This is a genomic window from Clavibacter zhangzhiyongii, assembly GCF_014775655.1.
Lineage (GTDB): Bacteria > Actinomycetota > Actinomycetes > Actinomycetales > Microbacteriaceae > Clavibacter > Clavibacter zhangzhiyongii.
The window spans coordinates 1,068,068-1,292,087 of the sequence record NZ_CP061274.1; the positions used below are offsets into that span (position 1 = coordinate 1,068,068).

Annotated in this window: 221 protein-coding genes, 5 tRNA genes, 1 other RNA gene and 1 pseudogene (2 of these 228 cut by a window edge); 124 read left to right on the forward strand and 104 right to left on the reverse strand. The window is 74.3% G+C overall.

All coding sequences use genetic code 11. The features are described 5' to 3' along the window. The 5 genes from H9X71_RS05100 to H9X71_RS05120 form a co-directional block, all read left to right on the forward strand. Window positions 1–923 carry the 3' portion of an acetolactate synthase large subunit gene (locus H9X71_RS05100; RefSeq protein ID WP_191148618.1) on the forward strand. 913 nt of this gene lie to the left of the window's left edge, so the window shows 923 of its 1,836 coding nt (coding positions 914–1,836); its start codon lies off the left edge, out of view; the stop codon is at window positions 921–923. After that, window positions 920–1,429, forward strand: a complete 510-nt coding sequence (gene ilvN / locus H9X71_RS05105; RefSeq protein ID WP_191148619.1) for an acetolactate synthase small subunit — start codon at window positions 920–922, stop codon at window positions 1,427–1,429. The genes H9X71_RS05100 and ilvN overlap by 4 nt, the downstream gene beginning before the upstream one ends. Window positions 1,430–1,593: 164 nt before the next feature. Continuing rightward, complete coding sequence (gene ilvC / locus H9X71_RS05110; protein ID WP_191148620.1) at window positions 1,594–2,619, forward strand: ketol-acid reductoisomerase; 1,026 nt, start codon at window positions 1,594–1,596, stop codon at window positions 2,617–2,619. 137 nt (window positions 2,620–2,756) lie between these two features. Continuing rightward, window positions 2,757–3,275, forward strand: coding sequence for a hypothetical protein (locus tag H9X71_RS05115; RefSeq protein ID WP_191148621.1), 519 nt, complete (start codon window positions 2,757–2,759; stop codon window positions 3,273–3,275). Then, entirely contained in the window at window positions 3,272–3,628 is a 357-nt protein-coding gene (locus H9X71_RS05120) for a hypothetical protein (RefSeq protein ID WP_191148622.1), read from the forward strand. Before H9X71_RS05115 ends, H9X71_RS05120 begins: the two co-directional genes overlap by 4 nt. Before the next feature lie 34 nt (window positions 3,629–3,662). Here H9X71_RS05120 and H9X71_RS05125 read toward each other — a convergent pair whose 3' ends face one another. Next, window positions 3,663–4,064, reverse strand: a complete 402-nt coding sequence (locus tag H9X71_RS05125; protein WP_191148623.1) for a DoxX family protein — start codon at window positions 4,062–4,064, stop codon at window positions 3,663–3,665. A gap of 62 nt (window positions 4,065–4,126) precedes the next feature. Between H9X71_RS05125 and serA the strand changes: the two genes are divergently transcribed. Further along, a complete protein-coding gene (gene serA / locus H9X71_RS05130) occupies window positions 4,127–5,716 on the forward strand; it encodes a phosphoglycerate dehydrogenase (protein WP_191148624.1) in 1,590 nt (529 codons plus the stop codon). Window positions 5,717–5,785: 69 nt separating this feature from the next. Here the strand turns inward: serA and H9X71_RS05135 are convergent, their stop codons facing one another. Next, the gene (locus H9X71_RS05135) at window positions 5,786–6,388 is read right to left on the reverse strand and encodes a TetR/AcrR family transcriptional regulator (RefSeq protein ID WP_191148625.1); all 603 of its coding nucleotides are present in this window, start codon (window positions 6,386–6,388) and stop codon (window positions 5,786–5,788) included. A 123-nt stretch (window positions 6,389–6,511) separates the two neighbouring features. On the opposite strand from H9X71_RS05135, the gene H9X71_RS05140 reads away from it, so the two are divergent. Next, window positions 6,512–8,050, forward strand: coding sequence for an MFS transporter (locus H9X71_RS05140; protein WP_191148626.1), 1,539 nt, complete (start codon window positions 6,512–6,514; stop codon window positions 8,048–8,050). Between the two features lie 91 nt (window positions 8,051–8,141). Here H9X71_RS05140 and H9X71_RS05145 read toward each other — a convergent pair whose 3' ends face one another. Continuing rightward, window positions 8,142–8,396, reverse strand: coding sequence for a DUF6458 family protein (locus H9X71_RS05145; RefSeq protein ID WP_191148627.1), 255 nt, complete (start codon window positions 8,394–8,396; stop codon window positions 8,142–8,144). 115 nt (window positions 8,397–8,511) lie between these two features. Between H9X71_RS05145 and H9X71_RS05150 the strand changes: the two genes are divergently transcribed. After that, window positions 8,512–9,579, forward strand: coding sequence for a 3-isopropylmalate dehydrogenase (locus H9X71_RS05150; protein ID WP_191148628.1), 1,068 nt, complete (start codon window positions 8,512–8,514; stop codon window positions 9,577–9,579). An 8-nt stretch (window positions 9,580–9,587) separates the two neighbouring features. Then, window positions 9,588–10,700 (forward strand): branched-chain amino acid aminotransferase, encoded by a 1,113-nt coding sequence (locus tag H9X71_RS05155; protein ID WP_191148629.1) that lies wholly within the window; start codon window positions 9,588–9,590, stop codon window positions 10,698–10,700. Between the two features lie 77 nt (window positions 10,701–10,777). Here the strand turns inward: H9X71_RS05155 and H9X71_RS05160 are convergent, their stop codons facing one another. Next, window positions 10,778–11,653, reverse strand: a complete 876-nt coding sequence (locus H9X71_RS05160; RefSeq protein ID WP_191148630.1) for an SDR family oxidoreductase — start codon at window positions 11,651–11,653, stop codon at window positions 10,778–10,780. A gap of 62 nt (window positions 11,654–11,715) precedes the next feature. On the opposite strand from H9X71_RS05160, the gene H9X71_RS05165 reads away from it, so the two are divergent. From H9X71_RS05165 to H9X71_RS05190, 6 genes are all read left to right on the forward strand, one after another. Then, window positions 11,716–12,186 (forward strand): MarR family winged helix-turn-helix transcriptional regulator, encoded by a 471-nt coding sequence (locus tag H9X71_RS05165; protein ID WP_191148631.1) that lies wholly within the window; start codon window positions 11,716–11,718, stop codon window positions 12,184–12,186. 10 nt (window positions 12,187–12,196) lie between these two features. After that, window positions 12,197–12,970, forward strand: coding sequence for a fumarylacetoacetate hydrolase family protein (locus H9X71_RS05170; RefSeq protein WP_191148632.1), 774 nt, complete (start codon window positions 12,197–12,199; stop codon window positions 12,968–12,970). A 2-nt stretch (window positions 12,971–12,972) separates the two neighbouring features. Further along, window positions 12,973–13,731 (forward strand): hypothetical protein, encoded by a 759-nt coding sequence (locus H9X71_RS05175; protein WP_191148633.1) that lies wholly within the window; start codon window positions 12,973–12,975, stop codon window positions 13,729–13,731. Between the two features lie 13 nt (window positions 13,732–13,744). Next, a complete protein-coding gene (gene gltX / locus H9X71_RS05180; protein ID WP_191148634.1) occupies window positions 13,745–15,265 on the forward strand; it encodes a glutamate--tRNA ligase in 1,521 nt (506 codons plus the stop codon). Beyond that, window positions 15,258–16,223, forward strand: coding sequence for an NAD(P)/FAD-dependent oxidoreductase (locus H9X71_RS05185; protein ID WP_191148635.1), 966 nt, complete (start codon window positions 15,258–15,260; stop codon window positions 16,221–16,223). The genes gltX and H9X71_RS05185 overlap by 8 nt, the downstream gene beginning before the upstream one ends. An 88-nt stretch (window positions 16,224–16,311) precedes the next feature. Next, window positions 16,312–16,383: transfer RNA gene (locus H9X71_RS05190), tRNA-Gln, on the forward strand. Window positions 16,384–16,520: 137 nt separating this feature from the next. Here the strand turns inward: H9X71_RS05190 and H9X71_RS05195 are convergent. The 3 genes from H9X71_RS05195 to H9X71_RS05205 all read right to left on the reverse strand — a co-directional run bounded on the left by H9X71_RS05195 (window position 16,521) and on the right by H9X71_RS05205 (window position 19,366). After that, on the reverse strand, window positions 16,521–17,531 hold the full coding sequence (locus H9X71_RS05195) for an aldo/keto reductase family protein (protein WP_191148636.1): 1,011 nt from the start codon (window positions 17,529–17,531) through the stop codon (window positions 16,521–16,523). 134 nt (window positions 17,532–17,665) lie between these two features. Next, window positions 17,666–18,676, reverse strand: coding sequence for an aldo/keto reductase family protein (locus tag H9X71_RS05200; protein ID WP_191148637.1), 1,011 nt, complete (start codon window positions 18,674–18,676; stop codon window positions 17,666–17,668). Window positions 18,677–18,751: 75 nt separating this feature from the next. Then, complete coding sequence (locus H9X71_RS05205) at window positions 18,752–19,366, reverse strand: TetR/AcrR family transcriptional regulator (RefSeq protein WP_191148638.1); 615 nt, start codon at window positions 19,364–19,366, stop codon at window positions 18,752–18,754. 55 nt (window positions 19,367–19,421) lie between these two features. Here H9X71_RS05205 and H9X71_RS05210 point away from each other — a divergent pair, with 55 nt between their 5' ends. Beyond that, window positions 19,422–20,219: an SDR family NAD(P)-dependent oxidoreductase gene (locus H9X71_RS05210; RefSeq protein WP_191148639.1), complete on the forward strand. Its 798-nt coding sequence runs from the start codon at window positions 19,422–19,424 to the stop codon at window positions 20,217–20,219. Window positions 20,220–20,305: 86 nt separating this feature from the next. Beyond that, window positions 20,306–21,265, forward strand: a complete 960-nt coding sequence (locus H9X71_RS05215) for an aldo/keto reductase (protein ID WP_191148640.1) — start codon at window positions 20,306–20,308, stop codon at window positions 21,263–21,265. Between the two features lie 81 nt (window positions 21,266–21,346). Here the strand turns inward: H9X71_RS05215 and H9X71_RS05220 are convergent, their stop codons facing one another. From H9X71_RS05220 to H9X71_RS05230, 3 genes are all read right to left on the reverse strand, one after another. Further along, a complete protein-coding gene (locus H9X71_RS05220; protein ID WP_191148641.1) occupies window positions 21,347–22,462 on the reverse strand; it encodes a TerC family protein in 1,116 nt (371 codons plus the stop codon). 232 nt (window positions 22,463–22,694) lie between these two features. Next, window positions 22,695–23,111: a sortase gene (locus H9X71_RS05225; RefSeq protein ID WP_191148642.1), complete on the reverse strand. Its 417-nt coding sequence runs from the start codon at window positions 23,109–23,111 to the stop codon at window positions 22,695–22,697. An 84-nt stretch (window positions 23,112–23,195) separates the two neighbouring features. Beyond that, complete coding sequence (locus H9X71_RS05230) at window positions 23,196–23,834, reverse strand: MBL fold metallo-hydrolase (RefSeq protein ID WP_191148643.1); 639 nt, start codon at window positions 23,832–23,834, stop codon at window positions 23,196–23,198. 192 nt (window positions 23,835–24,026) lie between these two features. Here H9X71_RS05230 and H9X71_RS05235 point away from each other — a divergent pair. From H9X71_RS05235 to H9X71_RS05250, 4 genes are all read left to right on the forward strand, one after another. Beyond that, a tRNA-Glu gene (locus tag H9X71_RS05235) sits at window positions 24,027–24,102 on the forward strand. A gap of 119 nt (window positions 24,103–24,221) precedes the next feature. Beyond that, the gene (locus tag H9X71_RS05240) at window positions 24,222–24,944 is read left to right on the forward strand and encodes a Type 1 glutamine amidotransferase-like domain-containing protein (RefSeq protein WP_191148644.1); all 723 of its coding nucleotides are present in this window, start codon (window positions 24,222–24,224) and stop codon (window positions 24,942–24,944) included. Between the two features lie 10 nt (window positions 24,945–24,954). Continuing rightward, window positions 24,955–25,641 carry a uracil-DNA glycosylase gene (locus H9X71_RS05245; protein WP_191148645.1) on the forward strand — a complete coding sequence of 229 codons (687 nt, stop codon included), beginning with the start codon at window positions 24,955–24,957 and terminating at the stop codon, window positions 25,639–25,641. A 53-nt stretch (window positions 25,642–25,694) separates the two neighbouring features. Next, on the forward strand, window positions 25,695–26,384 hold the full coding sequence (locus H9X71_RS05250) for a GNAT family N-acetyltransferase (protein WP_191148646.1): 690 nt from the start codon (window positions 25,695–25,697) through the stop codon (window positions 26,382–26,384). Here the strand turns inward: H9X71_RS05250 and H9X71_RS05255 are convergent. Further along, entirely contained in the window at window positions 26,266–27,348 is a 1,083-nt protein-coding gene (locus H9X71_RS05255; RefSeq protein WP_244961816.1) for a CPBP family intramembrane glutamic endopeptidase, read from the reverse strand. The genes H9X71_RS05250 and H9X71_RS05255 overlap by 119 nt on opposite strands. A 169-nt stretch (window positions 27,349–27,517) precedes the next feature. Here H9X71_RS05255 and H9X71_RS05260 point away from each other — a divergent pair, with 169 nt between their 5' ends. Together H9X71_RS05260 and H9X71_RS05265 are read left to right on the forward strand one after the other, a co-directional pair. Beyond that, window positions 27,518–27,727 (forward strand): hypothetical protein, encoded by a 210-nt coding sequence (locus tag H9X71_RS05260; protein WP_191148647.1) that lies wholly within the window; start codon window positions 27,518–27,520, stop codon window positions 27,725–27,727. Beyond that, window positions 27,724–28,779 carry an NAD-dependent epimerase/dehydratase family protein gene (locus H9X71_RS05265; protein WP_191148648.1) on the forward strand — a complete coding sequence of 352 codons (1,056 nt, stop codon included), beginning with the start codon at window positions 27,724–27,726 and terminating at the stop codon, window positions 28,777–28,779. Before H9X71_RS05260 ends, H9X71_RS05265 begins: the two co-directional genes overlap by 4 nt. Before the next feature lie 78 nt (window positions 28,780–28,857). Here the strand turns inward: H9X71_RS05265 and hxlA are convergent, their stop codons facing one another. Both hxlA and hxlB read right to left on the reverse strand, forming a co-directional pair. After that, on the reverse strand, window positions 28,858–29,481 hold the full coding sequence (gene hxlA, locus H9X71_RS05270) for a 3-hexulose-6-phosphate synthase (protein ID WP_012037809.1): 624 nt from the start codon (window positions 29,479–29,481) through the stop codon (window positions 28,858–28,860). A 59-nt stretch (window positions 29,482–29,540) separates the two neighbouring features. Next, on the reverse strand, window positions 29,541–30,152 hold the full coding sequence (hxlB, locus tag H9X71_RS05275; RefSeq protein ID WP_191148649.1) for a 6-phospho-3-hexuloisomerase: 612 nt from the start codon (window positions 30,150–30,152) through the stop codon (window positions 29,541–29,543). 120 nt (window positions 30,153–30,272) lie between these two features. Between hxlB and H9X71_RS14870 the strand changes: the two genes are divergently transcribed. The 3 genes from H9X71_RS14870 (at window position 30,273) to H9X71_RS05290 (ending at window position 35,444) form a co-directional block, all read left to right on the forward strand. Further along, window positions 30,273–31,598, forward strand: a complete 1,326-nt coding sequence (locus H9X71_RS14870; protein ID WP_244961817.1) for a LuxR C-terminal-related transcriptional regulator — start codon at window positions 30,273–30,275, stop codon at window positions 31,596–31,598. Between the two features lie 147 nt (window positions 31,599–31,745). Further along, the gene (locus tag H9X71_RS05285; protein WP_191148650.1) at window positions 31,746–33,908 is read left to right on the forward strand and encodes a bifunctional metallophosphatase/5'-nucleotidase; all 2,163 of its coding nucleotides are present in this window, start codon (window positions 31,746–31,748) and stop codon (window positions 33,906–33,908) included. A 108-nt stretch (window positions 33,909–34,016) separates the two neighbouring features. After that, window positions 34,017–35,444, forward strand: a complete 1,428-nt coding sequence (locus H9X71_RS05290; protein ID WP_191148651.1) for an amidase — start codon at window positions 34,017–34,019, stop codon at window positions 35,442–35,444. A gap of 15 nt (window positions 35,445–35,459) precedes the next feature. Here H9X71_RS05290 and H9X71_RS05295 read toward each other — a convergent pair whose 3' ends face one another. After that, on the reverse strand, window positions 35,460–36,197 hold the full coding sequence (locus H9X71_RS05295) for a sulfite exporter TauE/SafE family protein (protein ID WP_191148652.1): 738 nt from the start codon (window positions 36,195–36,197) through the stop codon (window positions 35,460–35,462). An 80-nt stretch (window positions 36,198–36,277) separates the two neighbouring features. On the opposite strand from H9X71_RS05295, the gene H9X71_RS05300 reads away from it, so the two are divergent. Both H9X71_RS05300 and H9X71_RS05305 read left to right on the forward strand, forming a co-directional pair. After that, entirely contained in the window at window positions 36,278–37,267 is a 990-nt protein-coding gene (locus H9X71_RS05300) for a siderophore-interacting protein (protein ID WP_191148653.1), read from the forward strand. 2 nt (window positions 37,268–37,269) lie between these two features. Further along, complete coding sequence (locus H9X71_RS05305) at window positions 37,270–37,674, forward strand: SIP domain-containing protein (protein ID WP_191148654.1); 405 nt, start codon at window positions 37,270–37,272, stop codon at window positions 37,672–37,674. Window positions 37,675–37,719: 45 nt separating this feature from the next. On the opposite strand, the gene H9X71_RS05310 is transcribed toward H9X71_RS05305, so the two are convergent. The 10 genes from H9X71_RS05310 to H9X71_RS05355 all read right to left on the reverse strand — a co-directional run bounded on the left by H9X71_RS05310 (window position 37,720) and on the right by H9X71_RS05355 (window position 46,868). Further along, window positions 37,720–38,598 (reverse strand): SDR family NAD(P)-dependent oxidoreductase, encoded by an 879-nt coding sequence (locus H9X71_RS05310; protein ID WP_191148655.1) that lies wholly within the window; start codon window positions 38,596–38,598, stop codon window positions 37,720–37,722. Further along, a complete protein-coding gene (locus tag H9X71_RS05315) occupies window positions 38,595–38,987 on the reverse strand; it encodes a Fe-S oxidoreductase (RefSeq protein ID WP_191148656.1) in 393 nt (130 codons plus the stop codon). Before H9X71_RS05315 ends, H9X71_RS05310 begins: the two co-directional genes overlap by 4 nt. Then, window positions 38,984–40,417, reverse strand: coding sequence for a dihydrolipoyl dehydrogenase family protein (locus H9X71_RS05320; RefSeq protein WP_191148657.1), 1,434 nt, complete (start codon window positions 40,415–40,417; stop codon window positions 38,984–38,986). The genes H9X71_RS05315 and H9X71_RS05320 overlap by 4 nt, the downstream gene beginning before the upstream one ends. Window positions 40,418–40,474: 57 nt before the next feature. Further along, window positions 40,475–41,317, reverse strand: coding sequence for a crotonase/enoyl-CoA hydratase family protein (locus tag H9X71_RS05325; RefSeq protein ID WP_191148658.1), 843 nt, complete (start codon window positions 41,315–41,317; stop codon window positions 40,475–40,477). A gap of 98 nt (window positions 41,318–41,415) precedes the next feature. Further along, window positions 41,416–42,258: an arginase family protein gene (locus H9X71_RS05330; RefSeq protein WP_191148659.1), complete on the reverse strand. Its 843-nt coding sequence runs from the start codon at window positions 42,256–42,258 to the stop codon at window positions 41,416–41,418. A gap of 91 nt (window positions 42,259–42,349) precedes the next feature. Beyond that, window positions 42,350–43,000, reverse strand: a complete 651-nt coding sequence (locus H9X71_RS05335; protein ID WP_191148660.1) for an NADPH-dependent F420 reductase — start codon at window positions 42,998–43,000, stop codon at window positions 42,350–42,352. A gap of 94 nt (window positions 43,001–43,094) precedes the next feature. Continuing rightward, complete coding sequence (locus tag H9X71_RS05340) at window positions 43,095–43,838, reverse strand: PspA/IM30 family protein (RefSeq protein WP_191148661.1); 744 nt, start codon at window positions 43,836–43,838, stop codon at window positions 43,095–43,097. Window positions 43,839–43,970: 132 nt separating this feature from the next. Then, window positions 43,971–45,992, reverse strand: coding sequence for a TPM domain-containing protein (locus tag H9X71_RS15030; protein WP_191148662.1), 2,022 nt, complete (start codon window positions 45,990–45,992; stop codon window positions 43,971–43,973). 88 nt (window positions 45,993–46,080) lie between these two features. Then, window positions 46,081–46,632: a 2'-5' RNA ligase family protein gene (locus H9X71_RS05350; protein ID WP_191149089.1), complete on the reverse strand. Its 552-nt coding sequence runs from the start codon at window positions 46,630–46,632 to the stop codon at window positions 46,081–46,083. After that, the gene (locus H9X71_RS05355; protein ID WP_086526706.1) at window positions 46,629–46,868 is read right to left on the reverse strand and encodes an antitoxin; all 240 of its coding nucleotides are present in this window, start codon (window positions 46,866–46,868) and stop codon (window positions 46,629–46,631) included. The genes H9X71_RS05350 and H9X71_RS05355 overlap by 4 nt, the downstream gene beginning before the upstream one ends. Window positions 46,869–47,096: 228 nt before the next feature. Between H9X71_RS05355 and H9X71_RS05360 the strand changes: the two genes are divergently transcribed. The 4 genes from H9X71_RS05360 (at window position 47,097) to H9X71_RS05375 (ending at window position 50,092) form a co-directional block, all read left to right on the forward strand. Then, window positions 47,097–47,168 (forward strand) — tRNA-Arg (locus H9X71_RS05360). 492 nt (window positions 47,169–47,660) lie between these two features. Continuing rightward, the gene (locus tag H9X71_RS05365) at window positions 47,661–48,353 is read left to right on the forward strand and encodes a pyridoxine/pyridoxamine 5'-phosphate oxidase (RefSeq protein ID WP_191148663.1); all 693 of its coding nucleotides are present in this window, start codon (window positions 47,661–47,663) and stop codon (window positions 48,351–48,353) included. A gap of 102 nt (window positions 48,354–48,455) precedes the next feature. Continuing rightward, the gene (locus tag H9X71_RS05370; RefSeq protein WP_191148664.1) at window positions 48,456–49,226 is read left to right on the forward strand and encodes a gamma-glutamyl-gamma-aminobutyrate hydrolase family protein; all 771 of its coding nucleotides are present in this window, start codon (window positions 48,456–48,458) and stop codon (window positions 49,224–49,226) included. Between the two features lie 71 nt (window positions 49,227–49,297). Then, window positions 49,298–50,092: a transglutaminase-like domain-containing protein gene (locus H9X71_RS05375; protein ID WP_191148665.1), complete on the forward strand. Its 795-nt coding sequence runs from the start codon at window positions 49,298–49,300 to the stop codon at window positions 50,090–50,092. A gap of 57 nt (window positions 50,093–50,149) precedes the next feature. On the opposite strand, the gene H9X71_RS05380 is transcribed toward H9X71_RS05375, so the two are convergent. Then, window positions 50,150–50,788: a hypothetical protein gene (locus H9X71_RS05380; protein WP_191148666.1), complete on the reverse strand. Its 639-nt coding sequence runs from the start codon at window positions 50,786–50,788 to the stop codon at window positions 50,150–50,152. Window positions 50,789–50,993: 205 nt separating this feature from the next. Between H9X71_RS05380 and argS the strand changes: the two genes are divergently transcribed. From argS to prmC, 9 genes are all read left to right on the forward strand, one after another. Further along, window positions 50,994–52,658 carry an arginine--tRNA ligase gene (argS, locus tag H9X71_RS05385; RefSeq protein WP_191148667.1) on the forward strand — a complete coding sequence of 555 codons (1,665 nt, stop codon included), beginning with the start codon at window positions 50,994–50,996 and terminating at the stop codon, window positions 52,656–52,658. A 10-nt stretch (window positions 52,659–52,668) separates the two neighbouring features. Continuing rightward, a complete protein-coding gene (locus H9X71_RS05390) occupies window positions 52,669–53,499 on the forward strand; it encodes an LmeA family phospholipid-binding protein (protein ID WP_191148668.1) in 831 nt (276 codons plus the stop codon). Between the two features lie 181 nt (window positions 53,500–53,680). Beyond that, window positions 53,681–55,180, forward strand: coding sequence for a diaminopimelate decarboxylase family protein (locus tag H9X71_RS05395; protein ID WP_191148669.1), 1,500 nt, complete (start codon window positions 53,681–53,683; stop codon window positions 55,178–55,180). Beyond that, window positions 55,177–56,508: a homoserine dehydrogenase gene (locus H9X71_RS05400; protein ID WP_191148670.1), complete on the forward strand. Its 1,332-nt coding sequence runs from the start codon at window positions 55,177–55,179 to the stop codon at window positions 56,506–56,508. The genes H9X71_RS05395 and H9X71_RS05400 overlap by 4 nt, the downstream gene beginning before the upstream one ends. Further along, window positions 56,508–57,584, forward strand: a complete 1,077-nt coding sequence (gene thrC, locus H9X71_RS05405; protein WP_191148671.1) for a threonine synthase — start codon at window positions 56,508–56,510, stop codon at window positions 57,582–57,584. The genes H9X71_RS05400 and thrC overlap by 1 nt, the downstream gene beginning before the upstream one ends. A gap of 11 nt (window positions 57,585–57,595) precedes the next feature. Then, on the forward strand, window positions 57,596–58,546 hold the full coding sequence (gene thrB / locus H9X71_RS05410; RefSeq protein ID WP_191149090.1) for a homoserine kinase: 951 nt from the start codon (window positions 57,596–57,598) through the stop codon (window positions 58,544–58,546). A gap of 293 nt (window positions 58,547–58,839) precedes the next feature. Beyond that, entirely contained in the window at window positions 58,840–61,341 is a 2,502-nt protein-coding gene (rho, locus tag H9X71_RS05415; protein WP_191148672.1) for a transcription termination factor Rho, read from the forward strand. A gap of 5 nt (window positions 61,342–61,346) precedes the next feature. After that, window positions 61,347–62,426: a peptide chain release factor 1 gene (gene prfA, locus H9X71_RS05420; RefSeq protein WP_191148673.1), complete on the forward strand. Its 1,080-nt coding sequence runs from the start codon at window positions 61,347–61,349 to the stop codon at window positions 62,424–62,426. Between the two features lie 33 nt (window positions 62,427–62,459). Next, window positions 62,460–63,335: a peptide chain release factor N(5)-glutamine methyltransferase gene (prmC, locus tag H9X71_RS05425; RefSeq protein WP_191148674.1), complete on the forward strand. Its 876-nt coding sequence runs from the start codon at window positions 62,460–62,462 to the stop codon at window positions 63,333–63,335. Between the two features lie 42 nt (window positions 63,336–63,377). Here the strand turns inward: prmC and H9X71_RS05430 are convergent, their stop codons facing one another. Next, entirely contained in the window at window positions 63,378–64,031 is a 654-nt protein-coding gene (locus H9X71_RS05430) for an HAD-IA family hydrolase (protein WP_191148675.1), read from the reverse strand. Between the two features lie 71 nt (window positions 64,032–64,102). Here H9X71_RS05430 and H9X71_RS05435 point away from each other — a divergent pair, with 71 nt between their 5' ends. From H9X71_RS05435 to yaaA, 12 genes are all read left to right on the forward strand, one after another. After that, window positions 64,103–65,089 (forward strand): L-threonylcarbamoyladenylate synthase, encoded by a 987-nt coding sequence (locus H9X71_RS05435; protein WP_342355637.1) that lies wholly within the window; start codon window positions 64,103–64,105, stop codon window positions 65,087–65,089. Further along, window positions 65,086–66,405 carry an MraY family glycosyltransferase gene (locus H9X71_RS05440; RefSeq protein WP_191148676.1) on the forward strand — a complete coding sequence of 440 codons (1,320 nt, stop codon included), beginning with the start codon at window positions 65,086–65,088 and terminating at the stop codon, window positions 66,403–66,405. Before H9X71_RS05435 ends, H9X71_RS05440 begins: the two co-directional genes overlap by 4 nt. Then, the gene (locus H9X71_RS05445; protein WP_191148677.1) at window positions 66,402–66,872 is read left to right on the forward strand and encodes a Cg1360 family ATP-synthase-associated protein; all 471 of its coding nucleotides are present in this window, start codon (window positions 66,402–66,404) and stop codon (window positions 66,870–66,872) included. The genes H9X71_RS05440 and H9X71_RS05445 overlap by 4 nt, the downstream gene beginning before the upstream one ends. 178 nt (window positions 66,873–67,050) lie before the next feature. After that, entirely contained in the window at window positions 67,051–67,875 is an 825-nt protein-coding gene (gene atpB / locus H9X71_RS05450) for a F0F1 ATP synthase subunit A (RefSeq protein WP_483398707.1), read from the forward strand. Between the two features lie 46 nt (window positions 67,876–67,921). Continuing rightward, on the forward strand, window positions 67,922–68,155 hold the full coding sequence (locus H9X71_RS05455) for an ATP synthase F0 subunit C (protein WP_012299262.1): 234 nt from the start codon (window positions 67,922–67,924) through the stop codon (window positions 68,153–68,155). Between the two features lie 11 nt (window positions 68,156–68,166). Continuing rightward, window positions 68,167–68,733 carry a F0F1 ATP synthase subunit B gene (locus H9X71_RS05460; protein ID WP_191148678.1) on the forward strand — a complete coding sequence of 189 codons (567 nt, stop codon included), beginning with the start codon at window positions 68,167–68,169 and terminating at the stop codon, window positions 68,731–68,733. After that, window positions 68,733–69,524, forward strand: coding sequence for a F0F1 ATP synthase subunit delta (locus tag H9X71_RS05465; RefSeq protein WP_191148679.1), 792 nt, complete (start codon window positions 68,733–68,735; stop codon window positions 69,522–69,524). Before H9X71_RS05460 ends, H9X71_RS05465 begins: the two co-directional genes overlap by 1 nt. A 55-nt stretch (window positions 69,525–69,579) precedes the next feature. Next, the gene (atpA, locus tag H9X71_RS05470; RefSeq protein WP_094115478.1) at window positions 69,580–71,217 is read left to right on the forward strand and encodes a F0F1 ATP synthase subunit alpha; all 1,638 of its coding nucleotides are present in this window, start codon (window positions 69,580–69,582) and stop codon (window positions 71,215–71,217) included. A gap of 49 nt (window positions 71,218–71,266) precedes the next feature. Then, window positions 71,267–72,166 (forward strand): F0F1 ATP synthase subunit gamma, encoded by a 900-nt coding sequence (locus tag H9X71_RS05475; RefSeq protein ID WP_191148680.1) that lies wholly within the window; start codon window positions 71,267–71,269, stop codon window positions 72,164–72,166. A 33-nt stretch (window positions 72,167–72,199) separates the two neighbouring features. Then, window positions 72,200–73,660 carry a F0F1 ATP synthase subunit beta gene (atpD, locus tag H9X71_RS05480; protein ID WP_191148681.1) on the forward strand — a complete coding sequence of 487 codons (1,461 nt, stop codon included), beginning with the start codon at window positions 72,200–72,202 and terminating at the stop codon, window positions 73,658–73,660. 1 nt (window position 73,661) lies between these two features. Then, entirely contained in the window at window positions 73,662–73,931 is a 270-nt protein-coding gene (locus H9X71_RS05485; RefSeq protein ID WP_191148682.1) for a F0F1 ATP synthase subunit epsilon, read from the forward strand. Between the two features lie 227 nt (window positions 73,932–74,158). Beyond that, a complete protein-coding gene (gene yaaA, locus H9X71_RS05490) occupies window positions 74,159–74,914 on the forward strand; it encodes a peroxide stress protein YaaA (RefSeq protein ID WP_191148683.1) in 756 nt (251 codons plus the stop codon). A 48-nt stretch (window positions 74,915–74,962) separates the two neighbouring features. Here the strand turns inward: yaaA and H9X71_RS05495 are convergent, their stop codons facing one another. From H9X71_RS05495 to H9X71_RS05505, 3 genes are all read right to left on the reverse strand, one after another. Then, window positions 74,963–75,556: a DNA-3-methyladenine glycosylase I gene (locus H9X71_RS05495; protein ID WP_191148684.1), complete on the reverse strand. Its 594-nt coding sequence runs from the start codon at window positions 75,554–75,556 to the stop codon at window positions 74,963–74,965. After that, on the reverse strand, window positions 75,553–76,113 hold the full coding sequence (locus H9X71_RS05500) for a methylated-DNA--[protein]-cysteine S-methyltransferase (protein ID WP_244961820.1): 561 nt from the start codon (window positions 76,111–76,113) through the stop codon (window positions 75,553–75,555). Before H9X71_RS05500 ends, H9X71_RS05495 begins: the two co-directional genes overlap by 4 nt. Window positions 76,114–76,219: 106 nt before the next feature. Next, a complete protein-coding gene (locus H9X71_RS05505; protein ID WP_191148685.1) occupies window positions 76,220–76,699 on the reverse strand; it encodes an Lrp/AsnC family transcriptional regulator in 480 nt (159 codons plus the stop codon). A 230-nt stretch (window positions 76,700–76,929) separates the two neighbouring features. On the opposite strand from H9X71_RS05505, the gene H9X71_RS05510 reads away from it, so the two are divergent. Both H9X71_RS05510 and H9X71_RS05515 read left to right on the forward strand, forming a co-directional pair. Beyond that, window positions 76,930–78,087, forward strand: coding sequence for an FHA domain-containing protein (locus H9X71_RS05510; RefSeq protein ID WP_191148686.1), 1,158 nt, complete (start codon window positions 76,930–76,932; stop codon window positions 78,085–78,087). After that, window positions 78,084–78,920 (forward strand): PP2C family protein-serine/threonine phosphatase, encoded by an 837-nt coding sequence (locus H9X71_RS05515; RefSeq protein WP_191148687.1) that lies wholly within the window; start codon window positions 78,084–78,086, stop codon window positions 78,918–78,920. Before H9X71_RS05510 ends, H9X71_RS05515 begins: the two co-directional genes overlap by 4 nt. A gap of 39 nt (window positions 78,921–78,959) precedes the next feature. On the opposite strand, the gene dapD is transcribed toward H9X71_RS05515, so the two are convergent. Beyond that, a complete protein-coding gene (dapD, locus tag H9X71_RS05520; protein ID WP_191148688.1) occupies window positions 78,960–79,946 on the reverse strand; it encodes a 2,3,4,5-tetrahydropyridine-2,6-dicarboxylate N-succinyltransferase in 987 nt (328 codons plus the stop codon). 79 nt (window positions 79,947–80,025) lie between these two features. On the opposite strand from dapD, the gene dapE reads away from it, so the two are divergent. The 3 genes from dapE (at window position 80,026) to H9X71_RS05535 (ending at window position 82,670) form a co-directional block, all read left to right on the forward strand. Beyond that, complete coding sequence (gene dapE, locus H9X71_RS05525) at window positions 80,026–81,123, forward strand: succinyl-diaminopimelate desuccinylase (RefSeq protein WP_191148689.1); 1,098 nt, start codon at window positions 80,026–80,028, stop codon at window positions 81,121–81,123. Continuing rightward, window positions 81,105–82,352, forward strand: a complete 1,248-nt coding sequence (locus H9X71_RS05530) for a hypothetical protein (RefSeq protein ID WP_244961822.1) — start codon at window positions 81,105–81,107, stop codon at window positions 82,350–82,352. Before dapE ends, H9X71_RS05530 begins: the two co-directional genes overlap by 19 nt. A 144-nt stretch (window positions 82,353–82,496) precedes the next feature. Then, window positions 82,497–82,670, forward strand: coding sequence for a DUF3117 domain-containing protein (locus tag H9X71_RS05535; RefSeq protein ID WP_012037866.1), 174 nt, complete (start codon window positions 82,497–82,499; stop codon window positions 82,668–82,670). A gap of 89 nt (window positions 82,671–82,759) precedes the next feature. On the opposite strand, the gene H9X71_RS05540 is transcribed toward H9X71_RS05535, so the two are convergent. Next, window positions 82,760–83,392 (reverse strand): O-methyltransferase, encoded by a 633-nt coding sequence (locus H9X71_RS05540; protein ID WP_191148690.1) that lies wholly within the window; start codon window positions 83,390–83,392, stop codon window positions 82,760–82,762. 174 nt (window positions 83,393–83,566) lie between these two features. Here H9X71_RS05540 and H9X71_RS05545 point away from each other — a divergent pair, with 174 nt between their 5' ends. Continuing rightward, complete coding sequence (locus H9X71_RS05545; RefSeq protein ID WP_191148691.1) at window positions 83,567–83,941, forward strand: twin-arginine translocase TatA/TatE family subunit; 375 nt, start codon at window positions 83,567–83,569, stop codon at window positions 83,939–83,941. 21 nt (window positions 83,942–83,962) lie between these two features. On the opposite strand, the gene H9X71_RS05550 is transcribed toward H9X71_RS05545, so the two are convergent. Then, a complete protein-coding gene (locus H9X71_RS05550) occupies window positions 83,963–84,880 on the reverse strand; it encodes a LysR family transcriptional regulator (protein WP_191148692.1) in 918 nt (305 codons plus the stop codon). Between the two features lie 116 nt (window positions 84,881–84,996). On the opposite strand from H9X71_RS05550, the gene H9X71_RS15035 reads away from it, so the two are divergent. Beyond that, on the forward strand, window positions 84,997–85,119 hold the full coding sequence (locus tag H9X71_RS15035; protein WP_255414062.1) for a hypothetical protein: 123 nt from the start codon (window positions 84,997–84,999) through the stop codon (window positions 85,117–85,119). A gap of 108 nt (window positions 85,120–85,227) precedes the next feature. Here the strand turns inward: H9X71_RS15035 and H9X71_RS05555 are convergent, their stop codons facing one another. Genes H9X71_RS05555 through H9X71_RS05565 form a run of 3 tightly spaced genes read right to left on the reverse strand, consistent with a single transcriptional unit; the run spans window position 85,228 to window position 88,271 of the window. Beyond that, window positions 85,228–86,403: an Mrp/NBP35 family ATP-binding protein gene (locus H9X71_RS05555; protein WP_191148693.1), complete on the reverse strand. Its 1,176-nt coding sequence runs from the start codon at window positions 86,401–86,403 to the stop codon at window positions 85,228–85,230. Continuing rightward, a complete protein-coding gene (locus H9X71_RS05560) occupies window positions 86,393–86,941 on the reverse strand; it encodes a DUF1003 domain-containing protein (protein WP_191148694.1) in 549 nt (182 codons plus the stop codon). Before H9X71_RS05560 ends, H9X71_RS05555 begins: the two co-directional genes overlap by 11 nt. After that, window positions 86,925–88,271, reverse strand: coding sequence for a magnesium transporter MgtE N-terminal domain-containing protein (locus H9X71_RS05565; protein WP_191148695.1), 1,347 nt, complete (start codon window positions 88,269–88,271; stop codon window positions 86,925–86,927). Before H9X71_RS05565 ends, H9X71_RS05560 begins: the two co-directional genes overlap by 17 nt. A 57-nt stretch (window positions 88,272–88,328) precedes the next feature. On the opposite strand from H9X71_RS05565, the gene H9X71_RS05570 reads away from it, so the two are divergent. Then, window positions 88,329–89,000, forward strand: a complete 672-nt coding sequence (locus H9X71_RS05570) for a YflT domain-containing protein (protein ID WP_191148696.1) — start codon at window positions 88,329–88,331, stop codon at window positions 88,998–89,000. 30 nt (window positions 89,001–89,030) lie between these two features. Here H9X71_RS05570 and H9X71_RS05575 read toward each other — a convergent pair whose 3' ends face one another. After that, window positions 89,031–90,650, reverse strand: coding sequence for an aminopeptidase P family protein (locus tag H9X71_RS05575; protein WP_191148697.1), 1,620 nt, complete (start codon window positions 90,648–90,650; stop codon window positions 89,031–89,033). Between the two features lie 49 nt (window positions 90,651–90,699). Next, on the reverse strand, window positions 90,700–91,737 hold the full coding sequence (locus H9X71_RS05580) for an endonuclease/exonuclease/phosphatase family protein (protein WP_244961823.1): 1,038 nt from the start codon (window positions 91,735–91,737) through the stop codon (window positions 90,700–90,702). A gap of 80 nt (window positions 91,738–91,817) precedes the next feature. Between H9X71_RS05580 and H9X71_RS05585 the strand changes: the two genes are divergently transcribed. After that, window positions 91,818–92,693, forward strand: a complete 876-nt coding sequence (locus H9X71_RS05585) for a PHP domain-containing protein (RefSeq protein ID WP_191148698.1) — start codon at window positions 91,818–91,820, stop codon at window positions 92,691–92,693. Window positions 92,694–92,796: 103 nt separating this feature from the next. Here H9X71_RS05585 and H9X71_RS05590 read toward each other — a convergent pair whose 3' ends face one another. Then, window positions 92,797–94,311, reverse strand: coding sequence for a DEAD/DEAH box helicase (locus H9X71_RS05590; protein WP_191148699.1), 1,515 nt, complete (start codon window positions 94,309–94,311; stop codon window positions 92,797–92,799). Window positions 94,312–94,460: 149 nt separating this feature from the next. On the opposite strand from H9X71_RS05590, the gene H9X71_RS05595 reads away from it, so the two are divergent. Then, window positions 94,461–95,180, forward strand: coding sequence for a ferritin-like fold-containing protein (locus H9X71_RS05595; RefSeq protein ID WP_213017093.1), 720 nt, complete (start codon window positions 94,461–94,463; stop codon window positions 95,178–95,180). Window positions 95,181–95,245: 65 nt separating this feature from the next. On the opposite strand, the gene H9X71_RS05600 is transcribed toward H9X71_RS05595, so the two are convergent. Together H9X71_RS05600 and H9X71_RS05605 are read right to left on the reverse strand one after the other, a co-directional pair. Further along, window positions 95,246–95,533 (reverse strand): hypothetical protein, encoded by a 288-nt coding sequence (locus H9X71_RS05600; RefSeq protein ID WP_191148701.1) that lies wholly within the window; start codon window positions 95,531–95,533, stop codon window positions 95,246–95,248. A 9-nt stretch (window positions 95,534–95,542) separates the two neighbouring features. Then, the gene (locus H9X71_RS05605) at window positions 95,543–95,767 is read right to left on the reverse strand and encodes a DUF3107 domain-containing protein (protein ID WP_012037881.1); all 225 of its coding nucleotides are present in this window, start codon (window positions 95,765–95,767) and stop codon (window positions 95,543–95,545) included. A 189-nt stretch (window positions 95,768–95,956) separates the two neighbouring features. Between H9X71_RS05605 and H9X71_RS05610 the strand changes: the two genes are divergently transcribed. Further along, window positions 95,957–99,229: an ATP-dependent helicase gene (locus H9X71_RS05610; RefSeq protein ID WP_191148702.1), complete on the forward strand. Its 3,273-nt coding sequence runs from the start codon at window positions 95,957–95,959 to the stop codon at window positions 99,227–99,229. Window positions 99,230–99,279: 50 nt separating this feature from the next. Then, on the forward strand, window positions 99,280–102,501 hold the full coding sequence (locus H9X71_RS05615; protein ID WP_191149096.1) for an ATP-dependent helicase: 3,222 nt from the start codon (window positions 99,280–99,282) through the stop codon (window positions 102,499–102,501). Here H9X71_RS05615 and H9X71_RS05620 read toward each other — a convergent pair. Then, entirely contained in the window at window positions 102,414–103,490 is a 1,077-nt protein-coding gene (locus tag H9X71_RS05620; RefSeq protein ID WP_191148703.1) for a phosphotransferase, read from the reverse strand. The two genes, H9X71_RS05615 and H9X71_RS05620, sit on opposite strands and share 88 nt — an antisense overlap. A gap of 139 nt (window positions 103,491–103,629) precedes the next feature. Here H9X71_RS05620 and nudC point away from each other — a divergent pair, with 139 nt between their 5' ends. Both nudC and H9X71_RS05630 read left to right on the forward strand, forming a co-directional pair. After that, window positions 103,630–104,583, forward strand: coding sequence for an NAD(+) diphosphatase (gene nudC, locus H9X71_RS05625; RefSeq protein WP_191148704.1), 954 nt, complete (start codon window positions 103,630–103,632; stop codon window positions 104,581–104,583). 10 nt (window positions 104,584–104,593) lie between these two features. Continuing rightward, window positions 104,594–106,522: an ATP-dependent helicase gene (locus tag H9X71_RS05630; protein ID WP_191148705.1), complete on the forward strand. Its 1,929-nt coding sequence runs from the start codon at window positions 104,594–104,596 to the stop codon at window positions 106,520–106,522. Here H9X71_RS05630 and H9X71_RS15065 read toward each other — a convergent pair. Both H9X71_RS15065 and H9X71_RS05640 read right to left on the reverse strand, forming a co-directional pair. Then, window positions 106,497–107,369: pseudogene (locus tag H9X71_RS15065) on the reverse strand (TOMM precursor leader peptide-binding protein); the annotation flags it as partial. The gene H9X71_RS05630 and the pseudogene H9X71_RS15065 sit on opposite strands and share 26 nt — an antisense overlap. Window positions 107,370–107,451: 82 nt before the next feature. Beyond that, complete coding sequence (locus tag H9X71_RS05640) at window positions 107,452–108,867, reverse strand: zinc-dependent metalloprotease (RefSeq protein WP_191148706.1); 1,416 nt, start codon at window positions 108,865–108,867, stop codon at window positions 107,452–107,454. Between the two features lie 215 nt (window positions 108,868–109,082). Between H9X71_RS05640 and H9X71_RS05645 the strand changes: the two genes are divergently transcribed. From H9X71_RS05645 to H9X71_RS05655, 3 genes are all read left to right on the forward strand, one after another. Further along, on the forward strand, window positions 109,083–110,174 hold the full coding sequence (locus H9X71_RS05645) for a YlbL family protein (protein WP_191148707.1): 1,092 nt from the start codon (window positions 109,083–109,085) through the stop codon (window positions 110,172–110,174). A 149-nt stretch (window positions 110,175–110,323) separates the two neighbouring features. Then, window positions 110,324–113,266, forward strand: coding sequence for a UPF0182 family membrane protein (locus H9X71_RS05650; protein WP_191148708.1), 2,943 nt, complete (start codon window positions 110,324–110,326; stop codon window positions 113,264–113,266). A 145-nt stretch (window positions 113,267–113,411) separates the two neighbouring features. Beyond that, window positions 113,412–113,485: transfer RNA gene (locus H9X71_RS05655), tRNA-Met, on the forward strand. 110 nt (window positions 113,486–113,595) lie between these two features. Here the strand turns inward: H9X71_RS05655 and H9X71_RS05660 are convergent. The 5 genes from H9X71_RS05660 to lipB form a co-directional block, all read right to left on the reverse strand. Then, complete coding sequence (locus tag H9X71_RS05660) at window positions 113,596–114,258, reverse strand: peroxiredoxin-like family protein (protein WP_191148709.1); 663 nt, start codon at window positions 114,256–114,258, stop codon at window positions 113,596–113,598. A 115-nt stretch (window positions 114,259–114,373) separates the two neighbouring features. Then, the gene (locus H9X71_RS05665; RefSeq protein WP_191148710.1) at window positions 114,374–116,095 is read right to left on the reverse strand and encodes an ABC1 kinase family protein; all 1,722 of its coding nucleotides are present in this window, start codon (window positions 116,093–116,095) and stop codon (window positions 114,374–114,376) included. Next, window positions 116,092–116,691, reverse strand: a complete 600-nt coding sequence (locus tag H9X71_RS05670; protein ID WP_191148711.1) for a PadR family transcriptional regulator — start codon at window positions 116,689–116,691, stop codon at window positions 116,092–116,094. The genes H9X71_RS05665 and H9X71_RS05670 overlap by 4 nt, the downstream gene beginning before the upstream one ends. 126 nt (window positions 116,692–116,817) lie before the next feature. After that, entirely contained in the window at window positions 116,818–117,813 is a 996-nt protein-coding gene (gene lipA / locus H9X71_RS05675; RefSeq protein ID WP_191148712.1) for a lipoyl synthase, read from the reverse strand. Beyond that, window positions 117,810–118,511 carry a lipoyl(octanoyl) transferase LipB gene (gene lipB / locus H9X71_RS05680; RefSeq protein ID WP_191148713.1) on the reverse strand — a complete coding sequence of 234 codons (702 nt, stop codon included), beginning with the start codon at window positions 118,509–118,511 and terminating at the stop codon, window positions 117,810–117,812. Before lipB ends, lipA begins: the two co-directional genes overlap by 4 nt. A 94-nt stretch (window positions 118,512–118,605) precedes the next feature. On the opposite strand from lipB, the gene H9X71_RS05685 reads away from it, so the two are divergent. The 4 genes from H9X71_RS05685 to H9X71_RS05700 all read left to right on the forward strand — a co-directional run bounded on the left by H9X71_RS05685 (window position 118,606) and on the right by H9X71_RS05700 (window position 121,424). After that, complete coding sequence (locus H9X71_RS05685; RefSeq protein ID WP_191148714.1) at window positions 118,606–119,487, forward strand: siderophore-interacting protein; 882 nt, start codon at window positions 118,606–118,608, stop codon at window positions 119,485–119,487. A gap of 139 nt (window positions 119,488–119,626) precedes the next feature. After that, entirely contained in the window at window positions 119,627–120,247 is a 621-nt protein-coding gene (locus H9X71_RS05690; RefSeq protein WP_191148715.1) for a hypothetical protein, read from the forward strand. A 118-nt stretch (window positions 120,248–120,365) separates the two neighbouring features. After that, window positions 120,366–120,629, forward strand: a complete 264-nt coding sequence (locus tag H9X71_RS05695; protein WP_191148716.1) for a hypothetical protein — start codon at window positions 120,366–120,368, stop codon at window positions 120,627–120,629. A 132-nt stretch (window positions 120,630–120,761) separates the two neighbouring features. Then, window positions 120,762–121,424: a YitT family protein gene (locus H9X71_RS05700; protein WP_191148717.1), complete on the forward strand. Its 663-nt coding sequence runs from the start codon at window positions 120,762–120,764 to the stop codon at window positions 121,422–121,424. A 36-nt stretch (window positions 121,425–121,460) separates the two neighbouring features. On the opposite strand, the gene H9X71_RS14890 is transcribed toward H9X71_RS05700, so the two are convergent. After that, window positions 121,461–121,928 (reverse strand): DUF3817 domain-containing protein, encoded by a 468-nt coding sequence (locus H9X71_RS14890; RefSeq protein WP_244961825.1) that lies wholly within the window; start codon window positions 121,926–121,928, stop codon window positions 121,461–121,463. 296 nt (window positions 121,929–122,224) lie between these two features. On the opposite strand from H9X71_RS14890, the gene H9X71_RS05710 reads away from it, so the two are divergent. Further along, a complete protein-coding gene (locus H9X71_RS05710) occupies window positions 122,225–125,671 on the forward strand; it encodes a sialate O-acetylesterase (protein WP_280527983.1) in 3,447 nt (1,148 codons plus the stop codon). A 42-nt stretch (window positions 125,672–125,713) separates the two neighbouring features. On the opposite strand, the gene H9X71_RS05715 is transcribed toward H9X71_RS05710, so the two are convergent. The 3 genes from H9X71_RS05715 to H9X71_RS05725 are packed head-to-tail and all read right to left on the reverse strand — an operon-like array spanning window position 125,714 to window position 127,944. Next, a complete protein-coding gene (locus tag H9X71_RS05715) occupies window positions 125,714–126,400 on the reverse strand; it encodes a cation efflux transmembrane domain-containing protein (protein WP_191148718.1) in 687 nt (228 codons plus the stop codon). Continuing rightward, window positions 126,397–126,750, reverse strand: coding sequence for a Cd(II)/Pb(II)-sensing metalloregulatory transcriptional regulator CmtR (gene cmtR, locus H9X71_RS05720; protein ID WP_191148719.1), 354 nt, complete (start codon window positions 126,748–126,750; stop codon window positions 126,397–126,399). The genes H9X71_RS05715 and cmtR overlap by 4 nt, the downstream gene beginning before the upstream one ends. A 54-nt stretch (window positions 126,751–126,804) precedes the next feature. After that, entirely contained in the window at window positions 126,805–127,944 is a 1,140-nt protein-coding gene (locus H9X71_RS05725) for a glutathione-independent formaldehyde dehydrogenase (RefSeq protein ID WP_191148720.1), read from the reverse strand. A 210-nt stretch (window positions 127,945–128,154) separates the two neighbouring features. On the opposite strand from H9X71_RS05725, the gene H9X71_RS05730 reads away from it, so the two are divergent. Beyond that, window positions 128,155–128,604, forward strand: coding sequence for an arsenate-mycothiol transferase ArsC (locus tag H9X71_RS05730; RefSeq protein ID WP_191148721.1), 450 nt, complete (start codon window positions 128,155–128,157; stop codon window positions 128,602–128,604). Here the strand turns inward: H9X71_RS05730 and H9X71_RS05735 are convergent. After that, on the reverse strand, window positions 128,601–129,227 hold the full coding sequence (locus tag H9X71_RS05735; RefSeq protein ID WP_191148722.1) for a TetR/AcrR family transcriptional regulator: 627 nt from the start codon (window positions 129,225–129,227) through the stop codon (window positions 128,601–128,603). The two genes, H9X71_RS05730 and H9X71_RS05735, sit on opposite strands and share 4 nt — an antisense overlap. Before the next feature lie 77 nt (window positions 129,228–129,304). On the opposite strand from H9X71_RS05735, the gene H9X71_RS05740 reads away from it, so the two are divergent. Next, complete coding sequence (locus H9X71_RS05740) at window positions 129,305–130,621, forward strand: carboxylesterase family protein (RefSeq protein ID WP_191148723.1); 1,317 nt, start codon at window positions 129,305–129,307, stop codon at window positions 130,619–130,621. Here H9X71_RS05740 and sigJ read toward each other — a convergent pair. Both sigJ and H9X71_RS05750 read right to left on the reverse strand, forming a co-directional pair. Then, window positions 130,581–131,501, reverse strand: coding sequence for an RNA polymerase sigma factor SigJ (sigJ, locus tag H9X71_RS05745; RefSeq protein WP_244961826.1), 921 nt, complete (start codon window positions 131,499–131,501; stop codon window positions 130,581–130,583). The two genes, H9X71_RS05740 and sigJ, sit on opposite strands and share 41 nt — an antisense overlap. Then, complete coding sequence (locus H9X71_RS05750; RefSeq protein ID WP_342355638.1) at window positions 131,492–132,910, reverse strand: NAD(P)/FAD-dependent oxidoreductase; 1,419 nt, start codon at window positions 132,908–132,910, stop codon at window positions 131,492–131,494. The genes sigJ and H9X71_RS05750 overlap by 10 nt, the downstream gene beginning before the upstream one ends. Window positions 132,911–133,201: 291 nt before the next feature. Between H9X71_RS05750 and H9X71_RS14895 the strand changes: the two genes are divergently transcribed. Then, window positions 133,202–133,402, forward strand: coding sequence for a hypothetical protein (locus H9X71_RS14895; protein WP_244961832.1), 201 nt, complete (start codon window positions 133,202–133,204; stop codon window positions 133,400–133,402). Window positions 133,403–133,426: 24 nt separating this feature from the next. On the opposite strand, the gene H9X71_RS05760 is transcribed toward H9X71_RS14895, so the two are convergent. From H9X71_RS05760 to H9X71_RS05785, 6 genes are all read right to left on the reverse strand, one after another. Next, window positions 133,427–134,284 (reverse strand): alpha/beta fold hydrolase, encoded by an 858-nt coding sequence (locus H9X71_RS05760; protein WP_244961834.1) that lies wholly within the window; start codon window positions 134,282–134,284, stop codon window positions 133,427–133,429. Continuing rightward, on the reverse strand, window positions 134,281–134,847 hold the full coding sequence (locus H9X71_RS05765) for a GNAT family N-acetyltransferase (protein WP_191148724.1): 567 nt from the start codon (window positions 134,845–134,847) through the stop codon (window positions 134,281–134,283). The genes H9X71_RS05760 and H9X71_RS05765 overlap by 4 nt, the downstream gene beginning before the upstream one ends. Before the next feature lie 101 nt (window positions 134,848–134,948). Beyond that, the gene (locus H9X71_RS05770) at window positions 134,949–136,709 is read right to left on the reverse strand and encodes a DEAD/DEAH box helicase (RefSeq protein WP_191148725.1); all 1,761 of its coding nucleotides are present in this window, start codon (window positions 136,707–136,709) and stop codon (window positions 134,949–134,951) included. Continuing rightward, complete coding sequence (locus tag H9X71_RS05775) at window positions 136,699–137,469, reverse strand: hypothetical protein (RefSeq protein ID WP_191148726.1); 771 nt, start codon at window positions 137,467–137,469, stop codon at window positions 136,699–136,701. The genes H9X71_RS05770 and H9X71_RS05775 overlap by 11 nt, the downstream gene beginning before the upstream one ends. Further along, complete coding sequence (locus H9X71_RS05780) at window positions 137,466–138,251, reverse strand: hypothetical protein (RefSeq protein ID WP_191148727.1); 786 nt, start codon at window positions 138,249–138,251, stop codon at window positions 137,466–137,468. The genes H9X71_RS05775 and H9X71_RS05780 overlap by 4 nt, the downstream gene beginning before the upstream one ends. Before the next feature lie 100 nt (window positions 138,252–138,351). Then, window positions 138,352–139,218, reverse strand: a complete 867-nt coding sequence (locus tag H9X71_RS05785) for a class I SAM-dependent methyltransferase (protein ID WP_191148728.1) — start codon at window positions 139,216–139,218, stop codon at window positions 138,352–138,354. 47 nt (window positions 139,219–139,265) lie between these two features. Between H9X71_RS05785 and H9X71_RS05790 the strand changes: the two genes are divergently transcribed. Beyond that, window positions 139,266–139,889, forward strand: coding sequence for a helix-turn-helix domain-containing protein (locus H9X71_RS05790; protein WP_191148729.1), 624 nt, complete (start codon window positions 139,266–139,268; stop codon window positions 139,887–139,889). A 22-nt stretch (window positions 139,890–139,911) separates the two neighbouring features. Here the strand turns inward: H9X71_RS05790 and H9X71_RS05795 are convergent, their stop codons facing one another. From H9X71_RS05795 to H9X71_RS05840, 10 genes are all read right to left on the reverse strand, one after another. Next, window positions 139,912–141,516: a PASTA domain-containing protein gene (locus H9X71_RS05795; protein ID WP_191148730.1), complete on the reverse strand. Its 1,605-nt coding sequence runs from the start codon at window positions 141,514–141,516 to the stop codon at window positions 139,912–139,914. 103 nt (window positions 141,517–141,619) lie between these two features. After that, window positions 141,620–142,483 carry a cytochrome c oxidase assembly protein gene (locus H9X71_RS05800; protein WP_191148731.1) on the reverse strand — a complete coding sequence of 288 codons (864 nt, stop codon included), beginning with the start codon at window positions 142,481–142,483 and terminating at the stop codon, window positions 141,620–141,622. Next, window positions 142,476–143,018, reverse strand: coding sequence for a DUF2243 domain-containing protein (locus H9X71_RS05805; protein WP_191148732.1), 543 nt, complete (start codon window positions 143,016–143,018; stop codon window positions 142,476–142,478). Before H9X71_RS05805 ends, H9X71_RS05800 begins: the two co-directional genes overlap by 8 nt. Before the next feature lie 103 nt (window positions 143,019–143,121). Beyond that, window positions 143,122–143,313: a hypothetical protein gene (locus H9X71_RS05810; RefSeq protein WP_191148733.1), complete on the reverse strand. Its 192-nt coding sequence runs from the start codon at window positions 143,311–143,313 to the stop codon at window positions 143,122–143,124. A gap of 163 nt (window positions 143,314–143,476) precedes the next feature. Continuing rightward, window positions 143,477–143,923, reverse strand: coding sequence for a DUF6457 domain-containing protein (locus H9X71_RS14825; protein ID WP_213003960.1), 447 nt, complete (start codon window positions 143,921–143,923; stop codon window positions 143,477–143,479). Then, a complete protein-coding gene (locus tag H9X71_RS05820) occupies window positions 143,913–144,599 on the reverse strand; it encodes an NTP transferase domain-containing protein (RefSeq protein WP_191148734.1) in 687 nt (228 codons plus the stop codon). Before H9X71_RS05820 ends, H9X71_RS14825 begins: the two co-directional genes overlap by 11 nt. A gap of 198 nt (window positions 144,600–144,797) precedes the next feature. Beyond that, window positions 144,798–146,321, reverse strand: coding sequence for a cation:proton antiporter (locus tag H9X71_RS05825; protein WP_191148735.1), 1,524 nt, complete (start codon window positions 146,319–146,321; stop codon window positions 144,798–144,800). A gap of 54 nt (window positions 146,322–146,375) precedes the next feature. After that, window positions 146,376–146,999 (reverse strand): alpha/beta hydrolase, encoded by a 624-nt coding sequence (locus tag H9X71_RS05830; RefSeq protein ID WP_191148736.1) that lies wholly within the window; start codon window positions 146,997–146,999, stop codon window positions 146,376–146,378. Continuing rightward, window positions 146,996–148,012: a ring-cleaving dioxygenase gene (locus H9X71_RS05835; RefSeq protein WP_191148737.1), complete on the reverse strand. Its 1,017-nt coding sequence runs from the start codon at window positions 148,010–148,012 to the stop codon at window positions 146,996–146,998. The genes H9X71_RS05830 and H9X71_RS05835 overlap by 4 nt, the downstream gene beginning before the upstream one ends. Before the next feature lie 128 nt (window positions 148,013–148,140). Continuing rightward, on the reverse strand, window positions 148,141–148,869 hold the full coding sequence (locus H9X71_RS05840; RefSeq protein ID WP_191148738.1) for an Ltp family lipoprotein: 729 nt from the start codon (window positions 148,867–148,869) through the stop codon (window positions 148,141–148,143). A gap of 154 nt (window positions 148,870–149,023) precedes the next feature. On the opposite strand from H9X71_RS05840, the gene H9X71_RS05845 reads away from it, so the two are divergent. After that, entirely contained in the window at window positions 149,024–150,151 is a 1,128-nt protein-coding gene (locus tag H9X71_RS05845; protein ID WP_191148739.1) for a hypothetical protein, read from the forward strand. A 15-nt stretch (window positions 150,152–150,166) separates the two neighbouring features. Here H9X71_RS05845 and H9X71_RS05850 read toward each other — a convergent pair whose 3' ends face one another. Continuing rightward, a complete protein-coding gene (locus tag H9X71_RS05850) occupies window positions 150,167–150,610 on the reverse strand; it encodes an iron chaperone (protein ID WP_191148740.1) in 444 nt (147 codons plus the stop codon). A gap of 116 nt (window positions 150,611–150,726) precedes the next feature. Between H9X71_RS05850 and H9X71_RS05855 the strand changes: the two genes are divergently transcribed. After that, a complete protein-coding gene (locus H9X71_RS05855) occupies window positions 150,727–150,996 on the forward strand; it encodes a hypothetical protein (protein WP_191148741.1) in 270 nt (89 codons plus the stop codon). A 67-nt stretch (window positions 150,997–151,063) separates the two neighbouring features. Beyond that, window positions 151,064–152,194, forward strand: coding sequence for an SDR family oxidoreductase (locus H9X71_RS05860; protein ID WP_191148742.1), 1,131 nt, complete (start codon window positions 151,064–151,066; stop codon window positions 152,192–152,194). Here H9X71_RS05860 and H9X71_RS05865 read toward each other — a convergent pair. Then, the gene (locus H9X71_RS05865) at window positions 152,181–153,428 is read right to left on the reverse strand and encodes a DUF418 domain-containing protein (RefSeq protein ID WP_191148743.1); all 1,248 of its coding nucleotides are present in this window, start codon (window positions 153,426–153,428) and stop codon (window positions 152,181–152,183) included. The two genes, H9X71_RS05860 and H9X71_RS05865, sit on opposite strands and share 14 nt — an antisense overlap. A gap of 136 nt (window positions 153,429–153,564) precedes the next feature. Between H9X71_RS05865 and H9X71_RS05870 the strand changes: the two genes are divergently transcribed. The 7 genes from H9X71_RS05870 to mmsB all read left to right on the forward strand — a co-directional run bounded on the left by H9X71_RS05870 (window position 153,565) and on the right by mmsB (window position 161,575). Further along, on the forward strand, window positions 153,565–154,515 hold the full coding sequence (locus tag H9X71_RS05870; protein ID WP_191148744.1) for an ABC transporter ATP-binding protein: 951 nt from the start codon (window positions 153,565–153,567) through the stop codon (window positions 154,513–154,515). After that, the gene (locus H9X71_RS05875) at window positions 154,512–155,387 is read left to right on the forward strand and encodes an ABC transporter permease (RefSeq protein WP_191148745.1); all 876 of its coding nucleotides are present in this window, start codon (window positions 154,512–154,514) and stop codon (window positions 155,385–155,387) included. The genes H9X71_RS05870 and H9X71_RS05875 overlap by 4 nt, the downstream gene beginning before the upstream one ends. A gap of 38 nt (window positions 155,388–155,425) precedes the next feature. Then, window positions 155,426–156,655 carry a sensor histidine kinase gene (locus H9X71_RS05880; RefSeq protein WP_244961835.1) on the forward strand — a complete coding sequence of 410 codons (1,230 nt, stop codon included), beginning with the start codon at window positions 155,426–155,428 and terminating at the stop codon, window positions 156,653–156,655. Next, entirely contained in the window at window positions 156,652–157,317 is a 666-nt protein-coding gene (locus H9X71_RS05885) for a response regulator transcription factor (protein WP_191148747.1), read from the forward strand. The genes H9X71_RS05880 and H9X71_RS05885 overlap by 4 nt, the downstream gene beginning before the upstream one ends. Window positions 157,318–157,562: 245 nt before the next feature. After that, the gene (locus H9X71_RS05890; protein ID WP_191148748.1) at window positions 157,563–158,702 is read left to right on the forward strand and encodes a substrate-binding domain-containing protein; all 1,140 of its coding nucleotides are present in this window, start codon (window positions 157,563–157,565) and stop codon (window positions 158,700–158,702) included. 123 nt (window positions 158,703–158,825) lie between these two features. Then, on the forward strand, window positions 158,826–160,370 hold the full coding sequence (gene mmsA, locus H9X71_RS05895; RefSeq protein WP_191148749.1) for a multiple monosaccharide ABC transporter ATP-binding protein: 1,545 nt from the start codon (window positions 158,826–158,828) through the stop codon (window positions 160,368–160,370). Then, entirely contained in the window at window positions 160,367–161,575 is a 1,209-nt protein-coding gene (gene mmsB, locus H9X71_RS05900; RefSeq protein WP_191148750.1) for a multiple monosaccharide ABC transporter permease, read from the forward strand. The genes mmsA and mmsB overlap by 4 nt, the downstream gene beginning before the upstream one ends. A gap of 92 nt (window positions 161,576–161,667) precedes the next feature. Here the strand turns inward: mmsB and H9X71_RS05905 are convergent, their stop codons facing one another. The 4 genes from H9X71_RS05905 to H9X71_RS05920 form a co-directional block, all read right to left on the reverse strand. After that, window positions 161,668–162,468 (reverse strand): signal peptidase I, encoded by an 801-nt coding sequence (locus tag H9X71_RS05905; protein ID WP_191148751.1) that lies wholly within the window; start codon window positions 162,466–162,468, stop codon window positions 161,668–161,670. 24 nt (window positions 162,469–162,492) lie between these two features. Next, complete coding sequence (locus H9X71_RS05910) at window positions 162,493–163,404, reverse strand: hypothetical protein (RefSeq protein ID WP_191148752.1); 912 nt, start codon at window positions 163,402–163,404, stop codon at window positions 162,493–162,495. After that, window positions 163,401–164,003: a TasA family protein gene (locus tag H9X71_RS05915; RefSeq protein ID WP_191148753.1), complete on the reverse strand. Its 603-nt coding sequence runs from the start codon at window positions 164,001–164,003 to the stop codon at window positions 163,401–163,403. The genes H9X71_RS05910 and H9X71_RS05915 overlap by 4 nt, the downstream gene beginning before the upstream one ends. 95 nt (window positions 164,004–164,098) lie before the next feature. Continuing rightward, on the reverse strand, window positions 164,099–164,647 hold the full coding sequence (locus H9X71_RS05920) for an alternate-type signal peptide domain-containing protein (protein WP_191148754.1): 549 nt from the start codon (window positions 164,645–164,647) through the stop codon (window positions 164,099–164,101). A 346-nt stretch (window positions 164,648–164,993) separates the two neighbouring features. Here H9X71_RS05920 and H9X71_RS05925 point away from each other — a divergent pair, with 346 nt between their 5' ends. From H9X71_RS05925 to H9X71_RS05940, 4 genes are all read left to right on the forward strand, one after another. After that, on the forward strand, window positions 164,994–166,652 hold the full coding sequence (locus H9X71_RS05925; protein WP_191148755.1) for a sensor histidine kinase: 1,659 nt from the start codon (window positions 164,994–164,996) through the stop codon (window positions 166,650–166,652). Between the two features lie 125 nt (window positions 166,653–166,777). Continuing rightward, the gene (locus tag H9X71_RS05930; RefSeq protein ID WP_191148756.1) at window positions 166,778–168,607 is read left to right on the forward strand and encodes a BCCT family transporter; all 1,830 of its coding nucleotides are present in this window, start codon (window positions 166,778–166,780) and stop codon (window positions 168,605–168,607) included. Window positions 168,608–168,739: 132 nt separating this feature from the next. After that, on the forward strand, window positions 168,740–169,756 hold the full coding sequence (locus H9X71_RS05935; protein WP_191148757.1) for a diacylglycerol/lipid kinase family protein: 1,017 nt from the start codon (window positions 168,740–168,742) through the stop codon (window positions 169,754–169,756). Between the two features lie 76 nt (window positions 169,757–169,832). After that, window positions 169,833–171,011, forward strand: coding sequence for an AAA family ATPase (locus H9X71_RS05940; protein ID WP_191148758.1), 1,179 nt, complete (start codon window positions 169,833–169,835; stop codon window positions 171,009–171,011). Between the two features lie 133 nt (window positions 171,012–171,144). Here the strand turns inward: H9X71_RS05940 and H9X71_RS05945 are convergent, their stop codons facing one another. From H9X71_RS05945 to H9X71_RS05960, 4 genes are all read right to left on the reverse strand, one after another. Further along, window positions 171,145–172,242 (reverse strand): fatty acid desaturase family protein, encoded by a 1,098-nt coding sequence (locus tag H9X71_RS05945; RefSeq protein WP_191148759.1) that lies wholly within the window; start codon window positions 172,240–172,242, stop codon window positions 171,145–171,147. Between the two features lie 234 nt (window positions 172,243–172,476). Continuing rightward, the gene (locus H9X71_RS05950; RefSeq protein ID WP_191148760.1) at window positions 172,477–173,520 is read right to left on the reverse strand and encodes an NAD(P)-dependent alcohol dehydrogenase; all 1,044 of its coding nucleotides are present in this window, start codon (window positions 173,518–173,520) and stop codon (window positions 172,477–172,479) included. Window positions 173,521–173,568: 48 nt separating this feature from the next. Then, window positions 173,569–173,865 (reverse strand): hypothetical protein, encoded by a 297-nt coding sequence (locus H9X71_RS14900; RefSeq protein WP_244961838.1) that lies wholly within the window; start codon window positions 173,863–173,865, stop codon window positions 173,569–173,571. Between the two features lie 439 nt (window positions 173,866–174,304). Next, window positions 174,305–175,045 carry a hypothetical protein gene (locus H9X71_RS05960; protein ID WP_191148761.1) on the reverse strand — a complete coding sequence of 247 codons (741 nt, stop codon included), beginning with the start codon at window positions 175,043–175,045 and terminating at the stop codon, window positions 174,305–174,307. Between the two features lie 216 nt (window positions 175,046–175,261). Here H9X71_RS05960 and H9X71_RS05965 point away from each other — a divergent pair, with 216 nt between their 5' ends. Beyond that, entirely contained in the window at window positions 175,262–176,374 is a 1,113-nt protein-coding gene (locus H9X71_RS05965) for an iron-containing redox enzyme family protein (protein WP_191148762.1), read from the forward strand. After that, window positions 176,371–176,643, forward strand: coding sequence for a CDGSH iron-sulfur domain-containing protein (locus tag H9X71_RS05970; RefSeq protein WP_244961839.1), 273 nt, complete (start codon window positions 176,371–176,373; stop codon window positions 176,641–176,643). The genes H9X71_RS05965 and H9X71_RS05970 overlap by 4 nt, the downstream gene beginning before the upstream one ends. Window positions 176,644–176,653: 10 nt before the next feature. Here the strand turns inward: H9X71_RS05970 and ypfJ are convergent, their stop codons facing one another. The 10 genes from ypfJ to H9X71_RS06020 all read right to left on the reverse strand — a co-directional run bounded on the left by ypfJ (window position 176,654) and on the right by H9X71_RS06020 (window position 185,573). Continuing rightward, on the reverse strand, window positions 176,654–177,562 hold the full coding sequence (gene ypfJ, locus H9X71_RS05975; protein WP_191148763.1) for a KPN_02809 family neutral zinc metallopeptidase: 909 nt from the start codon (window positions 177,560–177,562) through the stop codon (window positions 176,654–176,656). Window positions 177,563–177,650: 88 nt separating this feature from the next. Beyond that, on the reverse strand, window positions 177,651–178,316 hold the full coding sequence (locus H9X71_RS05980; protein WP_425321409.1) for a DNA alkylation repair protein: 666 nt from the start codon (window positions 178,314–178,316) through the stop codon (window positions 177,651–177,653). Beyond that, complete coding sequence (locus tag H9X71_RS05985) at window positions 178,313–179,326, reverse strand: NAD-dependent epimerase/dehydratase family protein (protein ID WP_191148764.1); 1,014 nt, start codon at window positions 179,324–179,326, stop codon at window positions 178,313–178,315. Before H9X71_RS05985 ends, H9X71_RS05980 begins: the two co-directional genes overlap by 4 nt. A gap of 128 nt (window positions 179,327–179,454) precedes the next feature. Further along, window positions 179,455–179,970 carry a DUF2017 family protein gene (locus H9X71_RS05990; RefSeq protein WP_191148765.1) on the reverse strand — a complete coding sequence of 172 codons (516 nt, stop codon included), beginning with the start codon at window positions 179,968–179,970 and terminating at the stop codon, window positions 179,455–179,457. Then, window positions 179,967–180,338, reverse strand: a complete 372-nt coding sequence (clpS, locus tag H9X71_RS05995) for an ATP-dependent Clp protease adapter ClpS (RefSeq protein ID WP_191148766.1) — start codon at window positions 180,336–180,338, stop codon at window positions 179,967–179,969. The genes H9X71_RS05990 and clpS overlap by 4 nt, the downstream gene beginning before the upstream one ends. 88 nt (window positions 180,339–180,426) lie before the next feature. After that, window positions 180,427–181,125, reverse strand: a complete 699-nt coding sequence (locus tag H9X71_RS06000) for a response regulator transcription factor (protein ID WP_191148767.1) — start codon at window positions 181,123–181,125, stop codon at window positions 180,427–180,429. Further along, a complete protein-coding gene (locus tag H9X71_RS06005) occupies window positions 181,122–182,372 on the reverse strand; it encodes a sensor histidine kinase (protein WP_191148768.1) in 1,251 nt (416 codons plus the stop codon). The genes H9X71_RS06000 and H9X71_RS06005 overlap by 4 nt, the downstream gene beginning before the upstream one ends. A gap of 95 nt (window positions 182,373–182,467) precedes the next feature. Then, the gene (locus H9X71_RS06010; protein WP_191148769.1) at window positions 182,468–183,307 is read right to left on the reverse strand and encodes an ABC transporter permease subunit; all 840 of its coding nucleotides are present in this window, start codon (window positions 183,305–183,307) and stop codon (window positions 182,468–182,470) included. Further along, window positions 183,304–184,239 (reverse strand): ABC transporter ATP-binding protein, encoded by a 936-nt coding sequence (locus tag H9X71_RS06015; protein ID WP_191148770.1) that lies wholly within the window; start codon window positions 184,237–184,239, stop codon window positions 183,304–183,306. Before H9X71_RS06015 ends, H9X71_RS06010 begins: the two co-directional genes overlap by 4 nt. A gap of 128 nt (window positions 184,240–184,367) precedes the next feature. Continuing rightward, window positions 184,368–185,573, reverse strand: coding sequence for an aminotransferase class I/II-fold pyridoxal phosphate-dependent enzyme (locus H9X71_RS06020; RefSeq protein WP_191148771.1), 1,206 nt, complete (start codon window positions 185,571–185,573; stop codon window positions 184,368–184,370). A gap of 435 nt (window positions 185,574–186,008) precedes the next feature. Here H9X71_RS06020 and H9X71_RS06025 point away from each other — a divergent pair, with 435 nt between their 5' ends. Beyond that, on the forward strand, window positions 186,009–186,353 hold the full coding sequence (locus tag H9X71_RS06025; RefSeq protein WP_191148772.1) for a hypothetical protein: 345 nt from the start codon (window positions 186,009–186,011) through the stop codon (window positions 186,351–186,353). Window positions 186,354–186,675: 322 nt separating this feature from the next. On the opposite strand, the gene H9X71_RS14905 is transcribed toward H9X71_RS06025, so the two are convergent. After that, complete coding sequence (locus tag H9X71_RS14905; RefSeq protein WP_244961841.1) at window positions 186,676–186,852, reverse strand: hypothetical protein; 177 nt, start codon at window positions 186,850–186,852, stop codon at window positions 186,676–186,678. Between H9X71_RS14905 and H9X71_RS14910 the strand changes: the two genes are divergently transcribed. From H9X71_RS14910 to H9X71_RS06055, 6 genes are all read left to right on the forward strand, one after another. Next, complete coding sequence (locus tag H9X71_RS14910; RefSeq protein WP_244961843.1) at window positions 186,839–187,231, forward strand: hypothetical protein; 393 nt, start codon at window positions 186,839–186,841, stop codon at window positions 187,229–187,231. The genes H9X71_RS14905 and H9X71_RS14910 overlap by 14 nt on opposite strands. Before the next feature lie 206 nt (window positions 187,232–187,437). Beyond that, entirely contained in the window at window positions 187,438–188,982 is a 1,545-nt protein-coding gene (locus H9X71_RS06035; protein WP_191148774.1) for a S1C family serine protease, read from the forward strand. Window positions 188,983–189,130: 148 nt separating this feature from the next. Continuing rightward, window positions 189,131–190,204 carry a glycosyltransferase family 2 protein gene (locus H9X71_RS06040; RefSeq protein ID WP_191148775.1) on the forward strand — a complete coding sequence of 358 codons (1,074 nt, stop codon included), beginning with the start codon at window positions 189,131–189,133 and terminating at the stop codon, window positions 190,202–190,204. After that, a complete protein-coding gene (locus H9X71_RS06045; protein ID WP_191148776.1) occupies window positions 190,201–191,022 on the forward strand; it encodes a CDP-alcohol phosphatidyltransferase family protein in 822 nt (273 codons plus the stop codon). The genes H9X71_RS06040 and H9X71_RS06045 overlap by 4 nt, the downstream gene beginning before the upstream one ends. After that, entirely contained in the window at window positions 191,019–191,894 is an 876-nt protein-coding gene (locus H9X71_RS06050; RefSeq protein WP_191148777.1) for a glycosyltransferase family 2 protein, read from the forward strand. The genes H9X71_RS06045 and H9X71_RS06050 overlap by 4 nt, the downstream gene beginning before the upstream one ends. A gap of 97 nt (window positions 191,895–191,991) precedes the next feature. Beyond that, the gene (locus tag H9X71_RS06055; protein WP_191148778.1) at window positions 191,992–193,275 is read left to right on the forward strand and encodes a hypothetical protein; all 1,284 of its coding nucleotides are present in this window, start codon (window positions 191,992–191,994) and stop codon (window positions 193,273–193,275) included. 87 nt (window positions 193,276–193,362) lie between these two features. Here the strand turns inward: H9X71_RS06055 and H9X71_RS06060 are convergent, their stop codons facing one another. Next, on the reverse strand, window positions 193,363–194,115 hold the full coding sequence (locus H9X71_RS06060) for a hypothetical protein (protein ID WP_191148779.1): 753 nt from the start codon (window positions 194,113–194,115) through the stop codon (window positions 193,363–193,365). 150 nt (window positions 194,116–194,265) lie between these two features. Here H9X71_RS06060 and H9X71_RS06065 point away from each other — a divergent pair, with 150 nt between their 5' ends. Then, window positions 194,266–194,589 (forward strand): helix-turn-helix domain-containing protein, encoded by a 324-nt coding sequence (locus tag H9X71_RS06065; RefSeq protein WP_191148780.1) that lies wholly within the window; start codon window positions 194,266–194,268, stop codon window positions 194,587–194,589. Here the strand turns inward: H9X71_RS06065 and H9X71_RS06070 are convergent. The 4 genes from H9X71_RS06070 to H9X71_RS06085 all read right to left on the reverse strand — a co-directional run bounded on the left by H9X71_RS06070 (window position 194,579) and on the right by H9X71_RS06085 (window position 197,281). Then, window positions 194,579–194,890 carry a hypothetical protein gene (locus H9X71_RS06070; protein WP_043672820.1) on the reverse strand — a complete coding sequence of 104 codons (312 nt, stop codon included), beginning with the start codon at window positions 194,888–194,890 and terminating at the stop codon, window positions 194,579–194,581. The two genes, H9X71_RS06065 and H9X71_RS06070, sit on opposite strands and share 11 nt — an antisense overlap. Before the next feature lie 76 nt (window positions 194,891–194,966). After that, window positions 194,967–195,752: an ABC transporter ATP-binding protein gene (locus H9X71_RS06075; RefSeq protein ID WP_191148781.1), complete on the reverse strand. Its 786-nt coding sequence runs from the start codon at window positions 195,750–195,752 to the stop codon at window positions 194,967–194,969. Further along, window positions 195,752–196,552 carry an ABC transporter permease gene (locus H9X71_RS06080; RefSeq protein WP_191148782.1) on the reverse strand — a complete coding sequence of 267 codons (801 nt, stop codon included), beginning with the start codon at window positions 196,550–196,552 and terminating at the stop codon, window positions 195,752–195,754. The genes H9X71_RS06075 and H9X71_RS06080 overlap by 1 nt, the downstream gene beginning before the upstream one ends. Window positions 196,553–196,588: 36 nt before the next feature. Next, complete coding sequence (locus tag H9X71_RS06085) at window positions 196,589–197,281, reverse strand: phosphocholine cytidylyltransferase family protein (protein WP_191148783.1); 693 nt, start codon at window positions 197,279–197,281, stop codon at window positions 196,589–196,591. A gap of 290 nt (window positions 197,282–197,571) precedes the next feature. Here H9X71_RS06085 and H9X71_RS15095 point away from each other — a divergent pair, with 290 nt between their 5' ends. From H9X71_RS15095 to H9X71_RS06100, 3 genes are read left to right on the forward strand one after another with little or no spacing between them, the layout of a single operon-like run. Further along, window positions 197,572–199,317 (forward strand): ABC transporter ATP-binding protein, encoded by a 1,746-nt coding sequence (locus H9X71_RS15095; protein ID WP_425321410.1) that lies wholly within the window; start codon window positions 197,572–197,574, stop codon window positions 199,315–199,317. After that, the gene (locus H9X71_RS06095) at window positions 199,293–200,864 is read left to right on the forward strand and encodes an ABC transporter permease (RefSeq protein ID WP_191148784.1); all 1,572 of its coding nucleotides are present in this window, start codon (window positions 199,293–199,295) and stop codon (window positions 200,862–200,864) included. Before H9X71_RS15095 ends, H9X71_RS06095 begins: the two co-directional genes overlap by 25 nt. Before the next feature lie 58 nt (window positions 200,865–200,922). Next, window positions 200,923–201,210 carry a DUF3039 domain-containing protein gene (locus H9X71_RS06100; RefSeq protein ID WP_191148785.1) on the forward strand — a complete coding sequence of 96 codons (288 nt, stop codon included), beginning with the start codon at window positions 200,923–200,925 and terminating at the stop codon, window positions 201,208–201,210. 25 nt (window positions 201,211–201,235) lie between these two features. Here H9X71_RS06100 and H9X71_RS06105 read toward each other — a convergent pair whose 3' ends face one another. Next, window positions 201,236–202,552: a nicotinate phosphoribosyltransferase gene (locus H9X71_RS06105; protein ID WP_191148786.1), complete on the reverse strand. Its 1,317-nt coding sequence runs from the start codon at window positions 202,550–202,552 to the stop codon at window positions 201,236–201,238. Window positions 202,553–202,642: 90 nt separating this feature from the next. On the opposite strand from H9X71_RS06105, the gene H9X71_RS06110 reads away from it, so the two are divergent. The 5 genes from H9X71_RS06110 (at window position 202,643) to H9X71_RS06130 (ending at window position 207,469) form a co-directional block, all read left to right on the forward strand. Beyond that, the gene (locus H9X71_RS06110) at window positions 202,643–204,106 is read left to right on the forward strand and encodes a cryptochrome/photolyase family protein (protein WP_191148787.1); all 1,464 of its coding nucleotides are present in this window, start codon (window positions 202,643–202,645) and stop codon (window positions 204,104–204,106) included. 103 nt (window positions 204,107–204,209) lie between these two features. Next, window positions 204,210–205,109: a glutamate racemase gene (murI, locus tag H9X71_RS06115; RefSeq protein WP_191148788.1), complete on the forward strand. Its 900-nt coding sequence runs from the start codon at window positions 204,210–204,212 to the stop codon at window positions 205,107–205,109. Next, window positions 205,106–205,843 (forward strand): ribonuclease PH, encoded by a 738-nt coding sequence (rph, locus tag H9X71_RS06120; RefSeq protein ID WP_191148789.1) that lies wholly within the window; start codon window positions 205,106–205,108, stop codon window positions 205,841–205,843. Before murI ends, rph begins: the two co-directional genes overlap by 4 nt. 11 nt (window positions 205,844–205,854) lie before the next feature. Beyond that, window positions 205,855–206,463, forward strand: a complete 609-nt coding sequence (locus H9X71_RS06125; protein ID WP_191148790.1) for a non-canonical purine NTP pyrophosphatase — start codon at window positions 205,855–205,857, stop codon at window positions 206,461–206,463. A gap of 88 nt (window positions 206,464–206,551) precedes the next feature. Further along, a complete protein-coding gene (locus H9X71_RS06130) occupies window positions 206,552–207,469 on the forward strand; it encodes a cation diffusion facilitator family transporter (protein WP_191148791.1) in 918 nt (305 codons plus the stop codon). 99 nt (window positions 207,470–207,568) lie between these two features. On the opposite strand, the gene H9X71_RS06135 is transcribed toward H9X71_RS06130, so the two are convergent. The 3 genes from H9X71_RS06135 to H9X71_RS06145 form a co-directional block, all read right to left on the reverse strand. Next, window positions 207,569–208,297, reverse strand: a complete 729-nt coding sequence (locus H9X71_RS06135) for a DedA family protein (RefSeq protein ID WP_191148792.1) — start codon at window positions 208,295–208,297, stop codon at window positions 207,569–207,571. Window positions 208,298–208,421: 124 nt separating this feature from the next. Further along, window positions 208,422–209,345, reverse strand: coding sequence for a pyridoxal-phosphate dependent enzyme (locus H9X71_RS06140; protein WP_191148793.1), 924 nt, complete (start codon window positions 209,343–209,345; stop codon window positions 208,422–208,424). A 68-nt stretch (window positions 209,346–209,413) separates the two neighbouring features. Beyond that, window positions 209,414–209,495 (reverse strand) — tRNA-Leu (locus H9X71_RS06145). Between the two features lie 32 nt (window positions 209,496–209,527). Here H9X71_RS06145 and xylB point away from each other — a divergent pair. The 8 genes from xylB (at window position 209,528) to H9X71_RS06185 (ending at window position 215,676) form a co-directional block, all read left to right on the forward strand. Beyond that, a complete protein-coding gene (xylB, locus tag H9X71_RS06150; protein ID WP_191148794.1) occupies window positions 209,528–210,961 on the forward strand; it encodes a xylulokinase in 1,434 nt (477 codons plus the stop codon). Between the two features lie 71 nt (window positions 210,962–211,032). Then, a complete protein-coding gene (locus H9X71_RS06155) occupies window positions 211,033–212,268 on the forward strand; it encodes a TadA family conjugal transfer-associated ATPase (RefSeq protein WP_191148795.1) in 1,236 nt (411 codons plus the stop codon). Beyond that, window positions 212,265–213,128, forward strand: a complete 864-nt coding sequence (locus tag H9X71_RS06160; RefSeq protein WP_191148796.1) for a type II secretion system F family protein — start codon at window positions 212,265–212,267, stop codon at window positions 213,126–213,128. Before H9X71_RS06155 ends, H9X71_RS06160 begins: the two co-directional genes overlap by 4 nt. After that, entirely contained in the window at window positions 213,116–214,075 is a 960-nt protein-coding gene (locus H9X71_RS06165; protein ID WP_244961846.1) for a type II secretion system F family protein, read from the forward strand. The genes H9X71_RS06160 and H9X71_RS06165 overlap by 13 nt, the downstream gene beginning before the upstream one ends. A gap of 57 nt (window positions 214,076–214,132) precedes the next feature. After that, window positions 214,133–214,327 (forward strand): hypothetical protein, encoded by a 195-nt coding sequence (locus H9X71_RS06170; protein WP_191148797.1) that lies wholly within the window; start codon window positions 214,133–214,135, stop codon window positions 214,325–214,327. Further along, window positions 214,327–214,704, forward strand: a complete 378-nt coding sequence (locus H9X71_RS06175) for a TadE/TadG family type IV pilus assembly protein (RefSeq protein ID WP_191148798.1) — start codon at window positions 214,327–214,329, stop codon at window positions 214,702–214,704. Before H9X71_RS06170 ends, H9X71_RS06175 begins: the two co-directional genes overlap by 1 nt. Further along, complete coding sequence (locus tag H9X71_RS06180; RefSeq protein ID WP_191148799.1) at window positions 214,679–215,137, forward strand: hypothetical protein; 459 nt, start codon at window positions 214,679–214,681, stop codon at window positions 215,135–215,137. The genes H9X71_RS06175 and H9X71_RS06180 overlap by 26 nt, the downstream gene beginning before the upstream one ends. After that, window positions 215,134–215,676 (forward strand): pilus assembly protein TadG-related protein, encoded by a 543-nt coding sequence (locus tag H9X71_RS06185; protein WP_244961848.1) that lies wholly within the window; start codon window positions 215,134–215,136, stop codon window positions 215,674–215,676. The genes H9X71_RS06180 and H9X71_RS06185 overlap by 4 nt, the downstream gene beginning before the upstream one ends. A gap of 30 nt (window positions 215,677–215,706) precedes the next feature. Here H9X71_RS06185 and H9X71_RS06190 read toward each other — a convergent pair whose 3' ends face one another. Beyond that, window positions 215,707–217,014, reverse strand: coding sequence for an MFS transporter (locus H9X71_RS06190; RefSeq protein WP_191148800.1), 1,308 nt, complete (start codon window positions 217,012–217,014; stop codon window positions 215,707–215,709). A 75-nt stretch (window positions 217,015–217,089) separates the two neighbouring features. On the opposite strand from H9X71_RS06190, the gene prfB reads away from it, so the two are divergent. The 5 genes from prfB (at window position 217,090) to ssrA (ending at window position 221,959) form a co-directional block, all read left to right on the forward strand. Beyond that, entirely contained in the window at window positions 217,090–218,193 is a 1,104-nt protein-coding gene (gene prfB, locus H9X71_RS06195) for a peptide chain release factor 2 (protein WP_191148801.1), read from the forward strand. A 75-nt stretch (window positions 218,194–218,268) separates the two neighbouring features. Beyond that, entirely contained in the window at window positions 218,269–219,978 is a 1,710-nt protein-coding gene (ftsE, locus tag H9X71_RS15100; RefSeq protein WP_191148802.1) for a cell division ATP-binding protein FtsE, read from the forward strand. Then, a complete protein-coding gene (ftsX, locus tag H9X71_RS06205) occupies window positions 219,975–220,892 on the forward strand; it encodes a permease-like cell division protein FtsX (RefSeq protein ID WP_191148803.1) in 918 nt (305 codons plus the stop codon). The genes ftsE and ftsX overlap by 4 nt, the downstream gene beginning before the upstream one ends. 67 nt (window positions 220,893–220,959) lie before the next feature. Beyond that, on the forward strand, window positions 220,960–221,436 hold the full coding sequence (smpB, locus tag H9X71_RS06210; RefSeq protein ID WP_012037997.1) for an SsrA-binding protein SmpB: 477 nt from the start codon (window positions 220,960–220,962) through the stop codon (window positions 221,434–221,436). Window positions 221,437–221,583: 147 nt separating this feature from the next. Next, window positions 221,584–221,959, forward strand: a transfer-messenger RNA (tmRNA) gene (ssrA, locus tag H9X71_RS06215). 109 nt (window positions 221,960–222,068) lie between these two features. Here ssrA and H9X71_RS06220 read toward each other — a convergent pair. Together H9X71_RS06220 and H9X71_RS06225 are read right to left on the reverse strand one after the other, a co-directional pair. Next, window positions 222,069–223,886: an ABC transporter permease gene (locus tag H9X71_RS06220; RefSeq protein ID WP_191148804.1), complete on the reverse strand. Its 1,818-nt coding sequence runs from the start codon at window positions 223,884–223,886 to the stop codon at window positions 222,069–222,071. Between the two features lie 2 nt (window positions 223,887–223,888). Further along, window positions 223,889–224,020 carry the 3' portion of an ABC transporter ATP-binding protein gene (locus H9X71_RS06225; RefSeq protein ID WP_191148805.1) on the reverse strand. The gene runs 897 nt beyond the window's last position, so only the last 132 of its 1,029 coding nucleotides appear in the window; its start codon lies off the right edge, out of view; its stop codon occupies window positions 223,889–223,891.

Sequence of the window (224,020 nt, forward strand, 5' to 3'; positions counted from 1 at the left end):
CCGGCAAGGCGGCGGAGTTCGCGCCGCACGCCAAGGTCGTGCACGTCGACGTCGACCCGGCCGAGATCTCGAAGATCCGCATCGCCGACGTCCCCATCGTGGGCGACGCGAAGGACGTCATCGCCGACCTCGTCGTCGCGTTCCGCGACGCGAAGGCCGCGTCCGCCGTGGAGCAGGACATCGCCGACTGGTGGACCTACCTCGACGGGCTCCGCGAGGAGTTCCCGCTCGGGTACACGCCGCCCGAGGACGGCCAGCTCGCGCCGCAGTACGTCATCCAGCGCATCGGCGAGATCACCGGCCCCGAGGGCGTGTTCGCCTCCGGCGTCGGCCAGCACCAGATGTGGGCCGCCCAGTTCATCAAGTACGAGCGCCCCAACTCCTGGCTCAACTCCGGCGGCGCCGGCACCATGGGCTACTCGGTGCCCGCCGCGATGGGCGCCAAGGTCGCCCAGCCCGACCGCCACGTGTGGGCGATCGACGGCGACGGCTGCTTCCAGATGACCAACCAGGAGCTCGCCACCTGCACCATCAACGACATCCCCATCAAGGTCGCGATCATCAACAACTCGTCGCTCGGCATGGTGCGCCAGTGGCAGACCCTCTTCTACGACGGCCGCTACTCCAACACCGACCTGAACACGGGCGGCGGGTCCCGCATGGTCCCCGACTTCGTGAAGATGGCCGACGCGTACGGCGCCCTGGGGATCCGCGTGACGAAGCCCGAGGAGGTGGACGACGCGATCCGCCTGGCGCTCGCGACGAACGACCGCCCGGTCGTCATCGACTTCGTGGTCAGCCGCGACGCCATGGTCTGGCCGATGGTGCCGCAGGGCCTCAGCAACAGCGCCGTGCAGTACGCCCGCGACCACGCCCCCAGCTGGGACGACGACCTCGCCGAGACCGGGAGGACCGAGAAGTGAGCCACATCCTGAGCCTCCTGGTGGAGGACAAGCCGGGCCTCCTCACCCGCGTCGCGGGCCTGTTCGCCCGGCGCGGCTTCAACATCGAGTCGCTCGCCGTCGGCGCGAGCGAGATCGAGGGCCTCTCGCGCATCACCGTCGTCGTCGACGTCGAGGCGCTCCCGCTCGAGCAGGTGACCAAGCAGCTGAACAAGCTCGTCAACGTCATCAAGATCGTGGAGCTCGATCCCGGCCAGGCCGTCGAGCGCGAGCACCTGCTCGTCAAGGTGCGCGTCGACAACACGACCCGGTCGCAGGTCCTCGAGGCCGTCAACCTCTTCCGCGCCCGCGTGGTCGACGTCGCCACCGACGCGCTCATCATCGAGGTCACGGGCGACTCGGGGAAGGTCCAGGCCCTCCTCCGCGTGCTCGAGCCCTTCGGCATCAAGGAGCTCGCCCAGTCGGGCCTCCTCGCCATGGGGCGCGGCTCGAAGTCGATCACCGACCGCGTCTTCCGCACCTCCTAGGGAACGCCCGACAGGGCCCGCGGCTCTGCCGCTAGGCTCCCCGCGCACGCCACCACGCGTGCACCCGAACGTCCACGACCCCCGCCCCGCGCGAGCGCGAGGCGCCTCGGCACGACCGCCCCTCGCACCTCCCGCGGGGACGACAGAACAAGGAGATCCATCACGTGACTGACATCGTCTACGACAAGGACGCCGACCTCTCGCTCATCCAGGGTCGCAAGGTCGCCGTCATCGGCTACGGCTCGCAGGGTCACGCGCACGCGCTGAACCTCCGCGACTCCGGCGTCGAGGTCGTCATCGGCCTCAAGGAGGGCTCGTCCAGCCGCGCCAAGGCCGAGGAGCAGGGCTTCGAGGTCAAGACCCCGTCCGACGCGTCCGCCTGGGCCGACGTCATCGTCATCCTCGCGCCCGACCAGCACCAGCGCGGCCTCTACGCCGACAGCGTCCGCGACAACCTCACCGAGGGCAAGACGCTCGTCTTCGCGCACGGCTTCAACATCCGCTTCGGCTACATCGAGGCGCCCGAGGGCGTCGACGTCATCCTCGTCGCCCCCAAGGGCCCGGGCCACACCGTGCGCCGCGAGTTCGAGGCCGGCCGCGGCGTCCCCGTCATCGTGGCCGTCGAGGTCGACGCGTCGGGCAAGGCGTGGGACCTCGCCTGGTCGTACGCCAAGGGCATCGGCGGACTGCGCGCCGGCGCCATCCGCACCACCTTCACCGAGGAGACCGAGACCGACCTGTTCGGCGAGCAGGCCGTGCTCTGCGGCGGCACCTCGCAGCTGGTCCAGTACGGCTTCGAGACGCTGATCGAGGCGGGCTACCAGCCGCAGATCGCGTACTTCGAGGTGCTGCACGAGCTCAAGCTCATCGTCGACCTCATGTGGGAGGGCGGCATCGCCAAGCAGCGCTGGAGCATCTCCGACACCGCCGAGTACGGCGACTACGTCTCCGGCCCGCGCGTCATCACGCCCGACGTCAAGGAGAACATGAAGGCCGTCCTCGCGGACATCCAGTCGGGTGCCTTCGCGAAGCGCTTCATCGAGGACCAGGACGCCGGCGCGCCGGAGTTCCTCGAGCTCCGCAAGAAGGGCGAGGAGCACCCCATCGAGTCGACCGGCCGCGAGCTGCGCAAGCTCTTCGCGTGGAACAAGGCCGACGACGACTACACGGACGGCTCGGTCGCCCGCTAGCCGACGCCCCACCCGCACCGCCGGACGCCCGGTCGCCTCGCGCGACCGGGCGTCCGCGCGTCCGGGCGCAAGGCGAGACCCGAGACGGCCGGGGAGCGTGGAGCGGGCGTCCGGAGCCGAGCACGTAGCATCGGGGGATGCCCCGCACCCCCGACGACGACGCCCTCAGCTGGGCCGGCGAGGAGGCGGATCCCACGCTCGCCCGCTCGCCCGAGCCGCAGCGCGCGGTCCCGCGCCGCCGCCCCGACGCCGACACCGCCACCGGCCGGTCCTCCGCCCTCGGCGCCACCGCCGCCCGACGCGCGGGGTCCGACGGGGACTCGTCCGACGGCGGCACCCCTGCTCCGCGCGGTCCGCTCGTCGACGACGCGCCCGAGGCGTCGCCCGACGTCGTCGTGCTCGCGTTCTTCGGCGCGGTCGCGATCCTCGAGGCCATCGCCTGGTTCTTCGTCGTGCGCGACAACCCGGCGAGCGCGGGGTCCGGCTTCCAGGTCGGCGTCGCGCAGGCCACCGAGGCGCTCACGGTGCTCGCGCCCGTGCTGTGGCTCGCCGCCGTCGTGACCGCCGCGCGCGGCATGCGCCTCCACGGGCGCGCGCTCGTGCTCGCGGCCGGCGCCGTCGTCCTGTTCCCGTGGCCCTGGCTGGTGACCCGATGAGCGCCGACCGGACCGCGACCGCCGCTCCCGCGCCCGTGCGCCGGGGCCGCCCCACGCGGGCGGGCTGGGTCGTGGGCGTCCACGGGGCGCTCGCCCACGGGATCCTCGTGTGGCAGGCGGTGGACCAGTACACGGCCTTCCGCGACATCGCCACGGCCTTCGGCGGCGCGCTCCGGCCGGGCACCGCCGCCGCGCTCGTCGCCGCGATCCTCGTGCCCGTCGTCGCGTTCGTCCTCGCGGCGCGGGCGGGCCGTCGTCGCCCCGTCGCCGCGCGCGTCCTCGTGATGCTGGCCGGGCTCGCCGCCGCGAGCGCGCTCACGGTTGGGGTCGCCGAGCTGCTGCCGCTCGTCTAGGTCCTCGGGCGTCGCGGGCGCGCCGGCCGCGCGCCTAGAGCGGCCAGCCCGCGAACAGCACCAGCGCGATCAGCACGACCTGCGCCACGAGGCGCGGCACCAGCGGGATCGCGATGCGCCCGAAGCGCTCCGGGTGCCGGGCCGCGTAGGCGTTCGCGGGGAAGACCGCGACGAGGAAGACGGCCAGCGCGACGCCCGCGGCCAGGCGCACGGGCTCCACGAGGAGGCCGACGCCGCCGGCGATCTCGCACACGCCGGTGAGGCGCACGAGCGCCAGGGGAGAGGGGATCCCGGGGCGCCGGAACGACGGCGGGATGATCGCCGCCATGGCCCGCGCGGCCCTCGGCGCGAAGTGGTTCACGCCCATGCCGACGAAGACGAGGGCCAGCAGGATCCGCACGGCGAGCTGGATGCCGGCCCACGTCACATCGCTCATCCGCCCATTCTGGGGCCACTAGCATGTGAGGGTCCCAGCCGCCCCCGCCCGAAGGACCGCTCTTGACCAAGCCCGTCGTCGTGATCGCCGAAGAACTCTCGCCCGCCACCGTCGACGCCCTCGGGCCCGACTTCGACGTCCGATCCGTGGACGGCACCGACCGCCCGGCGCTGCTCGCGGCCCTCGCGGAGGCGGACGCGGTGCTCGTGCGCTCCGCCACCCGCATCGACGCGGAGGCCATCGCCGCGGCCCCGCGCCTGCAGGTCGTCGCCCGTGCCGGCGTCGGCCTCGACAACGTCGACATCAAGGCCGCGACCACCGCGGGCGTCATGGTCGTGAACGCGCCGACCTCGAACGTCATCTCGGCCGCCGAGCTCGCGATCGGCCACATCCTCTCGCTGGCCCGATTCATCCCGGACGCGAGCGCGTCGCTCAAGCAGGGCCTCTGGAAGCGCTCGTCCTTCACGGGCGTGGAGCTCTACGAGAAGACCATCGGCATCGTCGGCCTCGGCCGCATCGGCACGCTCGTCGCCCAGCGCCTCGCGGGCTTCGGCGCCACCCTCGTCGCGTACGACCCCTACGTCACGCCGGCCCGCGCGCAGCAGCTCGGCGTGCAGCTCCTCCCGCTCGACGAGCTGATGAGGGTCGCCGACTTCATCACGATCCACATCCCGAAGACGCCCGACACCACGGGCCTCATCTCCACCGAGCAGTTCGCGCTCGCGAAGCCGTCCCTGCGCATCGTCAACGCGAGCCGCGGCGGCATCATCGACGAGGACGCGCTGTACACGGCGCTCAAGTCGAAGCGCATCGCGGGCGCCGGCCTCGACGTGTTCGTCAGCGAGCCGCCCACGGGGTCGCCGCTGCTCGAGCTCGACAACATCATCGTCACGCCGCACCTCGGCGCCTCCACCGACGAGGCGCAGGAGAAGGCCGGCGTCTCGGTCGCCCGGAGCGTGCGGCTCGCGCTCGGCGGCGAGCTCGTGCCCGACGCGGTCAACGTCGCCGGCGGCGTCATCGACCCGTACGTGCGCCCCGGCATCCCGCTGATGGAGAAGCTCGGCCAGGTGTTCTCGGGTCTCGCGCACGAGGCGCTCACGAGCATCGACGTGGTCGTCCGCGGCGAGCTCGCCGGCTACGACGTCAGCGTCCTCAAGCTCGCGGCGCTCAAGGGCGTGTTCACCAACGTGGTGAGCGAGAACGTCTCCTACGTCAACGCGCCGCTCCTCGCCGAGCAGCGCGGGCTCGAGGTGCGGCTCATCACCGACGCCGTCTCCGAGGAGTACCGCAACGTGCTCAGCATCCGCGGCGCGCTGTCCGACGGCACGCAGGTCTCGGTGTCGGGCACGCTCACGGGCACGAAGCAGATCGAGAAGCTCGTCGAGATCGACGGCTACGACGTCGAGGTGCCGTTCAGCCGCCACCTCATCGTCATGAAGTACGAGGACCGCCCCGGCATCGTCGCGGTCTACGGCAAGGAGTTCGGCGACGCCGAGGTCAACATCGCGGGCATGCAGATCGCCCGCCAGGAGGCCGGCGGCCGCGCGCTCAGCGTGCTGAGCGTCGACTCGCCCGTGCCGGACGGCGTGCTGGAGAACGTGCGCCGGGCCATCCAGGCCACGTCGCTGCGCGAGATCGACATCGCCGACTGATCCCGGTCGGACGGACCCGCGCGAGGGCGGCTGCTGCGGCGGCCGCCCTCGCGGTGCGTCCGGGCCGGGTCAGCCGCGGGTCGAGCGGAGCCGCACGAGGTCGTCGACCACGCGGATGAGCTCGTCGAGCGCGGAGTCGGCGGGGGCGGATCCGCCGAGCCACGGCTGCAGGGCCGAGTTGTAGTAGAGGCCGTCGCCGATGAGGAGCACGGCGCGCGCGACGGCCGGGTCGCCCACGGCCTCGAGGATCACCGCGGCCCACTCGTCCTGCAGGTGCGTGAGCGCGTCACGGGCGCGCGGGTGGTTGCCCTGGGCGAGCCGGCTGGTGGCGACGTAGGCGCGGTCGAAGGGCGTGGCGGTCGAGAGCGAGCCGCGGATCCACCGGTCGACGGGGCCGCGCTCGGCCTGCCGCAGCCGCTCGACGTCCTCGCGGGCGAGCTCGGCCATGCGGGCGAGGAGCCCGTCGACGAGCGCCTCCTTGCCGCCGAAGTGGTAAAGCAGCCCGCCCTTGGAGACGCCGGCCGCGGCGGCGACCGCCTCGAGCGTCGTGCCGCGCTCGCCCTGCTGCACGAGCAGCTCCTCGAAGGCGTCGAGGATGCGGTCGCGCGCGCTCCCCGCGGTGGCGTCGGGGGCGGTCGCGGGCGCGGGATCGTCGGGCGGTGCGTCGGGCATCCCCCCAGCGTAGCCGCGATGGGTTGCCGACTGTACCGACCGGACGGTACAGTGATCCCGGCCGCCCTCGCGGCCCCGTCCGCGCGCCCGCGCCGTCGCCTCCCGACGTCAGGAAGCCCCGTCATGTCCACGCCCCGCACCGAGTCCGTCCCCGTGACCGCCCCCGCCCGCGCGGGGCGCCGCCAGTGGGCGGCGCTCGTGGTCCTCATGCTCCCGGTGCTGCTCGTCTCCATCGACAACACCGTGCTGAGCTTCGCGATGCCGTCCATCGCGCGCGACCTCGAGCCGTCGGGCGCGGCCCAGCTCTGGATCATCGACGCCTACCCGCTCGTGCTCGCGGGCCTCCTCGTCGCCATGGGCAACATGGGCGACCGCTACGGGCGCCGCCGCCTGCTAATGATCGGCGCGGCGGGCTTCGGCCTCGTCTCCGCCCTCGCGGCCTTCGCGACCGACGCCTCGCAGCTCATCGCGGCACGCGCCGCGCTCGGCTTCTTCGGGGCCATGCTCATGCCGTCGACGCTGTCGCTCCTCCGCTCGATCTTCACCGACCGCACGCAGCGCCGCCTCGCCATCGCGATCTGGGCGTCGGGTTTCTCCGGCGGATCCGCGCTCGGCCCGCTCGTGGGCGGCGTGCTGCTCGAGCACTTCTGGTGGGGATCCGTGTTCCTCGTCGCCGTGCCCGTGCTGCTGCCGCTGCTGATCCTCACGCCGGCGCTCGTGCCCGAGTCGAAGGACCCGGTGCCCGGCCCGATCGACGTGGTCGCCATCGTGCTGTCGCTCGCCACCGTCGCGCCCATCGTCTACGCGATCAAGACGTTCGCGACCGAGGGCGTCACCCCGCTCGCGATCGCGGCGCCCGTCGTGGGCGTGGTCGCCGGGATCCTGTTCGTGCGCCGCATGTCCCGCGCGCGGAACCCCATGCTCGACGTCGCGCTCTTCCGCGAGCCGGTGTTCACGGGCGCGGTGCTCGTCAACCTGCTGAGCGTCGTCTCGCTCGTCGGCTTCCTCTTCTTCGTGACGCAGCACCTGCAGCTCGTCGCGGGGCTGGACCCGCTGGCCGCCGGGTTCGCGCTCATCCCGGGATCCGTCGTGGTCATCGTCTCGGGCCTCGTGATCGTCCCCATCGTGGCGCGCGCCCGCCCCTCGCGGGTCGTCGCCATCGCGCTCGCGTTCTCGACCGTCGCCTACGTGCTGCTCGCGGTCACCGGCCGCGGCGCCTCGGTGGGCCTGCTCGTCGTCGCGTTCTGCCTGCTCGGCGCGGGCATCGGCGCCTCCCAGACGATCTCCAACGACCTCATCATCGCGGCCGTCCCGCCGGCGAAGGCGGGCGCGGCGTCCGCCGTGTCGGAGACGGCGTACGAGGTGGGCGCCGTGCTCGGCACGGCCGTGCTCGGCAGCATCCTCACCGCCAGCTACCGCACCGGGCTGGTGCTGCCCGCCGGCCTGTCCGAGGGCGACGCCGTCGCCGCGCGCGAGACCCTCGGGGGAGCGGTGTCCGTCGCCGAGCGCGTGCCGTCCGACGTGGGGGCGGCGCTGCTGGAGTCGGCGCACACGGCCTTCGACGGCGGCGTGGTGACGACCTCGATCATCGGCGCCGTGCTGATGGTGGGCGCCATCGTCATCTCGCTCACGAGCCTGCGCCGCGCGAGCTCCCACGACTGATCGCGGGGGCCACCCCGCGGAGCGGCCGCCGGACGCGCATCGGGCCCGTCACCCCATGGGGTGACGGGCCCGACTCGCGTGCGGGGAGGGATCAGACGATGTTGTCGTCCGAGCGCTCCCGGCGCGTGATGCGCTGGCCGGTCGCGGGGTCGATGCGCGTGCGCGTCTCGCTGACTGCCGTGCGGCGGCGGGCGAGGAGCGCGATGCCGATGATGATCACCAGCGCGCCGCCGCCCATGAGGATGTAGCCGACCAGCTGCAGGTCGACCCCCGGGACGGTGAGGTCGACGGCGAACGCGAGGATCGCGCCGACGACGACCAGGAAGATGCCGAGTCCGATGCTCATGGGTGTGTCCTTCTGTCGTGCCCGTCGGGGCCGTCGGGTGCCTCCACCGTAGCGCGCGGGTGCCCGCGGCGGACGGGTAACCTGGCCCGACACCCACCGAGCTCCGGGAGGATCCATGCCCCGCACCATCTCGCTCGCCGTCGTCCCGGGGGACGGCATCGGCCCGGAGGTCGTCCACGAGGCCCTGCGCGTGCTCCGGGAGGCGGTCCCCGCGGACGTGTCGCTCGACACCGTCCAGTACCCGTTCGGCGCCGGACACTACCTCGAGACCGGGGAGATCCTCACGGACGCCGACCTCGCCGCGCTCGCGCAGCACGACGCGATCCTCCTCGGCGCCGTCGGCGGCGACCCCCGCGACGCGCGCCTGGCGGGCGGCATCATCGAGCGCGGGCTGCTGCTGAAGCTGCGCTTCGCGTTCGACCACTACGTCAACCTGCGGCCGACCACGCTGCTGCCCGGCGTCGCGTCGCCGCTGGCCGCGCCCGGCGAGGTCGACTTCGTCGTGGTGCGCGAGGGCACCGAGGGGCCGTACGCCGGCAACGGCGGCGTCCTCCGCCGCGGCACCGAGCACGAGATCGCGACCGAGGTGTCCGTCAACACGGCGCACGGCGTGGAGCGCACCGTCCGGTTCGCGTTCGAGCTGGCCGAGAAGCGCGAGCGTCGGCGCGTCACGCTCGTCCACAAGACGAACGTGCTGACCTTCGCCGGATCCCTCTGGCAGCGCACCGTCGACCGCGTCGCCGCCGAGCACCCCGGCATCGAGGTCGACTACCTGCACGTCGACGCGACCATGATCTTCCTGGTCACCGACCCGTCCCGCTTCGACGTCATCGTCTCCGACAACCTCTTCGGCGACATCATCACCGACCTGGCAGCGGCCATCAGCGGCGGCATCGGCCTCGCGGCGTCCGGCAACGTGAACCCCACGGGCGCGTTCCCGAGCATGTTCGAGCCGGTGCACGGATCCGCGCCCGACATCGCCGGCCAGCAGAAGGCCGACCCGACCGCCGCGATCCTCTCCGTCGCGCTCCTGCTCGACCACCTCGGCCTGCCCGAGGCGTCCGCCCGCGTCACGGCGGCCGTCACGGCCGACCTCGCGGCGCGCGCCGCGGGCGACACGGCTCCCCGTTCCACCGCGGAGGTCGGCGACGCCGTCATCCGCGCCCTCTCCACGACCCGCTGAAGGACCCCATGAGCACCACCAGCACCGACGCCGCCTTCCCCCTCTCCTTCGAGCTGACCCCGTCGGAGACCGCCCGCGCCGACGCCGAGCGGGAGGCGATCCTCGCGGACCCCGGCTTCGGCAAGCACTTCACGGACCACATGGTCCAGATCGACTGGACCCTCGACGCCGGCTGGCAGGACGCGCGCGTCGTCCCGTACGGCCCCCTCCAGCTCGACCCCGCGGCGAGCGTCCTGCACTACGCGCAGGAGATCTTCGAGGGGATGAAGGCGTACGCGCACGCCGACGGATCCGTCTGGACCTTCCGCCCCGACCGCAACGCCGCCCGCCTCCAGCGCTCGGCCCGCCGCCTCGCGCTGCCGGAGCTCGCGACCGAGGACTTCGTCGAGTCGGTCCGCCAGCTCGTCCGCGCGGACATCGACTGGGTGCCGCGCGGCGCCGAGCAGAGCCTGTACCTGCGCCCGTTCATGATCGCCAACGAGAGCTTCCTCGGAGTGCGCGCCGCCCAGCGCGTGGGCTACTACGTCATCGCGAGCCCGGCCGGCGCCTACTTCACCGGCGGCGTGGCTCCCGTCTCCATCTGGCTGTCCCGCGACTACTCCCGTGCGGGCAAGGGCGGGACGGGCGCGGCGAAGACCGGCGGCAACTACGCCGCGTCGCTCCTCCCGCAGGCTGAGGCCGCGTCGCACGGATGCGCGCAGGTGCTCTTCCTCGACTCGCAGGAGGGCCGCTACCTCGAGGAGCTCGGCGGCATGAACCTCGTGCTGGTCTACAAGGACGGCCGGATCGTCACGCCGGACTCCGACAGCATCCTCGAGGGCATCACGCGCGACTCCATCCTCGAGCTCGCGCGCGACCGCGGCCTCACGGTCGAGAAGCGCCGCGTGGAGCTGTCCGAGTGGGTCCAGGGCGTCGAGTCGGGCGAGATCACCGAGGTGTTCGCGTGCGGCACGGCGGCCGTCATCACGCCCATCGGGCGCCTCATGGGCGAGGGCCTCGACGTGGGCGACATCGACGCGCCCGCCGGCGAGCTGACCACGTCGCTGCGCCAGGAGCTGACCGACATCCAGTACGGCCGGATCCCCGACCGCCACGGATGGCTCACGCGCCTCGACGCGTAGCGCGCACCGCCCCGACGCGGACGGCCGGTCCCTCCACGGGGGCCGGCCGTCCGCGTCCCGCGGCCGTCGGGCCGCCGTCAGCCGCGCCGCAGCTCGTCGGCGTGCGCCCGTGCGAAGTCGAGGAACGACCGCGGCGGCGTGCCCGTGATCCGGCTCACCGCGTCGGTCATCGCGCGCACGTCGTCGAGGCCGTCGCGCACCACCTCGGCGTACTGCCGGACGAGACCGCGCGCGAGCCACGCGTCGGCGCCGCCCGCGCGGAGAGCCAGGCCGAACAGCGGCCCCGGGAGGTGCACGTACCGGATCCGCCAGCCGAGCGCGGTGGACAGCCGCTCCGCGACCTGCCGCGAGGTGAGCGCCTCCGGCCCCGTCAGCACGTGATCGCGGCCCTCGTGCCCGTCCTCGGTGAGGACCTGCGCGGCGACGCGGGCGATGTCGGCCGCGTCGATCCAGCCGATGGCGCTGCCGCCCGTGGTCTGCGGGTACAGGCCGCGGCGGATGGCGGGAGCGGACTGCAGGACGTTCTGCATGAACGCCGACGGGCGCAGCAGCGTCCAGGCGAGCGGGGAGGCGCGCAGCAGCGCGTCGGTCTCCGCGCACGCCCGCGCCCACGGCAGCCGCGAGTCGAGGGTCGCGTCGCCGCCGGAGAGGTGCACCACCCGTCGCACGCCCGCGGCCTCGGCCGCCTCGACCGCGTTCCGGCCGAGCTCCGCCTGCCGGGGCGTCACGGGCGTGAGGAGGAACATCCGGTCGCAGCCCTCCAGGGCGGGGCCGAGCGTCCCCGGCCTGCCGAGGTCGCCGAGCACCGCGTCGACGCCGCGCGCCCGGAACGCCTCCACCTGCTCGGGCCGTCGGCACAGCGCGCGCACCGGCTCGCCGCGGTCGGCGAGGAGCGCGACCACGCGTCCCGCGACGCCGCCCGTCGCCCCGGTCACCAGGATCGATCCGTCCATGCTGCCTCCTCCTCCAGTATCAGGCATCTGATACTGAGGACCGTAACACCTAGGCTGGCCGGATGCCGCAGCCGCACGAGTTCACCGAGGCCGACCTCGGGAGCGTCATCACCTGGAGCGCCGTGCGCGCCGCCCGGAGGCTCGAGCGGATGCTCACGGAGGTCCTCGCGGAACACGACCTCACGCCCGTGCAGTTCGGCGTGCTCATCCACCTGGCGGTGCGGCCGTCCATCACGCAGGCGGTGCTCGCCCGCGAGGTGGCCGTGCGCCCGCAGAGCATGGATCCGCTGCTGGCCGGGCTCGAGGCGCGCGGGCTGGTGTCGCGCTCCGCCGAGCGCGGACGGGGCCGCCGGAACCCCGTGACGCTCACGGACGCGGGCCTCGCGCTGCTGCGCGCGGCGTGGGGGCCGGCGACGGCGACGAACGACCTCTCCGGGTTCGGCGTCGACCGGGAGACGGGCGACGTCGTCGCCGACGCGCTCCTCCGGATCGCCACGGCCGGACCGGGTCTGCCCGCGCCGCCGCACGGCTAGGGTCGACAGCGTGAAGATCGCGCGATTCAGCACCGGAGACGACCCCCGCTACGGCATCCTCGACGAGGAGGAGGGCCACCTGGTCGTCCTCTCCGGCGACCCCATGTTCAGCGGCTACCAGACCACGGGGGAGCGCGTGCCGCTCGCCGACGCGCGGCTGCTCGCGCCCGTGATCCCGCGCTCCAAGGTCGTCGCGGTCGGCCGCAACTACGCCGCGCACGCCGCCGAGCACGGCAGCGAGGCGCCCACGACGCCGCTCATCTTCCTGAAGCCCAACACCTCGGTCGTAGGGCCCGACGACGCGATCCGCCTCCCCGCCGACAGCCAGCAGGTCGAGCACGAGGGCGAGCTCGCGGTCGTCATCGGCAGGATCGCGCGCGACGTGTCGGTCGAGGACGCGCACCGGTCGATCTTCGGCTACACCATCGGCAACGACGTGACGGCCCGCGACATCCAGCACTCCGAGAGCCAGTGGGCGCGCGCCAAGGGCTACGACACCTTCTGCCCGCTCGGCCCGTACATCGAGACCGAGGGGTCGTTCGAGGACGCGCTCATCGAGACGCGCGTGGACGGGGAGCTGCGCCAGTCGGCCCGCACGAGCGAGATGGTGCACTCGGTGCCCGAGCTCATCGCCTTCGCCTCGCGCGTCTGGACCCTGCTGCCCGGCGACGTGATCCTCACCGGCACCCCCGCGGGCGTCGGCCCGTTCACCGACGGCCAGGTCGTCGAGGTGTCGATCGAGGGGATCGGCACGCTCTCGAACCCCGCGCGCGCCCGCGCCTGACCGTGATCCGCCCCGGCCGTCCCGCGCGCCTCGCGCTGGCGGCCGCCGCGGTCGCGCTGCTGTCGGGCTGCGTGTACGACGTGTCCGACTACGGACTCGAGACGCCCGGGCCCTCGGACGTGCCCGCGCCCACCGCGTCGCCGAGCCCGACCGCCGCGGATCTCCGCCTGCCCGCGGGCTGCGAGCCCGCCGACCTCTCGATCGACTGGGCGGAGCCCGTGGCCGGGCCCGCGGACGAGCTGCTCGCCGTGCGCGTGATGACCGTGCGGATCCCGAGCGCGGGGGAGCAGCCCGGCCTCGGCTCCACGACGCAGCGCGTCACGCGCGTCGACACCGCGCTGCGCCCGGCGCTCCGCCTCGAGCTCGACGAGGGGGACGGACCCGCCGTCCCCGTCGACGACGGCCTCGTGCCGCCCGGGACCTGGGCCGCCTTCCTCGGCGCGGACCTCCGCGATCGCGACCTCGTCGGGCCGCGGTTCGGCCGGCCCCCGCAGATCACCTCGTTCGACCCCGTGCTCGACCGCGCCGCCCGATACGTGATCGGGTACCTGGGCTCCGCGCAGTCCGCAGACGTCACGGTCACCGGATGCGACGGCGCGTTCCGCGGCTCGGGGACCCTGGAGGGCCTCGACCCGACGCGCTCCGCCGGCGCCGTCCTCCTCGAGTGCGGCGTGCCGCCCGGCGACCAGTACGACCGGTGGGACCTGCTCGAGCCGTACTGCGCCCCGGGCGCCGCGGGGGCGGCGGGCACCGAGCCCTAGGATCGGATGCAGGATGACTGAGACAACCGCGCACCCCGTGACCACCGCTTCCGGCACCGACGTCCGCGTCCGGTTCTGCCCGTCCCCGACCGGGACGCCGCACGTGGGGCTCATCCGCACGGCGCTGTTCAACTGGGCGTACGCGCGCCACACCGGCGGCAAGCTCGTCTTCCGCGTCGAGGACACCGACGCCGCGCGCGACAGCGAGGAGAGCTACCGGCAGCTCATCGAGGCGCTGCGCTGGCTCGAGATCGACTGGGACGAGGGCGAGGGCGTCGGTGGCCCGCACGCGCCGTACCGCCAGTCGCAGCGCACCGACCTCTACCTCGACGTGATCCGGAAGCTCACCGCGTCCGGCCACCTCTACGAGAGCTACGCGACCGCCGAGGAGATCGAGGCGCGCAACCGCGCCGCCGGCCGCGACCCGAAGATGGGCTACGACAACTTCGAGCGCGACCTCACCGAGGTCGAGCGCCAGGCGTTCCGCGACGAGGGCCGCGCGCCCGCCCTGCGCCTCCGCGTGCCGGACACCGACCTCTCCTTCGACGACCTCGTGCGCGGCACGGTCACGTTCCCGGCCGGGTCCTTCCCCGACTTCGTGCTCGTGCGCCCGAACGGCGCCCCGCTCTACACGCTCGTGAACCCCGTCGACGACGCGCTCATGGGGATCACGCACGTGCTCCGCGGCGAGGACCTCCTGTCGTCGACGCCCCGGCAGATCGCGCTGTACCACGCGCTCATCGACATCGGCGTGGCCGACGCCATCCCGCGCTTCGGCCACCTGCCCTACGTGATGGGGGAGGGCAACAAGAAGCTCTCCAAGCGCGACCCCGAGTCGAACCTGTTCCACCACCGCGACCGCGGCTTCATCCCCGAGGGCCTCATCAACTACCTGGCGCTCCTCGGCTGGTCGCTCACGCACGACCGCGACGTGTTCTCGCGCATGGAGATGATCACCGCGTTCGACGTCGCCGACGTCACGCCCGCGCCCGCGCGCTTCGACCTGAAGAAGGCGGAGTCGCTGAACGGCGACCACATCCGCCTCCTCGCCCTCGAGGACTTCGCCGGGCGCCTGGTGCCGTACCTGCAGGCCGCGGGCGTCGTCGGCGCCGAGCTCACGCACGACGAGAAGCGCATGCTCGACGCCGCGGCGCCGCTCGTGCAGGAGCGCATGCAGCTCCTCGGCGAGGCGCCCGACCTGCTGTCGTTCCTCTTCACCACGGCCGACGCGCTGCCGTACGACGACGCCGCGGTGCAGGCGCTCAAGGACGACGCCGGCGAGGTGCTCGCGGCCTCGCGCGGCGCGCTCGACGGCGTCCCGCACACGCAGTGGGACGTCGACCTGGTGCAGGAGATGCTGCAGAACACCCTCATCACCGGCATGGGCATGAAGCCGCGCCTCGCCTACGGGCCGCTGCGCGTCGCCGTCTCCGGGCGCCGCATCTCGCCGCCGCTGTTCGAGTCGATGGTGCTGCTCGGCAAGGACGAGACCATCGCGCGCCTCGACCGCCTCGCGGGGATGCTCGGTGAGTGACCCCGCGGGCGCCGGCGCGACCGGCGCCGGCTCCACCGCGTCCGGCGACTCCTACGACGTCGTCGTCATCGGCGCGGGCCCCGCGGGCCTCTCCGCCGCGCTGAACCTCGTCCGGGCCCGGCGCCGCACCCTCGTGCTCGACAGCAGCCGGCCGCGGAACGCCGCGACGCTCATGTCGCACGGCTTCGTCACCCGCGACGGTATCTCCCCGCTCGAGCTCCGCAAGCTCGGCCAGGTCGAGGTGGAGTCCTACGACGAGGGCGAGTTCCAGCTCGCCGTCGTGCAGTCGGCGGAGCCCGCCGAGGGCGGCTTCACGGTCCGTGCGAAGGGCGTCCGCCGCGCGCCCGACCGCGAGGTGCACGCGCGCCGGATCCTCATCGCCACGGGCCTCGTGGAGACGCTGCCCGACCTGCCGAGCATCCGCGCGTACTACGGCACCGCGGTGCACAGCTGCATGGAGTGCGACGGCTACGAGAAGGCCGACGAGCCGCTGTTCCTCATCGGCGAGACCGACGACCTCGTGGAGCGCGCCCTGCTGCTCTCGCAGTGGTCGCGCGACATCATCGTCTTCACCAACGGCGTCGCCCGCATCGACGAGGCGGGGGAGCGCGGGCTCGCGACCCTCGGCATCCGCGTCGACCGCCGGCCCGTCGCCGACATCGAGGGCGAGCGTGCGGCCGTCGCGGGCATCCGGATGCAGGACGGCTCGGTCGTCCCGCGCACGGGTGGCTTCGTGCGCCCGCGCTACTCGACGGCCCTCGACTTCCTCGCGGGCCTCGACCTCGACACCGATGACGACGGCCACATCGCCGTCGACGCGGAGGGCCGCACGTCCCATGCGGGCGTCTACGCGGCGGGCGACAGCTCGCAGCCGGGCCCGCAGCAGCTGATCATCGCGGCCGGCTTCGGCGCGCGCGCCGCCAGCGCGATCAACCGGGACCTGCTGCCGCGGATCTGACGCGTGGGGCCCGTCGGGCGCGCGCCGGTTTGGCGTGGATCCGGCCGATGGGCTACACTCGACGAGGCCCGATCGCGCATCGGGACCTTGGGGTATGGTGTAATTGGCAACACGGAAGATTCTGATTCTTTTGTTCTTGGTTCGAGTCCAGGTACCCCAGCACTGAATGATCAGGAAACGAAGGCCCGGATGTCCGGGCCTTTTCCTTTTGCCCCGCACGAGCATTCGCGAACATGCCGACGGCCCCGCCCGAGCATCTGCTCGAGCGGGGCCGTCGTCGTGCTCAGCGCCTGCGGATCAGGAGAGGCGCCCCTTCGGCGAGCTGTCGCTCGTCTTGGACGGGTCCTTCTCCACGACGTCGCCGAGGGCGTCGTCGATGCGGGTGAGGAGCTCCGCGGGGATCGTGACGCCCGAGGCCTTCACGTTCTCGTGCACCTGCTCGGGGCGCGAGGCGCCGATGATCGCCGAGGCGACGTTGTCGTTCTGGAGGACCCAGGCGACGGCGAGCTGGGCGAGCGAGAGGTCCAGCTCGTCGGCGACGGGCTGCAGCTCCTGCACGCGCGTGAGGACGTCGTCGTTCATGTAGCGCTTGATCATGTCGGCGCCGCCCTTGTCGTCCGTGGCGCGCGAGCCCTGCGGCAGGTCCTGGCCGGGCTTGTACTTGCCGGTGAGGACGCCCTGGGCGATGGGGGACCAGACGATCTGCGAGATGCCGAGCTCGGCGGAGGTCGGGACGATCTCCTCCTCGATGACGCGCCAGAGGGCCGAGTACTGCGGCTGGTTCGAGATCAGCTGGAAGCCGAGCTCGCGGGAGAAGCCGTGCGCCTCGCGGAGCTGCTCGGGGGTCCACTCGCTGACGCCGATGTAGAGCGCCTTGCCCTGGCGGACGACGTCGGCGAACGCCTGCATCGTCTCCTCGAGCGGGGTCTCGTAGTCGTAGCGGTGCGCCTGGTACAGGTCGACGTGGTCGGTCTGCAGGCGGCCGAGCGAGCCGTCGATCGACGCCATGATGTGCTTGCGCGAGAGACCGGTGTCGTTGTGGCCCTTGGCGCCGGTGGGGAAGTAGACCTTCGTGAAGATCTCGAGCGAGTCGCGGTCCTCGCCCTTGAGCGCGTCCCCGAGGACCTTCTCGGCGACGGTGTTCGCGTAGCCGTCCGCGGTGTCGAACGTGGTGATGCCGGCGTCGAGGGCCGCCTGCACGCACTGCGTGGCGGTGTCGTTCTCGACCTGCGACCCGTGGGTCAGCCAGTTGCCGTACGTGATCTCGGAGATCTTGAAGCCTGAGTTGCCTAGGTAGCGGAATTCCATGTCGCGAGCCTACGCCGCGTGCGCTGGGTGCCCTCGGGGCGAGCGCTGTCCGCGGGGTGACCGGGAGATGGACGCGCGGCCCCGCCCGAGCATCTCGGGCGGGGCCGCGCGGTCGTGCTGGGCGAGGCGGCGGATCAGGCCTCGCGGGTCTTCGGCGAGCTCTCGTCGGTCTTCCGCGGGTCCTTCTCGACGATGTCGCCGAGGGCGTCGTCGATGCGGGTGAGGAGCTCCGCCGGGATCGTCACACCGGACGCCTTCACGTTCTCGTGCACCTGCTCGGGACGCGAGGCGCCGATGATCGCGGACGCCACGTTCTCGTTCTGCAGCACCCACGCGACGGCGAGCTGCGCGAGCGAGAGGTCGAGCTCGTCGGCGACGGGCTGCAGCGCCTGCACGCGGGAGAGCGTGTCGTCGTTCATGAAGCGCTTGATCATGTTCGCGCCGCCCTTGTCGTCGGTCGCGCGGGATCCGGACGGCAGCTCCTGGCCGGGCTTGTACTTGCCGGTCAGCACGCCCTGGGCGATGGGGGACCAGACGATCTGCGAGATGCCGAGCTCCTTCGAGGTGGGCACGACCTCCTCCTCGATGACGCGCCAGAGCGCGGAGTACTGCGGCTGGTTCGAGATGAGCTGGAAGCCGAGGTCGGTGGCGAGCGCGTGGCCGGCGCGCAGCTGCTCGCTCGTCCACTCGCTGACGCCGATGTAGAGCGCCTTGCCCTGGCGGACGACGTCGGCGAAGGCCTGCATCGTCTCCTCGAGCGGGGTCTCGTAGTCGAACCGGTGGGCCTGGTAGAGGTCGATGTAGTCGGTCTGCAGGCGCGTGAGCGACGCGTCGACCGAGTCCATGATGTGCTTCCGCGAGAGGCCCGTGTCGTTGTGGCCCTTCGGGCCGGTGGGGCCGAAGACCTTGGTGAAGATCTCGATCGAGGCACGCCGCTCGTCCTTGAGCGCCTCGCCGAGCACGGTCTCCGCCTTGGTGTTGGCGTAGACGTCCGCGGTGTCGAAGGTGGTGATCCCCGCCTCGAGCGCGGCCTTCACGCACGCGGTCGCGGTGTCGTTCTCGACCTGCGATCCGTGGGTGAGCCAGTTGCCGTAGGTGATCTCGGAGATCTTGAAGCCGGAGTTGCCGAGGTATCTGAATTCCATGCTCCGACCGTACGCCGGGCGTCTTGGCCGCTCCGCACGAAAGTGTGCGAGGGGCGCGACGGGACCGCGGCTGGATCAGGCGGCGCGGGAGCCGGCCACGTGCAGGGGCGCGAGCGCCGTGTCGAGCGCAGCCTCGAGCGGCCAGGCGGAGCGCTCGGGCTGGCTGAGCACGAGGCCGCCCTGGATGGCCGCGAGGATCACCGTGGCGGTGCGCTGGGGATCCGCGGACGCCGCGACGAACCCCGCCTCCCGCATCCTCTCGACCCCGCGGGCGAGGAAGGCGCGCCAGGCCCGCATGCCCTCCGCGATGCTGCGCTCGAGCTCCGGATCGGTGGCGGAGGCCTGCGTGGCGAGGGAGCCGATGGGGCACGCCCACCGGCCGCGTCCGATGTAGTAGTCGACGAGCGCGGAACGCCAGGCCTCCCACGACTCCCAGGAGCCCAGGTCGTGGATGTGCGGCTCCTGCGCCTCGAGGAGCTGCTGCCCCTCCCACGCGGCGACCTCGCGCACGAGCTCCAGCTTCCCGCCCGGGAAGTAGTGGAAGAGCTGGCTCTTGCTGGTGAGGGTGGCGGCGCGCACGTCGTCGAGGGTCGTGCCGCCGATGCCCGAGGCGAGGATCTGCTCGCCCGTCGCCTCGATGATCCGCTGGCGGGTGCGCCGGCCGCGCTCCGTGATCCCCGACTCCGCCATGCTCCGATCCTACCTTCCTGGACCACTCGGTCCAATCCGTGCTATTGATTGGACCATGCAGTCCAACAACGAGATCCTCCAGTCCCTCACCCCCGACACCCGGCTCGCCGGCCGCACGGCCGTCGTCACCGGATCCACCAGCGGCATCGGCGAGGCCATCGCCCGCGTGCTCGCCGCATCCGGCGCCGAGGTCGTCGTCAGCGGACGCAGCGCCGAGCGCGCCGCCGCCGTGGTCGACGCCATCACCGCGAGCGGGGGCCGGGCGCACGCCGTCACGGTCGACCTCGGCGCCGACCACGAGGAGGTCCGCCGCTTCGCCCGCGCGGCGACCGCCGCCCTCGGCGGCCGGGTCGACATCCTCGTGAACAACGCCGGCGTCTACCCGGTCGGGCCCACGGCCGCGCTCGCGGACGACGACCTCGACGCCGTGCTCGCCATCAACGTCCGCGCGCCCCACGTGCTCGTCGCGGAGCTCGCCCCCGCCATGGCCGAGCGCGGGTCCGGCGCCATCGTCGACATCGGCTCGTGGATGTCGCGCGTCGGCGTGCCCTTCGGTGCGGCGTACACCGCCTCGAAGGCGGCCGTCGAGCAGATGACCCGCACGTGGGCCGCGGAGTACGGCCCGAGCGGCGTGCGCGTGAACACCGTGGCGCCGGGCGCGACCTCGACCCCGGGCAACGCGGACTCGGCCGACGTGCTCGCGGCGATGACCGCGACCACCGTCGCGGGCGTACCCGTGCGTCCCGTCGACATCGCGTACGCGGTGCGCTTCCTGGTGTCGGATGAGGCCGCGTTCGTGCACGGCGCGCGCCTCGACGTCGACGGCGGGATCACCAGCACGCGCCTCGGCTGACCGGCGGTCCCGGTCCCGGCCACCACCGCGTCGTCCGCCACCGACCCGGCGCGGGCGACGCGGCCCGCCCGGAGCATGCTGGATCCATGAGCCGCATCGACCTGCCCGAGCTCGGCCTCGGCACCACCACCCTCGGCAACCTCTACCGCGCGATCCCGGACGACCAGGCGCACGAGGTCGTGCGCGCCTCGTGGGACGCCGGGATCCGGTACTTCGACACCGCGCCGCACTACGGGCTGGGCCTCGCGGAGCGCCGGCTGGGGGAGGCGCTGCGCTCCCGCCCGCGGGACGAGTACGTGGTCTCCACCAAGATCGGCCGGGTGCTCGAGCCCGTCGACCCGGAGGGGCTGCGGGACGACGACCTCTTCGACGTCCCCCGCGACCACGTGCGCCGCTGGGACTTCAGCGCCGACGGCGTCCGGCGCTCCCTCGACGACTCGCTCGCGCGGCTGGGCCTCGACCGGGTCGACGTCCTCCTCATCCACGACCCCGACGAGCACCTCGACCAGGCCGTGCACGAGGCCGTGCCCGCGCTGGCGCGGCTCCGCGACGAGGGCGTGGTCGGCGCGATCGGGGTCGGATCCGGCACCCCGCGCTCGCTCGCGGCGCTGATCGGCACGGGCGCGCTCGACCTCGCCATGGTCGCCGGCCGCTACACGCTGCTCGACCAGTCGGCGCTGCACGAGGTGATCCCCGCCGCCGAGGAGCACGGCACGCGCATCATCGCCGTGAGCGTCTTCAACAGCGGCATCACCGCGTCCGACGACCCGGCCGACGGCGCGACCTACGAGTACGGGCCGGCCTCCGAGGAGGTGCTCGCGCGTGCCCGGCGCATCGCCGAGATCTGCGCCGGGTACGGCGTGGAGCTGCCGCACGCCGCGATCCGGTTCCCGCTGCGCCACCCCGCCATCAGCACCGTCGCGCTCGGCATGGCGTCGGCCGACGAGGTGCGCGACGACGCGGCCCACGCGTCCCGTCCGGTGCCGGACGAGCTGTGGGCCGAGCTCACGGCCGAGGGCATGATCCCCGAGGGCCCGCTCGCCTGACGCCCGCACGCACGCATCCGCGCGCACGACGACGCCCGCCCCCGGATGCGGGAGCGGGCGTCGTCGTCGTGCGGGGGAGCGTCAGCGGCGCGGGGCGTCCACGTCGCGACCGGCGTCCGCGTGGCGCTCGTCGTCGACGCTGCGGCCGGAGCCGCGCGCCGCGTCGTCGTCCGCGCCGACCGGTGCCTTCTCGCCCTCGACGGAGGCCGCCGCGTCGGTGCCCTCGACGGCGGTCGCGTCGCGCTTCGTCTTCGCGAGGCTCGCGACGGTCGCCACCGTGATGGTGAGCAGGATGAACGACAGCGAGAACCAGATCGGGATCTCGGGCGCCCACTCCACATGCTCGCCGCCGTTGATGAACGGCACCTCGTTGACGTGCAGCGCGTGCAGCACGAGCTTCACGGCGATGAAGCCGAGGATCACCGCGAGGCCCTGCGAGAGGTACACGAGGCGCTCGAGGAGCCCGGAGATCAGGAAGTACAGCTGGCGGAGGCCGAGCAGCGCGAAGGCGTTGGCGGTGAAGACGATGTACGCCTCCTGCGTCAGGCCGAAGATCGCGGGGATGGAGTCGAGCGCGAACAGCACGTCGGTGAGGCCGATGGCGAGCATCACCAGGAACATCGGGGTGAAGAGCCGCTTGCCGTCGACGCGGGTCGTGAGCTTGTCGCCGTCGTAGTGGTCCGAGGTGGGGATGAAGCGGCGGAGCGTGCGGATGAGCTTCGAATCCGACTCGTCCTCGTCGTGCGTCTCCTTCATCTGCTTGTAGGCCATGACCAGCAGGAGCGCGCCGAAGAGGTAGAAGACCCAGGAGAAGTTGTCGATGATCGCGGAGCCCATGGCGATGAAGATGCCGCGCATGACGAGCGCGATCGCGATGCCGACGAGCAGCACCTTCTGCTGGAAGGCCCGCGGCACGGCGAAGCTCGACATGATGATGAGGAAGACGAAGAGGTTGTCGACGCTCAGCGCCTTCTCCGTCACGTAGCCGGCGAAGTACTCGCCGCCGAAGGTCCAGTTCGAGAAGACGCCGACGCCCACGCCGAACACGAGCGCGATGACGATGTAGACGACGGACCAGGTCGCGGACTCCTTGAGCGTCGGCTCGTGCGCCTTGCGGACGTGCGCGAAGAAGTCGAAGACGAGCAGGCCGAGGACGGCCGCGATGGTCGCGGCCCAGAGCCAGAAGGGGACATCCATGAGGGGTTCTCCAGTACTCGGACCGCGTCGGGTCCGGTGGGGTACTGAAGGTCTCCTCCACCCCGCGAGCTGCTGCTCGCGGAACCGGCCGCACGGGTCGGAGTGGTCCGACCGTACTGACGACACGACCGCCGGATGGGAGTACTCCCCTTCGAGGAGCGAGTCTATACGGCCGCATGGAGCGCCTCCGACCACGCGGGCGGATCCCCAGCGGGCGGATCAGCGCGGGCTGCTACTCGAGGAAGAGGAGCGCGATGCCCGCGACGGCCGAGGCCGCGCCGATGCCGATGAGCACGAGCCCGGTCACGCGGAGCGCTCGCCCGTCGAGCTCGGGGGCGTGGGTGCGGACCCGCCACGGGGCGCGGGGCGAGAACCAGACGCGCACGTCGGATCCGGCGGCGAGGTCGCGGGTCTCGGGGGAGTCCGCCGCCGCCTCGTGCACCTCGCCGTCGCCGTCGAACCAGCGGAGCACGCGGGCGCTCGACCCGTCGGCGTCGGCCGGGCCGTCGGCGACGAGGCCCTCGGTCGCGGTCCAGCGGCGCCCGAGCACGCGCACCGACACGCCGGTGACGTAGAGCGCGATGCCCGGGACGAGCGCGATCCAGGTGAGGAACTCGATGATGAGCGACGCCGCGGCGAGACCGTCCATGCCCGTGCGACCCCGCGTCCCTCCGGGCGCACCCCCTGCGGGCGCGCCATCCCGATGCTATCGGCGGCCGACGCCGTGCGAGCCCTAGAGGTCGAGGCTGTCGCCGGGCTCGAGCGCGTGGAACTCGCCGCCGCCCTGCTCGGTCGCCCACTGCAGGCGCCCGTTCGACATGGTCTTGCCCGCCGTGGACAGCACCATCTCGTGCGTGGGGAACGCGCGGCGGGGTGCCACGGCCAGGACGTAGTCGATGGACTCGCTGATCTTCATCCAGGGGGCGCCGGCGGGGGCGGCCAGGACGTCGACGTCGACGCCCTCGGGGACGACGAAGGAGTCGCCCGCGTAGTAGAGCGCGTCGTTCACGAGCACGCCGAGGTTGTCGACGACGGGGATCGACTCGTGGATGACCGCGTGGGCGCCGCCGAAGAAGCGCAGGGTGAAGGGCCCGACCTCGACGGTCTCGCCCGCGTGCACGACCGTCACGTCGAAGTCGGCGGCCGCGGCGGCGACGCCCTCGGGCGCGTAGATGGGCACGCCCTCGTTCTTGTCGAGGATGCGCTTCAGCTGCTCGGGGGTCCAGTGGTCGGGGTGCTCGTGCGTGATGACGATCGCGTCGGCGTTCATCGCCTCGGTGATGGGGGTGGTGAAGGAGCCCGGGTCGATGAAGAGCTTGCGCCCCGACATCTCCAGGACGAGGGCGGCGTGCTCGAGCTTCGTCAATCGCATGAGAGGAGCCAACACCGTCCGGGCGGCGGGGGCAAACCGGCGCGCGGGGGCGCGGCGCGGCGGTGATCGGGGGCGCGAGGCGGGGGTCGGCGGGTGCGGGCGGACGGGGTGCGGCGGGCTCGGATCCGCCCGGTCGGGGCTCGATTTGGTCCGGCTGCGGACGCTGTGGCATACTCGACGAGTTGCAAAAACGGCCCCATCGTTTAGCGGCCTAGGACACCGCCCTCTCACGGCGGTAACACCGGTTCGAATCCGGTTGGGGTCACCACCGCATCACCCGCCCGGCTCCTCCTCACGGAGGTGCCGGGCTTCTTCTTTCCCCGGCCGGGCATCTGTGGGTGGCGCTGCGCGGCCCTAGCTCCCGGCCCGGCCCTGTACCGTCGAGGGGTGAGTGTGCACCTGGTCGGAGGCGGCCTGTCGGATGACGACACCCCCCTCCTCGCGCGGTTCCTGTCCGAGGCGACGACGAGGGCGACCGCGGCCGCCCGGTTGGAGCCGGCCCGCGTCGCCGTGGTCCTCGTCCACGACGGCCTCGGCGCCGAGGAGTTCGACCGGTACGCCGCCGCGCTCCGTGCCGCGGGAGCGTGCGACCCGGTCGCCGTGCTCGCGCCCGAGGGCGGATCCATCGAGGTCGCGCAGCTGCAGGACGTCGACGGCATCGTCGTCGGCGGCGGCCTCACCCCCGCGTACCGTCAGGCGCTCGAGCCCGTCTTCGGCGAGATCCGCCGCCAGGTCACCGCGGGCGTCCCGTACCTCGGGTTCTCCGCCGGCGCGGCCGTCGCCGCCGAGACCGCCATCGTGGGCGGCTGGCGCATCGGCGACGTCGAGGTCGTGCAGGAGGCCGCGAGCGAGGAACTCGACGAGGTCACCGTCGAGCAGGGCATCGGCCTCATCGACGTCGCGGTCGACGTGCACGCCGCCCAGTGGGGCACCCTCACCCGGCTCATCGCCGCCACCGAGGCGGGCCTCGTCGAGGGCGGCGTCGCCATCGACGAGGGCACCGTGCTCATCGTGGGCGAGGGCCAGCTCGTCGTCGAGGGGCGCGGCAGCGTCTGGTCGGTCATCGGCTCGGAGACGGGCGTCACCGTCAGCTCCGCCGGCGCGTCCTGATCCACCGGCCGTGGCGCTGACCCTGCCCGAGCTCGTCGAGCGCGGGCTCATGGACGCCGGCTGGGCCGAGGCGCTCGCGCCGGTCGCCGACGACATCGCGCGGATGGGGGAGTGGCTGCGCGCCGAGGTCGCCGCCGGCCGCCCCTACCTGCCCGCGGGCGACCGCGTGCTGCGCGCGTTCCAGCAGCCGCTCGCCGACGTGCGCGTGCTCATCGTCGGCCAGGACCCGTACCCCACCCCCGGCCACCCCGTCGGCCTGTCGTTCTCGGTCGAGCCGGACGTGCGGCCCGTGCCGCGGAGCCTCGTCAACATCCACCGCGAGCTGCGGGACGACCTGGGGATCCCGACGCCTGAGCACGGCGACCTCACCGCGTGGACCCGCAGCGGCGTGCTGCTGCTCAACCGCGTGCTCACCGTGCGGCCGGGCGCGCCCGCCTCCCACCGCGGCAAGGGCTGGGAGGCCGTGACCGAGTGCGCGATCCGGGCGCTCGCCGCGCGCGGCGGCCCGCTCGTCGCGATCCTCTGGGGTAAGGACGCGGGGTCGCTCGCGCCGATGCTCGCCCCCGTGCCGTCGATCACGTCCGTGCACCCGAGCCCGCTCTCGGCGTCGCGCGGGTTCTTCGGCTCGACGCCGTTCAGCCGGGCGGACGCGCTGCTCGCCGAGCAGGGCGCGGATCCCGTCGACTGGCGGCTCTGAGCGCACGCCGTCCGATCCGGCCGCGGTCGCCGGGGTCCCCGTAGGATCGCGGCATGCTCGAGGAGGAATACCAGACCCGGCGCCGCCTGCCCGCGCACCTCCGGAAGCCCGCGCCGCCCGTGCCCGTCTTCTCCTACGAGATCCGGCCCGCCACGACGTCCGACCTCCCGGACATCCGCGAGATCTACAACCACTACGTCATGAACAGCACCGTCACCTTCGACGAGACGCGCATGACCCTCGCGAGGTGGCGCGGCCGCTTCGGCCAGCTCGAGCGGATGGGCATGCCGTTCCTCGTCGCCGTCTCGCCGTCCGGGCAGGTGCTCGGCTACGCCCTCGTGGAGCCCGTGGGCAACCGCCGCTCGTCGCGGACCACGGTGGAGGACTCGATCTACCTCGGCGCCGCGTCCACCGGCAAGGGCCTCGGCCGCGAGCTGCTGGAGGCGCTGCTCGACGCATGCCGCGAGGCGCGGATCCGCGAGGTGATCGCGGTCATCGCCGACCAGGGCGCGGACGCGAGCATCCGGCTGCACGCGTCGCTCGGCTTCACCGAGAGCGGGCGGATGGGCCGGGTCGGCTGGAAGTTCGGGCGCTGGCTCGGCACGGTCACCATGCAGGCGTCCCTCAAGCCGGCGGAGCAGCCGAGCCGGTGGGCGCGGGCCATGCGGCGATCGTCTCCCGGCGCCGGAGCTCCTCGGCCCACCACGCCCGCTCCCGCTCCCGCCGCTCCTCCTTCGCGGTGAGGGGGCGGGGCGCCGTCGTCTCCACGCGGTGACGGCGGGCCCACCAGCCGGTGAGGAGCGCGGATCCGAGCACGACCGCCATCGGCAGCAGCATGAACGGGCCGCCGGTGCCCGCGCTGCGGTCGAAGCTCTCGGACATCTGGCCGAGGATCACGGTGGGGATGAACAGCGGCGTGTTGTTGAGCGCGTGGATGAGTACGGGCGCCTCGAGGCCGCCCGTGAGCCGCGCGGAGATCGTCGCCGAGAGGCCGAAGACGAAGTAGTACGCGATGAGCCACGGGTCGGCGGCGAGGTGCGCGAGCGCGAAGAGGCTGCTGGAGAGGATCGCGCCGACGACGAGGGCGACGCGGCCGTCGCGGAACCAGGATCCGGCGGAGCGCTGGACGAGGCCGCGGAAGCCGTACTCCTCGCCCGCCGACTGCAGCGGCGTGGTGAGCAGCACGATGACGAGGTACGCGAGGACCTCGCCGTCGAGGCGGATCTCGCCGGAGGGGTCGAGCGCGAACGTCACGCCGATGTAGACGAGGAAGACCGGCACCATGACGAGGGCCGCGCGGCCGAGCCAGCGCCAGCGGAAGCGGCCGGCGATGGAGGACATCGCGCCCATGCGCACGCCGAAGAGCCAGCGCTGCAGCAGCATCGAGACGGGGATCAGCGCGGCGAGCGACAGGTTCGTGGCGAGCAGCAAGGTGGGCGTCATGGTCGTCAGCGACGCCTCGTCCTGGGGATCCGCCCGGCCCGCGAGGATCTCGATGAGGATCGCGACGCCGCCGAACACGAGCGACAGGACGAGGAACGCGACCGTGCCGAGGACGATCGCGAGGATGCCGCGCCACGGCCCGCCGGTGTCCCGGAGGCCGTGGTGGTACGGCACGGGCGGGCGCTCGGGGAGCGGCGGCAGGGCGGGCGGCGGGGGCGGCGCGGGGAAGGCGGCGGCGGGGGGTGCGGGCTCCGGTGCGCTCATGCCGCCACCGTACGCGGGGCCGATGGGCGCGGGCATCCCCCCGATGGCGGAGGGCGTGCGGCGGAGGCGCGACATGGAGGGCGCATGGCCGGGGCGCGCGGCGGAGGGCGACCGGCCTCGCTCGCGTGGCGCGCCGCCGCGTACGGTGGGGGAGACGAGAGGCGCACCGATGCAGCAGCACCAGGACCAGGATCAGGGCGAGGTCGAGGACTTCGACGAGAAGCGGCACGAGCAGCTGACGACGGCGCCGAAGGCGGTGGAGTCGGATGCGGCCCCGCGGGTCGACGTGACGGATCAGGGGGACGGCGTGACGCGGATCGACGTCGCGGACACGGCGTCCGTGCGGCCGGGCAAGCCCACGCCGACGCGCGGGGCATGACCGCCGACGCGGCGACCCGCGCCTCCGCGGCGACCCGCGCCTCCGCGGCGACCCGCGCCTCCGCCGCGGCCGGCGCCGGCGCGCGCGACGTGCTCGTGCTCGGCGGCACCGCGTGGATCGGCCGGCTGGTCGCGGAGCGCCTGGTGGCGCGCGGCGACCGGGTGACGTGCCTCGCGCGCGGGGCCTCGGGATCCGTGCCCACGGGATCGCGGCACGTCGCCGCCGACCGGGACCGCGACGACGCCTACGACGCGGTCGTCGACGCCGACTGGGACGAGGTCGTCGACCTCACCTCCTCCGCGGAGCACGCGCGCCGCGCGGTGGCGGCGCTCGCCGACCGGGCCCGGCACTGGACCCTCGTGAGCACCGTGTCGGTCTACGCGTCCGTCGCCCACGCGGGCGACGACGAGTCGGCGGCGGTCGTGGATCCCGTCGACCTCGAGGAGTACGGCCAGGCCAAGGTCGCGGCCGAGCGCGCCGTGACCGCGGCGCTCGCCGGACGGCGGATGATCGTCCGCCCCGGGCTCGTGACCGGTCCCGGCGACGACAGCGACCGCCTCGGGTACTGGCCCGCGCGGTTCGCGCTCGCGGGCGACGGACCCGTGCTCGTGCCCGACGCCGCCGATCGGCGCCTGCAGGTCATCGACGCGCGGGACCTCGCCGACCTCGTCGTGGAGGTCGGCGTCGACGCGCTCGACGGCGTGGTCGACGCGGTGGGGGAGAGCGTGCCGCTCGCGGAGGCGCTCGACCTCGCGGCGGAGGCGGCGGGATCCACCGGTGAGCGCGTCGTCGGGACCGACGCGCAGCTCGCCGACGCGGGCGTCCGGCACTGGGCCGGCCCGCGCTCGCTGCCGCTGTGGCTGCCGCGCGAGGCCGCGGGGTTCATGGCGCGGAGCGACGCGGGGATCCGTGCGCGGGGGATCCGCCGACGGCCGCTGGCCGAGACGATGCGCGACGTGCTGGCCGACGAGCGCGAGCGCGGGCTCGACCGGCCGCGCCTCTCCGGCCTCACGCGCGACGAGGAGCTCGAGCTGGTGGCGTCGCTGCGCTGACGTGGCGACCCGCACGCACGCACGAGCGCCGCGCACCGTCCGGGGACGGGTGCGCGGCGCTCGCGTGAGGCGGGTGGATCAGCGGATGGCGGCCCGCAGCTCGGCGGCGGCCGCGGCCGGGTCGTCGGCCGAGTAGATGGCGCCGCCGGCGACGGCGACCACGGCGCCCGCGTCCTGCACGTCGCCGATGGTGCCGGGCTTCACGCCGCCCGCGACGGAGAACGCGACGCCGGACGCCTTGCCGGCCTCCAGCAGGTCGCCGAACGTGTAGCCGTCCTCCGCCTGCTCGTCGAGGCCCGCGTGCATCTCCACGAACTCGGCACCGAGCTCGGTGACCTCCTTCGCGCGCTTCGCCTTGTCGGGGACCCCGATGAGGTCGACGACGATGCCCTTGCCGTGCTTCTTGGCGGCCTTGACGGCGCCCGCGATGGTGCTGTCGCCCGCGACGCCGAGGACGGTGACGAGGTCGGCGCCCGCGGAGAACGCGATGTCGGCCTCGAGCTCGCCGGCGTCCATCGTCTTGAGGTCGGCGAAGACGATCTTGTCGGGGTGCGCCTCCTTGATCGCGGTGATCGCGGAGAGGCCCTCCGCCTTGATGAGCGGGGTGCCCAGCTCGATGATGTCGACGTGCGGCGCGGCCTTGCCGGCCAGCTCGAGCGCGTCCTTCGTCGTGAGCACGTCCATGGCTACCTGGAGCTTCATGCGGTTCCTCTTCCTGTCGTGATGCGTGTCGTGGTGGTGGGGGATCGGGTGGCCGTCGGTCACTCGAGGTTCGCGTGGCGCGGCCACAGGTCGTCGGCCGAGAGGCCGGACGCCTGCCACAGCGCGTGGAACACGGCGTCGCCGACGAGCGCGACCGAGAGCTCGAAGAGCCCGCCGGCGTACTGGTGCGAGACGGTGCCGCCGTGGTCCTGCTTGGCGGCCGCGGGGATCAGCACGGTGACGTCCGCGAGGTCGGCGAGCGGCGAGCCGTCCGCCGTGGTCAGCGCGACGATGCGGGCGCCGACGCCGTGCGCGGTCTCGGCGGCGCTGACGATGCCGGCCGTGGTGCCGGATCCGCTCGCGACCAGGAGGACGTCGCCCGCCTCGATCGCGGGCGAGGTGGCCTCCCCGACGACGTGCGCGTCGAGCCCGAGGTGCATGAACCGCATCGCGGTCATGCGGAGCGCGAGGCCGGAGCGGCCGGCGCCGAGGGCGAAGACGCGGCGACCCTCGCGGATCACGCCGGCCGCCTCGTCGAGGCGCGCGGCCAGGTCGGGGGAGGTCAGCGCGCGGGCGACGCGGGCGTTCTCGTCGGAGATGAGCGTGAGGGCGGCGGCCACGTCGACGGGGGCGTCGCCGATGGAGCGGGGGTCGGGCGTCGTGTTCGTCATCCTCTCCATCGTGGTGCGGCCCGTCGCGCGGCGCTGCCCACCCGACGGGTGGATCCGCCTACCCGTCCGAGCAGGTGTCCGGGCGCGGACCGGCCTTCCGGGTGGGCGTACGGTGGCGGGATGCCGTCCCGGTCCCACCCCGCCTCTCCCGCCGCCCGTCCCGTCGCCCCCTCCGCCGCCGACCAGGTCGCGCTCCTCGACGGCCTCCACGACGCGCTGGCCGCCCCGCTCCAGGAGGTCGCCGGCGCGCTGTCGGCGCTCGTGCAGCCCGTGGTCGCGCACCGGGCGCTCGTGATCTTCACCGAGGACTGCACGGGCCGCCCCCGCAAGAAGGCCGGCGAGGCGGAGGTCGTGGAGAACGTGACCATCGCGGAGCTCGACGGGATCCTCGCGAGCCTCGCCGCCGGGGCCGACGCCGCCAGGGCCGACCCCGCCTCCGCCTGGGCCGTCGAGCACCGCGTCGGCGGCCGCCCGCGCACGGTCGCCGCCTGGCGGGCGGACACCGGCGCGCTCCTCGTCCTCGTCGATCCCGTCGCCGCCCACGACGACGTCGCCCGGGCTCGCGAGCTGGTGCGGGCGCTGTGGCGGAGCGTCGCGCACGGGATCCGGCAGCAGGTCGCCGCGGCCCCGCCGGCCTACCTCGCGGAGGCCCGCGCGGTCTCCTCGGAGCGAGCCCGCGTGGTCGCCGAGCTGGGCGACGCGCACGCCACGACCCTCGAGTCGCTGCTCGCGGTGCTGCGCTCCTCCCGCACGGGCGACGCGGCCGCCCGGCAGACCGCGGCCGACCTCGCCACCAACGCGATGGTCGAGCTGCGGGCCGCCTCCGACCGCGACCGCTCGCTCGGCGAGGAGCCCGTCGCGCGGGCGTTCGCCCGGCTGCGCGACGACCTCCGCCCGCTCGTGCGCTTCCGCGACCTCGACGTGCAGTTCGTCGAGCCGCCCGTGGACGGCCGCGCGCTCCCGGGCGAGGTCGCGCACGCGGGCCGGGCCATCGTCCGGGGCGCGGTGCTCGCCCTCGTGGAGGAGCCGGACGTGACGCGCGTGCGCATCCAGTGGGACTGCGACGGCAGCAACCTGCTCGTGGGGATCCGCGACGACGGAGCGGGCTCCACCACGGCGGACCTCGACGCGCTCCGCCGCCTCACCGACCGCGTGGCCGCGCTCGACGGCACGCTCGACGTCACGGCGACGCCGGGGTGGGGATCCGAGATCGCCGTCCGCCTGCCGCTCGACGCCCCCGCCGCCGGCCTCGACGCCGCGGGGGAGGCGGGCCTCAGCGCGCGCGAGCGGGAGGTGCTCGCGCTCGTGGCCGGCGGATCCCGCAACCGCGCCATCGCGACCTCCTTGGGGATCAGCGAGAACACGGTGAAGTTCCACGTCGCGAACCTGCTGCGGAAGATGGGCGCGTCCACCCGGGCGGAGCTCGCGGGGCTCGTGCGCGGCTGAGGCGGAGCGAGCGGCGCGGCGCTGCGCGGCGCGGCGCTGCGGCCCGGCCGTCCGGCGCTCGGAGCGGATGCGGGAGTTAACCCCACGGAAACCTCAGATACGTAAGGTATTGAACACCGCCGCCCGCTCGAACGAGGATGTCCCCGCATGCGCTCTGCCCCCACCCGTCACCCGTCCGGGGCCGCGCGCTCCGGCCCCGTCCGCACGGGCGCCCTCGCCCTCGTCGCCGGCCTCTCCGCCACCGCGGTCCTCGGCCTCGGCGCCGCGCCCGCGTCCGCCGCCGAGGGGGACGTCGCCATCGACGTCTACTCGATCAACGACTTCCACGGCCGCCTCGAGACCACGTCGTCCACCGCGGGCGCCGCCGTCATCTCGGGCGCGTTCCAGCAGGCGAAGGCCGAGAACCCGAACAGCACGCTGATCTCCGCGGGCGACAACATCGGCGCGAGCACCTTCACGTCGCTGTCGCAGCAGGACGAGCCCACGCTCGACGCGCTGAACGCCATGGGCGTCTCGGTCTCCACGCTCGGCAACCACGAGTTCGACCAGGGCCGCGACGACGTCGACGACCGCGTCGTCCCCGCCTCGGACTTCCCCTACATCTCGGCGAACCTCTACGAGAAGGGCACGACGGAGCACGCCTACGCGGCGTACGACGTGCAGGACATCGGCGGCGTGCGCGTCGCGTTCGTGGGCGCCACGACCGAGTCGCTGCCGGAGCTCGTGAGCCCCGCCGGCCTCGCGACGATCGACGTCGGCAGCGTCGTCGACGCCTCCACCGCGACCGCCCGCGCGCTCCGCGACGGCGACGACGCGAACGGCGAGGCCGACGTGGTCGTGCTCGTCGTGCACGAGGGAGCATCCACCTCCGACGAGTCCTCGCTCACCGACGACTCGGTCTTCGGCCGCATCGTCACGGGCGTGCAGGCCGACGTCGACGCGGTGATCTCCGGCCACACGCACCTCGGCTACGACTACGAGCTGCCCGTCGCGGGCCGCGACCTCCCGCTGCCCGTGCTGCAGACCGGCAGCTACGGCACGAACCTCGGGCACCTGTCGCTCACGGTGGATCCCACCACGAAGGCGCTCACCTCCATCTCCTCCGAGCTGGTCCCGCTCCTCACGGCCGAGGGGAAGCCGGCGTTCCCCGCGGATCCCGCCGTGCAGCGGATCGTCGACGCCGCGGTCGCGAAGGCCGAGGTCATCGGCAGCCGCACGGTCGGCGAGGTCTCGGGCGACATCACGCGCGCCCGCCAGACGGACGGCTCCGAGAACCGCGGCGGCGAGTCCACCATCGGCAACCTCGTCGCCGACGCGCAGCTGTGGGCCACGCAGGCGGACCTCGGCACCGAGATCGCCTTCATGAACCCGGGCGGCATCCGCCAGGACCTCACCCTCGCGTCCTCCGGCGCGGGCGACGCGGAGGGCGAGGTGACCTACAAGGAGGCCGCCATCGTGCAACCGTTCGCCAACACGCTCACGACCGCGAAGATCACCGGCGCGGGAGTCAAGGCGGTGCTCGAGCAGCAGTGGCAGCCCGAGGGCTCGTCGCGTCCGTTCCTCAAGCTCGGCCTCTCGCGCGACCTCACGTACACGTACGACCCGACGGCCGCGCGCGGCGAGCGGATCACGGGCGTCTTCTTCCAGGGCGAGCCGGTGGATCCCGCGCGCGTCTTCACGATGGTCGCGAACAGCTTCCTCGCGGAGGGCGGCGACAACTTCACGGAGCTCGGCAACACGACCGAGCAGAGCGACTCGGGCCGCGTCGACCTCACGGCGTTCGTCGACTACATCACCGAGTTCTCGCCCGTCGACCCCGACTCCGCGACGCGCTCGGTCGGGATCGTCGACACGACGGGCCAGGCACCCCGCGCCGGCCAGGAGCGCTCGTACGAGCTCTCCTCGCTGCTCGTCTCGAACGCGCCCGTGCAGGACACCGAGGTCGTCACGCTCATCGACGGCGAGGAGGTCGCGCGCACGCCGATCGACGCCTCGGTGGTCGACACGACCGACGAGCAGGGCCGCGCGAGCGTCCGCTTCACGGTGCCGGCCGACCTCGCCGCGGGACCGCACCAGCTCGCCTTCCTGCTGCCGAGCACGGGCGCCTCGGTGCTCTACGCGCTCGACGCGGAGTCCGGATCCGTCGTCCCGTCCGGCACGGGCACGGTGCCCGCGCCGAGCACGGAGCCGACCCTCGCGGCGACCGGATCCGAGGCGGCGCCCGTCCTCGGCACCTCGCTCGCGGCGCTCGCCCTCGGCCTCGCGCTCGTCGCGCTCCGTCGCCGGGCCGCGGCGGTCGCGCGCCGCTGACGCGAGCGCTCCCGTGACGGACGGGGCGGGGGCCGGGACGACCGGCGCCCGCCCCGTCCGCGCGTCACCCGCCGAGGGGCGCGCGCCGGCCCGGCCTACGCTGGAGCGGTGTTCGAACTCCACCACCTCAGCGCCCAGGACCAGTGGGACCTGCTCCACCGCGGCGAGGTCACCCCGACCGAGCTCGTGACCCACTACCTCGAGCGCATCGAGCGGCTGGATCCGGGCCTCGGCGCCTTCACGACCGTCACCGCCGACCGCGCCCTGGAGCGCGCCCGGCACGTGGAGCGCGAGGTGCCGCGCACCGCGCCGCTCTGGGGCCTCCCGTTCGGCGACAAGGACCTGTCCGAGCGCGCCGGCGTCCGCACCACCTTCGGCTCGCGCCTCTTCCGCGATCACGTCTCGGAACGCACGGATCCGATCCCGCAGGCGCTCGACGACGCCGGCGGCATCAGCCTCGGCAAGACCAGCGCGCCCGAGTTCGGCCTGCCGTCCTACACGGAGGGCCTCGTCGCGCCGCCCGCGCGCACGCCCTGGGACACGACGCGCGGCGCCGGCGGATCCAGCGGGGGCGCGGCCGTCGCGGTCGCCGCGGGCCTGCTCCCGTTCGCGCCCGGCTCCGACGGCGGCGGCTCCGTGCGGATCCCCGCGGCCGCGACCGGCCTCGTCGGCCTCAAGCCGTCGCGCGGCCTCGTGCCCGCGGGGTCCGGCCAGGAGTCGCTCGCGGGCCTCGTCGTGCCCGGCCCGCTCGCGCGCAGCGTCGCCGACGCGGCCATGCTGCTCGACGCGATGATCGGCCGGGTCAACGGCCGCATCCCGCACCCCTTCACCCTGCGCGCGCCGGACGACCACGACGGCGATCTGCTGGGCGCCGCCGTCCGCGGCGAGGGCCGCTTCCAGATCGGCGTCATGACCACGACGCCGTGGGACGACGCGTACGAGATCGCGCTCGACCCCTCCGCCCGCGACGCGCTGGCCGTCGCCGTGCGCGAGCTCGCGGCCGTCGGCCACGGCCTCGAGGACCTGGCGCTCCGGCCGGATCCGACCTACGCGCCCGCGTTCCGCACGATCTGGCAGGCCGGGGCCGCGGGGATCCCCGCCGAGGGCGCCGAGCTCGACCTCCTCGAGCCGCTCACCCGCTGGCTCGTCGAGCGCGGCCGGGCGCTCAGCGCACGCGACCTCGCCCGCGCGCTCGCGCAGCTCACGGCCTACGAGCGCAGCGTCATCGCCCAGTTCGCCCACGTCGACGCGGTGCTGACGCCCGCGCTCGCGCAGGAGCCGCGGCCGGTCGGCTGGTACGACGCGGAGGACGGCGAGCGGAACTTCGCGCAGCAGGTGCGGTACACGCCGTACACGTCGTTCGCGAACGTCACGGGCCTGCCCGCGATCACGCTGCCCGTGCACCTCACCGACGACGGCCTGCCCATGGGCGTGCAGCTGATCGGACGGCCGGGCGGCGAGGCGACGCTCCTCGCGATCGGCCGGCAGCTCGAGCGCCGGCTGCACTGGCAGCGGCGGCACCCGCCGCAGTGGTGAGGCACGGCGGATCCGCTAGAGGAGTCCGTCGACGCCCTTGACGATCGCGGTGATCGCGCCCGCGAACGAGATCACCAGGACCGCGGCCCGGGCGCCGCGCGTCGGGATCCGGGGCGCCAGCAGCGTCCCCGCGCCGACCCCGGCGACCAGCGTCACGACGATCCCCACCCAGGCCGCCGTGCCGAGGTCGGGCCAGCGGTCCGGCGCGAGCACGAGCTTCGTGAGGAGCGAGACGGCGCCCGTGGTGAGGAAGAACGGCTGCAGCGTCGCCGCGAAGCCGCGCTGCTCCCACCGGCTGACGACCGCGTAGACGCTCACGCTCGGGCCGCCGATGCCGGCCGCCGCGTTCATCACGCCCGCCGAGAATCCGAAGCCCGCCATCACGCCGGGGCCGTCGATCACCCGGGTCGTCCGCCGCAGCGCCAGCGAGGTCGTGAGCGCGGCGACCAGCAGGCAGCCGATCCCGATCTCGAGGGCCGGCTCCGGCAGCAGGTAGGCGAGGAGCGCACCCGGCACGATGCCGACGACCGCGGGCCCCGCGAGCAGCCGGTAGCGCCGCCACTCCACGTCCCGCCACACGGCCGAGAGGACCAGGGACGCCGAGAGCACGCTGCAGAGGTTGACGACCATCACCCCGTCGAAGGGCCCGAGCAGGATCACGAGCACGGGCGCCACGACGAGCGCGAAGCCGAGGCCGGTGACCCGCTGCGCCACCGCGCCCACGAACACGGCGACGAGGACGGGGGCGATCACCCTGACATCCTCCCGTGGATCCCGGCCCGCATGCCCCGCGCACCCTCGACCGCTGAGGTAAGGCATGCCATACTTAGGCTGTGCTTACCTCCACCGCGACCCTCGACAGCAGCACGGCCACCGCCGAGGCCGTCGAGGAGCAACCCGCGGTGGAGCGCCCCGCCTACCGCCCGTTCGCGGCGCGCGTGGCCCGCACCGAGCGCATCAGCCCGACGTTCCTCCGCATCACGTTCCAGAGCGAGGACCTCCGCGACTTCGGCGACGAGTGCCTCGACCAGCGCATCAAGCTGCTGCTGCCGGTCGCCGAGCACGGGCTGCCGGATCTCACGGGCGTCGGCGGCGACGACTGGTTCGCCTGGTGGCGCGCGCTGCCCGACGCCGAGCGCAACCCCCTCCGCACCTACACGTCCCGCGCGGTCCGCCGCGAGCTGGGCGAGGTCGACGTCGACTTCGCGCTGCACGGCGACATGGGCCCCGCCTCCCGCTGGGCCGGCGCCGCCCGGGTCGGCGACGACATCGTCCTCATCGGCCCCGACGCGCTGAGCCCCGCGCGCGGCCTCGGCATCGAGTGGCACCCGGGCGCCGCGCGCTCGCTGCTCCTCGCGGGCGACGAGACCGCCGCGCCCGCCATCTGCAACATCCTCTCCTCCCTGCCCGCGGACGCCGTGGGCTGCGCCTTCATCGAGGTGCCCGTCACGGGCGACCGCCTCGAGGTGCGCGTGCCGAAGGGCGTCCACCTCACCTGGCTGCCGCGCGACGGCCGGCCGAACGGATCCCGCCTCGAGGAGGCCGTGCGCCACTGGGTCGAGTGCCACGTGAAGGTCGGCGCCATCGCCGCCCCCGAGGTCGCGCTCGCCGACGAGGCGCAGCCGCTCGCGGACGACGACGCCGAGGGCATCGTGTGGGACGCGCCCGTCGTCCACGAGGGCTCGACGCTCTACGCGTGGCTCGCGGGGGAGTCCGGCTGCATCAAGGCGATGCGCCGCTTCCTCGTGCGCGACACCGGCATCGACCGCCGCCAGGTCGCCTTCATGGGCTACTGGCGCCGCGGCGCGGCCGAGGGCTCCTGACCGTGGCCGGATCCACCCGCACGCGCACCGCGAAGGGCACGAAGCGCCAGGTGCTGCTCGTCACCGACGAGACCGGCCTCGCCGAGACCCAGGCCGCGCTCCAGGCGCTGCCCATGTGCACGCGCGGCAGCGTCTTCGTCGAGGTGCCGGACGCGTCCGTCGAGGTCGCGCTCGCGCATCCGCCGCGCATGGTCGTCACCGTCATCTCCCGCGCGGGCCGCGGGGTCGACGGCGAGCCCGCCGCTCCCATGAGCGCGGTCGCGCGTGCCGTCGGCGCGTGGGCCAGCGAGATGATGGTGTTCAGCGCGCCGATCTCCGACGAGCACCCGGTCACCGAGGTCAGCGTGCTGCTCGGCGGCCACGTCGGCGGGCACGACGACCTGCTGCACCTGCTCGCGACGCGCTGACGCGCTGACGCGTTCTCGCGTCGGGCCGCGCCGCCCGTCGCCGGGTCAGGGTCGGGCAGGTCCGTCGAGCCCGACCGCCAGCTCCAGCGCGGCCCACAGGTCGCGCCCCAGCTGCCGGTCGGCCGCCTGCGCCGTCGTCTTCCCGTCGGGCGTGAGCTGGTCGAAGTAGGTGCCGTTCGGCGCCGCGAGGTCCGGCATGGACGCGAGCTGCACGAGCGGCACGGCGCCCGCCTCCGCGGAGATGCCGTAGGCGCCCATCGACAGCGCGAGGAGCGCGCGCATCACCGTGCTGTCGGATCCGAACGAGGTGCGGACGAGACCCGGGTGGAACGAGCACGCCTCGATGCCGCGCGGGCCGACGCGCTCGGCGAGCGTGCGCATCATCAGGATCATCATCGCCTTCGACGTGCCGTACGCCTGCCAGCCGCCGAGCCACGGGCGCTTCCGCCAGTCGAGGTCGTCGAGGCGCACGCGTCCCCAGAGGTTGGCGCGGCTCGCCGTGCCGATGACGCGCACCGGGCTCTCGTCGTCGCCGAGCGCCTCCTGCGTGTCCTCGAGGCGGGGGAGGAGCAGGCGCGTGAGGAGGAACGGCGCGAGCACGTTGCGCTGGAACGTGGTCTCGTGGCCGTCGACCGTGGTGGCGCGTCGCGGCACGAGGCTGCCCGCGTTCAGGGCGAGCACGTGGATCCGCGGGCACGTCTCGAGGAGCGTCGCCGCGAGGCCGCGCACCTCGTCGAGCCGGTCCATGTCGGCGAGCACGTACCGGGATCCCAGCTCCGCTGCGGTGCCGCGCGTGCGCTCCGGGTCGCGGCCGACCACGACCACGTCGGCGCCGCAGTCGTGCAGCTCCCGGGCGGCGACGCGGCCGATGCCCGAGCTCGCGCCCGTGATGACGACGGTGCGGCCGTCGAGCGGGCCGGTCACCGGTAGCCGCCCTTCTCGAGGCCGGCCTCGATCTCGAAGCGGTTGCGGAGCGGATCCCGCCCCGCCCACCAGTAGAGCAGCGGCATGAGCAGGCCGTAGCGCCGCCACTGCACGACGTGGACGGCCTCGTGCTCGAGCACGGCGGGACCGGCGTTGTCGCGCGTGAGGTAGACCCGGCCGACGCACGTGCCGCCGCGGCCGAAGACCCACGGCGGCAGGCCCGTGAGCACGATGAGGTCGCCGTGGCGGCGCACCTCGCCCGTGCTGAGCGGCAGGCCGACGATGAGCGCGACGCCCGTCGCGAGGCCGCTGCCGGCCCGCGAGACGGGGGAGTCGAGCAGGACGCCGCGGACGGCGCCCGCGACGGCGCCGAGCCCCGCGCGGATCACGCGGTCGGCCGCCCGTACGTCTCGAGCAGCCGGAGCCAGATCTCGCTGATGGTGGGGTAGGAGGGCACGGCGTGCCAGAGGCGCGTGAGCGGCACCTCGCCCACGACCGCGATGGTCGCGGAGTGCAGCAGCTCGGCGACATCCTGGCCGACGAAGGTGACGCCGACGACGACGCCGCGGTCCTCGTCCACCACCATGCGAGCCCGGCCCGCGTAGCCGTCCGCGTGCAGGCTCGAGCCCGCGACGGATCCGAGGTCGAAGTCGACGACGCGGGTGCGGATGCCGGCGTCGTCCGCCGCCTTCGCCGTGAGGCCGACGCTCGCGACCTCGGGGTCGGTGAAGGTGACCTGCGGGACGGCCCGGTGGTCAGCGGTCGCGACGTGGACGCCCCACGGGGAGTCGTCGACGGCGCCGCCGGTAGCGCGCGCGGCGATGACCTCGCCCGCGGCGCGCGCCTGGTACTTGCCCTGGTGGGTGAGCAGCGCGCGGTGGTTGACGTCGCCGACGGCGTACAGCCACGGCGTCTCCGCGTTGACGGCGCCCGTGACGAGCATCGTGTCGTCCACGTCGAGGTACGCGCCGGGCTCGAGGCCCACGGTGTCGAGCCCCAGGTCGTCGGTGCGCGGGGTGCGGCCGGTGGCGACGAGGACCTCGGCGGCCGTGACGGAGGATCCGTCGGACAGCTCCACGAGCACCTCGTCGCCGTCGCGAGTGACGCGGGAGGGCGAGGCGCCGAGGCGCACGTCGACGCCCAATTCCGTGAGGCTGGCGGCGACGAGCTCGCCCGCGAAGGGCTCCTGCCCGCCGAGCAGGCCGCTGCGCGCGACGATCGTGACGGCGCTACCGAGCGACGCGTACGCGGTGGCCATCTCGGCCGCGACCACGCCGCCGCCGATGACGACCAGCGAGGTCGGCATGACCTCGGCGGCGGTCGCCTCGCGGCTCGTCCAGGGCTGCGCCTCGGCGAGGCCGGGGATGTCGGGGAGGAGCGCGGCGGTGCCGGTGGACACGGCGACGGCGTGCGCGGCCTCGTGCTCCGTGACGGATCCGTCGGGCGCCGTGACCGTGACGCGGCGGGGCCCCGAGATGCGCCCGTGGCCGCGCGCGAGGTCGATGCCGATGCCCTCGAGCCAGCTCACCTGGCCCTGGTCGTCCCACGAGCTGGTGAAGGAGTCGCGGCGCTTCAGCACCGCGGCGACGTCGAGGTCGCCCGTGACGGCCTCCCTCGATCCGGCGACGGCGCGCGCCGCGCGGAGGGCGCTGCCGGAGCGGAGGAGCGCCTTGCTGGGCATGCAGGCCCAGTAGGAGCACTCGCCCCCGACGAGCTCGGACTCGACGACGAGCACGGAGAGCCCGCCCTGCTTCGCGCGGTCGGCGACGTTCTCGCCGACGGGGCCGGCACCGATGACGATGAGGTCGTAGGAGGTCATGGACCCGACCCTACGCCCGGCTCCCGACACGATCCCCGGGCCCGTTCGGGGAGCGGATCAGCGGCCGGCGAAGTCCGTGGGGCGGCGCTCGGCGGCGGCCCGCATGCCCCGCGCGGCGTCCTCGGACCCGGCGAGCCGGACGAGCTCGGCGGGCAGCGCGGCGGCCGCGGCGTCGTGGCCCTCGCGGCGGGCGACGCGCGCGTTGCGCAGCGTCGCCTGCACCGCGAGCGGGGCCTGCGCGGCGATGCGCTCGGCGATGCCGATCGCCGCGTCGAGCTGCTCGCCGTCCGGCACGACGAGCTGCACGATCCGCATCCGCCTGGCCTCCTCGGCGTCGAAGGGGTCGCCCGTGAGCATCCACCGCATCGCGTCGCCCCAGCCGGCCGCCTCGGGGAAGCGGAGGGTGGCGCCGCCGAACGGGAGGATCCCGCGTGCCACCTCGATCTGCCCGAACCGCGTGCCGGCGGCCGCCACCACCACGTCGCTCGCGAGCGCCAGCTCGATCCCGAGGGTGAGGCACGTGCCCTGCACCGCGACCACGACGGGCTTGCCGACCGCGGGACCGGCCACGGCCCACGGGTCGATGCCGTCGTCCGGCACCGCGTCGAGCCCGCCGCCCGGGCCGCGGCCGATGTGCGGGGCGACGTCGGCGAGGTCGAGCCCGCCCGTGAAGTGGTCGCCGATCGCGTGCACGACGCCGACCCGCAGCTCCGGGTCGCGCGCGAGCAGGCCGTAGGCGCTCGCCAGCTCGCGCAGCATCCGCATGTCGGCGGCGTTGCGCTTGGCGGGTCGGTCCAGGCCGATGAGCAGGAGGTGCCCGCGGCGCTCGACGCGCACGCGGGGCGCGTCGTCGGCCGCGGCCTGGTCGGGGGTGGATGCGGTGCGGGCGTCGTCGCTCACGGCGGTCTCCTTCGATCGTCCGTCCCAGCCTCGCAGGGCACGGCGCCCTTCGCGACCTCCGACCGGGCCGACCAGCGGGCGCGACCTCGCCCGGAGGATCAGACGGGCCCGGTGAGCGCCCCGATGATCCGCAGGATGGCGCCCATGTCGTCCACCGCAGCCGCGGGGGAGGAGGGCGCGAACTCGGTGAGGCCCGCGCCCGCGAGCCCGTACGCCCGGCGCAGCGCCTTGATCGACTCGGTGACGACCTGCACCTCGAGCCCGAACGGCTCCGGCTGGCCCACGCCGGACATGCCGCCCGGGTCGAGCACGTCGAGGTCGACGTGGACGTACACGTCCGTGGCCCCGGTCGCGGCGACGGCGGCGACGAGCGCCTCCGGGCCGACGGCGTCCGCGCCGAGGAGCGCGATGCCGCGCGCCTCGACCAGGTCGGACTCCGCGTCGTCGAACGCGCGGACCCCGGCGAGCACGACCCGGTCCGCGGTGACGGCCCCGGCCGGCAGCTCGAGCCCGTCGACGCCCTCGCCGAGGACGGCGCGGAGCACCATCCCGTGGAAGGCGCCGGAGGGCGAGGTGGCCGGCGTGTGCAGGTCGGCGTGCGCGTCGAGCCAGACGACCGCGAGGCCCGGATGCGCGCGGGCGGCGTGCGCGATGGACGCGACCTCGACGCCGCAGTCGCCCCCGATGGTGACGAGCGGCCCGGGCGCGGACGCCGACGCGGCCTCGAGCGCGGCCGCCTGCCGGGTGCGCACGGCGAGGAGCGACGCGTAGCGGTCGACCCCGGTGCCGAGCGACTCGCCGGCCTCGACGGGGACCTCGACCACGCGGGTGGCCGACGCGGGCAGGTCGCCGCGGATGGCCTGCGCCCCGTCCGCGAGCCTCATGGCGCGGGACGAGCCCGAGCCCTGCCATTGGGGGACGACGACGAAGGAGGCGGGCACGTCCCCAGTATCCCGTGCGGCGCCGGACATGGCGATGCCCGCCGTCCCCGTGGGAGCGGGGAGGGCGGGCATCGTCGTGGGGAGGGACGGACTACTGCATGTCGCGGTAGCGCTTCGCCTCCGCGAGGGCGGCGCGCAGGCCGTCCGCGTCGAGGCGCGGGCCGTAGCCGGGGGTGTCGCGCTGGATGCGCCAGCCCTCCGCGAGCGGTCCCGCGTCGACGGTGTCGTAGCCGAAGGAGTCGAGGATCGAGGTGACGGTCGCCTTCGCCTCGGCGTCGTCGCCCGCGATCACGAGCGCGCGGCGGTCCGGCGTGCCGGCGGGGGTGCCGTGCTCCGTGAGGTCGGCGGCGTAGATGTGGTTGAAGGCCTTGACGACCTTCGACTCGGGGAGGTGGCGCTGCAGCATCTCCGCGGTCGTCGTGGTCTCGTCGTCGAGCTCGGCGATGTGGCCGTCGCGCTCCGGGTAGTAGTTGTCGGTGTCGATGACGACCTTGCCGGCGAGGGGCGCGACGGGGACGGTGTCGATGCTCTTCAGCGGGATCGTCACGACGACGATCTCGCCGGCCTCGGCGACCTCCTCGACGGTGGCGGCGCGGGCGTGCTCGCCGAGCTCGTCGATCAGGTCGGTGAGCGTCTCCGGGCCGCGGGAGTTGGCGATGACGACGTCGTGGCCGGTGGAGGTGAACAGGCGGGCGAGCTGGCTGCCGATGAGTCCGGCGCCGATGATTCCGATGGTGGTCATGGGGAGGGGAACCGGAGCCGGCCGGCCGGCATTCCCCGCGGGGACGACAGCGGGCGCCGCCCGGGAGGACGGCGCCCGCGGATCGGGTGGGCGGCTACTCGCCGGACGTGACCTGCTTCGGCGCGGATCCGCCGGACTTGAGCGCGGCGAGGCGAGCCTCGACCTCGGTCAGCTCGCCGAGGTCCTCGAGCTCCTCGAACTGCGCGTCGAGGCTCGAGGCCTGCAGCTCCTCGGCGCCGCGGACGCGGGCCTCCTCACGGCGGATCTTCTGCTCGAAGCGGCTGACCTCGCTGGTCGGGTCCATGATGTCGATGCTCTTCATCGCGTCCTGGACCTGCGACTGCGCCTGCACCGTCTTCTGGCGGGCGTTCAGCTCGTCGCGCTTCGACGAGAGCTGCTGGAGCTTGCCGCGCATGGTGTCGAGGCCCTGCTTGAGCTTCTCGACGACCTCGGTCTGCGACGCGATCGTGGGCTCGGCGCCCTTCGCCTCGCTCTCCGACTGCATCTGGCGCTGGAGCGCGACGCGGGCGAGCGCGTCGAACTTGTCGGCGTTGGGCGTGTTGCCGGCGTTCCGGTACTCGTCCGCCTTCTGGCTCGCGGCGAGGGCCTTGCGGCCCCAGTCGCCCGCGGCCTGGACGTCCTCGCGGTGGTCCTCCTCGATCATGCGGAGGTTGCCGATGGTCTGGGCGACGGCGCTCTCGGCTTCGCGGATGCTCTCCGTGTAGTCGCGGACCATCTGGTCCAGCATGAGCTGCGGGTCCTCCGCCTGGTCGATCAGGTTGTTGATGTTGGCCTTCGCGAGCTGGGCGATGCGGCCGAGGATGGACTGCTTGGACATGGGTGCTGCTCCTTCTCGTCTGGTGCTTCGTCGGAATGGGTTGATCATGGGTCGCTCTCGTCCTCGTCGTCGTGCTGGTCGTGCGCGTGCGGGCGGTGCGGTCATCGCCCGGTCGAGCCGTGAGTCGGTCGGCTAGAAGTCGCCGCCGCCTCCGCCGCCGAAGTCGCCTCCGCCGCCCCCGCCGAATCCGCCGCCTCCGCCGCCGAAGCTCCCGCCGCCGAAGCCGCCTCCGCCGCCCCAGCCGCCTCCGCCGCTGAGCAGGCCGCCGATGATGCCGCCCATGATGGCGCCGCCGAACGCGTCGCCGCCGCCTCCGCGGCCGCCCATCATGCCGCCGCCGTAGCCGCCGTACCCGCCGCCCTGGTCGAGGTCGCGCTGGGCGGCCTCGATGGCCTGGGCGGAGTAGGCGGTGGCGGCCTGCGACGCGGCGACCGCGCGCACGGGATCCCGCGGCGCGGCCTCGTGGGCGTCGTCGAGCGCGCGCTGGGCGTGGGCGAGGCGCGTGCGCGCCTCCTCGCCGATCGCGCCGCGGCGGGTGGAGATGAAGTCGCGTGCGGTCGCGACCTGGCTCTCGGCGGTGGACAGCGCGCGAGGCAGGTAGCCGATGGCGCGCTGGACCTGCTCCTGCTGCTCCCGCACGGGCGCGAGCGCCTCGTCGAGCCGGGCCTCGGCCTCCTGCAGCAGCGTGACGCTCGTGAGCGGATCCGCGAGCCGGCCCTGCAGCGGCTTCGCGTCGGCGATGGCCTGCTCGGCCGCCTGCACGAGGCGGGTCAGCTCCGGCATGCGGCCGCCGCGCTGGGCGGCGCGGGCGTCCTGGATGTCGCTGCGGACGTCCGCGATCTCCTCCTGCACGCGCGTGGACGCGTGCTCGAGGTCGGACGAGACGCGGTCGACCGCGTCGAGGAGCGTGCCGGCCTGGCCGACCGACTGCTGCGCGGCGCGGACCTTCACGGCGATCTCGCCGGTCGCGGTGCGGTCGCCGGCCCGGATGGCCTCGGCGGCCTGCTGCGCGGTGTCGGTCGCGAAGGAGAGGAGCGAGCGGGCCTGGTCGACGTTGCCGGTGACGGTCGTCATCGACGGTCCCGCGTACCGACGGCCGAGCAGGTCCACCGCCTCCTGCGTCCGCTCGATCCGGGTCTTCAGCGCCTCCGCGCCGGTGACGATGGCGGCGAGCGTCTGGGGTGCGTTCTGCTCGAGGGCGCGCAGCTCCTCGAACGACTGCGTCTGCGCGTCCAGCTCGGCGCGCGCCTCCTCGCACAGCTCCACGATGCGGGCCGTCCAGGTGCGGCGCTCCTCGTCGGTGTCCTCGATCGTGTCGTCGAGCTTCTGCTTGAGCGCGAACGCCTCGCGCACCTTGCCGCCCGCGGACGCGAGCACCTCGCGGTAGGGGCCCACGGCGTCGGATCCGAACTCCGCCTCCGCGAAGCCGACCTCCTGCTCGCTCGTCTCGAGCGCGTCGTCGAGCTGCACGAGGATGCTGCCCGCGCGCTGCTCGGCGGACTGCATCTCCTTCAGCTGCGCCTGCCGCTTCGCCGCGACGGCCTTCTGCTTCCTGCGCCGGCCGACGAGCGTCGTGACCACGGCGGCCAGGAGGATCGCGCCGAGCACGTAGAGGAGGACGAGGCCGAAGTCGATGCCGGACCCGTCGCCGCCGGACGGGGTGGATCGGGTGTCGGCGACGCTGCCGGTGCGCGCGACCGACTCCATGCCCTGGGCCGCGGCCACGGCGGCGCCGGACCAGTCGTCCGCCTGGAGCTGCGGCACGATGACGGAGTCCTCGAAGGACTGCTGGTCGCCCGACACCTGACCCGGGGGGAACGCGTACTGGCGCCCGTCGACGGCGACGGCGAGGAGCGCGTCGGAGGTGCCGAAGCCGTTGGCCTGCTTCGTCTCCCGGCCCCACGCGGTCGGGTCCGCCGCCCCCGTGAACGTGTCGACGTACGCCACGTGCAGCGTCACGCCGATCTGCTCCTGCAGCTGGTCGATCGCCTGCTGGATCTGCTGCTCCTGCGCGGGGCTGACCGCGTCCGCCTGGTCGAGGATGGACGCCCCGCCGAAGTCGACGGGCTCCGTCGCCTGGGCGGCGGTCGGCACCAGGGCCCCGAACAGGCCGAGCGCGAGCGCGGCCCCCAGCAATCTCGCGGACCGCGGCATGCGACTCCTCCGTCGTCTCAAGGGCGTGCTCCATCCAGGCTAGTGGCGTGGGTGCGTGCGGCGGCCGGGGACATGGCGCCCATCCGGGTCACGCGAGCCCCGTGACCGTGCGGTCGCGGGGATCCCAGCGGCGCAGTCCCGCGGCCGGGGCGTCGAGGGGATCGATGCGGCGGAGCGCGGCGACCGCGGCGCCGAGCTGCTCCGCGGTGAGCCGCAGGGCGAGCGAGACGTGCGGGGTCCAGCGCCCGGGGCGCGTGTGGGGGACGACCTCGGGGGCGCCCTGCTCGGGTTCGTGCGGGGCGGCGTCGACCGCGGCGTGGATCCCGGCGTGCAGCTCGAGCAGCGCCTCGTCCACCACGACCTGCCGCGCCAGCACGAGCCCGCGCGGCGGGACGCCGAAGACGACGAGGCCGCCGAGGTGGAGCACCGGGAGCGGGCCGGAGGCGGCGAGCGCGCGCAGGGCGTCGTCCGCGGATCCGCCGAGCGCCTCGGCCGCGAGCAGCGTCACGTGCGGCCGGTTCGTCTCGCCGGCATGGTCGGCGAGGCTCGGGACCCCGGCGTCGGCGAGGGCGCGCCACGACGCGCGGACCGCGGCGTCCGACGCCGCGTCCAGCGTGAGCTCGACGCTGCCGGCGCTCAGGGGCGGGGCGGGGTCGAGGGCGGCGTCGGCCCCTGGCCGCGGCCGCCGTCGGGGCCGAGGTTGCGGAGCTGCGTGGAAGCGGCCTCGCGCGCCTTCTGGATCTTGTCGGCGTGCTTGCTGCCGGTGGCCTTGTCGGCGATGCCCGACACCTTGTCGATGGCGGTGCGGCCGACGTCCTGGCCCTTGGACGTGCGCAGGAAGCCGGTGGCGGCGGCGGCGATGCGGGACAGCTTCACGGGTGGTCTCCTCGGAGGGGATCGGGTGGGGCGCCGTGCCCGGGCGGCGCGGCGGTCGTCCTGGAGTCCATCCTGGCCGGTCGCGCCTGTGCCGGAGCGGGGAGTCTCCTCGGGAGAGGGAATCCCGGTCGGCCCCGCGCCGGTCGCCGCGCCGACGCGGCGCCGGGGAGGCGGCGCGGCGGGCGTCCCGGCCGGTGCTACCCTGGATCCGCGCTCGCGCGCACCCTGGCCCCCATAGCTCAGGGGATAGAGCACTGCCCTCCGGAGGCAGGGGCGGAGGTTCGAATCCTCCTGGGGGCACACCTTCCCATATCCCGTGTTGGTGCGGAGAGAGGCCGGTCCCGTCCGCGGGGCCGGCCTCTCGTGCGTCCGGGGCGCATGCCCGGCCGCCGCGTCCCGTGCCGATGCCGATCCGGCTGCCGGTGCGCCCTCGCGGCCCGCTGACCGATCTCCCGCGTCGTCGCCTCGACGCACGCGCGACAGCGGTGCGGAGGACGCGGAGAACACACGCGGCGGGGCCCGAGACGGGTCTCGGGAACCCGCCGCGTGGTGCTGGGCCCAACTGGGGGAGCGGGCCTGCTGACGAACGTAGTCGGGGTCGCGCCCGACGACCACGCCGTGCGGTACTGGAGAAAACCAGTGCCATCCCGACCAATCCGATCGCCGCGGGGCGTCGAAGGCGCCCCCTCCATGGGGCATCATGCGCACCCGCGGCCCGGGGCGCACCTCTCCGTCCGTCCGCGCGCGGTCCGCTGCCGGGGCGCTGCCGGTCGGTCGGCCTAGGCTCGGCGCATGGCAGACGACGACGACTCCACCCCCATCCGCGACCTCCTCACGGGCGCGAAGCCGAAGCCCCACGACTTCCCCGAGCTCGACCTCGAGCGGCTGCCCGAGGACCCGATCGACCTCGTGATCGCGTGGATCCGCGACGCCGTGGCCCACGACGCCGCCGAGCCGAACGCCGTGGTCCTCGCCACCGCCGACGCCGAGGGCCGCCCGAGCGCGCGCACCCTCCTCCTCAAGGACGTGACGCCCACGGCCGACGACGAGCCGGGCGCGCTCTGGTTCTCCTCCCTCGCCGACAGCCCCAAGGGCCGCGACCTCGAGGCGAACCCGCGCGCGGCGCTCGTCGCGTACTGGCGGGAGCGCGGGCGGCAGATCCGCGCGACCGGCCCCGTCCTCCACGGCGACCGCGAGGTGAGCGAGCGCGACTTCCTCGCCCGCCACCCGGCGTCGCGCGCCGAGGTCATCGCGGGCGACCAGAGCGAGCCGATGCCCGACGCGGAGGAGCGGGACGCCCGCGTCGCCCGGGCGCGCGAGGCCGTGGACGCGGATCCGGAGCTCGTCGCCGAGTCCTGGCGCGCCTACGTGCTCCAGCCCCGGGTCGTCGAGTTCTGGCAGGCGACCGAGGACCACGGGCAGCTGCGGATCATGTACCGCTCCGGCCCCGACGGGACCTGGTCGCACGCGCTCGTCTGGCCCTGAGGTCCGGCCGGCCCGCCGTCCGCGCGCCGGCGTCGCCGTGAGTGTGTTGCGGAACATGACGGCCGACGCGCGGCGGCCCCGCCGACCCCGCACACTGGATCCATGCCCGCTCCCTCCCGCCGCCTCGCCGTCGTGCAGGTGACCCGTTCCCGTCCCGAGGCCGTCGCGTACGACGCGCTCGTGCAGGGCCTCAACGCGCGCGTCGCGGAGGTCGCCGGGGACGTCGGCTGGATGGTGGAGAACATCGCCGCGGAGGACGTGGGCGTGGAGGCGCTGCTCGAGCGCACGCGCGACGCCGACGCGGTCGTCATCATGGGCGGCGAGGACGTGGCGCCCCGCTTCTACGACGGGCTCGCCGACTACGAGGGCCGCTCCCCGCACCGCGAGGTGGCGGACGCCGGCCAGATCGCGCTCGTGCGCCGCGCGGTCGCGGAGGGCACGCCGCTGCTCGGCATCTGCCGCGGCGCGCAGATCGTGAACGTCGCGCTCGGCGGGACCCTGCAGCAGCACATCGAGGGCGTGGGGGAGCACCGCAACGACGCGGTCGAGATCACGGCCGTGATGCGCGACCACGACGTGCGGGTCGCGGCCGACAGCCGGCTCGCGCGCGTCCTCGGGTCGACCGCGCTCGTCGTGCGGAGCGCCCACCACCAGGCCGTCGACCGGCCGGGCGCCGGCCTCCGGGTCGTCGCGGTCGCGCCGGACGGCGTGCCCGAGGCGGTCGAGCACGAGACCGCGCCCATCACCGGCGTGCAGTGGCACCCGGAGGACGCGGCCGCCGCGACCGACCAGCTGCCCGCGCTCCTGCGGGCGCTCGCCGACGAGTGCGCGCTGCGCGAGCCCGTCGACGCCGCACGGGTCGCCGCCGCCTGATCCCCCGTCGGCCACCCCGGCCGACCCGCGTCCCGTGCGACCGCCCGCCGCGCGGGTGCCACGATGGACGCATGCGCCGCGACGTCTCCTCCTCCCTCGAACTGCAGGTGTCCGGCGAGAGCGAGATGGCCTTCGCGGTCGCCGTGGCGCGGGGCGCGGACATCGCGTCCGAGTCGCTCGCCTTCGCCCTCGACGGCGTGCCCGTGGAGGCGACCGAGGTGGTCGACCGGCACGACACGCGCCTGCACGTGCTCACGAGCGGCGCGGGCGTCCTGACCATGGAGTACCGCGCCACCGTCACGGGCCGCCGCGAGCCCGCGCCCCTCGACGACGTCGACCTCTGGATCTACCGCCGGCCGAGCCGCTACTGCGAGTCGGACACCCTCTTCCCCACGGCGCGCGGCGAGTTCCGCGGCCTCGACGGCCTGCCGCTGCTCGCCGCCGTGCGCGCGTACGTGGCGGACGCGCTGCGGTACGCGCCGGGATCCAGCCTCCCCACCGACGGCGCCGTGCGCACGCTGCTCGCGCGCCGCGGCGTCTGCCGCGACTACGCCCACCTCGTCATCGCGCTGCTCCGGGCCCGCGACGTGCCGGCGCGCCTCGCCGCCGTGTACGCGCCGGGCCTCAGCCCCATGGACTTCCACGCCGTCGCCGAGGCGTGGGTCGACGGCGCCTGGCACGTCGTGGACGCCACCGGGCTCGCGCCGCGGCAGAGCCTGCTGCGCATCTCGACGGGGCGCGACGCCTCGGACACGGCGTTCCTCAGCAACACGAGGAGCCTCGTCACCATCTCCCGGATGGAGGTGCTCGCCACGGTCGACGAGCTGCCGGCCGACGACGGCACGGCCCCGCTGCGCCTGGGCTGAGCGTCCGCGGCTGCGGTCGCTGCCGTGACCCGCGCGTCGGTCCGCCGGGCCCCCGGGTCAGCCCCCGACGGTCCTCAGCACGGCGTTGCCGAGGTCGGCGTGGTCGCCGGGCTCGTAGAACGACCCGGAGCGCATGACGACCATGTGCTTCGAGGAGTAGATGGTCGCGACGCCCGACGCGTCCTGCAGCTCGAAGTACGCCTCGACGCCCGAGGGGTACCCGGCGATGGGGTCGGCCTGGAGGATCGCGGCGTCGCGCCGGGACTTCAGCTCGGCCGCCACGGGCTGGGCCGCGTCGATCTCGATGGCCGTGCCGTCCGACGAGCGGAACGCGCACGCGACGCCCTGCATGGCGAGCACGTCCTCCCGGAGGCCGTCCTCCGCCGCGTCGGCGGGCAGCGCCTCCTCGGTGAAGCCCGGGCCGAAGGACGCGAGGTCGGGCAGCAGCTGGGCGCACGTGACGCCCACCGGCGTGCCCTTGGGCGGCGCGGGCGTGGGGGAGGCGCTCGGGCGGGCGCCCGACGCGCCGCCCTCCGCGGGCTGCCCGCCGTCGGCGCCGGCGGAGGGGGCGGGCGCGGAGGTCTGCAGGGGGCCGGGGTTGGTGCAGCCGGTGAGCAGGAGCGCCACGGCGAGCCCGACCGCGGCGGTGGTCGGGACGATGCGGGTGCGGGCGGGCGCGGGGAGGCGGACGGGCATGGTGGTGCTCCTTCGGGTCCGGACGCGCCGCGGGTGCGGCGCTCGGCGCGCGGCGTCGTGCCACGAGCGGGAGGCGGGATCGACACCCTACCGAGAGCGCGCCCGACCCCGCTGGGTCCCTCCCGAGGCGACCGACCGGCGCCCCGCCCGGCCGCTCCCCGCGGGGCGCCGGAGCCGTGCCGGGGCGCCGGTAGGATCGATCCCCATGACGACCCCTGACCTGACCGGCGCACTGTTCGACATCGTGTCCGGGACGGCGGGACGACGACCGGGCGGGGACGCCCTCGAGATCCGCCCCGACATGGTCGTGCTCGAGCGCCCGCGCAACCGCGACCACGGCGACTGGGCCACCAACATCGCCATGCGCATCGCCAAGCCGCTGGGGGAGAGCCCGCGGGCGCTCGCCGCGGAGATCGCGGAGGCGCTCGGCGCGCTGCCGCAGGTCGCGAAGGTCGACGTCGCCGGGCCCGGCTTCATCAACATCACGCTCGAGGCGGCCGCGGCCGGCGCCCTCGCGCGCACCATCGTCGACGCGGGCCCCGCGTACGGCCGGGGCACGACCCTCGAGGGGATCCGCATCAACCTGGAGTTCGTCTCGGCGAACCCCACGGGACCCATCCACCTGGGCGGCGTGCGCTGGGCGGCCGTCGGCGACAGCCTCGCCCGCATCCTCCAGGCCGAGGGCGCGGACGTCACGCGCGAGTACTACTTCAACGACCACGGATCCCAGATCGACCGCTTCGCCCGGAGCCTCCTCGCGAGCCACCTCGGCGAGGACACGCCCGAGGACGGCTACGGCGGCGCGTACATCGGCGAGATCGCCGAGCGCGTGGTGGAGGGGTACGACGGCGACCTCGACGCCCTGCCGCGCGCCGAGCAGCAGGAGGTCTTCCGCAGCGCCGGCACCGAGCTCATGTTCGGCGAGATCAAGCAGAAGCTGCACGACTTCGGCGTCGACTTCGACGTGTTCTTCCACGAGGACTCGCTGCACGAGTCCGGCGCCGTCGACCGCGCCGTCGCGCGCCTGAAGGAGCTGGGCCACGTCTTCGAGGAGGACGGCGCCGTCTGGCTCCGCACCACCACGTTCGGCGACGACCGCGACCGCGTGGTCATCCGCTCGACCGGCGAGCCCGCCTACATCTCCGGCGACCTCGGCTACTACCTCGACAAGCGCGAGCGCGGCTTCGAGCAGAACATCATCATGCTGGGCGCCGACCACCACGGCTACGTCGGCCGCATGATGGCCATGGTCGAGGCGTTCGGCGACGTCCCCGGCGTCAACCTGCAGATCCTCATCGGCCAGATGGTCAACCTGCTGCGCGACGGCGAGCCCGTGAAGATGAGCAAGCGCGCCGGCACCATCGTCACCCTCGACGACCTCGTCGACGCCGTGGGCGTGGACGCGGGCCGCTACTCGCTCGTGCGCTCCTCCGCCGACCAGAACCTCGACATCGACCTCGCGGTGCTCGGCAAGCGCACCAACGACAACCCCGTCTTCTACGTGCAGTACGCCCATGCGCGCACCTGCGCCGTGGACCGCAACGCGGAGGCCTCGGGCGTCGACCGCTCCGCCTTCGCGCCGGAGCTGCTCACGCACGCCACCGAGTCGGCGCTGCTCGGGCTCCTGCAGGAGTTCCCGCGCATCGTCGCGCAGGCCGCCGAGCTCCGCGAGCCGCACCGGGTCGCGCGCTACGTCGAGGAGCTGGCGGGCTCCTACCACCGCTGGTACGACAGCTGCCGCGTCGTCCCGCGCGGCGACGAGGAGGTCACCGACCTGCACCGCACGCGCCTGTGGCTGAACGACGCGGTCCGGCAGGTCGTCGCGAACGGCCTGGACCTCGTGGGCGTCTCCGCCCCCGAGCGCATGTAGGGAGCGGATCATGGCGGGGCGGTTCCTGGGCACGGAGGTCTTCGAGGCGCCCGAGCGGCGCGATCCGCGGGAGGCCCGCCGGCGACGTCGCGGCCCGCGCGGCGGCGCCGTCGTCATCTGGCTGCTCGTGCTGGCGGTCATCGGCGTCGGCCTCGCCTTCGGGCTGCGGATCATCGACCAGACGGTCCGCGGCGTCGCCGAGGACCAGGCGGAGCAGCGCATCGCCGAGCAGCTGCCCGGCCGCGTGTCGGGCAAGGTGAACGTGTCCATCCAGGGCGACTGGGTCATCCCGCAGCTCATCCGCGGCACGCTCGACCGCGTGGTGCTCGACGGGCCGAACCTCCAGGCGGACGGCACGCCCTTCCAGGCGCACATCGTGGCCACCGACGTGCCCACCGACCAGGAGCGCACCGTGGGGGACGTGGTCGCCACCGTGTCGATGGACCAGGCGCCCGCGAGCGCGCTGCTGGCGAAGACCGCGGGCACCCCCGCCGACCTCCGCTTCGGCGACGGCACGCTCGGCTACTCGGGGTCCACCCGCGTCCTCGGCATCACGTTCGGCTACGACGTGGCCGCGACGCCCGTGCTGCAGGACCCGTCCACCGTGGTCATCACGCCCGCCGAGGTGTCGCTGCAGGCCGGCGACTTCAAGGTCGACCTCGCGCAGACGATCCAGGGGATCCGCGACGTCACCTACCCCGTGTGCGTCGCGCAGTACCTCCCCGCCGGGGTCGGCGTGCAGGACGTGACCATCGCGGACGGGCGCGCCTCGATGACGGTGGAGTCGTCGTCCGTGAAGCTCACGCGTGAGTCCCTCGGCGTCACCGGCAGCTGCGGCTGACCGGCGCGACCAGCCCGGTGGAGCCGGCCCGCACGGCCCGGCCGCGGCCGGCGTCACATGCACCGGGGGCCGGTCCGCGCCTCGGTAGGATGCTGTCACCGCCCCCTCCTTCCGGCTCCAGGGACCACACCGGGTCCGCTCGCCATCCCGCACGTCCGCCCGCGTACGAACAGGTGACCTCGTGACCGCGAACCCGCTGGCCCCGTCCTGGCTGCAGCCCCCCGTCGACGCGAACGCGCTGGACCCCGCGGTCTGGTCCCGCGGCACGACCCGCGACGACGACGGCGGGATCCGCATCGCCGGCATCCCGGCCACCGAGCTCGCCGCCCGCTTCGGCACGCCCGTCTACGTGGTGGACGAGGACGACGTCCGGTCGCGCGCCGCCGAGACGCTCGCCGCCTTCACGCGGGAGGCCGCCGCCGTCGGCACGACCGCGCGCGTCTACTACGCCGGCAAGGCGTTCCTCAGCATCGAGGTCGCCCGGTGGATGGTCGAGGAGGGCCTGCACATCGACGTCTGCTCCGGCGGGGAGCTGGCCGTCGCGCTCGCCGCCCGCGCGGATCCCGCCCGGCTCGGCTTCCACGGCAACAACAAGTCCGTCCCCGACATCGACCGCGCCGTCGGCGCCGGCATCGGCCAGATCGTCATCGACAGCGCCATCGAGGTCGAGCGCGTCGCCGCCGCGGCCGCCGCGCACGGGCGCGTGCAGGCCGTGCGGCTCCGCGTGAACAGCGGCGTGCACGCCCACACGCACGAGTACCTGGCGACCGCGCGCGAGGACCAGAAGTTCGGGATCACGCTGGCCGACGCGCCCGAGCTCGTCGCCCGCATCCGCGCCCACGCCTCCCTCTCCTTCACGGGCCTGCACGCGCACATCGGCAGCCAGATCTTCGAGACCGACGCGTTCGTCGAGTCCGCCCGCCGGCTCCTCGACCTGCACGAGCGGCTCCTCGCCGACGGGGAGGTCGCGGAGCTCAACCTCGGCGGCGGCTTCGGGATCGCGTACACCTCGGTCGACCGGCCGGTGCCGGTGCCCGAGATCGCCCGGCGCCTCGCCCGGATCGTGGCCGACGAGTGCGCCCGGCGGGGGATCGCGGTGCCCGTCATCGCGGTCGAGCCCGGCCGCAGCATCGTCGGCCCCTCCACCGCCACGCTCTACACGGTCGGCACCGTCAAGGACGTGCTCGTCACGGTCGGCGGCGTCGACGGCGCGGTCGCCGAGGCGGAGTCCGCGACGGGCGACGTCGAGGACCCGCGCATGGCGGAGGAGGCCGAGACCGCGATCCGCCGCTACGTGAGCGTCGACGGCGGCATGAGCGACAACGCGCGGCCCGCCCTCTACGGCGCCGACTACTCCGTGCGCCTCGCGAGCCGCTCCTCGGACGCGGAGCCGGCGCTCGTGCGCGTCGCGGGCGGGCACTGCGAGAGCGGCGACCTCGTCGTCCTCGCCGACTACCTGCCGGGCGACGTCGCCCCTGACGACCTGCTCGCCGTCCCCGCCACGGGCGCCTACTGCTGGGCGCTCGCCAGCAACTACAACTGGATCGGCCGCCCGCCCGTCGTCGCCGTGCGCGACGGCGAGGCGCGCGTCATCGTCCGCGGCGAGACCGTGGACGACCTGCTGGCGCGCGACGCGGGCACGCCCGTCGCCGCATCCCCCGACGTGAACGGAGCACGATGATCGAGTACCGGAACCTGCGCGTGGCCCTGCTGGGCTGCGGCTCGGTCGGCACCCAGGTGGCGCGCCTCATGCGGGAGCACGGCGACGAGCTGGCCCAGCGCGTGGGCGCCCGGCTCGAGCTCGTGGGCATCGCGGTGCGCGACGCCGAGGCGCCGCGCGACCCGTCCGTTCCGCGCGAGCTGCTCACCACCGACGCGGAGTCCCTCATCCTCGGCGCCGACATCGTCATCGAGCTGATGGGCGGCATCGAGCCCGCGCGCACCCACATCCTCGCGGCCATCTCCTCCGGCGCCGACGTCGTCACGGCCAACAAGGCCCTGCTCGCCACGCACGGCCCGGAGCTCTTCGAGGCGGCCGAGCAGGTCGGCGCGCAGCTCTACTACGAGGCCGCCGTCGCGGGCGCGATCCCGATCATCCGACCGCTGCGCGACAGCCTCGCAGGCGACCGGGTGCAGCGGATCCTCGGCATCGTCAACGGCACGACGAACTACATCCTCGACCAGATGGACTCCCACGGGCTCGGCTTCGACGAGGCCCTCGCGACGGCCACCGAGCTCGGCTACGCGGAGGCGGACCCGACCGCCGACATCGAGGGCCACGACGCCGCCCAGAAGGCCGCGATCCTCGCGAGCCTCGCCTTCCACACGCGCGTGCCCGTCGAGGCCGTGCACCGCGAGGGCATCACGAGCCTCTCGACCGCGCAGTTCGCGTCGGCGCGCAAGGCCGGCTACGTGATCAAGCTGCTCGCCATCTGCGAGCGCCTCACGCATCCCGCCACCGGCCGCGACGGCGTCTCCGCGCGCGTCTACCCGGCGCTCGTGCCGCGCGACCACCCGCTCGCCGCCGTCCACGGCGCGAACAACGCCGTGTTCGTCGAGGCCGAGGCCGCCGGCGACCTCATGTTCTACGGCGCGGGCGCCGGGGGAGTGCAGACCGCGTCCGCCGTGCTCGGCGACGTCGTCTCGGCCGCGCGCCGCCACGTCGTCGGCGGTCCGGGCGTCGCCGAGTCGACGCACGCGGACCTCGAGACGCTGCCCGTCGGCGCCATCACGACCCAGTACCAGATCACGCTGCAGGTGGCGGACGAGCCGGGTGTGCTCGCCCGCATCGCGCACCTGTTCAGCGAGCAGGGCGTCTCCGTGGAGACGCTCGAGCAGACCACGCACCAGGCGCCCGTGGCGGGCGGGGCGGGCGACCGACCCACCGCTAGCCTGGTGATCGGCACGCACCGCGCCACCGACGCGGCCCTCCGGGCCACCGTCGACGCGGTGTCGAACCTCGACGCGGTGACGGCAGTCGCGAGCGTCCTCCGAGTAGAAGGAGCCTGATGGCCCACCAATGGCGCGGACTGCTCCGCGAATACGCCGACCGCCTCGACGTCACGGACGCCACCCCGATCATCACGCTCGGCGAGGGCGGCACGCCGCTCATCCCCGCGCCCGCGCTGTCGGCCCGCACGGGCGCCGACGTGTGGGTCAAGTACGAGGGCATGAACCCCACCGGGTCCTTCAAGGACCGGGGCATGACCATGGCGATCTCCAAGGCCGTCGAGCACGGCGCCAAGGCCGTCATCTGCGCCTCGACGGGCAACACGTCCGCGTCGGCCGCCGCCTACGCGACGCACGCGGGCATCACGGCCGCGGTGCTCGTGCCCGAGGGCAAGATCGCGATGGGCAAGCTCAGCCAGGCCGTCGCCCACGACGCGCAGCTGCTCCAGGTGCGCGGCAACTTCGACGACTGCCTCGACATCGCGCGCGAGCTCAGCGCGAACTACCCGGTGCACCTCGTCAACTCGGTGAACAACGACCGCATCGAGGGCCAGAAGACGGGCGCCTTCGAGGTCGTCGAGGTGCTCGGCGACGCGCCCGACTTCCACTTCATCCCGGTGGGCAACGCCGGCAACTACACCGCGTACACGCGCGGCTACCGCGAGGACCTCGAGGCGGGCAACGCCACGAGGCTGCCCCGCATGTTCGGCTTCCAGGCCGCGGGCAGCGCGCCCATCGTCGACGGCGCCATCGTCAAGGACCCCGACACGATCGCCAGCGCGATCCGCATCGGCAACCCCGCGTCGTGGAAGCTCGCCCTCGAGGCGCAGCTGCTCACCGACGGCTACTTCGGCGCGATCTCGGACGCGCGCATCCTCGAGGCGCACCGCATCCTCTCCGCCGAGGTCGGCATCTTCGTCGAGCCCGCGTCGGCCATCAGCGTCGCCGGCCTCCTCGAGCGCGCCGAGGCCGGGCAGATCCCGAAGGGCGCGCGCGTCGTCCTCACGGTCACGGGCCACGGCCTCAAGGACCCGCAGTGGGCGCTCCGCACCGCCGACGGCTCCGACGTCGCCCCCACCAGCGTGGGCGTCGACATCGCCGAGATCGCGGGCGTGCTCGACCTGGTCGCGTCGTGACCGACGGTCCGATGACCTCGGCGCTCCCCGTCGGGCGGCGCGTGCAGGTGCGCGTGCCCGCGACGAGCGCCAACCTCGGCCCCGGCTTCGACACGCTCGGCCTCGCCCTGGCGCTGTACGACGACCTCACGGTCACGGTGCGCGACGAGCCCGGCGCCACGGTCGACGTCCGCGGCGTGGGCGCTGGTGAGGTCCCGACCGACGCGACCAACCTCGTGGTCACCGCCATCGCCCACACCTTCGCCGCGTTCGACCAGCCGATGCCCGGCCTCGACCTCGTGGCCGAGAACCGCATCCCGCACGGCCGGGGCCTCGGCTCCTCCGGCGCGGCCATCGTCTCCGGGATCATGGCGGCGCAGGGCCTCCTCGCCGACACGGTCGAGATCGACGCCGACGCGCTCCTCCGCCTCGCCACCGAGATGGAGGGCCACCCCGACAACGTCGCGCCCGCGCTCTTCGGCGGCCTCACCATCGCGTGGGTCGACGGGACGGGCCCGCAGCACAAGAAGCTCGCCGTGCACCGCGGCGTCTCGCCGCTCGTGCTCGTGCCCGTCGCGACCATGTCCACGGCGCTCGCCCGGAGCCTCCAGCCCGACTCCGTGCCGCACGAGGACGCGATCTTCAACGTGTCGCGCTCGGCGCTGCTCATCGCCGCGCTGATCCAGAGCCCCGAGCTGCTGCTCGCCGCCACCGAGGACCGCCTGCACCAGGACTACCGCGCGGCCGCGATGCCGGAGACCAACTCCCTCATCCGCCTGCTGCGCGAGGCGGGCTTCGCGGCCGTCGTCTCCGGCGCCGGCCCCTCGCTCCTCGTCCTCGGCAGCGACCCCGGACAGCGGCTCACCGCCGCCGAGCTCGTCGCGGAGCACAGCGCGACGCCGTGGCAGGCGCTCATGCTCGCCGTCGACGTCAAGGGCTGCACCGTGCAGGTCGTCGACGCGGGATCCGCGCCCCGCAGCTGAGCCCCGCCCGGGGATCCGGGCCCCGGCGCGCCGTTCCCCCCACGGCCCGGCCGCCGGGTGCTAGGCTCCACACGACCTCGAGATCAACGGATCCACGCACGTGCGTCGGAGATCCGGTCCCGATGGTCGTTCTCACCACTCACCCGCTGTCGCCTCTGCAAGATCCCGTGCCTTCGTGCCCGACAGCAGCTCCGGACGGAATCAGACCGTCCGCCGCTTTCGCAGAGGCACACGCGATCGGCTCTCCTCCGCACGGGCTTCGTCCCGGCGGATCGGGGAAAGGACCCACGAACATGACCGATGTCGACACCCGCGCCACCGCCGCGGACCTGAGCGCGCTCCGCGTCTCCCAGCTCCAGGCCATCGCCTCCGAGCTCGGGATCCCGGGCGGCTCCAAGCTCCGGAAGGGGGAGCTCGTGACCGCGATCTCCGAGATCCAGGCCGCCCGGGGGCTCACCGTCCCCGCCGACGAGGCGGCTCCCGCCTCCGACGCGTCCGCCGAGGACGGCGACGCGACCACCGCCGAGGCGCCCGTCGCCGAGACCGCGCCCGTGGCCGACGCCGCGCCCGTCGCCGAGCAGGCGCCCGCCGCGGCGCCCGTCCTCGAGGACGCCGCTCCCGCCGAGGACGCCGCTCCCGCCGAGGACGCCGCTCCCGCCGAGGCCGCGCCGACCGAGGCGCCCGTCGCCGAGGCCGCGCCCGCCGCCGAGCAGCCCGCGCGCTCCGGCCGCGGATCCCGCCGCGCCACCACCCCGCGCATCGTGCCCGAGCGCATCGAGGAGCCCGCCGAGGCCACGGCCGTCGCCGAGCCCGCGGGCACCGGCCTCGAGGCCCGCATCGCGCAGGCCACCGGGGGCCGTGCCCCCTCCGCCCGCACGCAGGCGCCCCGCACCTCGGACACCCGCGGCGACGAGACCCGCACCGAGGCGCCCGCCGGACGCCGCGGATCCCGCCGCGCCACCAGCGCCGGCGTCGTGGACCCCGCGACCGAGGCCCCGCGCCAGGCCGCCCAGCACGTGAACAGCGGCCAGACGGCCGACCAGCTCGTCCCCGCGGAGTCCGAGGCCCCCGCCGCCGAGGCCCCGACGGACGAGCAGGCCCCGACGCAGCGCTCCGGGCGCGGCCGCCGCCGCGGCGGACGCGACGCCCAGGACGGCGCCGCGCAGGACGCGCCCGCCGAGACCGCATCCGCCGACGAGGCGCCCGCCGCCGACGCGCAGGCGTCCGGCGACGACCGCGACGCCGACGCCCAGGACGGGCGCGACGGCCGCGAGGGACGCGAGGGCGGCCGCAACCGCAGCCGCAACCGCCGCAACCGCGACCGAGGCCGCGACCAGGACGACCAGCAGCAGGGCGGCCGCGAGCAGGCGCCCCGCGAGCAGGCGCCCCGCGAGCAGGACGCCGACGACGAGGCGCAGGAGGAGGCCCGCACGGGCCGCGGGCGCCAGAACGGCCGCGGCCAGGGCGACCGCACGCAGGACGTGCGCGCCGACCAGGCCCGCGCCGACCTCGGACGCGACGAGGAGCGCGGCGGCCGCAGCCGGTACCGCGACCGCAAGCGCGGCCGCGGCCAGGGCGGCGACGACTTCGAGCCCGAGGTCACCGAGGACGACGTCCTGCTGCCCGTCGCGGGCATCCTCGACGTGCTCGACAACTACGCGTTCGTCCGCACGAGCGGCTACCTGCCCGGCACGAACGACGTCTACGTCTCGCTCGGCCAGGTCAAGAAGCACTCGCTGCGCAAGGGCGACGCCATCGTCGGCGCCATCCGCCAGCCGCGCGAGAACGACAGCCAGAGCCGCCAGAAGTACAACGCGATCGTGAAGATCGACTCGGTCAACGGCCTGCCGCCCGAGGAGGCCGCGAACCGCGTCGAGTTCGGCAAGCTCACGCCGCTGTACCCGCAGGACCGCCTCAGCCTCGAGACCGAGCCCGCGAAGCTCACCACGCGGATCATCGACCTCGTGGCGCCCATCGGCAAGGGCCAGCGCGGCCTCATCGTCTCGCCGCCCAAGGCCGGCAAGACGCTCGTGCTCCAGGCCATCGCGAACGCCATCGCCACCAACAACCCCGAGGTCCACCTCATGGTCGTGCTGGTCGACGAGCGTCCCGAGGAGGTCACCGACATGCAGCGCACGGTGAAGGGCGAGGTCATCGCCTCCACCTTCGACCGTCCCGCCGAGGACCACACCACGGTCGCCGAGCTCGCCATCGAGCGCGCCAAGCGCCTCGTGGAGCTCGGCCACGACGTCGTGGTGCTGCTCGACTCCATCACCCGCCTCGGCCGCGCGTACAACCTCACGGCCCCCGCGTCCGGCCGGATCCTCTCGGGCGGCGTCGACTCGTCGGCGCTCTACCCGCCGAAGCGCTTCTTCGGCGCCGCGCGCAACATCGAGCACGGCGGATCGCTCACGATCCTCGCCACCGCGCTCGTGGAGACCGGCTCCAAGATGGACGAGGTGATCTTCGAGGAGTTCAAGGGCACCGGCAACATGGAGCTCCGCCTCTCGCGCGCCCTCGCCGACAAGCGCATCTTCCCCGCCGTCGACGTCAACGCCTCCGGCACGCGCCGCGAGGAGATGCTCATGGGCGCCGACGAGGTCAAGGTCAGCTGGAAGCTGCGCCGCGCCCTCGCCGGGCTCGAGCAGCAGCAGGCCCTCGAGATCGTCCTCAGCCGCCTCAAGGAGACGACGTCCAACGTCGAGTTCCTCATGAAGGTCCAGGCCTCCATGCCCAACACCGCCAACGGCCAGTCCCACCAGAGCCACGGGCACGGCGCGCACGAGAAGGGCTGACCGCGGTGTTCGAGTCCGTCGTCCAGCTGCTGGAGGAGCACGAGGAGCTCCAGCAGCAGCTCGGCGACCCCGAGCTGCACGCCGACGCGTCGCGCTCGCGCAAGGTCAACCGCCGCTACGCGGAGCTCAGCCGGATCGTCGCCGCGCACGCGGAGTGGACCCAGCTCGGCGACGACCTGGCGGCCGCGCGCGAGCTGGCCGAGGAGGACCGGGCGTTCGCCGACGAGATCCCCGGCCTCGAGCAGGCGCTCGACGCGGCGCAGGAGAAGCTCCGGCGGCTCCTGATCCCGCGCGACCCCGACGACGCGCGCGACGTCATCATGGAGATCAAGATGGGCGAGGGCGGCGCGGAGTCCGCGCTGTTCGCCGCCGACCTGCTCCGGATGTACCTGCACTACGCCGAGTCGCGCCGCTGGAAGACCGAGGTCCTCAGCCAGACGCAGAGCGACCTCGGCGGCTACAAGGACGTGCAGGTCGCCATCAAGGGCACCTCGGACGACCCCGCCCTCGGCGTGTGGGCGCACCTCAAGTACGAGGGCGGCGTGCACCGCGTGCAGCGCGTGCCGGCCACCGAGTCGCAGGGGCGCATCCACACCTCGGCCGCGGGCGTGCTCGTGATCCCCGAGGTCGAGGAGGTCGAGGAGGTCGCCATCGATCCCAACGACCTCAAGATCGACGTCTACCGCTCGTCCGGCCCCGGCGGCCAGTCGGTCAACACGACCGACTCCGCCGTCCGCATCACCCACCTGCCCACGGGCATCGTGGTCGCGATGCAGAACGAGAAGAGCCAGCTGCAGAACCGCGAGGCCGGCATGCGGGTGCTCCGCGCGCGCGTCCTCGCGAAGCAGCAGGAGGAGATCGACGCGGAGGCCTCGGCCGTGCGCCGCAGCCAGATCCGCACGATGGACCGGTCCGAGCGCATCCGCACGTACAACTTCCCGGAGAACCGCATCGCGGATCACCGCACGGGATACAAGGCGTACAACCTCGACGCCGTGATGAACGGTGCCCTCGACCCGGTCGTGGAGTCCTGCATCCTGGCCGACGAGGAGGCGCGGCTCGACGCGCTCGGGACCGACGCGTGACCCGTGCGCAGGCCGCGCGCGGACCCGTCGCCCGTGGCTGACGGGGAGGGCGTCCCGGACACCGTGGACGCCCTCCGCATGCGCGTCGGCCGGGCGCTCGCGGCGGCCGGGATCGAGGATCCCGCGGTCGACGCGGAGCTGCTCGTCGGGCACGTCCTCGGCCTCAGCCGCGGGCAGGTGCAGTCGCGCGCCATCACGCGCGCGGCCGTCGACTCCACGGACGCCCGGCGCGTCCTCGAGCTGACCGCCCGTCGGGCCCGCCGCGAGCCGCTGCAGCACATCACGGGCGTGGCGCACTTCCGGTCCCTCGAGCTCCTCGTGGGTCCCGGCGTCTTCGTGCCGCGGCCCGAGACGGAGCACGTGGCGCAGCTCGCGATCGACGCGCTGTCGGCCGCGCCGGGGGACGCGCCCGTCGCGGTCGACCTGGGCACGGGATCCGGCGCGCTCGCGCTGGCCCTCGCCACCGAGGTGCCCCACGCGCGCGTGCACGCGGTCGAGGTCTCTCCGGCCGCGCACGCCTGGACCGCGCGCAACGTCGCCCGGCTCGCGCCCCGCGTCGACCTCGTGCTCGGCGACCTCGCCGACGCGTTCCCCGCGCTCGACGGCACGGTGTCCGTCGTCGTGTCGAACCCGCCCTACATCCCCGTGGACGCGGTGCCGCGCGATCCCGAGGTGCGGCTGCACGATCCCGCGCTCGCGCTGTACGGCGGCGCGGACGGCCTCGACGTCGTGCGGCTCGTCTCGGCGACCGCCCGGCGCCTCCTGCACCCCGGCGGCGCGCTCGTCATCGAGCACGGCGAGCTGCAGGGCGACGCGATCCGCGCGCTCCTCGACGCCGACGGCTGGCGCGCGACCGCGACGCACCAGGACCTCACCCGCCGCGATCGCGCGACGACCGCGCTGCGCTGACGCGGATCACGCGCCCGCTCCGCCGGGCGGCGCAGGGCCCGGTCAGCCGGCCTGCGCCTGCGCCCGGATGAACGCCTCGACCGCGGGCAGCAGGTCGCCGTCGCCGCGCACGTGATGCCCGTGGATCCCGAGCCCGCGCGCCGACTCCACGTTGTCGAGCCGGTCGTCCGCGAAGAACGTCCGCCCGGCCGGCTGCCCGTAGGCGGCGAGCACCCCGCGGAACACGGCGGGATCCGGCTTCCGGGCGCCGTACCCGCTCGAGGTCCGCAGGTGCTCGACGCCGAACAGCGGCACGAGCTCACGCGCGAGCTCCGGCAGGTGCCGGGCGGCGAGCGCGTTGTTGTTGGTGAGCAGCGTGATCCGCCCCGCCTCCCGGGCCCGCGCCACGGCCTCCAGCGCCGCCGGGCGCACGACCATGGACGCGCGGCGGCGGCGCACCCACTCGGCCTCGTCCAGCTCCACCCCGACCGCGGCGCAGAACGCGGCGAGGTACGCGTCGGCGTCGAAGCGGCCCGCCTCGGCGGCCCACTCGCCCTCGTCGTTGTACCAGCGGCGGCGGAGCTCCGGGAGGTCGTGGCCCGTCGCCGCGGTGATCCGGTCGGCCGGCCCGCGCCAGTCGTGGTCGTAGAGCACGTCGTCCATGTCGAACACGAACAGGAGCCCGTCGGGCGCGGGGGAGGAGGGCGCGGAGGTCATCACGCCCAGTATGCGGGGGCGCACGCCACGCGGGTCCGCCGCTCAGGGGCGGGGCCGGTCGCTCGGCTACGATGAGCGACGACATGGCGCGCATCTACGACTGCTCAGTCGACACCGACCTCCTCACCGGCATGAGACTCGCCCGACAGGCGGTGGGCCGCGGCGAGGTCGTCGTCATCCCCACGGACACGGTCTACGGCGTCGCGGCCGACGCCTTCAACCCCGAGGCGGTGCAGCGGCTGCTCGACGCGAAGGGCCGCGGTCGCGACGCCCCGCCGCCCGTCCTCATCCCCGGGCAGTCCACGCTCGACGCCCTCGCGGACTTCGTGCCCGACGTCGTCCGCCGCCTGGTGGACGAGTTCTGGCCGGGCGGCCTCACCGTGATCCTCGTGGCGCAGCCGTCGCTCGTGTGGGACCTCGGCGAGACGCGCGGCACCGTCGCGCTCCGCATGCCCGCCAACTCCTTCGCGCTCGAGCTCCTCGCGGAGACCGGGCCGCTCGCGGTGTCGTCCGCCAACAAGACGGGCCGGCCCGCCGCGGCCACCGCGCAGGAGGCCGCCGAGCAGCTCGACGACGCCGTCTCGATCTTCCTCGACGGCGGCGCCGCCGGGGGAGCGGCCTCGACCATCGTCGACGCGTCGCGCGTCACCCAGGCGGGCGGTCGTGTCCGCATCGTCCGCGAGGGCGCCGTCACGCGCGCGCAGATCCAGCAGCTCATCGGCGACGAGCTCGAGCCCGTCGTGGCCGCGCCGTCCGAGCCGGAGGCGCGCGACGCGGACGCCGACGCCGCCGCAGCCGACGCTCCCGCCGAGGCCGACCGGCCCGACGAGGTCGAGGCGCCCCGCGGCATCGCGAGCGGCGCCGAGCGCACCGACGGGTCCGCGGATCCCGCCGCCGTCGCCGCGCCCGCGGCCGAGGCGCCCGCCGCCGGCCCCACGTACCCCGCCTTCGTCGAGCCCGACGCCGAACCGGCGTCCGCGGCGCCGGCCGACGCGCAGCCCGCCGACGCGCCGTCGTCGGCCGAGCCCCCCGCGGATCCGCCCGCGCACCCCCGGTGACCTACTACGCGGCCATGGCGGTCGTGTCTGCGGTCATCACGCTCGTCCTCTCGATGGTCGTCATGAAGCTCGGCTACCGCTACCGGCTCTACCCCGCGATCCGGGCGCGCGACGTCCACACGCAGCCCACGCCCCGCCTCGGCGGCGTCGCCATGTTCGCCGGGATCCTCGTGGCCTTCGCCGTCGCCTCGCAGGTGTCGTGGTTCGGCCTGGTCTTCGAGCGGCCCGGCCCCGTGTTCGCCATCCTCGGCGCCGCGCTCATGATCGTGGTCATCGGGGTCCTCGACGACATCTACGACCTCGACTGGATGATCAAGCTCGCCGGCCAGATCCTCGCCGCCGGCCTCCTCGCCTGGCAGGGCGTCGCCATCTCGTCGCTGCCCATCGGCGGCCTCACGGTCGGGTCGTCCCAGATGTCGATCATGCTGACGATCTTCGCGATCGTCCTCGTCATGAACGCCGTCAACTTCATCGACGGCCTCGACGGGCTGGTCGCCGGCGTCGCGATCATCGCGAACGGCGCGTTCTTCCTCTACAGCTTCCTGCTCTCCGACACCGCCACCGGCCAGACGGAGCGCTTCAACCTCGCCTCGCTCATCAGCGCGATCCTCATCGGCGCGTGCCTCGGCTTCCTGCCGTTCAACTGGCACCCGGCGAAGCTCTTCATGGGCGACGCGGGCGCGCTGCTGGTCGGCCTCCTCATGGCCACGAGCGCCATCGCGGTGACGGGCGAGATCGACCCGAACCCGGAGACCTTCGGCCGCTCGCAGCTGCTGCCCGCGTTCCTGCCGATCCTCCTGCCGTTCGCGATCCTCATCGTCCCGCTGCTCGACTTCGCCCTCGCCGTGTTCCGGCGCCTCAAGGCCGGCAAGTCGCCGTTCAGCGCCGACCGCAAGCACCTGCACCACCGCCTGCTCGACATGGGCCACTCGCGCCTGCACGCGACGCTGATCTTCTACGCGTGGACCGGGGTCGTGTCCGCCGGCTGCCTGCTCATGTTCGTCGTCCAGCCCTACGCCTGGGGCGTCGGCTTCATCGCGGTGGGCATGGTCGCCTGCGCGGTCGTGACCCTCGCCCCGCTCAGCCGACGCAAGCGCCTCGAGGCCGCCGCGCAGCTCGTGCCCGCCGACGCCGAGTCGGAGGACGCCGCCGCGTACGACCCGCTCGACGAGGCCGCCGTCGACCGCCCGCTCGCGCGACTCACCGAGTCCGAGCTCCAGGCCGTCGAGCGCGAGCACGCCGACCTCGCCACCGGGGCCAACGCGACCCGATCCACCGACGCCCCGCACGCCGGGAACAGCAAGGAGACCCCATGACCGACACCCCGAGCGCGCCCGGCCCCGCGGAGCAGCCCGCGCGGAAGGACGTCTTCGCGCGCATCCTCATCGGCGGCGCCGTGCTCGCCCTGGCCATCGCGGTGGTCGGCGGGATCGTCGGCTTCGCGGTCGACGGCGGCCGCGGGCTCCTCAGCGCCGTGATCGGCAGCGCCATGGCCCTCGTCTTCCTCGGGCTCACGGCCGGCAGCATCCTCTTCGCGAACCGGTTCCAGTCCTCGCCGATCTACCCGACGATCTTCTTCTCGGTGGTGCTCGGCGCCTGGCTGCTGAAGTTCGTGGTGTTCCTCGCCATCGCCCTGGCGCTCAAGGAGCAGCCCTGGATCAACCTCGTCGTGCTGTTCGTGACCGTGATCGTGGGCGTCGTGGGCGCCCTGGTGATGGACATGATCGTGATCACCAAGGCCCGCGTCGGCTACGTCAGCGACGCGCGCCTGCCCGGACGCTAGGCGCGCGCCGCCCGGCCGTCGGCAGGGGGGACGCGATTAGTCAGGGCACCCTCATTGTTGATAGTCTCTCTCGTGACGATTCCCGTCGGGCCGTGCCCAGAACCACCTCACGCCGGCGTCTTCTCACCCCATCCGTTCGTCGCCGCGAGAGCTCGCGCTCCACGCCCCGAAACAGGAGATAGCGCTGTTAGCCACCGCTGCACCCAGCATCATCACCCTCGCCGCTGAAGACTCGGGTGAGGGGTTCCACGCTCCCACGCTCTCGGAGTTCTTCCCGCCGATCGCCTTCTTCGAGGGCACGGGCTTCGACCTCAACCGCATCATGCTCATCAGGCTCCTGGTGATGGCGGTGCTGGTGGTCCTGTTCGTCGTCGGCACGCGGAAGCTCGCCCTGGTCCCCGGCCGAGGCCAGAACCTCGTCGAGATGGGCGTCGACTTCGTCCGCGTCAACATCGCGGAGGACATCCTCGGCAAGAAGGACGGCCGTCGGTTCCTCCCGATCCTGATGACCATCTTCTTCCTGGTCCTCGGCATGAACCTCACCGGCGTCATCCCGTTCCTCAACATCGCGGGCACGTCGGTCATCGGGCTCCCGCTGCTCCTGGCGCTCGTCGCCTACGTGACCTTCATCTACGCCGGCATCAAGGACCGGGGCGCGATGTTCTTCAAGAACACGCTGTTCCCGGCCGGCGCCCCGAAGGCGGTCTACCTCCTCCTCACGCCCATCGAGTTCCTCTCGACGTTCATCATCCGGCCGGTCGCGCTCACGCTCCGACTCCTGATGAACATGCTCGTGGGGCACCTCCTGCTGGTGCTCTGCTTCTCCGCGACGTGGTTCTTCCTCTTCGAGGCGCAGGGCGCGCTCAAGATCCTGGGCGCCGGCACCCTCGTCCTCGGATTCGCGTTCACGCTCTTCGAGCTGCTCGTCGCCGTCCTGCAGGCCTACATCTTCGCCCTCCTCACCGCCGTCTACATCCAGATGGCCGTGGCGGAGGAGCACTAAGCGATCTCGTCGACCAACGAGATCACCCAACCGGAAGGAAACCCCAGTGGACCCCATCATCACCGCCGAGATCACCGGCAACATCGCGACCGTCGGCTACGGCCTCGCAGCGATCGGCCCCGGCATCGGTGTCGGTATCGTCGCCGGCAAGACCGTCGAGGCCATGGCCCGCCAGCCCGAGATGGCCGGCAGCCTCCGCACCACGATGTTCCTCGGCATCGCGTTCTCCGAGGCGCTCGCGCTCATCGGCCTCGCGACCTACTTCATCTTCACCAACTAGGGGACACGCACATGCTCACGCCCCACAACGTGATGGCGGCAGGTGAAGAAGCGCCGAGCATCCTCCTACCCGCGGTCTACGACATCGTGTGGTCGGCGGTCGTGTTCGTCGTCCTCCTGGTCGTCATCTGGAAGTACGCGCTCCCGCGCGTCTACGCCATGCTCGACGGCCGCACCGAGGCCATCGCCGGCGGCATCGAGAAGGCCGAGCGCGCGCAGGCCGAGGCCGACGCCGCGAAGGCCGAGCTCACCGCGCAGCTGGCCGAGGCACGCGCCGAGGCCGGCCGCATCCGCGAGCAGGCCCGCGTCGACGCCACGGCCATCGCCGCGGAGATCAAGGAGCAGGCCCAGGCCGACGCCGCCCGGATCACCGCCAGCGCGCAGCAGCAGATCGAGGCCGAGCGCCAGCAGGCGGTCGTCTCGCTCCGCTCGGAGGTCGGCTCGCTCGCGATCGACCTCGCGTCGGGCGTCATCGGCCAGAGCCTCACGGACGACCAGCGCTCCACCGCGCTCGTCGACCGGTTCCTCGCCGACCTGGAGGCCAGCGAGACCGCCGGCAGGACGGGATCCGCCAGCTGATGGGCAGTGCATCGCGCGCATCGCTGGACTCCGCCCGCCGCGTCCTCGCGGAGCTCGGGGGCGTCGACCTGTCGACGGCCGGTCAGCTCCTCGGAGCCGGCCGCGCCATCGGCGGATCCACGCACCTGCTCTCCGCACTGGCGGACACCGGCATCGCGCCGGAGGTCAAGCACTCCATCGTGGACCGGGTCTTCGGCGGCACCGTGCAGGAGCCGGCGCTCCGCGTCCTCCGTGCGGTCGTCGACGGCCGCTGGTCGTCGCACGACGAGCTGCTGGCGGGCATCGAGGAGCTCGGCATCCGCGCCGTGGCCATCTCGGCCCCCGAGGGCACGCCCCTCGAGGCCGAGCTGTTCACCTTCGGCCGGGCCGTGTCCATGGACGACGGCCTCGAGCTCGCGCTCGGCGACAAGCTCGGCGACGCCGAGGCGAAGTCGACGCTCGTCCACCGCCTCCTCGGCGGCCGGGCGTCCGAGCAGACCGTCGTGATCGTCGAGCAGCTCGTGCAGCAGCCCCGCGGCCGCCGCATGGGGGAGCTCGTGCGCCACGCCGCAACCCTCGTGGCCGACCAGGCGGGGTTCACCATCGCCACCGTCCGCGTCGCCTCGCCCCTGTCGCCCGAGCAGTCGGAGCGCCTCGCGCAGGCACTGAGCCGCCGGTACTCCCGGCGGGTCGAGCTGAACCAGGTCGTGGACCGCGACCTCGTCGGCGGCCTCCGCGTCCAGATCGGCGACGACGTCATCGACGGCAGCGTCGCCACCAGGATCAACGATTTGAGACTCCAGTTCGCCTGACCGGCGGGCGTCACCTCGGGAGCCGTCGGCTCCCGTGAATGCAAAGGGAAAGAAGATGGCAGAACTTTCGATCAGCCCCGACGAGATCCGGGACGCGCTCAAGGACTTCGTGCAGTCCTACGAGCCCGGCAAGGCCTCGACCACCGAGGTCGGGTACGTGCTCGACGCGGGCGACGGAATCGCCCACGTGCAGGGCCTGCCCGGCGTCATGGCCAACGAGCTCATCACGTTCGCCGACGGGACCCTGGGCCTCGCCCAGAACCTCGAGGAGAGCGAGATCGGCGTCATCGTGCTCGGCGAGTTCGCCGGCATCGAGGAGGGCATGGAGGTGCGCCGCACCGGCGAGGTGCTCTCCGTCCCCGTCGGCGACGGCTACCTCGGCCGCGTCGTGGACCCGCTGGGCAACCCCATCGACGGCCAGGGCGAGATCGCGAGCGAGGGCCGTCGCGCCCTCGAGCTCCAGGCGCCCGGCGTCATGCAGCGCAAGAGCGTGCACGAGCCCATGCAGACCGGCATCAAGGCGATCGACGCCATGATCCCGATCGGCCGCGGCCAGCGCCAGCTCATCATCGGCGACCGCCAGACCGGCAAGACGGCCATCGCGATCGACACGATCATCAACCAGAAGGCCAACTGGGAGTCCGGCGACACGAACAAGCAGGTGCGCTGCATCTACGTCGCCATCGGCCAGAAGGGCTCGACCATCGCCTCCGTGCGCGGCGCCCTCGAGGAGGCCGGCGCCATGGAGTACACGACCATCGTCGCGTCCCCCGCGTCCGACCCCGCCGGCTTCAAGTACCTGGCGCCCTACACCGGCTCGGCCATCGGCCAGCACTGGATGTACGGCGGCAAGCACGTCCTCATCATCTTCGACGACCTGTCCAAGCAGGCCGAGGCCTACCGCGCCGTCTCGCTCCTCCTGCGCCGCCCGCCGGGACGCGAGGCGTACCCCGGCGACGTGTTCTACCTGCACTCCCGCCTGCTCGAGCGCTGCGCCAAGCTCTCGGACGAGCTGGGCGCCGGATCGATGACGGGCCTGCCCATCATCGAGACGAAGGCGAACGACGTCTCGGCGTACATCCCGACCAACGTGATCTCGATCACCGACGGCCAGATCTTCCTCCAGTCCGACCTGTTCAACGCGAACCAGCGTCCCGCGGTCGACGTCGGCATCTCGGTGTCCCGCGTCGGCGGCGACGCCCAGGTGAAGAGCATCAAGAAGGTCTCCGGCACGCTGAAGCTCGAGCTGGCGCAGTACCGCTCCCTCGAGGCGTTCGCGATCTTCGCGTCCGACCTCGATGCGGCCAGCCGTCGCCAGCTCGCCCGCGGCGCGCGCCTCACCGAGCTGCTCAAGCAGCCCCAGTACTCGCCGTTCCCCATCGAGGAGCAGGTCGTCTCGATCTGGGCGGGCACCAAGGGCAAGCTCGACGAGGTCCCCGTCGAGGACATCCTCCGCTTCGAGCGCGAGCTGCTCGACCACCTCCACCGCAACACGGAGGTGCTGTCGCAGCTCAAGGAGAAGAACGTCCTCACCGACGACATCACCGACGCGCTCGACAAGGCCGTGGACCAGTTCAAGCTCGAGTTCCAGACGGGCGAGGGCAAGCCGCTCGCCTCCGTGGGATCCGAGAGGTTCGAGCCCGCCAAGGCCGAGGACGTCAACCAGGAGCAGATCGTCAAGGGCAAGCGCTGACGCGCTCGCCTCACCGATCCGCCACCGACCGAGACCGATAGGGAGACTCATGGGAGCGCAACTCCGGGTCTACACGCAGAAGATCAAGTCCGCGCAGACGACGAAGAAGATCACCCGCGCGATGGAGCTGATCTCCGCGTCGCGCATCCAGAAGGCGCAGCAGCGGATGGCGGCGTCCGCGCCGTACAGCCGTGCCGTCACGCGCGCGGTCTCGGCGGTGGCGACGTTCTCCAACGTCGACCACATCCTCACGACCGAGCCCGAGAAGGTGGAGCGGGCGGCGATCGTCGTCTTCGCCTCCGACCGCGGCCTGGCCGGCGCGTTCAGCTCCAGCGTCCTGAAGGAGTCGGAGCAGCTCGCCGAGCTGCTCCGCTCGCAGGGCAAGGAGATCGTCTACTACCTGGTGGGCCGCAAGGCCGTCGGGTACTTCAAGTTCCGGAAGCGCGCCTCGGAGCGCATCTGGACGGGCAGCACCGAGAAGCCCGAGTTCGAGATGGCGAAGTCCATCGGCGACGCGCTCGTGGAGAAGTTCGTGACCGAGGCGTCCGCGGGCGGCGTGGACGAGATCCACATCGTCTTCAACCGCTTCGTGTCGATCGCCACGCAGAAGCCCGAGGTCGTGCGGCTGCTGCCGCTCGAGGTCGTCGAGGGGGTGGAGGCTCCCGGTGACGGCGCCGTCCTGCCGCTCTACGAGTTCGAGCCCGAGGTGGGCGACGTGCTCGACGCGCTGCTGCCCGTCTACATCGAGAGCCGCATCTTCAACGCCATGCTGCAGTCGGCCGCCTCCGAGCACGCCGCGCGCCAGAAGGCCATGAAGTCGGCGAGCGACAACGCCGACAAGCTCGTGACCACGTACACGCGGCTGCGGAACAACGCGCGGCAGACCGAGATCACGCAGCAGATCTCCGAGATCGTCGGCGGCGCGGACGCGCTCGCCTCAGCCAAGTAAGACTTCCCCGCTTCACGAAAGAAGAGAGAGACAATGACTGACACCGCCACTGCGCCGGTCGACACCGACAGGGTGGCCGGCGTCGGACGCATCGCACGCGTCACCGGCCCGGTCGTGGACATCGAGTTCCCGCACGACTCGATCCCCATGGTCTACAACGCCCTGAAGACCACGATCACCATCGGCGAGGAGTCGACGGAGATCACGCTCGAGGTCGCCCAGCACCTCGGCGACGACCTGGTCCGCGCCATCGCCCTCAAGCCCACGGACGGCCTCGTCCGCGGCCAGGAGGTGCGCGACACCGGCGAGGCGATCTCCGTCCCCGTCGGCGACATCACCAAGGGCAAGGTCTTCAACGTCACCGGCGACATCCTGAACAACGTCGGCGGCGAGCCGATCGAGATCACCGAGCGCTGGCCCATCCACCGCAAGCCCCCGATGTTCGACCAGCTCGAGTCCAAGACGCAGCTGTTCGAGACCGGCATCAAGGTCATCGACCTCCTCACCCCGTACGTGCAGGGCGGCAAGATCGGCCTGTTCGGCGGCGCGGGCGTCGGCAAGACCGTCCTCATCCAGGAGATGATCCAGCGCGTCGCGCAGGACCACGGCGGCGTGTCCGTGTTCGCCGGCGTCGGCGAGCGCACGCGTGAGGGCAACGACCTCATCATGGAGATGGAGGAGGCCGGCGTCTTCGACAAGACCGCGTTGGTCTTCGGCCAGATGGACGAGCCGCCGGGAACGCGCCTGCGCGTCGCCCTGTCCGCGCTCACGATGGCGGAGTACTTCCGCGACGTGAAGAACCAGGACGTGCTGCTCTTCATCGACAACATCTTCCGCTTCACGCAGGCCGGCTCCGAGGTCTCGACGCTGCTCGGCCGCATGCCGTCCGCGGTGGGCTACCAGCCGAACCTCGCGGACGAGATGGGCGTGCTCCAGGAGCGCATCACGTCGACCCGCGGCCACAGCATCACGTCGCTGCAGGCCATCTACGTCCCCGCGGACGACTACACCGACCCGGCACCGGCCACCACGTTCGCGCACCTCGACGCGACGACGGAGCTCAGCCGCGAGATCGCCTCGCGCGGCCTCTACCCTGCCGTCGACCCGCTGACGTCCACCAGCCGCATCCTCGACCCGCGGTACCTGGGCCAGGCGCACTACGACACGGCCACCCGCGTCAAGGCGATCCTGCAGAAGAACAAGGAGCTCCAGGAGATCATCGCGATCCTCGGCGTCGACGAGCTCTCCGAGGAGGACAAGGTCACGGTCTCCCGAGCCCGCCGCATCCAGCAGTTCCTCTCGCAGAACACGTACATGGCGAAGAAGTTCACGGGTGTCGAGGGCTCGACCGTGCCGCTGAAGAACACCATCGAGTCGTTCTCGAAGATCGCCGACGGCGACTACGACCACGTCGCCGAGCAGGCGTTCTTCAACGTCGGCGACCTCGACGACGTCGAGCGCCGCTGGTCCGAGATCCAGAAGGAGAACGGCTGACATGGCCCGCGCTGATCTCACGGTGACCGTGGTGTCCGCCGACCAGCAGGTCTGGTCGGGGCAGGCGTCCATGGTCGTCGCGCGCACCAGCGAGGGCGAGATCGGCATCCTCGCCGGTCACGAGCCGCTCCTGGCGATCCTCGCGACCGGCAACGTCCGCATCACGCAGGACGGCGGCGCCGTGATCACGGCCGACGCCGACGAGGGCTTCCTCTCGGTGGAGAACGACAACGTGACCGTGGTCGCGCGCCAGGCCTCCCTGGTCGCGTAGCGCCGCGTCCGTCCGACGGCGGGCGGTCCCCTCGGGGGCCGCCCGCCGTCGTGCGTCCGGGTGGTCGCCGGGAGATGCTGCCGCGCCGTCATGCGCTCGGTCCCGTCGCGGCCGGACGGCCGCACGGCCATCCGGCGCCCCGGTGCTCCGGCCTCCGCGCGGCGCTCGCGTCGCCCTGCCCCGCCCTTCGACCGCCCCTTCCGTCCCGACACCCGCCCGGAGGTCCCGTGCTCGTCCTGCTGCCCCCGTCCGAGACGAAGCGCGACGGCGGCGAGGAGGGGTCGCACCTCGACCTCGAGCGGCTCGCCTTCGCGGAGCTGACCGCGGAACGGCGCACGGTGGTGCGTGCCGTGGCCGACCTCGCCCGGGATCCGGAGGCGGCGGCGCGCGTGCTCAAGCTCGGACCGCGCCAGGCCGGGGAGGTCGAGCGGAACCGCCTCCTGGAGTCGTCGCCCACCATGCCGGCGCTGCTCCGCTACACGGGCGTGCTCTACGATCCGATCCGGGCCGAGGGCCTCGACGCCGCGCAGTCCGCCTTCGCGGGACGTCACGTCGCGGTGCACTCGGCGCTCCTCGGGCCGGTGATGGCGATGGATCCCATCCCCGCGTACCGGCTCTCGCACGACAGCAGGGTGCCGGGGCTCCGGATGAAGGCCCACTGGGTCGCCTCGGTGCGCCGGGCCCTCGAGGGCGTGCCCGGCCTCGTGCTCGACCTGCGCTCGGAGGGCTACGCGGCGCTCGGACCGCGGCCCGGCCACGAGGACTCCGCCGTGGTCCGCGTCGTCGCACGCGGCGCGGACGGCACGGTGCGCGCGCTCAACCACTTCAACAAGAAGGCCAAGGGCGAGCTGGTGCGCGCGCTGATCCTCGCCGGGCGCGACCTCGGGTCCGTCGCCGAGCTGCTCGACTGGGCGGTGTCGGCGGGCATCGACCTGAGCCGCGGCGACACCGGCGAGCTCGTGCTGGTGGCAGCCCACGGCTGACGCTCGCGGCCCGTCTGCCGTCGGCGGCACGTCGCACGACGCGGGGGATCAGGCGGCCCGGTGGCAGCCGACGACGTGGTCGTCGACGAGCCCGGAGGACTGCATCAGCGCGTAGACGGTCGTGGGGCCGACGAAGCGCAGGCCGTGCGCCTTGAGCTCGCGGCTGAGCGCCGTGGACTCGGCGGTGACGGCCGGGATGTCGTCGGCGGTCGCGGGCCGGGGCCGCGTGGCCGGGTCGGACGCGTGCGCCCAGATCATCCGGTCGAGGGCGCCCTCGCCCCGCTCGTCGACGAGCGCGTGCACGGCCCGTGCGTTGCCCGCCGCCGCGAGGATCTTCGCGCGGTTGCGGATGATGCCGGCGTCGCCCATCAGCCGCTCGACGTCGTCCTCGTCCATGGCGGCGACGGCGTCGACGTCGAAGCCGTGGAAGACCTCCCGGAACCGCGGGCGCTTGCGGAGGATCGTGATCCAGGAGAGGCCGGCCTGGAAGCCCTCGAGGCACAGCTTCTCGAACAGCGGCCGGTCGCCGTGCAGCGGGCGGCCCCACTCCTCGTCGTGGTAGCGGCGGTACTCGGGATCGGCGGCCGACCAGGCGCAGCGGACGACGCCGTCGTCCCCGGTGACGAGCGACGGCCGGGTCACGAGGACAGCACCGATCCCTCGAGCGCGAGCAGCGACACCTTGGTCGTGATCCCGTCGCCCGCGCTGAAGCCGGTGACCCGCCCGTCGGCGCCGAGGACGCGGTGGCACGGCACGAGGATGCAGAGCCGGTTGGCGCCGACCGCACCGCCGACGGCCCGCGCCCCTCCGGGACGACCGGCTGCGAGCGCGAGCGCGCCGTACGTGGTGACGCCGCCGTGGGGCACGCGCGTGAGCGCCTCCCAGACCGCGACCTGGAACGCCGAGCCCGTGAGCCGCAGGGGCACGTCGAACGCGCCCCTGCGGCCGGCGAAGTACTCCTCGAGCTGGCGCGCCGCCTCGGCGAGCACCGGGCTCGGCCGGTCGTCGAGGTGGTCGAGCGGCAGGGCGCCCGCGGTGGCGATGGACAGGGACACGACGCGGTCGTCCTCGGCCACGAGCTCCAGGCGGCCGACGGGCGACGGCATCCGCAGGAGGGCGGCGTCGGCCGGGAGGGCGCCCGCGCGGCCGTCGGGCGTGCGGGGAGGGGCGATCGCGGATGCGGAGGGAGAGGGGGTCATGCGGCGACGGTACGACGTGCGCACCGGATCACCGCGGCGCCGCCGGGGTCGGGGGAGAGGGGACGCCGCGCCGGTCGGGGGAGGAGGCGGCGCCTCCGCGCCGCGGTCACCGGGAGCGCCCGTGCCCGTCCTGCGTGTGCACCTTCAGGTACACGAACGTCTCGGTGCTCACCACGCCGTCGAGCGCGCGGATGCGGGCGTTGAGCAGCTCCACGAGCTCCTCGTCGTCCTCGCAGACGACCTCGGCGAGGAGGTCGAAGGTGCCCGCCGTCATCACGACGTAGTCGACCGCGGGGATGGCGGCGAGGGCGTCCGCGACGACGCGCACGTCGCCGCTCACGGTCACCCCGATCATGGCCTGGCGGGTGAGGCCGAGCTGCTGCGGATCGGTGAGCGCGACGATGCGGATCACGCCGCCGTCGGTGAGCTTCTGCACGCGCTGGCGGACGGCGGCCTCGCTCAGCCCGACGGCCTTGCCGATCTCGGCGTAGGAGCGGCGGCCGTCCTCGCGCAGCTGCTCCACGATGGAGCGGGAGATCCGGTCGATCGGGAGCCCGCGGGCGGAGGGGCGCGGCGGCGTGCTCATCGTCCGAGCATGGCAGTCCGGCGGGGGTCGGGCAACCGGATCCGCGGCAGGCGGCCCTTCCCGCAGCGCGGATGCCCCTCCGCGACCGCGGATCCGCGGAGCGACGGCCTCCCGCGCACCCCTCGGGTGGGGCACGCCCGCGCGGTAGGATCCCTCTCAGCGCGTCCGACCGCCCGAGGCCCGACGCCGATCCGCCCGCCCGGGCGCCGACCCTCGATGGAGCCGATGACGTGAGCGAGGGCTCCCACCGATCCGCTCCCGCAGGCGCCGGACCCGCGGGCGTCGTGGTCGCCGTGCCTCACGCGGCCGTGCTGCTGCCCGCCGGCGTGCGTCCGCGCATCGTGGAGGACGTCTGGCGCGCGGTGCAGGATCCGGCCGTGCCCGCCGAGTCGATCGTCGCGGTCCTGCCGTTGCGCGGGCCGGACGAGGTCGCGTCCTTCGCGGTGGTCGTGCACGAGCGCGGCGACGCCGGCGGAGGGCTGAGCCTGCAGGTCGTGCTGCGGGGCGACGCGGTGCTCGACGTCGCGGTCGCCGGCGAGCCGGAGCCCCGGCGCCTGGATGCCCGGGACGCCCTGCCCTTCTACCTCGCGACGGTCGAGCGCGTCATCGCGTACCGCGCGGCGCGGGCCGCCGCTGAGGCGTCCACGGCGGCCCCGGACGGCCTGCCCCTGCGGGCCGGGGCGGCGGCGGGCGACGCGGTCGCCTGGGAGCCCGGCACGGTGTCGTCGACCGCCGCGGCCCCCGCGCTCGTCGCCACCGTCCTCGATCCGCCGCCGGCCGGCCGACCGTCGGCCCCCGCGTCCGCTCCGGCCGCCCCCTCCGGCCGCCGCCGCGGGGCGCACGCGCACCCCGACGCCGTCACGGACGCGGAGCCGCCGCGCCGCGCCGCCGCGGCCGGCGCCGCCGCGGCCGACGCCGCAGCGGGTCCCGACGCGGCCGCCCGTGCGCGCTCGGCTGGCGTGCCCACCGTCGCGATCCCCACGGCGCCCGAGGCCGACGGCCCCCGCGTCGTCCATGCGATCCGCATCCTCCGCGAGGACGCGACGGGCGGCGCATCGCCCGTCGACGCGGGGACCGAGCGCATCCCGCTCGACGTGCCCGTCCTCATCGGCCGCCGCCCGCGCCCGCCGCGCATCGTCCGGGGCGCGCCGCCGCGGCTGGTCGCGGTGCCCTCGCCGCTCGGTGAGATCTCGGGCACGCACCTGTCCGTGCGGCAGGAGGCGGGCGCCATCGTCGTGACCGACCTCGACTCCACCAACGGCACCGTCGTGCTCGCCCCGGGCGCCGAGCGACTGGCGCTGCGGCCCGGCGAGTCGCTCGTGGTGGTGCCCGGCACCCGCGTCGACGTCGGCGACGGCGTCGTCCTCGAGATCCTGTCGGCCCGATGACGGCCATCGGACCGGACGTCGTCGAGACCGCCCTCGCGCTGCCCGACGGCCGCACTCTCGTGCTCGGCTGGGCGTCGGCCACGGACCGCGGCCTCCGCCGCGACCACAACGAGGACAGCCTCCTGGCCGCCGTCCCCTACTTCGCCGTCGCCGACGGCATGGGAGGGCACGCGGCCGGCGACGTGGCGAGCGACGCGGTGATCCGCCGCCTCGCCGACGAGCAGGGCCGCGCCGAGGGCGGGTTCGCGGATCCCGAGGGCGTGGAGCCGGCGCTCGAGCTCGCCGTCGACGACATCCGCGAGGAGACCGGCGACCTCGAGCTGCACGCCGGCACCACCGTCACGGGCGCGTGCCTCACGCTCGTCTCCGACCGGCCGTACTGGGCCGTGTTCAACGTCGGCGACTCGCGCGTGTACCAGCTGCGCGGCGAGGTGCTCGAGCAGGTGACGGTCGACCACTCCGTCGTGCAGGAGATGGTGGACGCGGGCCGGATCACGCGCGCGCAGGCGGATCGGCACCCCGACGGCAACATCATCACGCGCGCGGTGGGCGTCGGCGACGCCGCCGAGGCCGACTACTGGCTGCTGCCCGTCACCGCGCGGCTGCGCCTGCTCGTCTGCTCCGACGGGCTGACCAAGGAGCTGGCCGACGCGGAGATCCGCGGCCACCTCCTGCGCGCCGACGACGCGTCGACCGCGGTGCGCGACCTCGTCGAGCACGCGCTGGAGAACGGCGGGCGCGACAACGTCACGGCCGTCGTGGTGGACGTGCTGCGGATCGACCCCGCACCCGACGGGACCGCGGCGCCCCGCCGCCGCTACCTGCGACGCTGATCCGCGCGGATGCCGGCGGCGGAGCGGTCGCGCGTGCCGCTACGCGTGCAGCGCCTCGTTGAGGATCGTGCCGCCCCCGCGACGCGGCACTGCCTCGACGGCGCCCGTCAGGGAGTTGCGGCGGAAGAGGATCCCCGGGAGCCCCGACAGCTCGACGGCCTTCACCTGGCGCACCTGGCCGTCCGCCCCCGGCGACTCGCCCGCGAGCCGGACCTTGGTGCCCGCCGTCACGTAGAGGCCGGCCTCCACGACGCTGTCGTCGCCGATGGAGATGCCGACGCCCGAGTTCGCGCCGAGCAGCGCCCGCGCGCCGATGACCACGCGCTCGGTGCCGCCGCCCGAGAGCGTCCCCATGATGGACGCGCCGCCGCCGATGTCCGACCCGTCGCCGACGACCACGCCCTGCGAGATGCGCCCCTCGACCATGGAGGAGCCGAGCGTCCCCGCGTTGAAGTTGACGAAGCCCTCGTGCATCACGGTGGTGCCGGGGGAGAGGTGCGCGCCGAGCCGCACGCGCGACGCGTCGGCGATGCGCACGCGGTCGGGCGTGACGTAGTCGAGCAGGCGCGGGAACTTGTCGACCCCGTGCGCGGCGATCCCGGCCCGCTGCAGCGAGGGGCGGAGCCGGTCGAAGTCGTCCGGGTGCACCGGCCCGGCGTTGGTCCACACGACGATGGGGAGGTGGCCGAAGATCCCGTCGAGCGAGATCGTGTTCGGTGCCGTGAGCAGGTGGCTGAGCAGGTGCAGCCGCAGGTAGGCGTCGGGCGTGGAGGCGGGCGGCGCCTGCAGGTCGATCTCGACGGTGACGATGTCGATCGTCACGCCGCGGCGGGGGTCGGCGACCGCGAGCTCCTCCACCCAGGCCGGCGCGATCCAGCGGTCGCGGCCCGCGGGCAGGGAGCCCAGCTCCGGCGCGGGGAACCACGTGTCGAGCACGGTGCCGTCGGAGGCGACGGTGGCGAGGCCGTAGCCCCACGCGGATCCGGTGGCGGGCGCGGTGGACGGGGTCGGAGCGGGGGAGGCCATGCGGCCAGCGTACCGATCGCCGCTCGTCGCCCGGGCGCTCTCCAGGACCGCGTCCGGCCCCCGACCTAGGATGATCCGCATGCCGACCGAGACACCCCCCGCGCCCGACCTCGACCTCACCGCCGGGAGCGTGGAGCTCACCCGGCGCATCTGCGACATCGAGTCCGTATCGGGCGACGAGGCCCCGCTCGCCGACGCCATCGAGCGCGCGCTCGCCGGCTGCGACCACCTCGAGGTGCTCCGCGACGGCGACGCCGTCATCGCCCGCACGCACCTCGGCCGCGACCGCCGGGTCGTCATCGCCGGCCACATCGACACCGTGCCGCTCAACCGCAACCTGCCCACGCGCACCGAGCACGACGGGGGCGTCGAGTACCTCTGGGGCCGCGGCACCGTCGACATGAAGGCGGGGGTCGCCGTGCAGCTGGTCCTCGCGGCCGAGCTCGCGGATCCCGCCTACGACGTCACGTGGATCTGGTACGACCACGAGGAGGTGTCCGACAGCCTCAACGGGCTCGGCCGCCTCGCCCGCACGCGCCCCGAGCTCCTCGAGGGCGACTTCGCGATCCTCGGCGAGCCCACCCGCGCCGAGATCGAGGGCGGCTGCAACGGCAACCTCCGCGTCGAGGTGCGCGCGTACGGGAAGCGCTCGCACTCGGCCCGCTCGTGGGTCGGCGAGAACGCCATCCACCGCATCGCGCCCGTGCTCGCCACGCTGGCCGCCTACGAGGCGCGCGAGGTGGAGGTCGACGGGCTCGTGTACCGGGAGGGCCTCAACGCGGTCGGCGTCTCGGGCGGCATCGCCGGCAACGTGATCCCCGACGAGGCGATGGTGCACGTCAACTACCGCTTCGCCCCGAGCCGCTCCGGCGCCGAGGCCGTCGAGCACGTCACGAGCCTCTTCCCCGGCTTCGAGGTCACGGTCGTCGACCTCGCCGAGGGCGCGCGGCCCGGGCTCGACGCCGAGATCGCGCAGCCCTTCCTCGCGGCGGTCGGCGGCGAGGCGCGTCCCAAGTACGGCTGGACCGACGTGGCCCGCTTCAGCGCGCTCGGCGTGCCCGCCGTCAACTACGGCCCCGGGGATCCGCTCCTCGCGCACCACGACGACGAGCGCGTCGACGTCGCCCAGATCACCTCGTGCGAGCGCGGCCTCCGGGCGTGGCTGACCGCGCGCTGACCCGGCCGGCCGCACCGGCGGAGGGCGCGCGCGAGCTGCCCGCGGATCCGGGCAAGGCCGCCGTCCGCGGGCGCTGGCCCTGGTGGGCGGGCGTGCTCGCGGTGTACGCCGCGTCGCGGGTCCTCACGTCCGCGCTCATGCTCCTCGCCGCCCGCACGCAGATCGCGTCGCCGTGGGGTCCCGCGTCCCCGAGCCTGCTGCAGTTCGCGACGTTCTGGGACACCGGCTGGTACCGCACGATCCTGCTGCGCGGCTACCCGTCCGTCCTCCCGGTCGACGCCGCCGGCCACGTGCAGCCGAACGCGTGGGCGTTCATGCCCGTCTACCCGGCCGTCGTGCGCGTCGTCGAGGTCGTGACCGGCGCGACCTTCGAGCAGGCCGCCGTCGCCGTGTCCCTCGTGGCGGGCGCGGGCGCCGTGCTGGTGCTGCACCGGCTCCTGTCGCGGTTCCTGCCGCCCGGTGCGGTGAGGACGGCCGTGGTCCTCGTCTGCGTGGCCCCGCTGTCGCCGCTGTTCCAGATCGGGTACGCGGAGAGCCTGTCGGCGCTCGTCCTGCTGTGGGCGCTGCTGCTCCTGGTCGACCGGCGCTACGCGGTGCTCGTCCCCGCCGTCGTGCTGCTCGCCTTCACCCGGCCGCTCGGCGCGGCCTTCGCGCTCGCCCTGGTGCTGCACATCGTCCACCGGCTGCGGACGGCCGGCGTCGACCCGTTCCCCGTCGCGGAGCGGGCGCGCGCGGGAGCGGCCGCGGTCGCCGCCGGGGGCGCCGCGCTCGCCTGGCCCGTGATCGCGTGGATCCGCACGGGCTCGCCCACCGCCTACACCGACACCGAGCTCGCCTGGCGCGCGGGCTACACGGGCTTCCGCCACCTGATCCCCTTCGAGCCCTGGTTCGACGGCGCGGCCTTCTGGATCGGCGGCCCGGCAGGCGTGATCGCCGTGGTCCTCGTCGTGGCGGTCTCCGCCGGGATGCTGCTCCTGCCCGCGGTGCGCGCGCTCGGCCCCGAGCTCCGCATCTGGGTCGCCGCGTACGGCGTCTACCTGCTCGCCGTCTTCTTCCCGCAGTCGAGCCTGTTCCGCCTGCTGCTGCCGATGATCCCGCTGGCCGGCGCCCTCGCCCTGCCGCGGTCGCGCGCCTACCGGGTCGCCCTCGTGCTCGCGGCGATCGCCGGGCAGTGGCTCTGGATCGACGTCGTCTGGCGCATGACCACCGCCGACTGGACGCCGCCGTGATCCGCGTCGCGCCCCCGTCCGGCGTCCGCGCGCGCCCCCTCCACCGCCGGTCGGCGACGCGGCGGCCGTAGCACGGCGCCGCGCGTTCATCGGGGGACGTGTCCATGCGGGATAATGGAGTCACATCCACGAAAGGGGAGCCGAATGGCAGCCATGAAGCCCAGGACCGGCGACGGACCGATGGAGGCCGTGAAGGAGGGCAGGCTCATCATCGTGCGCGTGCCCTTGGAGGGTGGCGGCCGTCTGGTCGTCTCCGTCAACGACGCCGAAGCGAAGGAGCTTCACGACGCCCTCGCCGCGGTCACCAGCGCGAGCTAGTCGACGAGCGCACCACGCGACACCGCCCGCCCCGTCATCGACGGGGCGGGCGGTGCCGTTCTCGGGCGTCTCCCGGCGGGAGGCCGCCGTCAGCGTCCGGTCTTGGCGATCTGGAGCAGCCCGTCGCCCGCGGGGGTGAGCGCGGCCACCACCGCGCCCGATCCCGCGGTCTCCTGCACGAGCGTGCGGAACGCCGCGGTCTGCGCGTCGCGCGCGGCCGGGTTCTGCACGCGTCCGCGCCAGAGCGCGTGGGGCACGAGCACGAGGCCGCCGGTGCGCGCGAGGCGCAGGCCGTGCTCGACGTACTCGATGACCTGACCGGGATCCGCGTCCACGAGCACGAGGTCGTAGCTCGCGTCGCTCATGCGCGGCAGCACGTCGAGCGCGCGGCCCGTGATGAGGCGCACGCGGTTGGCGGGCACCTCGGCGTCCGCGAGGATCTCGCGGGCCGCCTGCTGGTGGTCGAACTCGACGTCGATGCTCGTGAGGATCGCCCGCGGAGCGCCGCGGAAGATGCAGAGGCCGGAGACGCCGGCGCCCGTGCCGATCTCGATGACGCTCGTGGCGCGCGTCGCCGCGGCCAGGAGCGAGAGCTGCGCGCCGACGGCGGGGGAGACGGCCTCGATGCCGAGCTCCCGGGAGTGCTGGCGCGCCAGGGCGATGTGCTCGTCCTCGACGACGACGTCCTCGGCGAACTTCCACCCGGTCTCCTGGTCGGACACGCGGCACCTCCCTCTTCCGGGTCCCCAGGGTATCGGCCCGGGGAGTGCCGGCCGGACGGCGGCGACCGGCCCCGGCTGTCCGCGGAGCCCCCGACGGGCGGCCCGGGCTGACCGGACCCTGCGCGGGCGCGTGGATCGGGCGGAGATCGGGCGGCGACCGGCTAGCCTGTGATCATGTTCGGCCTGACGTTCGAGAAGCTGATGCTCATCGGCATCATCGCCGTGTTCCTGCTCGGCCCCGAGCGGCTGCCGATCTACACCCAGAAGCTCGCGGACCTGGTGAAGACCGTGCGTCGCATGGCCACCGGAGCGCGCGAGCGGATGCGCGACGAGCTGGGCCCGGAGTTCGACGAGGTCGACTGGAAGAAGCTCGACCCGCGCCAGTACGACCCGCGCCGCATCATCAAGGAGGCGCTGTTCGAGGACGAGCCCGTGGTCACCAAGCCGCGCGTCCCCGTGGAGACCACCGTCGCGCGCCGCCAGCGGCTCGAGCGCGAGGCCGCCGCCGCATCGGCGCAGCCCGCGCCCTTCGACGCCGAGGCCACCTGACCCGCGTCGATCCCGGTCTGCTCAGGCCGTCCCGCTGACGCGCGCGTCCACCGCGCGCGCCTCCTCCCGGAGCGCGTCGACGACCGCGCGCACCGACGGCCGCTCCGCCCGATCGGGTCGCAGCAGCACGTGCAGGTGCCGCTTCGACGCCACGCCCGACAGCCGCTTCACGACCACGCCGTCGTGCTCGCCTGCCGTGTAGCGCGGCAGCAGGGCGATGCCGTGCCCGGCGGCCACGAGCGACTCCGTGATCCGGGTGTCGCTGAACCGCTGCACGACGCGCGCCGGTGCCCCGACGGCCTGCTCGATGTCGAGGAGGATCCGGTCGAACGGCAGGCCCTGCGGCACGCCGATCCACGGCTCCCCGCTGAGGTCGGCCGGGCTGACGGAGGAGCGGCCGGCGAGGCGGTGGTCGGCGGGCATCGCGACATCGAGCGGCTCGACCATGAGCGGCACGATCACGAGGCCGAGACCCCGCCACGTGCCGGCGCCCGCGAGCGAGTGGGCGAGGACGACGTCGAAGTCCGCGGTGAGGTCGGCGAAGGCGCGGGAGGCCGGATCCCGGTCGCTGGCCCGCAGCGTGAGGTCGGGGATCCCGGCGACGCGGTCGAGCAGCCCGGGCAGCAGCATCTGCGCCGCGGTGGGGAAGGTGGCGAGGGTGACCTCGCCCGACGGCTGGTGCCGGAAGTCCTCCCAGAGCGCCTCCGCCCGCGCCACCGCCACCGCGATGTCGGTCGCCGTGCGGGCGAGCGCACGGCCCGCGTCCGTCAGCACGATCCCGCGTCCCGAGCGCTCCGTGAGGGGCACGCCGGCCTCGCGCTCCAGCACCTTGAGCTGCTGCGAGACGGCCGACGGGGTGCGGCCGGCGGCCCGGGCGACGGCGCCCACGCTGCCGCGGTCGGCGAGCTCTCTGAGCAGCTCGAGGCGGCGGATGTCCATGAAGGCAGGCTACACAACCGGGCAAGGACTATGAGCTTGTCCTGAACGATGCCCGGTGGTCTCATTGGTGGTGCGGCGGAATGCGCCGCCATCCGCCTTCCCGCAGGAGCACCACCATGACCGTCTTCCTCATCGCCGTCGCCGCCCTCTCCGTCTCCGCCATCGCCGGCACCGTCGTCGTCACCGCGCGCGACGGCTACCGCGCTGTGCCGACGCGCACGCACCGCAGCCACGTGTAGTCGGATCCCGACGCACGCACCAGGAGGACGGCAGCCCGCGGGCTGCCGTCCTCCTCGCATGTGAGGCGGGCGCTGCAAGGCCCGACCGCGGTGCGCGCAGCCGCAGCGCTACGAGACGGAGAGCCCGAGCCGCCGACCCGCGAGGCCGCGGCCGCGCGAGGCGAGGTGGTCGGCGACCTGCTGGATCCTCTGCGCCGCCGGGTCTCCCGGGTCGGCCAGCACGATGGGCGCTCCCGCGTCGCCGCCGCTGCGCAGCGCGACGCTCAGCGGCACGCTCGCGATGAGCGGCACGGGCACGTCCTGCCCGACGGAGAGCCGGCGCGCGACCTCCTCGCCGCCGCCCGTCCCGAAGAGCTCGAGCACGGATCCGTCGGCCTGCGCGAACCCGGCCATGTTCTCGACGACGCCGACGACGCGCTGCCCCGTCTGCCGCGCGACGAGCCCGCTGCGTTCGGCCACGTCGGCCGCGGCCGGCTGCGGCGTGGTGACCACGAGCACCTCGGCGTGGGGGAGCAGCTGCCCGACGGTGATGGCGACGTCGCCCGTGCCGGGCGGCAGGTCGAGCAGCAGCACGTCGAGGTCGCCGAAGAACACGTCGGTGAGGAACTGCTGGATGGTGCGGTGCAGCATTGGCCCCCGCCAGGAGACCGCGGTGCCGCCCGCGGAGTCGGGATCCAGGAACATGCCGATGGAGATGACCTTCACGCCGTGCGCGACGGGCGGCAGGATCATGTCGCCGACGCGCGTGGGCTGGGCCGTGCGGCCGTCGGCGCCCACGAGGCCGAGGATCCCGGGGATGGAGAAGCCGTGCACGTCCGCGTCGACGAGGCCCACCGCGAGGCCCTTGGCGGCCAGCGCGACCGCGAGGTTGGCCGTGAGCGTGGACTTGCCGACGCCGCCCTTCCCGCTCGTGACCGCGTAGACGCGCGTGAGGCTGTCGGAGCCGAACGGGATGCCGCGCTTCGCCGCGGGTCCGCGCAGCCGCTCGGTGAGGGCGCGCCGCCGCTCGGGGCTCATCACGCCCACCGTGAGCTCCAGCCGCGCGACGCCCGGGACCGCCTCGACCGTCTCGCGCACGTCGCGCTCGATGGACGTCGCGGCGGGGCAGCCGACGATGGTGAGCGCGATGTCGACGTGCGCCACGCCGCCGTCCTCGACGCGCACGTCGGAGACCATGTCGAGCTCGGTGATGGGACGGCGGATCTCGGGGTCGACCACGCCGACGAGGGCGCGGCGCACCGCGTCGGCCGTGAGCGCCGACGCCCCGGGGGCCTCAGCGGCCATGCGTCCTGCGGGAGGTGCCCTCGGCGTCGTCCGCCTCCGGGTCGTCGCGGCGGTCGAGCTCCTCGAGGAGCTGGCGGAGCTCCGAGCGGATGAAGTCCTTCGACGCGACGTCCTTCATCTGCAGCCGGAGCGACACGACCTCGCGGGCGAGGTACTCGACGTCGGCCACGTTGCGCTCGGCGCGCTGGCGGTCCTGCTCGATCTGCACGCGGTCGCGGTCGTCCTGCCGGTTCTGCGCGAGCAGGATGAGCGGCGCCGCGTACGAGGCCTGCAGCGACAGGATCAGCGTGAGCGCCGTGAAGCCGAGCGCGGCCGAGTCGAACCGGGCCGACTCGGGGCCGAACGTGTTGTAGCAGATCCACGCGACGCAGAACGCGGTGAGGCCCACGAGGAACCAGGGCGTGCCCATGCCGCGAGCGATGGACTCCGTGAACCGGCCGAAGCGGTCGCGGCTCGTGCGGTTGCGCAGCGGGAGGACCGTCGTGCGCAGTCCCTTGGGGGCGTCCAGGCGGATGTCGCGGTTACTCTGCCGTGCCACGGGGGATCCTCCGTCCTCGTCGTGGTCCTGCGGTGGGGATGGCGGCCGTGGCCGTGCCGTGGAACCGGGCGGTCGCGCGCTTGCGCGTCTCGCGTTCCGCGTCGGCGCTGCGCCAGTCGTCCGGCAGCAGGTGGTCGAGCACGTCGTCGATGGTGACGACGCCCACCAGGCGGTGGTTCTCGTCCACGACGGGCACGGAGACGAGGTTGTAGCTCGCCATGATGCGCGACACCTCGGCCGCGCTCGTGTCGGCGCGCACCGGTTCGAGACCCTGGTCGAGCAGCGTGCCGAGGCGCTCGTGCGGCGGGTAGCGCAGCATCCGCTGGAAGTGCACCATGCCGAGGAAGCGGCCCGTGGGCGGCTCGTACGGCGGCAGCGTGACGCACACCGCGGCGCCGAGCGTGGGCGCGAGCTCGTGTCGGCGGATGAGCGCGAGGCCCTCCGCGACGGTCGCGTCGCCGGAGACGATGACGGGATCCGTGGTCATGAGGCCGCCGGCCGTGTCGGGCGCGTAGCTGAGGAGCATGCGGACGTCGTCCGCCTCCTCCGGCTGCATGAGCTCGAGCAGCGCCTCGCCGCGCTCCTCGGAGAGCTGGGCGATGAGGTCGGCGGCGTCGTCGGGCTGCATCTGGTCGAGCACGTCGGCCGCGCGGTCGTCGTCGAGCGTGGCCATGATCTCCACCTGCTGCGACTCGGGCATCTCCTCGAGCACGTCCGCGAGCCGCGCGTCCGGCAGCTCCTCGGCGACCTCGAGGCGGCGGGCCTGGGGCAGGTCGAGCAGCGTGTTGGCGAGGTCGGCGGGGAGGAGGTCGGAGTACGCGGCGAGGAACTGCGAGGCGGACTGGGCGACGCCGGCATCCTGCAGCTCGGCGACCTCGTCCCACCCCGCGAAGAGCGTGGCGCCCTTGGCGAAGGGGGAGGGGCTCGTGCGCGGTCGGCGGCAGAAGAGCTGCGACACCTCCCACTCGGCCTGGCCGGACTCCTCGATGGCGACGTCCTCGATGACGGCGTCGCCGGATCCGTCGCGCATCTTCACGCGGCGCCCCAGGATCTCCGCGATGACGCGCACCTCGCCACCGCGCTGCTCGAAGCGGCGGAGGTTGATGAGGCCGGTGGTGATGATCTGTCCGGAGCCGATGCTCGTGACGCGGCCGATGGAGAGGAACACGCGGCGCTTGCCGGGGATCTCGACGATGAGGCCCACGACGCGCGGAGGGTCGTCCTTGCGGTAGACGACGAGCACGTCGCGCACGCGGCCGACGCGGTCGCCTGCGGGGTCGAACACGCTGCACCCGGCGAGCCGGGCGACGAAGACTCGGGAGGCGCTCACAGAGTCAATCTAGTCGCTCGCCCAGCACCCGCCCGGCCCCCGTGGAACACTGGACGGGTGACGAACCCCCTCCTCGGACGCCCCTCCCGCGCACGCATGCCGAAGCTGCCGCAAGGCGAGCCGGTGGCCACCTACGAGACCTACGACGAGGCGCAGGAGGCCGTCGTCGCGCTGGCGGAGGCCGACTTCCCCGTCACGCAGGTGAGCATCGTCGGCAACGAGCTGACGAGCGTCGAGCGCGTGACCGGCAAGCTCACCTCGGCCCGGGCCGCGGCCGCCGGCGCGGCGAGCGGCGCGTGGCTGGGCCTCTTCCTCGGGCTCGTGACGTTCCTCTTCTCGCCCGTCCCGAACTTCTCCGTGGTGGTCGGCGCGGTGATCATCGGCGTCGGCTTCGGCGCCATCTACGGGATCGTCAGCTACAGCATCACGCGCCGCCGACGCGACTTCACGTCGGTGATGCAGGTCACGGCCACCAGCTACTCGGTGGTCGTCGAGCCCGACTCGCTGAACCGCGCGCGGAACGTGCTCGGCATCGGCGGAGCGAGCACCTCCGTCTACGGCGAGCCCGTCGTCGAGACGCCGCCGGTCGCGCCCGCGCCCGCGTCGCGGCCCGTGGGGCGGTACGGGGAGCGCGTGCCCGAGCAGGGCGGATCCGACGCCCCCGAGCCGACCGCGCCGCCGACCTCCACGGACCGGCCCGTGGGCGAGCAGGGCGCGCCCGGGGCCTGACCCCGCGCGCCCCGCCCATCGCCCGGTCGGCTAGGCGCGTCCCGCCATCCACGCCTCGACCTCGTCGGCCGTGCGCGGGATGCCCGCGGACAGGTTCTCGGCGCCGTCGCGGGTCACCAGGATGTCGTCCTCGATGCGCACGCCGATGCCGCGGAAGCGCTCCGGCACCGTGAGGTCGTCCGGCTGGAAGTAGAGGCCCGGCTCGATGGTGAAGACCATGCCGGCCTCCACGACGCCGTCGATGTACATGTCGCGGCGTGCCTGCGCGCAGTCGTGCACGTCGAGCCCGAGGTGGTGGCTGGTGCCGTGCACCATGTAGCGGCGGTGGTGCTGGGCGTCGGCCTGGAGCGCCTCCTCCGCGGTGACGGGGAGCATGCCCCAGTCGGCGACCCTGCGGGCGATGACCTGCATCGCCGCGGCGTGCACCTCGCGGAAGCGGATGCCGGGGCGCACGATGGCGAGCGCCGCGTCGGCGGCCTCGCGCACGGCCTCGTAGACCTCGCGCTGCACGTCGGTGAACGTGCCCGACACCGGCAGGGTGCGCGTGATGTCGGCCGTGTAGTAGCTGTCGAGCTCCACGCCCGCGTCGATGAGGATCAGGTCGCCCGGCACGACGCGTCCGTCGTTCCGGGTCCAGTGCAGGATGCAGGCGTGCGGGCCGGACGCGGCGATGGTGTCGTAGCCCACCGTGTTGCCGTCCGCCCGGGCGCGCGCGTTGAACACGCCCTCGACCACGCGCTCGCCGCGGGCGTGCGCGAGGACCGCGGGCATGTCGGCGATCACGTCGGAGAAGCCGCGGCCGGTCGTGTCGACGGCCTCGCGCATCTGCCGGATCTCGTAGGCGTCCTTGACCAGGCGCAGCTCGCTGGCGTCGCGGGCGAGGCGGGCGTCGCCGTCGGGGGCGTCGCCATCGACGGCATCCGCGTCCGCGGTCGCGGCGCGGGCCGCGTCGACGCGGGCGGCGAGCGCGGCGTCGGCCTCGCGGATCACGCGGACGTCGCCGGGCGCCTCGACGGCCGCGTCGACGTCGGCCAGCGGCGCGGTCGCGATCCCCAGGTCGGCCGCGACCTGACGGAGCGAGGGGCGCGGGCCGATCCAGAACTCGCCGATCTCGGCGTTGGCGTAGAACTCGTCGCTGTCGCGGCCGGCGCGCTCGCGGAAGTAGAGGGTCGCGGCGTGCGCGGAGCCGTCGGCGGACGATCCCTCGGCCACGGGTTCGAGGACCAGGACGGCGCCCGGCTCGCTGTCGGCGCCCCAGCCGGTGAGGTGCGCGAAGGCCGAGTGCGCGCGGAACGGGTAGTCGGTGTCGTTGCTGCGCTGCTTGAGGCGGCCCGCGGGGATCACGAGGCGCGCGCCGACGTGCAGCGCGGAGAGGCGGCGGCGGCGGTCGGCGGCGAAGGGCGCCTGCTCGCGGGCGGGCGGGTCGACCTCGTCGCGGTCGGCCCAGCTCGAGGACACGAAATCGGCGAAGGCCGTGCTCGCGGGCGTGGTGCTGCGGTTGGAGGTGGCGCGGGGGACGGGGGCGGCGCCCGTGCCGGCGGGCGCGGCGACCACGGGCGCGGCGGTCTCGGGGGCGGCCAGCGGCGCGGCCGGGTCGGCGGCGATGTCGGCGGGGGCGGTCTCGGACGCGGTGTCGGTGTTCTCGGCCATCCGTCGATCATCCCACCTGCCGCCGCGCGGGTCGGGTGGAGGGGTCGCGTCAGCGCAGGGGGGTGAGCTGCGCCACGATCGGGCGGTGGTCGCTGCCGGCGCCGTCCCGGTCCTCGACGACCCGGAAGCCCGTGACGGCCCAGCCGGGCGTCGCCATGATGTGGTCGATGGGCGTGCCGAGGAGCGCGGGGATCCCGGTGGGCCAGGTGCCGACGGCCCCGTTACCCGAGGCGCGCGCCGCGTCCACGCACTGGCCGAGGTCGGTGACCTGGTCGCGCTCGGTCGGCGTGCCGCCGTACCGGCTCATGTGGTCGAGGGTCGCGTTGAAGTCGCCCGCGATGATCACGTTGCCCTCGTCGCAGCGCTGGCCGAGCCACGCGAGGTCGGAGCGCCAGTTCTCCATCTGCTCGGGGATGGGGGAGACGGGGTGCACGGCCATGATGACGGGCCCCACGCCGTCGACGGGCTCCATGATGACGGTCGGCAGCACGCTGGTGGTGCCCCGCGACTCGTCGAGCCGGTAGTCGCCGTAGGCCGCGCTGATGAGGATGGTGGTGGACCGCGCGGCGGCCACGTCGTCGAAGGCCGCGGTGCGGACCCACATCGGCCGGCCCGCCTCGCGCATGAGCACGGCGATCTCCGCGCCCGTCTCCTCGCGCGTCTCGGGGAGCGTGATGACGTCGGCGCCGGACTCGATGGCGAGGTCGGCTACGGCCCGCGCGCCCGTCGCGCCGCCCAGCGTGTTCCAGGAGAGGACCGTGACGTCCGCGTCCCGGGGCTCCGCGAAGGCGGTGTCGCCGAGGCCGCGGGTCGCGAGGACGGCGGAGTTGGCGCCGATGAAGAGGGCGAGCAGGGCGGCGAGGCTGCCGAGGAGCCGGCGGCCCGGGCGGATGACCAGGAAGAGGATCAGGGTCAGCACCAGCATCGCGGCGGCCGCGGCCACGAGCCCGCCGCGGATGGCGACGGCGTGCGCGACGAGGTAGGTCTGCTCGAGGCCGAGGAGCTGCGGCCAGGTGGCGACGAGGAGTCCTGCGGCGGTGATGAGGATGACTGCTGCTCCGACGACCCGACCCATGACGTCGTCCACACTATGGCGGCTCTCTGGGAGCGAGCCGTCGCGGCCCGCGGGCGGCGGGACCGCGGGATCCCGCCGCGTAGGATGGCGGGATGCCTGAGGAGCAGCCGGGTCCCATCGACCTGCACACGCACAGCTCCGTGTCGGACGGCACCGAGACCCCCGCCGAGCTCGTCGCCCAGGCCGCCTCCCAGGGCCTCTCGACCGTCGCGCTCACCGACCACGACTCGACGGCCGGCTGGGCCGAGGCGTCCGACGCGGCGCGCGCGCACGGCATCGCGCTCGTCCCCGGCATGGAGATGAGCACGCAGCTCGAGTACGCGAGCGTGCACGTCCTCGCGTACCTCTTCGACCCCGCGGACGTCGACCTCGCCGCCATGACCGCGCGCGTGCGCACCGAGCGCATGACCCGCGCCGAGGCGATGGTCGGCCGCATCTCCCGCGACTACGCGCTCACCTGGGCCGACGTGCTCGCGCAGACCACGCCCGGCAGCACCATCGGCCGGCCGCACATCGCCGACGCGCTCGTCGCCCGCGGGCACGTGCCGACGCGCACGGCCGCGTTCGAGAGCATCCTGCACTGGCAGGGCGGCTACTACCGGCCGCACTACGCGCCGGACCCGATCCTCGGCGTCGAGCTGATCACCGCGGCGGGCGGCCTCGCCGTCCTCGCGCACCCCGGCGCCCGGGGCCCGGAGCGCGTGCTGTCGGACTCGCGGATGACCGCGCTCGTCGCCGCCGGCCTCTTCGGCCTCGAGGTGCGGCACCGCGACAACCCGCCGGAGTCGCGCGTGCGCCTGACCGCGCTGGCGGAGCGGTTCGGCCTGGAGGTCACCGGATCCAGCGACTACCACGGCGCGGGCAAGCCCAACCGGCTCGCCGAGAACTCAACCGAGCCCGCCGTGCTCGCGCGCATCGTCGAGCGGGCGACCGGCTGGGCTCCCGTCGTGCCGGTGCCGACGGCCTGATCCCGCCACCGCCTCGACCCGTCCAGGGCGGCGCACGCCGAACGTGCCGAGGGGCCGCATCCGGATGGATGCGGCCCCTCGGCGCGTGCGGTGCGGGTGCGCGCTACGACGTGGCGGTCGGGCGGTCGCCGCCCGAGCGGCGGCGGCGGTTGCGCGAGCGCGGACGGGTCTGGCCGTCGGCGTGCGGAGCGTCGTGACCGCCGGCCGTGTTCGGCTGCTCGCTGCCGATGGCGGAGGTGGCCTCGGCGGGACCGGAGCCCGTGCTGATGGTGCGGGTGCGCGTGCGCTCGCCGCCGCGCTCGCCGCCGCGTCCGCCGGAGCGGTCGCCGCCACGGCCTCCGTCGCGTCCGCCCGAGCGGCCGCCGTCGCGCCCGCCGTCGGAGCCGCGGCTGCCGGGACGCTCGCGCGGGGTGCCGTCGGGGTTGACCGTGGGGGTCGCGCGGAGGCGGCCCTTGGATCCGGCCGGGATGTCGAGGTCGGTGAACAGGTGCGGCGAGGACGAGTACGTCTCGGTGGGCTCCGGCTGGCCGAACTCGAGGGCGCGGTTGATGAGCGCCCACTTGTGCAGGTCGTCCCAGTCGACGAACGTGACCGCGATGCCGGTCTTGCCCGCGCGGCCCGTGCGGCCGACGCGGTGCAGGTACGCCTTGTCGTCCTCGGGGATGGTGTGGTTGATCACGTGGGTGACGTCGAGCACGTCGATGCCGCGCGCCGCCACGTCCGTGGCGATGAGGATGTCCTTCTTGCCTGCCTTGAACGCGGCCATGGCGCGCTCGCGCTGCTCCTGGTTGAGGTCGCCGTGCACGGCGGCGGCGTTGAAGCCGCGGTCGTTGAGCTCCTCGACGAGGCGGGCGGCGGCGCGCTTGGTGCGCGTGAAGATGACGGTCTTGCCGCGGCCCTCGGCCTGGAGGATGCGGCCGATGACCTCGTCCTTGTCCATGTTGTGCGCGCGGTAGACGAGGTGGCGGATGTTCGCCTGCATGAGGCCCTCGTCGGGGTCCGTCGCGCGGATGTGGATCGGCTTCGTCATGAAGCGGCGGGCGAGCGCCACGATCGGGCCCGGCATGGTGGCCGAGAACAGCATGGTGTGGCGGACCGCGGGGGTCTGCGCGAAGAGCTTCTCGATGTCGGAGAGGAAGCCGAGGTCGAGCATCTTGTCGGCCTCGTCGAGCACCATCTCGCGCACGTCCTTGAGCGAGAGCAGGCGCTGGCCCACGAGGTCGAGGAGGCGGCCCGGGGTGCCGACGACGATCTGCGCCCCGGCCTTGAGCTGCTCGATCTGGCCCTCGTACGCCTTGCCGCCGTAGATGGAGACGACGCTGGTGGCGCGGTGCGCGGTGGCGATCTGGAGGTCCTCGGTGACCTGCACCGCGAGCTCGCGCGTCGGCACGACCACGAGGGCCTGCACGCCGGGCTCGGGGGTGAGGCCGAGCCGCTGGATGAGCGGGAGGCCGAACCCGAAGGTCTTGCCGGTGCCGGTCTTGGCCTGCCCGATGATGTCCTGGCCGGAGAGCGCCAGGGGGATGGTCTGCTCCTGGATGGGGAAGGGTTCGAGGATCCCGTGGTCGGCGAGCGCCTGGACCATGTCCTCGTCGATGTTCAGTTCGGTGAAAGTCACGTTGTGCCCTGTCTAGCGGTGCGGTCCACGCCCGGTCTGCTGTCCTGGGGGCGCGATGGGGCCCTTCCGTTGAGGGACCACGGGCGAGTTTAGCGGGCGGGGGCCCCGACGCCGCCTCCCGCTCCCTATACGCTGGCCACGTGCTCAAGATGTTCGGACGCCGGTCGACGACGATCGAGGCGCCGCGGGTCAGGTCCCGCGGCGAGTCGAAGCGCCGCGCCGCCGCGCCCACCGTGAGCGTGGACGACTTCTCGCCCGACACCCTCCGCTTCCTCGGCGCCGTCGCGTACCTGCAGCTCACCGTGTTCGAGACGCTCTCGCGCGCCGTGACCGAGGCGCCCGACCTCGCGGGCAAGGAGGCCGTCTCCACGGCCGCCGGCATCGCGCTCGGCAAGCACCAGGCGCTCGCCGCGGAGATCAAGCGGCTGGGCGGCGACCCGAGCGCCGTGATGGAGCCGCACCGCGCCGCCTTCGACCGCTTCACCGGCACCGTCCAGGGCGCCGACTGGTACGAGAGCCTGCTCTCCTCCTACATCACCACCGGTCTCCTCGACGACTTCTTCGTGCGCCTCGCCTCGGGACTGCCGTCGGACCAGCGCCAGCGCGTCGTCGTGCTGCTCTCCTCGGGCGTCGGGCAGCAGGGGATCGTGGACGCGGTGCGCGCCGGGATCCGCCGCGACCCGCGCCTCGCATCGCGCCTCGCCATGTGGGGCCGCCGCCTCGTCGGCGACACGCTCCTCGTCGCGGGGACGGCCATGCGCGCGTCCCTCGCCGACCCGGACGACGCGCGCGTGCACCTCGAGCCCGTGTTCGCGGGGATCATCACGGCCCACACCCGGCGGATGGACGCGCTCGGCCTCACGGCCTGACGCGCGCCCCCGACGCGACGACGCCCGGTCCCTCGCGGGGCCGGGCGTCGTGTCGTGCGGGCGGATCAGCCGCCGATCGCCTGCAGGTCGCGGGCATCCGCGGCGGCGCGCCGTCGTCCCACGGTCACATCGACGAGGGCGGACACGACGGCCGAGACGCCGAGCGTCGCGATCCAGATGACGCCCTGGTCCCAGGGGAGCCCCGCCCACGTGAGCGCGACCCAGGCGACCATGGCCGCCGCCGCGCCCGTCGCGGGCACCAGCAGCGCGCCGTGCGTGGCGCGGTGGGGGAGCGCGTAGCGCGCGACGAGGCCGACGAGGGCGCCGAAGAGCGCGACGAACAGGAGCTCCACGGGCGTCGGCTAGCGGACGAAGCCGATGCGCGGGGCGTCCGCGCTGCCGAGCTCGACGTAGGCGAGGTGGGCGGTGACGGCGAGGTGCGTGGCGCCCTTGTCGTCGGTGAAGGAGATGAAGGGCGAGGAGTCGCGGACGGCGTCCGTGACGGTCCGCTGGACCTCCTCGGGCGTCTGCTTGGTGGTGAAGGAGAGCTCGCGGGCGGTGTTGACGAGGCCGATACGGATTTCCACGGGAGGTGCCTTTCGATGCGTCGGATGCGACGGTGCTCCCTTGAGGCTAGGGCACCGGCCGGAGCGCATCCGCGGCGTTCACTGAGGGCGGACGGGGGAGCGCGGGCGGGCGTCGGCCGGGCGCGGGGCCGCGCGCGGCGGCGCTCGTGCGGATCCGTCGAGGTCGGGGGCCGCCGGTAGCGTGGGCGCGTGACCATCCGGGGATTCCGCCAGCCGCCCGCCGCATCCGACCCGGGCGACGCGGGGCCCGCGGTCGAGCTGGACCCGTCGCAGCGCGCGGTCGTCGACCTGCCCGTGGGCGTCAGCGCCGCGGTGCTCGGGGCGCCGGGATCCGGCCGCACCACCGCGCTGCGGGAGCTCGTCGCCGACCGCATCCTCGCGCAGGGGCTCGACCCCGCCGAGGTGCTCGTGCTCGCGCCGTCGCGGGCGGCGGCCACGCGCCTCCGCGACGAGCTGGCGCTGCGCGTCGGGGTGCCCACGCTCGGGCCGCTCGCGCGCACCGCGACGTCGGTCGCGTTCGAGGTGCTCGCTCGGCACGCGGCCGCCACCGGCACCGAGCCGCCGCGGCTGCTCACGGGGGCCGAGCAGGACCAGATCATCGCCGACCTGCTGGCCGGGCACGAGGAGCTGGGCACCGGGCCGGCCTGGCCGGATCCGCTCGGCGTCGAGGTGCGCCGGCTCCGCGCCTTCCGCACCGAGCTCCGCGAGCTGCTCATGCGCGCGACGGAGGAGGGCGTGCGGCCGGATGCCCTCGCCGACCTCGGCCGCGCGCACGACGTGCCTGAGTGGGTCGCGGCGGCCGCGTTCGCGCGCGAGTACGAGGACGTCGTCGACTCCTTCCGCGGCGACCACCTCGACAGCGCGGAGCTGCTCGCGGAGGCCGTGCTGCGGGTGTCGCGCGGCGAGGCGCTCACGGGGATCCGGCTGGTGGTCGTCGACGACCTGCATGAGGCCACCGTCGCCACGCTCTCCCTCCTCCAGGCGCTCGCGGCGCGCGGGGCGGATGTCGTCGCGTTCGGCGACCCCGACGTCGCCGCCGCGACCTTCCGCGGGGCCGAGGCGTCGGCGCTCGGCCGGCTGTCGACCGTGCTCGGGCTGCCGGACCTCCGCACGCTCGTGCTCGACCGGGTCCACCGGCAGCCGCCCGCGCTCCGGGCGCTCACCTCGGCCGTCACCGCGCGCATCGGCGCGGCGGGCGCGGGGCGGCAGCGGCAGGCGGGATCCGCGCCCGGGCTCGTCGACGACCCGGATCCGATCCAGGTCATCGAGGCGCCCACGCGCGCCGTGGAGCTGGCCCGCCTCGCGCGCCGGCTCCGCGAGGAGCACCTGCTGGGCGGCGTGCCGTGGGCGCGGATGGTCGTGCTGGTGCGCTCCGGATCCCTCGTGCCCCAGGTCGCCCGCAGCCTGGCGACCGCCGAGGTGCCCACGCGCACGGCGGTCGCCGGGCGTGCGCTCCGCGACGACCTGGCCGCGCTCGCCCTCATCCGCGCGGTCGACGTGGTGCTCGGGCGCGTGCCGCTCACGCCGGAGCTCGCGGCCGAGCTCGCCACGGGGCCGCTCGGCGGGCTCGACGGGGTCGCGCTCCGCCGCCTCCGCCTCGCGCTCCGCCAGGAGGAGCTCGCGGGCGACGGCCACCGGTCGAGCGACGAGCTGCTCGTCGAGGCGCTCGCGGCGCCCGGCCGGCTCGAGACGCTCGACCTCGCGCCCGCCCGGCGCCTCGGCCGCCTCGCGCGCTCGCTGCAGGGCGGGCGGGAGCTCGCGGCCGCGGACGGCACCGTCGAGGAGCTGCTCTGGCACCTGTGGGAGGGATCCCGCCTCGCGCCGCAGTGGTTCGAGCAGGCGCTGCAGACCGGCATCGTCGCCGACCAGGCCAACCGCGACCTCGACGGCGTCGTCGCGCTCTTCACGGCCGCGCGGCGCTTCGTCGAGCGGAACCCGGGGCGGCCCGCCTCCGACTTCGTCGAGGAGCTGCTCGGCGCCGAGGTGCCCGAGGACACGCTCTCGCCGCAGCCGCTCGCCGACACCGTGCTCGTCGCCACGCCGTCCGCGGTCGTGGGCGCCGGGTACGAGGTCGTCGCGGTCGCCGCGCTGCAGGAGGGCGTCTGGCCGAACCTGCGGCTGCGCGGATCCCTGCTGCACCCCCAGCGCCTCTCCGCCGTCGCCCGCGGGCTCGACCGGGCCGACGTCGACGAGCGGGCCGAGGTGCTCTCCGACGAGCTGCGGATGCTCGCGCTCGCCGTCTCGCGCGCGTCGCGCGTCGTGGTCCTCAGCGCCACCGCGAACGACGAGGAGGCGCCGTCGCCGTTCCTCCGGCTCGTGCCGCCCGCGCCCGGCCTCGCCGAGGCGGAGGCGGGCGCCGAGGCGGGGCGCGTGGCGCAGGACGCGCCGGCCGCGCTGCGCATCCGGCCCGACCACCCGCTCTCGCTCCGCGGCCTCGTCGGCGCGCTCCGGCGGGAGCTCGCGGTCGTGCACCGCGACGCCGTCCTCCTCGACGACGGACGCGTCGCCTCCGGCGACCGCACGGCGCGCCGCTCCGCCGACGCCACCCGCGAGCGCGGCCTCGCCTCCGCCTCCGCCCTGGCGCGCCTCGCCGCGGAGGGCGTCACGGGCGCGGATCCGGCCGAGTGGTACGGCCTGCGCGCGCCGTCCACGACGGAGCCCGTCGTCGACCTGGCCGACCCCGAGGCGCGCGTGCCCGTGTCGCCGTCGCGGCTCGAGGCCTTCGAGCGCTCGCCGCTCAACTGGTTCATCGACCAGGCGTCCGGCGGATCCACGAGCACGGCCATGGGCATCGGCACCATCGTGCACGCCGTCATGGAGGAGGCGAGCCTCGATCCCGACGCCGACCTCCGCCCGCCCGCCCTCGAGGCCCGGCTCGACGAGCGCTGGGGCGAGCTGCCCTTCGAGTCGCCCTGGGTGGGCGAGCGCGAGCGGCGCCAGGCCGGCGAGCTCATCGCCGGCGTCAGCGGGTACCTCCGCGACTTCGCCGCGGACGGCGGGCGCATGCTCGCGGCCGAGGGCTCCTTCGAGCTGGAGGTGGGCGTCGCGCGCCTCCGCGGCACCATCGACCGCATCGAGCTGACGAAGGAGGGGCAGGTGGTCATCGTCGACCTGAAGACCGGGCGCCACTACCCGACACGTGCTGAGATCCCCGCGCACGCGCAGCTGGGGTCGTACCAGCTCGCGTTCGTGGAGCGCGCGCTCGCGCGGGTGCCCGAGGAGGCCCCGTCCGGCGGCGCGAAGCTCCTGTACGTCTCGGGCGGCACGCGCGGCCTGCCCTACCGCGAGCTGCCGCAGGAGCCGCTGACGCGCGAGGAGCTCGACGGGTTCCGCGCGCGCATCGCCGACGCGGCCCAGGGCATGGCGGGCGCGACCTTCGAGGGCACGCCGGACCTGGGGGAGCGGGATCCGGGATCGGCCCGGCGGTACCGCATCCACCTCGTGCGGGCGGTGTCGGCGTGAGCGGCGCGGAGGCGAGCGGCGCGGAGGCGGCCGCCGCCGGCGACGGCGGCATGATCAGCGCCCGCCGCATCGCGGAGACGCTCGGCCTGCCGAACCCCACCGAGCAGCAGCGGCGCGTCATCGAGTCGCCGCTCGAGCCCGGCCTCGTGGTCGCGGGCGCCGGCAGCGGCAAGACGGAGACCATGGCGAGCCGCGTGGTCTGGCTCCTCGCCAACGGGCACGTGGGCGTCGAGGAGATCCTCGGCCTCACCTTCACGCGCAAGGCCGCGGGCGAGCTCGGGGTGCGCATCCGCGCGCGCATCGAGCAGCTGCAGCAGGCCGGGCTCGCGGCCGCCCCCGCGGACGCGTTCGCCACGCCCACTGTCCAGACCTACAACGCGTTCGCCAACGGCATCTTCCGCGACAGCGCCACGCTCATCGGGCGCGAGGCGGAGTCCGTGGTGCTCACGGAGGCGTCCGCGTGGCAGCTCGCGCGCCGGCTCGTCGTCGAGAGCACCGACCCGCGGCTGCTCGAGCTCGGGCGGGGCGTTGATCCCATCACCCAGGCCGTCATCTCCCTCAGCCGCGCGATGGGCGAGAACGTCGCCGACCCCGCGGAGGTCGCGCGTCTCGCCGACGCGTTCGTCGGGCTCGGCGAGCTGCCCTTCGGATCCGCCCGCATCCGGAAGGCGCCCGCCGCCGAGGCCGTCGCCGCCGTCGGCGCGCTGCCGCCGCTCGTCGACCTCGCCGTGCGCTTCCAGGAGGAGAAGACCCGGCGCGGGCTCGTGGAGTACAGCGACCAGGTCGCCTTCGCGCTCGCCATCTGCGAGCGCGTGCCGCAGGTCGTCGCCGAGCACCGGAAGCGGTTCCGCGTCGTGCTGCTCGACGAGTACCAGGACACCTCCGTCGTGCAGACCCGGCTCCTCGCCACGCTGTTCGGCGGCACGCCCGTCATGGCGGTGGGGGATCCGCACCAGTCCATCTACGGCTGGCGCGGGGCGAGCGCGGCGAACCTCGCGCGCTTCGGCGCCGACTTCGCGCCCGAGGGCGCCGCCGGCGCGGACGTGCCCGTGTACGCGCTCTCCACCAGTTGGCGGAACCCGGGCGCCGTGCTCGGGGCCGCCAACCGCATCGTCGAGCCGCTCACGGCCGCGTCCAGGATCCCCGTCGCCCGGCTCGAGCCCCGCCCCGACGCGGGCGACGGCCGCCTCGACGTCGCGTACGAGGAGACCGTCGCCGACGAGGCCGCCTCCGTCGCGGCGTGGTTCGCCGACCGGCTGCGGCAGCAGGGATCGGACGGCCGCCCCCGCTCGGCCGCCCTGCTCTGCCGCTCGCTCAAGACCATCGAGCCCTTCACGACGGCGCTCGCCGACCGCGGCGTGCCGTTCCGCGTGCTCGGCCTCGGCGGTCTGCTCGACCAGCCGGCCGTCGTCGACCTCGTCTGCGTCCTCCGGGTGCTGCACGAGCCCACCGCGGGCAGCGAGCTGGTGCGCCTGCTCACGGGCGCGCGCTGGCGCATCGGCACCAAGGACGTGCACGCCCTGTCGCGCGTCGCGTCGTGGCTCATGTCCCGCGACCCCGCGCAGAGGGAGCTCGCCGCCGAGGTGCGCGCGGGCCTGCGCGCCTCCGTCGTGCCGGACGAGGTGGGCTCCGTCGTCGACGCGCTCGACTTCGTCGCCGGCGCGCCCGACGGCCACCGCGCGCTCGCGGGCTTCAGCGAGGAGGGCCTCGCGCGGCTCCGCGCCTGCGGTCGCCAGCTGCAGGTGCTCCGGTCCCGCGTCGGGCTCGACCTGGTCGACCTGGTCACGGTCGTCCAGCAGGAGCTGCTGCTCGACATCGAGGTCGCGGCCAACGAGACGGATCCGCTCGGCCGCGCCAGCCTCGAGGCCTTCACCGAGCAGGTGGCCGGCTACCTCCAGGGCGACTCCGCGGGCACGCTCGGCCCGTTCCTCGCCTGGCTCGCCGAGGCGGAGCGGCGCGACAACCTCGCGCCGCGCACCGAGGAGCCGGAGCCCGGCACCGTGCAGATCCTCACCATCCACGGCTCCAAGGGCCTCGAGTGGGACGTGGTCGCCGTGCCGCGCATGGTCGAGGGCGAGCTGCCCGGCACGCTGCGCGAGAAGCGCGGCTGGGTCGCGTTCGGCGCCCTGCCGTTCGAGTTCCGCGGCGACTCCGCCGAGCTGCCGTCGCTCGCCTGGCGCGGCGCCCTGACGCAGAAGGACTTCGCCGAGGCGATGGAGGCCTTCGGCGAGGAGCTCGAGGAGCGCAACGCCGCCGAGCAGCGCCGGCTCGCGTACGTGGCCATCACGCGCACGCGGTCCGACCTGCTGCTCACGGGGTCGTTCTGGTCCACGCAGCAGAAGCCGCGAGGGCCTGGCGCGTTCCTCCGCGAGATCCAGGAGGTCGGGCTCATCGCGCCCGACGCGCTGCCCGAGTCGCCCCAGCTCGAGGAGAACCCGCTCGAGCCCGGATCCGCGCGCGTCGCCTGGCCCCTGCCGCCGCTCGGCCCGCGGGAGGCCCGCGTGCGGGCCGCCGCCGAGGCCGTGGCCTCCGCCGACCCGCACGCCGAGACCGTCTGGACGCGCGACATCAACCTGCTCCTCGCCGAGCGCGACGCCCGCGCGCGGGACGCCGAGCTCGTCGACCTGCCCACGCGCATCCCCGCGTCGCGCTTCAAGGACTTCGTGAGCGATCCCGCGGGCGTCGCCGCCCGGCTCCGCCGCCCCATGCCGGAGCGCCCCTACCGGCAGACCCGGCTCGGCACGCTCTTCCACGGCTGGGTCGAGGCGCGCTACGGGCCCGCCGGCACGGCCGACGTCATCGACGCGTCCGGCGTCGAGCTCGACCAGGACCCGACCGAGCCGCCCGTCGAGCAGGAGGACCTCGACCGGCTGCGCGCGACCTTCGAGGCGAGCGAGTGGGCGAGCCGGAGGCCCGAGGAGGTCGAGGTCGAGATCCACATGGAGCTCGCCGGCCAGGTCGTCATCTGCAAGATCGACGCCGTGTTCCTCATCGACGGCCGGTACCGCGTCGTCGACTGGAAGACCGGCCGCACCCCGAAGGACGCGGCCGACCTCGAGCTCAAGCAGCTGCAGCTCGCCCTCTACCGCCTCGCGTTCGCGAAGTGGCGCGGCATCGACCCGGACCTCATCGACGCCGAGTTCTACTTCGTCGCCGAGGACCGGTCCCTGCGACCGGAGTGGCTCTACTCCGAGGAGGACCTCGTGGCGCTCTGGTCGGGTGCGCGCACGCCGGACGCGTCGCGCGGGCCGTCGGGGCCGACGGTGGGCTGAGGCCGGGAGTCGAGCATCTCCTCGACCTGGTCGACGTCCATCACGGGCAGCGTCTCGTGCGAGATGCGGTGGCCCTCGTCGGCGCGCACCGTGTCGACGAGCGCGCTGAGCATGTTGACCGCGTCGTCGATGATGCCCTGGTCGCGCGTGTCGGTGCCGTGCAGCAGCCAGCGGGCGATCTCGAGCTCCGCGTAGAGGAGCGCGCGCTGCTTCAGCTGCCGGTCGACGGTCACGTGGTGCGCGGAGTTGTACGCGCGGAACACGCTCTCGGCGACGTGCTCGGCGCGCGCGCCCAGCACCCAGTGCAGGTCGTGCGCGGGGTCGGCGACCCGGAGCTCCGACCAGCCGATGACGCCGGTGACGGCGTCGCCCTCGACGAGGAACGACGACGCCTGCACGGCGCCGTTCACGACGGCGGGCTGGAACTGCCAGAGCGACGCGTCGTCGAGCGCCTCCTCCCAGCGGGAGAGCAGCAGGCTCGGCACGAGCGCGGTGGCCGCGGCCCGGTCGATGAGCGCGGCGGTCTGGCTGTGGATCTCGGCGGCCGAGAGCACCGGCAGCCCCGCGTCCGCGACGAACCCGGTCGGCAGGCTGTGCACGGCCGAGACGGCCGCGCCGATGGAGCGGGCGAGGCCCTCGCCCGCGGGGATCTCGTCGAGCGCGATGACCCGGCCGGGCACGTGCTCGTAGACGAAGCCGCGGGTCGGCTTGATGGGCGCCTGCCCCAGGAACTCGGGCACGCGGAACGGCAGGCGGGAGCGGATCCCGGTGCTCAGCGCCCGCAGCGCGACGAGGTCGGCGGACTGCTCGGACTCGGCCGCCTGCGTCGTCGGGACGCGCACGAGGAGCTCGCGGCCGTCCTTCGTCGTGAGGAGCGCGGAGTCGAAGTCGCCCGCGCCGCCGGCCGTGAAGGGGGAGCTGCGGACCACGTCGAGCCCCGCGACGGCCGAGGTCGCCAACGCGGCTAGAGTGAGGTGGGATCTGGCCATGCCTTACAGGTTAGGTCGCCGGGAGCCCTCCGTCTCACCGCGCCACGCGCTTCCGGCCCCACACGCGCACCGTGGGCGGATCACGACGGATGACGTCCCGCCCCTCGGCCCGTCCGCCCTCGAAGTCGATTGGTCACCCGTGCTCGACAGCTTCCTCTCCCGCCTGCCCCTGTCCCGCGAGGGCGTCGACCGCGACGGCCTGCACCGCGACTCGCCGGCCCTGTTCGACGAGCTCTGGGCGGATCCCGCCACGCGCGTGCTCCCGATGCACGGCCACCGCGCGCTCGGCTCCGCCGCCGACGGCCGGGCCGCGCTCGAGCTCCTCCCGGTCGACCGCGTGCCGGCCGCGACCATCCGCATCTACCTCGGCCGCACGACCGTCGCGCACGAGGGCGAGCCCGCCGGCACGCCCGTCGTCGCCGCGGTCCTCACCGACGCCGCGGCCGCGGAGCTCGCGCCGGGCGCGGAGCGGTGGATCGAGCTGCGCACCACCGCCGTCCAGCTCGACGACCGGGACGCCGCCCTGTTCACCACCGCGCTCGCCACCGCGAACTGGCACGCGTCGCACCCCTTCTCGCCCCGGACGGGCGAGCCGACCGTCGTCGAGCAGGGCGGCTGGGTGCGCCGCGCGCCCTCCGACGGCTCGCAGGTCTTCCCGCGCACCGACGCGGCCGTGATCATGGGCGTCGTCGACCAGGACGACCGCCTCCTCCTCGGCGCCAACGCCATGTGGGGCGGCGACCGCTACTCGCTGCTCGCGGGCTTCGTCGAGCCGGGGGAGTCGTTCGAGGCCGCCGTGAAGCGCGAGGTGCTCGAGGAGTCCGGCGTCACCGTCGAGGATCCCCGCTACCTCGGCAGCCAGCCGTGGCCGTTCCCGGCGTCGGTGATGGTCGGCTTCCTCGCGCGGGCCTCCGCGACGAGCGGGCCGGCGACGCCGGACGGCACCGAGATCATCGACCTGCGCTGGTTCAGCCGCGAGGAGCTGCGCGGCGCGCTCGGCGAGATCGCGCTGCCCGGCCCGTCGTCCATCGCGCGCGCCATCATCGAGGAGTGGTACGGCGGCCCCCTCGAGGACGGCGAGCGGGAGTGGTGATCCGCCGATCGTGACCGACCAGCTCGTCCCCGGGACGCCCGGGCGCGACCCCTACGGATCGGGCGCGTCCGGCGCCCTCCCGGCACCCGTCGCCCTCGGTCCGGTCCCCGTCGCGGAGCCCGCCGAGCCCGAGACGGAGGTGCCGTCCGCCGAGTCCCTCCTCGAGGCGCTCGACCGCCAGCAGCGCCTCGCCGCCGAGGCGCTCCTCGGCCCGGTCGTCGTCCTCGCGGGCGCCGGCACGGGCAAGACGCGCGCCATCACGCACCGCATCGCCTACGGGATCCAGGCCGGCGTCTACCCGCCCAACCGCGTCATGGCGCTCACGTTCACGTCGCGCGCGGCGGCCGAGCTGCGCGGGCGGCTCCGCGAGCTCGGCGCGGGCCCCGTCGCCGCGCGCACCTTCCACGCGGCCGCCCTCAAGCAGCTCAACTTCTTCTGGCCGCAGGTCGTCGGCGGCACCATGCCGCGCCTCATCGAGAGCAAGGGGCGGATGCTCGGCCACGCCGCCGAGTCCCTCCGCCTCCGCCTCGACACGGCCGCCCTCCGCGACATGGCCGCCGAGGTGGAGTGGCGCAAGGTCTCGATGATCTCGATCGAGCAGTACGGCCTCGCCGCGCGCACCACGCGCACGCTGCCGCCGCAGCTCGACCCCGACCAGGCCGTCGCCCTCCTCCAGGCCTACGAGGACATCAAGGACCAGCGCCGCCAGCTCGACTTCGAGGACGTGCTGCTCGCCACCGCCGGCATGATCGAGGCCGAGCCGTGGGTCGCGCAGCAGGTGCGCGAGCAGTACCGCTTCTTCGTGGTCGACGAGTACCAGGACGTCTCGCCGCTGCAGCAGACGATCCTCGACCTCTGGATGGGCGACCGCCGCGACCTCTGCGTGGTCGGCGACGCCAGCCAGACCATCTACTCGTTCGCGGGCGCGAAGAGCGCCTACCTCCTCGACTTCGCGTCGCGGTTCCCCGAGGCGACCGTGGTGCGTCTGGAGCGGAACTACCGGTCGACCTCGGGCATCACCGAGGCGGCGAACCGGCTGATGCGCGGCCGGCCGGGCGCGCTCACGCTCGTCTCGGCCGACGCGGATCCCGACGGCGACGGCACGGGCACCACCACCACCGCCGCCGCGGGCCGCGGGCGCGGGTCCACGGCGGTGCCCGGACGCGGCGAGGGCTTCCGCGCGCCGCAGGTGAGCGCGTTCCCGTCCGACGGCGCCGAGGCGCGGGCCGTCGCCGGCGCCATCGCCCAGCAGATCGCCTCCGGCATCGCGCCCGAGGACATCGCGGTGCTCTATCGGATGAACGGCCAGTCCGCGGTGCTCGAGCAGGCGCTCGGCGACGCGGGCGTGAGCTACCAGGTGCGCGGATCCCAGCGCTTCTTCGACCGCCCGGAGATCAAGCAGGCGCTCCTCGCGCTGCGCGGCGCGTCCGTCTCCATCTCCGGCGAGCCCCTGTTCAAGTCGGTGAGCGACGTGCTCCGCGGCCTCGGCTGGAGCCAGCAGCCGCCCGAGCAGCAGGGGGCCGTGCGCGACCGCTGGGAGTCCCTCGACGCGATCATGGGCCTCGCCGAGCGCATGCCCGCCGGCAGCACCTTCCGCGCGTTCACCGACGAGCTGCTCGAGCGGCAGGCCGGCCAGCACGAGCCGACCGTCTCCGCCGTCACGCTCGCGACGCTGCACTCCGCCAAGGGCCTCGAGTGGGAGCACGTCTACCTGATGGGGCTCAGCGAGGGGCTGGTGCCCATCAGCTACGCGCAGACGCTCGAGGCGGTGGACGAGGAGCGGCGCCTCCTCTACGTGGGGATCACGCGCGCCCGATCCGGCCTGCGGCTCTCCTGGAGCCGGAGCGGACCGCAGCGCTCGGGTCAGCGGGAGCCGTCGCGGTTCCTGGCAGAGCTCGACACCCGCATCTCGGGTGGGGGAGCGAAGCGCGGCGGCTGATCCTGCCGGTCCGCACGTCGAGCACCGCCTGGTGCGCGGCGAGCGGGTTCTCGCCCGTCGTGAGCAGCCGGTGCGCGGGACGCGCGGCGAGGGCCGCGACCTCGGCGGGCACGAGGCCCGCGTCGGATCCGCTGTCGCGCCCGAGCAGCTGCGTCGCGATGGCGGGCCAGGCCGGATCCGCGTCCCGCCGGTGCAGGTCGAGGCAGTAGCAGCAGACCGTGCGCCCCGGCTCGACGAGCGGGCCGACGACCGCGTGCCGGTCGCCGAGGACGACGGGCAGGTGCGGCACGTCCTCCCGTGCCCAGCGCCCGTAGACCGCGGGGGCGATGGCGAAGTGCGCGACGACGAACGCGAGGGCGGCGCGGGGATCCGCGTCCTCGCCGCCGCCCTGCATCCGCACGTCGTGCCCGGCGCGGGCGAGGGCGTCGGCGAGGCGGCCGGCCGTGGCGCCGCCGCCCGCCACCACGACCGGGCCGGTCCGGCGCGTCGTCGGGGCGTCGCCCGGTGACGCGACCGCCGGCCCCGGCTCGCGCGGCGGCAGGAGCGCCGGCCGCACGAGGTCGAGGAGCTGCGACGCCTGCGCGGGCGTCGCGCCCTCCGACGCGGCGATCATGTCGAGGCCGCCGCGGCTGACTCCCTGCACGAGCGCGGCGAGCAGGCGCTCGTCGAGCCGCGACACGGCGGTGAGGACGACGGGCGGGCGGTCGACGCCGAGCTGGAGGGAGTCGGGCGTGCGCCAGACGAGCGGGAGGCGGGGATCGAGTCGGAGGGCCATGGGCCCGGAGGGTGCCCGACGTGCGCTTCCCGCGCGGGGTGCGTCCACAGGCGGCGGACGCCCGCGGCGCATGCCCGGGCGGCGAAGGGCCCGGGACGCACGAGGCCGGCACCGCGGGTGCGGTGCCGGCCTCGGCAGGGGGTGCGGCCGTGCGTCAGACGGGACGCGGATCCGCGCCGGGGGAGTCGTCCGGACCCTCGTCCGTCGGCGCGCCGGGCTCGGTGGCGCGGCCCTGGCCGTCCTCCACGGGACGGCCTGCGTCGGATCCGCTCAGCAGGTCCTCGAGCGCCTGGTCGACCTCGTCGGGCTCCGGCTCGCCCTGCGTGAGGCGGGCGACGAGCGCGTGCGGCGCGTCGATGTCCTCGGAGGCGGGCAGCACGTCGGGGTGCGACCACAACGCGTCGCGCTGCTCCGCGCCCACGCCGTCGGTGACGGCCTGCCACATCGCGGCCGCCTCGCGGAGGCGGCGCGGCCGGAGCTCCAGGCCCACCAGCGTCGCGAACGCGGATTCGGCGGGCCCGCCCGTCGCGCGGCGGCGGCGCACCGTCTCGGCGATGGCCGAGGCCCGGGGGAGGCGCACCGTGGCCGCGGCCGTGACCACGTCGACCCAGCCCTCGATGAGCGCGAGCATCGTCTCGAGGCGCGCGAGCGCGGCGAGCTGCGCGTCGGTCTTCGGCGGGATGAGGGATCCGTCGACCATGGCCTGGCGCAGCTCCTCGGGGTTCGACGGGTCGAAGCCCTCCGCGAGCGTCTCGAGCCGGTCGGTGTCGATGTGCACGCCCTTCGCGAACTCCGTGATGGAGGAGATGAGCTGCAGGCGCAGCCAGCGGGCGTGGCGGAACAGGCGCGCGTGGGCGAGCTCGCGCACGGCGAGGTAGATCTGGACCTGGTCCTCGGGGACGTCGAGGCCGGATCCGAAGCCGGCGACGTTCTGCGGCAGGAGCGCGGCCTGCTGGTCGTCGAGCAGAGGGATGCCGACGTCGCCGCCGGAGACGACCTCGGTGGACAGCTGCCCGACGACCTGGCCGAGCTGCATCGCGAACAGCGTGCCGCCGAGGTTCCGCATCATGCGCCCGGCGCCCGCGACCATGCCCTGCATCTCCTCGGGCGCGTTCTGCTGCAGCACCTCGGTGAGGGAGTCGGCGATGCTGAGGGCTACGGGCTCGGCGAGCTGCGTCCACACGGGCATCGTGAGCTCCGTCCACTGCGCGCGGGTGACGAGGCGCGGCGCGACCGTGAGCTGGCTGACGTGGGTGACCTCGTCGAGCCAGAGCGCGGCGACCTGGAACGCCTGGTCGAGCGGCGCGGACGCGGCGGCGGTGACCTGCGTCTGCTCGGCGGACGCGAGCTGGCGCGCGCCCTCGCGCGCCACCTTCCAGTCGACGCCGTCGCCGCTGTTCGCGAGCGCGCCCTGGAGCTGCGCGAGGAGCTGGCGGACCGTCTCGGGGTCCTGCGGGAGGCCGGCGGCGCCCGCGAGCTTGTCCGGGTCGATCTGCCCGTCGGCGCCCAGGAAGCGCTCCAGCATGCGGCGGAACTCGTCCTCGGGATTCGGGGTGGGCTCGTCGGCCATGAGGGGTCTCCCGGTGGGTCTGGAGGGGCCGGATCGCGGTGCCGCGGCCGGTGGATCCACGGTAGCCCGCGCCCACGGGAAACCCATCCGCATTCGCCTAGGCTGGGCCGTCGCGGCTTCCGCCCGCCGCGAACAGCGGCCGATCGGGCCGCCGAGAACCCCGTCGCGCGACCGCATCCCGGCCCGCCGCGCCACCCGACCGCGAGGACCTCCGGATGAGCCTGTTCGCCCAGCACGCCCCCCGCGCACCCCGGCCGCCGCGCCGCCGTCGCGTCGGCCGCGTGCTCGCCGGCGCCGGCGCCGTGCTCGCGCTCGCGCTCGGCCTGCTGCCGTCGCCGTACGTCATCGAGCAGCCGGGACCCGTGTTCGACACCCTCGGCACGAGCGACCACCAGGGCACCGAGCGTCCCCTCATCGCCATCCCCGACCGGCCCACCTACCCCACCGACGGCCGCCTCGACATGCTCACCGTCAGCGTGGTCGGCAACCCGGCGCAGCGCCCCGACTGGTTCTCGGTCGTCTCCGCCTGGCTCGACCCGAGCCGCAGCGTCATCCCGCTGGAGGCCGTGTTCCCCGCGGACCAGACCGCGGAGGAGCGGGACGCGCAGAACCAGGTGCAGATGACGGACTCGCAGCAGGACGCCGTCGCCGCGGCGCTCACCGAGCTCGGCATCGACGTGCCGCGCACGCTGCAGGTGCAGACCGTCCTCGCGGGATCCGCCGCGGACGGCTCCCTGCGCGCGGGGGACGCCATCCGCACCGTGGACGGCGACCCGGTCGTCGACCTGGCCGACCTGCAGGCGCGCGTCGCGGCGGCGGGCACGGGCACCGCGCTGTCCTTCGGGATCACGCGCGACGGCGCGGAGAGCACGGTGGAGGTCACGCCAGCCGAGCGCGACGGCCGCGCGGTCATCGGCGTCGTCACCTCCACCGCCTACGAGTTCCCGTTCGAGGTCGACATCCAGCTCGACGACGTCGGCGGGCCGAGCGCCGGCATGATGTTCGCGCTCGGGATCATGGACAAGCTGGAGGAGGGCTCGCTCACCGGCGGGAAGGCGATCGCGGGCACGGGCACCATCGACGCCTCCGGCACCGTCGGCCCCATCGGCGGGATCCGCCAGAAGCTCTTCGGCGCCGAGCGCGCGGGAGCGGAGTACTTCCTCGCGCCGGCCGACAACTGCGACGAGGTCCGCGGGCACGTGCCCGACGGCCTCCGCGTGTTCGCCGTGACGACGCTCGACGACTCGCTCGCGGCCCTCGGCGCCGTCTCGTCGGGCGGCGACCTGGACGCCCTCCCGACCTGCTGAGGCCGCCCGCGGCAGGGCATCGGGGGCCTGCCCGGACGGCGGTATGGAGGGTCGCCTTACCAGACGCGGACCCCCGATCGCTCGCAGGTCCCTGGCAAGGTGCCCGCCTAGGATGAGGACTCCGCTGTCCCCGACTCTGAGGCACACACGTGACAAGCACATCCGCCCGGCCCGCCAGACGGAGCCGAGCCCCCCTCGCCATCACCGCGGCCATCATCGCCGCCCTGGTGATCGCGTTCTTCATCTTCGCCGGCTTCTACGCCGACGTCCTCTGGTACGACCAGCTGGGCTACCTCGGGGTGCTGCTCACGCAGTGGGGCGCGGGCATCGCGCTGTTCCTCGTCGGGTTCCTCGCCATGGCGATCCCGGTGTTCGTCAGCATCCAGGTCGCGTACCGCTCGCGGCCCGTCTACGCGAAGCTCAACTCGCAGCTCGACCGCTACCAGCAGGTGGTGGAGCCGCTGCGCCGCCTCGCGATGTTCGCGATCCCCGCCGTCTTCGGCCTCTTCGCCGGCGTCTCGGCCTCGAGCGGCTGGCAGCGCACCCTGCTGTGGCTGAACCGCACGCCCGCCGGCACGGTGGACCCGCAGTTCAAGCTCGACGTGTCCTTCTACATGTTCGAGCTGCCCTTCTACCACGCGGTCGTCGGCTTCGCCTCGGCCGTCGTCATCATCTCCATGCTCGGCGTCCTCGCCACCAGCTACCTGTACGGCGCCGTGCGCTTCACGGGCCGCGAGGTGCGGATCTCGAAGAGCTCGCGCATCCAGATCGCGATCACCGCGGGCGTCTACTTCCTCCTGCAGGGCGTGAGCATCTGGCTCGACCAGTACTCCTCCGTCGTGAACACCGCCAACGGCGGGCTCATCACGGGTGCGGCGTACTCCGACGTGAACGCCGTCATCCCGGGCCGCGCGATCCTCGCCGGCATCGCCGCCGTCGTCGCCCTGCTGTTCATCGTCACGGCGGTCATCGGCCGCTGGCGCCTGCCGATCATCGGCACGGCGGGCCTCATCGTCACCAGCATCCTCATCGGCACGGCCTACCCGGCCGTCGTGCAGCGCTTCCAGGTGGAGCCGAGCGAGCGGACCCTCGAGGCCCAGTACCTCGAGCGGAACATCGAGGCGACGCGCGACGCGTACGGCCTGGCCGACATCGAGGAGATCCCCTACGACGCGACCACGGACACCACGCCGGGCGCGCTCCGCGAGGACGCCGCCACCACGGCCAACATCCGCATCCTCGACCCCGCGGTCGTGGGCGACGCGTTCAGCCAGCTCCAGCAGTTCCGGCAGTACTACCAGTTCGGCGACAACCTCGACGTCGACCGGTACGACATCGACGGCCGCGTGCAGGACACGGTGGTCGCGGTCCGCGAGCTGAGCCCGGACAACACGGGCACCTCGTGGGTCAACCAGCACCTCGTGTACACGCACGGCTACTCGCTCGTCGCGGCGTACGGCACGCAGCGCACCTCCGACGGCCAGCCCGTGTTCCTCGAGTCGGGCATCCCCGCCTCGGGCGACCTCGGCGACTTCGAGCCGCGCGTGTACTTCGGCGAGAACTCGCCCGACTACTCCATCGTCGGCGGGCCCGAGTCCGGCGACAAGGTCGAGCTCGACTACCCGTCGGGCGAGGACGGCGCCGACGAGACCTACACGACGTTCCAGGGGAACGGCGGCCCGAAGGTCGACAACGTCTTCAAGCGCCTCATCTACGCGCTGAAGTTCCAGTCGGAGCAGATCTTCCTCGCGAGCCAGGTCAACGACCAGTCGCAGATCATCTACGACCGCGACCCGGCGCAGCGCGTCGGCAAGGTTGCGCCGTACCTCACGGTCGACAAGGACCCGTACCCCAGCGTGGTCGACGGCCGCGTCGTGTGGATCGTCGACGGCTACACGACGAGCGACCAGTACCCGTACTCGGAGCGCAACGACATGAGCCGGCTCATCGCCGACTCGCAGCAGACGCAGCCGCTCGTGCCGACGGACCGGATCAACTACATCCGCAACTCGGTGAAGGCCACGGTCGACGCGTACGACGGCAAGGTCACGCTCTACGCGTGGGACACCGACGACCCGATCCTCAAGACCTGGCAGAAGGTGTTCCCCTCGACCCTCAAGCCGATCGCGGACATCTCGGGCGAGCTCATGAGCCACCTGCGGTTCCCGGCCGACATGTTCAAGGTCCAGCGCGCGGTCCTCGGCAAGTACCACGTGACCGACCCCGGATCGATCTACTCGAACCAGGACCTCTGGACCACGCCGAACGACCCGACCGCCTCCACGGACGCGGGCACGCAGGCCAAGCTGCAGCCGCCGTACTACCTGACCATGCAGATGCCGGGTCAGGACGCGCCGCGGTTCTCGCTGTACTCCACGTTCATCCCGCCGGCCACGCAGGACACCGCCCGAAGCGTGCTCACGGGCTACCTCGGGGTCGACTCGGACGCGGGAAGCACCGCGGGCCAGAAGGCGGAGGACTACGGGAAGCTCCGGCTGCTCACGCTGCCGAACGACGACACCATCCCGGCGCCGACGCAGATCCAGAACAACTTCAACTCGGACACGAACGTGGCGAACCAGCTCAACCTGCTGGAGCGCGGCGGACGCACGAGCGTGGTGCGCGGCAACCTGCTGACCCTCCCGGTCGGCGGCGGCCTGCTCTACGTGCAGCCCGTGTACGTCCGCTCGACGGGCGACACGAGCTACCCGCTGCTCCGCAAGGTGCTCGTGGCGTTCGGCGACAAGATCGCGTTCGAGGACACGCTGGACGCGGCCCTCGACAGCATCTTCGAGGGCGACTCGGGAGCCACCGCGGGCGACGAGGCCGTGGAGGGCACGACGCCCGCCGACCCCGGCGCGGTGGACGGCTCCGGCGAGACCGACGGCGGCACGGGATCCACCCCCGCGCCGACCACGGCGCCGACGGCTCCCGCCCAGGACGTGCAGGCGGCCCTGGCCGCGGCCGGCCAGGCGCTGCAGGAGAGGGAGGCGGCCTACAAGGCCAACGACCTCGTCGGCGCCGCGCAGGCCGACCAGCGGCTCACCGAGGCGCTGAACCGGGCGATCGAGCTGGGCGCGGCCCAGCAGTAGCCCGAGCGCTCCACCAGGACGGCCCCGGCGGCCCCGCGATGCGGGTGCTGCCGGGGCCGTCCTCGTGCGGGGGAGCGGGCGGCGGGGCGAGGAGTCGCCGAGTGGTCATGAGCACCCCGGACGTCTGGTAATGTATTCCTCGTAGCGCGGGGTGGAGCAGTTCGGTAGCTCGCTGGGCTCATAACCCAGAGGTCGTAGGTTCAAATCCTGCCCCCGCAACAAGATGAAGGCCCGGTCTCCTGGAGACCGGGCCTTCTGCTTTCCCCGGGACGCCTGCCCGGGACGCCTTCCGGAGCTGCGCACGCAGGGGCGCGCAGCCGGACGCTCGGCTAGCGCGTGCTCAGCGCATCCACCGCCGCGAGGATCTCGGGCACCTCGGTGCGCGTCGTGTAGTCGGCGTGCACGTCCGCGAAGGTCACCCGTCGGTCGGCGTCCACGACGATCACGGTCGGGAAGGGGATGTCGCCCGTGCCGTCGGCGTTGCTGTCCGCCACGTCGAAGCCGAGCTGCGCGTGCGCCGCCCGGGCCTCGGGGGTCGGCTCCGTCACCAGGCCGAGGGCGCGGACGAACGCGTTCGACGGATCCGATAGCACGGCGAAGTCGAGCCCGCCGCCCGCCGCCTGCGCGCTGCCCTCGGGCGTCTGCGGGCTGACGGCCACGAGGGTCGCCTCGCGCTCGCGCAGGGCGGGCAGCAGCTCGGCCTGGTACTGCCGCAGGGTCAGGTTGCAGTACGGGCACCAGGCGCCCCGGTACAGCACGACGACCGCGGGACCCGTGCCGAGGGACGCGTGCAGGTCGACCTCGGCGCCGTCCGGATCCACGAGCGTCGCGGCGGGCAGGGCGTCGCCTGTGGAGATCGCGTCGGCGGGGACCCCGTCCGCGCGGAGGGCCCGCTGCTCCGCGGCGAAGACGGCGGAGAGGTCCGGGCCGATCTGCTCCGCGAAGCCGCGGTCGAACTCGGCGATCTGCGCCTGGATGGTGGTGTCGGTCATGGTGTCTCCTCGGTCCGTCGGGTCGGTGCGCTCACCGTAGGCGGGCGATCCGGGACGAGCGCGGGAGGGGCGTCACGCGGCGTCACGAGCGACGTCCAGCGGACAGGCCGCGGCCTCAGCGGCCGCGGCGTCCCGGGAGGAGCGCCTGCGCGAGCGGCACGACGGAGACGACGAGCAGCACGGTGCCGAGCACCTCGTCGTCGGGGCGGAGGAGCACGCCGCCCGCGAGCAGGGCGCCGAAGACGAGCGCCGAGATCGCGCGGCGGAGGGTGCGCTCGAGGGCGCCGACGCGTCGCTCGAGCGTCGGGTCGCTGATGGGGAGGGCGCCCTCGTCGATGCGCGTGAGCAGCGCGTCGACGCGGCCGGGCAGGCGCGCGATCGTGCCGGCGGTGTCGGAGACGCGCGTGCCGAGGTCGCGCACCACGTTGCCGCGCTCCTCGCGGATGAGGCGCTGCGCGTACGGCTCGACGGAGTCCCAGAGGTTGAAGCGGGGATCCAGCGCGCTGCACACGCCCGACGTGAGCGACATGGCGCGGATGATGAGGAGGAAGTCGTCGGGCAGCTGGAACGGCAGCGTGCGCACGACCTCCTGGAACTCCTCGGCGAACGCGCGGAACTCCCGCGGGTCCACCTCGCGCAGCTCCGCGAAGCCGAGGCCGCCGAAGCGGGCGAAGAGGCGCGTCATGGCGAGCTCGAGCTGAGTGGTGTCGGCCGACGGCAGCAGCACGCCGATCTCGCGGGCCGCGTCGACGAGGCCCTTGCCGTCGCGCGACGCCGCCGCGATGAGCATCTTCCGGAGGCCCCGGCGCGTGCTCGGCGGGACCTCGCCCATCATGCCGAAGTCGATGAAGGTGAGGGTCCAGCCCTGCTCGACGGAGCCGTCCGTGACGGGCGTGACGAACACGTTGCCGGGGTGCGGATCCGCGTGGAAGAAGCCGTCGGCGAAGAGCTGGTCGAACATGACGGCGGCGAAGACCGGGGCGACGTCGACCGGGTCGATGCCCGCGGCGAGGAGGGCCTCGTGGTCGGTGATCTTGATGGCCGTGACGTCCTCGAGCGTGAGCACGCGCCGGGTGCTGCGCTCCCAGACGATCTCGGGCACGGCCACGCGCGCGTCGGCCCGGAACATGTCGTGGAAGCGGGCGGAGCTGCGGGCCTCGTGCAGGTAGTCGATCTCCTCGAGGCTCGTCTCCGCGAACTCCTCGACGAGGGCGGGCGCGTCCACGCGGTCGGAGACGAGCCGCACGTGCGTGAGCCAGCCGCCGATGCGGCGGAGCGCGGCCAGGTCGACGCGGACGATGTCGTCGATGCCGGGCCGCTGCACCTTGATGACGGCGCCGGTGAGGCCCGTGTCGGCGGTGTCGACGGGCCCGAGGAGGGCGCGGTGCGCCTGGCCCAGCGAGGCGGCGGCGACGGGCGTCTCGTCGACCCAGGCGTACGCCTCGGCGAGCGGCATGCCGAGCTCGCGCTCGGCGAGGGCGCGGATCTCGGGGAACGGGACCGCGGGCACCTCGTCCTGCAGGTCCTCGAGCTCGGCCGTGATCTCCGGCGGCAGCACGTCGAGGCGCGACGACATGAACTGGCCGACCTTGATCATGAGCCCGCCGAGCTCGACCGCGAGGACGCGGAAGCGCCGGGCGAACCTCTTCATGCGCCGGGTGCGCGTGCGGTCGGCGATGCGGCGGAGGCCCACGCGGGGGAGGAACAGCTCGTACCACCACGTGACCGCGAGATTCCAGGCGGCGAAGCGGAGGATGCGGCGGTAGCGGGCGCGCGTCTCCGGGGCGTCGGCCTCGGGATCGGTCCCGGGCACGGCGCCGGCCGTGGCCGCGGTCACTCCCGGGCGAGGATCGCGTAGAGGCGGCGGCGCACGGCGTCGAGCTCGGTCGCGGCCTCGGCGACCTGCTCCGGGGTGCCCGTGCGCTGCACCTGGGCGGCGGCCTGCGCGAGCGAGAGGCCGGCCTTCGGGAGGGCGGAGCGGTCGCGGCGGTCGTGCGCGTCGTGCGCGTCCCCGTGGCCGTGCGCGTCGTGGCTCCACGGCGCGGTGATCCCGTCGCGGGCGACCGTCGAGCGGCCCGCCTCGGTGAGCGCCCAGACCTTGCGGCCGTCCGTCGTCTCCGCGGCGATGAGGCCCTCGTCGGCGAGGAGCTGGAGGGTGGGGTAGACGGCACCGGCCTCCGGGGTCCAGGCGCCGGCGGTGCGCTCGGCGATGGCGTGGATGATCGCGTAGCCGTGCATGGGCTCCTCGGAGAGGAGCGCGAGCACCGCGTGGCGCACGTCGTGCGGACCGTGGCCCGGGCGGTCGCCGGAATCGTGGCCGGGCACGGCGCCCTCGCGCTTCTCGAAGCGCGCCCGGAGCGACTCCATCGCCTGCCACACGCCGTCGGCGGCCTCGCCGAACGCGGATCCTGCGGTGGGGGACGATGCGGCCATGACGATCTCCTAGCTGTGGGACGTGCGCGGTGCCTCCGACGATAGGGCGCGCACCTGGCCGCGGACCCGGGAGCGGCCGCTTCGTCAGCGACCCGACAGGTCCGCGGCCGGAGGGATCGCCCGGCGTCAGCCGACCGCCTGCGCGAAGCCGCGCGTCGGGTCCGCGAGGTGGTCGAGCCCGGCGGGGAGCGGCCGGCCCTTGGCGCTCATCGACTGCGCCCACAGGCGCCCCGCCCGGTAGGAGGAGCGCACGAGCGGGCCGGCGAGCACGCCGAGGAACCCGATCGCCTCCGCCTCCGCCTTGATCTCCACGAACTCCTCCGGCCGCACCCAGCGCGCGACGGGCAGGTGCCGCGGCGAAGGCCGCAGGTACTGCGTGACGGTGATGATGTCGCAGCCCGCGTCGTGCAGGTCGCGGAGCGCCTCCGACACCTCCTCGCGCGTCTCGCCCATGCCGAGGATGAGGTTCGACTTCGTGATGAGGTCGGCGTCGCGCGCCTGCGTGATGACGTCGAGCGAGCGCTCGTACCGGAAGGCCGGGCGGATGCGCTTGAAGATGCGCGGCACCGTCTCGACGTTGTGCGCGAAGACCTCCGGTCGGGAGGAGAAGACCTCGGCCAGCAGGTCGGGGTCCCCGGAGAAGTCGGTCGCGAGGATCTCGACGCCCGTGCCGGGGTTGTCCGCGTGGATCCGCCGGACGGTCTCGGCGTGCAGCCACGCGCCCTCGTCGGGGAGGTCGTCGCGCGCGACGCCCGTGACGGTCGCGTAGCGGAGGCCCATGCGGCGCACCGAGTCGGCGACGCGACGAGGCTCGTCGGTGTCGTAGTCGGCGGGCTTGCCGGTGTCGATCTGGCAGAAGTCGCATCGCCGCGTGCACTGGGATCCGCCGATGAGGAACGTCGCCTCCCGGTCCTCCCAGCACTCGTAGATGTTCGGGCAGGCCGCCTCCTGGCAGACGGTGTGCAGGTCCTCCGTCTTCACGAGCTGCTGGAGCGCCTGGTACTCGGGGCCCATGCGCGCCGTCGTCTTGATCCACTCCGGCTTCCGCTCGATGGGCGTCTCCGCGTTGCGCACCTCGAGGCGGAGCATGCGGCGGCCGTCGGGCGCGGCGGCGGCGCTCATGCGCGGGCCCCGGCGACGGGGGAGAGGAGGGCGGTGGGGGCCATGGCGGATCCGTTCGGGTCGAGGGCGCGCACGAGGTGCGGGCGGAGGAGGGGCACGACGTCGGCCGGCGTGACCGTGCGGCCGAGGACGCGGCTGAGGGTGGTGACGCCGGCGTCGCGGATGCCGCACGGGACGATCCGGTCGTAGGCGTCGAGGGCGTTGCTGCAGTTCAGGGCGAAGCCGTGCATGGTGACGCGCTCGGCGACGCGGACGCCGACGGCGGCGACCTTGTCGTCGCGCGGGGTGCCGTCGGGAGCGGCTCCGCGGATCCAGACGCCGGAGCGTCCGTCGACGCGGCGGGCGGCGACGCCGAGGTCGGCGAGGAGGCCGAGCAGCGCGTCCTCGAGGCGGCGCACGTGGGCCACGACGTCGAGGGGCTCCGGCAGGCGGACGATCGGGTAGCCGACCAGCTGGCCCGGCCCGTGCCAGGTGATGCGGCCGCCGCGGTCGACGTCGACGACCGGCGTGCCGTCGCGCGGCCTGTCCGTCGGCTCCGTGCGCCGCCCCGCGGTGTAGACCGAGGGGTGCTCGAGGAGGATGACGGTGTCCTGCGCCCGGCCCGCGACGACGTCGGCATGCAGGGCACGCTGACGCTCGAGGGCCGCGATGTACGGCACGGAGTTGGCGCTTAGCCCCGTGACGACGATGTCGACCACCCGGTCAGCATAGGCGCGCGCCCCGCGGCTGGCGAGGGCCCGCGCGGCGGCGTCGCGTTGCGGGGGAGGCGCGCGGGGCGGAGGATCGACCTCGATGACCGACACCGCCGCGCCCGCCGTCCCCGACCGACCCGTCCGCGCCCCGCGCTCCCAGCACGTGCTCGAGGTGGTGCGCGCCGAACGGCTGACGCCCCACCTCGTGCGCGTGCACCTCGGCGGGGAGGGGACGCGGGCGCTGCTCGCGGACGCCGTGCCGGAGCGGCTGGCCGCGACCGACGCCTACGTGAAGCTGATGCTGCCGCAGCCCGGGTCCGGCGTCGCGCCGCCGTTCGACCTGCCCGCCCTCCGCGCGAGCCTGCCGCCCGAGGCGCTGCCGGCGGTGCGGACCTACACGCTGCGCCTCGCGGATCCGGCCGCGGGCACGGCGGCGATCGACTTCGTCGTGCACGGCGACGAGGGGCTCGCGGGTCCGTGGGCGGCGTCCGCCCTGCCCGGCGACCTGATCGCGGCCAGCGGCCCCGGCGGCATGTTCCGGCCGAGCGCCGACGCCGACGTGACGCGCGTGCTCCTCGGGGACGACTCCGCCGTGCCCGCGATCGCCGCGGCGCTCGCCGCGATGCCCGACGGCGTTGGCGGCGTCGCGCTGATCGAGGTCGACGGCCCGGCGGACGAGCTCCCGCTCGCGCACCCTGCGGGCGTCGAGGTGCGGTGGATCCATCGCTCGCGCATGCCCGACGCCGTGCCGGGCTCGCCCCTCGTCGCCGCGGCGCGCGCCCTCGCCCGTCCGGACGGCGAGGTCGAGGTGTTCGCGCACGGCGAGCGCGGCGCCATGAAGGAGCTGCGGGCGCTCCTCCAGGACGGCTGGGGCATCGACCGGCGGGCCCTGTCGCTCTCCGCGTACTGGGCGCTCGGCCGCGCGGAGGACCGCTTCCAGGCCGAGAAGCGCGAGCCGGTGGGGGCGATCTTCGCGGACTGACGACGCCGCGGACGCGTCGGAGGAGAGGAGCCCGCCTGTGCGATCAACGCCCGCGACCCGTCGCCCGCTCCCTACGATCGCCGAGGTCGTGCCGACCGAGGCGGCGTCCGCCCGTGGCCGGTCCGCTCGCCGACAGCGCATGTCGCTGACCCGGGGAGAGCGCATCATGTGGATCGAGGACGACGGCACGGTGTCATCCATGTGGGTGGACGGGTCGTTCCGTCACCTGCCGCGGCGTGCCCGCTGGGCGATGTGGACCGCCGACCCCGCGGATCTCGACGAGCTGGCGGAGGACGTGACCGCCCTCGAGACCGCCGTCCGCATCGCGGCCTCGTGCCGCCGGGAGTGGCCGGACCAGTCGGCGTACCGCATGCGGGAGATCCCGCGTGAGCTGCTCGGCGGCTTCCGCGGGCTCCGCGACCTCGCCGACGTGCGCGAGCACCTGCTCTCCTTCCCGCTGGCGCTGTCCATGCAGTGGCAGACGGACGCCGTGCAGGTGGCGGTCGGCGTGGTCGACACCGTCCGACGTGGCGCCCTCCGCCGCCGGCTCGCGCGCGGCGCGCACCTCGTGGCGTCGCGGCTCCGGATCCCGGTCATCGGCCGCTCGGAGCCCGCTCCGCCCCGGGCCCGCCGCATCGCCCCGCTGGACGCGTGCTCGGCGCCCGGGCAGCTCGTGGACGACGACGGCGAGCCGCTGCACGATCCCTCGCGCGTGGAGCGGCTCGCCGCCTCACGATCCCGAGCGGCGCGATGGCGGTGACGACGGCACGCCGCACGTGCGCCGAGGTGCATGTCCCCGGGAGGCCGGCATGAGGTTCCCGTAGTGCCTCATGCTCCCCGAGGACGAGTTCCGCTACGGAGACGCCGAGGATGAGTGGATGGTCGGGACCGCCGAGTCGGCGAGCGAGCCGCGGCCGGAGGGATCGCTCATCGACGTCGTCACGACCGCGCTCGACGTCGAGTGGGACGCGTCCCCGGAGGCGTGGGAGCAGGCGCGGGCGTGGTTCGTCCGGCATTCGCAGCGCAGGTGGGAGGGACTCTCGGCGAAGGAGCGCAGGAGGATCCGATGGCTCGTCGGCCCGCGTGAGGCGAGGGCGACCCACGGGTACGTCGACGTCGGTCCCTTCGACGGTCCCCTCTGAGATCGGGCGGCGGAGCCGAGCGCGCGTCCGCGCCGCGTCATGCGCCACCCCGCGGATCCGCCATGCTGGTCCCTGCGCGGAACGCGGCACGACCGCCCGCGCGGATCCCGTCCCCTCACCCCGGAGACCGCCATGACCGCTTCCGCGTCCGAGCCCCTGCCCACGCCCACCCCCGTCGTCCCGGGCGGGGCGACCACCGCGGGCATCCCGCACTCCGTGGCGGAGGACGTCCTCGGGATCCTCACCGGCACGTTCGTCGCCTCGTTCGGGCTCTTCCTGCTCCGGGCGAGCGATGCCGTCACGGGCGGCACCGCAGGTCTCGCGCTGCTGCTGAGCTACACGGGCGTGCTGCCGTTCGGCGTGCTGTTCTTCGTGGTGAACGCGCCGTTCTTCGCCCTCGCGGTATGGAAGAAGGGGGGGCGGTTCACGATCCGCACGGCCATCTCCGTCGCGCTCGTGTCGCTGTTCTCGACGCTGCACCCGGCGATGGTGACGAGCCTCGACCTGCAGCCCGTCTACGGCGTGCTCGCGGGGAACCTGCTCGTGGGGATCGGGCTGCTCGTGGTGTTCCGCCACGGATCCAGCCTCGGCGGCTTCAACATCGTCGCGCTCATCGTGCAGGAGCGGTTCGGCTTCCGGGCCGGGTACGCGCAGATGATCCTCGACGTCATCGTGATCCTGCTCGGCCTCACGGTGGTGTCGCTCGCGAGCGTCGTGTGGTCGGCCCTCGGCGCGGTGCTGCTGAACCTCGTGCTCGCGCTCAACCACCGGCCGGGGCGGTACACCGGGATCTGATCCCGCGATCCGCGACCCGGCGTCGGCGCTCCGGCGTCAGCGGACGAGCGGGCCGTCGGCTGCGGCCGGCTGGCGCAGGTAGCCGCGGCGGCGCAGCCCGATCTCGAGCGGCAGCGTGGCGAGCGGCGGGATCGCGGCGACGCCCGCGAGCAGCGCCGGCTTCCACCCCCAGCGCAGGCGGTACGCCGTGACGAGCGTGATGACCACGTACGCCACGAAGGCGGCGCCGTGCAGCCGGCCGAAGACGTAGACGCCGAGCTCCGTGGTCTCGGTCACGTACTTGAGGAACATGCCGACGAGCAGGCCCGTCCAGGTGATCGCCTCGACGACCGCGACCACGGCGAAGAGACGGCCGAGGCGCGAGGGGCGGTCGGTCCGCTCGCGGGTGCCCCGCCACACGGATGCGGCAGGGGTGCCGGACGCGGCAGGGGAGCCGGAGGCCGCCGCGGGACGGGCCCCCGGCTCGGCGGTCGGGGCGGCGTCGGGGTGCGGGGCGTCCGTCATGGGGCCTTCCGGGGCAGGGGGATCCGGGTGGATCCGGCGGGCGGGGCAGGTCGCCGCCAGGGTACGGGGCGGCGTCGGGCGGGAGCTGGGGGCGGCGCCGTGGCGTCTCGCCGGCGCGTCCGGGTCCCGGGCGGGGTCCGCCGGGGACCGCGCGGGCATGTCCCCGGACGGACACGTGTCACGCACCACTGCACGCGTGTGGGATTATTTCCCCAGAGGTGGAAGTCGCCTCGACGATCTGGGGGGATCAATTGGGGGAGCACCACTCTGCCGTCCGCCGTGCCTCGACACGGGGGATGCGCACCGCATCCGCACGCGCACGTCTCGTCGCCGCCGTCACGGGGCTCAGCCTCGGGGTGACGCTGCTCGTCGCCGTCGAGCCGGGCGCCGCCCCGGCCGGGGCCGCGACGACCGCGAGCGCCGCGTCGACCGCGCGCGTCCTCGCGCCGGCCGTGAGCACGGGCACGAGCCCGACGGCGGGCGTCGACGCGCCGAGCGCGACCGCCACCGACGGGCAGCCGAGCGCCGCGTCGATGCTGCGCCTGCTGCAGGTCACCGCGGCCGCCGCGCCGTTCACCGCGACGCCCGCGCCCGTCATCACGGGCAAGGCCGTCATCGGACAGCGCCTGCTCGCGACGACCGCGCGCTGGACGCCAGCCGCGACGACCAGCAGGTACGCCTGGCTGGTCGACGGGGTGCCCGTGAGCGGGCAGACCTCGACCGCGTACACCGTGCGCGCCGCCGACGCGGGATCCGTCATCACGGTCGCCGTCACGGGCAGCCGCTCCGGCTACGACACGAGCACGCGGACGAGCGAGCCGACCACCGCCGTGCCCGTGCCCGTCGTCGCCGAGTTCGCTGCCGCGCCCGCGCCCACCATCGCCGGCACCGCGCGGGTGGGCTTCACCTTCACCGCGCGCGCCGGCACCTGGACGCCGTGGCCGACGTTCTCGTACTCCTGGACCCGCGACGGCGTGCTCATCGCCGGGCAGACGGGCGCGACCTACCGGGTCACCGAGGCCGACCAGGGTGCGGCGATCGCCGTGACCGTGACCGGCACCAAGACCGGGTACGCGACGACGCCCGTGACCAGCGACGCGATGACGGTGCCGGCGGCGCCGGTCCCGACGCCGACGGTCGCGCCCACGGTCGCGCCCACGCAGGCTCCGACCCCGACGCCCACGGTCGCGCCCACGCAGGCGCCGGCTCCCGCGCCGACCCAGGACCCCGCGCCGACCCCGACGTCGGAGCCCACGCCCACGCAGGCTCCCGCGCCGACCCCGACGCCCACGGCCGCGCCGACGCCCGCGCCTACGACGCCCGCCGCGATCCCGTTCAGCGCCGCCGCGACGCCCACGATCGCGGGCACCGCGCGCGTCGGCTTCACGCTCTCCGCGCGCGCCGGCGTCTGGACCCCGTGGCCCACGTTCTCCTACGCGTGGCTCCGGGACGGCGTCGTGATCGCCGGGCAGACCGGCGCGACGTACCGCGTGCAGGCCGGGGACGCCGGATCCCGCATCAGCGTGGCCGTGACCGGCACGAAGACCGGCTACGCGACGCGGACCCAGGCGAGCACGGAGCTGCAGGTGCCCGCCGCGAGCACCCCGGCGCCCACCCCGGTGCCGACGACCCCGGCGCCCACGCCCACGGCGGCACCCGCGCCGACGCCGACGCCCGGCACCCCGACGCCCGCGCCGTCCGCGCCCGCGCCGACCCCGGAGCCGACCCCGGCCCCCACGACCCCGCCCGCCGACGCGCCCTACGCGGTCGCGTCGACGCCGACCATCGCCGGCACCGCGCGCGTCGGCTTCACGCTGTCCGCGCGCGCCGGCGTCTGGACGCCGTGGCCGACCTTCACCTACGCGTGGACCCGCGACGGCGTCGCGATCCCCGACCAGACCGGCGTCACCTACCGCGTGCAGGAGGGCGACCAGGGATCCACCATCGCCGTGATCGTCACGGGCACGAGGACCGGCTACGTCACGCAGTCGATCCCGAGCGCGGGCCTCCTCGTGCCGCTGCCCGAGGTCGCGCCCGAGCCGCCCGCGCCGACGCCGGCCCCCGAGCCCGCCCCCGACGTGGCGTACGAGGCCGTCGGCGACCCGTCCATCACGGGCCTCGGCCGCGTCGACTTCACGCTCAACGCCCGCTCCGGCACCTGGACGCCGTGGCCCTCCTTCTCCTACGCGTGGCTGCGCGACGGCGTCGCGATCCCCGACCAGACCGGCCCCAGCTACCGGGTCGTCGCGGGCGACGTCGGCACGAGCATCTCCGTCGCCGTGACCGGCACGAGGACGGGCTACGTCACCGAGACGCGGACGAGCCCGGCCATCGCGGTCGTGGAGACGCCCGTCACCCCGCCGCCGCCCCCGCCGGCCGTGCCGTTCGAGGCGACGACCGCGCCCGCGATCCAGGGCTCGCCCGTCGCGGGATCCCCGCTGCGCGCCGAGCTGCCCGCCTGGACGCCCGAGGCCACGAGCTACTCCTACGCCTGGGCCCGCGACGGCGTGACCGTGCTCGGCGCGACCGAGGCCACGTACGTCGTGCGCCGCGGGGACGCCGGGTCGCGGATCACGGTCACCGTCACCGGATCCCGCTCCGGCTACCAGGACGCGAGCCGCACGAGCGAGGCCACCGCGGCCGTCGTCGACGCGCTCGACGTGCCGCCGGCCGTGCCCGCGCCCGCACCCGGCGACGAGCCCTTCGCGGACGCGCCCGGCCCGGTCGTCGCGGGCACGCTGACGGTCGGATCCACCCTCACGGCGGAGACGCCCGCGTGGACCCCGGTCGCGACGGAGCTCTCCTACGCCTGGATGCGGAACGGGGTCGTCGTGCCCGGCCGCACCGCCTCGACCTACGTGACGGCGCCGCGCGACGCCGGAGCGCAGATCACCGTGACCGTCACCGGACGCGCGGACGGCCTCGCGCCCACGTCCCGCACCTCCGCCGCGCGCCAGGTCGCCTCCACGGGCGTCGGCTACGACGTGGTCGTGGTGCTCGGCCAGTCCAACGCGCAGGGGGTCGGCACCGGGTGGGATCCGGCCGTCGACGTGAGCGTGCCCGGGCTCGACCAGCTCGCGGGCAGCGGCGCCAAGGCCGGGCAGATCGTGCCCGCCAAGGACTCGCTCAGCCACGTGACCACCTGGACGACCTCCGGCGGCGTGCAGTCCGTCGGCCCCGGCATGGAGCTCGGCCGACGCCTGCTCGCCGAGGCGCGCCCCGGTCGCAAGGTGCTGCTCGTGCCCGCCGCCATGGCCTCCACCTCGATGACGGGCGACGGCGCCTACTCCTGGAACCCGTCGGACACCCGCTCGCGCGTGAACCTGTTCACCCGGGCGCTCGGGCAGGTCGACGCCGCGCTCGCGCAGGATCCCGACAACCGCCTCGTCGCGGTCGTGTGGGCGCAGGGCGAGTCCGACGCGACGCGGACGGACGAGCAGGGCTACCGGACGATGCTGCTCGACGTGGTCGACCGGCTGGACGCGCGCTACGGCGCGGTGCCGTTCCTCATCGGCGGCATGGTGCCCGAGTGGATGACGCAGTCGCCGCTGCGGCGAGCGATCGACGCCGCGCAGCAGGGCGTGCCCGCGCTGCGGTCGAACGTGTCGTACATCCCGGGGGTCGCCGGGTACAGCCGGAGCGAGGACTCGATCCACTACACGGCTGCCGGGGCACGCGCGATGGGCGACAAGTACTTCGCCGCCTACCAGCGGGCGACGGGCGCGGTGCAGCTGCCGGGGTAGCGACCACGCGCATGGGGCGCGGCCGGGTCGTCCCGGCCGCGCTCAGCAGCAGGGGGCGTCGTGCGGATCCGCCGCGCGCTCGCCCGTGAGCGCCCCGACGGGGACGGTGCACGCGTCGCCCCGCCATGCCTCGACGCCCTCGCGGACGGCGACCGCCGCGATCACGAGCCCGGCGACGGGATCCGCCCACCACCAGCCGAGCGCGGCGTCGGCCAGCAGCCCGACGAGGAGCGCGGCCGACAGCCACGCGCACACCAGCGTCTGCCGCGAGTCGGCGACCGCGCTGGCCGACCCGAGCTCCGTGCCCGTGCGGCGCTCGAGCAGGCTGAGCGCGGGCATCACGGCGAGGCTGAGGGCGGCGAGGACGATGCCGGTGGTGCTCGGCCGGGACGCGGATCCGTCGACCAGCGCGAGCACGGCGTCGACGGCCACGTAGGCCGCCAGCCCGAGGAACGAGACGGCGATGAGCCGGAGGGCCGTGCGCTCGCGGCGCTCGGGGTCCGGCGCGGAGAACTGCCACGCCACGGCGGACGCGGCGAGCACCTCGACCACGGAGTCGAGCCCGAACGCGACGAGCGCGGGGGAGGAGGCGACGGCGCCGGCGGACAGGGCGACCACGGCCTCGACGGCGTTCCAGGCGATGGTGCCGGCGACGATCCAGCGAATGCGGCGGCGCAGGAGGTCGCGGCGGGCGACGGCGAGGCGGGGCGCGCCCGCGGCGGCGGTCACGCGGCCGGCTCGCAGCAGCCGGGGGCGCAGAGGGCGGGATCCGCGCAGGCCCGGTCGTCCTCCACCGCGAGCACGACCTCCACGAGCGCGCCGAGCCCTCGGGCGATGCGCGGGTCCGCGATCTCGTAGCGCACGCTGCGCCCCTCGGGGACGGTCCGCACGATGCCGCAGCCGCGGAGGCACGTCAGGTGGTTCGAGACGTTCTGCCGGGTGAGTCCGAGCGCCTCGGCGAGGAGCGCCGGGTACGCGGGGCCGTCGAGGAGCTCGACGAGGATCCGGGAGCGCGTGGGATCCGCGAGCGCCCGGCCGAGCCGGGTCATCACGTCGAGGCGCGGGGCGAGCAGGGTCATGGCACGACGGTACAGCATTAGCTGTACCGTCGTGCCACAGCGCGAGGATCCGGATCAGGCCGCGGGGTGCAGGACGACCTTCGTGTAGCCGTCGACGCGCTTGTCGAACTTGTCGAAGGCGTCGACCGCGTCGTCGAGCGGGACCTCGTGCGACACGATGCGGCCGGGCGTCGCGCGCCCGCGGATGATGAGGTCGCGCAGCTCGCGGTTGTACCGCTTCACCGGGCACTGGCCGGTGCCGATGCTGATGCCCTTGGTGAACGCGGTCCCGAAGTCGAACGCGATCCGGCCCTCCTTCGCCTCCTCGGTCGCGCCCTTGGGGTCGGACGGGTTGTAGACGCCCACGACGCCGATCGCGCCGGTGGCCCGCACCACGCTGACGAGCGCGTCGAGCACCATCTCGGGGTGCTCCTCGCCCGTGTGGTCGTGCGCCTGGTACCCCACGGCCTCCACGCCGCTGTCGACGCCGAAGCCGTCGGTGAGGTCCATGATCGCCTCCGTCACGTCGACCTCCGAGAAGTCGATCGCGGTGGCGCCGAACTCCTCGGCGAGGACGAGGCGGTCCTGCTGGTGGTCGACGACGAAGACCTGCGAGGCGCCGCGGATCATGGCGCTGTGCGCGGCCATGAGGCCCACGGGTCCGGCGCCGAAGATCGCGACGGTCTTGCCGGGCGCGACCTTCGCGAGCTCGGTGCCGTGGTACCCGGTGGGGAAGATGTCGGAGAGCATCGTGAAGTCGAGCTCGTGCTCGGTGCCCTGGGGCAGCTCGAGGAGGTTGAAGTCGGCCCACGGGACGCGCAGCAGCTCGGCCTGGCCGCCCCAGTAGGGGCCCATGGCCGGGTAGCCGAAGCCGGCACCGGGCTGGCCGGACGGGTTGGCGCGCAGGCACGCGGAGGTGAAGCCCTCGTTGCAGGTGCGGCACGTGCCGCACGCGAGGTTGAAGGGGACCGAGACGCGGTCGCCGACCTCGATCCTCTCGACCCCGGCGCCGACGGCCTCGACGACGCCCATGTTCTCGTGGCCGAACACCATGCCGGACTCGAACTCCACCCGGCCCTCGTAGGGGTGCAGGTCGGAGCCGCAGATGTTCGCGCTCGTGATGCGGATGACCGCGTCGAGGGGGCCCTGGATCGTCGGATCCGGCACCTCCTCCACGGCGACGTCGAACGGTCCCTTGTAGACGACTGCCTTCATGTGCTTCTCCTTCTCGATGACGTTCGGAGGCGGACGGGCGCTCGAGCCGATGCGCGCCTGATGCCCTCGACACTGCCGACGGTCGCGGGGGGATGTCCGGGGGTTGACAGCGGTGCCGAGGAGGGGCGAGGCGTCGGCGGGGTCGTCGCGCCCACCTGGCAGGATCGAGGGACGCGCCGACCCGCGGCCGCCGACCCCTCCGGAGGATCCATGCCCGACCGCACCCCCCACGTCGTCTTCGTCTGCGCCCGCAACGGCGGCAAGTCCCAGCTCGCGGCCGCGCTCATGCGCCACGACGCGGGCGACGCCGTCACGGTCGCGTCGGCCGGCACGGATCCGGGATCGTCGCTGAACGCGCTCGCGGTGGAGTCGCTCGCCGAGCTCGGGATCGACGTCGGCGACGAGCGCCCCAAGCCGCTCAGCGACGACATGGTGCGCGCGGCCGACCTCGTGGTGGTCCTCGGCGCGGAGGCGCACGTGGACGGCGACCAGGGCGTCGCGGTCGAGACGTGGATCACCGACGAGCCGTCCGAGCGCGGCATCGACGGGATGGAGCGGATGCGGCTCGTGCGCGACGACATCCGCGCGCGCGTGACCGAGCTGCGCGGGCGCCTCGGCGGGGGAGCGGACGCGGACGACGCGGACGCCGACGCCGGCTAGGCGTCCGCGCGCGCCGGCCGCTCCGCGCGCCGGGCCACGAGCGCGTCCACGTGGCGCTCCAGCACGCCGAGCGCCCGGGCGCCGCGTGCCGGGTCCGGCTCGGCGACGAGCAGCTGGAGGGCGAGCCCCGCGAGCAGCGCCTGGAGGTGGTCGGCCTCGGCCTCGGGATCCGCGTCGGGACGCAGCAGGCCCGCCGCGCGCAGCTGCGCGAGCTGCGACAGGCACGTCTCGCGCGCCGCCGTGTGGGCCGCCGCCCGCACCTCGCGGAGCCGGGCGTGGGATGCCGCGTCGGCCAGGAGGGCGGCCGTGACCTCGGCCTCGGCCCGGCGCGCGTCGTCGAGGGGCAGGTGCTCGGCGAGGACGCGGATCACGCGGCGCCGGGGATCCGCGTCGCCGCGCCGGCTGCCGGTCCGCTCCGCGACGCGGCGGGCGACCAGCGCCGTCGCGTGCGCCATGAGGTCGATGCGCGAGGGGAAGCTGTGCCGGAGGGATCCGGTGCTGAGCCCGGCCTCGGCCGCCACGGTGCGGACGGAGACGCCGCTCGCGCCGTCGCGGCGGATGACCCGCCAGACGGCCTCGGCGAGCTCGTCCTCACGGCGGGCGTGGTCGATCAGGCGCGGCATGGCGTCACGGTAGCACCGGGATCCGGGCCCTCCACCTGCGTCCCGGCGGACCCTCCGCGCCCGGTAACGTCGATCCGATGAGCGCCTTCTCGCCGCCCTGCGGACCCGTCGTCGGCTGGGCGGACGGCGAGGTCGTCCGCGCGACCGGCATCCCCTACGCGACCGCCGTCCGCTTCCGGCCGCCCGTCGCGCACCCGGACTGGACGGAGCCGCGGGACGCGCTCGCGTGGGCGCCCGCCTGCCCGCAGCGGCCCATGCCGGAGCTCGACGACGTGCTCGGGTCCTTCGACCACCTGGCGGTCGACGAGGACTGCCTCCGGGTCTCCGTGACGATGCCGCGCGACGTGCGGGTCGACGAGGGCCTGCCGGTCATGGTGTGGATCCACGGCGGCTCGTACGTGTCGGGCGCGGGGGACGTGCCGATCATGGATCCGGCGCCCCTCGTCGCCGAGCAGCGCGTGGTGGTCGTCACGGTCACCTACCGGCTCGGGCTCCTCGGCTACCTCGGCGACGGGCGCGACCGGCCCGCGAACCTCGGCCTGCTCGACCAGCTGGCGGCGTTCCGGTGGGTGGCCCGCAACATCGGCGCGTTCGGCGGCGACCCGGATCGCGTCACGGCCTTCGGCCAGTCCGCGGGCGGCGACGCGGTCGCGCACCTCATGGCGGTGCCGGAGGCCGCGGGGCTGTTCCGCCGGGCGATCATCCAGAGCGCGCCGCTCGGCATCTCGCGCGGGCGACGGCGGATGGCCGTGGCCATGGAGCGCGCGTCCCGCGGGCTCACGGCGGACATGCCCGTCGAGGAGGTGCTCGCGCGCCAGCCCGAGGTCGAGCGCGCGGCGGCGCCCTTCGGGCTCATCGGCGCGATGCCCTTCGGCACCCAGTACGGGCACGCGCCGCTGCCGTCGGAGTCCGGGCTCGCCGCCGCGTGGGACCGCGCCGCGCCCGGCGTCGACGTGCTCATCGGCAACACGGCGGAGGAGGCCCGGCTGTTCCTGCCGGGGATCCCGTGGCTCCAGCGCCTCACGCGCGTCCCCGTCGTCGGCCCGCTCGTGCGGCGCGCGGCGGTCGGGGCGGTGACGGGGATCATCTACGGCGTCCCCGGCCGTCGCTTCGCCCGCCGCCATGCGCGCGCCGGCGGCACGGCGCACCGCTACGTGATCCGCTGGTCCGCGCCCGGCAGCCCGCTCGGCGCCGCCCACACCGTCGACCTGCCGCTGCTGTTCGGCGACGAGGAGGCGTGGCGCGGCGCCGGGCTCCTCGCGGGGGCGCCGTGGGAGGGGATCCAGCGCGACGCCCGCCGCGTGCGGCAGGTGTGGGGCGACTTCGCGCGCGGCAGGATCCCGACCCGGCAGCTCATCCCGGGGGTGCTGGAGCTGCGGCGGGTCCACGGCTGAGCGACTGCAGGTGCCGGAGCTTGTCCGGGTTCCGCACGACGAAGACGCCCTGGACGACGCCGTCCGTGACGTCGAACTGGAACGATGTGGTGATCGCGTCGTCCTCGGCGAAGAGGACGGCGCCGAGGCCGTTGAGCTCGGCGGGCACCGCGATCGACGTCCGCCCGTGCTTCTCGGCGAGGCCGAGGACGAAGCGCGCCGTCCTCTCGGCGCCGACGATGGGGCGGAGCGCCGCTCTCGCCTTGCCGCCGCCGTCGACGAGCAGCGTCACGCCCGGGGCGAGCAGGCCGAGCAGGGCCTCCACGTCGCCCGTGCGCGCGGCGGCGAGGAACCGCTCGACCACGCGCCCGTGCTCGGCCGGGCTGACGGCGTTGCGCGGCGGCCCGCCCCGCACGCGCCCGCGTGCCCGGTGCACGAGCTGCCGGGTGGCCGCCTCGCTGCGATCCAGGACGGCGGCGATCTCCCCGTACGGGAAGTCGAAGACCTCCCGCAGCAGGAAGGCGACCCGCTCGTCGTCGCCGAGGCTCTGCAGCACGACGAGCAGCGCGGTGGACACGGCGTCGACCCGCATGGCCGACTGCTCCGGGTCGTCAGGGGAGGCGTCGGCCGACGGACCGGTCGCGAGCGGTTCGGGGAGCCACCCGCCGACGTAGTCCTCGCGGCGGCGCGCGGTCGTGCGGAGCGCGTTCCTGGCCAGGTTCGCGGCGATGGCGGCGAGGTACGCGCGGCCGTCCCGCACGTCGGCGTCGGCGGTGCGCCAGCGGAGGTACGTCTCCTGCGTCACGTCCTCGGCCTCGGTCACCTGGCCGGTGATGTCGTAGGCGATGGTGAAGACGAGTCCGCGATGCCGGTCGAACAGCTGCTCGCGGGTCACGTCCACGCTCCCTCCTCCTCCGTCGTCGGCGCCGCCGACTCCGGGCCCCGGGGCCAAGAGTACGAGCCGCCGCGGTGCGCCTCGCCGCGGAGCCACCGGAGCGTCTGCCGGCACACGGCCTCCTTGACGAGCGCGGCGGGACGGCCGGTCAGTGCCAGGCGGCGTGGTCGGTCGTCGGCGGTGACGGCCTGGATCAGCCCGTCCCGCCGGCCGAGGCTCAGGCACTGGGCGACGAAGCCGGCGGAGAACGGCACGGGCGTCTCCCCGGCGAGCACCCGCAGGACGTTGTCGGCGGCGTGCGCGCCCATCGGCAGGGCGGAGGCGCAGCCCATGCGCTGGTGCGCGTGGCGGTCGTCGTCGATGACCGCCGCGTCGCCCGCCCCGAAGACGCGTCCGCCGCCGCCGACGACGGCGAGCGCGGCATCCACCCGCAGGCGCCCGTCGGCGGTGACGGGGAGGCCGCTGTCCGCGGCGAGGGCCGGGCCCCGGAACCCGGTGCACCACACGACCGCGTCGGCCCCGAGCGCCGCCCGCACGTCGCCGGTCGTCGCGACGGACGCGTGCTCCTCCAGCCCGATGCCGCGGCGGGCGAGGTGGCGACGGAGGCGGTCGCGGCTCCGCGGCGCGACGCTCGGCGCGACCTCCCCGCCGGTGCGCAGCCGCACCGTCAGCGACGGGTGCCGCTCTGCGATCTCGGTGGCCGCCTCGATCGCGGTCAGCCCGCCGCCGACCACGGCCACCACCGCGCCCGGCGGGAGGATCGCGAGGTCGGCCCGCAGCCGCGTCGCGGCGCGCAGGTCGGCGATCGCGTGGACGCCGTCGCCCTCCGGCATGGTCGCCCTGCTCCCCGCCGCGTACACGAGGGCGTCGTAGCGGAGCCGGTCTCCGCCGGCCAGGGCGAGCACCCGCTCAGCCGCGTCGATCCGCTCGACCGCGCACACCCGCACCCGCACCGCGGGATGCAGCAGCGAGGAGAAGGGGACCGTGGCCGACGCGGCCGCCCCCGCCGCATGCTCGTGCAGGCGGATGCGCTCGACGAAGGCCTCGGCCGCCGTCACCAGGATCACCTCCACGCCCGTGCTCCCGCGGCTCGCTGCCACCCTGTTCGCGGCCATGACCCCCGCGTACCCTCCACCGATCACCACGACGCGCATCGACATCTCGTCTCCCTCCGGAACAGCTCCGACCATGGGACACCGGTCGGCCGCGCTCTGTGACGGGTCGACGTGACACGAGACGCCCACCAGGAGCCCCCCGTCCCCGTCGACGACCTCCCGCACCGCACGCGAGCGCCGCGGGGCGATGATCTCCACGAGCGTGCTCATCGCCGGCCTGCTCGCCTTCTCCGGGGTGGCCTCGCTCCGCCCTGGCGCCGTCCCGCTGTGGGCGTTCCTCGTGCTCACGGCCGCGGGCATCGCCGTGGCGCTCGTCGTCTACGCCGTGGAGAACGGCTGGGTCCGCCTCCTGCTGCTGGCCGGCGTGCTCGGCGCCGCCTTCGCGCTCGACGCCGTCGACATGGCGGGTGCGCCGGTGCCGTTCGTCGCGGGCGCGTTCGTCGGCGCCCTCCTCTCCCGTGACGAGTGGCCGTGGCGCCGCAGCCCGGAGGAGCGGCTGCGCGAGCGCCAGCCGCGACCGCTGGCGAACATCGGGCCGTGGTCGGGCTCCGGCCTCACGGCGACGCTCGCGGACGTGCCGACCGGCTGGAGGTGCCGGGCGGGACGGCATACTTCATCCGGGTCGACACGGCCTCGCCCGACTCGATCATCGGCGAGGTGCTCGTCGGCCTCCCCGGCGACGCGCTCGCGCTCGTGCACGTCGGCGATCCCATGCCGGGGCCCGCGGCCGTGCTCACGGGGGCGGACGCGGCGTCGTTCCGCGCCTGGGCGCTGGCGATCCCCGCGCCCTGAGGCGCATCCGGGCCCCGCAGGGCGTCAGAGCAGGTCCGCGACGACCGCGGCGACCACGTCCGGATCCGTCACCGGCACCATGTGCGCGGATCGCGGCGCCGGGATCCATCCGCCGTCCTCGGCGGCCGCGGCCGACGACCGGTGCGCGCGCACGAGGTCGGCGCGCTGCCGCCGCGTGAGCGCGCCGGACGCCGTGCCCGAGATCACGCGCACGGGCACGCCGGGCAGCGTCGCGGTGCCGGGGTACGCGGCCAGCGCGTGGAGGCCCGGCAGGAGGTGCCGCTGCTCGGCCGCGGTGGCGTGCGCGGCGGGGACGGAGCCGGCCGCGGCGGCGGCCATCGCGAGGAGGGGAGCGGGCAGGCCTGCCAGCGCGATCCGGTGCAGCGGCGCGAGCAGGCCGACGCGTGCGAGCGGCACGAGCAGCGCCGCCTGCATGCCGGCCGCGGCGCGCACGAACGGGGCCGACCACGCGCGGGCACGCTCGTCGCTCGGATCCACCAGCACCGCTCCCGCGGTCGCGAGCCCGCGCGCGATCCGCCGGGCCGCGACGACCCGCACGACGGGACCACCCCAGCTGTGCCCGGCGAGCACGAGGCGGCGGTGCGGGAACGCGGCGATCACCGTCTCGAGGTCGTCCGCCAGGCGGTCCAGGTCGCGCGGCACGGGATCGGGGTCGCTGGATCCGAGGCCGGCCCGGTCGTAGGCGACGACGCGGCACGTGCGGGCCAGCCGGGCGTGCACGGGACCCCACGTGAGGCCGCTGCCACCGAGGCCCGCCTCGAGGACGACGAGGTCGTCGCCGGCTCCGTCGAGCATCGCGCGGAGGCGGCGGCCGTCGGGCGTGGCGACCGTCACCTCCTGCCCGAGGGGGCAGAGGGTCACGCGAGCACCGGCCACGGGCCCGGCGCTCGGTCGTCGGTCGCGAGGAGGCCGGCGAACCAGTCGTCCTCGCGGCCGTCGCGGCCGAGCGCCCCGAGGCGGGCGACGCCCTCGAAGCGGAAGCCGAGGGCGCGGGCCACGGCCGCGGATCCGGTGTTTCCGGCGTACGCGCGCCAGCCGATGCGGGCGAGGCCGAGGCCGGATGCGGCGTCGACACCGTGGTCGACGACCGCCGCGGCCGCCTCGCGCATGATCCCGCGACCGCGCGCGTCGGGCGCGAGCCAGTACCCGATCTCCGCGGCGCCGTCCGCGACGTCGTGCAGGCCGACCGTGCCCACGAGCCGCCCGCCCTCGACCACCGCCCAGGTGAGGCGCTCGCCGGATGCCCAGCCGTCCGGGCAGAAGACCGTCACGTAGGAGACGGCGTCGTCGCGCGTGTACGGCACGGGGACGGGCACGAAGCGCTGGATCGCCGGGTCCTGGCAGGCGGCCGCGATCGCGTCGACGTCGCCGGCCTCGGGCGGGCGGAGCGTCAGGCGCGCGGTGCGGAGGGTGACGGGATCCATCGGGCCACGCTATCGGCAGCGCACCCGACGGTCGCGGCCGGACGCGACGACGACCCGCCCCCACGTGGGTGGGGACGGGCCGTCGGCGGCGCGGACGCGGATCAGTCGCGGGGCTTGCGTCCCCGGCGCTCGGGGGCCGCGCCGCGCTCGGCGGCACGGGGGCCGCCGCGGTCGGGGCGGATGTCGATCGGGCGGCCGTTGATGACCGTGCTCGCCAGCTTGTCGAGCTTGTCCTGCGCGAGCCCGGCCGGCAGCTCGACGAGCGAGAAGTCCGGGCGGATGTCGATGTGGCCGAAGTCCTCGCGGCTGAAGCCGCCCTCGTTGGCGAGCGCGCCGACGATCTGGCGGGGCTCGACGCGGTGGCGTCGGCCGACGTCGATGCGGTACGTGGCCATGTTGCCGCTGCCGCGCGCGGGACGGGCCCGGCGCTCGCCGCGGTCGTCGCCGTCGCGGCCCGGGCGGTCGTCCCGGCGCTCGCGCTCGACGCGCGGCGGGCGGAGGTCGTCGGCCGAGAGGAGGAGCGGGGTGTCGCCCTGCGCCACGATGGCGAGCGCGGCGGCGACGTCGGACTCGACGACGTCGTGGTGGTTGACGTAGTGGCCCACGATGTCGCGGAACGCGTCGAGGCGCTCGCGATCCTGCAGCGCGGACGTGATGGCGTCGTCGAAGCGGGTGAGGCGCGTGACGTTGACGTCCTCGGCGCTCGGCATGCGCATCTCGGTGAGGGGCTGGCGCGTGGCCTTCTCGATGGCGGTGAGGAGGCGGCGCTCGCGCGGCGTGACGAAGCTGATCGCCGCGCCGCTGCGTCCCGCGCGGCCCGTGCGGCCGATGCGGTGCACGTACGACTCGGTGTCGATCGGGATGTCGTAGTTGACGACGTGGCTGATGCGCTCCACGTCGAGGCCGCGCGCCGCGACGTCGGTGGCCACGAGGATGTCGAGCTTGCCGGACTTCAGCTGCTCGACCGTGCGCTCGCGCTGGGCCTGGGCGACGTCGCCCGAGATGGCGGCCGCCGCGTACCCGCGGGCCCGCAGCTTCTCGGCGAGCGTCTCGGTCTCGTTCTTGGTGCGGACGAACACGATCATGCCCTCGAAGTTCTCGGTCTCGAGGATGCGCGTGAGGGCGTCGACCTTCTGCGGGTACGACACCATCAGGTAGCGCTGCGTGGTGTTCGCCGAGGTCGTGGTCTTGTTCTTGACCGTGATCTCCTCGGGGTCCTGCAGGTACTTGCCCGAGATGCGGCGGATCTGCGCGGGCATCGTGGCCGAGAACAGCGCGATCTGCTTCGACTTCGGGGTGTCCGCGAGGATCGTCTCCACGTCCTCCGCGAAGCCCATCTTGAGCATCTCGTCGGCTTCGTCGAGCACGAGGAACTTCAGCTGCGACAGGTCGAGGGTGCCCTTGTCGAGGTGGTCCATGATGCGGCCGGGGGTGCCGACGACCACGTGCACGCCGCGGCGGAGGGCCGACAGCTGCACGCCGTAGCCCTGGCCGCCGTAGACGGGGAGCACGTGCACGCCGCGCATGCCGGACGCGTAGCGCTCGAACGCCTCGCACACCTGGAGCGCGAGCTCGCGGGTGGGCGCCAGCACGAGGGCCTGCGGCGTCTTCTGCGACACGTCGAGGTTGCTGAGGATGGGCAGCGCGAACGCGGCCGTCTTGCCGGTGCCGGTCTGGGCGACGCCGAGGACGTCGCGGCCGGAGAGGAGGGAGGGGATGGTGGCGGCCTGGATGGCCGAGGGGGTCTCGTAGCCCACGTCCTTGAGGGCCTTGAGGACCTGGTCGGAGAGACCGAGGTCGCTGAAGGTCGTGCGGGGGGCGGCGTCCGCGTCGGGGGTGGATGCGGTGTCGTCAGTGCTCATCCCCCAACGGTAGGGGGTCGGCGGCGCCCCGCGCCCCACGCCGGGCGGGATCCGGGAGATGCGGGACGGGATCCCCGGCCGCGGGGAGCGCCGCCCGGACGCCGCCCGCGGCCGTCGCGACGGCGGCCAGCCCGATCGTGACGGCGACGACCGTCTCCGTCCACGGCGTCGTGTCGTAGGAGGTGTCCCCGTGCAGCATCGGCGCGACGACGAATGCAGCCAGGAGCTGGCCCGGGAGGGAGGCGGCCGCGACGAGGGCGAGGGCGACCGCGTCGAGCGGGCGGGCGCGCGGCCGGCCCGGCCGGAGGGCCGCGATCCCGACGAGACCCGCCAGCCCCACGAGGTGGGCCGGGAGGAGCAACCCGCCGAGGGGCGACGGCGCGCCGGCGATCCCGGACAGCAGCGCGTGCAGGCCCAGGACGGCGAAGGACCCGGCGACCGCGAGGACCGGGATCGTGCCCGAGCGGCCGCGCGCGCCCACCGCGACCGCGAGGGCCACCACGGCCAGGGCCAGCAGGATCATGCCCGCGCCGTGCCGCTCGGCCGCGTCGCCGAGGGGGATCCAGCCCGCCGTCGGGGCGTCGTGGTCGTGCTCGTGGGACTCGATGGAGTCCCGGCGGGACGGCGGCAGCGCGTCGCGCGCGGTGACCCAGCGCTGGAGCGACGCGTCGAGCTGGAGGAGCGCCGACGCCGCGAGGAGCCCGGAGGCGACGAGGCGCCCGCCTGCCGCAACGCGCGCCTCCGCGGCCGGCGGCGTCACGATGCGGTCCCGGTCCCGGTCCCGGTCCCGGGCCTCGCCGTGCGATGGTGCGCGAGGAGGGCCGAGACCAGCATCGCGACGGCTGCGCACGCCGTGCTGGTCGCGACGACGCTCTCCGTGTGGATGGGGGTGTCGGAGTAGGTGCCGCCCCAGATCGCCGGGGCGATCGCGAGGAGGGCGAGGAGCTGGCCGACGATGCTGCTGCCGAGGAGGAGGATCCCGCCGAGCGCGTCCCACGCGGTCCCGTGCGAGGCGCGTCCCCGGGCGACGGCCACCGCGACGGCCGCGCATCCCGCGAGGTTCAGCAGGAACGTGGACAGGTAGGTGCCGGCGAGCGGGCCCGGCTCGCCCGTGAGGCCCGAGACGAGCGCGTGGGCGCCGATGGCCGCGAACGTGCCGGCGACCACGGCCGTGCCGACGAGGCCCGTCCGCCCCGTGATCCGCGCGGCGCGCGCGAGGGCGAGCACCGCGAGGGCCAGCAGGAGCATGCCGAGGCCGTGGGTCAGGGCGGCGTCGCCGAGGGGGACCCACTCGGAGGAGGGGAAGGAGTGGTCGAAGCGGCCGTCCTGGACGCCCGCCTCCGGGTCGTCCCAGGATGCGGCCGCCGTGACCCAGCGCTGGAGCGAGGCGTCGAGCTGGAGCAGCGCGGACGCCGCGAGGAGGCCCGCGGCGACGAGGCGCCAGCCGCCGGGCGTCCGCGGCCGCGGGACGGCGGGTCGGGAGCGGGCGGACGGGACGGTCGGCGGCGGATCCGCGACGACCGGGCGATCGAGGTGCGTCATGACCCAGGACTACCGCATCGCCGGGCCGCGCGGGCGGACGACGGGTGATCGTCTTCCGCACCCGGTGAATTCGCGGCGCCGCGCGGCCGTCCGGGCGGTCTCAACGCGGGCGGTGCCCCACGTACGCGGTGCGGGTGCCGCGCAGGCGGAGGTCGGGGATCCGCGCGAGGGCGTGCGGGCCGTCGGCGTCGAGGAGCGCGTCGAGCGCGGTGCGGTCGGCGGCGTCGAGGCGGTCGCCGGAGCGGTCGCGGACGCGGGCCAGCCACGCGCGGGCGTAGGGGAGCGTGGCGGCGGCGACGACCGGATCCGCCGGGTCGGGGTCGAGGGCGAACGCGCGCGTCTCGACCTCCACGAGCCCCGCGGCGGCGAGCCACGGCGCCCAGTCCGGGTGCGACGGGCCGCCCGTGCCGCCGTGCGTGACCGCGTCGTCGAGGCGGTCGGCGAGACCGGGGCGGGCGAGGTCGGCCGGGAGGTCGTCCGGGAGGAAGCGGGGCGGGCCGTCCATCTCGACGACGGCGAGGACCCCGCCCGGCGCGAGCCCGTCGTGGATCCGGCCGAGGAGCAGGGCGGGGTCGGCGACCTCGTGCAGCATGAGCGACGCCCAGACGAGGTCGGCGGGCGGCAGCGCGGGCCAGGCGTCGTCGAGGTCGGCGTGCACGGGGCGGATCCGGTCGGCCAGCCCGTCGACGACCGCGCGCTCGGCGACGCGCGCCAGCATCGCGTCGCTCGCGTCGACCGCGATCACCTCGGCCCGGTCGAAGCGCCGGGCCAGGGCGACGGTGCCGGTGCCCGTCCCGGCGCCCAGGTCGACGACCACGCGGCCCGCGGTGTCCCGGGCCAGGCGGCGGACCCAGGTGGTCAGCTCGAGGAGGTGCCGGTGCAGGATCCGCGCGTCGAGGTCGAGCATGGCGGCGAGGGAGGGGTCGGCGGCGCCGTGGGCGTGGGCGCGGACGTCGTGGTGGGGCATGCATCTATGCTCGCGCCCTCCTGCTCGGGGCGCATACGATCTTGCCCATGACGCAAGACACGGATCTCGACGCCCTCGTCCGCCAGCGCATCCGCGGCCTCCGCGAGGCGCGCGGCTGGTCGCTCGACGCGCTCGCGGCGCGCTGCTTCCTCAGCCCCTCGACCCTCAGCCGCATCGAGACGGGGCATCGGCGGATCGCGCTCGACCAGCTCGTGCCCATCGCCCAGGCGCTCGAGACGACGCTCGACGCGCTCATCGAGTCGGGCGACGACGCCGACGTCGTGATCCGCCCGCAGCGGGACGAGCAGGAGGGGCGCACGACGTGGGTGCTGTCGCGCGGCGGGGCGAGCGGATCCGGCGTCTTCGTCGCGAAGATGCGCATGACGCCGACGCGGCCGTTCCCCGTCGACCAGCTGGGCGTGCACCCCGGCCGCGACTGGTTCACGGTGCTCTCCGGCACCGCGCGGCTGCAGCTGGGCGAGCGGACGATCCTCGTCGAGGCGGGCGACGCGGCCGAGTTCTCGACGATGGTGCCGCACGCCATCAGCGCGCACCGCGGCGTGACGGAGGTCCTGACGATCCTCGACCGCGACGGGCAGCGGGCGCACCTGCGGGCGCCGGGGGCAGGACCGGCCACCCCGCACGGCGGCGCGCATGGAGCGCAGCGCTAGGGACCGGATCCGGGCGGTGGCGTCAGCCCCCGATGGGCAGCCCCGCATCCGAGGAGGGCTGGGGTTCGGGCGTACCGGGGTCTCCGGGCAGGTCGGGGAGGTCAGGGAGGTCAGGCACGTCGGGCGTGGGCACCGGCGACGGCGCCGGCTGGTCGGGCGTGGGCACCGGGGACGGCACGGGATCCGTACCGCCATCACCCGGGTCCTCCGTCGGCGCGGGGGTCGAGCCGGTCTCCTCGGGCACGGGGGTGGACCCGCCGTCGCCCGAGCCGCCATCGCCCGAGCCGCCGCCTCCGACCCCGCCTCCGGAGCCGCCGTCCTGGCCGGCCCCGGTCCCCGGATTCGTGGATCCGCCGCCGCCGGTGCCCGGGGTGAAGGGACCGGTGCCCGGGCGCGTGCCGGGACGCGACGGGACGCCGGGCGCCTTCGGCACGACGGGCAGCGCGATGCGGTCGGGAGCGGGGACGGCGAGCGTGAGGGTCACGGTCGCGCCGGGCGCGACGCGCGTGCCGGCGGCCGGATCCTGGCTCGCGACGATGCCCACGTCCTGGCGCACGAGCGCGCTCCCTCCCGTGCCGGCGAACGCGATGCCGAAGCCGGCGGCCGCGAGCGTGTCGCCCGCGTCGACCGCCTGCATGCGGGTGACGTCGACGACCTCGACCAGCCCGTCGGCCGAGACCGGCAGGGGGTTGGCGGGATCCGTCGCGTCGGGGACGGGGCGGGCGTCGGAGATCTCGATGGTCTCGGGGTCGGCCACCGTGTCGCCGTCGGCGTCGGGGAGCGTCGCGGCGACCGCGCCGCCCGCGATGAGGACGAGCGCGAGACCCGCCGCGACGCCGCCGGTCGCGCGGGTGCGGACGCCGGGGATCCACGCGGAGCCGCGGCGGATCAGCGGGATGAGGCCGGCGATGAGCGCGACCACGCCGAGCGCGATGAGGAGGCCGGGGATCCCGGCGATCACGGCGGCGGCGACCACGAGCACCGCGGCGACCGCGAGGGCCGCCCACGGCCACGTGCTGCGTCCGCGGAGGGCGGGAGCGGTGGTCGTCGTGCGCGAGGTGGGAGCGGATGCGGCGCTGGTCGCGGCGCGGGGCGGCGCGGGGACGGCCTCGCGGGCCGCGAAGGCGCCGGCCATCGACGACGGGACCGGCGACGCCGCGGTCGGCGACGCGGGGATCGGCGGCGCGGGCAGGTCGGCGGGCGGGGTGAGGGGCGCCCCGAGGGGCGGGGCGACGGGGTCGCCGGTGGGCGGCGCGAGCGGATAGCCGGCGGGCGGCGCGACAGGGGCGCCGGTGGGCGGCGCGAGGCGCGGGCCGGCCGGCGGGGCCTCGGGCGACGGCGCGTCGGCGGGAGCGTCGGCGTCCTCGCCGACGGATGCGGATGCGGACGCGGGTGTGAGCGGTGTGACGCCCGGCAGGTAGTCCGCGGGCAGCGGCGACTCGCTGATCAGGCGCGGCTCGGGCGTGGAGGACGCGCGGCCCGGGAAGACGCGGCGGCTGGAGACGAGCGTCGTCCAGCGCGCGCCGTCCCAGAAGCGCTGGTTGCCCTCGCCGTCGCCGAACCAGCCGGGCTCGTCGGACGACGGGGTGACCGACGTCGGGGAGGCGGGCGGCGGGGTCGACGACATGGTGCTCCTCAGGTGGAGAAAAGTCTCCGTGCCCACAGGCTAGGCGGCGCTCGGGCGGTCGGGAAGCCCGCGCGCGGCGCGCGGCCCGGTCGGGCACCCCCAGTCAGGGGCGCGGAGTCACCGGTGGTGCGACGGCGCGCGCCGTCGGCTTCCGCCAGTCGGCCGTCGCCGCGGACGGGGATCCGACGCCGGCCGCGGCACCGCGCGCGGTCCGCGGCCGGGTCGCGCGGTACCAGCCGGCGCAGAGGAGGACGACGAGGACCGCGTCCACCGCGTCGCCGCCGTAGTACATCACCTGGGCGGCGAGCTCGGCCTCCGCGCGGGGCACCCCGGCCGGCGGGACGGCGTAGAGCGACTTCGCGAGGATCCCGTGCGCCGCCATCGCCGCGACGAGCACGAGCGCCCGGTGCGGGGGCGACGCCCGGTGCGGCGACGGGTCCACGCCCACGATGGCGGAGGTGAAGAGGCACCCGGCGGCGAGCACGTGCAGCTGCACGGCGGCGGCGAGCAGCGGATCCTCGTGCATGCGCGTGAGCACCGGCGTGCCGTAGACGACCCACATGCCGCCCACGTTCAGCACGGCGGCCGGGAGCGGGTGCGACACGATCTGCACGGGCCGCGACCGCAGGAGCGCCGTGAGCCGGCGTGCGGGCACGACGTCGAGGCTCCGGAGCGCGAGGGTCACGGGGGCGGCGCGCACGAGGAGGAGCGGGGCGAGCATCCCGAGGAGGAGGTGGCCGAGCATGTGGGCGACGAGGTCGTCGTGGCCGGCGCCGGCGAGCGGCCCGGTGACGGCGGCGAGGGCGGCGGCGAGGCCGAGGATCCACAGGGCGGTCCGGTGCGCGGGCCATGCGCGTCGTCGCCGGTCGCGCCAGGCGGCGGACGCGTAGGCCGCCGCGAGCAGGAGCGCGAGCGCCGCGGGGGCCAGGGCGAGGAGGCCGGCGGATCCGGTTCCGTGCTCATGCACCCGGGGCCCGCCCGTCGCCGCGCTCGCCGGATCCCGTGGACGCCCGTCGCGCGGCGGCGCGCGTGCGCGTGCGCAGGATCAGCACCACGCCCGCCCCGAGCAGCACCGCGCCGACGCCGTTCCAGACGAGGTCGTACGCGAGGAGGTCGACGCCGTAGCGGATCTCGTGCAGCCCCATGACCTTGTGCTGGATGGTGCCGTCGTAGAGCTGGAACCCGCCCGCGCCCGCGAGGAGGCCCCCGGCCCAGCGCGTCCCGACGAGCGCGCGGCGGCGGCGGAGGTCGGCGAACAGGAACATCGCGCCGATGGCGGCGGTCCAGCCGACGGCGTGCAGGATCCCGTCCGAGATCAGCCCGACCTCGGTCGTGGAGCGGTCGTAGAAGTGGTGCCAGCGCAGCAGCTGGTGGAAGACGGTCTCGTCCACGAAGGTCGCCGTGCCGACGCCGAGCAGGAGGCCCGCGACCAGGCTCCGGCCGGGCAGCCGCTCGGCGTCGCGGGAGGGGGAGGCGGTCGTGCCGCTCGTCGTCGCGCTCATGCCTCGACGCTAGGCGCGTCCGCGGCGGACGGCACGATCCCGTCCTCGCGGCCGCGCGCCGGCCGGGCGGCGCGGGGTCCGGGCGGCGGTGGGGGAACGCCGGTCAGGCGGCGAGCAGCGCGGCCGCGGCGCGCGCGGGGGCGAGGTCGACCTCGAGGGTCGACGTGCCCGCGTGCCGGAACGCGCCCGTGGGGGAGAACGCGACGCAGGCCGGATCCCCCAGGCGGGGCGCGGACGGCTGCGCGGCGGACACGGGGACGGCGGGGGCGGACGGGGCGGTAGGGGCGACGGACACGGGCACGGGATCCTCCTGATCGACCGCCCGGGCGGGCGATGACCCCAGGCTGGCGGACCGCGTCACACCGCGCGTCCTCCTCCCGGACCCCGCCCCTCCTCCCGCGGCAGGAGATCCGCGGGCCGCGAGGACCACGGCGCCGCCGATCCGCCCGCCGCCGGGGTCACGCGCGCCCGCCCACGTCGGAGTCGGGCCGGGGCCGCGCCTCGTCCGCGCGCAGCAGACCGGCGCCGCCGACGGACCGGCCGTCCGCGTCGAGCGGCCCGACGGGATCCGCCAGGTGCGCGATCTCCGCCGTGATGTCGGCCGCGAGCCGCCGCGCGTCCGCCACGCCGCCGCCCGCGCGGCCCACGGCGAGCCCGAGGAGGAAGGTCGTGAGCGGCGCCGCCGGCCGGGCGATCCCGTGGGCCGCGTCCCGCGCCAGGTCGAGCACGAGCGCCACGTCCACCTCGTGCGCGGGCAGCTCGAGCAGCGCGGCGACGCGGTCGACCCAGCGGTCGAGGACGGCGGGGTCGACGGGCGGAGCCGCCGCGGGCGCGCCGGGCGCGGGCGGGAGCGCGGCGGGCGCGGCCGAGCCGGTGGCGGGGGAGGCGGTGTCGTCAGCGGCCATGTGCGGGGATCCCGTCGTCGAGGAGGCGGAGCCCGTGGACGTCGGCGTCCGCGGGGAGGTCGACGTCGGCGCAGAGCCGGGCGTCGAGGTCGGCGTGCGCGACGGCGCCGGGCCGGAGGGCCGCGAGCACCGCGCGGAGGGACGCGCCCGCCAGGCCGTCGGCCCGGTCGACGGCGTCGAGGGCGGCGCGGAGCGGATCCGGCCGGTAGAGCGCGAGGAGCGGCTGCGCGCGTCCGTCGGGGTCGCGCGCGACGAGGGCGTCGTGCCCGTCGACGCCGGATCCGCGGCGGAGGGGCAGCAGGGCGGCGACCGCGGCGGCGGCGTGCGGCAGGTCCGCGGCGAGCACGAGGATCCACGCGCACGCGGGGTCGTCGCCGAGCGCCGCCACCCCGGCCCCGAGGGCGGCCGCGGGACCGCCGTACGGGGGATCCTCGTCGACGAGCAGCGCGGATCCTGTCGCCTCCTGATGCGCGCGCGGCACCCCGCCCGCCCGGTTGCCGGCGCCCACGACGACCGTGCGCGCGCAGCCGGCCGCCGCCCGCACCGCGCCCGCGAGGAGCGTGACGCCGTCGCGCGCGAGGGCGGTCTTGTCGATCCGGCAGAGGCGCGTCGCGCGGCCGCCCGCGAGGATCACGGCCGCGGCGTCCCGCGCGTCGACCGCCGGTCCTGCGCTCACGCCGCCTCCCGCCCGCCCGGATGCCCGGGCCCTCGCATGGTGTGGTGCCGACCCTACGGCCCGGCTGTTACGGGCGCGTTGCCGGCGGGCGATCCCGCGCGTCGCGGCGACCTCTCGCGCGCCCGCGGCCGCGGTGAGGCTGCGGCGCCCGGCGCCCGGCGCCCGGCGGCAGCGTCGCGACCGGCCGCGATCCGCCCCTCAGCGCGCGTCGTCCGCCTCGCGCCGCCCGAGCGCCACGTCCTCCGCGTCGATCATGCCGAGCACCGCGCGCACGGCGAGCTCCGGGTAGCGGCCCTCCCGCCGCGCGACGAGGACGGCGGTCCGCTCGGCGTCGATCATGCGCCGCCGCACGCGGTCGTGGGTGAGCCGCTCGGCGGTGGTCTCGGGCAGCGCGTCGTCGCCCGGGCCGTCGTCGCCCTCGCGCAGCGCCTCGTCGCGGGCCGCGAGCCCGGCCTCGCGCGCCTCGTCGAGCAGGCGGTCGCGGTCGGAGCGCTCCTGGTCGTCGGCGGAGTGCCCGAGGTGCAGGCGGCGGATGATCGCCGGCAGCGCGAGCCCGCCCACGAGCGTGCCCGCCACCATCACGAACGCGAGGAACTGGAGCAGCTCGCGCTCGGGCGTCTCCTCCGGCAGCAGGAAGGCGGCGGCGAGCGTCACCACGCCGCGGACCCCGGCGGACGACACGGCCGTCACCGTCCGCCAGCTCCAGGTCCGCGCGCGCAGCCGGGCCGGCCCGTGGTCGAACAGGACCTTGGCGAGCGCCACCGACGCGAACCGGGCGGCCGTGAGCACGGCGAGCAGCAGGATCGACAGCCCGGCGATGCGCCAGCCGTCGAGGCTCGACTCCGGCAGCCCGCGCACGATCCCGGCGAGGCTCAGCCCGATGAGCAGGAAGACCGCGTTCTCGAGGAGGAACTGGATCGTCCGCCAGTTCACCGACTCGGCGATGCGCGCCTCGGGCGACTGGATGAGCGGCGCCCGGTAGCCGAGCACCAGGCCCGCGCAGACGACCGCGAGCACGCCGGATCCGCCGAGCTCCTGCGCCGGGATGAACGCGACGTAGGGGATCGCGAGCGACAGGCTCGTGTCGAGCACGGCCGAGCGGAGGAAGCGGCGCACGGCCGAGAAGAGGAACGCGACCCCGAGCCCGATGGCCACGCCGAGCAGCACGGCGACGGCGAACCCGCCCGCGACGTCGACCGGGTGCACGACGCCGACGATCGCGGCGATGGCCGTGTTGAGCGCGACCAGCGCGGTCGCGTCGTTGAGCAGGCTCTCCGTCTCGAGGATCGACATCACGCGCCGGGGCAGCCGCACCCGTCCCGCGACGGCCGAGACCGCGACGGCGTCCGTGGGCGCCACCACCGCGCCGAGCGCGAGCGCCGCCGCCAGCCCCACCGCGGGCACGAGCGCCCACAGGGTGAGCCCGAAGACGAGCAGCGTGACCACGACCACGCCCACCGAGAGCACGACGATGCTGTCACGCCGGGCCCGGATGTCGGCCAGCGGCGTGCGGATCGACGCCGCGAACAGCAGCGGCGGCAGCAGCCCGTAGAGCACGGCGTCCGGCTCGATCTCGACCTGCGGCACCCCCGGCACGAACGACGCGACCGCGCCCACCGCCACGAGCGCGACGGGCGCGGACCAGCCCGCGCGGCCGGCGATGCCCGACACCGCCACGGTGACGACGACGAAGGAGACGACCCAGGCGATGATCTCGGGCATGCGCGGCTTCCGATCGGGAGGGGGAGGGGGAGGTCGTGCGGTGGGGCGCGGCGGTCAGCCGGTGCGGAGGCGCTCGCGGGCCGCGTCGAGATCGCGGGCGTCGAGACCGTGGCCGCCGGGCCGCACGCGCGACACGACGTCCGACCCGCGCGCCGCGGCCTCGCGCATAGTGCGCTCCACGTCGACGAGCGGCGCCATCGCGTCCGCGTCGCCGTTGAGCAGCGTGATCCGCGTGCCCGCCAGGTCCGCCGCCGGCTCGCGGTCGCCGAGCGGCCAGCGCGCGGAGAACGCGATCGTCCCCGGCACCGCCCGTGGATGCAGCAGCGTGGTCGCCAGCGCCATGTTCGCCCCGTTCGAGAACCCGACCGCGAGGATCGCGCGGCCCTGGAGAGCGTAGGCCGACCGCGCCGCGGCGACCAGGTCCACGAGCTCGGCTGCGCGCGCGATCACGTCGTCGACGTCGAAGACGCCCTCGGCGTGCCGGCGGAACCAGCGGGCGGCGGATCCCTCGCGCACGCTCCCGCGCGGCGCCAGGACGGGCTGCCCGGGCGCCACGAGCCGCGCGAGCTCGAGGCCCTGCCGCTCGTCGGCGCCCGTGCCGTGGAGGCCGAGGATCACGGGCCCCGTCTCCGCGCCCGGCTGGAGCACGTGCGGCGTGCGGTCGAGGATCCCGCTCATGCGGCGCCTCCCGCGGGTACGGCGTCGGCGGGCGCGGCCTCGGCGTCGGCGGCGTCCGGAGCCGGCTCCTCGTCGGGCAGGCGCAGCGGCGGCACCGCGGCCTCGATGTCCGCGCGGCTGGGCTCCAGCCACGGCGGGAGGCGGAGGCTGCGGCCGAGCTCGAGCAGCGGCTCGTCGATGTCGAAGCCGGGCGTGTCCGTCGCGATCTCGAACAGCACGCCGCCGGGCTCGCGGAAGTAGACGGACGTGAAGTACTGCCGGTCGAGGATCTGCGTCACCTGGTGCCCGCGGTCCGCCAGCTCGTCGCGCCACGCCTGCTGGGTGGCGCGATCGGGCACGCGGAACGCGACGTGGTGCACGGTGCCGCCGGCCGTGAGGCCCTGCGGCGCGGCCGGCTCGGCGACGAGGTCGACGATCGCGCCGGGCCCGCCGTCGCCCGCGGCGAAGCGGAAGCGGCCGTCGCGCTCGTCGACGAGCCGGAGGCCGAGGTCGTCGGTGAGGACGGACGCGGTGCCCGCGGGATCCCGCACGGTGAGCACCGAGGAGTGCTGGCCGCGGATCGCGTGCTCGGCCGGCACGTCGGCGGAGTCCCAGGGGGCGCGCGGGTCGGCCACGGAGGAGGCGACGAGGTCGATCCGCAGGCCGTCGGGGTCGCGCAGCGAGAGGCGCTCCTCCTCGGATCCGGTCGACGAGATCGACGAGGCGACGCCGACCCGACGCAGGTGCTCGGCCCACCAGCCGAGGCTCCCGGCCGGCACCGAGAACGCGGTGGACGTGGACTGCCCGGCGCCGACGCGGCCCGCCGGGACTCCCTTCCACGGGAAGAAGGTGAGGAGCGATCCGGGACGGCCCTCGGTGTCGCCGTAGTAGAGGTGGTAGCTGCCGGGACTGTCGAAGTTGACGGTGCGCTTGACGAGCCGGAGGCCCATCGCGCGCACGTAGAAGTCGACGTTCCGCTGCGGGTCGCCGCCGATGGCGGTCACGTGGTGCAGTCCCTGGGTGCTGGCGGTCATGATGCGCTCCTTCCGCGCGGCCCGGTCGGGCCATGTCCATGCAAACGCATGGGATGCGCGATCATTCCCCGAGCGCGTGCGGAGGACGGCGGCACGCCCGTGGCGCCTGCCTCCGCCGTGCGTGCGCGTCAGTCGTCGAGGTGCGCGATGGCGTGGTCCGCCTCCTCGGGGGTGAACCTCTCGCCGTACTCGCTCGTCAGCTGCTCGTAGAGGCCGGCCTTGCTCATGTCCAGGCCGTTCGCGTAGGTCTCGGCCTTGATCAGCGCGGTCGCGCTCTCGGCGGGCACCGCGGGGGCGCCGACCTCGACGGATGCCTCGGCCGAGGGGGTGCGGGACTCGAGGTCGGCCACGCTGCCGATGGCGGCGGCGAACGCGATGGTGACGATGAGCGACGTGACGGCCGCGACCGCACCGAGGGAGAGGCCGGCGATCGCCATGCCCTTGCTCTGCGCGCGGCGGAGGGCGAGGATCCCGAGCACGACGGCCGCGACGCCGAGGGCGATGCCCAGGATCGGCACGAGTCCCGACAGGAAGGCGACGATGCCGACCACCAGGGCCGCGATCGCGAGGCCCTGGGGGCGCACGGCGTAGGGCGGCGGCATCGTGGCGGGTCCGGCCGGGAAGGGCGGTCCGGCCGGGAAGGACGGGCCGGCCGGGAACGCGGGGCCGGGCGGGAAGGCGGGGCCGGCCGGGGCGGCGTAGGCAGCGGGGGCGGCGGCGGCCGGCGCGCCGGAGGCGGCGGGGGCGTCGGCCGCCGGGGCGTCCGCGGCGGCCGGGGCGGCCGGGCCGTAGGGGGTCGGCGGCGGCGTCTGCTGCGGCTCCGACGACGGGGGTCCGGGCTGCTCGGGGGAGGTCATGCCCGCAGCATCCCAGCGCCGCGGGCGGCCGCCGCCTCGATCCGGGCCCGTGCGCACCCCCACTTCGCGGGCCGGTGCCCCCACTTCGCGGGCGCCCGACCGGGCCGGGACGGTGCCCGCGTCCCCCTAGCCTGGATCGACGAGGGGGACGCCCATGGACCTGCGCTGGCTGAGCGCGTCCGACGACGAGGTCGCGGAGGCGATGCGCACCGTGCGCACCAGCGGCCGGCCGTCGTGGATGCCGTCGCGGCGCAAGGTGCTGGCGCACGTCAACGACTCGCTGATCCTCTGGTACGTCTGCGTGATCCTCATGTACTGGGGCATCGTGACCGACGGCACGGGCGACGGCACCGTCACGCCGTCGACGATCGCGGGGCTCGCCGTGGCCGCGATGGTCCTCGTCCTCTGGCTCCTCGGATCCCGCCTCCTGCACCGCTGGGCCGCGCGTCCGCCGTCGCCGCGGGCCCGCGGTCGCGAGTGGCGGCAGCACCTGACCGCACTCGCCAACGGCTTCGAGCCGGATCCCATGCCGGGGGCCCCGTTCCGGGCGCTCATCACCGCGGAGACGGCGGGCGTGATCACGACACCCCGGTTCCGCGCCGACGGCGTCGAGTTCGGGGTCGTGCGGCGGAAGCGCGGCGGGCACCGCGGCTGGACCTATGTCGCGCTGGGCCTGCCGGCGCCCCTGCCGCACCTCGTCCTCGACTCCACGGCGAACGACCGGCACGGCAGCGACCTCCCCGCCAGCGTGCAGCGCGACCAGCGGCTCTCGCTCGAGGGCGACTTCGACCGGCACTTCCGCCTCTACGCGCCGGGCGAGTACGAGCGCGACGCCCTGTACCTGCTCACGCCCGACGTCATGGCCGCGCTCGTCGACGACGCGGCCGGCTTCAACGTCGAGGTCGTCGACCGGCGCATCGTGTTCTTCCGCCGCGATCCGGTCGACCACTCCGCGCCCGAGCCGTGGGAGGCGGCGGGCCGGATACTCGAGGGCGTCGGCCCGCGGCTCGTCCGGCGGGCGGTCCGCTACCGCGACGACCGCGTGCTCCTCGGCGACTCGGGCCCGGCCGCGCCCCTCCGGGCGGACCGCGACGAGCAGCCGCCGGATCCGCGGATCCCGCGCATCGCAGCCGACGGCCGCCGCCTCGACGTGCACGACAGCCGCACGGGCACGATCGGCTGCCTGGGCTGGGCGGCCTGGGTCGCGTTCCGCTTCCTGCTGCTCTTCGTCCCCGCGGTCTTCGCGTTCGCCGGCTTCATGTCGATCGTCGACGGCCGCTGAGGCGGGCGGCGGGCCTCACCCCCCGACGGCCCGGCGCACCAGCTCCGCCACGCGCTCCTCGTTCGCGGGATCCACGGCGGTGAGCGCGTACGAGGTCGGCCACATGGTGCCCTGGTCGAGCTGCGCCGGGTCCTGGAAGCCGAGCGTCGAGTACCGCGTGCCGAACTTCGAGCCCGGCTGGAAGAAGACGACGGGCTTGCCGTCCGCGTCCGCGTAGGCCGGGAAGCCGTACCAGGTCTTGGGGGAGAGGTCCGGCGCGTGCCGCAGCACGATGGCGTGCAGCCACTCGGCGATCGCGCGCTCCTCCGGCGGCATCGCGGCGAACGCGTCGAGCACGCCCTGCAGCGCGGCGGCCTGCTTGTCGGCCGCCTTCTGCGCCTTGGCCTCCTCGCGCAGCTCCTTCGCGCGCTGCTTCATCGCCGCGCGCTCGTCCTTCGTGAAACCGGCGTCGTCCGTCATGTCCGCTCCTCGGGTGGTGGGTGTGCGGCGAGCGTGGCAGCAGCGGCGGGGCGGCACAAGATGTTGGCCGCCTGCGCGCGTGCGGATCGGGTCGCGGGACGGCGTACCGTCGGACCATGAGCACCCACGAGCAGGACCAGCCCATCATGGACGGCGCCGGCGAGGCCACCGCGGACGAGAAGCGCGCCGGGCTCGCCGAGCAGGTCGCCTACGACCACCGCGACAGCGGATCCGACGCCATGGCCGCCGACCTCGAGCGCCGCACCGAGGACGCCGGCCTCGGCGACGGACCGGCCGACCCGGCCGCCACGCAGGCCACCTCCACCGGCCGCGACGGCGTCGAGGGCGAGGCCGACGCCGTGGTCGACGGGCCGCACCCCGCCTGATCCGATCGACACGCCCGCGAGGAGCCGCCCGGAATGCCCGGGCGGCTCCTCGCGGTTGGCACGGGGGATGACCGAGAACCGAGTGACCTCCGCCCGCACGACGTCCGCCCCCGCGTCGCCCCGCTCCGACGGCACCGGCCGCACGGCCCTCGTGGTCGGCGCTACGGGCATCAGCGGATCCGCGCTGGTCGACCAGCTCACCGCCGAGGGCTGGGACGTCCTGGCGCTCAGCCGCCGCGCGGGCGCCGACCGTCCGGGCGTCCGCTGGATCAGCGCCGACCTCCGCTCCGCCGACGACCTCCGCCGCGTCCTCGCGCCCGAGCAGCCGACCCACGTGTTCTTCACGGCGTGGTCGCGCCAGGCCACCGAGCAGGAGAACATCGACGTCAACGGCGGCATGGTGCGCGACCTGCTGGCCGCCCTCGACGGCGCGCCCGTCGAGCACGCCGCGCTCGTCACCGGCCTCAAGCACTACCTCGGCCCGTTCGAGGCCTACGGCCAGGGCGCGATGCCCGACACCCCCTTCCACGAGGAGGAGGAGCGCCTCGACGCCCCGAACTTCTACTACGCGCAGGAGGACGAGCTGTTCGCCGCCGCCTCCCGCCAGGGCTTCGCCTGGTCGGTGCACCGTTCGCACACCGTCATCGGGCACGCCGTCGGCAACCAGATGAACATGGGCCTGACGCTGGCGGTCTACGGATCCCTCTGCCGCGACCTCGGCCTGCCGTTCGTCTTCCCGGGGAGCGCCACGCAGTGGGACGGCCTCACGGACGTCACGGACGCGACCGTCCTCGCCGACCAGATGATCTGGGCGGCCACCGCCGAGGCCGGCCGCGACGAGGCGTTCAACGTCGTCAACGGCGACGTCTTCCGCTGGCGCTGGATGTGGCCCCGCCTCGCCGCGCACTTCGGCGTCGAGGCCGTCGGCTACGAGGACGCCCCGCGACCGCTCGAGCAGCAGATGGCGGGCTTCGAGGACGAGTGGGCGCGCATCGCCCGCGACGCCGGCCTCGTGGAGCCGGACCTCGGCCGCCTCGCCTCCTGGTGGCACACGGACGCCGACCTCGGGCGGGACATCGAGGTCGTCACCGACATCAGCAAGAGCCGCCTCGCCGGCTTCCACACGCACCACCGCACGCTCGACAGCTTCCTGGGGCTGTTCGAGCGCTACCGCGCCGAGGGGCTCATCCCGCGCTGACCGGCGCCGCCGGTCCGGCCGTCGTCGGCCGGGCCGGCGGGCGGCCGTACGCGAGGCGGCGGATCGCCCGCTCCGCCGGGCCCGCCATCCCGCGCCGCTCGAGCGCCACGGCCACCGCGACCGTGACGAGCCACACCGCGACGGCGATCAGCGCGATGCGGGCCGTCCCCGCGCCCACGCCGAGCCCGAGGGACCACGGCTCCAGCAGGATCGCGAACAGCAGCGACTGCAGCAGGTAGCAGGTCATCGAGCGGCGGCCCACGGCGATCAGCGCGCCGAGCACGGGGCCGGGCGCCGGATCCCCGCGATGGGCGCGCACCGCGACCGCCCAGCCCACGATCCCCAGCAGCCCGAGCGCGCCCGCGACGCCCGTCGCGCCGTGCAGCACGCCGAGCAGGTACAGCGCCACGGGATCCGCGTCGACAGCGCCCACGGTGACGACCACGAGCGGCAGGGCGCCGAGCACGCTGACCGGCATCCCGACGAGCGCGAGGCGACGCAGGAGCGGCAGGTTCCCGACCGGGTCCTCGAGCACGCCGCGCCGCCCGAGCAGCACGCCGATCGCGGCGAGCGGCACGAGCGCGCCCACGAGCACGGGGGTGCCGACGAGGACGACGCCGAGCGTCACGGCCCGGCCGGCGAGGTCGCCGAGGAACGTGCCGTCGTCGCCCGGCAGGAGGGAGCCGGTGCCCGCGTCGGCCGTGAGGCCGTCCGTCCCGGCGACCAGGAGGAAGACGATCGCCGTGCTCCACGCGAGGGCCCGGTACGCGCGGTCGGGTGCGCGGTACATCGCGGCGAGCGCGAGGCCGAGGATCCCGTAGCCGAGGAGGATGTCGCCCTCGAACAGCAGGATGACGTGCAGCGCGCCGAACAGCATCAGCCCGAGGCTCCGGCGGAGGAGCAACCGCCGGGCGCGCGGCCCGTCGACCCCGGCGGCGGCCTGACGGCGGAGGATCACGGTGAACCCGTACGCGAACAGCATCGTGAACAGGGGGAACGCGCGGTTGTCGACGAGCGTGCCCACGAGGGCGTCGGCCACGTGGTCGAGGGCGGTCCCGTCCGTCGGGCGGGCGAGCGGTCCGAGCGGACGGTCGGCGATGAAGTACACGGAGTTGGCGAGCGCGATCCCGAGCAGCGCGATCCCGCGGAGCAGGTCGGGCGCGAGCATGCGCTCGCCGGCCGGGACGGGCGGGACGTAGGCGGCGGGCGCGGGGGAGTCGGGGCTCGGGGTCACGGGCCCAGCCTGCCCGCCGGATCCGCGCGGTGCCACCGCCCGCCCGTCGCGCGCGCCGGCATCCACCGATCGGCCGATGCCGGGGATCGACCGCACGGCCGTTCCGCGCGGCGCCCGCGACCGCCACGCTGGACCCATGACCACAGCAGCCGTCGAGGAGCACGTCCGCGTGCGCGACCTCGCGAAGACCTACGGCACGACCACCGCCCTCCGGGGCGTCTCCTTCGACATCCACCGCGGCGAGACCTTCGCCCTGCTCGGCCCGAACGGCGCCGGCAAGTCGACGACCATCGAGATCCTCGAGGGGTACCGGCTCCGCAGCGGCGGATCCGCGTCCGTGCTGGGCGTGGATCCCGCGAAGGGCGGCCGCGCCTGGCGCGCCCGCATCGGCATGGTGCTGCAGTCGAGCTCCGAGAGCGGCGCGATGACCGTGCGCGAGCAGGTCGCGCACTTCGCCCGCATGTACCCGCGGCCGCGCGACGTCGACGCGACCATCGCCGCCGTCGGGCTCACCGAGAAGGCGGGCACGCTGCTGCGCGCTCTCTCCGGCGGCCAGCGCCGCCGCGTGGACGTCGCCCTCGGGATCATCGGCCGCCCCGAGCTCCTGTTCCTCGACGAGCCCACCACGGGCTTCGACCCCGAGGCCCGGCACCGGTTCTGGGACCTCGTGCGCGAGCTCAAGGCCGAGGGCACGACCATCCTCCTCACCACGCACTACCTGGACGAGGCGGCGCAGCTGGGCGACCGGGCAGCCGTGATCGCGGGCGGCCGGCTGGTGGCCATCGGCCGGCTCGACGAGATCGGGGGAGAGGAGGCGCGCGTGCCGCGGGTGCTGTGGCGCGACGACGACGGATCCCACGAGGAGCGCACCCGGACGCCCGCCGCGCTCGTGTCGCGGCTGTCGCAGGCGACGCCCGGCGGCGAGCCGCGCGACCTGCGGATCGTCCGGCCGAGCCTCGAGGACGTGTACCTGGGGCTCCTCGCCGGGGCCGCGGTCCCGGCGGATGCGCCACCCGGCGGCCCGGACCCGGACGCCCCCGCGTCCGCCGTCCCGTCCGACGCCGCCGCCGAGGGGGTGGCGGCATGACCGCCGTCCGCCCCGCGCCCGGCGCCGCGTCCCGCCCCGCGGACCGCGCCCCGGCCCTGCCCGGCGTCCTGGCCCTCGGCGGGCACCGCATCCGCTATGAGGTGCGCCGCTACTTCCGGCAGTCCGACACGGTCATCTTCACGTTCCTCTTCCCGGTGATCATGCTCACGATCTTCTCGGTCGCGTTCGGCTCCTCCGGCAACCTCGGCACCGCGCCCGACGGGTCCGGCGGCGTGAGCGCCGCGGCCTACTACCTGCCCGGCATGATCGCCGCGGGCATCCTCCTGAGCGGCGTGCAGAACCTCGCGGTCGACATCGCCATGGAGCGCAGCGACGGCACGCTCAAGCGCCTCGCCGGATCCCCGCTGCCCGTCCTGTCGTACTTCATCGGCAAGGCCGGGCAGGTGATCGCCACCTCGGTGCTCCAGGTGCTCGTGCTGCTGCTCGTCGCCCGCCTCGCGTTCGGCGTCGAGCTGCCCGCCGACGCCGGCCGCTGGGCGACGTTCGCGTGGGTCTACGCGCTCGGGATCACGACCTCGGCCGTGCTCGGCATCGCGCTGTCCCGGATCCCGCGCTCGGGCGCGTCCGCCACCGCCGTGATCACGCCGATCGTGCTCGTGCTGCAGTTCATCAGCGGCGTCTACCTCGCCTTCACGATGCTGCCCATCTGGCTGCAGGACGTGGCGAGCTTCCTGCCGCTGAAGTGGATGGCGCAGGGCATGCGCGCGGTCTTCCTGCCCGATGCGCTCGCCGCCGTCGAGCGCGGCGGCACGTGGGACCTCGGCGGCGTGCTGGCGGTGCTCGCGATCTGGCTGGTGGGCGGGACGATCGCCGCGATGGCGACCTTCCGCTGGATCCGCCGGGACTCCTGAGCGTGCGCGACCGGGTCTCGGGATGGCAGGCTCGGGGGATGGTCTCCGTGCGCCTCGCCGACGCGGCCGCGGTCGCCATGGCGGCCCTCCTGCTCCTGCTCTCCCTCGGCGCGGACGGCATCGCCCGCGCCGGGGCCGTCGCCTCGGTCGTCGTGCTCGCTGCCGCGTACGTCGTCGTCGGCCGGCGGGCGCTCCGGGCGTCCACCGACGCCGAGCCCGCGGACGACGCGCGCCCCGCCCCCGCCGCGATCGCGTTCCTCGCCGTGGCGATCCCCGCGGCCGCCTGGGGCGCGGCCAGCGCATCGGAGCTCGCCGTGGTCCAGTGCGTGCTCTGCCCGCTGGTGTGGCTGGTGCTGCCGCGGGTCCGCGACGCGATCGTCGGCACGGTCGCGCTGACCGGATCCATCGCGGCCGGCTTCCTCCTCGGCTTCGGCAGCGAGCCGGTCATGCTGGTGACCGCCGCCGTCACGCAGGGGCTCAGCCTCGCCGGCAGCATCGTCCTCGGGCTGTGGATCACGCGGATCTCCGTGCTCAGCCGCGAGCGGCTCGAGCTCCTCGAGGGCCTGCGGGCCGCGCAGGCGCAGGTGGAGGACCTCGGTCGGGAGGCCGGCGCGGCACGGGAGCGCGCGCGGCTCTCGGCGGACCTCCACGACACCGTCGCCCAGGACCTCACGGCCCTCGTGATGCTCGCCCAGCGTGGCCGCCGCGAGCTGCGCGCCGGCGACGTCGAGCGGGCCGCCGGCACGCTCGACGCGCTCGAGTCCGGGGCGCGCGCCGCCCTCACCGAGACGCGCGCGATCGTCGCGGCGACCGCCCCCGTGCAGCTCGAGGACGGCGTCGGTGCCGCCCTCGCGCGGCTCGGCGCCCGCTTCTCGCGCGAGACGGGGCTGCCGGTCCTGGTGGACGCCGACGGCGCCGCGCCCCTCGACCGCGACGCCGAGGTGGTGCTCCTCCGCTGCGCCCAGGAGGGACTCGCGAACGTCCGCCGCCACGCGGACGCGGCCGCCGTCGGGCTGTCGCTCGGGACGGACGGGGACGACGCGGTCCTGCGGATCCGCGACGACGGCCGCGGCTTCGACCCGTCCCGCGCCTCCGCCGGCTACGGGCTGGAGGGCATGCGCCGCCGCCTGGGGGAGGCGGGCGGCCGCCTCGACATCGCGACCGGCGCCGACGGCACGGTCCTCACGGCGCGGATCCCGGGCCGCACGCCGCTGCCCGACGCCGCACCGCGCCCCGCCGCGTCCCTCCCCGCGACGGCCGGCGCATGACCGCCGCGCCGATCCGCGTGGTCGTCGCGGACGACCACCCCGTCGTCCGCGCCGGCCTCGCCGCCCTCCTCTCCTCGGCGCCCGACCTGGCGGTCGTCGGCCAGGCTCCCGACGGCGCGGCGGCCGTCGCCCTCGCCGCGGCCGAGCGCCCCGACGTGGTGCTCATGGACCTCCGCATGCCCGTCCTCGACGGCGTCGGCGCGACCGCGCGGATCCGCGAGGAGGCGCCGGGCGTGCGCGTCCTGGTGCTCACGACCTACGAGACCGACGCCAGCATCCTCACCGCCATCGAGGCCGGGGCGAGCGGCTACCTGCTGAAGGCGGCGCCCGAGGAGGAGATCCTCGCGGGCGTCCGGGCCGTGGCCCGCGGCGAGGTCGCGCTCGCACCGGCCATCGCGGCCTCGCTGGTCCGCCAGGTGGCGCGTCCGCCGGCCGCCCCGCCCGCGCCGGCGCCGACCCTCAGCCCGCGCGAGACCGAGGTCCTCGCGCTCGTCGCCGCCGGCCGCACGAACGCCCGCATCGCGCTCGAGCTGCACGTGACGCCCGCGACCGTGAAGACGCACCTGCTGCACGTGTTCGAGAAGCTCGGCGTCGGCGACCGGACCCGCGCGGTCACCCTCGCCATGGAGCTCGGCCTGCTGCCGCCCGCGACCCCGCGGTAACGCTTGGATAACGTCTCCCGGAAGCCGTATCGGCGCCTGCGGAAATGGATATGTTCTGACCGACGACGAAAGCACGGATCCCCGCCCACGCGCCGATCCGCGCCCGTCGCCCCGCACCACTCCCAGCACACCACCGCACCAGCACCCGACCCGAGGACGCGTCGGCGCACCGCACGGCCCTCGCGAGGACGCGACCGCCCGGTGCCCGCACGACCCGGTCGGGCGACCCGAGAGGACCCGCCCACATGGCATCCGGACGACACGCACGAAAGATCAGCTCCCTCCTCCTCCTGGCCGGCGTCGCCGTCGGCATGACCGCGTGCGCGCCGCAGGGCGCCACGAACACTGGCTCCGGGGGCGACGCCGCCGAGGGCGGCACGGAGTGCAACGTCGGCATCTCCATGCCGACCCGCAGCCTCGAGCGCTGGATCAACGACGGCGAGGGCCTCAAGTCCAAGCTCGAGGGCGACGACTGCACGGTCGACCTCCAGTACGCCGACAACAAGACCGACGCGCAGATCAGCCAGATCCAGAACCAGGTCGCCGGCGGCGCCAAGATCCTCGTGGTCGCGGCCGTCGACGGCAAGACGCTCGGCCCGGCCCTCGAGGACGCGAAGAGCCAGGGCGTCACCGTCATCGCCTACGACCGCCTCATCAACGGCACCGAGGCCGTCGACTACTACGCGACGTTCGACAACTACAAGGTGGGCCAGCTCCAGGGCGAGTTCATCAAGGAGCAGCTCGACCTCGACAACGCCTCCGGCCCCATCACCATGGAGCCCTTCGCCGGCAGCCCCGACGACAACAACGCCGGCTTCTTCTTCGGCGGCGCGTGGGACGTCCTCCAGCCCTACGTGGAGAGCGGCAAGCTGACCGTGCCCTCGGGCAAGTCGCCCGCCACGAGCGCCGACTGGCCCGCCATCGGCATCCTCGGCTGGGGATCCGACGACGCGCAGGCCGAGATGGACAACCGCCTGCAGTCGTTCTACACGGGCGGCCAGAAGGTCCAGGTCGTGCTCTCGCCCAACGACAGCCTCGCGCTCGGCATCGAGGCGTCGCTCGCGAGCGCCGGCTACGCGCCCGGCGCCGACTGGCCCGTCATCACCGGCCAGGACGCCGACAAGGCGAACGTGCAGGCGATCCTCGAGGACAAGCAGTCCATGACCGTCTGGAAGGACACCCGGGCGCTCGGCGACCAGGTCCAGAAGATGATCGGCGAGATCGTCGCCGGCGACGAGGTCACCGTCAATGACACCGAGACGTACGACAACGGCAACAAGGTCGTCCCGGCGTTCCTGCTCGACCCGCAGGTCGTCGCCAAGGACGACGTGCAGTCCGTGCTCGTCGACTCCGGGTTCCTGAAGGCGTCCGACGTCGGCCTGTAGCCCCCCTCGCGGCCCACGGGCGCCCGGCACCACGCCGGGCGCCCGTGGGCCGCGCATCCGTCTCCCCACGGCGCGCGCCGACCCGGCGCGCGCCACCGACCCGAACGGGAACCAGGAGCAGCAATGGACGACGTCATCCTGCAGATGACCGGCATCGTCAAGGAGTTCACGGGCGTGCGCGCGCTCGACGGGGTGGACGTCACCGTCCGCCGCGGCGAGGTGCACGCCATCTGCGGCGAGAACGGCGCGGGCAAGTCGACGCTGATGAAGGTGCTCAGCGGCGTCTACCCGCACGGCTCGTACGAGGGCACCATCACGATCGACGGCCACGAGGTCCGCTACGGATCCATCAACGACAGCGAGCGCGACGGGGTGGTCATCATCCACCAGGAGCTCGCGCTCAGCCCCTACCTCTCCATCGCGGAGAACATCTTCCTCGGCAACGAGATGTCGCGCGGCGGCGTCATCGACTGGAACAGGACCAACCTCGAGGCCGTCAAGCTGCTGAAGCGCGTGGGCCTCGACGAGAACCCGGCCACGCGCGTGCTCGAGCTCGGCGTCGGGAAGCAGCAGCTCGTGGAGATCGCGAAGGCGCTCTCCAAGGAGGTGAAGCTGCTGATCCTCGACGAGCCGACCGCGGCCCTCAACGACGACGACTCGGCGCACCTGCTCGGCCTCATCGGCCAGCTGCGCGACCAGGGCATCACGAGCATCATCATCAGCCACAAGCTCAACGAGATCCGGGCGATCGCGGACGACGTCACCGTCATCCGCGACGGGAAGACCATCGAGACGTTCCCGGTCACCGACTCGGGCGAGATCGAGACGCGCATCATCCGCGCGATGGTCGGCCGCCCCCTCGACGCCCAGTTCCCGCCGCGCGACCCGCACATCGGCGCGGAGAAGCTCCGCGTCGAGGACTGGACCGTCCACCACCCGGTGGACGTCGACCGCGTCGTCGTCGACAACGCCTCGTTCAGCGTCCGCGCGGGCGAGGTCGTCGGGTTCGCGGGGCTCATGGGCGCCGGCCGCACCGAGCTCGCCATGAGCATCTTCGGCCGCTCCTACGGCACGGGCATCACCGGCCGGATCTTCAAGGACGGCAAGGAGATCCGCACCCGCACCGTGAGCGAGGCCATCAAGAACGGCATCGCCTACGCCACGGAGGACCGCAAGCGGTACGGCCTCAACCTCATCGGCAGCATCACGGTCAACGTGTCCGCCGCCGCGCTGTCGAAGCTCGTGAAGCTCGGCGTGATCGACCGGCACCGCGAGTACGCGGTCGCCGACGACTACCGCAAGCGCATGAACATCAAGACGCCCGACGTCTCGGGGGTGGTCGGCAAGCTGTCCGGCGGCAACCAGCAGAAGGTCGTCCTCAGCAAGTGGATCTACTCGGGACCCGACGTCCTCATCCTCGACGAGCCCACCCGCGGCATCGACGTCGGGGCGAAGTACGAGATCTACGGCATCATCAACCAGCTCGCGGCCGAGGGGAAGGCGGTCATCGTCATCTCCTCCGAGCTGCCGGAGCTCATCGGCCTCTCGGATCGGATCTACACGATCGCCGAGGGCCGGCTCACCGCGGAGGTCGCCCGGGCCGACGCGACCCAGGAGGAGCTGATGCGGCACATGACCGCCAGCCGGAAGTCAGGAGTCGACCAGTGACCGTCATGCCCGAGCAGGCCACCGCGCCGAACGTCCCCACGCCGGACGGGATCAAGAAGCGCCCGCGCCGGCGCATCGACCTCCGCCAGTACGGGATCCTCGCGGCCCTCGCCGTCATCATCCTGCTGTTCCAGGTGCTCACCGAGGGGCGGCTGCTCTACCCGGGCAACGTCGCCAACCTCATCCAGCAGAACGCGTACGTCCTGATCCTCGCTATGGGCATGGTCATCGTGATCATCGCGGGCCACATCGACCTGTCGGTGGGATCGGTCGTCGCGACCGTCGGCGCCGTCGCCGCGCTGAGCATGAACCAGTGGGGTCTGCCGTGGGGGACCGCGGTGGTCCTGTCGCTCGTGGTCGGCGCGCTGATCGGCGCGTGGCAGGGCTTCTGGGTGGCGTTCGTCGGGATCCCGGCGTTCATCGTCACGCTCGCGGGCATGCTCGTGTTCCGCGGCGTCGCGCTCGTGCTCCTCACGGGCGGCACGATCTCGGGCCTCCCGGCCGAGTTCAACTCCATCGGCTCCGGCAACCTGCCGACGACCGGCGCTCCCGACCTCATCACGCTCGGGATCGGCGCGCTCGTGTCGATCGCGCTCGTGGTGCAGCAGCTGCGCACCCGGGCGACGCTGCGCAAGCTCGAGCTGCCGCGCGAGCGGGCCGTCTCGTTCTGGATCCGCACCGCGATCGCCGTCTTCGCGATCATGTACCTCTGCTACCTGCTGGCCTACAACCGCGGGACGCCGATCATCCTGATCATCCTGGCGACCCTCGTGCTCCTCTACTCGTTCCTCCTCACCCGCACGGTGTTCGGACGGCACGTGTACGCGATGGGCGGCAACCTCTTCGCGGCGATGATGTCGGGCGTCAAGACCCGCTGGGTCAACTTCTTCATCTTCGTGAACATGGGCCTGCTCGCCGGCCTCGCGGGCGTCGTCAGCACGGCGCGCGCGGGATCCGCGGTGGCGTCGGCGGGCGGCAGCTTCGAGCTCGACGCCATCGCCGCGGTGTTCATCGGCGGCGCGGCGGTGCAGGGCGGCGTCGGCACGGTGGTCGGCGCGGTCATCGGCGGCCTCGTGATGGGCGTGCTCAACCAGGGCCTGTCGATCCTGTCGGTAGACGCGGCCTGGCAGCAGGTCATCAAGGGCCTGGTGCTGCTGCTCGCGGTCGCCTTCGACGTCTACAGCAAGCGGCGCTCCGGACGCTGATCCCGGCGCAGCACGACGACGGCCCGGCCGCTCCCTCGACGGGAGCCGCCGGGCCGTCCGTCGTCCGGCGACCGGGGGGACCGCGCGCCGGGTCAGCCGCGGTGGCGTCCGCGCGGGCGGCCGGACGCGGCCGGGGCGGGCGCGTCCACGCCCGGGTGCGTGGGGTCCGCGACCGCGGCCGCGGCGACGCCCGCCGACATCGCGTCGGAGTGCACGTGGTCGCCCTCGGCCTGCACGTCGTCCGCGGCCGACGCGGCGCGCTTGCGACGCGCCTGCACGGCGCCCGTGACGATCGTCACCGCCGCGTAGAGGAGGAGCGCCACCGCGGCGGCCGGGATGATCCAGCCGCGCGCCTGCCCGTTGACCGCCTGGTTCGCCCAGCCGACGAGCGGCACCGAGTACCAGACCTCGCCCTGGATCTGGGCGGCCGTCACGGGCTTCGAGTCCGGCTCCGCGTTGTTGTCGCCCTTGAAGGTGAAGGAGCGGGTGCCGTCGGACTCGGACGCGATCGCCGTGATGCGGTGGGTGATGACCGCGGGCTCGCCCGACCGGATCTGGTACGTCGCCACGTCGCCCACCTGCAGGTCGTCCGTGTCCACCGGGCGCACCACGATGAGCGTCCCGGGCGGCAGCCGCGGCTCCATCGACTGCGTGAGGATCGTGAGCGGCACGGATCCGGAGACCTTCGGCACCACGAGCAGCACGGCCGCCAACCCGATGACGACGAGGAGGATCCCGACGCTCAGGCCCACGCCGGCGGAGCGCAGGAGCTGCGGCACCGCGCGTCGGGGGGTCGTGCCCTCCTCGAGCTCGACGGGGGCGAGGTCGTCGGCGGGGCGCGCGAGGGCGTCGGCGTGCCGGGCACGTGCGAGGCGGGGGAGGATGCGGGCCATGGTGGAGTCGTTCCGTGGGAGGGGTCAGCTGCAGCGGAAGCCGCGCGTGCCGGTGTTGGTGAACGCGACGACGGTGCCGCTCGCGACCTGGCGGACGCTCACGCCGTCCCGGAGGAGGTCGACCGTGACCTTCACGGTGCCGTCGGGGGCGAGGGTCGCGGGGACCTGGTCCCGGGTGATGCCGGTCATGGGGTAGTAGCCCGTCGTCGTGGCGATGCGGGTCCCGTTCACCATGACGCCGTAGGACTCGGACTGCGCGGCCGTGGAGGCGTCCCACGACACGAAGACGTACCAGTCGCCGTCCGTCGGCGTGCAGCGGAAGCCGCCCGTGACGGTCGGGCCGGCGGCGGTCTGCGTGGCGGAGGTGGAGGCGCGGCCGGTCCAGGTGCCGGATCCCAGCAGCACGCCGAGCGTGCCCGTGACGGAGGCGGATCCGCTCGTGGGGAAGCCGGACGCGGTCGTGCGGACGCACCAGGTGGACTGGGCGCCGCCGGCGAGCGTGCCGGAGACCGTGGGCGGCGCGGCCCACGTGCCGGACACGGAGCCGGAGCCGACGGACGAGGTGGCGGAGCAGCTCGACGCGGTCGTGCTCCACGCGACGACCTTCGTGCCGCCGGCCAGCGCGCGGCCGGCGTCCGTGGACGCGGTCGCGGAGACGGTGCCGGTCCAGGGGCTCTGCACGGTGCCGGTGTTCCGCACGACGACCGTGGCGGTGCGGCTGGGGCTGCTCGAGCTCACGGCGCCGCCGAGCTGGTCGAAGCCCGTGCTCGTGACGGACACGGTGGCGGCGCGGACGGAGGATCCCGCCGAGACGCTCGAGGCCCACAGCGCGTGGACGGCGGTGCCGCCGCTCCCGAGGAGGATCACGGTGAGGCCGACGAGGAGCGCGGCGTGCAGGCGGCCGACGGGGCGCCGCGTGCGGCGGGCGCGGCTCACGGGGTGACCTGCGTGCCGACGACGTCGAACGCGAGCTGCGCGGTGGATCCCTGCACGGACTGCGGCGCGTCCTTGTCGAGGACGACCTCGGTGCAGACGACCGACGAGGCGCCGGGCTGGATGCGGGCGAACCCGCTGGGCGTGTGCAGCGCGCCGGGACGGCCGGAGAAGGTCGTGGCGCCGTGCACGCAGTCGGCCGTCGTCGCGACGGGTCCGAGGCGCAGCGACAGCTCGCCGGGGAAGGCGCTGTTCGACGAGGTGCCTCGCGTGGAGATGGCCACGTCCAAGGCTACCGTGCCGGTGTTCTTCGCGGTGAAGGCCCCGACGATCCCCTGGCCGGGGAGGAGCTGCGTCGCGTCGAGGGCGGCCTGCTGGGTGATGACGAGTCCGCTCGACCCGCTGGCGACGCTCGATGTCTGGGCGCTCGCGGTGCCGTTCCAGAGGGCGTAGCTGCCGCCGGTGGCGGCGAGGGAGGCGACGACGACCGCGGTGAGGAGGCCGGTGGTGAGCCACGCGGCGCGCAGGGGGCTGCGGCGGGCGGGACGGGCGGAGCGGCGGCCGTGAGCGGGACGCGCGGCGGGTGCCTGCCTCGTGCTCATGTCGTCTCGCTCCGGTTCGTGGTGCTGGATGGTGCGTGCTGGGGGTGGAGCCCCCTCCCCGCGGGTGACGTCACCGCGAGGAGGGGAGTCGGCGACTAGATCGCGCGCTGCGTGAGCGTGAAGGCGAGCTTGTCGAAGGAGAGGGTGCCGTTCTGGCCGGTGGTCGCGGTCGAGGGGAACGTGACCGTGAGGACCACGTTGACCTTGGAGGCGGCCGTCGAGGGCTTGACCGTGAACGTGTTGGCCGCGGAGCCGGCGGTGATGCTGGCGTCGGTCGAGGTCACGTCGAGCTTGGTGGTGACGGCGGCCTTGAGCGCCGCGTCGCCGCTGATGGAGAGGGGGTTGTACGTGAGGTCGGCGGCCAGCGAGTCGCCGGTCGCGGTGACCGTGAGGGCGCTCTTGTACTGGAGGACGTTGCCGGGGACGATGCGGTACGTCGCGGGGTCGACGACCTTGGGGGCGCTCGGGTTGGTGATGTCGGTCCAGACGCCCGTGGTGTCGGCGGCGAGGGCCAGGTTGCCCGCGGAGACGCTCGAGGCGGCGACCGTCGCGTTGGCGTTCCACAGCGCGAAGCTGCCGGCGCCGCCGAGGAGGAGGACGATTCCAGCGGCACCTGCGACGGCGCCGGAGACGATCTTGTTCATGGGGTTTCCTGTTCTCTCACGCGGTGTGCCGCGCATGTTCGTGGGGGAGGCGGCGGGTGGGGTCCTGCCGGTCGTCTCCGGTGCTCCGCTGGCGCCTGGTCGGCGCTCCTGCGGTCTCGATCCGGTGTTCCTTCGACGAACACCACTCTGACGGGGCGGCCTCAAGCCACCCGCTGGGCGACCGCAAGTCCGGCCGAGCTTTGCCGCAAGCCCGTCCCGGGATCCGCTCAAGCCCCCGGGATCCCGTGCCGCGAGGCCGGTCGGCGCCGGCGCGGCGTCCTCGCACGCCGGCCGGTCTAGGCTCAGGCCACGACGTCCTCCGACGGCGGACACGGGAGGGGAGCGCATGACGACTCCCGCCCGCCCGCCCCGGTCGGCCCTGTCCGCGCTCGACGCGCAGCGCCGTCGCGGCTCGGCCCGCGCGCAGGTGCCGTTCCTCCTCAGCTGCGCGGTCGTCGCGGTCATCGTGGCCGTCGTCGAGCCGGAGGTCCACGCCGATCCGTTCTACCTGGGCGCCCTCGCCCTGGTCGGCGCCGTCTCCCTGCTCTGCGTCGTGCTCGCGATGAGCCGGATCCCGTCGGGCGTCCTCATGGTCGTGCCCGCCGTCGACCTGCTCGCGGTCGCGGCCCTCCGCGACGCGACCGCCGAGACCTTCCCCGCGTCGGCCCTGCTCGTGATCTTCCCGCTGCTCTGGCTGGTGTTCGCGTTCCCGTCCGGCGGCGTCGCCGTCGCCGTGGCGGGCGCCCTGGTCATCAGCCTCTTCCCGGTGATCCGCGACGGCGGGCTGCCCGCGTCCTCCACGGCGTGGGCCGACCTCCTCGGCGCGCCCCTCCTCACCGCGCTCCTGGTGGCGGCGGCCGCGCAGGCGGCCGCGACGCAGCGCACCGACCGGCGCGAGCTCGCCGAGGCGACCGAGACCCAGGCGCGGCTCCTCGTGGAGTCGCGCGAGCAGACGGCGACCTTCCGCGACGTGGCCGACGCGCTCGACGTCGGGATCGTCTTCTTCGACGCGGACGACCGGCCCGTGCTCCGCAACGCCGCCGTCCGCTCGCTGCTGGAGCTCGCGGGCTACGACCCCGCGACGGGCCGGGCGTCGCACGTGTACGGATCCGACCGCGTCACGCCGGTCGCCCGCGACGGGCGAATCCTGATGGAGGCGGTGTACGCCGACAAGGTGCACGGGCCCGTCTACTGGGTGGGGGAGCCGGGCGACCAGCGCGCCCTCGTGCTCTCCGTGCGGGCCATCGGGCGCCGCGGGGGGCAGCGCACCGGCACCGTGCTCGGCGCCTACGACGTCACCGACCTCGCGCAGGCCGTCCAGGTGCGCGACGAGTTCCTGGCCACCGTCTCGCACGAGCTGCGCACGCCGCTCACGAGCATCGTCGGCTACCTCGACCTGCTCGACGAGCTGCACGATCCCGCGCACCTGGGCATCGCGGCCGAGCTCGCGGTCATCCAGCGGAACGTCGAGCAGCTGTCGGTCATCATCGGCTCGCTCCTCGCGGGAGCGGACCACGCGCCCGCGCTCCAGCGCGCATCCGTCGACCTCTCGGCGCTCGTCGAGGACGCGGCGGCCGGCGCCGCCGCGCGCGCCGCCGAGCGCGGGCTGGCGCTCGGCACCCGCATCGCCCCGGGCATCGTGCTCGACGGCGACGCCGACCGGCTCGCGCAGGTCGTCGAGGCCCTGCTCTCCAACGCCCTCGCCTTCACGCCGGCCGGCCGGATCGACGTGGTGCTCGAGCGCGAGGGCGACGAGGCCGTCCTCTCCGTCGCCGACACCGGCGTCGGCGTCAGCGAGGAGGACCAGCGGCACGTGTTCGACCGCTTCTTCCGCGCCCGCTCAGCCCGCGACGGCGCCGTCCCTGGCCTCGGCCTCGGCCTCTCGATCGCCGAGCGCACCGTCACCGCGCACGGCGGATCCGTCCGCATCTCGAGCCGCCTCGGGCACGGCACGCGCATGGTCGTGGCCCTGCCGATGGGATCGCCCCACTACCCCTCCCCATAGCCGATGGCAAGAGGAGATGGCGAATCGACCGTTCCGGAGGCCTCCGCCTAGACTCGGCCGGTCGCTCGCGGGACCCCTGCGGGCGCGGCACCACGTCATCGAGCCCACAGGAGCCCATCCCCTCCATGACCTCCACGCGCACGTCCGCAGAACGCCTCCTCGACCGCCTCATCCCGAAGCGGCGCACCAACCCCGACGGCACCCGGCCACCTCGTCGTGACCACTCCGACCACCGCCTCCTCGAGGCGCGCTTCACCGGATCCGTCGACCTCTACGAGCCCGAGCACCCGAAGATCGACCGCCTCGTGTTCGGCGTCACCGCCGTCCTCGCGGTCGGCTTCGTCGTCTGGGGCATCGTCAGCACCGACGGCCTCGCGACCATCTCCGGCGCCGCGCAGAGCTGGGTCATCGAGAAGACCGGCTGGCTCTTCGTGCTCGCCGCGAGCTTCTTCGTGATCTTCGTGCTCTGGCTCGCCGCCAGCCGCTACGGCCGCATCAAGCTGGGCGCCGACGACGAGAAGCCGCAGTTCAAGACGGTCTCCTGGATCGCCATGATGTTCAGCGCGGGCATGGGCATCGGCCTGATGTTCTTCGGCGCGGCCGAGCCCCTCAGCCACTTCGTCACCCCGCCGCCCGGCACCACGCAGCCCGAGTCGGAGGCGGCCATCCGCACGGCCATGGCCACCGCGATGTTCCACTGGGGCCTGCACCCCTGGGCCATCTACGCGGTCGCCGGCATCGCGATCGGCTACGGCACCTTCCGCAAGGGCCGCAAGCAGCTCTTCTCCTCCATCTTCCAGCCGCTGCTCGGCACGAAGCGCACCGAGGGCTGGGCCGGACGCGTCATCGACATGCTCGCGATCTTCGCCACGCTCTTCGGCTCGGCGGCCTCGCTCGGCATCGGCGCGACGCAGATCGGCGCGGGACTCGAGTTCAACGGCTGGGTGCCCGAGGCCACGGCCCCGCTGCTCATCGGCATCATCGTCGTGCTCACGATCGCCTTCATCTTCTCGGCCGTCTCGGGCATCGCCCGCGGCATCCAGTGGCTGTCGAACATCAACATGGTGCTGGCCGTCGTGCTCGCCGTCTTCGTGTTCGTCGTCGGCCCGACGCTCCTCATCCTCAACCTCATCCCCGCCACGCTCGGCGCCTACCTCGGTGACATGACCGAGATGGCGTCCCGCACCGCGGCGACCGGCGGCGACGAGATGAGCTCCTGGCTCGCCAGCTGGAGCGTCTTCTACTGGGCCTGGTGGATCTCGTGGACGCCGTTCGTCGGCATGTTCATCGCGCGCATCAGCCGCGGCCGCACCATCCGCGAGTTCGTGGTCGGCGTGCTGCTCGCGCCGAGCATCGTGGCCCTCATCTGGTTCTCGATCTTCGGCGGCTCCGCCATCCACGCGCAGCAGACCGACGGCGACATGACCGTCGACGGCGCCGTGGTCAGCGACAACACGCTGTTCCAGCTGCTCAACCACTACCCGCTGGCCAGCGTCAGCACCGTCCTCGTCATGCTGCTCGTCGGCATCTTCTTCGTGTCGGGCGCCGACAGCGCGTCCATCGTGATGGGGACGCTGTCGCAGCGCGGTGCACTGCACCCGAGCCGCAAGGTCGTCGTCTTCTGGGGCGTCGTCATGGGCGCGGTCGCGGCGATCATGCTGGCCATCGGCGGGGGAGGCACGGAGGCCCTCACCGGCCTGCAGAACCTCACGGTCGTGGCCTCGCTGCCGTTCGTGCTCGTGATGCTCGTCGCCTGCTACGCCCTCTGGAGCGAGCTGCGCACCGATCCGCTCATCGTGCGCCGCCAGGTCGCGGTCGAGATGATGCGCGACGCGGTCGTCAACGGCGTCGAGCAGCACGGCGACCACTTCCAGCTCTCGGTCGACCCGATCGACCCGGAGGAGGCCTCGGTCCGCGAGCCGCTCGGCGACGAGGACGAGGCGCGGCGCTCCTGACGCCGCCTCCCGCCTCGCCGATGCCGACCCGCGCCCCGCGCGCGGGTCGGCATCGTGGTCTCCCGGACACCGCCTGGATGTCGGGTCGCCCCCGACCCCTCACCCGTCCCGCGCATCGGTAGGGTGACCATGATGACGACCTCCACCCCCGCCTCCGCTCCCGCACCCTCGCCGACCGACGGCAGCGGTCGCCGCGCCGCCGTCGTCTACAACCCCATCAAGGTCGACCTCGGGTCGCTGAAGGCCAAGGTGGCGCAGGCTGCCGGCACCGCGGGTTGGGAGGAGACGCTCTGGTTCGAGACGAGCGAGGACGACCCCGGCAAGGGCGCCGCCCAGGAGGCCCTGTCGCACGACGTCGACATGGTCATCGCGGCCGGCGGCGACGGCACGGTCCGCGCGGTCGCGGAGGGCATGTCGGGATCCGGCGTCGCGCTGGGGCTCCTGCCGTCCGGCACCGGCAACCTGCTCGCGCGCAACCTCAAGCTCACCCTCAACGACGTGGAGCACTCGCTGGAGGCCGCCTTCTCCGGCCACGACCGCAAGGTCGACCTCGCGGCCATCGAGATCCTCCGCCAGGACGAGACCCGCGAGAAGCACGTCTTCGTCGTGATGGCCGGCGTCGGCATCGACGCGAAGATGCTCGCCAACACCGACTCGGAGCTGAAGAAGAAGGTCGGCTGGCTCGCCTACGTCGACGCGATCTTCAAGGCCCTGCGCGACCGCGACCAGCTGCGGCTCCGCTACCGGCTCGACGGCCGGAGCACGCACCGCCGCCGCGCGCACACGCTCATCGTCGGCAACTGCGGCTCGCTGCCCGCCAACATCCTGCTGCTGCCGGATGCCGCGGTCGACGACGGCATCCTCGACGTCGTGCTGATGCGCCCCGAGGGGCTCTTCGGCTGGATCCAGATCTGGGTCAAGGTCGCGTGGGAGAACGGCGTCGTCCGCCGCACCGCCGCGGGCCGTCGCCTCATGGGCCCCGAGAAGGAGGTGCGCGCGCTCGAGTACCGCACCGCCGAGGAGGTGGTGGTCCGCCTCGAGAAGGAGGAGGACATCGAGCTCGACGGCGACCCCTTCGGCCGCGCCGTCGGCTTCAAGATCCAGGTGCTGCCCGGCGGCCTGACGGTGCGGGTGCCGCGGGACTCCTGACCCGCGTCGGTCGGTCCCTGCCGGCGTCGCGCTCACCGGCGTCGCGCCTGTCGGCGGTCCGTGGGAGGGTCGCGGAATGATCCGCACCCTCGCCGTCTCCGGCTACCGCTCCGTCCGCGACCTCGCGCTGCCGCTCACCGGGCTCGACGTCATCACGGGCGCGAACGGCAGCGGCAAGTCCAACGTCTACCGGGCGCTCCGGCTCATCTCGGACATGGCGCAGGGCGGCGCCGTCGGCGCTCTCGCGCGCGAGGGCGGCCTCGAGGCGGTCCTCTGGGCGGGGCCCGAGGGCCTCAGCCGCGCGATGCGCGACGGCGAGCACGAGGTGCAGGGCACCGTGCGCAAGGGTCCCATCGCGCTGCGGCTCGGGTTCGCGGGCGACGAGCTCGGCTACCTCGTCGACCTCGGCATCCCGCAGACGGACCCGTCGGCACGCCCGCCGACCATGTTCGGGCGCGACCCGGAGATCAAGCGCGAGCTGATCTTCAGCGGCCCGGTGCCGCGCCCCCGCTCGCTCGTGCTGGAGCGCCGCTGGCAGGACGTGCGCGTCCGCGACGAGGCCGACGGCTGGATGCACGTGCCGGCCCTCGTGCCGCCCCACCTCAGCGTGCTCAGCGAGGTCGCCGACGCGGTCACGAGCCCCGAGGCGATGATCCTCCGGCGGCGCATGGGCGGATGGCGCTTCTACGACCAACTCCGCACCGACGCCGACGCCCCCGCCCGGCGACCTCGCGTGGGGACGCGCACGCCCGTGCTCGCGAGCGACGGATCCGACCTCGCGGCCGCGGTGCAGACCATCCGGGAGTGGGGCAACGGCGACGCGCTCGACGCGCTGGTCGACCGGGCGTTCCCCGGGTCCACCGTCGTAGTGCGCCCCCAGGACGGCGTCCTGTCGCTCGGGCTGCGGCAGCCCGGCATCCTCCGCGTGCTCGACGCCGCCGAGCTCTCCGACGGCACGCTCCGGATGCTCATGCTCACGGCCGCCCTCCTCACGACGGAGCCGCCCGAGCTCATGGTGCTCAACGAGCCGGAGACGAGCCTCCACCAGGACCTGCTGCCCGCGCTCGGCGAGCTCATCGCGCAGGCGTCGCGGAACGTGCAGATCCTCGTCGTGACGCATGCGCCGGGGCTGGCGGCGGCCGTGTCGGAGCACGCGGAGGCGGGGGAGCTCGTGCTGGAGAAGCCGCACGGCGAGACGGAGCTGCGCGGGCAGGGGCTCCTCAGCGCGCCGTCGTGGGACTGGGGCAAGCGCTAGCGCCCGCCTGCCCGCCCGCCCGCCAGGCGTCTAGCGCGGGCGGCGCGCACGCCGCCCCCACGACGACGCCTCCCGGTCGCGGCCCTGGAGGGCGGCGCGAGCGGGAGGCGTCGGGTGGTGCGGATGCGGCGGATCAGCGTCCGAAGGCCGCCGATGCGGGGCAGTCGAACGGGTCGCCGCCGGCCGCGAGGCCCACGCGGTTGAGGTACGCGACGACGATCCCGTACGAGGCCAGCAGCGTGGTCTCGGTGTACGGGATGTTGTGCGTCGCGCAGTACTCCTTCGCGATGCGCTGGGCCTTCTTGAGCGCTGGGCGCGGCATGTTCGGGAAGAGGTGGTGCTCGATCTGGTAGTTGAGGCCGCCCATGTAGATGTCCGTGAGCCACGTGCTCTTGATGTTGCGGCTGGTGAGCACCTGGCGGCGCAGGAAGTCGACCTTCGAGTCCTTCGGCAGGACGGGCATGCCCTTGTGGTTCGGGGCGAACGAGGCGCCCATGTACACGCCGAAGACGGCGAGCTGCACGCCGACGAAGGCGAAGGCCATGCCGAGCGGGAGGAAGAAGAAGACGACCGCGAGGTACGCGATGATGCGCGTGGAGAGCATCGAGATCTCGAGCCACCGCTTGTCGACCTTGCCGCGGCCGAAGACGGTGCGGAAGCCGTGGACGTGCAGGTTGAGGCCCTCGAACATGAGGATGGGGAAGAACGCGTAGCCCTGGTGGCGCGTGAACCAGCCGTAGACGCCCTTGGCGCGGGCGGCGTCCTCCGGGGTGAAGGAGATGACGTCGCGCTCGATGTCCGGGTCCTTGCCCAGGACGTTCGGGTTCGCGTGGTGGCGCGAGTGCTTCGTCATCCACCAGGAGTAGCTGATGCCGACGAACAGGTTGGCGAGCGTGCGGCCCGCGATGTCGTTGGCCTTGCCCGACTCGAACACCTGGCGGTGCGAGGCCTCGTGGGCGAGGAAGGCGAACTGGGTGAAGATGATGCCGAGACCCGCGGCGATGAGCAGCTGGAACCAGCTGTCGCCGAGGAGCACGAAGCCGACGCCGAGGCCCACGAGGGCCGCGGTGACGCCGGAGAACATGAGGACGTAGAAGCCGACGCGGCGGTTCAGCAGTCCGGCGTCGCGGACCGTGTTGAGGAGGCCCGAGTACTCGGTGGTGGGGTTGGCTCCGCCGCCGCGCTTGGGGCGGGTGAGCACGATGCGGGGTGCTGCGGTGGTGTCAGTCATGGTCAGCTCGTTCGTCCGTGGCCTCTCGGCCAGGTGGAGCGGGCCGCCTCGGCGAGCCGCTGTCTGTCGTCGTCGTGGGGGACACGACACGGCGCCGGGATCTGGGGCAACCAGGTCTCACACTCCCATAGGGGCGGACGCTCCGCACCAGGGATACTCACAGCGCGGACGGCGTGTCGCTGTCGATGGAGGACAGCGGCCCCGTCCCACGCGGGCTTACGGGCTGCTGGGCGACTACGGCACGATGACCGCGCGACCCCGCACGGTGCCCGCCGCGAGCGCCGCGTAGGCGTCCGGGCCGTCGTCGAGGGAGTAGCGCTGGGTCTCGACGGCGACCTGGCCGGAGCGCGCGAGGTCGAGCACCTCGATCAGCTCCGCGCGGCTGCCCCAGTACGGGATGCGGACAGCCGCGTCGAAGGCGATGCGGCCGAAGCCCACCTCGACGGCGCCGCCGCCGATGCCCACGATCGTGACGTCGCCGCCCGCCTCCACCACGTCGAACGCCGTGGCCATGGTGGGCGTCGCCCCGACGAAGTCGAAGACGGCCTGCACGCCGCGGCCGCCGGTGATCGCCCGGATGCCGTCGGCGGCGTCCGCGTCGCTGATGACCGTGTGGTGCGCCCCGACGTGGCGGGCGAGCTCGAGCTTCTCGTCGTTGAGGTCGAGCGCGATGACCGTGGCGCCGCTCAGGGCGCGGAGGATCTGGATCCCGACGTGACCGAGGCCGCCCGTGCCGATGACGACCGCGAAGGTGCCCGCGCCGAGCTTCGGCAGCGAGGCCTTGATCGCGTGGTACGGCGTGAGGCCGGCGTCGGTGAGGGAGACGTTCTCGACGGGGTCGAGGTCGCCGAGCGGCACGAGGTGCCGCGGGTCGTCGACGATCATGTACTCGGCCATGGCGCCGGGGGCGCCGAGCCCGGGAGGCTGGATCCCCTCGGCGGCGGCGTTCTCGCAGTGGTTCTCGCGGCCCTCGGCGCACGCGTGGCAGCGTCCGCAGCCCCAGGGTCCGTAGACGGCCACGGCGTCCCCCACGGACAGGTGCGCGACGCCCTCGCCGAGCTCCTCGACGACGCCCGCGCCCTCGTGGCCGAGCGTGAGGGGGAGCGGGTAGCCCGCGGCGCGGTACTCCTCCTCCGAGAGGCCCATGACGTACTCGTCCGAGTGGCACACGCCGGCGGCGGTGACGCGGAGGAGCACCTCGCCGGGGCCGGGCGTCGGCTTCTCGATCTCGACGACCTCGGGGTGGGATCCGATGCGGGTGTACTGGAGCGCCTTCATGCCCCCACGGTATTCCTCAAGTGGGGGAACTCGCTGGACGCGGCTGGATCAGGGCAGGCGGCTGCCGTGCGGGGGATCCACGGGCGGCGACTGCGGGTGCTCGGATCCGAGGAGGGCGAGCTCGGCGTCGGCGGCGTCGCGCAGGAGGGCCATGGGGCCGGCGAGGCGGCACGTCGTGACGACGCCGCTCACGCACGTGACCGCGTACAGGGTGACGAGGAGGATCTGGTGGGCGGCTGCCCCGGCCAGCAGGAGGACGGGAGCCGCGACGAGCGCCGCGACCACCGAGAGGAGCGCCGTGGGCACGCCGATCGCGCCGGACGCGATCGCGCGGCGGGACTCCACCGCGACCCTCTCGGCGGTCCCGGGCGCCAGCGCCACGCGGCCGCGGGCATCCACGGAGCGCTCGAGGAGCGCCGCGTCCCGCCAGTGCGGGTGCGATCCCGGCGCGGAGCCGAGGCGGCGCGAGGCGCGCGCCAGCCAGATGGCGAAGGGAACGAGCCCACGACGGCGGCGATGACGAGCGCGACGCCCACGGCGAGACCGGTGTCGTCGCCGTCGCCGTCCCCGTCGTCCATGCCGAGGAGCAGGGCGCGGAGGAGCAGGGCGGACGTCATGCCGGCGAGCACCGCCGCGACGAGCGCGAGGAGACGGCGGCGCGGCGTGAGGACCTCGGCCGACCACGCGGCGGTGGCGCGGGCGCCGATGCGGGCGAGCTCGCGCCTGCCGTGACCCCGGTCGGCCGAGGTGGCGCCGTCGTGCGCCTGCGCATGCTCGTGCGGGCTCACGGGAGCCGGCTGCCGTGCGGAGGGACGACGGGCGGCGCCTGCGTGCGCTCGGACTCGGGGAGGGCGAGCTCGGCGTCCGCGGCGTCGCGGAGGAGGGCCATGCGGCCGGCGGTGCGGGCCGCGGTCCAGAGGCCGGAGAGGCCGAGGAAGAGGTACGCGGGTGTCAGCAGCATCTGCACGCTGGCCTCGCCCTGCAGGAGCCAGGCGGGGATGAGGCCGAGGATCGCGAGGACGAGGAGCGTGGCGGCGGGCACCCCGATCGCGGCGGCCGCGATGGCGCGGCGCGCCTCGACCGCGACGCGCTCCGCCGTGCCGGGTGCGAGCGTCACCCTGCCGGCCGGGTCGACGGCGCGGTCGATCAGCGCGGCATCGCGCCACCGCGGGTGGTCCCCGGCGGCCGAAGGCAGGCGTCGCGACGCCCGGACCATCCAGATGGTCAGCAGGACGGCGACGGCGAGGGCGCCGACGGCGAGGCCCAGGACCGCCGCGAGGGCCGTCTCGTCGCCGACCGAGTCGTCGGTGCGGAGGAAGAGGGCGCGGAGGGGGATGGTCGCCGCGACCGTGACGGCGAGGAGGACGATCGCGGCGAGCGTCCGGCGCCGCGGGGTCACGACGCGGGCGATCCAGGCGATGAGCGTCCGGGCGCCGATGCGCAGGAGGGGCCGACGACCGGGGGCGGCATCGCGGCCGGCGGTCGTGGCGTCGACGTCGCCCGCGGTCGTGTCGTCGGCGGTCATGCGGGCCTCCCTGTGGGGCCGATGGGCGGCCCCGTCCATCCTCCCGGGCGCGCGTCCTCCCGACGGACCGGCGTGCGTCCCCTCTCCGGGGGCGGGACCGGACCGGGCCGACGTCCCGAGCCCCCATGAGCGGGGCGCGGCGTCCCGGCATTACCGCTCGCGGAGGACGCCGCGACACGCCCGGCTGGCCCGATGGGGGCGGTGCAAGGTGGAGGCATGACCGATCTGCTCGACACCGCCCACGAAGCGGTCCGCATCCTCCCCTCACCCGTCCCCGCCGCGCGCGGCCCGCTGAGCGCCGCGCTCCTCGCCGACCTGCTCGGGGGCGGCGCCGTCCCCGCCGGTCCGTCGCCCGACTTCGCCGCGCTCGCCGCCGAGGCGCTCGCCGCCGCGGACGACGTCGTCCGCGACGACGACGTGCAGCTGGCGCTCTTCTGCCTCTACGAGCTGCACCACGCGGGCCTCGAGGGCGTCGACGACGACCGCGAGTGGGACCCGCGGCTCATCGCCGTGCGGGGGATCCTCGAGGCCGCCTTCGAGGCCGCCCTCCGCGACCGGGTCACCGTCCCCGAGCGCCCGGAGCCGACCTCCGGCGGCGTCGCCGCGGCGCTCTTCGCCCTCACGTCGGCGGACTCCGGCCCCTCGCTCTCGCGCTTCGTCGCGCGCAAGGCCACCGCGGAGCAGCTCCGCGAGTTCCTCGTCCACCGCTCGATCTACACGCTCGGCGAGGCGGACCCGCACTCCTGGGCCATCCCGCGGCTCCGGGGCCGCGCCAAGGCCGCGATGGTGGAGATCCAGGCCGACGAGTACGGCGGCGGGCGCCCCGAGCGCGTGCACGCGACGATCTTCGGCGCGACGCTCCGCGGCGTCGGCCTCGACGACCGCTACGGCCGCTACCTCGACGACGTGCCGGCGATCACCCTCGCGTCGTCCAACGCCATGTCGCTCTTCGGCCTGCACCGCCGTCTCCGCGGCGCCATCGTCGGCCACCTCGCCGCGTTCGAGATGACCTCGAGCGTGCCGAGCCGCCTCTACGCGAGCGGGATCCGCCGCCTCGGCTTCGGCGACGACGTCGCCTGGTACTACGACGAGCACGTCGAGGCCGACGCGGTGCACGAGCAGATCGCGGCCCACGACCTCGCGGGCGGGCTCGTCGAGTCCGAGCCGCAGCTCCTCGACGACGTGCTCTTCGGCGCGGCCGCGTGCCTGGAGGTCGAGGGCTGGGTCGGCGCGCACGTGCTGTCGAGCTGGCAGGCCGGGCGCACGTCGTTGCGCGAGGGGTCGACCGCGGCCTCGGGCGCGGCGGCTGCCGCTGCGGCCGCGGCGTGAGCGCGCTCCCCGCGGACGACGCGGCGGACCGCCCGACGACCGGTCGCGTCCCCGCCGCCGAGCCGCCGCGGATCATCGCGTACCCCGACGGCCCGCTGCTGGTGCGGGGGGAGTTCGAGATCGTGGATCCGGGGGGCCGGCCCGTGCCGCGCACCCGCCGGACGGTCGCGCTCTGCCGCTGCGGCGTCTCGTCGATCAAGCCCTACTGCGACGGCACGCACCGCCTGGTCGGGTTCCGCACGGACCCGCCCGCGCCGACCGCGGAGTAGCCGCGCGGCGTCAGAGCTGCGCGCCGGGCACCGCGAAGGTGTCGCACGCCGTGGGGCCGCCCGCCCGGCCGGCCTCGAACCAGCGCTGGCGCTGCTCGGCGGATCCGTGGGTCCAGGTGTGCGGGTCGACCTCGCCGCCGCTCGCCGCCTGGATCCGGTCGTCGCCGACCGCCGCCGCCGCGTCGAGCGCGTCCCGGACCTCGGCGCCGCTCACCGGCTCGAGGAACGCCGTGCCCGCGTCGTCGCGGATCTGCGAGGCGGCCCCGACCCACGCGCCCGCGTAGCAGTCGGCCTGCACCTCGAGCCGCACGGAGTCCGACGTCGGGCCGGTGCCGGTGCGGTCGGCGCGGTCGAACGCGCCCGAGAGCTGCTGGATGTGGTGGCCCCACTCGTGCCCGACGACGTACATCTGCGCGAGCGGCCCGCCGGAGGCGCCGAAGCGCGTGCGCAGCTCGTCGAAGAACGTGGTGTCGACGAAGAGGCGCTGGTCCGGCGGGCAGTAGAAGGGGCCGGTCGCGCTGGAGGCCTCGCCGCAGCCCGTCGTGGTCGCGGCGTCGAAGAGCGAGAAGCCGGGGGAGACGTAGTCGGCGATGCCCACCTCGGGCGCCGCCGTCGTCCAGTACGTGTCGAGCGAGTCGGCGGCGCCGGCCATCCGGCACTCGACGCTCGCGTTGGCCTCCGCGCCGGTGGTGCAGCCCTCGATGGCCTCGTCCTGCTGCTGTCCGGCGCCGGATCCGCTCCCGCCGCCCGCGCCGCCCACGATGCCGGACAGGTCGACGCCCGTGAACTGCTGCACGAGGATCACCGCGACCACCACGAGGAGGCCGCCACCGCCGGCCGCGATGCCGGTCGTGCGTCCCCGGCCGCGCCGGCGCGTGACCTTGCTGGTGTCGATGCGGGCGTCGTCGTCGAAGGTCATGGATCGACCGTACCGGCGGCGGGGCCGGTCGTCCGGGGCCGGACGGATGCCGGCTCACGGCCGCGGCGCGCCTCGGCCCGGGCCGCCCTCAGCCGCCGGGGACGGGATCCGCCGCGAGGTCCGGCCGGGCCGCGCGCACCAGGTCGCGCACGCTCTCCACCGCCTCGCGCACCACGTCGTGCCCGCCGCGCGGGGTCGCCTGCGCGACGCGGGCCCGGCGGAGGAACCCGTCCCAGTCGCCGCCGCCCGCGCGCAGCGGCCGGGTCGGCGCGAGCAGCGCAGCGCGGCGGAGCCACACGTCCGGCTCGCCCGCCCAGCGGTCGAGCGCCGCGTCCGCGCGGGCGCGGGCGGATCCGGCCAGGCGCTCGACGAGCGGGCCGATGACGTCGAGGGCGAGCGGATCCACGAGCGCCCGCAGCCGCGCGTCCCGCACGAAGCCCTCGATGCGCGTGAGGTCGCCGTTGTCGAGCCGGGCCACGTGCTCCTGCAGCAGCACGACCGCAGCGAGCCGGCGCTCGTACACGCGCGAGCGCCACAGCTCCGACGCGAGCGCCGTCGCCTCGTCGCGGGTCATGCCGGGGCGTCGACGGCCGAGGTCGCGCACGGTGCCGCGGATCGCGCCGACCGACGCGCCCACGAAGTCGAGGTCCGACCGCAGGCGCTCGTGCTCGGCGTCGGCGCGGTACCAGGCGCCCTCGCGCTCGAGCGAGGCCGCGACGAAGCCCGCGTCCTCGGCCAGGTGGTCGGGCGTCATCCGGCGAGCGGCGCCGAGCCCTCGCGGCCGGTGCGGTGCACGAAGGCGCGGCCGAACTCGGCGAGCACGTCCTCGGCCGGATGCGCGGGCGCCCAGCCGAGCACCTCGCGGGCGCGGGCCGTCGACATCACGGGCACGTTCGCGGCGATGTCGATCCAGCCCGGGTCCGTGCGCTGCACGCGCGCCCGCCAGCTCGCGGAGACGAGGGCCCGGAGCGCGGGCAGCGGCACGGCCACGACGCGCGCGCCGAGCAGCCGGCCGACGAGCGCCGGGTCGACGACCGGCTCCGCCGCGATGTTGAAGGCGCCCCCTGCGCGTCGATCGACCGCGCGCCAGAACGCGTCGGCCACGTCCTCGTTGTGCACGACCTGCGACACGAGCTCGCGGGGGAGCGGCAGCACCGGGGTGCGGGTGGCGGCCCCGAGCCAGCGGGTGGGGATCCGGCGGCCGAGGAACAGGCGCGCGATCTCCGCGGCGGCCTCGTCGTGCATCACGAGCCCGGGGCGCATGCGCGTCACGACCACGTCGGGGTGGGCGGCCTCGAAGGCGTCCATCGCGCGCTCGTTCTCGGCCTTGTGCCGTGAGTAGTGGGAGGTGTGGATGCCGCCGGTCGGCCACGACTCGTCGCGCGGCCGGTCCTTGGGCGCCGCGCTGTACGCGCCGACGGACGACGCGACGACGACCTGCGGCACCCCGGCCTGCGCCACGGCCTCGAGGACGTGGGCCGTGCCGACGACGTTGGTGCGGTGCATCACGCGCTCGCGGTGGTTCGGCTGCAGGGCCCAGCCGAGGTGGATCACGGCGTCGGCGCCGCGCATGGTCGCCGCGAGCCCCGAGACCGCGCCCTCCGCGCCGATGTCGGCGAGGCGCCAGGTGACGCCGGCGTACGGCTCCAGCGACGCGTCGGGCATCCGGCGGGCGACGCCCACGATCTCGACCCCCGCGGCGTGGAGGCGCCGCAGCACCCCGGTCCCCAGGTTCCCGGTCGCTCCGATGACGACGACGCGCATGCTGCTCCTCTCCTGCGGACGGGCCCCGACGGGCCGGCGCATCCGCGGGTCCCCTCCATCATGCTCGCCGGTGACGGGCGCGGGGCGGCCGCCCGGGGGACCCCCAGGCGCGCGCGACCGCGGCCCTCTCAGCGGTCGACGGCCTCGATGAGCGATCCCTGCGCGAAGGTCAGCCAGTCGTAGAGGCCGGCGCTCTCGCGCGGCGCACGGTCGCGCCAGGCGTCGGCCTCGTCGATCCGCAGCGGCACGGAGATGGCGAGCCGGAGGTCGTTGAGGGTGCGGAGCCAGGCCTGCGCTCCCGTGGGATCCAGCACCACGAGGAGGCCGCGCCGGCCGATGCCGCGCGCGTCCGCCTCCGCGAGGGTCGCCTCGACGGTCGTCGCGTTCGCGGCCTTGGCCTCCGTGAGGTCGGACGCCGTGAAGCGCCGGAACTCGGCGGACGCCTCGGCGTCGTCGGGGTACGCGTCGGGCAGGAGGCGCGCGGCGACGGGGGAGGGCGGGGCGCCGTCCGCGGCGCCGCCGGTGGTCGCGCCCTCGTCGAGGATCCCGCGGAGCTCGGCGAGCAGCCCGCGCAGCAGCGCGACCTCGTGCGGCTCGAGGTGCGCGGCGACCGTGCCGTCGGGACGGGCGCGGAAGGCCCTCACGCGTCGACCCGCTCGAGGGTCGCCCAGAGGCCGAAGCCGTGCATCGCGAGCACGTGCCGCTCGATCTCCTCGCGGATCCCTGTGGCGACCACCGCGCGGCCGTCCTCGTGCACCCGGAGCATGAGCTCGTCGGCGCGCTCCTTCGTGAAGCCGAAGTAGCTGCGGAACACGTACGAGACGTAGGTCATGAGGTTGACGGGGTCGTTCCAGACGACGCAGCTCCAGACGGGTGGGGTGTCCGCGCGCTCGAGGAGGCTCGTGTCGCTCCCCGTGCTCGTGCCGGCGCCGGGATCCGCCGCGGGCGGGTCCTCGGCCCGGCGCGCGGCGGGGCGGACGGGGACGCGCGCGTCCCGGGCGGTCGTGGTCATCGCGCTCCTGACGGATCCTCCCGGCGGGCGGCCGGAGCCTCCATCCTCCCTCGCCGCGGCGCCCGTGCAGGACGCCGGCGGCCGACCGTCACGCACCGGGCCGCACGAGGCCGCAGTCGTACGCGAGGATCACGGCCTGCACCCGGTCCCGCACCTCGAGCTTCGCGAGCACCCGGCCGACGTGCGTCTTCACGGTCGACTCGGAGAGGTACAGCCGGCCCGCGATCTCCTGGTTGGTGAGGCCCTCGGCGAGCGCCGTGAGCACCTCCAGCTCACGCGCGGTGAGGGGCCGCAGCCGGGGATCCGCCGCACCCTCGCCCGTGCCCGCGGCGCCGCCGGTGGCCGGCATAGTCGGGCCGAGCAGCTCGATCATGCGGCGCGTGACCCGGGGAGAGATGGCCGCATCGCCGTCCGCCACCGCGCGGATCGCCTCCATGAGGTGCTCCGGCCGGGTGTCCTTCACGAGGAACCCGCTGGCGCCGGCGCGCAGCCCGGCGAACGCGTACTCGTCGAGGTCGAAGGTGGTGAGCACGATCACGCGCGTGGCCGGGTGCCGCGCGACGATCTCCGTGGTCGCCTCGATGCCGTCCATGCCGGGCATCCGCACGTCCATGAGCACGATGTCGGGCGAGAGCTCGCCCGCGCGGGCCACGGCGGCGCGGCCGTCGGCGGCCTCGCCGACCACCGCGATCCCCGGCTCGGCGTCGAGCACCATGCGGAAGCCCATGCGCACGAGCGCCTGGTCGTCCACGATGAGCACGCGGACGGGGCGGGAGCTGTCGGTCATCTGTCCTCCTGGATCCGGGGGCGGCGCGCGGCGGCGACGGGGGGTCGTGGGGCGTCGCCCGGCCGCACGTCGTGCAGACCGCTCGGCATGCGGGCGAGCACGCGCCAGCCGCCGGCCTCGCGGCGCCCGGCGGTGGCGGTGCCGCCGTAGACGGCCATCCGCTCGCTCACGCCGAGGAGCCCGCGCCCGCTGCCGGGGACCGGGGGCACGACGGGGCCGGTGCGGTCGTCGTCGGTGATCTCGATCACGATCTCCTCGGGCCGGTGGTCGACGCGCACGTCGACCCGGTCCGCGTTGGGGGCGTAGCGGAGCACGTTGGTCAGGGACTCCTGCACGACGCGGAAGACGGCGAGCTGGCGGCCGGGGTCGTCGGGCGGCGGGCCCGTGCTGGTGAAGCGCACGGGGAGGCCGGTGGTGCGGAACGAGTCGACGAGCGCGGCGAGGTCGCCGTGGCCCGGCTGCGGCGCGCGGGGGGACGCGGCGGACGCGTCGAGCTCGCCGGGCTCCTCGGCCAGGACGCCCAGCATCCGCCGCATCTCGGAGAGGGAGGTGCGGCCGGTGTCGGCTACCTCGCGCATGGCGTCGCGCGCGAGCTCGGGTCGTGCGACGGCCGCGGCCTGCGCGCCGTCGGCGAGCGTCACCATCACCGTGATCCCGTGGGCGACGATGTCGTGGATCTCGCGCGCGATCCGGGTCCGCTCCGCCGCGGTCGCGAGGCGGGCCTGCTGGTCGCGCTCCCGGGCGAGCTGCACGGCGAGGTCGCGCAGCGCCTCCACGTAGCGCTTGCGTCCGCCCACGTTGGTGCCGATGAGCGTCGCGATGAGCAGGGGGACGAGGTTGACGAGCAGCATCGTCGCGGCCGAGAGGTCGAGCGGCCCGGAGCCGGTGGTGGCGGGGACGATCCCGACCGTGAGCGCCGCCGCGCCGCCGAGGCCGATCCATGCGCGGCGCGAGGACCCGTGCACGGCGACCGCATACAGAGCGATGGGGATCGCGCCGCCGTCGAAGCCGCCGACGATGATCGCGTTCGCGGTGGCGCAGGCGCCGCTGACCGCCAGCACCGTCACGGGCCGGCTGCGCCGCAGCATGAGCGTCGCGCCCATCACCAGCGACAGCACGACGAGCACGACGCCGGTGCCGGTGCCGGGCACGGCCGCGCGGCTTCCGACGGCCGCCCCCGCGGCGATGGACGCCCAGGTGAAGAGGAGCGCGATCGCCGCGTCGACGATCCGCGGGTGCCGGGCCATCCATCCGCGGATGGCGCCGGGAGGGGTGGGCAGGCGGACGCCGTCGGGCGCGGCGACGTCCGCCGCGCCCGACGGCGCCCTCCTGCCCCCGTCGATCAGGCGTCCCGCTTGCGGGCGAGCACCAGCGCGGGCACGAGGATCACGGCGACCCATGCGAGCATCACGAGCAGCGCCTGCCAGAACTCCAGCTGACCGGGCGCGCCCGTGCTCATGCTGTAGAGGCGGTTGCCGGCGCTGAGCGGGAAGTAGGGCTCGAGGTCGGCGACCCAGGACAGCACGCCGCCGAGGAGGCTGCCGACGATGGGCACGACGAGCACGAGGCCCACGAGCGCCCCGATCCCGGCGGCGCCGTTGCGGAGGAGCAGGCCGAAGCCGAAGCCCATCAGCCCGATGAGCACGACGAAGAGGACGCCGCCCAGCGCGGCGAGCAGGAACCCGCCCGACAGGACGTCGACCTCGGCGCCGCCGGCGGCGAAGTAGCCGCGGGCCACGAGGAGCGCGACCGCGACGGCGACCGCGGTCACGACGAAGGTGACGAGCGTGTACACGATCGCCTTCGCCAGGAGCACGCCGAGGCGGCGCGGGGCGGCGCTGAACGTCGAGCGGATCATGCCGGTCGAGTACTCGCCGCTGACCACGAGCACGCCGAGCACGCCCGCGACGAGCATCGAGAGGGTCACGCCGCTGAGCGCGACGGAGATGAGGAGCGCGTCGGCGGGGGCGCCGGGGAGGCCGAGCTGCTCGCTCAGCTGGTCGACCACGAACGGCGTGAAGAGCGCCGAGAAGCCGACGAGGAGGAGGAACACGAGCGCGAAGCACCAGATGGTGGAGCGGAGCGTGCGGAGCTTGATCCACTCGGAGCGCATGAGGCGCCCGAGCGTGGGGCGGCCCGACGTCACCGGGGCGGGTGCGTAGGCGGTGGGGGTGGCGGTCATCGTGCGGTCTCCTGCTCGGTCGTGCCGACTGCGGCGCTGTGGTACTCGACGTCGCCCTGCGTGAGCGACAGGTAGGCGTCCTCGAGGGACGCCGTGACGGGCGTGAGCTCGTGCAGCACGACGCCGGCGGAGAGCGCGGCGTCGCCGACCTGCGCGGCCGTGAGGCCGGTGATCTCGATGAGGTCGCGCTCGACGCTCGTCACCACGACCTCGGGCCGCGCGAGCGCCTGGCCGAGGCGGTCGGCGTGCGGCGACCGGACGCGGACGAGCCCGCTGGTGGCGCCGGCGACGACGGCCGCGACGGGGGCGTCGGCGAGCACGCGGCCGCGGCCGAGGACGATGAGGTGGTCGGCCGTCTGCGCCATCTCGCTCATGAGGTGCGAGGAGAGGAGCACGGTGCGGCCCTGCCCGGCGAGGTAGCGCGTGATGTTGCGCACCCACAGAACGCCCTCGGGGTCGAGGCCGTTGACGGGCTCGTCGAGGATCAGCGTGCGCGGGTCGCCGAGGAGCGCCACCGCGATGCCGAGGCGCTGGCCCATGCCGAGCGAGAAGCCGCCGACGCGCTTCTTGGCCACGGGCTGCAGGCCGGTCATCTCGATGACCTCGTTCACGCGGCTCCGGGGGATTCCGTGCGTGGCGGCCATCGCGAGCAGGTGGTTGTAGGCGCTGCGGCCGGTGTGGACGGCCTTCGCGTCGAGCAGCGCGCCGACCTCGTGAAGCGGCGCCTGCAGGTCGCGGTAGCGGTGGCCGTTGACGGTCACGGAGCCCGACGTCGGGGTGTCGAGCCCGACGATCATGCGCATGGTCGTCGACTTCCCGGCGCCGTTCGGACCGAGGAATCCGGTCACCATGCCCGGCTGGACGGTGAAGCTCACGCCGTCCACGGCGGTCTTCGCGCCGTAGCGCTTGGTCAGGTTCTCAGCGACGATCATGCGCGCTGCCTCCTCAGGATGGGGTCGCGGACCCAGCGCCCGCATCCCCCACGCTAGGGGCGGGGTCCTCGGGGTCGCGTCCCCCCTCCGGCCCAGCCGGCGGGCGGCGGTGGTACCAGGGTGCCGCGTCAGGCGGTCCTGTCCGCCAGGGTCGCGAGGCGCGCGGCCGCGTCCTCGAGCACGTCGACGCGCTTGCAGAACGCGAACCGCACGAGCGACGCGTGCTCCGCCGCGAGCGGCTCCCGGCAGAAGGCCGACAGCGGCACGCCCACCACGCCGACGAGCGCCGGCAGCCGCAGGCAGAGCTCCCTGGCGTCGGGGAAGCCGAGGGGCGCGGCGTCCGCGACGATGAAGTAGCCGGCTGCGGGCAGGTGGATCCGGAAGCCGGCCGTCGTCAGCCCCGCCGCGAGCAGGTCGCGCTTGCGCCGCAGGTCGTCGGCGATCCCGTCGAAGACCCGGTCGGGCAGGCCGAGCCCGGTCGCGATGGCGGGCTGGAAGGGCGCGCCGTTGACGAACGTGAGGAACTGCTTCACCGCGAGGATCGCCGACACGAGCGGGGCCGGCGCCGTCAGCCAGCCGATCTTCCACCCCGTGGTGCGGAACGTCTTGCCGCCGGAGGAGATCGTCACGGTCCGCTCCCCGGCGCCCGGCAGCGTCGCGATGGGCACGTGCCGGCCGTCGAACACCAGGTGCTCGTAGACCTCGTCGGTGACGATCACGGCGTCGTGCGCGATCGCGAGCTCCACCACGAGCTGCCGGACCTCGGGGTGGAGCACGGTGCCGGTCGGGTTGTGGGGGTCGTTGAGGAGGATCACGCGGGTGCGGTCGGTCACCGCGGCGCGCAGGTCGTCGAGCCGCGGCTGGAAGTCGGGGGCGTGCAGCGGCACCGTCCGGTGGATCCCTCCGGCCAGCGAGATCAGCGCGCCGTACGCGTCATAGAACGGCTCGAGCGTGACGACCTCGTCGCCGTCCTCGACGAGCGCCAGCAGCGTGGCCGCGAGCGCCTCGGTCGCGCCGGCGGTGACGAGGACCTCCGTGTCCGGGTCCGCCTCGAGGCCGTAGAAGCGCGACTGGTGCGTCGCGACCGCGCGGCGCAGCTCGGGGGTGCCGCGGTCCGGCGGGTACTGGTTCATGCCCGCGGAGATCGCGGCCCGTGCCGCCTCGAGCACCTCCGTCGGGCCGTCCTCGTCCGGGAACCCCTGGCCCAGGTTGATCGCCCCGGTCGCCGCCGCGAGCGCGCTCATCTCCGCGAAGACCGTGGTGCCGGGCGTCCCGTCGTCGCCGAGCAGCATCGCCCCGCGGGCCGCGCGCACCCACGCGCCGGGAATCGTCATGCGCCCATCATGGCGCGCGTCCACCCCTTGCGAGTCGTACCCGGACATGCGCAGTCCCTTTCTGGAAGGGCAAGACGGTCGGTCGCACAAGGTGTGCAGACACCGGGCGCCCTTCCGCAGTGCTGGCCTAGGTTGCTGATCCCCAGCCGCCTCTCCCGTCTGCTCATCACGAGCTGCCGGTCGCGAGGGCAAGACCGCATTAGCGACGATGACAAGGAACTCATGAGCCCGATCAGACGAGCGCGCCGCGGATGGCTCCCCGATGTCTGGGTCACCGCTGCGTGCAGCTACCTCCTGGTATCCATGTTCAGCAGCTGCGCGGGGCCGTCGCCTCGGGTCGAACAGACCGGGACGCCAACTGTGTCACGAGCAGACCAAGACGCCCAGGCATTCCAAGAAAAGTACTCCGCGTATGTTTCGTTGCCTCTCGACACGATGTCCGAGCGTGACCTCGCGCCCTTGCTCACGGGTAACGTGCTCTCGGAGAGCGTCGCCGAGATCGCAGATGCAAGAGACAAGGGAACGCATTTCCTAGGCAAGTACACATACACCGGGTTCACGATCACGGACCGCGGTACAGATCCAAACGGGCGTTACTTCATGGTCGCTCAGGCCTGTCTCGATGTCACCGGGACCCGCGTCGTGGACTCGGCGGGGCAAGATGTGACACCTCGCCGCGATCCGACGCAATCGATGCAGATGAAAGCCGTTCAGATGGATGACGGAGATTGGCGCATCAGTGACGTCCTCCGCAACGACGAGGTGCACGCATGCGATTGATGCTGGTGGGGTTCGTAGCGATAGTCGCGATGCTTACGACGGCAGAAACACCTGCTCTTGCAGAGGCCAGCTCGTGCGGTGCCTTGATGCCGAGCGCCGGGAGCTGCACATCGGGTCGCATCGTCGGAGACTCGATTCAGTTGGTAGGGACGGCGGCGCGCTCGGGGGACAGCGGTCTCGTCGGGCATGTTCCCATATCTCAGGACGGCACCGGTGACGGGCTGCCGGCCCCGGTGGTGCAGCCGCCAGTGCCACGGGGGCGGTTGGCGGCGGATGTCGATTCCCCATGTCGGCCCGGGGTCGGCGGGTGCCTCGATGGGGATCACGCGTTCTTGCCGCCAGCGAAGGCGCCGACGAAGCCCGCGGATCCGGTCCCGGTGGTGCCGGCCGGTCCCGGGGTGTCGTTGGAGGACGTGGCGCAGTTCGTACCGCGGTCGGCGTCGATCCGGTCCCAGCCGAACGGATGGGCGCTGGTCGGTGCTCCCGTGAACCTGCTCACGGACGCGACCGCGCAGGTGGTCGACGGTCAGCTGCTGGGCCGTCCCGCGCAGGTGCGGTTCGTGCCGGTCGAATTCGTCTGGGACTACGGGGATGGCACGTCGACGACGGTGCAGAGGCCGGGGGCGTCCTGGCGGGAGCTGGGTCAGCCTGACTTCTCGGCGACGGACACGAGCCACGTGTACCCGACCATGGGGGACCGGCAGGTGTCCTTGACCATCGCGTACTCGCCGAGCTACCGGTTCGACGGGGGCGCGTGGCAGCAGATCCCGGGGACGCTCCCCGTGCAGGTGGGCCCGGTGACGATCCACGTGCTGGAGGGGTCCACGGTGCTGGTCGGCGGGGCGTGCGGCACGCGGGACGCCGGAGCCGGATGCTGACCCGGCGACCCTGACCCGCGCGGTCATGGGAGCGGCGGCGGCATGGCATCGGCACCCACGCCGCGTACGCTCGATCCAGCACGGGCCTCGTGCTCCGTCCGCCCGGAGGATCCTCCATAGGGCGGGCGCGGCGCGCTGTCAGGGCAGGCATAGAGAACACCCAGACACGCTCGGGATGCTGGCGTGACCTGAGAGGAGCACCACCGATGACCGACAGAAGCCACGGAGCAGACGAGCACGAGGGCGGCCGCGACGTCGGCGGTCCTGTGGACGGCTCCTCGAACGGCCCGGCATCGTCCTCGGACGCTCCCGCGGAAGCGTCCGCCTGGCCCGCACCGGCCGGCCCGGCCGCAGCAGCGCATCCCGCGCCTGCGAGCCCCGCCCCGGGCAGCCCCGATCAGCGCGACATGCTCCCTCACGGCTCCGCTCCCGCGTCGACGTCGTCCGCGGACACCCTCCCCGTCACGGCGACCGCACCCGACGGATCCGCCGCCGCCGGCGCCAGCGCCACCCCGCCTCCCCGCAAGAAGGCGAACAAGGCGCTCCCGCTCGTCGCCATGCTCGCGGTCGGGGCGCTCATCGGCGGCGCGGCCGGCGGCCTCACCACCTGGGCCATCGCGCACGACGACGACTCCACCGCATCGGTCAGCCAGTCGCCCGCGAACATCACCGTGAACGACCCCGACGATGCGACCCCCATCACGGCGGTCGCCGCCAAGGTGTCCAGCTCCGTCGTCACCATCGAGGTCGCGGGCGCGCAGGCGGGCGGGACCGGATCGGGCGTCATCCTCTCCGCGGACGGCTACGTCCTCACCAACACGCACGTCGTGACGCTCGACGGACAGACCGGCGACGGGAAGATCCAGGTGAAGACGGCCGACGGCGCGCTGTACACGGCGAAGCTCATCGGCACGGACCCGGTCGTGGACCTCGCCGTGATCAAGATGGACGACGCCAGCGGTCTCACGCCCATCGACTTCGCCGACTCGTCGAAGCTCAACGTCGGCGACACCGCCATCGCGATCGGTGCGCCCCTCGGGCTCTCCGGCACGGTGACGGACGGCATCGTCAGCGCGCTCGACCGCAGCATCCAGGTCGCCTCGTCGGCGGCCCCCGAGACTCCCGGCGACGGCAGCCAGAGCGACGAGACGCCGTTCAACTTCTGGCCCTTCGGCAACGAGGGACAGGGCGGATCCGGCGGCCAGGGCGGCCAGGGCGGCCAGGGCCAGGCCAGGCCGGCGTCGACCATCAACCTCGCCGTCATCCAGACCGACGCGGCGATCAACCCCGGCAACTCGGGCGGCGCGCTCCTCGACGCCGACGGGAAGCTGATCGGGATCAACGTCGCCATCGCCAACGCCGGCGGCGCGAGCGGGACCTCGGGGAGCATCGGCGTCGGCTTCGCCATCCCCTCGAACCTCGCCAAGCGCGTCGGCCAGGAGATCATCCAGACCGGCCGTGCGTCCCACGGGCTGCTGGGTGCGAGCGTCCGCGACGTGGCGGCCGGCGACTCGTCGACCCCCGTGGGCGGCGCCTTCGTCGCGGACGTGCAGAGCGGCGGCGCCGCGGCGAACGCCGGCCTCAAGCAGGGCGACATCGTGACCGCGTTCAGCGGCATCCCGATCAGCAAGGCGAGCGACCTCACCGCGCAGGTGCGTGCGCTGCCCGGAGGCAGCGACGCCGAGCTCACCGTCCTGCGCGGCGGTCAGAAGCAGCAGGTCGACGTGAAGCTGGGCACGCTCCAGCAGTAGGCGCGACTCCCGGAGGGGCGGATCGGCGGGTGCCGGTCCGCCCCTCCTCGCGTCGGGCGCGGCGAGGGGCCACCGGGAGGCTGGTAAACTCCTGCGAGGCTCGGCCCCCGACAGGCCCCGGCCGCACCTCCCCAAGAGATCGGCTCAGATGGCGCAGCACCCGCGACACGACCCGGTCGCCGGCGGCCCCGGCGATCTGCCCGCCGTCTCGTACGTCATGCCGATCCTCAACGAGGCGGCGCACGTCCGCGCGGCGGTCGACAGCATGATGCGGCAGGACTACGCCGGCCAGATCGAGGTCGTCCTCGCGCTCGGCCCGAGCACGGACGGCACGACCGAGGTCGTCCGCGAGATGGCCCGGGCGGATCCGCGCATCACGAGCGTCGACAACCCCTCGGGATCCACGCCCGGCGGCCTCAACGCCGCCATCCGCGCCACACGCCACCCCATCGTCATCCGCGTCGACGCCCACTCGCTGCTCCCGCACGACTACACGCGCATCGCCGTGGAGACGCTGCAGGCGACGGGCGCCGACAACGTCGGCGGCCTCATGTCGGCCGAGGGGCGCACCCCGTTCGAGAAGGCGGTCGCCCGCGCGTACGGCGCCCGCGTCGGCCTCGGCGGCACCGCCCACCACGTCGGCGGCAAGGAGGGGCCGGCGGAGACCGCGTACCTCGGCGCCTTCCGCCGCGAGCGCCTGGTCGAGGTCGGCCTCTTCGACGAGGGCGTGCGCCGCGGCCAGGACTGGGAGCTGAACCGACGCCTCCGACAGACCGGCGGTCTGGTCTGGTTCACCCCGCGCATGAAGGTCACCTACCGCCCGCGCTCCACCTTCCGCTCGCTGATCCGCCAGTTCTTCGCCACGGGCCTGTGGCGCGGGGAGCTCGCGCGGCGGTACACGCGGCAGAACTCGGTGCGGTACTTCGTGCCGCCGGTCGCCGTGGCGGGCGTGGCCACGGGCCTCGTGCTCGGCGTCGCCGGCCTCGTCGGACCCGCGATCGGCCTGCCCGGCCTGCGACGGCTCGTCGCCGCGTTCGTCGTGCCCGGCGTCTACGCCGGCTTCGTCCTCGTGAGCACGGTGACCGTGGCGTCGCGGGACGGCGCGGCGACCATGCTGCGGTTCGCCGCCGTGCTGCCGTCCATCCACTTCAGCTGGGGCACCGGCTTCGTCCTCGGCTTCCTCGAGCTCACCGACGACCTCGACGGGCACACGGGCCGATGACCGCGCAGCCCGGCACCGGCGATCGCGGCCTGCCCTCCTCCATAGCCGAGCTCCGACGGATCACGCAGCCGCCCGAGGTGCGTCTGCGGGCGAACGCCGAGCACTGGACGGCGCACCTCTACCTCCGCGACCTCTCGCCGTACCTCACGTGGCTGCTGCTGCGCACCCGGATCAGCGCGAACGGCGTGACGGTCGTGATGATCCTCACGGGCTGGGCCGCCGCCGCGTCGCTCCTCATCCCCGGCATCGGCGGTGCCGCCCTCGCGCTGGTGCTCGGGCAGCTGCAGATGCTCGTCGACTGCTGCGACGGCGAGGTGGCCCGCTGGCGGCGCACGTCCTCGCCCGTCGGCCACTTCCTCGACGCCGTGGGGCACTACTCGACCGAGACGCTGATCGCGCTGGCCCTGGGGATCCGCGCCGCCGCGTATCCCTTCGAGGCGCCCGGGGCCCTGCCCTGGACGACGCTCGCGTTCGCGCTGGCCCTCGTGATGGTGCTCAACAAGGCGCTCAACGACATGGTCCGCGTGGCCCGGGCGTCCGCCGACCTGCCCAAGGCGCCCGTCGGCGCGGCAACGGTGGCGTCTCAGCAGTCGCTGATCGCGGTCGCGCGCCGGGCCGTGCGATTCCTGCCCTTCCACCGGATGTTCCACTCGGTCGAGCTGACGATCGTCGTCTTCGCCGTCGCGCTCGTCGGCCTCGTGGCCGGCCAGCCGGCGACCGACCGGGTGCTGCTCGTCGCGCTCGTGCCGCTGGCCGTGCTCGCGCTCGTCGGCCACTTCGTCATGATCGTCACCTCCCGTCGGCTGACCTCCGCGTGACCGGCACCCTGCCGCGCGTCGGCGTCGTCGTCCTGAGTCAGGGGCGCCGGCCCGACGGGCTGGCCGCGTCGCTGCGCTCGGTGCTCCGGCAGGAGGGCGTGGTGGTCGACGTGGTCGTGGTCGGCAACGGGTGGGCGCCGGCGGGCCTCCCGGAGGGTGTCCGCGGCGTGCACCTGCCCGAGAACCTGGGCATCCCCGCGGGACGCAACGCCGGCGTGCCGCACGTCGGCGGCGAGACGCTGTTCTTCCTCGACGACGACGAGACCGTCCCGAGCGCGACCTTCCTCGCCGACTGCCTCGCGCTGATGCGCGCATCCGGGGACGTCGCGCTCGTCCAGCCGCGCATCATCGATCCGACCGGCGCCGCGACGCCGCGCCGGTGGATCCCACGTATCCGCAAGGGCGATCCCGCCGCGTCGAGCGCCGTCTTCTCCGTGCTCGAGGGCGCCGTCGTCGTCCGTCGCGACGCGTTCGAGGCCGCGGGCGGCTGGGCGGGGGAGTTCTTCTACGCCCACGAGGGGATCGAGCTCGCCTGGCGCGTCTGGGACCAGGGCCTGCGCGCGTGGTACGCGGGCGACCTCGTCGCGCATCACCCCGCCGTCGCCCCCACGCGCCACGCCGAGTACCACCGTCTGAACGCGCGCAACCGCGTCTGGCTCGCGCGCCGCAACCTGCCGCTGCCGCTCGTGCCCGTGTACGTCGGATCGTGGACGGCCGTGCAGCTGATCCGCACCGCACGGAACCGCGACGGGCTCGGGACGTGGATGCGCGGCTGGCGCGAGGGCTGGACGACCTCGCCGGGAGTGCGCCGGCCGCTCTCGTGGCGCACGGTCCTGCGCATGACGCGCGCGGGCAGGCCGCCCGTCATCTGATCGTGATCCGGCCGCGTCCGGTCACGATCCCACACCGTTCCGCGCCCCCGGCCGGGGCACGGCGAAGGGCGCCCGGAGCGCTCGTTACGGTGGATGCATGGGTCTCCTGAACGACGCTCGCCTCGGCGTGCGCGCTGTCCGCTCACTGGTCCAGCAGCGCCGTGCGCGCGGTTCCCTGCAGCGCAAGCTCGCGCTCCGGGCCCCGTCGCCGCGGGGCGAGTACCGCGTCGCCGTGTACTTCGCCGACTCGGCCGTGAACATGTACCAGATCCGCCAGTGGTACCGCCCGCTGCTCGAGCTCGCGCGGACGCACCCGGTCGTGATCCTCAGCCGGCACCCGAGCGGCGCCGACGCGCTCCTCGACGAGAGCCCGCTGCCGGTCGAGTACGTGCGCCGCGTCGCGGACCTCGAGCGGGTCATCGCCGAGCAGGATATCCGCGTCGTCCTCTACGTCAACCAGAACACCCGCAACTTCCAGATGATGCGGTACGGACGCCGCTGGCACGTCTTCGTCAACCACGGCGAGTCCGACAAGATGTACATGACGACCAACCAGTTCAAGGCGTACGACTACAGCCTCATCGCCGGCGACGCCGCCCGCGCCCGGCTCGGCAAGGTGCTCTGGGACTACGACCTCGACCGTCGTGCCATCCCCATCGGCCGCCCCCAGGCCGACCATTACGCGGGCGAGCTGCCCTACGAGGAGGACGAGCGCACGGTCGTCCTGTACGCACCCACGTGGGAGGGCGACCGCGGAGCCGCCGCGTACGGATCCATCGCGTCGCACGGCGTGCCCCTCGTGCGCGACCTCGTCGCGACCGGACGGCACCGGGTCGTGTACCGGCCGCATCCCCGCTCCGGCGTCGTCGACCCCGAGTACGCGCGGGCGAACCGGGAGATCGCGTCGATGCTCGAGCGGGCCAACGCGCTGGATCCGGCGGCCCAGCACGTCGTCGACCGCTCACGCGAGCTCGGCTGGCAGCTCTCCGCCGCGGACATGGCCATCGTCGACATCTCGGCCATGGTCTACGACCGCCTCGCCGCCGGGAAGCCGCTGCTCGTGACGCGGCCCGTGCGGCCCGAGGCCCAGATCGACACCGACGGGTACCTCTCCGACTGCGAGTGGCTCACCGCGGAGGAGGCCCGGTCGATCGTGTCGCGGCTCGACGCGCTCCAGCACGACGAAGCCGCCGACCGCCGTCTCGCCGCCTGGGTGCGGCACTACTTCGGGGACACGGCTCCCGGCGCGGCGACCGCGCGCTTCCACGCGGCGATCGACCAGCTGATGGGGGAGTGGGAGCGCCACGCGGCGCTGCACGCGCGCGACGGGGAGAGCGGACCCGTCGACGACGAGGTGGACGACGAGGACGAGGACGCCTGAGGGGCGCGTCTCGGATCCGCGGGCGGACGACCGGTCGGCGTCGTCGCCGAGAGGCCGGGCAGTCCCGCGGCGGCGCCTCGGCGGTGCCTACTTGCCGCGGGCGGCCTTCTTCTCGGCGACCCGGATGACGCGCGGCTTCTTCTCCGGCACCGCGAGCTCCGCGGGGAAGTCGGCGGGAGCGGGTCCGAAGGCCTGACGGGAGCTCGCGACGATCTTGCGGCCGAGCATCCGGTTCCCGGTGCCGCCGATGACGGCTCCGATGCCGAAGGGCACGGCGCGGCCGAGGGCGCTGGCGCCCTGGTTCACGACGAAGCGCTTGATGAAGGCGTGCTTGATGCGGTCGGCGATGGGGCCGATGGCGAAGGAGGGGAGACCGGAGGTGATGGCGCGGCCCCAGTTGCCGTTGCGGTCGACCGGCTCGCCCTGGAACTGCCCGGCGAACTGCTGGATGACCTGCGCGCCCGGGGCGCCGAGCATCATCGTCATGACCAGCGCCCGCGCCCGCGCCGGGTCCTCGACGGTGATGCCGTGGACCTCGGTGATGGACTGCGCGAAGAGCGCGCTGGCCTCGAGGAACCCGGCCGTCTCGACGCCCGTGAGGGCCAGCGAGACGCCCGTGCCGATCCCCGGGATGACCGCGCTGGCGCCCACGGCCGCGCCGCCCGCCGTGACGGCGGCGAGGAAGCGGCTCTCGAGGATCGCGATGATGCGGTCGGGCGACGCCTCGGGGTGGCGCGCCCGGATGGAGCGGATGTGGGCGAGCACGACCGGGCGCTGCACGGATAGGAGACGATCGATGCCGGTGGCCACGGTCGGGTCGAGGTCGGGAGCGTCCTTCATGCTCTGAGCCTACGCGCGGCCGCTGTGCCGTTCGTGCCCTCCCGATCGGGTCGTCGTGCAGAAGCCACCCCTATCCTCTGAGGCACAATCGCGCGGGCATGCGGCATCGCCGCTCTGGTCATTCCTCCATGTGGCGGATAGGCATGTGCCATGGTCACCACCGTCTCCGACGCCGCCGCCGAGTTCGGCGCCCGCGTGCGCGAGCAGCGCCAGCGCATCGGCATCAGCCAGGAGACGCTCGCCGAGCTCTCCGGCATCCACTGGACAGCCCTCGGCAAGATCGAGCGCGGCCAGCGGAACCCCAGCCTCCGCAACATCATCAAGATCGCCAGCGGACTGGACGTGGACGCGGGCCTGCTCGTGACCGGCCTGACCGCGGACATGCTGCCGCAGGACGACGGGGACTCCCCGGCCGACCTCATCCGGCTCGAGCGGGAACGCGAGCGCCGCGGCACCACCCCCGTCAGAAGCTGACCCGCCACAGGTACTCGCCCCCGTCCGGCCGGAACCAGCGCACCACCAGGACGGTGTCGAGCGCGAGGTCGTCGCCGCGGATGGTCGTGGACAGCCGCTCGCCCGGCCGCACTGTCACCGGCGCGCGCGACAGCATCGTGCCGGAGCCCAGCAGGTGCAGGGAGATGGCGTGCAGCACCTCGTCGCCGACGTTGACGAGCGCGAAGCGCGGGCGCTCCAGGGTGCGGTCGAAGTGCCAGGGCACGCGGTACGCGGGCTCCGGATCGGGGCGGACGGGCAGGGGCGGGACGGGTCGCAGCATGCGTGCACGGTAGGAGCGGCGTGCGACGCGCGGGGTCGCTGGCCTGTGGACGGCGCGTGCTGGGGAGGAGGGGCGGTCAGTCCGCCGGTGGCGCCGACCTCGGAGGGGCGTGGTCGGCGTTGTAGGCGTCCACCACCTCGTCGATCGGGCCGTCGAGCACCAGGGCGCCCCCGTCGAGGTAGAGGCCCCGCGTGCAGAACCGCCGGAGGTCGCGCTCGTTGTGCGAGACGAAGAACAGCGTGCGGCCCTCGGCCAGCATCTCCTCGATCCGGCGGTAGCACTTCTCGCGGAACGCTCGGTCGCCGACGGCGAGCACCTCGTCCACGAGCAGGACGGGCTCGTCGAGGCGCGAGATGACCGCGAACGCGATGCGCACCTTCATCCCGCTGGAGAGGTGCTTGTAGGGGGTGTCGACGAAGTCGGGGATCTCGGCGAACGCGATGATCTCGTCGAACTGCGCGTCGATCTCCGCCTTCGACATCCCATGCAGGCCGGCGGTGAGGTAGATGTTGTCGCGGACGGTGAGGTCGTTGACGAAGCCGCCCGTGATCTCGATGAGCGGGGCGACGCCCGCGTGGACGCCGATGGATCCCTCGTCCGCGATCAGCACCTCCGCCACGAGCTTGAGGAGCGTCGACTTGCCCTGGCCGTTGCGCCCGACGACGCCGATGGCCTCGCCGGCGCGGACCTCGAAGGAGACGTGGCGGAGCGGCCAGAACTCGCCCGGCCGGGCCCGTCGCGCGGAGCCGGCGAACAGGTCCTTGAAGCTCCGGCGGGCCTTGCGGTTCCGGCGGAAGCGGATGCCCGCGTCCTCCACCGAGATGACGGACCGGGCGGCTGGCTCCGGCTGCGGCGCGGCCATCAGATCTCCTTCAGCACGGCGGGCAGCGAGCGACGGAAGACGAACGACCCGACCACGACCAGCGCGGCGGCGATGAGGGCGCTCACGCCGACCGCGTACCAGTCGAGCTCGCCGGGGAAGAACGCGGAGCGGTACAGGCCGAAGACGCCGGTGAGCGGATTGAGGGCCGCCCACGGGTGCAGCTCCGGCGGCAGGTCGCGCGACGAGTACACGATGGGGGAGGCGTAGAAGAGGAAGCGCAGGACGAGCTTCACCGCGCGCTCCAGGTCGCGGAAGAACACGACGAGCGGGGCGATGATCAGGCCGATGCCGAGGAGCAGGGCCGCCTGCAGGAGGACGGCGAGCGGGAGCAGCAGCACGTGGACGTCGAGTCGTGCTCCCGCAACGATCGCGAAGACGGCCAGCACGGGGAGGCTCGCGAGGAACTCGAAGCCCTTGGCGAGGACGAGCCGCAGCACCCAGATGGTGCGGGGGATCCGCGTCGACCGGACGAGCTTGGCCTGCGAGCTGAAGGCCTTCGTGAAGTCGCTGGTGGCGCCCGTGAACCACATCCACGGCAGGAGGGCCGCGAGGAGGAACACGATGTACGGCTCCTCGCCGACGCTCCGCGAGAAGACGACGGTGAAGACGAACCAGTAGATGCCCGACATGACGAGCGGGTCGAGGATCGACCAGAACCAGCCGAGCGCGCTCGTCGAGTAGCGGACCTTGAGGTCGCGTGTCGTGAGGAGCCAGAGCGAGCGGCGGTAGCGCGCGGCGGGGGTGCGGAAGGCGCGACCGGGACGGGCGGCATCGGGCACGGCGGGGATCCTCTGCGTCAGCATCCCCGAGGCGGTCTAGACGAAGAGGTTGGCCCTCTCGAGGTCCTCCGCGAAGTCGACCTCGACCGCGTACAGGTCGGAGATGTCTACCGGTTCGACGAGCAGGGAGTCCTGCTCGATCGCCAACTCTATTCCACGCTCGAAGTAGTCCTGGTCGGCGACCCGGGCGAGCTGGCGGATGAGGACCGGCTTGTCGGCGCGCGAGACGTAGTTGATGCCGACCGCCTCGCCGAGGCCGCCCTCCACCGTCTTCGACAGCTCGCGGATGTAGCCCTCGGGACTGGTCGTGTACTTGACCTCCTCGTCGGAGACGCGGGAGGTGTTGACGGTGACGAACGACTGGTCGCGCGCGATCATCGCGGCCGCGCGGCGCAGGATCATCGGGTCGAAGACCACGTCGCCGTTCATCCAGAGCACGCCGCCGGGGCCCGACGCACGGAGGGCGCGGAGCAGGCTCTTGGAGGTGTTGGTCTGGTCGTACTGCTCGTTGTAGATGTACTCGGCGTCCGGGAACGCGTCGATGATGTGGTCGAGCTTGTAGCCGACGACGATGCTTACCTTGGCGTCGTCGCCGAGGCCGAAGCGGATGTTGTCGAACTGCTGGCCCATGATCGTGCGGCCGTCGCTGAGCTCGGTGAGGGGCTTGGGGAGGCTGCGTCCGAGACGGCTGCCCATGCCTGCCGCCAGGATGACTACCTGGGTGGTCATGTGTTCTCCGTTCGATGCGGGGTGCCGAGCACGACCGGCAGCCCTCGGACGTCGAGGGTTCGCCGGGACTTCACCCGCGGGTTTCCTGTTCGACACGCCGTCATGCCTCGTCCATCGTACGCTCCGGCCGAGGAAATAGGCCGGGATGCGGGAGGTGTCGTGTCCCTTTCGTGATGATCGCATCGCGCCAGCGGCGGCCGTCCGCCCCTCCACCGACCCGTCGTCGAGTGTCCATAGCGCGTCGAGGACGCCGAGGCTGGCGCGGAGGGAGCCCTTGCTAACGTGGGCCTGTGACCGACGCCCCCGACGAGACGACCTCCCCTGACGCCACGTCCGACACCGGTGCGCAGCCGCACGACGACGCCTCCTCCGGCGCCTCGTCGACGGGCGACGGGCCGACGGGGACGGCCACCGCGACCGGTGCGGCCGACGCCGCCGTGGACGTGCCCGCCGCCCCTCGTTCGCCGAAGCCCGGACAGCGCGTGCCCCGGCGGGCGACCGCGCCCTCGCCGCGCACGGCGCCGGCCGTCGTGGTGGCGCCGACGCCACCGCGCGTGAAGGCGTCGCCGATCGTGGCGTCCACGGCGCGGCCCGCCACGGCCCCCGGCTCCGACCCGGATGCCGGCGAGGCCGCGTCGACGCCGTCGCGTCAGACCCGGGTGCGCCGCCGGACGCGCGCGCAGCGCGCCGCGGGCGACCCCGCGGATGCCGGCACTCCGCCCCAGCCGGACGCGGAGCCGGAGCAGGATGGGCCGCCCGTCCTGCCGTCCGAGCCGGCTGCTCCCTCCGAGCCGGAGCAGGACGACCTCGACGCGCTCAGCGGGATGCTCGCGGACGTCCATCGGGAGACGCCCTCAGCCGAGGCGGATCCCGTCCGGGAGACCCGCGACGTCGACCCGTCGCCCGAGAGCACGGACACGGACGAGGCGGCCTCCGAGGGCGAGCAGGTCGTCGCGATCGTCGCCGAGCCCGGACCCGACCCCATCGACGCAGCGGGCGAGGAGCGCGGATCGGGGTCGACGAGGGACGACGGGATGGCGTCCGAGCCCGACGGGGAACCGGCCGACGAGTCGTCGGCCGACGCCGAGGAAGAGGCCGACGCCGAAGTCGAGGAAGAGGCCGCGCCCGCCGCGGTCGCGACGCCGCCCCGGGCCGTCAGCGTCCGCACCGACAGCCTCACCTCGCCCCGGTCCACCCGAGCCGGGCTCCCGGGCGTGGGGGAGACCGCGCTCACGCCGTCCGTCCGAGGCGACCGCGCGGCCGCGCCCGAGCTCGGCGACGACGTCCTCGTCATCGAGGGGCTCACCAAGCGCTTCGACGAGAAGGTGGCCGTCGACGACATCGCGCTCACCGTGCGCGCCGGGTCCTTCTACGGCATCGTCGGCCCGAACGGAGCGGGCAAGACCACGACCATGTCGATGGTCACGGGGCTCCTGCGGCCCGACGCCGGCACGGTCACGGTGAACGGGATCGACGTCTGGCAGGACCCGCTCACCGCCAAGCGCAGCATCGGCGTGCTGCCCGACCGCCTGCGCCTCTTCGACCGGCTCACCGGCGCGCAGCTCCTGCACTACTCGGGTGCGCTCCGCGGCCTCGACGACGCGGAGATCCGCAGCCGTTCCGCCGACCTCATCCAGGCCTTCGGGCTCGAGGACGCCGTGGGGCGCCTCGTCACCGACTACTCGGCGGGCATGACCAAGAAGGTCGCCCTCGCCTGCGCCATGATCCACTCGCCGCGGATGCTCGTGCTCGACGAGCCGTTCGAGTCGGTCGACCCGGTGTCGGCGGCGAACGTGGTGGAGATCCTGCAGGACTACGTGGCGCACGGCGGCACGGTCGTGCTCTCGAGCCACGGGATGGACTTCATCCAGCGCATCTGCGACCACGTCGCGATCATCGTCAACGGGCGCGTGCTCGCCGCCGGCACCATGGACGAGGTCCGTGCCGGCCGTTCGCTGGAGGAGCGGTTCGTGGCGCTGGCCGGCGGTCGACGCACGGCGGAGGGGTTCTCGTGGTTGCACTCGTTCTCCGACTGAGGCTCGCCCTCCTCGCCAACGCGTTCCGACGCAGCCCCTGGCAGGTGCTCGGGCTGGTCGTGGCCGGGATCTACGGGATCCTCGTCACGGTCGTCACCGTCGGCGCGCTCGCGGGGCTCCGGGACGCGGACGCGACCGCGGCCCGCGACCTCGTCGTGGCGGGCGGCTCGCTCGTGGTCCTCGGCGCGCTCCTGGTGCCGCTGGTGCTCGGATCCGCCGACGCGATGGATCCGCGCCGCTTCGCCCCCTACGGCATCGAGCCCCGGCGCCTCGCCGTCGCGCTGGCCGTCGCCGCGCTCGTGAACGTGCCGGGCGTCGCGCTCGTCGTCGTGGCGCTCACCACCGTCGTCACCTGGTCGCGGGATCCGGCCACCGCGCTCGTCGCCGTGCTCGCGGCGGCCGCGGCCGTCGTCACCTGCGTGCTCGTCGCGCGGATCAGCACCGTCGTCGCGTCCGTGCTGCTGAGCACGCGGCGCGCGCGCGAGGCGACCGGCCTCGTGGCGGGGCTGGTCGCGGTGCTGCTCGTCCCGGCCGTGGTCGCCCTCGCGCAGGCGGACCTGCTCGACGACGGGCTGCGGCCCGCCCGCGGCCTCCTCGGCGTCCTCTCCTGGACCCCGTTCGGCGCCGCCTGGGCCGCACCCGCCGCCGCCGTGACGGGCGACGCGGGCGGGGCCCTCGGGATGCTCCTCGTCGCCCTCGCCTCCGCGGCCGTGCTGGCGCTGCTCTGGATCCGCGTCGTCCCGTGGGCGCTCACCGCGCCCGACCGCGCGGGCGGCGGACGGGCCCAGACCGGACTCGGCTGGTTCGGCCGGTTCGGCGGGTCGCCCGCCGGCGCGGTCGCCGCGCGCAGCGTCACCTACTGGGTCCGCGACCCCCGCTACCGCGCCACGCTCGTGCTCATCCCGGTCCTGCCGCTCGTGCTCCTCGTGCCGCTCGTGATCGTCGACGTCGACGCGCACGTCCTCGCGCTCGTGCCGCTGCCCGTCATGGCCCTGTTCCTCGGCTGGAGCGTCCACAACGACACCGCGCACGACCACACCGCCGTGTGGCTCCACGTCGTGTCGGGCCTGCGCGGCGTGGCCGACCGCCTGGGCCGCATCGTCCCCGTGCTCGCGATCGGCGTCCCGCTCGTGGCCGTCGGCGCCCCGCTCAGCGCGCTCGGCTTCGGCGACGCGTCGGTGCTGCCGTCCGTCATCGGCGTCAGCGGCGGCGTGCTGCTCATCGGGGTCGGGCTGTCGTCGCTGTCCTCGGCGCGCTTCCCGTACCCGGCGTCGCGCCCCGGCGACAGCCCGTTCCACGCACCGCAGTCGGTCGGGGCGGGCGGATCCACGGTGCCCACCCTGACGTTCCTCGCCACCGTCGTGCTCGCCCTGCCGTCCGCGTGGCTCGGCTGGATGGGGCTCGTGCACGGCGGCGCGTACCCGGTCCTCTCGCTCCTGGTCGGCCTCGGCGTCGGCGTCCTGACGCTGGCGGGCGGCCTCGTCGGCGGCGGTCGCGTCTTCGAGCGGCGCGGTCCCGAGCTCCTCGCCTTCGCCCAGCGGCACTGACGTCGGGCGGCCCGTCCGTCCCGGCGGTGCCGCCTTCGGGGAAAAGTAGACTGGGGGGATGGTCATCCTCAGCATCGAACAGGACCCCGGCCGTCCCACGCAGGGCGGCGGCACCGACACCCTCGACCGCGAGCTCGAGGAGCTCCTCGAGCAGGAGACGATCGAGCCCGGCGATCACGAGCGCTTCTCGCACTACGTGAAGAAGGACAAGATCCTCGAGTCCGCCATCAGCGGCAAGCCCGTCAAGGCGCTGTGCGGCAAGAAGTGGCTGCCCGGCCGCGACCCGGAGAAGTTCCCGGTGTGCCCCGACTGCAAGCGCATCTACGAGGGCATGAAGCCGGAGTAGCCGCCCGCACGCGCAGCGCGCCGCGTCAGTCGGTCGCGCCCTGCTCGGTCGGGATCGCCGGGTCGCCCGCGCGCAGCCGGAAGGCCTCGACGGGCAGATCGCGCACGACGCGCGCGTGGTGCTCGCGTGCCGCGGCGGTGCCCGCGGGGCCGAGCCACCGCGGGTCCGGCTCACCGTCCTCGACGAGCGTGACGAGCAGGTCGCGATCGCCCGGCAGCGGCGCCGGGTGCGGTCCGACGGTCACGAGCTCGGCGGTCGCGGTGCCCTGCGCGTCGTGGCGCCGCAGCGCCCCCTTGAGCCCGCCGCGGCTCTGCTTGCCGGTCGAGCGCTTCGCCACCGGCACCCACCCGCCCCGGCCGCCCGCCTCGCGGTGGGCGACGAGCTTGAAGACCATGCCGGCCGCGGGGGCGCCGGATCCGGTGACGAGCGAGGTGCCGACGCCGTAGGAGTCGACGGGGGAGGCGGCGAGGCCGGCGATGCCGTGCTCGTCGAGGTCGTTGGTGACGGTGATCCGCGTGCCCGTGGCGCCGAGCGCGTCGAGCTGCGCGCGCACCTCGCCGACGAGCACGGGCAGGTCGCCGGAGTCGAGGCGGACGGCGCCGAGGCCCGTGCCCGCGACGCGGACGGCGGTCTCGACGCCCTGGCGCACGTCGTACGTGTCGACGAGGAGGGTCGTCCCGGCGCCGAGCGCCTCGACCTGGGCGCGGAAGGCCTGCTCCTCCGTGTCGTGCAGGAGCGTGAAGGAGTGGGCGGCCGTCCCCATGGTGGGGACGCCCCAGGTGCGGCCGGCCTCGAGGTTCGAGGTGGCGCTGAAGCCCGCGATGAACGCCGCGCGCGCCGCGGCGACGGCGGAGCGCTCGCCCGTGCGGCGGGATCCCATCTCGGCGAGCGGACGGGTGCCGGCGACCTGCACCATGCGGGCGGCCGCGCTCGCGACGGCGGAGTCGTAGTTGAGGACGCTGAGGACGAGCGTCTCGAGGATCACCCCGTCGGCGAACGGCGCCTCGACCGTGAGCAGCGGCGAGCCGGGGAAATGCACCTCGCCCTCGCGGTAGCCGGCGATGCGGCCGCGGAACCGGTAGTCGGCGAGCCAGGCGAGCGCCTCCTCGCCGACGACGCGCTCGGACCGGAGGTACTCGAGCTCGGCGTCGCCGAAGCGGAAGTCGCGGATCAGCTCGAGCAGGCGGCCCGTGCCCGCGACGACGCCGAAGCGGCGGCCGTTCGGGAGGCGCCGGGCGAAGCACTCGAAGACGCACTCGCGGTCGTGGGTGCCGGCCTTCAGCGCTGCGTCGAGCATCGTCAGCTCGTACCGGTCGGTGAGGAGGGAGGTCGCCTGGGTCACCCGTCCAGCCTAGGGCGGCGCACGGCGGGGTCGCCGTCCGCATCGCGCACGGGCCGCGGCGATGACGGGGGTGCGGCCTAGGTTCGTGCCATGGAGCGCACGCGATGGATCCTCGCCGACCAGCTGGGCGACCACTTCGACGACGGCGGGCCGATGCTGCTCATCGAGTCCCGCGGGCTCCTCGCCCGGCGGCCGTACCACCGCGCCAAGGCGCACCTCATCCTCTCGGGCATCCGGCACCGCGCGCGGGCCCTGGGCGACCGCGTCGAGTTCCACCAGGTCGAGCACTACCGCGACGTCGTGCAGGACCGCCGCGACCTGCAGGTCGTCGACCCCACCTCGCGCGGGCTCCGCCGGCTGGTCGCCGAGATCGAGGCGGAGGTGCTGCCGAGCCGCGGCTTCGTCACGAGCGAGCAGGAGTTCGCCGAGTGGATGGCGGGGCGCACGTCGAACCGCCTGGTCATGGAGGACTTCTACCGGTGGTCACGAGCCCGCACCGGCATCCTCATGGACGGCGACGACCCCGTCGGCGGCCGCTGGAACTACGACCACGACAACCGGGAGCGGCCCCCGAAGGGCGCTGCGTCGCTCGGCCTGCCCGAGCCGTGGTGGCCGGAGGAGGACGACATCGACGCCGAGGTCCGCTCCGACCTCGACGCGTGGGAGCGGAAGGGGCTCATGCGGTTCGTGGGGGAGGACGGCCCGCGGCGCTTCGCCGTCACGCCGGAGGAGGGCCGCCTCGCGCTGGAGGACTTCGTGGGCAGCCGCCTCAACGACTTCGGCCCCTTCGAGGACGCGTCGCTCGCGGGCGACTGGACCATGGCGCACTCGCTGCTGAGCGCCACGATGAACATGGGCGTGCTCGATCCCGCGGACGTCGTCGAGCGCATCGTCGCCGAGCACGCGGCCGGCCGTGCACCCATCCAGAGCGTCGAGGGCATCGTGCGCCAGATCATGGGCTGGCGCGACTACGTCTGGCACCTCTACTGGGCCTTCGAGGACGACTACACGTCCGAGAACCGGCTCGACGCGCACCGGGGCGTCCCCACCGCGCTGCGCGAGCTCGACGCGTCGGGCATCCAGGCGGCCTGCCTCTCCCACGTGGTCGACAAGGTGCGCACGCACGGGTGGGCGCATCACATCGAGCGGCTCATGATCCTCGGCAACCTCGCGCTCCAGCGCGGCTACGACCCCCGGGCCATGAACGACTGGTTCATCGACTCGTTCGTCGACGGCACGCCCTGGGTCATGCCGGCGAACGTCGTGGGGATGGCGCTGCACGCCGACGGCGGCCGCATGGCGACGAAGCCGTACGCGGCGGGCGGCGCCTACATCGACCGCATGACGGATCACTGCGGCGGCTGCCCCTTCGACCCGAAGGTGCGGGTCGGGCCCACCGCCTGCCCGTACACGGCCGGGTACTGGGCGTTCCTCGACCGCAACCAGGACCGGCTGCGCGGCAACGCCCGGATGAACCAGCCGCTCGGCGGGCTCGCGCGCCTGAAGGACCTGCCCGAGCTGGTCGCCCAGGAGGAGGCGCGGCGGTCGCTGTGACCGGCGCCATGCGTCGCCCGGCCTCGCCGCACCCTCCCTCACGGCGCCCGGCCTCGCCTCGCCCGGCTCCGGCCGCCTCCGGTGCCGCCGGTAGGCTGGCGGGATGAGCGACGCGCCGATCGGGATCTTCGACTCCGGCGTCGGCGGCCTCACCGTGGCGCGCGCGGTCGCGACCCTCCTGCCGCGCGAGTCCATCGTCTACATCGGCGACACGGCGCACACGCCCTATGGCGACAAGCCCATCGCGGACGTCCGCCGCTACGCCCTCGCGGTGCTCGACGACCTCGTCGAGCGCGGCGTGAAGATGCTCGTCATCGCCTGCAACACCGCGTCCGCCGCCATGCTCCGGGACGCCCGGGAGCGCTACGACATCCCCGTCGTCGAGGTCATCCAGCCCGCGGTACGCACCGCCGTGAGCGTCACCCGCAACCACCGCGTCGGCGTCATCGCCACGCACGCCACCGTCCTCAGCCGCGCCTACGACGACGCGTTCGCCGCGGCGCCGCACCTGGAGCTGACGAGCGCCGAGGCGCCGCGCTTCGTCGAGTTCGTCGAGCGCGGCGAGACCTCCGGCCCCGAGCTGATGGCGGCCGCCGAGGAGTACCTCGCGCCGCTCCGGGCGGCCGGCGTCGACACGCTCGTGCTCGGCTGCACCCACTACCCGTTCCTCGAGGGCGCCATCTCGCTGCTCATGGGCCCCGACGTCACGCTCGTCTCGAGCGACACCGAGACCGCGAAGGACGTGTACCGCGAGCTGGTGTCCGCGGGCCTCGAGCGCCGCTCCGACGCGCCTCCGGTGATCCGCTACGAGGCCACCGGCGGCCGCGCGTCCGACTTCGAGGACCTCGCGCACCGCATGCTCGGCAGCGGCGTCACGCACGTCGAGCTCGTCGAGACCGGCGCCATCACCCTGCCCCGCCGACCTCGGACGGACGCGGCGACGCCTCCGGACGCGGACGGCACCACCCCATCCACCCCCGATCCGAGCCGAGGCCGACCATGACCGACGACACCACCCGCCACGACGGCCGCGCCGCCGACCAGCTGCGCGAGATCACCATCGAGCGGAACTGGAGCGAGCAGGCCGAGGGATCCGCCCTCATCTCCTTCGGGCGCACCCGCGTCCTCTGCACCGCCTCCTTCACCAACCGCGTGCCGCGGTGGAAGGCCGGCAGCGGCCAGGGCTGGGTCACCGCCGAGTACGCGATGCTGCCCCGCGCCACGAACGAGCGCATGGACCGCGAGGCCGTCAAGGGCAAGGTCGGCGGCCGCACGCACGAGATCTCGCGCCTCATCGGCCGCAGCCTCCGCGCCGTCGTCGACATGAAGGCGCTCGGCGAGAACACGATCGTCATCGACTGCGACGTGCTCCAGGCCGACGGCGGCACCCGCACCGCCGCCATCACGGGCGCGTACGTCGCCCTCGCCGACGCGCTCGAGTGGGGCCGCGAGCGCAAGTTCATCGCCCAGCGCGCCACGCCGCTGAAGGACAGCGTCGCCGCGGTCTCCGTCGGCATCGTCGACGGCGACCCCCTCCTCGACCTCGCCTACGTCGAGGACGTGCGCGCCGAGACCGACATGAACGTCGTCATGACGGGCAGCGGGTCCTTCGTCGAGGTCCAGGGCACGGCCGAGGGCGCGCCCTTCGACCGCGCCGAGCTCGACGCCCTGCTCGACCTCGCGCTCGGCGGCGGCACCACGCTCACCGCGCTGCAGGCGCAGGCGCTCGGCCGCTGAGGATCCCGCCCGTGATCCCGCTCGTGCTCGCCACCCACAACGCCCACAAGGTCGAGGAGCTGCGCCGGATCCTCGGCGCCCGCCTCGACGGGATCGACCTCGTCGGCTACGACGGCCCCGAGCCCGTGGAGGACGGCACGTCGTTCGAGGAGAACGCGCTGATCAAGGCGCGCGCGGCGGCCCGGCACACGGGGCACGCGGCGCTCGCGGACGACTCGGGCATCGGCGTCGACGTCCTCGGCGGATCACCCGGGATCTTCTCCGCGCGCTGGGCCGGCCCCGCACGGGACAGCCGCGAGAACCTGGAGCTCCTGCTCTGGCAGCTGGGCGACGTGCCGGACGCCCACCGCGGCGCGCGCTTCAGCTGCGCGGCGGCCCTCGTCGTGCCCACCGCCGACGGCCTCGTCGAGTGGACGGCGCTCGGCGTGTGGGAGGGATCCGTCCTCCGCGCCGTCGAGGGGCAGGGCGGCTTCGGCTACGACCCGATCTTCCGTCCGGCCACCGGCGGCGCGAGCGCGGCGGCCCTCACCGCCGACGAGAAGGACCGCGTCAGCCACCGCGCGCTGGCATTCGACGCGATCATGCCGGTGGTCCGGCGCGAGCTGCTCGGCGAGGCCTGACGCCCCTCCCGCCCTCCTGAGAGCGGGACTCGTTCCCGACTGCGCTCCCGGCTGGATCCGCATGACGGCGGGCCCGTACGGTGGACGCATGGGCTCCGGATCGCACGACCACGGTGCGGCGACGACCGACCGCCGCCGCCTCGTGATCGCCATCGCGATCACCGCCGCGGTCCTCGTGGTCGAGGTGGTCGGGGCGCTCGTCTCCGGCTCGCTGGCGCTCCTCGCCGACGCCGGGCACATGACGAGCGACCTGCTCGCGCTCGGCATCGCCCTCGCGGCGACCATCATCGCGGCGCGTCCCGCGACCGACCGGCACACCTTCGGCTTCCAGCGCGGCGAGGTGCTCGGCGCGCTCGTCAACGGGCTGATCCTCGCGGTGGTCGCCGTCGTCGTCGCGGTGCAGGGCGTCGAGCGGCTGCTCGCGCCGGAGGGCCCGGCGGTGGACCCGGGCGTCATGCTCGTGGCCGCGGGCATCGGCCTCGTGGCGAACGTCGCCGCGCTCGTCGTGCTCCGCGGGGGAGCGGGCCGCTCCCTCAACATGCGCGGGGCGTACCTCGAGGTGCTGGGCGACGCGTTCGGATCGGTCGCCACCATCGTCGCGGGCGTCGTCATCGCGGCCACGGGCTCCGGCCGCGCGGACGCCGTCGCGTCGCTCGTCATCGCCGCGCTCATCGTGCCCCGCGCCGTCGTGCTGCTGCGCGACGTGGTGCGGGTCCTGAACGAGTCGACGCCCGTGGGGACCGAGCCGGAGCGGATCCGCGCCCACCTCCTCGAGACGCCCGGCGTCACCGCCGTCCACGACGTGCACGTGTGGGCCATCACCACGGGATCGCCGGTGTTCACCGCCCACGTCGTGGTGGAGCAGGAGGTCTTCCGCGAGGGCCGCACGGGGGAGCTGCTCGACCGCCTGTCCGGCTGCCTCGACGACCACTTCGACGTCGAGCACAGCACGTTCCAGCTGGAGCCCGAGGAGCACGCCGGTCACGAGCACCGGCACCACGTCTGACCCGTCCGTCGGCGGATCCGTCCGACGGCATGCCGACGCGCAGCTCAGCGGGTCCGGGGCAGCGCCCGTGCGAGCGGGTGGATCGCGGGTCGGCGCGCCTCAGCGCCGGGGGTCGTTCGAGGGGTCCTGGTCGAAGGCCTCCGGCGCGAGCGCGAGCTCCTCGCCGTCGTCCGGGACGCCGGCCGCCTCCTCGTCGCGCGCGTGCTTGCGGGCGCGCAGGAAGTGGATCGCCGCGGGCACGACCGTGATGAACACGGCGCCGAGCAGGACGTAGTCGATGTAGTGCGTGACGAAGTCGCGGATGGGCGGGAAGCCGTTGAGCAGGTGGCCGAGGAAGGTGAGGCCCGCGCCCCAGATGAGGGCGCCGACGGCGTTGTAGAAGGAGTACTTGCGGTAGTCCATGTGCCCCACGCCGGCCGCGATGGGCGCGAAGGTGCGGACGATGGGCACGAAGCGCGCCGCGATGACCGCCAGCCCGCCGAAGCGCGCGAAGAACGCGTTCGTGCGGACCACGTTCTGGCGGCTGAAGATGCCGGAGTCCTTGCGCTCGAAGACCTTCGGCCCCGCCTTGTGGCCGATGAGGTAGCCGACCTCCCCGCCCGCGAACGCCGAGAAGGCGATGGCGAGGCAGACCCACCAGATGTCGATGCCGGTGATGCCGGGCAGCGTGAGGCCGGCGATGACGAGGAGCGTGTCGCCCGGGAAGAGGAAGCCGAAGAGGAGGCCCGTCTCCGCGAAGATGATGAGGCAGATCCCGATGAGGGCGAATCCCCCGAACGACTCGATGAGGGTCGTCGAGTCGAGGAAGTCGAAGAGCTGGGGATGCACGTGAGGGCTCCAGTCGTGGTGAGCCGGCACGGTGCTGGGCGACCGGCGGCAGAGCACAGGATATCGGGAGGCGCCGCGAGCGCGCCGAGATCCGGGCACCCCCGGTCGAGGGGCGCCGTGCCCCTCAGGCGCCGAGCTGCGGGTGACCGAACAGCCCGGGGACGCCGCCCGAGTGCCAGAGCACGACGCGGTCCTCGGGGCCGACGGATCCCGCCCGCGCCGCCGCGTGGAGCCCGGCCGCCGCGCGGGCCGTGTAGGTCGGGTCGAGGAGGATCCCGGTCGTCCGCGCGACGAGCACGAGCGCGTCGCGCGCCTCGTCGGTGAGGTGGGCGTAGCCGGGTCCGACGCGGTCCTCGTCGATCCGGAGCGCGCCGGCCGAGATGCCGGTCCCGCGCTCGGCGAGGAACCCGGCGACGACGGCCCGCGGATCCGCGACCGCCCCGCAGTGCACGCCGAGCACGCGCTCCGGTCCGAGCGCCTCGACGAGCCCCGCCATGGTGCCGCCGGATCCGAGGGCCACGACCACGTGGTCGACCTCGCCCACCTGCTCCCGCAGCTCGTGGCCCGCGTCGACGAAGCCCCGGACGGAGTGGGCGTCGGATCCGCCGAAGGCCACCAGGTGCACGCGCGTGCCCGCCGCCTCGAGCTCGGCGACGACCTCGGCGGCGCGCGGCTCCGCGCCCTCGTCGCCGGACCACTCGATGCGCGCGCCGTACAGCGCGTCGAGCAGCACGTTGCCGCGCTCGGCGACCGCGTGCCCCTCGAGGACGAGCACGACGTCGAGGCCGAGCGTGGCCCCGGCGGCCGCGGTCATCCGGGCGTGGTTGCTCTGCGGGGCACCGGTCGTGACGATCGTCGTGGCCCCGCGCGCGACGGCCCGCCCGAGCGAGCGCTCGAGCTTGCGGGCCTTGTTGCCGCCGCCGCCCCAGCCGATGAGGTCGTCCCGCTTCATCAGGAGCCGCTCGGGGTGGAGGCCGAGCGCCTCGGCCAGCCGGGGGACCGGGTGCACGGGCGTCGGCTCGGTCCAGAGGCGGATGCGGTCGTCCACGGGTGCTCCTCGTCCATGTCGGAGCGTCGCCGTCGGGCGGATCCCGCTCCTCGCGGGCCTCGCCCTCGTGCGGGAGAAGGGACTTGAACCCTCACGCTCGAAAGCACAGGAACCTAAATCCTGCGTGTCTACCGATTCCACCACTCCCGCGGGTGCCCGCCCAGCTTAGGACGCCCCCTAATATGTTGATCGTGACAACGAAGACACTCGTAGCAGGCATCGACTCCTCCACGCAGAGCTGCAAGGTGGTCGTCCGCGACCTCGACACGGGCGCCCTGGTGCGCTCCGGCCGCGCGTCCCACCCCGACGGCTCGGAGGTGGATCCCGCGCACTGGTGGGACGCGCTCCTCGCGGCCGTCGCCGACGCAGGGGGCCTCGACGACGTCGCCGCCATCTCGGTCGGCGGCCAGCAGCACGGCATGGTCTGCCTCGACGAGTCGGGCGCCGTCGTCCGCGACGCGCTCCTCTGGAACGACACGCGATCCGCGCAGGCCGCCGCCGACCTCCGCGACGAGCTCGGCGCCGACGCCTGGGCGAGCGCGCTGGGCGTCGTCCCCGTCGCGTCCTTCACCGCCACCAAGCTCCGCTGGCTCCGCGACGCCGAGCCGGAGAACGCGGCCCGCGTCGCCGCCGTCGCCCTCCCGCACGACTGGCTGACCTGGCGCCTCCTCGGCCACGGCGTCGGATCCCCGGACCTCGCCGCCCTCGCCACCGACCGCTCCGACGCGAGCGGCACGGCGTACTGGTCGAGCGTCACGGGGGAGTACCGCCTCGACCTCCTGGAGCGCGCGCTCGGCCGCGTCGTCGGCCTGCCGCGCGTGCTCGGCCCCGGCGAGTCCGCCGGCGTCACGGGCGACGGCATCCCCGGCGTCCCGGCCGGCATTCCCGTCGGCCCGGGCGCGGGCGACAACGCCGCCGCCGCGCTCGGGCTCGGCGCTGTGCCGGGCGACGTCGTGGTCTCCATCGGCACGTCCGGCACGGTCTTCGCCGTCACCGCGGATCCCATCACCGACGCGTCCGGCACGGTCGCCGGCTTCGCGGACGCCACCGGCAACTTCCTCCCGCTCATCGCGACCCTCAACGCCGCCCGCGTGCTCGACGGCGGCGCGCGCCTCCTCGGCGTCGACCACGCGCGGCTGTCCGACCTCGCGCTCGAGGCGCCCGCGGGATCCGACGGCCTCGTGCTCCTGCCGTACTTCGAGGGCGAGCGCACGCCGAACCTGCCCGACGCGACCGCGTCGCTGCACGGGATGACCCTCCGCAACTCGACGCCGGCGACCATGGCCCGCGCGCACGTCGAGGGCATGCTGTGCGGCCTGGCCGACGGACTCGACGCCATCACGCGCCAGGGCGTGCGGGTGGAGCGCGTGCTCCTCATCGGCGGCGGGGCGAAGAGCCGCGCCGTGTGCGAGATCGCGCCCACGATCTTCGGCGTCCCCATCCACGTGCCGGACGCGGGCGAGTTCGTGGCTGACGGCGCCGCGAAGCAGGCCGCGTGGATCCTCACGGGCAGCGTCCCCGAGTGGCCCCTCGCGGGCGACGAGGTCTTCGACGCGCCAGGCGTGCCCGCGGTGCGCGCGGCGTACGCGGCGGCGAAGGCGGAGCTGGGGTACTGACGACCGCGGGCCGTCTCGCGGGCAGCGGCCTGTGGACGGCTCCGGCGGGATGACCGCCTGATCAGCATCCTGTGCGGGTGCAGACGCGGACCCCCCTCGACATCATCTCCGGACGGGTGCGGGAGCGGCTCCGGGACGACGGGGCGGTGGCGGATCCCGCGGGCACCGCGGCCGTCGTCCGCGAGGAGGTGCGGCGGTTCGCCGAGCAGGCGCTCGGCTCCGACACCCGGCTCGTCGACGACGAGGCGGCGACCGAGCGCCAGGTGCTCGCGCGCATCACGGGCTTCGGCGCGCTGCAGCCGCTGCTCGACGACGACTCCGTCGAGGAGATCTGGATCAACGCCCCGACGCGCGTGTTCGTGGCGCGGGCCGGCGTCCCCGAGCTGACCGCGCTCGTCCTCACGGACGCGGAGGTGCGCGACCTCGTCGAGCGGATGCTGCAGTCCTCCGGCCGCCGCGTCGATCTCTCGACGCCCTTCGTCGACGCGTCGCTGCCCGACGGGTCGCGGCTGCACGTGGTGATCCCCGACGTCACGCGTCGGCACTGGGCGGTGAACATCCGGAAGTTCTCCCGGCGCATCCGCGACCTCGACCACCTCGTGGCGCTCGGCAGCCTGCCGCTGCAGGCGGCGGAGTTCCTGCGGATGAGCGTCCGCGCGGGGCTGTCCATCGTCGTCAGCGGCGCGACGCACACCGGCAAGACCACCATGGTCGACGCGCTGCTCTCGGCGGCGCGCGCCTCCGACCGCATCGTGACGGTGGAGGAGACGTTCGAGCTGGATCCGGCCGGCCGCGACGTCGTCGCCATGCAGTGCCGGCAGCCGAGCCTCGAGGGATCCGGCGAGATCACGCTCCGGCGCCTCATCAAGGAGGCGCTGCGGATGCGACCCGACCGGCTGGTCGTCGGCGAGGTGCGCGAGGCGGAGTGCCTCGACCTCCTCATCGCGCTCAACTCCGGCGTGCCCGGCATGTGCTCCATCCACGCGAACAGCGCGCGCGAGGCGCTCGTCAAGCTCTGCACGCTGCCGCTCCTCGCGGGGCGCAACATCGACGCGGCCTTCGTCGTGCCCACCGTCGCGACCTCGGTGGACCTCGTGGTGCACCTCGAGGTGCTGCCGTCCGGCGCCCGGCGGGTGGCCGAGATCCTCGCGCCCGGGGGTCGGCACTCGGGCATGGTCATCGAGGCCAGCTCGGTCTTCGCGCTGGAGGACGGCGTGCTCACCGCGACCGGCGGGCAGCCTGCGCACCTGGCGAAGTACCGGTCCGCCGGGCTCGATCCGCTGCGGATCCTCGTGGGGGCGCCGTGAGCGTCGCCCTCGGGCTCGCGTTCGGCGCCGGCCTCGTCCTCCTGCTGGCGCCGCGCCTCTGGCCGTCGGCAGGGGGCGCGTCGGGCCGCGGGCGCGGCATCGCGGACGTCGTGCACGACCGCCTCACCCACGCCGGCCTCGAGCGGATCTCCGTCAGCGCGTTCCTCGCGGTCTCGGCGCTCGTCGGGCTCGCGGCCGCCGTGCTCGTCGAGGCCCTCCTCCGCGTGGACGGTGCCGCCCTCGCGGCGGGCGTCGTCGGCGTCGCGCTCCCGTGGGCCGTCGTCGGCGCCCGGTCAGCAGCCCGCCGCCGCGCGCACCGCGAGGTCTGGCCCGACGTCGTCGACCACCTCGTGAGCGCCGTCCGGGCGGGCATGGGGCTGCCGGACGCGGTCGCGTCGCTCGCGGTCGCGGGTCCCGCCGTCCTGCGCCCGGCGTTCCAGGCGTTCGCCGCCGACCACCGCGCCACCGGCAGCTTCGCCGTCGCGGTGGACGAGCTCAAGGCGCGCCTCGCCGACCCGACCGCCGACCGCATCCTCGAGACGCTCCGGATGGCGCGCGAGGTCGGCGGCACCGAGCTGCCCGACGTGCTGCGGGGCCTCGCTCGGTTCCTCCGCGAGGAGGCGGCGATCCGCAGCGAGGCCGAGGCGCGGCAATCCTGGGTCGTCAACGCGGCCAAGCTCGGCGTGGCGGCGCCGTGGATCATCCTGGCGCTCCTGTCGACGCGGTCGGAGGCGGCCGCCGCCTACGCCACCCCCGCGGGCACGGTCGTCATCGTCGTCGGGCTCGTCGTCTCCGCCGTCGCGTACCGCCTCATGCTGGCCCTCGGCCGACTCCCCGAGGACCGGCGGTGGTTCGCGTGACGGCGACGGAGTCGTGGGGCGCCGTCCTGGGGTTCATGGCCGGACTCGGGCTCTGGACCATGCTCGGCGCCGTCCCCAGGTTCCGGCGGGCGCGCCTGCTCGACCGCGTCGCCCCGCACGTGCTCGACGTGTCCGAGGGCGCCCGGCGGCACCTCGCCGTGACTACAGTGCACCCGCTGCCCGTGCTCGGCACGCTCGGGGCGCCGGCCGTGATCCCGCTGCGGCAGGGGCTCGCCCGCGTGCTCGGCGGCACGGAGAGGATCGCGCAGCTGCTCGCCCAGTCCGGATCCGGGGATGACGTCGAGCGGTACCGGTCGCGCCAGCTCGTGGGGCTCGTCCTCGGAACGGCCGCGGGCGCGGTCCTCGCGGTAGTGGCCGGCGGTGCCGCGCTCCTCGGCGGCGGGCTCCCGCAGACGCAGATCGTGGCGATCCCGGTGGTGGCGGGCATCGCCGGGCTCGTGGCGTGCGATCGGGTGCTCGAGCGGGCGGCGAAGCGGAGGCTGGCGCGCATCTCGGCCGAGCTGCCCACGGTGCTCGAGTTCCTCGCGCTGAACCTCGCCGCCGGAGAGGGGCTGCTCGATGCGCTCCGCCGCGTCGCGCGCGTCGGATGCGGGGAGCTCGCGGGGGAGCTGGGGCGCGTCGTCGCCGACGTCGGCACGGGCATCCCCGTCGCCCGCGCCTTCGAGGACCTCGCCCGCCGGCTCGCCCTCCCCGCCGTCTCGCGCCTCGTCGACCAGCTGGCGGGATCCCTCGAGCGCGGCACCCCGCTGGCGGAGGTGCTCCGGGCCCAGGCGCAGGACGCCCGCGAGGTCGCCAAGCGCGAGCTGCTCGAGAGCGCCGGCCGCAAGGAGGTCGGGATGCTCGTGCCCCTGGTGTTCCTGATCCTGCCGCTCACCATCGTCTTCGCCCTGTTCCCCGGGATCCTCGTCCTCCAGCTCGGGCTGTAGGACCGGGGATCCGCCTCACCGCACCACCACCATCCACCACCGACCGAGAGGCACGACATGACCGACGAACGAGGGAGCACCGAGCTGCCGGGGACCCGCGATGCCCGCTGGGACGACGACCGCGGCGACGTCCCCGGCTGGGTGCTCATCACCCTGATGACGGCCGGGCTCGTCATCATCCTGTGGGGCGTCGCGGGACCCCTGCTGCAGAACGTGTTCACCCAGGCCATCGACCGGGTCACGTCGTTCTGATGCGCGATGACCGCGGCTCGGCGCCGGCCGAGTTCGTCATGGTCGGCGCGCTGCTCGTCGTCCTCGCCCTCTCGGTGCTCCAGCTCGCGCTGGCGCTGCACGTGCGGACGACCGTGCTCGACGCGGCGGGGGAGGGGGCGCGGACCGCGGCGCTCGCCGGGGCGACGCAGGCCGACGGCGTCGAGCGGACGCGGGAGCTGATCACCACGGCGGTGGGGGAGCGGTACGCGCGCGAGGTCACGGCGGGCACGGGCACCGTCCTCGGCCACGCCGTGGTCAGCGTCACGGTCCGCACCACGCTGCCGCTCCTCGGGCTCCTCGGCGTCGACCGCGGGCTGGAGGTGACGGGGCATGCGGCGGTCGAGCGGCTGGGCTGACGACCGCGGATCGGCCGCCCTGGAGTTCATCACCGCCGGCGTGCTGCTGCTCGTGCCGCTCGTGTACCTCGTGCTCGCCCTGTCGGCCGTCCAGGGCGCGGCGCTCGCGACCGAGGGGGCCGCGCGGCAGGCGGCCCGCGTCTACGCGCGCGCGGACGACGACGCGTCCGGGCGCCGCGAGGCCGCGGCCGCGGTCGACGTCGCGCTCGCCGACCAGGGCGTGGCGCCGGACGGCGTCGCGCTCGCCATCACGTGCGCGCCGGATCCGCTGCGCTGCCACGCCCCGCGCTCCCTCGTGCACGTCTCGGTGCGCGTCGCTGCCCGGCTGCCGCTCGCCCCGCCCGTCGCGGGGCCCGACGCCCCGGCCGCCGTCGCGGTGAGCGGGAACGCCGACGAGCGCATCTCCGTGTTCACCCGGGGGAGCCGGTCGTGATCGGTCCCGCCCGACGCATCCGACCGCCGTCGCGGCCGGCGGCCCGTCCGCCCGCGGGCGACGAGGGCTCGATCCTCCTGCTCGTCATCGCCGCGTGCGCCCTCGGGCTCGCCGTGATCCTCCTGGTCGCCGCCGCGTCCTCGCTCTACCTCGAGCGCGTCCGGCTGTTCTCCCTCGCGGACGCGGCGGCGCTGGCCGGCGCCGAGTCCTTCGACGTGGACGGGGCAGGCGGCGCGACCGCGGGGGACCTCGTCGACGACGGGGGCACCCCGCACCCGACCCTGACCGAGGACGGCGTGGCGAGCGCAGTGTCGGGCTTCCTCGCGGAGGAGCCGACCGCGGGCCTCCACGACCTGCGCGTGGACGCCGCCAGCACCCCGGACGGTCGCAGCGCGCGGGTGACCCTGTCCGCCGCGTGGGCCCCGCCGGTGGCGTCGCTGCTCGTGCCGGACGGCGTGCGGATCGACGTCACCAGCACGGCGCGCAGCGTGCTGGGGGGCCCGGGCGGCGCGGCGCCGGGTCCGGCGGGCGGCGGATGACGGCGCGCGGTCGCCCGGCCGCCGACGGGATCAGGCGCCGGGCCGCCGCGGCCGCGGGACGTACCGCGGCACGTACCGCACGAGGATCCCCGCGCCGATGAGCCCGAGCACGCCCATCACGCCGCTGGCGATCGTGAGCGAGGCGCCCGCGGTGATCGCGGCGATGAGGAGCGGCGACGCCGCGCTGCCCGCGTCGCCCGTGAAGCGCCACGCGCCGAGGAACGGGGCCGGGTCCTCGCGCGGGGCGAGGTCGGCGCCGAGGGTCATGAGGATCCCCGAGCCCACGCCGTTCGCGACCGACATGAACATGGCGACGCCGATGAACCACTGCACGTTCGTGGGCAGGTCGGGCGTGAGCGCGAGCACGAGGTAGCCGATGCCGAGCCCGACCATCGACGGCACGGCGCTCCAGAGGCGGCCGAAGCGGTCCATGATCTGGCCGCTCGCGTAGAAGAGGGCGAAGTCCACGCCGCCGGCGATGCCGATGATGAGCGCCGTGTTCGCATCCGAGATGCCGATGCTCACGGCCCACAGGGGGAGGAGCACGCCGCGGCCCGCGCGCATCGCGCCGATGAGGGCCGCGCCAGAGCCGAGCTTCACGAGCACGCCCTTGAACCGCCACAGCGTCTGCGCGAGGCCCGCCGACTCGCGGGCCGGGGGAGCGGTGCCCGCGGCGGCCGCGACCGACTCGTCGTCCTGCGGCTCACCGGCCGTCGCCGGGGCGGCGCTCTGCAGGTCGGCCGCGCGGTTGCGGCGCACGACGTCCATCGGGTCGGGCAGCACGAGCAGCGTCACGGCGGCCGCGAGGCACGCGACGATGTGGATCACGAAGGCCGACTGCGACGCCCCCGTCAGGTGGATCACCGCGGCGGCGAGGAACGGCCCCACGAAGTACCCGGCGCGGAAGGTGCCGCCGAGCGTCGAGAGCGCCCGGGCCCGGTAGGCCTGCGGCACGAAGCTCGTCATGAACGCGTGCCGGGCCAGCGCGAAGACGGCCGTCGAGACGCCGATGAGGAAGACGCCCACGCCGAGCACGAGCGGGTTCGGCGCGAGGAGGCACAGCACCAGGCCGCCGATGGAGACGAAGGCCGCGCCGATCATGCTGGTGCGCTCGCCGATGCGGCTCACCACCGAGCCGCTCGGGATGTCGCCCACCAGCTCGCCGAGCATGATCATGCCGCCGATGAACGCGGCGATCGCGAGCGAGGCGCCGAGGCTGCCGGCGACGATCGGGATGATGGGGATGATCGCCCCCTCGCCGATGGAGAACAGGAGCGCGGGCAGCAGCGCCGGGAGCGCCACCTCGCGGAGGGAGAAGGGGGTCTCGGGGCTCGACATCGCCCCCGAGCCTACGCGCGGGCGCACCCGGCGCCGGACGGCCGCGACGACCCGGACGGTAGGCTGGGCGGCACCATGATCGACCAGGACTTCTCTTCGCGGATCACAGAATTGCGCGACACCTACTCCAACATCCGCTCGGTCGTGGGCGTCGAGCGCCTGCAGCAGGAGGTCGAGGAGCTGAGCGCCCAGGCGGGCGAGCCGGACCTCTGGGACGACACCGAGAAGGCGCAGAAGGTCACGAGCGACCTGAGCCACCGCCAGTCGGAGCTGAAGCGCATCGACGAGCTGCAGCGCCGCCTCGACGACCTCGACGTGCTCGTCGAGATGGCCAAGGACGACGAGGAGTCCGCCGAGGAGGCGGTCGTCGAGCTCGACGGCATCACCAAGATCATGGACGAGCTCGAGGTGCAGACGCTCCTCAACGGCGAGTTCGATCCCCGCCCCGCCGTGGTCACGATCCGCGCGGGCGCCGGCGGCGTCGACGCGGCCGACTTCGCCGAGATGCTCATGCGCATGTACCTGCGCTGGGCCGAGCAGCACGACTACCGCGCCACCGTCCTCGACACGTCCTACGCAGAGGAGGCGGGCATCAAGTCGGCCACCTTCGAGATCGACGCGCCCTATGCGTTCGGCACGCTCTCCGTCGAGGCCGGCACCCACCGGCTCGTGCGGATGAGCCCCTTCAACTCGGCCGGCAAGCGCCAGACGTCGTTCGCGGCGGTCGAGGTCGTGCCGCTAATCGAGCAGACCGAGTCCATCGACATCCCCGAGAACGACATGCGGGTCGACGTCTTCCGCTCGTCCGGCCCCGGCGGCCAGTCCGTCAACACGACCGACTCCGCGGTGCGCATCACCCACCTGCCCACCGGCATCGTCGTCACCTGCCAGAACGAGAAGAGCCAGATCCAGAACCGCGCCGCCGCCCTCCGGGTGCTGCAGTCGCGGCTGCTCCTCGTGCAGCGCGAGCAGGAGGCGGCCACCAAGAAGGAGCTCGCCGGCAACATCACGGCGAGCTGGGGCGACCAGATGCGCAGCTACGTGCTCGCGCCGTACCAGATGGTCAAGGACCTCCGCACGGAGCACGAGGTCAACAACCCGTCGAACGTGTTCGACGGCGACCTCGACGGCTTCATCTCCGCGGGGATCCGCTGGCGGAAGTCGCCCGAGCGCGCCTGAGAGAGTGCGGCGGACTCCCGGCCGCGGTGAGTCGATGCGGCGATCGGGTGCTCCCGTGCCTAGGGTCGTACCGACATGATCAGGTTCGACCACGTATCCAAGGTGTATCCCGGCAACCCCCGACCGGCGCTGAGCTCCGTCGACCTCGAGATCCTCCGGGGGGAGTTCGTCTTCCTCGTCGGCGCGTCCGGGTCCGGCAAGTCCAGCTTCCTGCGTCTCGTGCTCAAGGAGGACCGGCCTACGCAGGGCACGATCCACGTCCTGGGCCAGCAGCTGAACCAGTTGTCGAGCCGCAAGGTCCCGTACTACCGGCGCAGCCTGGGGGTGGTGTTCCAGGACTTCCGGCTGCTCCCGAACAAGTCGGTGTTCGACAACGTCGCCTTCACCCTCCAGGTGATCGGCAAGTCGCGCGGCTTCATCCAGGAGGCCGTCCCCGACGTGCTCGCCATGGTGGGCCTGCAGGGCAAGGAGCAGCGCCTCCCGCACGAGCTCTCCGGCGGCGAGCAGCAGCGCGTCGCCATCGCGCGCGCCGTGGTCAACAAGCCCGCCGTGCTCCTCGCCGACGAGCCCACCGGCAACCTCGACCCGCTGACGAGCGCGGGCATCATGCAGGTGCTGGAGCGGATCAACGCCAACGGCACCACCGTGATCATGGCCACCCACGACTCCGGGATCGTCGACCAGATGCAGAAGCGCGTCATCGAGCTGATCGGCGGCGAGGTCGTCCGCGACGAGATCGGCGGCCAGTACCAGACCTCCGCGATCGACCTGCCGCGGACGGCCGAGAACCCCGTGGGCGTGAACCCCGAGCACCCGCCCGTCGCCGCGCCGACGCCCGTGTTCGTGCCGGCCGCGCCGCTGCCCGCCCCGAAGCGGCCGACCGCTCCCGCCGAGCCCGCGACCGCCGCCGAGCGCCGGGAGAAGGCGCGGCGCGACAAGCAGCGCCGCGCCGACGAGAAGGCCCGCGCCAAGGAGGAGGCGGCCCGCGAGGCCGCGGCCGCCAAGGCCGCCCGCAAGGCGCCGAGGAAGGGCGCGGACGAGCGCCCGGCCGCGGTCGCCGCACCCGCTCCGACTCCGGCTCCGGCTCCGGAGGACGCGTCCGCCGCGACGATCATCCCGGCCGGCGCCCCCGACCGCGACGACCGGTCCGACCGCGACAGCCGGCCCGCACGGGATGACGCGCCCGCACGCGGTGCGGACGACGAGGACCCGGTGTACGCGCCGTCGGCGTTCGCCTCGGCCGCGCGCGTGGATCCCGTCCCCGAGCGCGACGCAGGCCGCGACCGCCCCGCCCCGGAGCCGTCCGCGGACGACCTCCGCGCGGACGACCGCCGCGCGTCCGAGGCCGCGCGCCCTGAGCAGGATCGTCCGGGGCCGACCCGGTCCGAGCCGACGGCCGCCGAGCCCCCGCGCACCGAGCCGCCCCGCCGCGAGCCCGCCCGTGCGGAGTCCGTCGAGCAGTCGCCGTCCCGCGCCGTGCCGGTGATCCGCGACGAGGCCCCGATCGTCGACGACGCCCCGCCCGCACCGCCGACCCCGCCCGCCCCCAGCCGGCGGAACGGCGGAGGCGCGGCGCCCGCCGCCCCGAGCACCGGGTCCATCCGCCGCCTCCCCGAGGGCACCGGCGTGATCCGCCTCCCCGACGGGCAGGGCGGTCCCGTGCCCGCCGACGGGCACGACGACGCCGAGCTCGCCGAGCTCGGCCTGGCCGAGAAGCTGGGCCTCCGGGCCCGCGGTGAGTCGCCGGACGACACCGGCGCACAGGATGTGGGGCCCACGCGATGAGACTCGGACTCGTCCTCTCCGAGGTCGGCCACGGCCTCCGTCGGAACGTCAGCATGGTCGTCTCGGTCGTGCTCGTCACCTTCATCTCGCTCACGTTCGTGGGCGCGGCGGTCCTCCTGCAGATGCAGATCGGCCAGATGAAGAACTACTGGTACGACCGCGCCCAGGTCGCGATCGACTTCTGCACCGACACCTCGGTGCCGAGCGAGACCTGCGTGAACGGCAAGGCCACGCAGGAGCAGATCGACGCGGTGAAGGATCGGCTCGACAGCGAGACGCTCGCGCCCTTCATCGACAAGTACTACTTCGAGGACCAGGACACCGCGTACGCGAACTTCCAGGAGCAGTTCAAGGGCGACCCCGTCACCGAGCTGGTGCAGCCGGAGTTCCTCAACGAGGCGTTCTGGGTGAACCTCAAGGACCCGTCGAAGTCCGACATCCTCAGCGACAGCCTGTCCGGTCTGGCGGGCGTCGAGAACGTCACCGACCAGCGGCAGTACCTCGACCAGATCTTCTCGATCCTCAACGCCGCCAGCCTCACGGCCGTCGGCATCGCCGGGCTCATGCTCGTGGCCGCCGCGCTCCTCATCGCCACCACCATCCGCCTGTCCGCGTTCTCGCGGAGACGGGAGCTGGGCATCATGAGGCTGGTCGGGGCGTCGAACCGCTTCATCCAGACCCCGTTCATCCTCGAGGGGGTGTTCGCGGCGCTCATCGGGTCGGTGCTCGCGAGCGCGGCGACGGTCGCGCTCGTGCGCTTCTTCGTGCAGGGCTTCCTGAGCAGCCGGCTCACGTCGATCGCGCTCGTGAACATGGACGACGCGCTGCTCGTGGTGCCGATCCTGCTGGGCGTGGGCGTCGTGCTCGCGGCGGTCTCGGCGAACTTCGCCATCAGCCGGTACCTGCGGATCTGATCCTCCTGTAGGCTGATGGGCTGCCCGGATCCGGGCGGATCCCATCCACATCATCGAGGAGAGCGCTGTGCCCAGGGAACGTGGCGAGAAGGTGGTGGCGACCAACCGCAAGGCGCGCCACGACTACACCATCGAGTCGACCTACGAGGCCGGCCTCGTGCTCACGGGCACCGAGGTCAAGTCCCTCCGGCAGGGGCGCGCCTCCCTCGTCGACGGCTACGCGTTCGTCGACGCCGGCGAGGCCTGGCTCGACGCGGTGCACATCCCCGAGTACAACCAGGGCACCTGGAACAACCACCCGGTGCGCCGCAAGCGGAAGCTGCTGCTGCACAAGGAGCAGATCCTCAAGATCCACTCGAAGGTCAAGGAGGGCGGCTACACGGTCGTCCCCCTGCAGCTCTACTTCGTGGACGGCCGCGCCAAGGTCGAGCTCGCCATCGCCAAGGGCAAGAAGGAGTACGACAAGCGCCAGACGCTCCGCGAGCGCCAGGACAAGCGCGAGGCGGACCGCGCCATGTCGTCGCACCGCCGCCTCGGCGAGTAGGGGCGCGCCGGTCCTCGCCGGTGGTGCAGCCGCCTCCGGTCGGCTATCATTGAGGGCTGGTCGGGGTTCGCTCCGACCGAGATTGACAACTCGACAGCGTGGAACATGCGACCCGGCTCGGGCACCGTCAGGTGCACGGTCGTGCATGGGGATGATCGGTTTCGACATTGCCTGCAAAACTGCGAGAAGCGGGTCGAGGATGCAGGGCTATCTCGTAAACGCTCTCTGCAAAATACAACTGCCAATAACAAGCAGTCGTCCTTCGCTCTCGCTGCCTAAGCGAGCGCACTAACAGGACCGTCGACCCGGTGATGCTCTCTATCCGGTAAGTCGGCGTCAGATCAGGGAGCTCGCTGCGCGGTCGTGCCTCAGGGCCGCGCGGGACTCGAACTGAGGCTGGGCCCGTCGGATCAGACGCCAGGAGCAAGTTCCGGGGCCGAGCAGGACGCCTTTCCTGGATACACCCGTAGAAGGCGCAGGCTTACAGCAGTGGACCGGGGTTCGATTCCCCGCATCTCCACCATCGCGTCGCATGTCCCACGCTCGTCGAGGCCCGGATCCGTCCGGGCAGACGAAGGCCCCGTCCTGATGGACGGGGCCTTCGTCGCGTCCGGGCCCCGGATGCCCGGCGCTCAGCCGACCGGGGCGCGCGGCGCCGCCGGGGCGGGCGCGCCGGGATCCGACATGGCGAGCGCCGGAGCCGTCGCCTCCACCGAGGGCGGTCCGGTGCGCCCGCGTCGGCGACGTCGGGCCCGCCCGCCCGAGCGGCCGTACACGAGGTACATCGTGAGCCCCATGATGATCATGAGCAGCACCGTGTAGACGAAGGTGATGCTCATCGAGTCGAGGTTCGCCTCGCCCTCCGTGCTCGCCTTGATCGCGATGCCGAGCGGCTCGTACAGCGGCTGGTAGAGGAACACCGCCGCGTCGTAGTCGTCGAGCAGGCTGTTGAAGTTGAGCGCCGTGATCGCCGCGACCGTCGGGATGACGAGCGGCACCAGCACGCGCCGGAACGTCGTGAGCGACCGGGCGCCGAGGATCCGCGCGGCGTCCTCGAGCGACTGCGGCACGCTCGCGAACGCGGCCTTCAGCAGCCGGAGCGTGAAGGGCACCTTGACGATGATGTACGCCACGAGCAGCAGCCAGGTCGTGCCCGTGAGCACCTGCCCGCCGATGAGCGGCTGCGGCCGGTCGAACGTCTGCAGGAGCGCGAGCGCGATGAGGATCGTCGGCAGGATCCACGGGATGTGCAGCAGGTACTCGATCGTCGCGGTCGCCCAGTTGCGGTTGCGCTGCACGAGCCGGGCCACGAACAGGAGGCCGGCCACCACGATCACCGCGGCCAGCGCGCTGTACACGAGGCTCACGATGAACGGCCGGAGCACGTCGGGGGAGCCCAGCACGGTCGCGTAGTTCCGCAGCGTGAACGAGTCGAGCGTGATCGTCCCGGTCTGCACGCTCTTCGAATCGAGAAACGAGAACAGCACGATGAGGAGCACCGGCAGCGCGTAGACCACGAACAGGGCGTAGGCGACGACGTGCACCACGGCGTTCGCGACCGGGTTGCGAATGCGCTGCTTCTGCAGCGGCGTCGCGACCTTGGCGACCGAGAAGTAGACGCCCGACTTCTCGACCCGGTTCATGATCGCGAGCAGCACGATGGTCGCGACGCCCAGCACGATCGCGAGGAGCGCCGCGAGGTCGCGGGAGCTCGTGCTCTTGGAGAACGTGACGATCATGGGCGCCACCGTCTGGAAGCCCGTCCCGCCGAGCACCAGGGGAGCGGTGAGCGCCCCGAGGCCGGTGAGGAACGTGAGCACGGTGACGGCGAAGATCATGGGGCGCAGGGCCGGCAGCACGATGCGGAAGAGGATCCGGCCGGTGCCCGCGCCCATGCTCCGGGCCGCCTCGATCGTCTGGTGGTCGATGGCCGCGAGGCTGGAGCGGAGGAACAGCATGTGGTTCGTCGTGGTGGCGAACGTCATCACGATGACGACCGCGAAGTAGCCCGAGAACCAGTCGGGGTCGAGGTCGGGGAACGCGCGCTGCGCGATGGCCGTGACGAACCCGTACCGGCCGTAGATGAAGTTGTAGCCGGCGGCCAGGACGATGCCGCCGTAGATGAGCGTCGTGGCGTAGCCGAGCCAGAGCACGCGGGATCCGCGCACCACGAAGTACTCGGTCACCAGCACGATGAAGATGCCGACCACGTTCACGGTGATCGCGAGCGTCGTGGCCAGCAGCAGGCTGTTGCCGACGCTGCGCATGGCCCGGTCGGAGCTCACGAGCTTCTCCAGCGCGCGGCCGCTGAACGACCCGTCGGGGAAGAAGGTCGTCACGAGCAGGTTCGCGTTCGGGAAGACGAGGAACGTGACGATGAACCACAGCGCCGCGATGAGGACGACGACGCCGAGCGGGGAGCGCAGCAGCGCGCGGACGGGGGTGCGCACCGCTACGACCGGTACGCGAGGATCGCGGTCGGGTCGATGCCGACCGTCACGGCGGTGCCCGGGGCGAGCGGGGCGGTGCCGGTCTCGGCCACGAAGGCGCGCAGGTCGTCGTCCCCGAGGTCGATCCGGTAGGT

Bases quoted from the DNA above. Each gene is read 5' to 3' on its own strand.
- H9X71_RS05115 (WP_191148621.1), top strand. From the start codon at position 2,757: ATGCCCCGCACCCCCGACGACGACGCCCTCAGCTGGGCCGGCGAGGAG.
- H9X71_RS05120 (WP_191148622.1), top strand. From the start codon at position 3,272: ATGAGCGCCGACCGGACCGCGACCGCCGCTCCCGCGCCCGTGCGCCGG.
- H9X71_RS05125 (WP_191148623.1), bottom strand. From the start codon at position 4,064: ATGAGCGATGTGACGTGGGCCGGCATCCAGCTCGCCGTGCGGATCCTG.
- H9X71_RS05135 (WP_191148625.1), bottom strand. From the start codon at position 6,388: ATGCCCGACGCACCGCCCGACGATCCCGCGCCCGCGACCGCCCCCGAC.
- H9X71_RS05140 (WP_191148626.1), top strand. From the start codon at position 6,512: ATGTCCACGCCCCGCACCGAGTCCGTCCCCGTGACCGCCCCCGCCCGC.
- H9X71_RS05145 (WP_191148627.1), bottom strand. From the start codon at position 8,396: ATGAGCATCGGACTCGGCATCTTCCTGGTCGTCGTCGGCGCGATCCTC.
- H9X71_RS05150 (WP_191148628.1), top strand. From the start codon at position 8,512: ATGCCCCGCACCATCTCGCTCGCCGTCGTCCCGGGGGACGGCATCGGC.
- H9X71_RS05155 (WP_191148629.1), top strand. From the start codon at position 9,588: ATGAGCACCACCAGCACCGACGCCGCCTTCCCCCTCTCCTTCGAGCTG.
- H9X71_RS05160 (WP_191148630.1), bottom strand. From the start codon at position 11,653: ATGGACGGATCGATCCTGGTGACCGGGGCGACGGGCGGCGTCGCGGGA.
- H9X71_RS05165 (WP_191148631.1), top strand. From the start codon at position 11,716: ATGCCGCAGCCGCACGAGTTCACCGAGGCCGACCTCGGGAGCGTCATC.
- gltX (WP_191148634.1), top strand. From the start codon at position 13,745: ATGACTGAGACAACCGCGCACCCCGTGACCACCGCTTCCGGCACCGAC.
- H9X71_RS05195 (WP_191148636.1), bottom strand. From the start codon at position 17,531: ATGGAATTCCGCTACCTAGGCAACTCAGGCTTCAAGATCTCCGAGATC.
- H9X71_RS05200 (WP_191148637.1), bottom strand. From the start codon at position 18,676: ATGGAATTCAGATACCTCGGCAACTCCGGCTTCAAGATCTCCGAGATC.
- H9X71_RS05205 (WP_191148638.1), bottom strand. From the start codon at position 19,366: ATGGCGGAGTCGGGGATCACGGAGCGCGGCCGGCGCACCCGCCAGCGG.
- H9X71_RS05210 (WP_191148639.1), top strand. From the start codon at position 19,422: ATGCAGTCCAACAACGAGATCCTCCAGTCCCTCACCCCCGACACCCGG.
- H9X71_RS05215 (WP_191148640.1), top strand. From the start codon at position 20,306: ATGAGCCGCATCGACCTGCCCGAGCTCGGCCTCGGCACCACCACCCTC.
- H9X71_RS05220 (WP_191148641.1), bottom strand. From the start codon at position 22,462: ATGGATGTCCCCTTCTGGCTCTGGGCCGCGACCATCGCGGCCGTCCTC.
- H9X71_RS05225 (WP_191148642.1), bottom strand. From the start codon at position 23,111: ATGGACGGTCTCGCCGCGGCGTCGCTCATCATCGAGTTCCTCACCTGG.
- H9X71_RS05230 (WP_191148643.1), bottom strand. From the start codon at position 23,834: ATGCGATTGACGAAGCTCGAGCACGCCGCCCTCGTCCTGGAGATGTCG.
- H9X71_RS05250 (WP_191148646.1), top strand. From the start codon at position 25,695: ATGCTCGAGGAGGAATACCAGACCCGGCGCCGCCTGCCCGCGCACCTC.
- H9X71_RS05255 (WP_244961816.1), bottom strand. From the start codon at position 27,348: ATGAGCGCACCGGAGCCCGCACCCCCCGCCGCCGCCTTCCCCGCGCCG.
- H9X71_RS05260 (WP_191148647.1), top strand. From the start codon at position 27,518: ATGCAGCAGCACCAGGACCAGGATCAGGGCGAGGTCGAGGACTTCGAC.
- H9X71_RS05265 (WP_191148648.1), top strand. From the start codon at position 27,724: ATGACCGCCGACGCGGCGACCCGCGCCTCCGCGGCGACCCGCGCCTCC.
- hxlA (WP_012037809.1), bottom strand. From the start codon at position 29,481: ATGAAGCTCCAGGTAGCCATGGACGTGCTCACGACGAAGGACGCGCTC.
- hxlB (WP_191148649.1), bottom strand. From the start codon at position 30,152: ATGACGAACACGACGCCCGACCCCCGCTCCATCGGCGACGCCCCCGTC.
- H9X71_RS14870 (WP_244961817.1), top strand. From the start codon at position 30,273: ATGCCGTCCCGGTCCCACCCCGCCTCTCCCGCCGCCCGTCCCGTCGCC.
- H9X71_RS05285 (WP_191148650.1), top strand. From the start codon at position 31,746: ATGCGCTCTGCCCCCACCCGTCACCCGTCCGGGGCCGCGCGCTCCGGC.
- H9X71_RS05320 (WP_191148657.1), bottom strand. From the start codon at position 40,417: ATGACCTCCTACGACCTCATCGTCATCGGTGCCGGCCCCGTCGGCGAG.
- H9X71_RS05335 (WP_191148660.1), bottom strand. From the start codon at position 43,000: ATGACCACCATCGGAATCATCGGCGCCGGACTCATCGGCAGCCAGCTC.
- H9X71_RS05340 (WP_191148661.1), bottom strand. From the start codon at position 43,838: ATGTCCAAGCAGTCCATCCTCGGCCGCATCGCCCAGCTCGCGAAGGCC.
- H9X71_RS15030 (WP_191148662.1), bottom strand. From the start codon at position 45,992: ATGCCGCGGTCCGCGAGATTGCTGGGGGCCGCGCTCGCGCTCGGCCTG.
- H9X71_RS05365 (WP_191148663.1), top strand. From the start codon at position 47,661: ATGGCAGACGACGACGACTCCACCCCCATCCGCGACCTCCTCACGGGC.
- H9X71_RS05370 (WP_191148664.1), top strand. From the start codon at position 48,456: ATGCCCGCTCCCTCCCGCCGCCTCGCCGTCGTGCAGGTGACCCGTTCC.
- H9X71_RS05375 (WP_191148665.1), top strand. From the start codon at position 49,298: ATGCGCCGCGACGTCTCCTCCTCCCTCGAACTGCAGGTGTCCGGCGAG.
- H9X71_RS05380 (WP_191148666.1), bottom strand. From the start codon at position 50,788: ATGCCCGTCCGCCTCCCCGCGCCCGCCCGCACCCGCATCGTCCCGACC.
- argS (WP_191148667.1), top strand. From the start codon at position 50,994: ATGACGACCCCTGACCTGACCGGCGCACTGTTCGACATCGTGTCCGGG.
- H9X71_RS05390 (WP_191148668.1), top strand. From the start codon at position 52,669: ATGGCGGGGCGGTTCCTGGGCACGGAGGTCTTCGAGGCGCCCGAGCGG.
- H9X71_RS05400 (WP_191148670.1), top strand. From the start codon at position 55,177: ATGATCGAGTACCGGAACCTGCGCGTGGCCCTGCTGGGCTGCGGCTCG.
- thrC (WP_191148671.1), top strand. From the start codon at position 56,508: ATGGCCCACCAATGGCGCGGACTGCTCCGCGAATACGCCGACCGCCTC.
- thrB (WP_191149090.1), top strand. From the start codon at position 57,596: ATGACCTCGGCGCTCCCCGTCGGGCGGCGCGTGCAGGTGCGCGTGCCC.
- rho (WP_191148672.1), top strand. From the start codon at position 58,840: ATGACCGATGTCGACACCCGCGCCACCGCCGCGGACCTGAGCGCGCTC.
- H9X71_RS05430 (WP_191148675.1), bottom strand. From the start codon at position 64,031: ATGACCTCCGCGCCCTCCTCCCCCGCGCCCGACGGGCTCCTGTTCGTG.
- H9X71_RS05435 (WP_342355637.1), top strand. From the start codon at position 64,103: ATGAGCGACGACATGGCGCGCATCTACGACTGCTCAGTCGACACCGAC.
- H9X71_RS05445 (WP_191148677.1), top strand. From the start codon at position 66,402: ATGACCGACACCCCGAGCGCGCCCGGCCCCGCGGAGCAGCCCGCGCGG.
- H9X71_RS05460 (WP_191148678.1), top strand. From the start codon at position 68,167: ATGCTCACGCCCCACAACGTGATGGCGGCAGGTGAAGAAGCGCCGAGC.
- H9X71_RS05465 (WP_191148679.1), top strand. From the start codon at position 68,733: ATGGGCAGTGCATCGCGCGCATCGCTGGACTCCGCCCGCCGCGTCCTC.
- atpA (WP_094115478.1), top strand. From the start codon at position 69,580: ATGGCAGAACTTTCGATCAGCCCCGACGAGATCCGGGACGCGCTCAAG.
- H9X71_RS05475 (WP_191148680.1), top strand. From the start codon at position 71,267: ATGGGAGCGCAACTCCGGGTCTACACGCAGAAGATCAAGTCCGCGCAG.
- atpD (WP_191148681.1), top strand. From the start codon at position 72,200: ATGACTGACACCGCCACTGCGCCGGTCGACACCGACAGGGTGGCCGGC.
- H9X71_RS05485 (WP_191148682.1), top strand. From the start codon at position 73,662: ATGGCCCGCGCTGATCTCACGGTGACCGTGGTGTCCGCCGACCAGCAG.
- H9X71_RS05500 (WP_244961820.1), bottom strand. From the start codon at position 76,113: ATGACCCCCTCTCCCTCCGCATCCGCGATCGCCCCTCCCCGCACGCCC.
- H9X71_RS05505 (WP_191148685.1), bottom strand. From the start codon at position 76,699: ATGAGCACGCCGCCGCGCCCCTCCGCCCGCGGGCTCCCGATCGACCGG.
- H9X71_RS05515 (WP_191148687.1), top strand. From the start codon at position 78,084: ATGACGGCCATCGGACCGGACGTCGTCGAGACCGCCCTCGCGCTGCCC.
- dapD (WP_191148688.1), bottom strand. From the start codon at position 79,946: ATGGCCTCCCCCGCTCCGACCCCGTCCACCGCGCCCGCCACCGGATCC.
- dapE (WP_191148689.1), top strand. From the start codon at position 80,026: ATGCCGACCGAGACACCCCCCGCGCCCGACCTCGACCTCACCGCCGGG.
- H9X71_RS05535 (WP_012037866.1), top strand. From the start codon at position 82,497: ATGGCAGCCATGAAGCCCAGGACCGGCGACGGACCGATGGAGGCCGTG.
- H9X71_RS05545 (WP_191148691.1), top strand. From the start codon at position 83,567: ATGTTCGGCCTGACGTTCGAGAAGCTGATGCTCATCGGCATCATCGCC.
- H9X71_RS05550 (WP_191148692.1), bottom strand. From the start codon at position 84,880: ATGGACATCCGCCGCCTCGAGCTGCTCAGAGAGCTCGCCGACCGCGGC.
- H9X71_RS15035 (WP_255414062.1), top strand. From the start codon at position 84,997: ATGACCGTCTTCCTCATCGCCGTCGCCGCCCTCTCCGTCTCCGCCATC.
- H9X71_RS05555 (WP_191148693.1), bottom strand. From the start codon at position 86,403: ATGGCCGCTGAGGCCCCCGGGGCGTCGGCGCTCACGGCCGACGCGGTG.
- H9X71_RS05575 (WP_191148697.1), bottom strand. From the start codon at position 90,650: ATGGCCGAGAACACCGACACCGCGTCCGAGACCGCCCCCGCCGACATC.
- H9X71_RS05585 (WP_191148698.1), top strand. From the start codon at position 91,818: ATGCCTGAGGAGCAGCCGGGTCCCATCGACCTGCACACGCACAGCTCC.
- H9X71_RS05595 (WP_213017093.1), top strand. From the start codon at position 94,461: ATGTTCGGACGCCGGTCGACGACGATCGAGGCGCCGCGGGTCAGGTCC.
- H9X71_RS05615 (WP_191149096.1), top strand. From the start codon at position 99,280: ATGATCAGCGCCCGCCGCATCGCGGAGACGCTCGGCCTGCCGAACCCC.
- H9X71_RS05620 (WP_191148703.1), bottom strand. From the start codon at position 103,490: ATGGCCAGATCCCACCTCACTCTAGCCGCGTTGGCGACCTCGGCCGTC.
- H9X71_RS05640 (WP_191148706.1), bottom strand. From the start codon at position 108,867: ATGGCCGACGAGCCCACCCCGAATCCCGAGGACGAGTTCCGCCGCATG.
- H9X71_RS05645 (WP_191148707.1), top strand. From the start codon at position 109,083: ATGAGCCTGTTCGCCCAGCACGCCCCCCGCGCACCCCGGCCGCCGCGC.
- H9X71_RS05660 (WP_191148709.1), bottom strand. From the start codon at position 114,258: ATGACCGACACCACCATCCAGGCGCAGATCGCCGAGTTCGACCGCGGC.
- H9X71_RS05670 (WP_191148711.1), bottom strand. From the start codon at position 116,691: ATGGCCGCATCGTCCCCCACCGCAGGATCCGCGTTCGGCGAGGCCGCC.
- lipA (WP_191148712.1), bottom strand. From the start codon at position 117,813: ATGAGCGCCGCCGCCGCGCCCGACGGCCGCCGCATGCTCCGCCTCGAG.
- H9X71_RS05685 (WP_191148714.1), top strand. From the start codon at position 118,606: ATGACCGACACCGCCGCGCCCGCCGTCCCCGACCGACCCGTCCGCGCC.
- H9X71_RS05690 (WP_191148715.1), top strand. From the start codon at position 119,627: ATGTCGCTGACCCGGGGAGAGCGCATCATGTGGATCGAGGACGACGGC.
- H9X71_RS05695 (WP_191148716.1), top strand. From the start codon at position 120,366: ATGGTCGGGACCGCCGAGTCGGCGAGCGAGCCGCGGCCGGAGGGATCG.
- H9X71_RS05700 (WP_191148717.1), top strand. From the start codon at position 120,762: ATGACCGCTTCCGCGTCCGAGCCCCTGCCCACGCCCACCCCCGTCGTC.
- H9X71_RS14890 (WP_244961825.1), bottom strand. From the start codon at position 121,928: ATGACGGACGCCCCGCACCCCGACGCCGCCCCGACCGCCGAGCCGGGG.
- H9X71_RS05710 (WP_280527983.1), top strand. From the start codon at position 122,225: ATGCGCACCGCATCCGCACGCGCACGTCTCGTCGCCGCCGTCACGGGG.
- cmtR (WP_191148719.1), bottom strand. From the start codon at position 126,750: ATGACCCTGCTCGCCCCGCGCCTCGACGTGATGACCCGGCTCGGCCGG.
- H9X71_RS05725 (WP_191148720.1), bottom strand. From the start codon at position 127,944: ATGAAGGCAGTCGTCTACAAGGGACCGTTCGACGTCGCCGTGGAGGAG.
- H9X71_RS05730 (WP_191148721.1), top strand. From the start codon at position 128,155: ATGCCCGACCGCACCCCCCACGTCGTCTTCGTCTGCGCCCGCAACGGC.
- H9X71_RS05735 (WP_191148722.1), bottom strand. From the start codon at position 129,227: ATGCCGCGCCTGATCGACCACGCCCGCCGTGAGGACGAGCTCGCCGAG.
- H9X71_RS05740 (WP_191148723.1), top strand. From the start codon at position 129,305: ATGAGCGCCTTCTCGCCGCCCTGCGGACCCGTCGTCGGCTGGGCGGAC.
- H9X71_RS05750 (WP_342355638.1), bottom strand. From the start codon at position 132,910: ATGCCCGCGGCCGTGAGCACGAGGAACGCCCACAGCGGGACGGCGCCA.
- H9X71_RS05765 (WP_191148724.1), bottom strand. From the start codon at position 134,847: ATGGATCCCGTCACCCTCCGCACCGCGCGCCTGACGCTCCGCCCGCCC.
- H9X71_RS05770 (WP_191148725.1), bottom strand. From the start codon at position 136,709: ATGAGCACTGACGACACCGCATCCACCCCCGACGCGGACGCCGCCCCC.
- H9X71_RS05780 (WP_191148727.1), bottom strand. From the start codon at position 138,251: ATGACGCACCTCGATCGCCCGGTCGTCGCGGATCCGCCGCCGACCGTC.
- H9X71_RS05785 (WP_191148728.1), bottom strand. From the start codon at position 139,218: ATGCCCCACCACGACGTCCGCGCCCACGCCCACGGCGCCGCCGACCCC.
- H9X71_RS05790 (WP_191148729.1), top strand. From the start codon at position 139,266: ATGACGCAAGACACGGATCTCGACGCCCTCGTCCGCCAGCGCATCCGC.
- H9X71_RS05795 (WP_191148730.1), bottom strand. From the start codon at position 141,516: ATGTCGTCGACCCCGCCGCCCGCCTCCCCGACGTCGGTCACCCCGTCG.
- H9X71_RS05805 (WP_191148732.1), bottom strand. From the start codon at position 143,018: ATGAGCGCGACGACGAGCGGCACGACCGCCTCCCCCTCCCGCGACGCC.
- H9X71_RS14825 (WP_213003960.1), bottom strand. From the start codon at position 143,923: ATGGCCGCTGACGACACCGCCTCCCCCGCCACCGGCTCGGCCGCGCCC.
- H9X71_RS05825 (WP_191148735.1), bottom strand. From the start codon at position 146,321: ATGCCCGAGATCATCGCCTGGGTCGTCTCCTTCGTCGTCGTCACCGTG.
- H9X71_RS05830 (WP_191148736.1), bottom strand. From the start codon at position 146,999: ATGAGCGGGATCCTCGACCGCACGCCGCACGTGCTCCAGCCGGGCGCG.
- H9X71_RS05835 (WP_191148737.1), bottom strand. From the start codon at position 148,012: ATGACCGCCAGCACCCAGGGACTGCACCACGTGACCGCCATCGGCGGC.
- H9X71_RS05840 (WP_191148738.1), bottom strand. From the start codon at position 148,869: ATGACCTCCCCCGAGCAGCCCGGACCCCCGTCGTCGGAGCCGCAGCAG.
- H9X71_RS05845 (WP_191148739.1), top strand. From the start codon at position 149,024: ATGGACCTGCGCTGGCTGAGCGCGTCCGACGACGAGGTCGCGGAGGCG.
- H9X71_RS05850 (WP_191148740.1), bottom strand. From the start codon at position 150,610: ATGACGGACGACGCCGGTTTCACGAAGGACGAGCGCGCGGCGATGAAG.
- H9X71_RS05855 (WP_191148741.1), top strand. From the start codon at position 150,727: ATGAGCACCCACGAGCAGGACCAGCCCATCATGGACGGCGCCGGCGAG.
- H9X71_RS05860 (WP_191148742.1), top strand. From the start codon at position 151,064: ATGACCGAGAACCGAGTGACCTCCGCCCGCACGACGTCCGCCCCCGCG.
- H9X71_RS05870 (WP_191148744.1), top strand. From the start codon at position 153,565: ATGACCACAGCAGCCGTCGAGGAGCACGTCCGCGTGCGCGACCTCGCG.
- H9X71_RS05875 (WP_191148745.1), top strand. From the start codon at position 154,512: ATGACCGCCGTCCGCCCCGCGCCCGGCGCCGCGTCCCGCCCCGCGGAC.
- H9X71_RS05880 (WP_244961835.1), top strand. From the start codon at position 155,426: ATGGTCTCCGTGCGCCTCGCCGACGCGGCCGCGGTCGCCATGGCGGCC.
- H9X71_RS05885 (WP_191148747.1), top strand. From the start codon at position 156,652: ATGACCGCCGCGCCGATCCGCGTGGTCGTCGCGGACGACCACCCCGTC.
- H9X71_RS05890 (WP_191148748.1), top strand. From the start codon at position 157,563: ATGGCATCCGGACGACACGCACGAAAGATCAGCTCCCTCCTCCTCCTG.
- mmsA (WP_191148749.1), top strand. From the start codon at position 158,826: ATGGACGACGTCATCCTGCAGATGACCGGCATCGTCAAGGAGTTCACG.
- H9X71_RS05905 (WP_191148751.1), bottom strand. From the start codon at position 162,468: ATGGCCCGCATCCTCCCCCGCCTCGCACGTGCCCGGCACGCCGACGCC.
- H9X71_RS05915 (WP_191148753.1), bottom strand. From the start codon at position 164,003: ATGAGCACGAGGCAGGCACCCGCCGCGCGTCCCGCTCACGGCCGCCGC.
- H9X71_RS05920 (WP_191148754.1), bottom strand. From the start codon at position 164,647: ATGAACAAGATCGTCTCCGGCGCCGTCGCAGGTGCCGCTGGAATCGTC.
- H9X71_RS05925 (WP_191148755.1), top strand. From the start codon at position 164,994: ATGACGACTCCCGCCCGCCCGCCCCGGTCGGCCCTGTCCGCGCTCGAC.
- H9X71_RS05930 (WP_191148756.1), top strand. From the start codon at position 166,778: ATGACCTCCACGCGCACGTCCGCAGAACGCCTCCTCGACCGCCTCATC.
- H9X71_RS05935 (WP_191148757.1), top strand. From the start codon at position 168,740: ATGACGACCTCCACCCCCGCCTCCGCTCCCGCACCCTCGCCGACCGAC.
- H9X71_RS05940 (WP_191148758.1), top strand. From the start codon at position 169,833: ATGATCCGCACCCTCGCCGTCTCCGGCTACCGCTCCGTCCGCGACCTC.
- H9X71_RS05945 (WP_191148759.1), bottom strand. From the start codon at position 172,242: ATGACTGACACCACCGCAGCACCCCGCATCGTGCTCACCCGCCCCAAG.
- H9X71_RS05950 (WP_191148760.1), bottom strand. From the start codon at position 173,520: ATGAAGGCGCTCCAGTACACCCGCATCGGATCCCACCCCGAGGTCGTC.
- H9X71_RS05960 (WP_191148761.1), bottom strand. From the start codon at position 175,045: ATGACCGCCGACGACACGACCGCGGGCGACGTCGACGCCACGACCGCC.
- H9X71_RS05965 (WP_191148762.1), top strand. From the start codon at position 175,262: ATGACCGATCTGCTCGACACCGCCCACGAAGCGGTCCGCATCCTCCCC.
- ypfJ (WP_191148763.1), bottom strand. From the start codon at position 177,562: ATGACCTTCGACGACGACGCCCGCATCGACACCAGCAAGGTCACGCGC.
- H9X71_RS05980 (WP_425321409.1), bottom strand. From the start codon at position 178,316: ATGACGCCCGACCACCTGGCCGAGGACGCGGGCTTCGTCGCGGCCTCG.
- H9X71_RS05985 (WP_191148764.1), bottom strand. From the start codon at position 179,326: ATGCGCGTCGTCGTCATCGGAGCGACCGGGAACCTGGGGACCGGGGTG.
- clpS (WP_191148766.1), bottom strand. From the start codon at position 180,338: ATGACCACGACCGCCCGGGACGCGCGCGTCCCCGTCCGCCCCGCCGCG.
- H9X71_RS06000 (WP_191148767.1), bottom strand. From the start codon at position 181,125: ATGACCGACAGCTCCCGCCCCGTCCGCGTGCTCATCGTGGACGACCAG.
- H9X71_RS06005 (WP_191148768.1), bottom strand. From the start codon at position 182,372: ATGGCCCGGCACCCGCGGATCGTCGACGCGGCGATCGCGCTCCTCTTC.
- H9X71_RS06010 (WP_191148769.1), bottom strand. From the start codon at position 183,307: ATGACCGCCACCCCCACCGCCTACGCACCCGCCCCGGTGACGTCGGGC.
- H9X71_RS06015 (WP_191148770.1), bottom strand. From the start codon at position 184,239: ATGATCGTCGCTGAGAACCTGACCAAGCGCTACGGCGCGAAGACCGCC.
- H9X71_RS06020 (WP_191148771.1), bottom strand. From the start codon at position 185,573: ATGACGATTCCCGGCGCGTGGGTGCGCGCGGCCCGCGGGGCGATGCTG.
- H9X71_RS06025 (WP_191148772.1), top strand. From the start codon at position 186,009: ATGTCCGAGCGTGACCTCGCGCCCTTGCTCACGGGTAACGTGCTCTCG.
- H9X71_RS06035 (WP_191148774.1), top strand. From the start codon at position 187,438: ATGACCGACAGAAGCCACGGAGCAGACGAGCACGAGGGCGGCCGCGAC.
- H9X71_RS06040 (WP_191148775.1), top strand. From the start codon at position 189,131: ATGGCGCAGCACCCGCGACACGACCCGGTCGCCGGCGGCCCCGGCGAT.
- H9X71_RS06045 (WP_191148776.1), top strand. From the start codon at position 190,201: ATGACCGCGCAGCCCGGCACCGGCGATCGCGGCCTGCCCTCCTCCATA.
- H9X71_RS06055 (WP_191148778.1), top strand. From the start codon at position 191,992: ATGGGTCTCCTGAACGACGCTCGCCTCGGCGTGCGCGCTGTCCGCTCA.
- H9X71_RS06060 (WP_191148779.1), bottom strand. From the start codon at position 194,115: ATGAAGGACGCTCCCGACCTCGACCCGACCGTGGCCACCGGCATCGAT.
- H9X71_RS06065 (WP_191148780.1), top strand. From the start codon at position 194,266: ATGGTCACCACCGTCTCCGACGCCGCCGCCGAGTTCGGCGCCCGCGTG.
- H9X71_RS06070 (WP_043672820.1), bottom strand. From the start codon at position 194,890: ATGCTGCGACCCGTCCCGCCCCTGCCCGTCCGCCCCGATCCGGAGCCC.
- H9X71_RS06075 (WP_191148781.1), bottom strand. From the start codon at position 195,752: ATGGCCGCGCCGCAGCCGGAGCCAGCCGCCCGGTCCGTCATCTCGGTG.
- H9X71_RS06085 (WP_191148783.1), bottom strand. From the start codon at position 197,281: ATGACCACCCAGGTAGTCATCCTGGCGGCAGGCATGGGCAGCCGTCTC.
- H9X71_RS06100 (WP_191148785.1), top strand. From the start codon at position 200,923: ATGGTCATCCTCAGCATCGAACAGGACCCCGGCCGTCCCACGCAGGGC.
- H9X71_RS06110 (WP_191148787.1), top strand. From the start codon at position 202,643: ATGGAGCGCACGCGATGGATCCTCGCCGACCAGCTGGGCGACCACTTC.
- murI (WP_191148788.1), top strand. From the start codon at position 204,210: ATGAGCGACGCGCCGATCGGGATCTTCGACTCCGGCGTCGGCGGCCTC.
- rph (WP_191148789.1), top strand. From the start codon at position 205,106: ATGACCGACGACACCACCCGCCACGACGGCCGCGCCGCCGACCAGCTG.
- H9X71_RS06130 (WP_191148791.1), top strand. From the start codon at position 206,552: ATGGGCTCCGGATCGCACGACCACGGTGCGGCGACGACCGACCGCCGC.
- xylB (WP_191148794.1), top strand. From the start codon at position 209,528: ATGTTGATCGTGACAACGAAGACACTCGTAGCAGGCATCGACTCCTCC.
- H9X71_RS06170 (WP_191148797.1), top strand. From the start codon at position 214,133: ATGACCGACGAACGAGGGAGCACCGAGCTGCCGGGGACCCGCGATGCC.
- H9X71_RS06175 (WP_191148798.1), top strand. From the start codon at position 214,327: ATGCGCGATGACCGCGGCTCGGCGCCGGCCGAGTTCGTCATGGTCGGC.
- H9X71_RS06180 (WP_191148799.1), top strand. From the start codon at position 214,679: ATGCGGCGGTCGAGCGGCTGGGCTGACGACCGCGGATCGGCCGCCCTG.
- H9X71_RS06190 (WP_191148800.1), bottom strand. From the start codon at position 217,014: ATGTCGAGCCCCGAGACCCCCTTCTCCCTCCGCGAGGTGGCGCTCCCG.
- prfB (WP_191148801.1), top strand. From the start codon at position 217,090: ATGATCGACCAGGACTTCTCTTCGCGGATCACAGAATTGCGCGACACC.
- ftsE (WP_191148802.1), top strand. From the start codon at position 218,269: ATGATCAGGTTCGACCACGTATCCAAGGTGTATCCCGGCAACCCCCGA.
- ftsX (WP_191148803.1), top strand. From the start codon at position 219,975: ATGAGACTCGGACTCGTCCTCTCCGAGGTCGGCCACGGCCTCCGTCGG.